We start from the raw sequence: 172,373 nt of genomic DNA on the forward strand, positions 1-172,373 counted from the left end.
AGGACGATATTATCCGCGTTGCCACCTAAATTGCTTTAAAAGCCTCTCTCATCAGGTACTAATATACCCTATTCCCTATATCGTGGGACTTACGGATCAACTACTTTAATAAAATTTCGTATCACTCCTCCGAGGCCCATTCACTATTTGTTATAGTACCGAAATCACACCATCTTCGGCTCTCTGAAACCTTACATAATAGCTACTCTTCCTCATCAAAGGATTAGTTAATTATTAATTTAATAATATACTATGCTATCTATTCATAATTGTCAACAATTTCAAGGAATTTTTTTCTATTCGGAACTATTACCATAAAAATAAATAATCCCAATAATAATAATCCCTTGATTATACTTGTACAACTTATACTCCACCAAACTCCGTTTATTCCAAGTGAAGGTATACTGCTTAATAATATTGCAAGAGGTATTCTAAGACCAGTAAACAATATACTAACCCAAGATGGCGTAACTGTATTTCCAAGACCTGAAAATGCTCCTGCTGTTGTAATTTCTATGCACATAAATAATTGGGAATATCCTAAGATTTTAAGATATATAGCACCTTGTGAAATTGCTTCAGCTTCAGGTATGAATACTGAAAAAACGCTTCCTCCTGCAAATACTAACAGTATAGTAGAAAAAATTCCTACCAAAGTTGCCATAACCATTGTTGCTTTATATCCCTTTAATATCCTGTCCCATCTATTTGCTCCATAATTTTGTCCTACAAAAGCTGTTAATGCTGCTGCAAAACCTTCTGCTGTCATCCATGATATTGCTTCTATTTGTGATCCAACCTTTTGAACTGCAATTGCTACTGGCCCCCATGATGCAATTACTCTTCCAATTATCATAGCAAAAACTGAAAACAAGCAATTTTGAAGTGCCGTTGGAATCCCAAATTTACATATTCTATACATATAACTTTTATCCAAATACTTCTTATTTTTCAAACTTAAGCTATATCCATTTTTTATAAATGATATTATAAATATAATAGTAACAATAGCTTGTGCACTAATAGTTGCTAGGGCTGCTCCAATCACTCCAAGCTTTGGGAATCCCCAAAGTCCAAATATCAATATTGGGTCAAATATTATATTAAAAGCTAGTCCAATAGCATTTATCAAAAAAGGAATTTTGCTACTACCAGCAGCATTAAAGATACCTGTAAATAATGGATTTAAAAAGCTAAATATCATTCCAAATGACACTACAATTAAGTAGTCTATAGACATTTTTATTATGCTTTCATCTCCTAAATTAAAGAATCCTATTAGTTGATTTTTAAAAACTATTAAAATAATCGTATATAATATTGCCATTACTATATTAATAAATAAACTATTATATATAAATTTATTTCTTTCCTTAACATCTTTCTTTCCTATTGCTTGAGCAACACCTATTTCGGCTCCTATTTTGGATATAAATACAAGTGCGCTTCCAAACCAAGTGAAGAAACCTGCTGTTCCTACTGCTGCTACTGACTCGCTACCTATTCTGCCTACCCACATCATATCTATCATATTGTAAGCCATTTGTATGAAAGATGTGCCTAAAATCGGTACAGACAATTTTAGTAGTACATTAAATATATTTCCTGACACTAAATCTACTGATTTTTTCATATGTACCTCCTTATTTATGATATTATTTATCTTCAAATTATATATTTAGTAGTATCTTTTTTCAATATACTTATATTTATTTATTCACTTTTTTTGAATATTAAATATTCTTAATAAAACTTAAAGGATTACCTAGGTAATCCTTTATTTACTTAGCATATTTATTATATTTTCAAAATGCTCAGGTTTACTATAATAAAAACCTTGTACTGTATCACATTCTATACTTCTTAAATAATCTACTTGCTCTTTTTCTTCTACACCTTCAGCAACAACTGTCATGCCAAGTTTATGTGACAATTGAATAATATTTTCTACTATGTACCTACTTTTGTCATTTTCAGACATATCAATAACAAAACTTCTATCAATTTTTAAAACATCTATTGGCAACTTAGTTAAATGATTCAAGGAAGAATATCCAGTTCCAAAATCATCTAAAGCAATGGAAGCACCTAATTCTTTTATTTGTAATAAACACTCTATGTTCTTATCTACTGATTTCATTATCATACTTTCAGTTATTTCTACTTCTATGTACTTAGGAGGGACATTAAACTCATCTATCAAAGAATTAAAGTATTCTAATAAATCACCATCTCGTAATTGTATTTCAGATAAATTAACTGCTATTTTAAAGTTATCATAGCCTTCTAATAATAGATATTTTACCTTTGCAAAAACTTCTCTTAATACAAATTTTCCTATTGGTATTATAAGCCTTGTATTTTCAGCTACAGGAATAAACTCTCCAGGACTAACAAAGCCTATTTCATCACTTTTCCATCTAAGTAATGCTTCAAATCCATTTACTTCATCATCTGTAAGCCTCACTTTAGGCTGAAACACAACAAACATCTCATTATTATCTAATGCAGTTCTAAGACCTCTTTGAATTGAGTAAATTCTATTTATCTCTCTTGATATGTTATTATTAAACATTTGCCATTGATTTTTACCATTGCTTTTAGCTATATACATTGCAGCATCAGCATTTTTAAGCAGCACTTCAAAATTTTCACCATCATCAGGGAAAACTGATACTCCTATACTTGTTGAAGAATAAATTTTATGACCATTTATGTCATATGGATTTTTTAATATTTCCATAATTTTTCTTACCGTAGCATTTATTTCATTTAAGTAACTTATAGATGAAATAAATATTAAGAATTCATCTCCACCAAATCTACATAACAATTGATCATCATTAAATATTTTCTTTAAGTCTTCTGAAAAATTCTCCAAAAATATATCTCCGCATTTATGCCCATAAGAGTCATTTATAAACTTAAAATTATCTATATCTATAATTATTAATGCTCCTCTAGATTCTGAAATAATGTGCTTCTCAAGTTCTTTCTCTATAATATTTTTGAATTGCTTTCTATTATTTAATCCAGTTAATTCATCATAATAACTAATATACTCTAACTTTAAATGTGCCTCTTTTTCTCTTGTTATATTATGAACATATCCTTCAAACCCTAAAAATTCGCCTTTATTACTATTTCTTGACTGGCCTTTAACACTAATCCATATATCTTCCCCTAAAATATTAGTCATCCTAACTTCAATTTCTTCTAAATTATTTTTTATACCATCAATTAATATATCAAAATAATCTTGGCGAAAGTAGCTTCTACACTCATCAAAAGTTATTATACTAAAATCATCTTTGTATCCTGTAATTTCTTTATTGTTCCCATAAAGCATTATTAAATCTTCTTCTTTATTTACAGAAATAAATAGTCCTTTAATAGACCTAATAAAAGATTCTTTTGAATTTAATAAAAACTCTTTTTGTCTATCTTTAAGATTATTCGAAGTCTTATCGTTAAGGGAACCAACATCCATGTTATAACTATTTTCCCTAATCATATATTTAAATCCTTCTCAAAGTATATTTTTATATTTATTATATAATTTAAAACTTATTTATTTTCTTCTACTTTCGCTTCATCTTTTGATTTTTCTTTATTATCATTTATTAATGTTGCAACTAAAGCAGCTCCAGCAGCTACAACTACCGCTAACTTACCCAAGCTTTTCATTTTCATAAATTGTTCCTCCTACCCATTATTTGAATTGATTTTGATCTCTTTCATATTTATATCCTATTGAACTTAATTTGTTTTTTATTTCTTCTTCTGTTACCCCTATATCTTCACATAATGATGATAAATCAGAGTAGAAATCTCTTAATTTCATATTTATCATACTTAATAGAATATTAGGATCCATAGATAAAATGCTTTCTCTATCCATACTATTTCTCCTTTTTATATATACAATTTCTATATATTTGGAATCTTAAATAAAATATACCATATATCTTTTAATAAAAAAAGTACATTATACATCTTTTTGTATATTTATTAAGATAAATATAGAATAATAATTTACTTTTTTATTATCGTAATTAATTATATTATTTTTATATGTTTCAACTATTTTTTTATAAAAGCTAAGGAGCTGTTGCCAGATTAAAAATGCAGAATTTATAATGTAGAATGAGGGTAAAAACTACTGAAAGTATTTTTAAAATAATATAAATTTAAATATTTCAGTACGAAATATCACCGAAATTTTAAATTTTATATTCTACATCTTAAATTAAATAGCATTCTGCAACAGCTCCTTATACAAGCTTTATTTAATTAATTATTTAACTTCTGGTACTTTAGAAGCTTCACTTTTCTTTGGAGATTTATATCCATTCTTCTCCCAACTTGCTTCTTGATGTTTCTTAGCCATTAGCTTTCACCTCCATTATATTATTAGTATTCATTATCTATTTTTTAATTATTCTATATTCAATTTAATAAATTATTATTTCATAAAAAAATAAAGATATTATGTAGACAATCTTTCTTACATAATATCTTTATTATAAAACTTTAATTATTCTTCATCGTAAACTTCTAAATACTTTGTCTTTATACCATCTTTTTCCCAACCAAGTATAGAGTCTAAATTAACATTTTCAGCTGCCTTAAATATTGATTTTTCAACGCCATCAAAATTTTTCTTAAGCTCTTTTATTAATTCTTTTATCTCATATCTCTTATTTCCTATTTTCTCAGCTGCAACCATACATGCACAATTTAATGGCCAAATTCCTGCATTATTAGTAAATCTCTTTATATACTCTTCTTCTACATAATAAAGCGGTCTTATAAGCTCCATATCTTCAAAATTAGCTGCCTTAAATTTAGGAAGCATAGTTTTAAAATTACCTGCATAAAGCACATTTAATAATGTAGTTTCTATAACATCATTGTAATGATGTCCTAGTGCTAACTTGTTACATCCAAGTTCTCTTGCTTTACTATAAAGAGATCCTCTTCTCATTCTTGCACAAAGATAACATGGATAATCTCTTGCCATCTTATCTATAACTTCGAAAACTTTTCCCTCATATATATGTACTGGTATTCCAAGATGGTTACAATTCTCTATAAGTAATTCTTTTATTTGTGGATGATATCCTGGATCCATTGCTATAAATTCTAATTCAAAGTTCATTTGTCCATGTTTTTTAAGCTCTTGGAAACACTTAGCCATAAGTAGCGAATCTTTACCACCAGAAATAGCTACTGCAATCTTATCTCCCTCTTCTACAAGATTATAATCTTTGACAGCTCTTACAAACTTAGTCCAAATATGTTTTCTATATTTTTTAACAAGGCTACGCTCTATTTCTTCTAAAGGCTTTTTTTCTTCAGTAGGAATTAGTCTCTCGCAGCCTTTACCTGCTATACTACTCATTTTATCACCTCATTTAATAATCCTTTTCAATTATATCACTTTTTAAACTTATTGTCTTTACATAAATATGGAGTTAGCACAATTAAAAATGTAGAATGTACAATTAAAACTAAAGAAATTTTAAATTTCACATTCTACATTTCAATTATTAGAAAACTTTCCAACACCTATATATAATATTTTACTTTAATTAACTTATCAGTTCATTTATTTCTATATATGGATTCTTATATCTATTTTTCTTTACTGTACTTTTTCCTATATTTATAGCTTTTTTAGGGCATAAATTTATACATGCCATACAGTCTGTACAATTACCTTTCCAAGTTGGAATACTATTTTTCATTATAATATTATCTGCAGGACATGCCTTCTTACAAATTTCACATCCAATACAGTCACTATTAACATTAAAATTTTTATCCTTACTTTTATACACATTTTTCCACATTGAATAAAGGATCTTATTTAATCCAAATTTATAATTGCATTTTTTAATTTTTCTTTCTTTAATTTCATTAATAAAATCTTCTAAAATTTTTTCATTTTTCTCAATTGCTTCAATAGCTCTTTTTTCACTTGGATTTCTACCTGCTCTTATATAGTTAGAAATATATTTTATACATACAAAATTTGATAAAGTATTCGTATCTTTAATTATTTCATTTATATGGGCAAAGCTACTTTTTGCTTCTCCTCCACCAGATACCCCTACTGCAAAAACATAGGAATTTTTCTTTAATTTTAATTTACTTAATAATTCTAAAGTTATTATAGGTAAAGAACCAGAATGTATTGGATATATAAACCCAACTGTATCATCATCACAAATAAAATCATTATCTCTTAATGCTTTCGTCATAGATATTAATTCTACATATTCATCTAATGCTTCTTTTATTTTCTTTGAGACATATAAACTATTCCCAGTTGAAGAAAAATAATAAATTTTCATAAATAATCCCCTATCCTACTTTGTATAATCTATAAATAATTATAAAACTAATTGAGTAAATTTCTATTTTTCACTTTTAATAACTTGAGGATAATTAAAAACATTATATGGATCATATTGTTTTTTAATCTCTTTTAATCTTTTAATATTTTCTCCATAATATTCTTTTTCGTAATTATCTAATTCATCTAAAGGAAAATTAACAAAAGATCCTTCTGTTAGCCTTTCTATTGCTCTAAAGTTACTCTTAACCCATTCCTTATTTATATCTGCATATTCATCTTTTTCCCAAACGGATTGAATTCCCATTATAAACTTAGCATCCCTATAATAATATGCTGTATCTAATTTATTTACATCAGCAATTGCTCCTCCAGCTCCATAAAATGATATTGCAGTATAATATGATCCTTCTGTTGGATTATCTATTATTTCTATAAGTTTTTTTATTTCGTTATTATTATAGTCTCTATATACAAACCTTCCTGTTGACTTATACTTTTCATAATCAGGATGACTATCTTGAATCCATCTATTACATTCTAATATGCTCATATCCTCTACTTTAAGCTCAATTGAAGTTGTTATATCTTCTAAAGGTTTAAGTATTTCTCTTGCTTCATTGGAACTTCCATAAAATAATCCTGTAAGTTTAACTCCTCTTCCTCTTTCAGCTGAATTATATATTGCAGTTTTTAAATTCATTCTTCTATCTAAATTTTTATATAATTCTTGAAGAATCTCAATAACTTTAATATTATCTTCATTAGTAATATTAGGATAATTTATATTGATTAACGTGCCCATTTTAATTTTTTCTTTTAACTTTATAGTCATTGAAGTTATAATCCCAAAATTACATCCTCCACTACCTTTACAAGCCCAGAATAAATCACTATTTGATTGTTCATTAAGTATTAATTTTTTTCCTTCATAATTTATCATTTCAACTTCAAGTAAACTATCACATGCTAACCCTAGAAATCTGCTTGAATATCCCCAGCCACCACCAAGTACTAGACCTGCTACACCTACAGTTGGACATCCCCCTCCTGGAAATGCATAATTCCTACTTCCTAGCGATTCATATATTTCTCTATTTCTTACTCCACCTCCTATTTTTACAAAACCATTATTTTCATCTATATTAATTTCATCCATTTTACTTATATCTATAACAGCTACATCATTACCAGTTGAATATCCTTCATAACTATGTGCTCCAGATCTTACTCTTATTTCTATAGAATTCTTTCTAGCCCATAGTATTGCATTAATAACATCTTCATCATTATGGCAATATATAATTACTAATGGATATTTTTCAATAGCTCTATTCCAAGCTAATCTACTTTCTTCATATTCAAAACTTTCTTTGGTAATTATCTTGCCAGTTAATCCTGAATAATCAACATTTCTCATTTAATCACCTTCTGTATATTATTTTTATAACTTTTGTAAATTATTTTATATATAAGATGATAACATATCATTCCTTAAAATCAATAAAAAGAGTCATAATAAAATTCATTCATAATTATGATTTTTTCAATAATATAAATTATCAAAAAAAAATTTTAATATTTTTTCAAAGCTTTACTCTTCTTAGGCAAATTACGAATTAATATAATTCTCATTTTGGTCTTAATTTTACTTGAACACACTTCTAAAATATTCAACATTATTTATTAAATATCTTTATTTTCCATCTAATATATCTACAAATATTTAACTATTTTTAAATCCTTTTTATTTTTTATTTATTTTTTATCACATTTCTACTTTTTTCTACATAGTTTATAAATATAGATGATAAATGAAAGGATGTTAATTTATGTACTATCGTAAAGATGATGATTGTGAAAAATGTAATGATTGTGTAAAAGACCCTAGCAAGATTTATTGTGATATATCTTGTCCAGATACAAGTAAAAACTGTCGTGAATCATATAAGGTTTTTAATCCCCCTGTATATGCTAAGGCATTTATTGCACTTCAACCATATGAAAATTTATTTAATATAGAGGATGCATTTGCTGCTGGAACAATATTTAAAGACTTATATAGTCCTTATTGTGATGTTCAATATATTAAAGGAGGACATAGATAATGAGACGTGAAGACTACCTAGAAAAAATACAAAAATTACAATTTTTTGTTGTGGATTTAAATTTATATTTAGATAATTTTCCTGATTGTGAAAAAGCAAAACATGATTATGAAGTGATATCTTGTGAACTAAAAAAGACAATTTGGGAATATGAAAAACAATATGGTCCATTAACCAACTTTGGTTCTTCTTACTTCCAAAATCCTGAAGCTTGGGTTAATAGTCCATGGCCTTGGGAAAACATGAAAGGAGGAAAAAATTAATGTGGTATTATGTTAAAACATTAGAACACCCTGTAAACTTAAAATCAACAGACTTAAAAATGGCTAAGGTTCTTATAACTCAATATGGTGGCCCAGATGGAGAACTTAGTGCTGCTCTTAGATATTTAAATCAAAGATATTCAATGCCTACAAATAAATCTAAAGCACTATTAACTGACATAGGAACAGAAGAGATGGCTCACGTAGAAATAATAGCTACAATGGCTCATCAAATTATGGAAAATGCATCAATAGAGCAAATTAAAGCTGCTGGCATGGATGGTCATTATGCTGATCATGGAAAAGCTACTTTCTACACTGATGCTACTGGAAATCCTTGGACTGCTACTTATATCCAAGCTAAAGGTGATGTAATTGCAGATTTGCATGAAAATATGGCAGCTGAACAAAAAGCTAGAGCAACTTATGAATGGTTAATGAACTTGACAGATGATGCTGAAATAAAAAAAATATTAGGATTCCTAAGAGAAAGAGAAGTTGTGCACTATCAAAGATTTGGTGAAGCTTTAATGGATGTACAAGATAATACTAATCTTACAGACTTTTGTAAAGAAAAATAGTATCAGGACTACCTTAAAAGGTAGTCCCTTATTTTTAACTCATTTATTAATTAAGGTATTATGCGAGTTCTATCCCTAGGAATAAGCGATGCCTCTCTAACATTTTCTAAATTTAATAATTGAGATGTAATTCTTTCTAATCCTATTGCTAATCCTCCATGCTTTGGCATTCCATATTTAAATATATCTGTATAGCTTTCATAATTTTTGGGATTTAATCCTTTGCTTTTTATACTTTTTATCAACATATTATAGTCATTAATTCTCTGTCCGCCTGTTGTTATTTCAACACCTTTAAAAAGTAAATCAAAACTTCTAGTTCCATTTTCTTCAAAAGGCATTGTATACATCGGTCTCTTACTCCTTGGATAATTTGTTAAAAAGATAAAGTCACATCCATACTTTTCTTGTGCATATTTACATATTAGTTTTTCTCCTTCTGGGTCTAAATCTCCATTTAAATCTTTCTTAGCATATACATTTTTTAATATTTCTATTGCCTCATTAAGTTCAATTCTCGGTATACTATCTCCTATTTTAGGCAAATTAACATTTAATATTTCTAAATATTTTCTTCCTTTTTCTTCTACAGTCTTTAATATAAACTTTATTAATTCTTCCTCTAAGTTCATTATTTCAAACTCATCATCAATAAATCCCATTTCCAAATCCATGCTTATATATTCATTCAAATGTCTACTTGTATTATGCTGCTCAGCTCTATATACATGAGCAACTTCAAAAACCCTTTCAAATCCAGCTCCTACCATCATTTGCTTATAAAACTGAGGACTTTGCGCAAGATAAGCAGTTTTTTCAAAATACTCTAATTTAAACACTTCTGTTCCACCTTCTGCTCCTTCAGCAACTATTTTAGGTGTAAATATTTCTGTAAATCCTCTATTTATTAAAAATTCTCTGAAGCTTTGAACCATTATATTTTGTATTTTAAATATAGAATTAACTTTTTCATGTCTTATACTAATTGCTCTATTGTTTAATATAGTGTCTAAATTTAGATCTAACTCTTTTTTGTTTATTTCTATTGGAAGTTCCTGTGCTTCACTTATTATTTGAAATTTTTCAACTAATATTTCAAATGGATTTAGCGAATTATTACTATCTTTAGCTATTCCAATGATTGATACTACAGATTCAAGTTTTAATGAGTTTAAATCAATTTTATTATTTTCTATAACACATTGTACCAATCCAGATCTATCTCTTATTATCAAAAAAGTTATTGATTTTAACTTTCTTATTCTATATAACCATCCTTCTATTTTAATTTCTTTTTCTATAAAATTAGGAATATCATTAATTAATACTCTTTTCATATCTACTTTCCTTTCACTATTTTATAATTATTTTTATAGTTTAAACCTATTAATCTTAATTAGTTATTGATAAAAAAATAGCCCCTTGAACAAAGTATGCTCAAGGGGCGATAAAACTTCGCGGTGCCACCCTTTTTTAACTTTATAAATATAAAATTAACTTTAACTTTAAGAAGTACATTTAAAGCGGGCCCACCTTAAATAAAAAAAGCCTCCACTCCATATAGGAGCGAAGGCTATGTTCACGGTACCATCCTAATTTAACTTAATTAAATAATTAAAAAGTTATCTCTATCTATTAACGCTAGAACACGTCTTACTCTACTTAATTTCAAGTAAGCATCTCAAAGATGTCTTTCGATATCAATTTCTCATGAAGCTCTCACCATCCTTCACTCGCTGAAGATACTCTTTAAATATCTACTCTTCTTTTCATCGATTTTTTCTTTTAATTTATATTATTCCCTTAATGAGTAAATGTCAATATAAATTACAAAAACTATTAAGAATATATTCAAATCCTTTTACTAATAATAAAATTGGAGGTGATACATCATGACTTCAAAAGAATTATTATATATTGAAGATGCCTTAGGACATGTACAATTCATGCAAACAAAGTGCCAAGAAACTGCATCAAAAATTCAAGATGCAGAGTTAAAAAATCTAGTAACTCAACTAGAAGCTAAGCATAAAGAATTGTTTGGAAAATTATATTCATTATTATAAAAGGAGGGTTGTAGTATGGATGATAAAAATTTAATGGAAAATATTTTATTACTCACAAAAGGTGCTGCTGATTTATATTTACATGGAACAATTGAATCTTCAACTGAAAATGTATATCAAACCTTTGATGATTTATTATGTGAAACATTAAAAATACAACATGAAATTTATAAAAAAATGGAAGCTAAAGGCTGGTATCAAACAGAACAAGTAGATGCTCAAAAAATTCAACAAACAAAACAAAAATATACTATGCAATAACATATTAAGAGAGATGCTAAGTAAAATTAACGTCTCTCTTTATCTTAGATAGTATTATCAATTAAATTAAATAACCTACTATTTTTATATTCTAATTATTAATTTTATAATAAACTTCTGTAACTAATCATCTACTATTTTCTTTCAAAACTCATAAATCTGCTTCATTGGAATTAAAGAATCCACTATCCCCTTATGCTAACAATTCCTATTCTATACCTAATAATTTTATTTCACACTTCCCTATTAGAAAATTAAAAAGTTAAATAATATATTGACATAGAGTCTTGGTGATTATAATGAAAAACTGATTCCCTCTTCGATACAATCAAAGCTTCAGCTGGCATAATAGGCTGTTTATTATTACTCAATTACTACCACTATTTTCACTTGATTTCAATTCACTAATAGCTTTAAGTACTGCATCTACTATATCTGGAGATGTTGTTAAAGGTTTTTCTTCTAAATCTAAAGATGCGTCATTTAATGCTTTGGTCGCTGATTTAATTTCTTCAATATTTGAATTATCATTGTTCATTATATTTACCGCATTAACATATGCTTCTTTAAATAATATCCATGTTTCTTCTGTATAATCTTTTTCTACCTTATCTTTATTATTTTCAATACTTGTCTGCAAGTCATTTTTATCTAGTGGAGAGTTTGCTTCAGGTGAAAGGACCTTAAAATAATCCAGATTTACTTGATATTTACCAGAACGCTCTTTAGAAGTTAGCTTAATAGTATGCTCACCATTTTGTAAGTTTTTAAATGATGCAAGTAGTGATTGTCCTTCATCATTTCCTTCTAAAGAATAATTAGCTTTTTCTCCACCATCAATAGAAATATCAAAACTAGCAAAATTAGTATGCTTGTGAACATAAACATCTATTCCAGTTCCATTAAATGTGTACTCAATACTACTGCCTATTGTCCCAGCTCCAAGCCCTGTTTCAGTCTTAGTAACACCATGATGTTTAGTTGGTTCTCCTTCCCATGTTGACCAAGTGCCTGTCCATATAAACTGAGAATTTTTTGTCCACCCATTGTTGTTTACAGCATCTTCTACAATAGTTTCACTTATTGATGTTGGTATAGCAATTTTAACGTCGATTGAATTTTTTATTTCTTCATTTTCTTTAGATATAGCAGTAACCTTAACTACTCCATTCTTTGAATTTATAGTTAACAATCCATTTTCATCAATAGTCGCAAGATTAGTTGCATTTCCTAAACTATCCGTAACCTTCCATGATACTTCTTTATTAGATGCATCTATAGGCGTAACATTAGCCAACATTTGTAATCTGCTATTAGCTTTGCTTAATGTTTTTATACCTGAATCCGAGAATATATCAATCCCCGTTACAGTTGTTGCTAAATTATCTATAACTTTAAATGCATCTAGTTCTACTTTAGCCCTACTTGCATTAGGATTTTTTGTTGCAGTTGCCCTAAGCTTAATTGTATGCTTTCCCTTTTTTAAATCATTAATAGTATATATAACCTTTTTTCTTTCTGTAGATGGGCTATAAGTATCTACTTCGCCTTTGCTAGCACCGTCTATAAACACTTCATATTTACCTCTATCTGCGTTAGTTACTACAAGCACTTCTATTCCTGTGCCTACAAAAGTTAATTCGGCTGTTTCATTTCCAGTTGGATTCTCTAAAAACTTTACTGTACCTGCATAATTAGCTGATTCAGACCAGTTTCCCCAATTCCCTACATAAGTTATACGAGGGTCTTGATCATCAATATATCCTGCCATGTTTCTTAAATCTTTAACACCTACTTCATCTGATAGCTTAGTTTCAATTCCATCAATAACTGCTGAAATACTATATTTGAATGTTCCTAAAATGTCCTTAGCATTTTCATCTGTTAAAAATGTACCTTCTATATTATTACCAACTAGTACTAAATCTCCCTTATCTATTTGACGATACACATTATAAGTTACATTTTCTCCTTCTACATCATTCCATTCTAGATCAATAACTTCATCACTTATTCTATAAGCACTTAATTTAGTTGGTGCATCTAATTTTGAAGTTGGAATATTAGTTATTATATAAGTTTCACCTTTAACTGTATCAAAAGATATTTTTTCATTTTCTAAAGCTCTATAATTAATCAAATTTCCTTTAGAATCTTTAACAATTGATAATCCTATATTTTCATATTTTCCAATAAATTCTCCACCATTATTTGAAGTTATAGAAAACTTAGTAGCTTGGTTATCTTTCCATTCTATACCAACTTCAAAATTTCCTCTAGCAACCAATCCAGATACAGAACCATCTATCCATTTATCAGGCATAGCAGCCATAAAATTGACATATCCCATATTACTTTGCATAAGCATTTCAGCTACTCCTGAAGTCATACCAAAGTTTCCATCAATTTGGAATGGTGCATGGGTGTCCCAAAGATTTGTAAGAATACCACGCTTAAATAATGTACGAATTAAACTGTATGCACGATTTCCATCTCCTACCCTTGCCCATGTATTAATTCTTTGTCCCATTGCCCAACCAGTACTTTGATCGCCACGATCATTTAGTGATACAATAGCTGCTTGAAGTAACTCCGGAGTTTCTACAGAAATTAAATCCCCTGGGAATAAACCTAAAAGATGAGACATATGTCTATGTCCTTTTTGCCCCATACTTCCTAATGTTGTTTCTTCATACCATTCTTTTATTTGACCACTATCACCAATTTCAATAGGACCCTTTAAATTTCTTTGTATATCTTCCCATTTTTCAATCTTCTCTGGATCTTCATCTACTAACTTAGCCGCTGTTATAACATCTTCGTACATTTGCCAAATTAAAGATTGTTCATAAGTATTCCCATTAGTTCTTGGTCCATGTTCTGGAGAATATGCTGGTGAACAAACTAATTTACCTGTTTCTGGATCTTCGATTAACATTTGCTCATATAAAATAGCCTCTTCCTTTAACATTGGATAAATTTTAGTTTTCATAAATTCTACATCGCCAGTGTACTCATAGTATTCCCAAACATTTTGTAAAATCCAAGGTACTGCTGCTGGAGACCCCCCCAGTCAAAGCTCCAACCTGGCGCGGTCCATCCAAATGGCGTATTTTGTGTATGAGCCATAAATCCATTTTCTTTATTTTCATCAGTACTTTTTATATTTGCATAAATTTCTGCTGTAACACGACCTGGTTCTCTTAATGATTCTATATAATCAATTAATGGCAAAGCTGTTTCCGCCATATTTGTTGAGTATGATGGCCAATAGTTCATTTGAAGATTAACATTCATATGATAATCTGAATGCCATGGAGAGTTGTTTCCCCCTGCCCATATTCCTTGTAAATTAGATGGTAATGATCCATCACGTGAGGAAGCTATTGATAAATATCTTCCATATTGGAATAACATAACCTCAAGATCTCTTTGTTCAGTTTCTGGTGCAGTGCCATCATTATATTTCTTCAATAATTTATCAGTAGTCATACTTGATGGTGTTTGACCTAAATCTAAATCTACTCTTGAAAATATACCTTGATAATCTGATAAGTGCGACTCTATAAGAGCATCATATCCCTTTTTGCTTGCCTCTACAATATTTTTATTAACTCTAGCCTCTAGATCTTCATCAGATTCTCCTGTTCTATATTTAGGATAGTCATTTTTATAATCTGTTCCTATTGAAGTTATTATAATAACTTCATCAGCATCTTTTACATTTACCTTTCCATCTGCTAAATCAGTAATTATACCACCACTATTTATCACTTTAGTCTGAGAGCTAAACTTCATTTGATTATCATCTAACTCACCAGAAATAGTGATTAATCCATCTTTTGCAGTTTTATCAAATGTCCTACTATATCCATTATTTGTATTAGGCCCTCCACCTCTAGTATTATCTGGCTCTACTCTAACATCTAAAGATAATTTTCCTTTTTCACTAGCAGAGAGCTTTGTAACCATAACGTTATCAGGATAACTCATAAAATATTCCCTTCTGTAGTTAACATTATTATAATCATAATTAACGCTTGAAATTGCAGTATATAAATCTAAATCTCTCACATAATTTTTTACATTGTCAGCTTTTATATTATCTTTAAAATCTAAATACATGTTTCCGTAACTTAAAAAATAACCATATCCTTTTGTTCCTGCGTCGTCACTAACTCCTGTTAATTTATTGCATAAACTATTAGCTGTAGCTATATCCCCTCTAGCAAATGCATCTTGAATGGCCTTCATTATTGGAACATCTACCCCATCAACTTTAACGGTTGCATTAGATTCTATGTTTCCCCCATTATAATTAGGTCTACTTTCACTTGGTCCACCTGACCAAAGTGTTTTTTCATTTAATTGTACTCTTTCATACTCTACTCCACCAAATATACTTGCCCCCATATGTCCATTTCCTATAGGTAATGACCATTTCTCCCAACCATTATAGCTATCCTCTGCTGGAGCATCATACCATAACCTCAACTTATTATTATTTGTAACTTTGCTGTCATTTACTTTATTATCTAATGCAAATATAGTTCTACCAGTAGATAATAGCATTGATAAGGTTAGTATTGCTGATATTATCCTTTTTTTCCTTTTCATTTTTATCCTCCTTAAAATTAAAGACGTCCTGAACTATATTTTTGCTTATATTTCAAGACGTCTTTATACTTAATAAATTACTTTTATACTATTGTTTTTTCTTTTTTAACATAAATGCACCTAATAATGAAACTATTGTTCCAAATAGTCCTACTGCTGCTGGTGAAGTTCCTCCTGTAGCTGGTAATCCGTTATTGCTGTTATTACTGTTATTGCTGTTATTGTTGCTATTATTATTGGTACCGCCGCTATTATTATTTCCCCAATTACTACCACTATTTTCACTTGATTTTAAATCACTAATAGCTTTAGTTAATTTATCTGTTATGTCGTTAACTTCCTCTTGAGTAGCATCTTCCTTAACTAAAATACCATTAGCATCTTTTAAAACACTTATGAAATTCTCCCAACTCTCCTTTGTATAATCTTCTTCCTTTAGAGCTTCTGCTATTACTATTGATTTCTTTAATTCCTCTTTATTTACTTCTACTGGTTTTTCATCATCCACTTTTTCTAATTCTTTAATAGCCTTTTCTAAAGAAGCTTTTATGTTATTTACTTCTTCTTGTGTTGCATCTTCTTTAGCTAAAATTGCTTTCGCTTCTGCTAAGATATCTACAAAGATTCCCCAACTTTTTGCTGTATAATCTTTTTCTTTTAATCCTTCTGACTCAGTTATTAAATTAGATAATTCTGTTTTATCCACTGCTTCTGGAGTTTCTCCTCCATTCCCAACTTTTATAGTCACAACATTAGAGGATACAGATTTCCCTTCAACTGTTACTTTAGCTGCTAAAGTAGACTCTCCATCTTTTAATCCCTTAATTTTTCCATTTTCTATTGCAATAACATTCTCATCTGAAATAACATATTCAACTGTTGCTTTTGATAAATCTACTTTTTTTCCATTAGACATAAGTGCATTGACATCAAAATCAACAGATAAATCTACTGGCAATTCATTTACACTTGTATTTAGATTTACATTCTTTATTACTGAATCAGATTCTTCTTTAATTTCTGAGACATAAATATCATCTAAAATAATCTCTTTAAATCCATTACCTTTATCTAAAGATATATAGTAATCATTTACATCTCCAGTAGTAAATTCCTTTACTATTGGCTTAGCATTAATATATTCTCCTGTTTCAACACCAGTATCCTCTAATGGGATATTTAATAATGTTCCTTGTGATAACGATTTAACATTAATAGAATATCCAGGTGCTGCATCTGCAAGTGAATATAAGAATCCAAGCTCATATTTAGTATTAGGCTCTAACTTTAATGTTGATGAATCTGTTACTATCATTTCCCCTACTTCGCCTTGTTGTTGATTACTCTTTAATGAGAATCTTCCATTAATAACCCAGCTCATTTTTTGTCTTCCATATAAATCTTTTTCTGCTAAGTGAGTTCTATTCGAAGTTCCTCTGTCTGGTGCTAAGAAGAATGGTGTTATTCCTTCATCAACATTTTCAAAATCTTCATAGAATACATATCCATCTTTATTTGTATGACCAGGATGCTGCCAAATTCTAAAATCGTCAATTAATACTAGATTTTCACCTTCCCCTGCTTCTATATAAATAATGGCTTTATCTATATTTTTAGGCACTGTAAATTCTACTTCCATTCTAACGTAAGTATCATCTAACCATTTAACACCTTCTCCTTGTCTTACTCTTCCACCTCGATTAATAGTGTTATTAAAACTCTCATCCCCTACGTCTACACCTAAAAGAACTTCTCTATTACCACTATTCTTTACCCAAGCAGAAATTGAATAAGTTTTTCCAGTTTCTAATCCACTTATTTCTTGGCTTATTTTCCCTTGCTTTTCTCCAATAGAAACTATATCATTTCCTTTTCTTCTATTTTCAGTTTCATTAACAAAAGTTATATGATCTGTTTCACCATTTTCTGATTCTTTAGTCCAGTAATTCCAACTTTGAGAATCAAATCCAGGATCATTTATTTTACTGCCTTCACCCCATGAATCTATTCTATCTTCTGAAACTTCTCCCTTAGTTACTATATATGGAGTATTTTGTTTAACATCTAAAGTTACTTTTCCATTGACAACATTTATACTTTTAACTTTAGTTCTACCTAAATCAGATAATTCATAAATCTCAACATTCTTTAAATTCCCCCAACTTTCAGGTAGTTCCCACTCCGAAGTAGTACCCATTGGATTCCAATGATAAATTTTCTCATCTTCTTCAACTGGATCCCAAGGTAAAAATAAAGTAGTCTTTCCTTCTCCAATTGAATTAATTGTATCTTCTGGAGTTGTTGCAACTAACCTACCCTCTTTATAGTAATTTATATCATTTCCTTCTCTTACTGCCCTTAGTCCTTCATTAAAAATAACTTCATCTTCTGTCATTTTCATTATATCGAAATGTTGCATATACTTAGTTGGTAAAACTTGATTATAGAACCTTTCTACTCCATTCACTCCTTCTATTGAGTGATTATTTCCCCATCCACTTGATAATAAATGCTTACTTCCCTTTAATAACGGATTTGATAAGAAACCATCCTTAGTACTATTTCTTATAAATCTTAAAATATCACTTGTTCCACCTTGATTTGGATATGCTGGATCTGAACCCCAGTGATTCCAAATTACATGTTCTTCTAAAGGACTATGAAATTCAGTAGCTACTGGATAACCTATATCATTAAGTTTTTCTCCAAGTTGATGAGCATTCCATCCATTTCCTGTATAAACATCAACATAAACCCATCCTAAATCTGGTACATCTTTTTTTAATTCATCTAATCTTTCAAACAACTTACCAGTTACAATATCAGCTCTTTGATCAACATAGTAAGATTGATCAAGCCATCCCCAACCAGGTGCCTTTTCATTTACTATTCCATCTGGATACTTAAAAGCATCTAGTTGATACTCTGTTGCATTTATATGGACACCAAATTTTGCATTATACTTAGCACCTTCATTTATTAATGTATTAAAATCTTCAACGCCTCCTTGTCTAATCCCTATATGTCCGCCATAATCTGGGATAGAATCATCATGTCCTTCAGCTTGATATCCTTTTTCAAGTACCATTTGTCCAAATCCATCTGTATAATTATATAATTTCTTTACAGTATCTAAAGTTCTTAAAAATGGACTTTGAGTATATCCAATATTGAACGCTATATAGGAAAGGCTATCTTTAATCATATCTCCTCCCATAGGTGCTTCAACATTATTTCTATATTCTATAGCTGCATCTTGCCAATCTATTGTTTCATCTGAATTCATATCCTTTGTTATCATGACTTCTGTCCATAATGTATCTTCGGCATAAATTTCTACTTCTGAGTCTAACACCTCTCTATAAGTCCATTCTCCTGTTCCCATTGCAGTAGACTTATATCCATTTTTATTTTGAGTATCTAGTATTATTCTACTTGAATATTCAATTACATTATTATTCATTGTTATAGCAAAATTATCGTTATTTATAAATGCATATGTTTTATTTTTTAATGATGGTTCTAAATCTTCAACTGTACTTATCTCATCAGTTATTTGATGCCATGCTCCTGTAGATAAAACTCCTGCTATTGCTCCACCTTCATTACTCTTAACTGTTGCAAAACTATTATTAGGTAAGTATATTTTCTTTACTTTAAAGTCACCATTTTCTTTTATATCTGTTATCTCCATTCTTATCTTGTTATCATTTACAGATACTTGCATAGTTAATGTAACTCCTATTTCGTCAATAGCCAAAGTATACGTAGCTACATTATTCTCAATATTGAATGAAACCTTTGGAGAATATTTTTCATTATTTATTTGAATTTTATTATATCTATCTTCTTGACCTATTAACTTTGAATTATCTCCTTTCCACACATAATCTACTATTCTTGGAAAGGTATTATCTAAATTAACTTTTATTTTATCTGATTCTATACTCTGAACTTGAACCTCTGGTAACTCTTCTTCAATTTCTGTGGTAATTTCTTCAACTTTTATATTATCTAATGTTACGGTTTTATTACCAAACCATCCTACTAGACCTATTTTACCTGCATTACTAGGTATACTTCCTGTTGTTGTACTTCCTAATAATTCATTATTTATCCATAAAGTAATAGTATTATCTTCAACTTTCAATTTTAATTTATAATTTTTATTTGCTTCAAGTTTAGTTGAACCTGGAAATGCTCCCCAACTCTCTTGTCCATTTTTAGCAGATTTCCATACCCATGAACCTGAATCGTAACATAATGCTCCCCAATTATTTACATCTTGAACTCTAAACCCTAATCCAATTCTTCCAGTATCATTATTTACACTAAAGTCTGTCTCATAAGTAAAATTCTTAATATTAGGAGACTTGTTATCATATGCTAAAGAAACTCTATTCATTGGAATCTTCACAGATCCATCTGATACAGTTACTGCTATCCCTATTGGTTTTAATACTTTCCAGTCCCCACTTGTTTCTGATGTATCAAAATCTGCTGAGTAAGATATTTTCTCTCTTACAGTTATATTTGCAATTGCTTTAGGAGCTTCTTCTGATGCACCCCTTATTGTTCCTTGAACTGTAAAGTTCCCAGCACTTTCATAACTACTTGGATCAACATAATCCCAAATAACTACCTCTTCAGCAGTTGTTCCATCTTCATATGTTACAGTAGTTGTATAAGGTAACTGTGGCTTAGCTTTAACTAAAGTTTCAATATCTATTGGTTTTACACTTGTTATATCATTTTTAACTTCATCATCAAGTGTCTTAATTTTTAAATAGTCAACTGTTATATCTTTACTATCAAACCAAGTTCTAAACCCAAATTTTCCTGCTTCTTGTGGAAAATTATTTATTGATACAATATCATTAAATATTTCTTGCCCATTAACCGTCAATGTTAAAGTATTTCTCTTAACTTTCACTTTCATAGTAACCCATTGTCCACTTTCTAATTTGGGACCTGCTATATCATCTTTCCAAGCGGTAGGTGATTCTATTAACCATCCTGTTCCTGTATTGTATCCTACAAAGCCATAACTATTAACACCTTTCCCTCTAAATACAAGACCAAACCTTCCTGGTAATTCCCCCTCTTTAGCTTCAAACTTAAATCTTGTTTCTGCTTCAAAATCTTTTAAATCTGGAGATTGATCTTCAATGAAAACCAAGTTATTACCCTTACTATCATCTCTTTTTATTGTTAAAGCACCTTTTGAACCCCCTTCAGTAAAATCAAAAACTTCTTTAATTTCACCATCCCCTGCAAGTCTTGTCCAAGAGTTACTATCATAGTCACTATACTCTTGATTGTACACAAAGGAGTCATTTACCTGTTTGATGTTGCCTACTTGCGTAGTATTAGTTGTTTCAGCTAAAGCCGATACTGGAATTTGACCAACTGCAACTGCAGCTGCTATTATAAAAGCAATACTTTTATTAATTGATTTTTTTCTCATAATATCCCCTCCACCTTTTGTATACATTTACAATTATATTTTAATATATAATACAATTTAATAATTTAGTAAAATTGGTAATTTTTTTTAATAATATTGCTATTTTAAATATCTATGTTAAAATATTGTTCTCAATAAATTAACTTATATATTCGAATAAAAAAATAAAAAGAGGTATATTAAATATATCTCTTTTTATTTTATAGTATTAATCAATAATATTAATTTAATAATTCTAAAACTTTATTGGTATAACCACATTATTTACACTTTTCTACTTTCGTCTTTTCTTTTTGGCTATTCTTTTACCTAATTATTATATCACGCAATTCTAGATATAATTTGAATCACTATCAAATGTACAGGATAGAACATATAAAACATCCATTTTGTAAATTTATTTTTTAATCCCAACTTACCATTGTATAATAAAATTAATGGTAATGAAAATACCATCATCCATTGGTAATCAAACAGCATAAGTTGCTCATATGCATCTTGTCCAAAAAATGCTGTAATAACAGGCAAAATAGAAAAAGCTATGTACGAAATTGATAATAAACCTTTTCTATTTCTGAAGAAATAAAATATTAATGTCATGAAAAATCCATAAAAAGATGATTCCGTAAACATATATGCAACACCTAAAAATATTACTATAATTGTTGTTACAATGTAAGCCTTTTTATTATTCACTGCCTTGCCATACTCTAATACTAACAAAATCAAAATTGAAAGAGCTAAAGATAAAAATATATTATTACTTATTCCTAATAAATTATCTAGTCCTATCATTATCAATCCAAATAGAGATAAACGACCTAAATATTTCATTCTACTTTTAGTATGAAAGAATCCCTCTATTATAAGATAGAAAAATATAGGAGCTGAAAGCTTTCCTAAATAGCCAAACCAAATTGGGATATCATAAGCTCCACCTAAATATGTATATATATGATCCATAAGCATTGTAACAATAGCTATAATTTTTAATGTAAAAGAACTAAATATCTTCATTAACTTAACCTCCCTAATTTCATAAAACTATTGTACCTATGATTTATATTTCTATCTATTTATATTCCTTTCATTTACCTTACATTATTGTAAGACAGTAAAATACCACTAGTCTTCATCCTAGTGGTATCAAAATTAATTCATTGTGTTTTCTTTATGACCGCATTCTTCACATTTAAAATATTTCTTTCCATATTGATTATTATCATATGCATAATCAAATTCCTTCATAGTTTCTCCACAAATTGGACAAATCTTATCTGTAGTATTTTTCAATAGACTCCCTCCTCTAACTATCTACTATCTTTTATTTTGTTAATAATTAATTATATATAAACTTAATTTATTGTACATATTAATTTTATTATATACATATATTCTTTATAAATAACCTATATTTACTATTTTTTATTATATTTATATCTTTATATTTAAATTATACAAATTATGGATTATAATGAATATAAAGTATATTTAAGGAGGTTATTAATATATCTAAATTATTTAAAAATAAAGCTATGATTACCATAACAATTATTTTAATCTTAGTAATTATAGCTATATCATCATTTTTTTATTATAAAGAACGTTCATCTGGTAACATAAATGCTAAATCAAATATATCTGAAATTGAAAAAATAAATAAAGAAATTTCTAAAGAAACAAGTATTGAAATCAAGGCTGATGAATATTATCCTATTGAAAAAGTTTATGATATACTTCATAGAATGAGTAATACAAAAATAATTGCAGAAGATAATCAAATTTGGGGAAGAATATCTATGGACCCTAAATATATTGCATCATTAAAAAGCTTAATAGAAAGAGTTGATTATGAAGATAAAGATTACATGTTAGAAGTGCTTTCTAGATGGGAAAATAACGATTTTTCGAAAGCTGTTGAGGAACATAATTACTTTTGGAAAAAGCTTGGTGGAACTATCGGAAAAGCAATTTCTTTAAAAGAATAGCAAATTGTTATACACTTATTTATAAAAATAGTACAAGTTATAAACTCTTGTACTATTTTTATATTTAGGTTTTAAAATAGCTTATCATATATCCATTTATTAAAATATCCTTAATCTTTTCCATTTTAACCCTCTTATTTGCATATTTTGATTTATATATTTATTTTAAATCTCTATTAAATCATAATCAATTAAAAAGCTATTTTTATAACTAACCCAAAGGACTTTACTCCTTTATAGAATTAAATATAGTTTTATTAAAGATTAAATCTCATTATCGGATAAATACTTTTATTTTCAAAGGGGCTCGCGTTTCGCGAGCCCCTTTAAAAGTTAGTAAAATTAACAACTTAAAATACTTTCATATGTAATATTTTCATATAATTATATATGCAATAAATTTAAAATTTTGGTGTTTTCAGTAAAATTTAATCAGGTAATTGATTCTTATATTGCTCATTACTTATTTTCTCAATTTCTTCAACATAAGTATTATCATCGTAATCATATTCATATTGTGGTGCATTTCTTATTTCATTAAACCTTCCAACAGATTGATAACTATCTTCTTCATCAAATCCTATTTCATCTTTATCCCCGTATCTTGATTTATGACCAAATGGATTTCCAATTACAGTTTCTTCTACTACTCTTTGATTAGAATTATAAGTTTTTATTGTACTAACAACATCTTGACAGTCAATACAATTTAATGCATAAGGTAAAAACTCTAACCTCTCCTTATCTATCTCTTTTCCACAGTTCTGACATTTACCATAACTTCCTTCATCAATGGCTTTTAAAGCATCATCTATCTTATCTAGTAATGCCCTTTCATTAGCTTCTAGTGCTCTACCTTTTTCAACTTCAAAGGTTTCACTAGCTATATCAGAAGGATGATTATCATAAAATGATAATTCACTTGCAACCTCTGCATTAAATCTAGTCATTCCATTATCATCTAATTGCTCAATTAGATCATTAATTCTCTTTTTCTCTTGATTAAGTTTATTTTTATAATATATTAATTCATCTTTATTCATATAAATCATCCTTTCAAAATAGTATATAATTATATTCTTCCTTAAAGATTTTTTTTAATAAACTTATTTAAAGAAATTATTTGTAATAATACCATAAATAATAAAAAACAGAAATTAAAAATTTCTGTTTTTTATTGTTTTCCAATATTATGTCCACAACTCATTATTTAATGTTGTATTAACCACAATTTTTTCATCTATTTCTTTAATTTCGAGGGTAATTAATCTTAAATCTTTTCCACTTAATTTATCATAAGCAACAACGGTATTACTTATATCTTTATAGGTATAAGTTAGAATTAGATTACACCTGTTATTTACTTTCTGTGTATATAATGATACTTCTCTAGATTCATTACTTTTAAGTTTTTTTATCACTTCTTTATGATTACCATTCCACTCACCATCATGTGTTAATTTTATATTAGTTATAATATCATTAGTTAGGTTCTTAACAACAACTTTTTGCATTATGTCTTGCATTATAAACATATTTACCAACTCCTTTAATATAATATTTATTTAATTTAATTACCTTCACATATTTTTCTTATTTTCACTCCTGCAAATAATTGATAAAATCCTTATTTCAAAGTAACTTTTTGTGATATTATATGAGATTCCACTGTACCATAAAAAGGTACCTTTTCTCTCTTTAATATTTCTTTCTTTAATATTTCATTTTTTAATATTTCTCTATCATTATTATATTTTCTAACATCAATTCTTTCCTTTAAATAAGTAATCATATTATACTTATTATTGAAATCCAATAATTATATAATAAATACTAATGTTTAAATTATATCACCATTGTAATTTAATGTATAGGAACCCATATAATTACTATTAACTTTAATATCTATTATTTCCTTCTAATAAAGAATTATCCTGCTATACCTCTCACTTATTCGTTTTTTCTTTTATTTACAAAAAAATAGAGGATTTATGCCAATAATTGTAAGCATAAATCCTCTATATAAATTATCTTTTAAAATTAATTTCCTTTTCTTCACTCATATTTACAAACGATTTACTAGGAGTAGTTTTAGCAATAACTCTTCCTTCTCTTATGGAATATAAAACTTCTGCTCTTCTTCTAACAGCATCATAACCACTTTCAGCATTTAGTAAAATTAAATTGCCTGGTTTTCCCACTTCTATTCCATATTTATCTTCAATATTTAAAGTTCTTGCACTATTGCTTGATATAAACTTTAATGATTCATTTATATCGTCGTAACCCATCATTTGACATACATGTAACCCAAAGTGCACTACTTCTAGCATATTTCCTGTTCCCATTGGATACCACGGGTCAAATATATCATCATGTCCAAAGCATACATTAATACCTGCTTCATTAAGCTCCTTAACTCTTGTAATACCTCTTCTCTTTGGATATGTATCAAATCTTCCTTGAAGATGAGTGTTTACTAGAGGATTTGAAACAAAATTTATTCCTGACATCTTTAATAATCTAAATAACTTATATGTATATGCATTATTGTATGATCCCATAGCTGTAGTATGGCTAGCAGTTACCTTATTCTTTAAACCTGTTTCTAAAGCTCTTGTAGCAACAACTTCTAAAAACCTTGATTGCTCATCATCTATTTCATCACAGTGAACATCTACTAATACATCATATTTTTTAGCTAATTCAAAAATCTTATTAATAGATTCTACTCCATATTCTCTTGTAAATTCAAAGTGAGGTATTGCCCCTATTACATCTGCACCTAATTTTAAAGCTTCTTCCACTAATTCTAATCCATTTGGATATGAAAGTATTCCTTCTTGTGGAAAAGCTACTATTTGTAATGTAACATAATCTTTTACTTCTTCTCTAACTTCTACCATTGCCTTTAATGCAACTAAGCTATCATCAGTAACATCTACATGAGTTCTTATAAATTGAATTCCATTAGCTACTTGCCATTCTATAGCTTTTTTAGCTCTATTTTTAACGTCTTCCTTAGTTAAAAATTCCTTTCTTTGAGACCATCTTTCAATTCCTTCAAAAAGAGTTCCACTTTTATTCCATTCTGGCTCTCCAGCTGTAAGAGTAGTATCTAAGTGAATATGTGGCTCTATAAAAGGAGCTGAAGCTAATGCTCCATTTCCTTCTATTACTTCTTCATTTTCTAATACTTCTAAATTTTCATCTATCTCTGTAAACTTTCCATCTACTATTCTTATGTCAAATAATCCTTCTCTATCTAAAAGTCTTACTTTTCTAATTAACATATTTTATCCTCACCTTATTTATTAGTTATTTTTGTTCCTATCACATAAACTAACATTGTTGTTATTATTGCATTTAATGCTATAACTCCTACTTGCACAACATTTGCAACGATAAACCCTGCTAAGAATGCTACTATAGCAATCCAGTTTATATCTTGGAATTTTGTCTCTTGTATATTATCATACTTTCTTTTCTTTATAAAGAAGTAATCAGCTATTATTATTCCACCTACTGGAGGTAACATTGAGTTTAAGAAAGTTAAGAATGCTGTAAAGTTATTATTTAACCATATTGCTCCTACTGTTCCTATTAACCCACTAATAATTACTAACTTCTTTTTAGGTAATTTAGTTATATTTGAAAGTCCAAGTCCTGCTGTATAAATTGCATTATCATTAGTTGTCCATATATTTAATCCTAAAACTAATATCGCAGGTAAAATTAATCCTTGTGAAAACATAACATCTGCTATATCTGAGTTACCTGTAACCATTGCCCCTACTGCTCCAAATAAGAACATTAATGAATTTCCTATGAAAAATGCTACTACAGTTGTTGATACTGCTACTTTTTTATTTTTTGAGAATCTCGCAAAATCTGGAGTAGCTGTTCCTCCACTTATAAATGATCCAACACATAATGTTACTGCTGTTACTAATGCCATCTTACTGCTTGGCTCTATGTTCATTAAGCCTTGAACTCCACCTACTGAATTTGTTGCCATTACTGCTGATGTACTACCCAATATAGCTATTGCTGGTACTGCAATTGAACTTAAAATCGTTAAAGATTTCATTCCAAAATAAGCAGTTGCTGTCATTAATAATCCTGTTATTCCAACTAATAAGTATAAGTTTATATTAAATCTATTTGCTACTGGTATTGCAAACATTGCTATTCCAACACCAAACCAACCTATTTGTGTAATACTCGTTATAAAAGATGCTAAATATGATCCTTTTTCACCAAAAGAATATCTAGCAAGTAAATGCATTGAAAGACCTGTGTCTGCTCCTATATATGCTAATAATCCTGTATAACACGCTAATATTAAATTTCCTATAAGTACTGCTATAAAGAAATCCTTCAACGGTAATCCTGTTCCTAAGTTTCCTCCTGTAAGCATACTTGCAGAGAAAAATGTAAATCCAAGCATAACCACAAACATTGAAAAGAATCCCTTTTTATCTTTTTTGTGCACATGATCTAATTCATAATCATGATTTTCATTAATAACTTCTTCTAATAATATCTTTTGTTCCATTTGTATCCCCCTAAATATTATATTTAAGGAAAACCAGTACTTATATTTAATAAAAAACGACCTCTCTATTATATAGAAAGGTCGTTAACGCTTAAAATTAGATATATAAATTAACTCTATATAACCTAATTATTCTATCTGCCGTATCATATCGACCTTATCAGTCTCTCTGGACTAAATTTAAAGGACTAGTTTTCTTGAGACAATTATATATTGATTCTCTAAAGAATGTCAACATATTTCTTATGGTAATAAATTAATTTTTAAATCAAATTTATACAAAACTTATTTTTTATTAGTTAAAAACAAAATCTTTTAATTTATCATTTATTTTATCTAATATTGATGGAACTATTTTTAGTATACTTGGTAAAAATAAAGAAACTACAAATGCCACAGCACATATTACAAATACCTCATAATACATAGGTTGTCCAATATAAACTTGATAGCCATGTATAGAAGCAACTGCAATTGCTGCTATTATGATAACCTTAGTTGCAATCCAAGATATTAAATTAATTATCTTACATAAAAATATTATTATAGATAATATGGCTATTATAGGCAATGCTATTATTTTAAATAAAATTATAATTACTCTACTTACTGTATCTATTTCACTTTTTTGTTTATTTACATCTTTTTTAGAACTTTGTCTTTTATACTTATCTTTATTATTTTCCTTATCTTTATCATTTGAAGAATTCTTTTTATTACTTTTTTGCTTCTTCATTGATGAATTATTAGAAGACGATTTTTTGCTTTTCTTCTTAGTTTCTTCTTGGTCATCATCATACTCAAAATTATTGTTATCAGCCCAATTATCTCTTTTAAAATTATTTTGAAAACCTTCATTTAAACTGTTATTATTAGAGTCATTAACGAAATTTTCTTTATATTGATTTTTTTCTCTTTCCTGTTTTATTTCTTCATAAGCTTTATCAAATACCTCTATAAAAGCCTTGGTTCTTTTCTCATCTCTAACTTCTTCTTTCAACTTATTGACTTTATTTTCATATGCTATTTTTATTTCTTCCATTGATGCATTTTCATCTACACCTAAAATCTTATAATTTTCCATATCTCTTCTCTCCATATTATTTTTTATATAATATATCCCCTATCTTTTGATTAACACTTATTATATCAATATCTATAAACTAATAAAAAGGTAATTCCTTCCTATATACTATTCTATATAAGTAAAAAGCCTAAAAAAGATAAATAACCTCATTATCAAGTTCTAATACCTCTTTGCATATGACTGTCTTCCCATATCAGCAGTAACTTCTTTTTTAAGTTATTCCTAAATAAATCTCTAGTAAATTTATTTATTCATAAAATTATACTAATAAAATGTGCCCCTTCTCATTACAATTTTATCATCAGACAATTCTTGCAATTTTGAACTAACAATTATATCTTCTCCATATGATATTACTATATAATTGTTGAGTTCCATTAAAGACATTAGATTTTAATATAACTTCTTCTTATTTCGTAGCATTTGATACCATATGACACTCTAAGATATCTCTTGTCATCATATGCCATAATATTATGTTATATCATTTTGACATTAACCTTTATTAAGCATATACTAAGGATACAAGTTAGCAAAGCTAATATGTAAATTTAATATCGCGGGATGGAGCAGTTGGCAGCTCGTTGGGCTCATAACCCAAAGGTCGTAGGTTCAAGTCCTGCTCCCGCAACCAAAACCTTACTCTTACTGTAAGGTTTTTTATTATATTTAGAAAAGCCTAGTGATGTAACACTAAGCTTTTCTTATTTATCATATATAAAATTTTATAAACATATTAATAGTTACTAATTTGCTTGTCTTATTTATCAATTCATACAATTAAATATGTAATCTATATGGATATATTATGGTAAATAATTACATAGTTCCTTAGATACCCTATACTTAATCTACATTGCAGTTAATCCACCATCTATAATGAATTCAGATCCTGTTGAATATCTTGATTCATCTGAAGCAAGATAAAGAACTAAATTTGAAACTTCTTCTGGTTTAGCCATTCTTCTCATTGGAATTTGTTTAGCAAAATTCTTAATTATTTCATATGATTCTCCTTCAGTAAGCATTGGTGTTTCTATTACTCCAGGATGCACTGAGTTAACTCTAATTCCAAATGGTGATAATTGAAGTGCTGCTGCCTTTGTCATTCCACGAACTGCAAACTTAGTGTCTGTATAACCAATTGCTCCCCCTACCATTCCATTCATAGATGAAATATTAATTATTGAAGCTGATTCTGTTTTCTTCATAGAAGGAGCTAATGCCTTAATTCCAAGAAAAACAGACACTTGATTTATATCTACAATTTTTCTATATTCTGCTTCAGTCATTTCTAAAATAGATTTATTCATAGTTATTCCAGCATTATTAACTAAAATATTAGCTGGTCCAAATATTTTTTCAGTTTCCTCTACAACTTTCTCCCAACCTGAAGCATCAGTAACATCATGTTTAATAAACTTTGTATTACTACCTAATTCTTGTTCTAATATTCTACCTTCTTCTTCATTTAAGTCAGTAAATACAACTTTTGCACCTTCACTTACAAATAATCTTACATGTGACGCCCCCATTCCACGTGCTCCACCCGTAATAATAGCTACTTTATCTTTTAAACGTTCCATTAATAAATCCTCCTTAGTTAAATCTTCAAATTTATATTATCCTCTTAATTAGCGTTAACAACTTATTATTAACTAATAATTATTAATTAATTAATATTACTATATTAGCAGTTATAAAATATATTATCAAGTTAATTACTATTCAATAATTGTATATTATTTATATTAATTTTATTCTTATAATCCAAGCCCTAATAGTTGAAATAAATAAAAGGTTGTCTCACTAAACAGCAGTGGGACAACCCATTAATATACATATATGTGAACTTTAAATAAATTAAATATATTTACAGCTTTAATAATAATCCTTCTTTTAAGTAATATTTTTACTAAACTAATTATGCATACAAAATCTTAATAAATATCCATTTATATCTTGTACAAGAAATTCTTTTTGTAATATTATTCTCCCATTAGATTCATATTCACTTATAGTTATATCTCTAAATAATTCTATATTATTTTTAACTAGATTATCTCTTAGCTCCTCAACATTGGATACTTTCATCTCAAAATTTATTCCTCTTCCAAATGGGTACACTAATTCACCTGTATTCCAATAGCCATTTACCTCTTCTATCATAATTTGTATATCCTCCAGTGATAAAAAAGCAAATTTATCTTCTACTCTTTCATATTCTAAGTTGAAACCTAAAATATCTATATAGAATTTCTTAGATTCTTCTATATTAATAACGGATAATTCTGGTATTAAACTGTTAAACTTCATTATTTTCATCCCCTTTACAGTAATTTTATCACATAATGATAAATTATAAATAAGCATCATCTTAAAATATTAATTGGTAACCATAGTTACATACTAAATTAATAATTTATATATAATTGTATATGTAATAACATTAAGTAAAAAACTTTAGGAGGTAAAATTATGAGTTGTGGTTGTGGAACAAAAAAAGATGGAAAATCCATTGTTGATAGACTTAGAGAAAAAGGGAAAGCAAATTTAAAATTAAATACTCCTTATCCAATAAAATGTTCATGTGGAGAAGATATCATAATGGAAACATTTGTAACTGTATGTCCAAATTGCAAAATGACTTATGCAATTACTCCATGTTCTCAAAGTGATATTAATAATATAAAAGAAGCTGGCATTAATTATTAATTAAAAGGTATGAGATTTCCCCTCATACCTTTTTTAACACTTCCATACTAATTTCATGTGCCCATATCACCATTCAAAATCTATTTCCTAATATTATTATAATATTTCTTATCTCTACGTCATATTTTCACTTCTTTTGGGTAATTCTAGATTTTGTTACCTTAGCTTCTTTACTTATATATTGATTTCTTATATCTTTTTAATATTTATATTACAATCAATTTCTAAACTCTCTAAAGCATTTAATCTTATAATTTCTAACTAAAAAGAAGTTATCTTTTATACTTACTCTTCTTATAATCTAAGAAATTCCAAATGAATTTCACCTATCCTATTCTCTTTTACTTCTTAGTTTTAACTAAATTCATTTAACTGGATTAAACAATTTTAGTAGCAAATAAAAACTACGTTGGATGTGTATTTTATAGCAATTATTCTATAATTACTTTTTTCTTGCAGATACAAGTAACATCATTGGTCTGCGTAATTCATCAAACATTCCAGGAATAGTGTATAGTAAGTTCTCTGCTGGTTTTGGTTCAACAATTCCTGTTATTTCAAATCCCGCTTTTATAAGGCTGCTTAAGTATGTTGTCAATGTTCTATGATATTTTATAACTTCTTCGCCTAAAAAACTTGCATTACGAAGACCTTCTGTAAAATATTGGTCAACTGGCCAATGTAGAATATTACCTTTGTCATCATAATACCAATCCTGTGTCCCTTGTGCAGTAAAAATAGGATGTTCTACAGAAAAAATAAAATCTCCACCTTTTGAAATACACTTACTTATTTTACTTAAAATATCCTCAAATGATTGAATGTAATGAAGAGCCAATGAACTTATAATAACATCAAATGAATTGTCAGGAAAATCAATATCCTCTATTGGCATGCATATATACTGAATATTTTCTGATTCTGTTTTGTTACTTGCTTCATTTAACATCTTTTCTGAAATATCAACTCCAATAACTGACTTTGCACCATTTTCTATTGCAAATCGGCAATGCCATCCAAAACCACAGCCTAAATCTAAAACTTTTTTACCTTCAAAATCCGGAAACATTTTTTTAAGCTCATGCCACTCTCCAGCACCTTTAAGTCCATTTTTCGAACGATCCATATTACTGTATTTATCAAAAAAATTTTTATCATCATATTTGTTTTGTTTCATTTCTATTACCTCCGTTTTTACTATATTGTATTGTTTCAATAAAGTGTATTCAAGATAAAAAATGATTCTGTATAATTTTTTATAAGTAAGGTCACCAATTGGAAACCCTACTTAATGATTTTTGTGAACTATTTTCTTTATTTTAATACTCAATATAAAACGCCACCATAATCACATACTGACTTTGTATGAAGTAAATCAATCTTTCGATCTATTATAATATTTTAACCTCCTATATATAAGAAGATAGAAGTTAGTTCGTAATTTTGAACAAATTTATCCCAATATTATATATCGAATCTAAATCCATCGAAATAATAAAAAACAGTAATAATACTTATTAGTACTATTACTGTTTTGTTCTATTCTATAAAATAAATCTATATTTAAGCATCACTTTAAAAATTAACAAATTTTAGTAGTCCATTCTTCACAGTTCCATATTTCTGTCACAACATCTCTATAAAACTCTGGTTCGTGTGATACAAGTAAAATTGATCCTTTGTATTCTTTTAATGCCCTCTTTAATTCATCTTTTGCATCTACATCTAAGTGATTTGTAGGCTCATCTAGGATTAGTATATTAGTTTCTGTATTTAATATTTTACATAATCTAACCTTTGCAGCTTCTCCACCTGATAAAACCATTATTTTTGATTCTAATTGCTTTGTTGTTAAACCACATTTAGCAAGGGCCGCTCTTATTTCGTATTGTGTTTTGCTTGGAAACTCTTGCCACACTTCTTCTATACATGTGTTTGTATTTCCACTTCTATCTTCTTGTTCAAAATAACCTATATGTTGGTAGTCTCCTCTATGAACTTTTCCTGATAGTGGCTGTTGTATTCCTAATAAGCTTTTAAGTAATGTTGATTTACCAAGTCCATTTGCTCCAACTAAAGCTATTTTTTGTCCTCTTTCCATATAAAGATTTAATGGCTTTGTAAGTGGTGAATCATATCCTATAACTAAATCTTCAGTTTCAAATATTGTTTTCCCAGCTGTTCTTGCTATTTTAAAGTTGAATTCTGGTTTTGGTTTTTCTTTTGAAAGTTCTATTACTTCCATTTTATCAAGCTTCTTTTGTCTTGATTTAGCCATATTAGCAGTAGCGACATTTGCTTTATTTCTAGCAACGAAGTCTTCTAGTCTAGATATTTCTTTTTGTTGTTTTTCATATGCTGCTTCTAATCTCTTTTTATTTTCATCATATAGTCTCTTAAACTCATAATAGTCTCCAACATATCTTGTTAATTTTCTTTCTTCAACATGATAAATTAAGTTAACCACTGAATTTAAAAATGGTATATCATGAGAAATTAATATAAATGCATTTTCATAATTATTTAAATATCTCTTTAACCACTCTATATGCTCTTCGTCTAAGTAGTTAGTAGGCTCATCTAGAAGTAATATATCTGGATTTTGAAGTAATAACTTTCCAAGTAAGATTTTTGTTCTTTGTCCACCTGATAAATCATCAACATCTTTGTCTAAACCTAAATCTAAAAGTCCAAGTCCCTTTGCTACTTCCTCTACCTTTGCATCGATTATGTAAAATCCATTATGATCTAGTAAATCTTGAATTACTGCTGTTCTTTCAAGCATCTTTTCTAGTTCTTCTGGAGTACAATCTCCCATTTTTTCATAAAGAGAATTCATTTCTGTTTCTAAATCAAATAAGTACTTAAATGCATCTCTTAGTGCATCTCTTATACTTTGTCCTTTTACTAAAGCTGCATGTTGATCCATATATCCAACTCTAACATTATTTGACCAAATAACCTTTCCTTCATCAGGCATAAGTTTATCTGTAACTATATTCATAAATGTTGATTTTCCTTCACCATTAGCTCCAATTAAACCAACGTGCTCCCCCTTTAATAATCTAAAGGATACATCTTCAAAAATAGCTCTATCTCCAAAGCCATGACTCATATCTTTAACTGTTAAAACGCTCATTAATTATCCTCCTGGTTATTAAGTCTATTTTTAAATTTAAATTTTTACTTCTTCATTTTCAATTAATATATTACACAAAAATAAGGTATGATTATAATCACACCTTATTTATTATAAACTATAATTCTACAAAATAAATAGATTTTTTAAAACAATTTTAGTATTCATATTCTTTTACGTCTTCGCAAATAGATATTTTTAATGTATTATCATCAATAACTTTCTTATAAGAGCATAAAAAATCATTTAATTCTAAATCGGTTAAATCAATTTTACCAAAACTTTTTAAAATAACATTTTCTCCTTCTGTTAATATTCCTACATTATTTTTATCATTTTTTATAAAATAATTATTAACAGTTGTTACTTTAATCCTGTCCTTATATTTTTCTTGAAAACTCATTGTTTTTCTTACTTTTTCAATATCTCCTGAGCCTGGTATAACATTGTTAAGTCCTAGTGATTTTATTTGTTCTTCTATAGCAGAAGCATCAAATCCATATCTCTCCATTAACTTAGTTTGCATTTTCAAAAACTTATCTTGTGATATGTTATTTTCCTCCATATACTCCATCATCTTTTTTGTGAAGTCTGCCATGTTTAATTTTCCAGAAGACATATCATAATATAAGGAATATATATACGATTCAAATTTATCTATATCTTTATCATTAACTTTATTTTTTAGCTCATTAAAATCTATAATCTTATCCATAATATACTCAACTCCTACAACTTTAATAGATGTTACTAATATTATACTATTACTATAAACTTTATTCTATTGACTTAATACAATATTAATATTTTTTTAAGAACACTTTTTTAATATCACATTTTCTTTACTATAATTAAATTAAATTTATAAAATCTACTTACTTTGCAGCTTTAACTGCATTCCAAACATCTTCATATAGTCTTAACTTTTCTTGTGGTAAATATTTATAAACTTCGCATCTTTCCATAACTTCTTTAGTCATATATGCACCTTCATTGTTTTTAACTTCTTCTGGTTGCTCTTCCATAGCTAATTTATTTGGAGTAGTGTATCCTATTTCTTCTGCTATTTTATATGCATTCTCCTTGCCACTTACAAAGTTTATGAATTCTTCTGCAGTTTCCTTATCATTTGCATTTGCTGGAATTGCCCATGAATCCAACCAGTAATTTGCTCCTTCCTTTGGTATTACATATTCTAAGTTCTCATTTTCATCAGCTAAAGTTAATCCTTCCCCTGACCATATCATCGCAATTGAAGCTTCTCCTGAAGTCATTAAATCTTTAACTTCATCAGCGCCATATTTTAACACTAATGGCTTTTGTTCTATTAATAAATTCTTAGCTTCTTCAAGTTCTTTTTCATTTGTTGTATTTAATGAATAACCAAGCTTTTTAAGAGCCATTCCTATAGCATCTCTTTGAGCATCTAAAACAAATATTTGCTTTTTATATTTTTCATTCCACATTATATCCCAGCTATCAACTGTTTCATTAACTAAATCTTTGTTATATATTATTCCAATTGTTCCATTCATATAAGGCACTGTATAATCATTATTAGGATCATAAGGCTGTCCCATATCACTTTCATTCATTTCTTTTAAATTTGGAATCTTATCTTTATCAATTTTTTGAAGTAATCCTTCTTGTATCATTCTATCTGCCATATAATCTGCTACTAAAATAGCATCCCACTTTGTTTTTCCTGAAGATACTTCTATATACATAGTTTCCATGTCATCAAAAGTCTTGTAATTAACTTTTACATTATATTTTTCTTCAAATTCTTCTATTATTCCTTCCGCTATATTTTCACCATAATTTAATACGTTTATAGTCTTTTTATCACTTTTTTTACATCCAGTAAATAAAGCAAAAATAAAAATCATACTGCATATTAATGCAGAAATTTTTATAGATTTTTTCATTTAATTTCATCCTTCCATTATGTAATAGTTATTATTTTGCAATAATAATTATAAAGGTAATTTTATTAATTGCAAGTTAAAAATATCCAAGTATTGTTTATATTATTATAATATTAGTATTTATACAATAATAATACTTTTATTTCAATATTTAAGCAAAAAAGTATTAACTACTTGTAAGTAGCTAATACTTTAGCAGAATTATACTTCAATTAATTTTGCTGTTACACCCTGTATTCCATTTAATTCTTCTTTTAAATTATTTATTTCTTCTTTTTCATCATGAATTAAATTTAAAATTACAAGTCCTGAATTTGCGCAAGAAGTTTTGCTTGCTTCATGTAAACCTAATCTAGTTTGGATAATACATCCATATTTTGTTAACACTTCTTGAACTGTTGGTGCAATAGATACCCTAGGTTCTATTTTTATTGCCATAATAGTAAACATATTTATCCCTCCGTTGAATTCATCATTTTCTATATTATCCCACTTTAGCTTTGCTTATTCATAATAAATGAAATTTTTATTATATATTGAAATAAGAACATTTGTTCGATATAATTATTAAAAATACTTTTTTAAGAAGGGTGATATTTATGAATATAGATGAAAAACTTAATATTCTTTCAGCAGCTGCAAAATATGACGTATCTTGTTCTTCTTCTGGTTCAAAAAGAAAAAACTTAAATAATGGGATAGGAAATGCTGAAAGTAGTGGGATTTGTCATAGCTTTGCTCCTGATGGCAGATGTATTTCTCTTTTAAAAATACTTTTAACAAATTACTGTATATATAATTGCAAGTATTGTGTAAATGCATCTACAAAGGATGTTCCTAGAGCTATGTTTACTCCTGATGAAGTTGTATCCCTTACAATTAACTTTTATAAAAGAAATTATATTGAAGGATTATTCTTAAGCTCAGCAATTTTTAAAACACCAAATTACACAATGGAATTATTATTAAGTGTTGTAAAGAAATTAAGAGTTGAAGAAAAGTTTAATGGCTATATTCATTTAAAAGCTATTCCTGGTGCTGATGAAGCCTTAATAAAAGAAGCTGGAAAATATGTAGATAGAATGAGTGTTAATATAGAACTTCCTTCGGCATCTAGTTTAAAACTACTTGCTCCACAAAAAAGCAAAGAAAATATATTATCTCCTATGACTACTATAAAAAATTCTATTTTAGAAAATAAAGATTTAACTAAAAATATAAAATCAACACCACTTTTTGTTCCAGGTGGTCAAAGCACTCAACTTATAGTTGGAGCAACCCCTGAAAGTGATTATAAGATATTAAACTTATCTGAGAATTTGTATAATCGTTTTAACTTAAAAAGAGTTTATTATTCTGCTTATGTTCCAGTAATAAAAAATGATAAATTACTTCCTGATATTATCCATCCCCCATTAGTTAGAGAACATAGATTATATCAAGCAGATTGGCTATTAAGATTTTATGGCTTTAAAGCTAAAGAACTTTTAAAAGATGAAAATGATAACTTTGACTTAAATTTTGATCCTAAAACTTCTTGGGCATTATCTAATATAGATAATTTTCCTGTAGAAATAAATAAAGCTTCCTATGACACCCTTCTTAGAATACCAGGAATAGGAGTTCGTTCTGCAAGAAGGATATTAATTACAAGAAAAGTTCATTCCTTAACATTCGAGGATTTAAAAAAGCTTGGAATAGTTCTAAAAAGAGCAAAGTATTTTATTACTTGCAAAGGTAAGTACTATGGGGATGTTTCTTTTGATGAAGAAAAAATAAGAACTAGGTTGCTTTATATGGATAAACCTAAATTAGAAAATGAAAATGCAGAACAACTTAATTTCTTTGATAATATTTATCCTAAAAGTTCAAGTGGAATTTTATTGCCTGAACCAAAGAAAATAATTATACCTACAGATAAAGTAACTTCTATAACTGGAGAATTTTAAGGGTGGTGGTTTTTTTGTTGAAAATAGTATATGAAGATTCTTTTGAAGGATTTTTAACTGCAATTTATGATAGCTTTTATTGTAAAACTCAAATAGCATCAATTTGTACAAAATATGAAATAGAAATAGATCTCCTTTCAGAAGTTAAATACATAAATACAAACTTAAATAAATATTCTAAAGTAAAAAATGCTATTGTATCAAAGATTGATCATTTGGCATTAAATAAAATTTATAAATTATATTTATCTAATTATAAAAACAAAGGACTTTTATGTTTTAAATATTTGAAAATTGCATTTAAAATTGGAAGTGATATTCATAAGTACTTACATTTTGATGAAGTAAGAGAACTAGATTTAATTGATAGACGAGTCACTTTAGAAGGTCATAGATTTACTGGATTTGTACGCTTTATTTCTGTAAAAAATAAATTTTTATATTCTTCAATTGAACCTGATAGCAACATTTTAGAAATTATTTCTCCACACTTTCAAGAACGATTTAGTAATGAATATTGGATAATACACGACATAAAAAGAAATATTGCTTCAGTTTATGATAAAACTTCCTGGGAAATAAAAGAAATGGATATAGAAATTTATAATAATCTTAAAAACTATAATGATAATTTTCAAGATCTTTGGAAAAGCTACTTTAAATCCACTACAATAAATGAACGAATCAATCCAAAATTACAAAAAAGAATGATGCCAAAACGCTATTGGAACAATCTCACTGAAATAGAGTGAAGAGTTAATAGTTAAAAATTAAAGATGTTTTGCTCTGCAAAACTAAATTTAAATTAGTTCAAAGCACCTTATATTCAAAATACCTAAAAGATTTTTGCCTCAAATCTTTTACTTTTTCCCTTTTACCATTATTATAAATGATAAATATAAGTTGGCGAAGATAAATAGAATATGTGGAATAAGCATATAGCGAGCAATTAGAAGTACTTGGCGTGGGAAGAACTACTAGGCCTTAGTGTTGTTGGTTTGTTTGAGCGTAGCGAGTTTAACCAAAACTCTTGGTCTAGTAGCTCTTACAAGCCTAGTACTTCTTTGCTAAGCTATTTAGCTTATGGAACATATCTAGTTATCGCAGCCTTTATGTTTACAATTTATTATACAGTTGCTACTGCTTCTATTTCTATTACACAATCTTTTGGTAATCTTGCTACTTCAACACAACTTCTAGCAGGAGGATTCTCTTTAAAATACTCTGCATAAACTTCATTTACTTGTCCAAAGTCATTCATATCTTTTATGAAAACTACAACCTTAACTACTTTTTCTAAGCTACTTCCAGCTTCCTCTAAAACTGCCTTTACATTTTCTAAAGATTGTTTAGTTGCAGCTTTTATTTCCGTTACAACTTCACCTGTTACTGGATTAACTGGAATTTGTCCTGATGTAAATACCATCTCCCCTATTTTAATACCTTGTGAGTAAGGTCCAATAGCTGAAGGTGCCTTACTAGTTGAAATAATTTCTTTTTGCATTTTACTACACGTCCTTTCTTACTATTTTGTATATAATTTTTTTAAAAACTAATAATAAATATGAGCTTATCAAATTTACATAGGATATCTAAAACAAATTTCAGCATCTCCATAAAGTTTTAGATATCCTACAATCTAAATATACCTTTTTTTTCCTACAATTTCAATATGTAATCCTTTTAATATATTTTATTAATTAATAGACATTTATTAATTTCTTAAGTAATGGTACAATTAGAATAATATAGAAACCATGAGGGAGGTAATAGATATGAGTAAAGATGTTAATATCGATTGGAGCAATCTTGGCTTTAACTATATTAAAACTGATTATAGATATGTATCAGTTTGGAAAGATGGAAAATGGGACGAAGGTAAATTAACAGAAGATAATATGTTAAACATAAGTGAGGCATCTACAGCTCTTCATTATGGGCAACAGTGCTTCGAAGGCCTAAAAGCTTACAGAAGAAAAGATGGTAAAATTCAATTATTTAGAGTCGATAGAAATGCATATAGAATGAATGAAAGTACTTCTAAATTACTTATGCCTGAAATACCAGTTGAAAAGTTCATAGATGCTTGTAAGCAAGTAGTTAAAGCTAATGAGCATTATGTTCCACCATATGGTACTGGCGCTACATTATATTTAAGACCATTTATGATAGGCATTGGAGATAATATAGGGGTTAAGGCTGCTCCTGAATATATTTTCTGCGTATTTGCAGTACCTGTAGGTCCTTACTTTAAGGAAGGCTTAACACCATGTAACTTTATGATAGCAGATTACGATAGAGCTGCTCCTTATGGAACTGGCGGACAAAAAGTTGGTGGAAACTATGCTGCTTCATTACATCCTCATAAAATAGCTGCTGATAGAGGCTTTGCAGATTGTATTTATTTAGACCCTGCAACTCACACAAAAATTGAAGAAGTTGGTGCTGCTAATTTCTTTGGAATAACAAAAAACAATGAATTTATTACTCCAAAATCACCATCAATCCTTCCAAGCATAACTAAATATTCCCTTATGGATATAGCTAGAGAGTATTTAAAAATGCCTGTATTTGAAAGAGATGTTTATATCGATAATATTGATGAATTTAAAGAAGCTGGTGCTTGTGGTACCGCTGCTGTTATAACTCCAATAGGTGGAATAGAATACAAAGATAAACTTCATGTATTCCATAGTGAAACTGATGTTGGGCCTGTTACAAAAGAGCTTTATAGAATTCTTTGTGGAATTCAATTTGGAGATATTGAAGGCCCTGAAGGATGGGTATTTGAAGTTTAATTTATATACAGATAGTTTTTAAAAACTAATTAATAGCTAAGTTATTTTTTACTTAGCTATCTTTATACATTCTTATGAATTAAAATAAGGGCAGATATTAATCTACCCTTTTCTTCTTTTTATTAAATAATTATTAATAATATTATGATTTTTTTACAATAATATTAAATTGAAAAGTCAGTTTAGAAAATATAATTTTAATAAATTATTCTTCTTCCTTATTTCCACTAGTAATATAATAGTATGGCAATGCTAAAAATAACACCCCACCTATAAAGTTTCCTAGTGATACTAAAATTATGTTATATGAATATCCCGCTAAAGTTATTGTAGCTGGATCAATTAAATATCCCATAGCTAAAAATCCCATGTTAGCTACACTATGTTCAAATCCAGCTGTTATAAAGGTAAATAAGCACCAGAATATCATTAATATTTTAGCTGTTTCTTCTTTTAACTTATAACACATCCAAACTGCTAAGCAAACTAATATGTTACATAAAATACCTTTTAATATAAGCTGTCCTGCTGGTGCATTTATTTTAGTATAAGCATTATTTACAATAAACTCTCCTATGTATTCGCTTTTTCCATTAGTTAAACCAGCCTGTACAAATAATATTGCACCAAGCACCCCACCTAAAATATTTCCAATCCAACTTGCAAACCATACTTTTATGGCGTCAACCCAAGTTACTGTTTTTTCTAAGGCACCCATAGTCATTATCATAGCATTACTTGTAAATAAATCTCCACCTGCCATTAATACTAAACTAAGTGCTACACCAAAAGATGCTCCCATTAGTATTTTATATGTTTCTATACCATTATGATGCATAATACCGCCAATAGTATAAATAAGCATAATTCCTAAGCTTACAAATAAGCTTCCAAGCATTGCACTAACTAAGTATCTCCCCTTACTTCTTCTTAGTAATGCACTTTTAACCTCTGCTGAATGGGCTAAATTATGAATTTCTTTACTGTACATGATACACCCCACAATATTGTTATTTTTTTAACAAGTATTAACACAATACAATACATTTTTTTACTAAGATATTTTACAACGAAAAACAAAGTTTTGCAACGAAAACTTTGTTTTTCTATTACTATATTGAAGCTTTTATTTAATTTCTTTTTTAATTTTATTTATGTAATATTCTCTTATTTCTTCATACTCTAATAACGCTTTCTTACTACTGGTAACATTTATATTGTTTTCTTTTATTGAAGCTTTCCACGAGTTAATTTCTCCGAAAATGTCCTTTTTTATATGATTACCAGGTAACATAAGTATTGGAGCTAATATTACATTTTTTGTATTATCATTTAATAATTTTTTGATAACATCTTCTTTTTTTATTTCACCTTCTAATGTACCTATATATACATTTTTATATCCATGCTCTATAAAAACATCTTTCAAAGTATTATATGCATTTGTATTTATAGTTTTAGAACCATGTCCTACTAGTACTATATTATCTGTCTTTAATAAATTCTCCTCTATTGCATTAACTATTAAATTGCATGATTCTTTTAACTGCTCATCTTTGTTACTCATAAGAACATTTCCTAAAGTAATTTTAGAAAAAGAATAATGATATTCTTTAATTATTTTTTCTATATTAGAATACTCACTACCTTCAATAACATGTAACGGCTGAATATATACTTCTTTATATCTATCATTGCTTAAGTTAAATAATACTTCTTCTAGTCTTGGAACTACCTTCCCATATTTATTAAATAATATATTTGATAACACACTTGAAGTAAAAGCCTTGCAAACATGGTATTTTCCATTTACACTTTCTTTTATTTCTGCTTCAAATTCTTCTAACTCTTGCAATCCTTCTAAGTTAGCTGTTCCAAAAGAAACAATAATAATTGCTTTTGACATATGCACCTCTCTATTCTATATTAAACTCTCTAAAAACATTTAAAAATTTATTTATATGCTCTTCTGTGTGAGCAACACTTAAAAATAAAGCTTCATATTGTGATGGTGGTATATTAATTCCATTTGATATCATATGGTTAAAATACTTTTTAAACATATTTTCATTGCATGTTTTTACATCATCATATTTTTTAACTTCTTTTAAATCTGTAAAAAATATAGTAAACATTCCGCCCTGTCTGTTAATTGTCATTGGAATACGTTTTTCTTTAGCAATTTCTAATAAACCTTTTTCTAGCATTGATCCTAGATGATTTATTTTTTCATAATACTCTTCTTTATGTTTTTTTAATTTCTTTAAAGTTGCAATTCCTGCTGCCATTACAATAGGATTTCCAGACATAGTTCCAGCTTGATATACTTCACCTATTGGAGATAAACATTCCATTATTTCCTTTTTACCTCCATATGCTCCACAAGGAAGTCCCCCTCCCATTATTTTTGCATATGTTACTAAATCAGGTTTTGCTTTAAATAATTTTTGAGCTCCTTCAAAAGATACTCTAAATCCACTCATAACTTCATCAAATATTAATAGTGCTTTATATTTATCACAAAGTTCTCTTAAAAGATTCATAAAATCTTCTTCTGCTTTTATTACTCCCATATTTCCTGCTACTGGTTCTATAATTACCCCTGCAATATCATCTCCATATTTATCGAATAGAGATTTAATGCTTTCTTTATCATTATATACTGCTATAAGGGTATTTTTTATACTATCAGTAGGTACTCCTAGTGATCCTGGTATTCCATTTGTTAATACTCCTGATCCCGCCTCAACTAAAAATCCATCAAAATGTCCATGATAGCATCCAGCAAATTTTATTATCTTATTCTTTTTAGTATATCCTCTTGCTAATTTTATTGCACTCATAGTAGCTTCAGTACCTGAATTAACCATTCTTATCATATCTATGTTTTCTAAATTTTTGCATAAGAATTTAGACATTATTAGTTCTAATTCAGTTGGAGCTCCAAATGCAATTGCACTTTCTGAAGTTTCTTTTATAGCATTTACAACATCTTTATCGGAATGTCCTAATATCATAGGTCCCCATGCAAGAACAAAATCTATATATTCCTTACCTTCTTCATCTATTATTATTGCCCCTTTTCCACCTTTTATAATTGGAGGCTCCATTCCAGTATTTCTATATGATCTAACTGGAGAATTAACTCCACCTGGCATATACTTTTTTGATTCATGAAAAATAACTTGATTTCTCATAAAATTAATCCTCCTTTAACCATTTTGCTACTTCTAATGCATAATAAGTTATTATCATATCTGAACCTGCTCTTTTCATTGAAAGAAGCATTTCTAAAACTACTCCTTTTTCATTAATAAGTCCTGCTTCAGCTGCAGATTTTACCATCGCAAATTCTCCACTAACATTATAAGCACAAATTGGTACATTTATTTTATCCTTTGCTCTTCTTATTATATCTAAGTATGACATTGCTGGTTTGACAATGACTATATCTGCACCTTCGTTTATGTCCCACTCTATTTCCCTTATTGCTTCATCTGAATTTGCAGGGTCCATTTGATACGTTTTTCTATCTCCAAACTGCGGTGCAGAATGAGCAGCTTCTCTAAATGGTCCATAGAAAAATGATGAATATTTAGCAGCATAACTCATTATAGCTACATTTTCATATCCATTTTCATCTAATACTTTTCTTATATGCGCAATTCTTCCATCCATCATATCTGATGGTGCAACCATGTGAGCTCCAGCCTTTGCATGGGATAAAGCTATTTTACCTAGTACTTCTAATGTTTTATCATTATCTACTTCACTTCCATTTAATATTCCACAATGTCCATGACTTGTATATTGACACATACAAACATCTGTAATTACATATAAGTTTTTTGAAAGTTCTCTTACTTTTCTTACAGCTTGTTGTACTATTCCATTGTCATTAAAGCTCTCTGATCCACATTCATCTTTTTCATTTGGTAATCCAAATATAATTACACCTTTTATGTTAAGGCTTTCTACTTCATCTATTACTTCATGTAATCTATCTATTGACCAATGATAGTTACCTTTCATTGACGAAATTTCTTCTTTTTTATTTTCTCCTTCAACAACAAAAATAGGGAGAATTAAATCATTCGTACTTAATGTATTTTCTCTTACTAAATCTCTTATTGCTGTATTTGCTCTTAATCTTCTTCCCCTGTTTATCATTTTATTCACCTTTACTTTCTCTATATTTACTATATATTTCTACTATTTCATCTATAAATCCATCTTCAGAATGCTTTTTACACATATGTCCTTCTATAGAATTTGATTTTAAAGTCTTATATGTTTGAGGCCCTATAGCTATATTAAACTTACATTTAATTTCTTCTATACTAAACATATTTATCATATTATTTACAGTACTAGGACTAGTGTATAATATAAAATCTACTTCTTCAAATGCTCTTTTATTTCTTACGTCACCACAAACTGTGTCATATGTATGTACCCTATCGACATATAAACCTAACTTTTCAATTTCTTCTTTTAAATATTCTCTACTACTAGAGGAACAAGGGATTAATACCTTTTCTCCTTTAATTAAATGTGGCTCTAAAGCCTTAAATAAACCTTCACCAACAAATTCTCTTCCCATTATAAAGGCTTGAACTCCTCTTGCTTCCAAAGCTTTTCTCGTTGCTTTGCCGACTACTGAAAATTTTGCTTTAATATTTCTTATATCTACTTTCTTTTCTATAATATAATCAAAAAGCATATTAACACCATTTACTGAAGTTAAGATTATATGATCATAATTGCTCAATTTATCTTTAACTAAATCTAAATTATCTTTAGTTTCTTGTATTTTTATAGAGTTTATTTCTGTTATCTCTGCACCTAAATTTCTAAGCTTCTTCTTCAAGTTAGATGATTGCTCTCTTGATCTCGTTACACATATATTAAGACCAAAAAGAGGTTTCTTCTCATACCAATTTAGCTTATCATTAAGTTCAACAACATCCCCCATAACAATTATACAAGGTGATTTTAATTTAGCTTCTATTACTTTTTTCTCAATATCTTCTAGTGTTCCAACTACCTTCTTTTGCTTTGAAGAAGTTCCTCTCATTACTACAGCTACTTTAGTATTTACATCTTTACCATTATTTATTAATCTTTCAATGATATCCCTTAAATTATTTAGCCCCATCATGAAGACTAAAGTACCTTTTTCTTTAGCTATCGCTTCCCAATTTATATTTAATGTTCCTGCAGTCATACCTGTAACTATATGAAAGCTTTGTGCCATTTCCCTTTGTGTTATAGGAATACCTGCATAATTTAATACTGATATTGGTGAAGTCACTCCTGGAACTACTTCAAACTCTATATCCTCTTCAATTAAAGAAAGTACTTCTTCTCCACCTCTTCCAAAAACATAAGGGTCTCCCCCTTTTATTCTTCCTACAATATGCCCCTCTTTAGCAAGTTTTACTAATGTTTCATTTATTTCTTCTTGTGTTTTATAATGACATCCTGGTTCTTTACCACAATAATATATTTCACAATCTTCTTTTAAATAGTTAAGTATATTATTTGAAACTAATCTATCATATAAAACGGCAGTACAATCTTTTAAAACTTCTACTGCCTTTAATGTTAATAATTCTTCATCTCCTGGTCCAGTACCAATTATATAAACTTTGCTCATTTTAATTATCCTTTCAAAATCTTTTCTGCTAATTTAAATCCTAGTTCTATATTTTCACTTTTATTACCTAAGATATCTTTTTTAACAATTTTTCCTCCTACATCAAAGGTACCTATCATATATAAATCATTATTTTTTATTTCTGAGTAGACACCAATTACGCTATGGCACCCTCCATTTAGTTTTTTCATAAAGCTTCTTTCTGCTTCTACTGAAACTCTAACTTCTTTATTATCTAATCTTCTTAAATAATTGTTGAATTCACCATTTTTTAATGCTTCTATTCCTAAAGCACCTTGGCCTATTGCTGGTAAAAATTGTTTGGGATCAAAATAATCAGTTATTATATCTTCTAAACCTAATCGCTTTACTCCTGCTGCTGCTAAAATTATTCCATCCATATTTTCGTTTTTCATCTTTTCTAATCTTGTTTGGACATTTCCTCTTATTGGAACAATATTTAAATCACTTCTTAACTCTTTTAGCATTGAAGCTCTTCTTATACTACTTGTTCCAATAACAGCACCAGCTTTTAAATCCTTAAAATGAATACCATTGCTTGATACAAATATATCTCTAATATCATCTCTTTCAGGAATAGCTACTAGCTCAAAACCTTCTGGTAATTCAAAAGGCACATCTTTCATACTATGCACGGCTGCATGCGCTTTTCTATTTAAAAGTGAATATTCTATTTCTTTAACAAAAAGACCTTTTCCGCCTATTTTATCTAATGTTACATCAAGTCTTCTATCACCTTCTGTAACTACCAATAATTTTTTAGCACTTATATTATTTCTTTCTTTAATAAGTTCAATTACTTTATCTGCTTGAACTTGTGCTAATTTACTTTTTCTAGTTGCAATAATTAGTTCCATAAAATATCTCCTATAAATTTTTATATATTTTATTAGATACTTCTTTTCCAAAAAACATATCTATTACTATTTTGTCTTTTCCTTTTTCATATATGTATTTGAAATCTTCACTACATATAAATTTAATTATATCATTTTTGTTTTCTCTTAAAGATTTTGCTTGTTCCCTAATAAGAGATGAGTAACCAATAAAGTCATCATAATTCTTTAGTAAATCCAATATTTTTTCTGCTATCATTAATGAACCCTTTGGATTTCCATTCTTGGTATTTACTGAAAAGCTTATATTTTTCAACTCTCTTTGAACTGGTGCTACTGCCATTCCATTTGAATATTCAGAAGCAAATATGTATATTTTATACTCATCATCACAATCTTTTTTTATTTCTAAATTCTTATTGTAATCATCTGTTGCTATTATTATTAAATGCTTATCTCTAATAAAGTCCTTATTATATTCTCCTTTAATTAAATTAATATCTTTTAAATTTGAAAATTTATCAATAAAATTTAAAGATAAAACATCAACAATGCATCCCTTATGTAAAAAGTTTTTTCCTTTTATATAGCCAACATTTCCTCCACCAACTATACCAACTCTTAATTTCTTAGACATTATAGAAATATAAGTATAATTTAAAGATTCTTTAGGAATATCTTTTCTAGTATCTTTATACATTCTTCTCCTTGCCCCTTTAATTGTTCTTCTTTTAATACTTCTATTGCCCTATTAACATAGTAATCTGACGTACTCTTTATAAGTTTTTCTGCAATTTCTATATCTTTTTTATCATTACATTTATTCTTTAATGTAGTTTGCCTTTCTTTTATAACTCTAGAACTATTTTTTTTCATATCTTTGATAACATACGCTACATCTCTTATGTTCTTCCAATTAAAATAGCCTTCTATATATTCATTTATAATATTTTTAAACTGTAGCATTCTTTCTTTTCTAAGTTTTTTATTTTCATCATCCATTGAACTTATATCATCAATATCATAAAGATCTATCCTTGTATATTCTTTAACTTTTTCATCAACATCTCTTGGCAAAGCTAAATCAAATATTATTAGCTTATTTCCACTCTCTTTTATATGTTTTTTCTCTATAATTAAGTGTGGAGCAGAAGTGCAAGAAACCACACATTCCATATCATTTATTATATTTCTTCCATCTTCATAAGTCATTATGTTAACTCTTTTATCATCAATATCATTAACACTTTCAACTCTTCTAACTACAATATTCAATTCTTCTATATCATTAGAAAGAGCATATTTAACTACTAGTTTTCCTACTTCTCCATATCCTATAACCATAATTTTCTTTGCATTATTTTTTATTGCTTCATTAATAGCTATTGATGCAGAAGAAACTGGAATTTCATATAATTTCCCTTCAGTTCTAAATTTTTTGCCGCAAGTTATTGCTTCTTGAAATAATCTTTGCAAATCATGTTTAACTGATTTTAGTTCATCTGCCAAATGATATGCATCTTTTATTTGTCCAAGTATTTGATCTTCTCCTAATATCTTTGAGTGGAATCCACAAACCACTTCCATCAAATGTTTTACTGTTTCCTTTTCATCTAAGTAGAAACAATAATCTCTTAAATTAATATTCCAATTTAGCACTTCAAAAATCTTTTTTAATCCTTCTTCTCCATTTAAAGAACCATTAAAATAAATTTCTGTTCTATTACAAGTGCTCAGAATAACAACCTCATCGAAATATTGAAGTAGCTCTTTTGTATATCCTTCTCTCTTTTTTTGAGACAAAGCTAACTTTTCTCTTATTTCTACTCCTGTATTCTTTTTAATCCCTAAAAGCTGAATCATAATTTTACTCCTAAATTATCTTTATTACTTCGTTTATTTTTATAATAACCCTATTATACTCTTATTACAAATTTTTTTGCACATTTCATATGTATTTTACTTAAATTAAAGTTTAAGACCGCTAAAAATAGCGGTCTTAGAAGTTTTACCATATTAATTTTACATATTTAACTAGTATTTTGTCTAATACTTTATACTAATTTTATTTATAAGTATTTACCTATATTAGTATCTTATTCCACTCCAATAGATATTATCTTTTAGAATAGCTTTATCTGAAAGTTCTACTCCTTCAAGAGCCCACTTTTTAAATTCCATAAATCCTGTTCTATCTACAATATATCCAATATGCTCTTTTCCACCTGGAGCATCTTTAGCAATATATTGTTCAACATACTTATAAGTATTTAATATTATTTTTATTATGCTTTCTTCATCTACCCATACAATAAAGTCTTCAGCTAATCTTGGATTTTTCTTTCCTGTTCTACCCATTATAGCTAATCTATAATATTTTTCTTTACTTCTTGTCCATGCTCCTGTTGGACAGTTTATAACACATTCTCCACAACCTATACATTTACTATGATTTCTTACTGGTCTATAGTTTTCTGGATGTAATGCTCCTGTTGATTTTTTCTTACATGCTCTAACACATGCACCACATGATATACACTTATCTCTATCAAATTGTGGCTCTGTCATTCCTATTATTCCAAAGTCGTGCATTCTAGCTTTGATACAGTCATTCGGACATCCTGTTAATGCTATTTTAAAATGTAAATCATTAGGGAATATAGCTTTTTCTATCTTCTTAGCAAAATTAGTAGTATTATAATTTGCGTATGGACAGACTTTATTACCTATACATGCTGATACGTTTCTTGTTCCAGCTGCTGTATATCCCTTTCCTGGGATTTCTTGATTTATTTCTAATCCTTCTATTATAGGTTGAAGGAGAATGTTAACCTCATCTATGTCGTTCATATCTATGCCTGGGATTTCAAATCCTTGTCTTGTTGTTAAATGAACTGTTCCATCACCATATTTATCCGCAATTTCTTGAATTAATCCTAAGTATTCAGCCTTTAAGAATCCACCTGGAACTCTTATTCTTGAAGCTGTTATTCCTCTTCTTTTTGTAACTCTAAAGGCATTTTTTTTCAGCTTTTTAGTATTGATATCCATAGTGTCTCCTCCTAATCTATTAACTCTTTTCCTTTTGAATAATTAAATACAGGTCCATCTAAACAAATATATGTATCGTCTATTCTACAGTGTCCACATTTTCCTATTCCACAACACATTTTTCTTTCTTGAGAAATCCATATGTTTTCTTCCTTAATGCCAAGTTTTAAGAACTCTAATACAGTAAATTTCATCATCATAGGTGGTCCAACAACAACTACTTGTACATTTTCTTTATCTTTTATATCAAGCTCTGGAACATATTTTGTTACAAGTCCAACTTTTCCTTCGTAACCTTCTTTTGCTCCATCTACTGTTATTATAAGATTCATATTCTTTTCCCAAGCCTTTATATCTTCTTTGAAAAGAATATCTTCTGGAGATTTAAATCCCGAAATAAGTGTGAATCCTTTTGAGTCATCTTTATTTTCTGAGAAGTAATCTACAATTCCCTTAACTGGTGATAATCCTGTTCCTCCAGCAACAACAACTACTTCTTTACCTTTATAGTTGTTAATATCAAATCCATTTCCGTATGGACCTCTTAAGAATAGCTTGTCTCCAACATAATTATTGAATATTTCATCTGTTACTTTACCTACTCTTCTTATAGTTAAATCAACATAATTTTCACCTATTCCACTTACTGATATAGGAGCTTCCCCATACTTTGGAAGTGATACTTCAAAGAATTGTCCTGGTTTTACATCTCCCTTAAAAGCCATTCTAAAAGTATATTCTATTTCTGTATGCTTAATAACTTCTAATATTTCTGATATAAATGGTATATACTCGTTTGTATTCATATTACTTCACCTCTTCCATAGCCTTTTCTAATTTATTAACACAACTTGAGAATGATATATATTCTGGACATGCATCGTCACATCTTCCGCAACCTACACACATATGATATCCCCATCTCTTTTTGTAATCATAAACCTTATGAAGAACTTTAAATCTCATTCTTTGTCCTTTTTCTTTTCTAAAGCTATGTCCTCCAGCCATATCTGTATATCCATCTACTTGGCATGAAGCCCAAACTCTTCTTCTTTCCCCTGCTTTTCCATTATCTTTGTAGAATATATCTTGCATTGTAAAGCATGTACAAGTCGGACAGACGAAATTACATCTACCACAAGCTATACATCTTTCTGAATATTCATCCCATACCTTTGAATTCATAACTTTTAATTCTAAATTATTTGGTATATTAACTTTAACATCATTACTTTCAACAAAATCTGGACTTACATCTATTGATTCATTATTTAATTTAGTGAATATACCTTCTAATTCTTCATCTTTTATATCTAAAAATACTTCTTCACCAGATTGTTTAACATATGCATTATATTCATTAGTTTTATTTGTTTCCATACTTACACAGAAGCAGTTTTCAAAGTTTTTTTCGCAGCCCATTAAAACAAACTTAGCTTTTTCTCTTAGTTTCTTATAATATGGATCTTCAAATTTATTTCTTAAATAAATATCATCAATTCTTTTTAATGAATGCATATCACAACTTCTTAGGAATATTAGTATTGACTTTTCATCAACGTTTGGTTCTTTTATTTCATCTTCTGTAAAGAAAAATACTGTTTGTGTTATTGGTAGTAAAACTTCTTTATATGAAAACTGTGATTTTTTATCGAATTCTATTTCCTCAATTTTTGATATTTCACCATATCTAACTATATCAGTATCCGAAAAAGTTCCCTTTCCTTCGAAAACTTTTGGTGCATATATCTTATATTTTTTTGATAGCTCTTTTAATCCATTATTAAATTCTTCTACTTTAAGCTTATATCCCATCTTAAACACCTCTTAGTTTACTTTTTTCTTTCTAGATATTATGTAATAAGGTATTGCCATAAATACAATTCCTCCAACCATATTACCTAATGTTACCATTATAATGTTATAGGCATATCCACCTATACTTACAGCAGCTCCAGCTGGTGATAGCAATCCTATAGTTAATAGAGTCATATTTGCAACGCTATGTTCAAAACCTGCTGTTATAAAAACAAATAAACACCAGAATATAATTATTAGCTTGGATACTTCTTCTTTGCATTTAAAGCTACACCATACAGCTAAACAAACTAACATATTACATAATATTCCTCTAAAAAATAAATCACTTGCTGGCAAAGACATTTTAGTAGCACTAGTTTTTGCTATAAATTCCCCAACTGGTCCATTTGCTAAACCAGCCATAAAAAACAATGATCCTGCAAGTATTGAACCTGTTAAGTTTCCAATAAAACTTACTATCCAAACCTTAATGGTATCTAGCCAAGAAACAGTCTTATTTAATGATCCAACTGCCATTATGAAATTATTTCCTGTAAATAATTCAGAGCCTGCAAATATCACTAGACTTAAGGCAACCCCAAATGATAATCCCATAACAATTTTTGTTACAGGCGAATTTGCCGAACTAAGCAACCCTCCAATTGTGAAAATTAACATAATACCTAATCCAACATAGATACCTGCTAACATTGAGCTAATAAAATATCCAAGTTTATTATTTTTTAAAAGTTCAACCTTAGATTTAGCAGCAGACGCAACCTTATTAAATTCTTCATTAAACATCATTTTTCTCCCCTTATGATTGTTATTATTATCACAATCTCTATGCTTAAATTATAAATGCTAATAAAAATAAAAACCGTGACTTTCATCACAGTTTTTATTTTTATTATCATATTCCTTTAAAAAATTTAGATAATTTATCTTTATCTTTTACTTTTATCTTTTTCTTTTCATATATTATTAAATCATTTTCTTGAAGTATTTTTAAAGCTCTAGAAATTGTTTCTCGTGGTGCTCCAAACATATCTGCTAAATAAGTTACACTTATATTTAAGTCTATAATAGTTCCATCTTGAACTTCTATTCCATAATCCTTAGATAACTTCCATAGCTTTGCCGCAACTCTTTTTTCAACCTTTATAGGAGTAGAATTTTTTAGCTGTCTATATAACCTTCTTACTTTTATACTTAAGGATGATATTACTATCTTTGTTAGTTCAAAGTCGCTCATCATAATTTCTTGGAACCTCATTCTATCAAATGATAAAACCTCAGCTTTTTCAAATACTTCACAGTTTATAGAAGCTGGTAAATCATCTAAAACTACTGCATTTAGTATAGACTCCTTACCTAATATAAATATTATCTTTTTTTGGGCTGACTCGTTTAATTTATAAAGAGCAACTTTTCCACTATATACTATATAAACTTTATTAATTTCATCTTTATCTCTAAATATATGACTGCCTTTTAAATAGCACTTACTTTCTCCTAATTCAGATAATGCATTTATTGTAGCCTTATCTAATTTATTGAATATCTCCATTTTGCCTAATTGATATTTTATTAACTCTTTCATATGTACGCACCATTCCTATAATTAAAATAATTATATTTAAACTATATATCAAATTTTATAAAAGTGCAAAAAATAAAGGAGTAATTATTCCCCCTTTATTTTTATCAAGTTTTATTATATTTATTATAAAATATTATTCTTTTATTGATTTATTAACTGTAACTACGAACCAGATCATTGCAATCCCAATCATAGCATGTCCAAGACCAGCTATATGGCTTAATCCAGCAAAATCAGTTCCTAATACTTGCATTATTCCTCTAGCTGTGAAAGTTCCTAAAACATATATTAATGATACATTATAAAATATCATCCATTTACTAAAATGTTTTATCTTTGATAATCCAAAATTTTTTTCTAAAAGTAACACTAAAATAAAGAAAATAAATCCTAATACTATTGCATGAGTATGTACAACTGATAATACAGTTCTTCCTTCAAATCCATTAAGCTTTGTAAACTCCCTGTAGAATACTCCCATGGCTAACCCCAAGACTAAATAAAAGATTGCAAAATTAAAATACTTTTTCATATTACACCTCCAAATAGCAATATAAATTATTAATTAATATTAATTATATAATATATTCTATCATTAATAATTTCAACCATAATTAAATTAATAAAAATGATAAAGCTAATAATACTTTTAAGCATTATTAGCTTTATCATTTTAAAAACTATATAATTTCTCTAAATCTAATTTTACATCTCCAGTTTTATATACTATGGAAGTATTTATATTATATATATTTTTATAATAAAGAATAATACTTTCTAAAGATTTCTGAACTGCTGAATATAAATTTAGTGGATTTCCTTCTTCATTAACCTTACTTTTACTTACTAAATTAATAAGCTTTGTATCTGTTGACGTTGTAAGTGCTTCTAAAATTAGAATAATATTTAAGTAATTACTACTTATAATATCTTTTATTTCATATTTATCTTCTAAGCTTAGATCATATAAATTATATATTACCTTAGGTTCTATAGATTTTAAAAGTAATTTTAAATGCTCTATGTTTCCATCAAATCTTATTATCGTAACTTCCTTTTCTATATCTTTTATTATATCTATTTCTTCATTCTTCATAAGTACTAGGTAAGTTTCAATATTCTTTAAAATAACATATTTAATAAAGTATATTAGAAAGTTATCTGAAGATCCAAATATAATTGCCCTATCTTTCATAAAATCCTCCATACATGCCTTTCTAATTTATTATATTACTATATATAACAAAAAGTGCCCTTATGAATTAATAGAAATTTAAATCATAAAGGCAAAGTAATTTTATATTTTGTATAAATAATCACTTTATATTTTCAAGTTTAAATGGAGTGTTTTGATATATGCAATAGTTTAACCAATTAGCAAAAACTATATTAGCACTTCCTCTCCATCTTACTATAGGAGTTTCTTTTATATTATCTTTAGGAAAATAATTTTTAGGGATATCTATTTTTATTCCTTTATTACAATCTCTTAAATACTCATTTTTTAGTGTATCTCTATCGTATTCTAAATGACCAGTAATAAATATTTGTCTTTTATCTCTTGTTGCAATAATAAATGCTCCAGCTTCTTCTGACTCTGATAATATTTCTAGCTCCTTAACTCTATTTATATCTTCCTTTGATGTAGTAGTATGCCTTGAATGAGGTGCATAAAAAATATCATCTAACCCTCGTGTTAAATCCTCACTGATTTTATTAATCTTGTGAGGAAATACTCCAAATATTTTCTTTTCTAAAGGCTTTTTATTTATATTGTAATGGTAATATAATGCAGCTTGAGCTCCCCAACATATGTGTAATGTAGAAAAAACATTCATTTTACTCCACTCCATTATTTCTCTTAGTTCATCCCAATATGATACATCTTCAAATTCCATAGTTTCAACAGGTGCCCCAGTTATTATTAACCCATCAAACTTATCATTTTTTACTTCATCAAAATAATTATAAAACTTTTTTAAATGCTCAATAGGAGTATTTTGAGACATATATGTTTTGGTTTGTATCAATGTTATTTCTACTTGTATTGGAGTATTAGATAGATATCTAAGCAATTGATTTTCAGCCTGAATCTTTATTGGCATTAAATTTAAAATTGCTATTTTTAAAGGTCTTACATCTTGTGTTTCTGCTCTTTCAATATTCATTACAAATATATTTTCATTAGATAAAACATTATATGCTGGAAGATCTCTTGGAATTTTGATTGGCAAATATACCCCCTCCTTATAAAAATATTAAATCATAAATTGTAAAAGTTTAAAAGTTCTTTAGTTCTTTATTTAACTATAAATAATATTATATTAATATAACTTTTCCTTTGACAGCTTGTCTGGTATTTCATATAATAGATAAAAATAACCTTCCTATAAGCCTGATAATATGGTTTGGGCGTCTCTACTATACTACCGTAAATAGTATAACTAAGAAGTTTTAATCCAGGTGAGGTTGTTTATTATTATATTTAAATATACTCAGAGGTGGATTTATGAATAAAAAAGATTTTATATCTCAAATTAAGGCTTCAAGTAAAGCAGAAATATGTGACTTAGTTATTAATAATATAACTATTGTTGATGTATTTCAAAACAGTTCTTTTATAAATAATGTAGCTATAAAAAATGGAGTTATTGTTGGCTTTGGTGATTATAATGGCACAGTTGAAATTGATGGTACTGGCAAATTTATTTGCCCTGGTCTTATAGATGCCCATGCTCATATCGAATCGTCACTAGTAACTCCACGAGAATACTATAAAGCTGCATTATTGCATGGAATCACATCTATAGTTATTGACCCTCATGAAATTGCTAATGTACTAGGAGACAAAGGTATAAAACTGATTATGGATCTTTCTAAAGCTACTCCATTTGATTATTACTTTATGCTTCCTTCATGCGTTCCAGCTACTTCTTTTGAAACTTCTGGAGCAATATTAGGAAGTGATGATTTGCATCAATTATATAATGAATCTAATGTATTAGGACTTGCCGAAGTTATGAATTTCCCTGAAGTTATAAATTGTTCTGATGATATGATTAATAAACTTTGGGATGCAAAATCAAATGGTTTAATAATTGATGGTCATTGTGCTGGATTTACAAATGATATGCTTAACGTTTATTCAACTGCAAATATAGTTACAGATCATGAATCGCATTTAGCTGAAGAAGTTATTGAAAGATTAAGAAGAGGCATGTATGTTCACATTAGAGAAGGATCTGTCGCAAAAAACCTAAAAGAATTAATAAAGGCTGCTTCTATTTCTAATAGTAGGAGAATTTGTTTTTGCACAGATGATAAGCATATAGATGATTTAATAGAAAATGGAAGTATTGATAACTCTATCAAAATGGCTATTTCTTATGGTCTAGCCCCTGAAACAGCTATTCAAATGTGTACATTAAATCCTTCAGAATGCTATAACCTTAAATACAAAGGAGCAATTGCACCAGGGTATGTAGCGGACTTTTTAATATTAGATGATTTATCTAATTTTAAGATTAACTCAGTTTATAAAAACGGAACACTAGTAGTACAAGAAAACACCTTGGTATGTGATGCATCTGCTACCCAATATGATTTTCCTAAATTAAATAACATCAATACGCCAAAAATTACTTTTCAAGATTTAGAAATAGATATAGAAGGAAAAACAAAACTTAATGTAATTAAAATTAATCCAAATAAGCTTGAAAGTAATCATGTAAAAGTTGATATAAGTACCTTAAAAGATACAAAATCATTTCAATCAGATGTAAATTTAGATTTGTTAAAAATAGCTGTGATTGAAAGACATAAAAATACAGGCAATATTGGCCTTGGAGTAATAAAAGGATTAAACCTAAAATATGGAGCAATTGCTACAACTGTTGCTCATGATTCTCATAATTTAATAACATGTGGAACATCTGATGAAGATATATTATTTGCAGTTGAAGAACTAAAAAAAATAAATGGTGGAATTATAGTTGTTAAAGATAAAAAGGTATTAGCATCAATTCAACTAGAAATCGCTGGGTTAATAACTTCAAGAACATCTCAAGAAGTTGTTGATGATTTAGCCAAACTACATTTAGCTATAAAGCAAGTTGCTCCAGATATAAATTTCAATCCATTTTTAACTTTATCTTTCTTATCATTACCAGTTATCCCAGAACTAAAAATAACTGATAAAGGATTATTTGATGTAAGTAAGTTTGAATTTATAGACAATGCTTATTAATGCTTTTCTTAGACATATAATTAAGAAATAAATTATAAAAATAGTCTATAGGATTATTAAAAATAAACCTATAGACTATTTTAATTTCTATAAGAAAACATTTTTCTTATAAACTCTTCATCTTGGTATAAACTATAAGTAATCATTTCTCCTTGAGCTTCTTTTAAATATTTATTCCCAGTATACTCATTATAATGTTTTGAATTAGTCTTAGTTGAATCATCAATTAATTTTATAAAATTTCCATTATAAATTATAGTTATAAATATAGGTTCTCCTTCTATTGTAAAAATAATAAGTTTAATAGCATCAGGTCTTTTTAACGTAACATTATCAAAAAAATCACATATTCGCACTTTATTATCAATTTTTCCTATAGAGTCTATTATTACATCAATGCTATATTTTTCATCTCTCCATAACATATTAAATATATAAATCACCCCAAACTCAAATACCTTCTTAATATATACTTATAATATGAAAAAAGATTTATTATGCACCTATATTAAGTTTACTAAACTATATTTTTTATTATATTAACCAATTCCTTAAAACTATTAGTTTGTACTTTTCCTTTATAAAAAACAATATTATTTACATTAGATAAGTTAAGTTCATTAACATTGACTTCAATAAGATTTCCTAGATCAATTTCATTTTCAACTAATACTTTAGGTAATACTGTTATTCCCAAATTTTTCTTTGCAGCCTCTATTAAAACTTGAGAGTTTACACTTGTCCAACTAGGATTAACTCTTATATCATGTAATAGTAAAGCACTATCAAAAATATCTCTAATAGAACTTCCCTTTTCTCTTAATAATAACTTTTCCTTTACTAATTCATTTAACATTATAGAGTTTTCTTTTACAAATTTATGTTTATTAGAACAAACAACTACTAATTCATAAGAAGAAAATGGAATTCTTTCAAGTTCTTCGTTATAAACAACACCCTCTATTAAACCCAAATCAATTTCATTCTTACATAACATATTTTCGATACTTCTTGCATTATCAACTATAATTTTAGTTGGAGTAGATTTACATACACCTTGAAATTTTTCTATTATAGTAGGTAAAATAAAATTTGCAATAGTCATACATGAACCTATCTTAATAACAGCATTATCTTCTAATTATTTAATATTTTTATCTAAATCATCGTATAAGTCTAATAGCTTTGTAACTTTGGTAAGAAATAGTTTACCCGTCTCATTTAAATAAACTTTTCTTGAAATTCTATCAAATAGGGATACTCCTAAATAATCCTCTAACTCACTTATAGCATGGGAAACTGCTGGCTGTGTCATAAACAATTTTTCAGATGCTTTAGTGACACTTTCCTCTTCACATACTGCTTTAAAAATACGTAAATGCCTAATCTTCATTTTCCCTCCTAATTCATTACTAAATGTTTATATATTATATAAAATTATACTATTATACTTATCCTGTGTCTATGCTATATACTTATATGCATAAGAGTAAATTATAAGGAGTGCATGACATGAAAATTAAAGAGTTTAAGCTATATTTTTCACTTTTTAAAGTGACATTTTTAGTGAGTTGTTTTAGTTTTGGTGGAGGATACGTAATTATTCCTTTATTAAGAAAATATTTAGTCGAAGATATGAAATTAATAAATAACGAAGAATTGCTTGATATGGCAGCAATAGCTCAATCAAATCCTGGAGCCATTGCTGTTAATTTATCTTCATTAATAGGTTACAATCTTTTAGGAATAAAAGGAACTATCATAACATGTATAGGTACAGTTTTACCTCCATTGTTAATATTATCCGTTATTTCTTTCTTCTACGAAGCTTTTAGAAGTAATATAGTTATTTCTGCAATTCTTAAAGGAATGGAAGCTGGTGTTGCGGCTACAATTGTAGACCTAGTTATTGATATGAGCCATGATGTGTTTAAAGAAAAAAATTTATTATTATCTTTTCTAGTACCGTTTTCATTTATAGCTAGCTTCTTCTTTAATATAAATGTACTAGCTATTATTATTTTTGGAGTAATAGTTAGCCTTACTCAAGTATATGTTAGGAAGAAAAAATTAGGAGGACTTAGAAATGATTAACATCCTTATCACCTTATTTTTAAGCTTTTGGCAAATAGGTTCCTTTAGTATTGGCGGAGGCTATGCTATAATGCCTCTAATTCAAGACCAAATGGTAAATAAATATGGTTGGCTTACTATTCAAGAATTTACTGATATTATTACTATATCTCAAATGACCCCTGGCCCACTATCAATTAATGCTTCAACTTTTGTTGGTCTAAGAATAGCAGGAATTTTTGGTGCAATATTAGCTACCTTTGCGTGCGTAATTACTGGTGTGATTATTTCCATTTTCTTATTTAACTTTTTTAAAAAGCATAAGGATATTGAAGAAATTGCAAATGTTTTAAAAGGTCTTCGTTCAACTTCAATTGGTCTTATTGCATCATCTGCTTCCTCTATAATTTTAATTGCATTTTTAGGAAGAACTACTTTAAGCGGAAATTTAAATAACATTAACTTAGTTGCTATCATAATTTTTTCTATTTCACTTTTTTTACTTAGAAAATACAAGTTTAATCCATTAACGATTATAACATTAACAGGACTCTTAGGTTTATTTATTTACATGTAACTATTGTATATCAATATAAACAATTATAAAAATAAGCCATAATAATGTATTTAATTTTAATTATTATGGCTCATTTTTAAATTTTAAACTCAAATTATTAATAGAATATTTTTATTTAAATTCTTTTACTATTCATATATAAAATATAAAGAAAAGTAGCTTCCTTAAAGTTACGTACATCAAACCCGGTTTCTTTCTTAATTTTTTCAATTCTATACATCAGTGTATTTCTATGAATATATAAATTTTTAGCTGCTTTTGTTAATGATAAATCACATTTTAATATTTCCTCTAAAGTTTGTGTTAATTCATGATTAAAGCCTTTAAATATATCTTTATACTCTTCTTTTAAATCATTTGAATATTCACTTGATAAATTAAATATAGCTTTCTCCAAATACATATCTTTAAGGCAATATATTTCAGGCTTAATTTTAAATTTTCTACCTATCTCAAGAGCTTGTACAGCTCCACTATATGCCCTTTTAAATCCATGAAAAGTATAATCTAAATCACTTATACTTATTTTTGCATTTACTCCTAAAGTTTGTATTATCGTTTCTTTTAATGAAAAGGCATGATCTTTTTCGTCCTCTAAATTTCCTATAACTATTATTCTGTCATATATCTCTCCAACATAAATATCATTTCCTACATATGTATCTCTTACTATTTCTAATGCTTCATCTTCTTTATTAGTCTCAATTAATAACATTTTATTTGATTTAGTTATTACAGATTCATTTAAAACATCCCATTGTTTTCTTGCTTCTAATAATTCCTTTATTATATTTTCTTTTTTAATACATTTATTTAATATATATTCAACCATAGGTATTATCTTTATATCATCTTGTTCTAATATAATTTTATATGCTTTATTATTAACAGATATTTTTCTCATCACCTTAGATTCCGTTGTAGGTAAATTACCATATATCTCATTATTATTAGCATCTAATAACCTCATTTTCACATTAGTTTCTTTACATACTTCATTTAATAATTCCACCATCGCTCCCATAAAATCCTCCGCCTAACTTGTAAATCCTTTTCATACTTATATTATATATGAAAATTCAGAGAATTAAATATTTTCTTTTCTTTTTATAATAATAATTTAACTAATAGTTATTAATACAATAGTATATATATGTAAAAATATCATATAATATATTTTTCATAACAAACAACTTTTTCTAAAATCTCACAAAAATTAGAGACTATAAATCTATAGCCTCTAATTTAAAATATTTTATTATTTATTTTTCAATATATATTTTTCTATTTCTTCTGCAACTATCTTAGCATGTGATGCTGCCCTAACTACAGTTTTAGCTCCAGTAACTACATCTCCTGATGCAAAAACTCCATCTCTTGTTGTATGTCCAACTTCATCAGTTAATAGAAGTCCCCATTTATTTGTTTCAAGCCCTGTTGTATTTGAAACAATATTGTTTTTAGGTGATTGACTAACAGCTATTATTATTGAATCACATTCAAATAATCCTTCTTTACCTTCGACCGTTACAGTACTTATCCTTCCATCTTCACCTACAACATTTTCTGTTTCTATATATTTTACTCCATCTTCTGTTAATTCTAAAGGAGACTTAAATAATTCAAATTTAATACCATCTGAAATTGCTCCTTCTAATTCAGCTTTTGTAGCAGGTACATTTTCCATACCTTTTCTATATAGTATATATACTTCATTAGCTCCATTTCTCTTTGCTGTTCTTGCTGCATCCATCGCAACATCTCCAGCTCCTATTATGCATACTTTCTTTCCTAAGTTATATACTTCAGGTGATTTTAAATAGTCAATTGCATAATGTACATTCCCTAAGCTTTCGCCCTTTATATCTAGAGTTTTTGGGTTCCATACACCAGTACCAATAAATATTGCTTTATATCCATCATAAAAAAGTTTATCTAAAGTTAATACAGGTCCAACTAATGTATTTGGCCTTATTTTAACTCCGAGTTCAATTAATCTTTCTTCATAATGATCTATAATACTCTTTGGCAATCTAAATTCTGGAATACCATATCTTAATACTCCACCAATCTTGTCATGTGAGTCAAATATAGTAACTTTATATCCTTTTTGCGCCAATATAAATGCAATTGTTATTCCTGCAGGACCTCCCCCAATTATTGCCACTCTTTCATCTAGTTCATTTTCTTTTTCAAGCCTTATATTTTCTAAATAATATTTAGATATGTGTCTTTCAATATCACAAAAGCTTACTGGTTCATCCTTAATTCCTCTAATGCAGTTTCCTTTACATTGATCCTCGTGAGGACAAACTATAGAACATACTAAAGATAAGGGGTTATTCTTAAATAGTATTTCACCTGCTTTTGCTATTTGTCCCTCTTTAAATAACCCTATTATTTCTGGTACAGGAGTATTAATTGGACAATTTGCTTGGCATTTTGGATTTTTACACATATAACATCTATTTGATTCTACAACTAATTCTTTCATGATTATATCCCCCTTTTTTCCTTTGTTAATTTAAGCTTCTACATTATATCATCATTTTTAATATTAAACAAAGACAGGCTTCTTTCTAATATTCCATTTAAATATGCTAATACAATACCATAATTAGTTATTGGAACATTTTTTTCCTTACATTGCTTTACTCTATTAATTACAGTTTTTCTATTTATCATACATGCTCCGCAATGAATTATCAAATCATATTTATCTATATCTTCAGGGAAGTCATGGAAAATACTATAATCATATGTTAAATCAGCACCAACATATTTGTTTAATAGCTTAGGAATTTTAACTCTTCCAATATCTTCATGTGAAACATTATGAGTACAGCTTTCTGCAAATAAAATTCTTGAGTTCTTATTTAAATCTTTGATTTTTAAAGCACCTTTTATAAACTCTTCGAAATCTCCCTTTTGTCTTGCAAATAGCATTGAAAAACTTGTAAGCTTAATATTTTTAGGAACAATTTTATCAACTTCTTTAAATGCTTGAGAATCTGTTATTACTAAATCTACATCCTTTAATTCTTCAAGTGCACTTTCAAGCTCTGTATCTCTTACAACGTAGCTCTTTATACCGTGATCTAAGCAATCTCTTATACATTGTACTTGAGGTAAAATTATTCTTCCTTTAGGAGCTTCTGAATCTATCGGTACAACCAATATAACTTTACTATTATAAGGAAGTAAATCTCCTACTATCGGTAGTTCTTCCTCTTCTTCTTTTAAAATTTCTATAAGTTTCTCCTTTAGTAATTCAATTCCTTCACCTGTATTTGAGGATAAAAATATCGAATCTTTAAATTTAGTTTGTAATTCTTCTAAGATATTTTCATTAACACTATCAGATTTATTTATAACAACTACATAAGGTATATTATATTTTTTAAAATTTCTTTTAGCTTCTTTAAATTCTTCTAAATCAATATCATTAATATCAAAAAGATAAATTGCTACATCAGTTCTTTTAAGTATATCTAGAGTTCTTTTAACTCTTACTTCTCCAAGTTCACTTTTGTCTCCAAATCCAGCTGTATCTATAATTAAAACTGGTCCAACTGGTATAAGCTCCATAGCTTTTTGTACTGGATCTGTAGTTGTTCCTTCTTTTTCAGATACAAGCGAAACTTCTTGTCCTAAAAATCTATTTATCAAAGATGACTTTCCTGCATTTGTCTTTCCAAAAACAGCTATATGTTTTCTATTAGCATTTGGTGTTGAATTCATACAGTTATCCTCCTATAGATATAAATCTCTTTCTCCAGCTCTAAGTCTTTCTAAGTTTTTATCTAAAAGCTCTTTTATGTCATCTCTCTTTATTCTTTCTCTCTCAGTTTTTATAACAGCTTCAGCTTTTTCTAATATTTCCTTATCACCATAATCTATAGCAAATTCTAAAAGAGTTGTCATTGCATTAGGCTCACACACATTTTGAATTTCACCACTCTTTGCAAGCTTCATAAACCTTTCACCAGTTCTTCCTCTTCTATAGCATGCTGTACAATAGCTTGGTATATATCCATCATCTAAAACAGATTTTATTACTTCTAATGGAGTTCTATCATCTGATGTCTTAAATTGAAGAGTTTCTGTACCCTCTTCCCTTTCCTTATATCCCCCAACTCCAGTACTTGAACCTGCACTGATTTGAGATACACCACATCTTAATAGCTCTCTTCTCATTTCTGCTGTTTCTCTTGTTGACATTATAATTCCTGTAAATGGTACAGCTATTCTTATAATTGCAACTAACTTTTTAAACATTTCATCATCTACTAAATTAGGGAACTCTTGTAGTGTTACCCCTGAAGCTGGCTTTAATCTTGGCATTGAAATTGTATGGAATCCAACTCCATATTTTTCTTCTAAGTGTCTATTATGCATCATAAGTCCTATTACTTCAAATTTAGGATCAGCTAGTCCAAATAATACTCCTGCTCCTACATCATCTATTCCTGCTTCCATTGCTCTATCAAATGCAGTTAAATGGTAATTATAATCTCCTTTTAATGATTTTGGATGCATTTTATCATAAGTTGGTTTATGGTATGTCTCTTGGAATAATATATAAGTACCTATTTTAGCTTCTTTTAGTCTTTTATATTCTTCTACAGTTGTTGCAGCTATATTAACATTAACTCTTCTAATTTCTCCATTATCATTTTGAGTTTTGTAAATAGTATCTAAGCATTCTAATACGTAGTCTATTGGTGCATTAACTGGATCTTCCCCAAGTTCTAATGCTAATCTCTTATGTCCCATTTTTTCTAATATTTTAACTTCTTCAGCTACTTCTTCCATAGTTAATTTTCTTCTTCCAAAGTCATTACTTCTTTTATATCCACAATAAACACAATTATTTACGCAATAATCGCTAACATATAACGGTGCAAAAATTACTACTCTTTTACCATAAATTGAATCCTTAATTTCCCCTGCTAATTTGTATATTTCTTTTAAATCTTCTTTATCCTCTACTTGAAGAAGAACTGCTATATCTTCATAAGATAATCCCGCTCTTTTTTTAGCCTTTTCTAAAACAGCCTTTATATCCTTACTTGTTGCTCCCTTTGCTTCTTCTAAAATTCTTTCAATATACTCATGATCAATAAACATATAAAACACCCCTATAATCTATAAATTATTTATTCAATTTAATTATTTGTATATTTTCGCATTGGATTCTATTATCGATAACTTTAGTAAATTTATTAGCATTTTCTTTTCTCCATGCTACATTATCTCCTCTTGTTACCTCAACCTTAAATCCAGCTTTATTTATCCTCCCCTCTATGCATTTTCTGCATTCTGCTGCCTCATCTCCAGTACATATTTTGCCATCATAAAGTGAATACTTTTCTCTGACACTTGTTGGCGAGAGATTTGGCATAACCACATTCCCTCCTGCTTTAATTCCCTTTTCTCTACCTGTTGGATCAATACTTCCAAGAGCTGTAGTAGAAGGTAATAAAACATTTGGTAATAAAAGTCTTACTAAAGCTAGCATTGTAGTAGTTTTCTCAACAGTTCCTGCCTTTTCATCCTTTAGTGGAGTATCCTTATGAGGTATAAACGGCCCAATTCCACACATGTGTGGTTCTAGCTCTTTAACAAATAATAAATCGTTAACTAAATCTTTATTTGTTTGTTCTGGAAGCTCAACCATAAAGCCTGCTCCTATTTGATATCCTATTTCTTTTAAATTTCTTAAGCACTGTCTTCTTTCTTCAAAGCTAGCTCCTGGATGTAATTTTTCATAAAGTTCTTTAGTAGCTGTTTCATGTCTTAATAAATATCTATCAGCTCCTGCTTCATACATTTTTTTATATGAATCATAGCTTCTTTCCCCTAACGATAAGGTTATAGCATTGTTTGGATATTTATTTTTTATCATCTTTATTATTTCTACCATTCTTTCATCAGTAAAGTAGTCATCTTCTCCACCTTGAAGTACATAAGTTTTATATCCAAGTCTATCTCCAATATCCACGCATTCCATAATATCTTCCATTGTAAGTCTATATCTATCAGCATCTTTATTACTTCTTCTTATGCCGCAATATACACAGTTTTTTTTACAAAAGTTTGTAAATTCAATAAGTCCCCTCATATAGACTTTATCTCCATAAGTTTTCATTCTAGTTTCATGTGCTTTCTGTACTAGATAAACCTTATCATCTTCACTTAAATTATCTAATAAAAATAATAACTCCTCTCCACTAGCATTGTTAAAGTTATAAAGCTTGTCTATAATACTTTTAACTTGCATATACACTCCTCCAAATGATATTTATATCACTATTTGCAATAAATTTATGTTTAGCTATGTACTTATAATTATTTTTCTTATTACATCTCTTTTTTACTAATTGCTGTTTTAACTGTAACTCCTTCAATGTTTCCAAGCTTTCCTGTTAAACTATTAATTTCATTTAAATCACCTGTAACAACTATAGATATAATTGATATGCCATCTTCTAATGGTATTCCCATCCTTCCCCTAATGTTTCCTCTAAAACTTGCAACAACTTCATTAAATTCAGCATTACACTTACTTGGTTCTTCTAATATTGCACTTATTACACCTATCTTCATATCTTATCCCCCTATTTTTTATTGCTACTTTAACATTATCATGCTAGATTAACAATAATTCATTTTACATACAGATCTTTACATAATAAATTAATATATTTCCTCAAGATTGGTATACTAAAACATTGTATAATTACATTCTTTAAAGTTTAAGTTTCATATTTTCTTATATATTAAAAAGAGCCTATTTTCTTAAATACAAAGAAAATAGGCTTATTATATTAATAATAAAAATTACAGTAGTTTAGAGCAAAACAAAATAAACTAAGCTTGCAACTTAATTTTATAATTTTTATTATTAGTATACTATTTACTATTCTCTTTCAAATCAGATTTCTCTTTTTTGTTAGATAATAACTACTTATTTTAAATGAATATTTCAACATATGAATAAAGATCTTCTCTAAACAAATGAACCAATATTCACCTTTCTATTTATATGATAATTATTTAACTTTATGATGTCAATAGCTCTAATTTTATGCAATACTAAAGTTATACTTTCGTTACATTAAAAATAAGAGCTATATTAATCAACATAGCTCAATTTTTCATCAAATTTTATATATTAATATACATTAAAATTTTTTCTTTTTCTCCTGGTGCTAAATCACAGTCATCGACTTCATTTATGCTTAACCATTTACCATCAACTATATCATTTCCATATGTTACTCTCTCTTTAAGTTCTCCTTTGTAAACTGCACACAACTCATCTCTCTCTTTATTTAAAACTTCCCCTATTCTTTCTAAATTAAATATTATAGATTTTAAATCTTCTTTTACAGCTCTTGAAACACATTTTTCTTCTGATTCTTTTCCTCTTACTTTTTTACCAACACTATACCAAAGTTTTGGTTCATTTTTTTTAGTCTTTCTTTGAACAACAAATACGTTGTTAAAATCATCTTTAATTATTATTGAGCACTCTGTAACTTTAGCCATTAACGTTTCCCCCTTAAGCCTAACTCTTTATGTTTGTATTAATATTTTATTAAAGGTGATATAAAAATTACTCTAAGAATCATATTAATATTCTACCTCTATTATTCTACAAAAACCGAGATTTACCTTTAGATATTTTTACAAAATTTATTTTTTTATATCTATCAAATATGACTTTATTATAGCTAAAAATTCTCTAGAATACATAACAGGAATTAGGACTGGAAGCGTGCTATTTGTATAAAAGCTGATATTACTATATCCTAACTTTTTAGCTATCATGTTACTTCTAAATGCATGAAAATCTGATGTTATTATCTTTACATTTATATCTACTATATTCTTCTTTGTACAATCTTCCAATACTTCTTTTGAAAATATTAAATTTTCGTTTGTACTTGTAGATTTATCTTCCATTATTATTGATTCTTCTTTTATCCCATTATCCACCAAATACTTTTTCATTGCTTGTGCTTCTGATATATCTTCCCCTCTTCCTTGTCCTCCAGAAACTATTATTTGAACTTCTTTATCTTGATTATTAACATACTCAATAGCTTTATCTAACCTTTGCATTAATGTAAGACTAGGCTTTTCTCCTTTAATACCAGCTCCGAGAACTATAACATAATCTGAATAGATTTTATTATTTTTAGGGAATATAACTATTGCACTTTCTATTATAATAAAAATTAATAATATAATTGTTATAAAGTACCTTATAATATTAAACATTCCTTTAATACTTTTTCTTCTATTAATAAATTGTTTCATTTTTTCTTTTGTATAGTGATAAATAATTAGAATAATTCCAATTCCTAAAAATACTTCACTGAAACTAATCTTCCCAAAGATTAAATTAATACTTATAGAATATATAACTATGAATATTCCAATTATTAAATCTATTTTCTTAATCATTACCTACTCCTTTCAATTTAGAAATTATTTTATAATGATACTTTAATTTATATATTTATTTATGAATTATACCTTTATATGAATATCTAACTTTATAGTATCACATTTATCGCCCTTCATGCCCAATTAATCCCAATTTTAATTTATTTTTAAGTATTAAATAAAATTTTTCATTCATCATAAAATAATAACTTTATGTAATATTTTTAGAAGATTAACTTTGTATGATTTTCGAACATAAAAAAGATAGGTAAGATTAATCTTACCCATCTTAAAGTTAAACTATTTTATTGGATTGCCATCAAAATCTGTGTATTCAGCTCTATTTTCATCATTGCCTACATTATCTTGATTCTTATGTAACTTTTGTCTTCTTGTACCTTTTTGCAAAGGATTTATATCTTTCTCATTCTTTGGCATATAAAACACATCCTTTCAAAAGTATTTTATACCCTAAATAAAATTTAATACATCAAATATTTTACTTTATATATTAAAGCTCAAATTCTTCGATTTCCACAGAATATGTCCCACAATTTTTACAAACTATAACTGTAACTAAATAACTTTTATCAACTATTCCTTCTCTATTTAATCTAGTGAAAGATTTTTTTCCGTATTCATTATCGATACTACTTGTCACAAATTTATTATCTTTTCCATATGCATAAAAATAGAACTCTAAAAAGTCAAAAACCTTCTTTTTTTCTTCCTTTCCAGCTTTGCAATTACTGCAACAACTTTCATAATATGCATTTTGAAAATCTACTTCATCACTATTTGAAAGTAGTTCCAATACCTTTTCTGCATCAATTTCCTCTAGTTCTTCATTTTCATCATTTGCAAAGTATTCTAAATTATCTTCTCCTAAAGTATATTCTTTTTCATCAAATTTGAATTTATATACCATTTATATCTTCCTTTCAACATTAAAAGTTTTATTTTACTTCCTTAAGCTATTCTAAGACTAATCTTAATTAAATGCTAGCAATTTGTAATATTATTTAATTAAAGATATAATCTTTATGTTAGTTTATATATTATATCATAATTAGACAGTAAAGGAGAGTCAAATGGATAGCAATCTATCTTTAAAAAGACAATTTTTTAAGTACTTAGTTCCATCAGTTACTGCAATGTGGATATTTTCATTATATACAATGGTAGATGGTATTTTTGTTAGTAGAGGTGTTGGAGAAACTGCCCTTGCAGCAGTGAATATAGCAATGCCTTTTATAAACTTTATATTTGCAATTTCTATGTTATTTTCAACTGGAGTTTCCACCATAATTTCTATTTATATTGGAAAAAATAATATTAAAAAAGCTAATGAGTTTTTTTCTTTTAATTTATTTTGTATGCTTACTGTATCACTACTTATAACTTTAATATGCTTATTAAATTTAGATAAGATATCTTTTTTCCTAGGCGCTACTGAAAATACTCTCAATCTAGTAAAAGATTATTTAAAAATAATTATAAGCTTCAATGGATTTTTCATAATTTCTTATTGTTTAGAAGTATTAACAAAAGCTGATGGCTATCCTTATCTTGCAATAATAGGTATGATTATTTCTGCGTTTACTAATATAATATTGGACTTTTTATTTGTTATTGTCTTAGATTTTGGTATTAAGGGTGCTGCATATGCGACTATTATTTCTCAAGGAGTATCTTTTATATTCTTTTTATCACATTTTATGAGTAAAAAATCTAAACTAAGTTTAACTAAATTCAAGTTTAAAGTAAAATACCTAAAAAGAATATTATCTATTGGATTTCCAGATGCAATAACAGAACTTACTTCTGGTATTGTTATACTTCTTTTTAATCAAACTATATTGAAATATATAGGAGAAAATGGAATCGTTACATATAGTATAATTTGTTACGTAAATACTTTAGTAATAATGACTATGATAGCAATAACACAAGGAATACAACCATTGTGTAGTTATTATTATGGAAAAGAGGAATTTAAAACAATAAAAAAATTAATAAAAATGAGCATAAAAGCTATTTCTATATCATCTGCTGCAATATTTATAATTTGCATGGTTTTTGCTAAAGAAATTGTTTATATATTTATAAAGAATTCTTCATCATCTTTATTTACATATTCAATTTCAGCATTTCGTTTATTTTCTTGCGCATTTTTAGTTCTTGGCTTTAATGTATTAATTTCTGGATATTTTACTTCTATAGAGGAAGCATTTAAAGCAACTATGATATCTATATCCAGAGGACTTATTTTTATTTCCTTATCTTTATTTTCCTTATCATTTTATTTTGGTGATACTGGAATATGGATTGCAACTTTAATTTCAGAATTGATTTGTCTTTTATTATCTTTATATTTATTATTAAGAAGGAATAAGATAGCAACTTAATTTAAACATAAAAAGAAGATAGTTGAAATTTTTTCTCATCTATCTTCTTAGTACTTAAATCCTTATCAATATTTCATTAATATCTTCACTTACCTTAAGTCTTTCCTCATGAATCCATTTGAAATCAAATTCTAAATTAAATACCTTGCAAAATGAATAGTACATATTTATCCTTTGATAATAGCATTCAAGCTCATCTAAATTTCCCCTAAAACATTGAGGTCTACTTATTACTTTATTTTTCAACACAAATAATTCCTCAACATAATCTAAAAATGAATTCATAAGCTCATCTTTTGATATATCGAATGGTATTTTTAATAATTCCCATTGTATTTCTTCCTTCAATTTATATTTTTTAATACTATCTAATATAATTAAATATTCATTTATATCCATTTTTCTATAATAATCTATTGATTCTTCTCTTGTTGCCCATAAAGCTAGTTTTTCATTTAGTGGAAGATTTTTAATGTTTAAAATAGCTTCTGATGGTCCTAAAACAGCTGCATTTATTATTTTATCATTTTCTTCAAGCTTTTCTTTTATAAACTTTTGATTATCTCTTACTGTAGCAACATAGCCAACTTCATAAATTCCTTTTCTTCCTGCTCTGCCTGCAACTTGTTTTACTTCTTGTGAAGTAAGATACCTAATTTCCTCTCCATCAAATTTTTGTATATCTAAAAATATTATTCTTTTTATAGGTAAATTAACTCCCATTCCTATAGCATCTGTTGTTATAAGAACTTTATTTTCCTTATTAATAAACATATCATATTGTTTTCTTCTTACCTCTGGTGGTAAATCTCCATATATTATACTAGCTTTTATTCCCATATCTGAATATTGCTCTGCTATTTGTAATACTTTTTTCTTAGAAAATACAACTATTGCATCTCCTTCTTCTGCATGATTGTAATTAAAATTACTTTCTTGAATTTCTAATGGAATACTTCTTTTATATTCTTTAAATTCATAATCATCATTACAATCTTTGATTATCTTTTCAACTATTCTCTTTGCATTCAATGCACCACAAATATGAATTTCATCACATCTAAGTCCAAGTAAGGCTCTTGTCCAAGCAGCTCCTCTTTGCGAATCATCTATCATTTGAATTTCATCTATAATAGCTATATCATATTCTTTTTTTAAATCTACTTTTTCTATTGTACAAGATGTATGAGTAGCTCCTTCTTTTAATATTTCTTCCTCTCCTGTTAACAAGTTACAAATAACTCCACTATTATTTAATTTTTCATAGTTTTCTAATGCAAGAATTCTAAGAGGAGATAAATAAACTCCATTTTTTGCTACTTTTAATCTTTCCATCGCCGTATAAGTTTTACCAGTATTGGTTTCACCTAAGTGTATATATATCTTTCTCTTAATATTTCTTGCTAACCTATATTCATCTTTGGGATTGTCTGGGAAGTTTTCTTCAAACTCCTTAGAAATTAACTTAGGAATATGCTGTCTTGTTAATACAGACATAAACCCTGAATTTATAAAGCTATTATAATTTCCCCTTATTACTTGGTAGAAATCAAAATCTGTATTATTCTTTTTATTATAATCATCTAATAATCGCTTAGATATATACTCTAAAAGCTCCTCATATCTTTCATTTATACTTGAAAAATCCTTAAATCCTTCACTTTCCATATCTTTAAGAAGTCTTATCTTTTTCCTTAAAGAAGATTCTTGTTCAATTAAAGCACCTACTTTCGAGTTATGAGCTATTTCCTCTATTTGATTAATCTGCGATTTTAACTTTTTAAACTCTCTTTGCATTGCATTCTTTTTCACATAATCACCTCTCGCCTTAAAATCCTGTTGTAAAAATCCCATTTATAAATTATAATAACTTGCTCTTTGATATATTTCTAGTTTATATTATTTTAGCAAATATTATTATATTTATTGTATCATATTTACTTTCTAACAAGTTTTATTAGCAATTTTTAAACCTTAGCTTATTATTTATTAATAATTACAATAAACTTTATATATTTTTATATTTTCTTAAGGATAAATTAAGCTTTATACTATATAATTTATATATATTTATTTAACCAACTTATTTTACGCTTTTATTTTGCTTATTATTTAATATTTATTCGGGGGATGATTTTACAAAATGAAAAATAGAGATATTTATTTAGTCTTTTCAAATACTGGAACACTACTTTCAAAATGTATTAATTATTATACAAAAGATCCATATGTACATGTTTCCTTAAGCTTTGATAATTCATTCAAAAAAATGTATTCATTTGGACGAGTTTTCCCTCAAATTCCTTTTATAGGAGGATTAGTTGAAGAAGACTTAAAAGATGGTGTTTATAAAAGATTTGAAAATAGTAAATGTGTTATTTATAAGATTAGCATAGATGATGAACAATATAAATTATTAAATGAAGAATTAGAAAGCTTTTTAAAAGAACAAAAAAAATATAAGTATAGCTTATTAGGATTAATAGGTGTTGCTATTCAAAAACCAATTAAAAGAAATAATCACTATTTTTGTTCTGAGTTTATATCACATCTTTTAATAAAAAGTAATATTTATGACTCTGATAAAATTCCTGGGTTAACAAAACCAAGTGATTTACTTAATATAACTCATAAAGAGTTCATATATGAAGGATTAGCTTATGAATATAATAGCAAATATTCTAATTTGATGTATTGAAAAAAACTGAGAGTAATAATCTCAGTTTTTTAGTTTATGAACTTATGCTTATATCATCTTCTTTATTAGATTTAAATAGATCTTTTAAAAAATTATATATTTTAAATAACTTTGGAAAAGCTCTTTCTTCTTCTATCCTATTCTTAAATTCAGTCATCTTCATTATAGGCTCTAAAAGTGATATTGTATCTTCATATCCTTCTTTTATCCTATTCTTCTTTGCTGAATCATCTAAATTCAAAGTTCCATTTATCACACTTTCATTTAAATTCCTTGGATATATTTCTATAATCTTTGTATTTGGATATAATGATCTATCAATCCTTGCTTCTTTTGACAACATTACTACAATTATTATATCGCAACCTTCGCCATAAACAGGCTGGATAGGTGTATTATCCGAAATACCTCCATCTATATATTTACATCCAAACAATTCGGTTGGTTCATATATTAAAGGTAAAGATGCTGATGCTATAACAATTTCTTTTCCTATATCTTCTGTAAAATCATTTATTTTAAAATATTTCACTTTAAAGTCTGGTAATTCAGTACAAGCAGCATAGCAAATCTTGTTATTACTTTTCATTAAGCTTATATCTAAATACTTATTTATTATCTCTTTTGCTCCATCTTTTGAAACTGCGCCTTCTTCTATCTTTTGACTCATATATTTTTTGGCTATATTTAGATTTTTTCCACCAAGTATAAGTCCAACTCCTTTTTTAAGTAATTCAAATTTACTAATAGGAATAAGCTTATCTATAGTTACTTCCTCCCATAGTGCTTCTGCATCTTTCATATTATTTTGTGCAAATAATACTGCATTAAAAGCTCCAATTGATGTTCCAGAGAATACTTCTATGTATTTATCAATCCTAAGTTCATTTAATGCCTTCCAAACCCCAAGCTCATATGCTCCTTTTCCTCCCCCTCCAGACAATACCAATCCTATTTTCATGTTGATCCCCTCTTTTTTAAAAGTTTGCAAATCTTATATCTATTATATAATTAATATTTAAATTTTGTTAATTATACTTTTTATTTAATTTTATGATGCAAATTTACTTTTATATTCTTCCCAAATTTTCCATTTTGATTCATTAAATTAATAACTATCATTATTATAATAAAAAAACACCTTAAAATAAAAATTTTAAGGTGTTTTTTAATAGTATAAACTATTTAATTGAGCTTTTTGCTAATTCAACTAAATCTGCAAAAGCTTTTGGATCGTTTATAGCTATTTCTGATAACATTTTTCTGTTCATATCAATTCCAGCTAATTTAATTCCGTTCATGAATTTTGAATATGAAAGTCCATTCATTCTTGAAGCAGCATTAATTCTTGCTATCCAAAGTCTTCTAAAATCTCTTTTCTTTAATCTTCTTCCAACATAAGCATTTCTTAAAGCTCTTATTACTGATTCATTAGCAGTTTTAAATAATCTGCTTTTTCCACCGTAGTAACCTTTTGCAAGCTTTAATACTTTTTTATGATTCTTACGAGCATTTACCGCTCTTTTAACTCTAGCCATGTTTAATCCTCCTAAAAACCTCTATATTATAGGTATGGTAATAATTTCTTCATTGCTTTTTCTTGAGTAGTTGAAACATAAGCACTTTTTCTTAAGTTTCTCTTTCTCTTAGAACTTTTCTTTGTTAATATATGACTCTTAAAAGCCTTAGCTCTTTTTAATTTTCCAGTTCCAGTTTTCTTAAATCTCTTTGCTGCACCTCTGTGGGTTTTCATTTTTGGCATGATACTTATCTCCTCTCAAGTTACGCTTTTTTAGGGCCTAAAACCATTGTCATATTTCTACCTTCATGCTTAGCAGGCTTTTCAACAACACAAACGTCTTCTAATTTAGAAACAAAGTTATCTAATATTTTTTGTCCAATATGTCCTAATTGTGCTTCTCTTCCTTTAAATCTAACAGTGATTTTAACTTTATCCCCGTCTAATAAAAACTTTCTAGCATTCTTTGCTTTTATTGCAATATCATTTTCTTCAATTGTAAGACTACATCTTATTTCTTTAAGAGTAGTTACTTTTTGCTTTTTCTTAGCTTCTTTTTCTTTCTTTGATTGCTCATAAATATACTTACCTAAATCCATTATTTTACATACTGGTGGATTAGCATTTGGAGAAATCATAACTAAATCTAATTCTTTCTCATCAGCAATTCTTTGAGCTTCCTTTGTTTGAAGTACACCTAATTGATTTCCTTCTGAATCAATCACTCTAACTTCCTTAACTCTTATATTTTCATTACAAGTAAAATCCTTACTTATACCAAGTCACCTCCAAAATTTTAAATACAAACACAACAAAAATAGAGGACATATTATGCCGCCCTCTAGTACTTATAAAAAACTAGTTAAAATAACTAGAAATTATTACAAACTACATTACCCTACTAAGCATTGCCGTAAGGTGAGAAACGGCAGTTTCTTCTTAAATCCATTACTTATTCTATCATTCTTTTTTTATCGTGTCAATCTTTTTACATTATTTATTATTTACAATTATATCATATATTATACTATATAACTTTTTATTTTTATATAGCCCTTTATGTATTTATTTTTCCGTATAAATTTACATAACATCTGATAATAACCATATTATCTTCTTTTAATGCAATTATAATCTATACTACTCGATTTCTCCTGTATAATCTAAAATCCCTCCTCTTAAATTATATAAGTTACTAAATCCTTCTTCCTCTAATATAGAGCAAGCAACACTACTTCTCATTCCTACCTTGCAATAAACTAAAATAGGCTTATCTTTATATTCTTCTATCTCATCTAGTTCCCACTCTAGTTCATCTACAGGTATATTTATAGAATTTATTATCTTTGATTCCTTAAATTCATTTGGTCTTCTTACATCTAATATTAATAAATCTTTTTTATCTTTAATTAACTTTTGAGCTTGCTCATTATTAATTGATTTTATATTACTCATATGTTTACCTCTTGTTTTTATTATTTTCTACTATTATAATCCTTAAATACTATCAGTACAACTTATTATATAGAAGTAATTATTATCTATTTATAAATAAAAAAATAAAGGAGATTATAAAATATATTAACTAATATATTTTCTCTCCTAAATTCTATAATTATTAATTAAATTCTTCTATTCTTATTAAATTATTAATCTTATACACAGAGTTCAATTTGCATATACTATCTATAGATTCAATTATATTTTCTTCCTTAGTATAATGTGTAACTAAAACTAAAGTAACCTTATTTTCATTATCATTATCTATTCCTTTTTGTATAACTGAAAGTAAGCTGACATTCATCCCACCAAATACTGAAGTTATTTCACCTAAAACACCTGGTCTATCTTCTACTGTTAGCCTTATATAATATTTACTTGTTATCTCTCTTATACTCCCGATTTCTTTATCCCACAAATTATTTTTCACTACTGGATTTAGGTTGTCTATATCGATATTACTTCTTAATATTGATACAATATCAGATACTACTGCACTTCCTGTTGGTAAGTCTCCAGCACCTCTACCATAAAACATTAAGTCTCCTACAGCATTTCCTTTTATAAAAATTGCATTAAAAGAATCGTAAACATTTGCTAAGGGATGATTTTGTGGTATCATCGTTGGATGCACTCTTAGTTCAAGCCTTCCATCATTATCTTTAACTATAGCCAATAATTTTATTACCTTTTTGAATTCCCTAGCATACTGTATATCTATTGATTCAATATTTGTTATTCCTTCTCTATATACATTTTCAACTTCTATTTTAGTTCCAAATGCAAGAGAGGATAATATGGCTAATTTATATTGAGAATCAAATCCTTCAATATCTGATGTTGGATCTGCTTCAGCATATCCCATTTCTTGAGCCTGATGTAAAGCTTCATCAAAACTTAAATTATCAAATTCCATTTTTGTTAATATATAATTAGTTGTTCCATTTACTACTCCATATAGCCTTTCTACTTTATTAGCTGTTAAGCTCTCATTTATTCCATTTATTATTGGAATTCCACCTGCAACGCTAGCTTCATAGTTAAACATAACACCTTCACTATCAGCTTTTTCAAAAAGCTCATCCCCACCAGTAGCTAAAAGCATTTTATTTGCCGTAACAATATGTTTTTTTCTTTTCATAGATTCTATCATATATTCTCTAGCTGGTTCAATTCCACCCATTACTTCTACTACAATTTTAATTGAATCATCATTAATAATTTCATTAAAATCTGTTGTTAGAAGTTCTTTAGGTATATCTATAGATCTATCTTTTTCTAAATCTCTAACTAATATTTTTGCTACCTCTACCTCGTAACCTGATCTTTTCATAATTTCTTCTTTGTTTGAATTTAATATCATCCAGACGCCGCGTCCAACATTGCCTAGCCCCATTAAAGCAATTTTGACCTTTTTCATCTTAATTCCCCCTTATTTAGTTTGCTTATTGCTAATATATCTATTATACTAATTAATCCATATTTTTACTATTACTAGTTCTAATTTAAAAGAAAAAACTCATTCTGCATATATATGTAGAATGAGTTTAAAACTAAAGTTATTTATTAATCTATTGGATCATCAAAACCTAGTAACGCAGTAAAGAAATATCCCGCTACATAAGAGACTAATACACCTATTAAGAAAACTAGCATTTTACCATCTGCTATTAGTAAAGCTAAAGGTAAACCTGAAACCCCTATAGCTACAGATCCAACTTTTAAAAAGGCCATTACAGCCCCACCAACTCCGGCACCTAAACATGCTCCTAAAAATGGCTTACCTAATGGTAATGTAACACCATAAATTAATGGCTCTCCTATTCCTAAAAAACCTGGAATCAATCCATTTTGAGCGGTTTTCTTTAATCTTTGATTTTTAGTTTTAACTACTACAGCAATAGTGGCACCAACCTGTGCCATACCTGCTGTTGCAAGTATCGGTAGCAGTACTGTATATCCTGCATTTGCTATTAAGTCAGCATGTATAGGTGTTAACGCTTGATGCATTCCTGTCATAACTAATGGTAAGAATAATGCCCCTGAAACTGCTCCTGAAAGAACAGAAACTATAGTATTATCAGAAGATATTGTTTGAGCTACTATAAACCCAATTCCATCCGAAATAAATCCACCAACTGGTTGTAAAATAAATAATGCTGCTAAAACTGATAATGATAATGTTATTAAAGGAGTTATAAATAAATCTAATACATCTGGAACAAATCTTCTACAAGCCTTTTCAATAAATACAGATAATAATACAACTAATATAACAGAAATAATTCCACCTCTACCTGGAGTTAAAACTTTTCCAAATAAAGTTATATTCGCTAATGCTGAAGATGATAGTATTCCTCCTAAAACTCCACCCATCATTGGCATTTGTGAACCAAACTCTTTAGCTGCATTTACACCAACTAAGATAGACAATATTGAAAATACTCCATTTCCTATTAATCCTATAATTTGACCTGCTGATGTTGTCTTATATGAATCTCCAAATTGAACATTACATATATTGTTTACAGCTAGAACAAGCCCGCATGCTACAAATAGAGGAATTAAAGGAATAAATATATTTCCTAATTTTCTTAAAGCATTTTTTACTGGCGTATTATTTTTACTTTTCAAATTAGCTTTTGTAGCTTTTACAGCCTCATCACCAATTAACATTGATATTCCTGTTATTTTTCTTACTTCTTCTGCTACTTTAGCTGCCTTTCCAGGTCCATATATAACCTGAACTTGTCCATTTGACATAACAGCCCCTAAGGCACCATCAGATTTTTTTATTTTTGCAATATCAACCATTTCAATATTCTCAAGTTCTAATCTGCATCGTGTCATACAATTATTAACTGATTTTATATTGTCTTTTCCACCAACTAGTTCTATTAGTTGCTTTGCAATTTCTTGATTTGTCATAAAAAATCACCCCTTATAAATAATAATATAATTCCTAGATTACCATGAAACTTTATTATTCTTCGTTCATATACCCCTCCTCTAAATTATCAATATTTAAAATTCCATCTTATGTTTTAAACCCACTATATTTATATGACCTTTATATTTGATATATAATAAATATTTAATATACTATTAGCTTTAAAAAATCATAAATCTAAACTTAATATACTAAACCCAATCAAAAATAATAAACACTTTTTATTTTGCAAATTAAATATGTTAATATTATAATGTTAACATTAATTATTTTAAGTAATTTTATAATACTAGTTAACAATTGGAGGACCATTTATATGCATATATCAGAAAAGCTACCTCAAGAAACTTCTAGAGAGTATGCTTATAGAGTCATATTAAATAACATTATTTCTTTAGATTTAAAACCTGGAACAATGGTTAGTGAAAATGAATTATCTTCACAGCTAGGTCTCTCAAGAACCCCTGTAAGAGAAGCAATGATTGAACTTTTCAGAATCAAATTAGTAGAAATTCTACCTCAAAGAGGAAGTAAAGTATCATTAGTTGATTATAATCTTGTTGAAGAAGCTAACTTCATGCGTTTAGCCTTAGAAACAGCTATTGTTGAGTATGCTTGTAACAATTGCAAATCAATAAACTTTGAGAAATTAGATGAAAATCTTAATTTACAAAAATTCTATATGAATCAAAATAATCCTGAAAAACTTTTAGAATTAGATAATTCTTTTCATAAAGAATTATTTAATCTATGTAATAAATCTCAATGCTATAATCTTATGAAAAGTATGAGCGCGCATTTTGACCGTGTTAGAAATATGAGCGCATATATGTTAAAGGATACTAATACTTATGAAGAACATGTACAACTACTTAATGCTATAAAAAATTCAAATAAAGATAAGGCTTTAGAAATTATTAAATCTCATTTAGAAAAATTTAGAATCCACGAAATTGAACTAAAAAAACTTCATCCTGAATATTTCGTAAATACGCCTATATAAAATACGTTATATAAAAAAGACAATCTTACCATTTAGTAAAATTGTCTTTTTAATAATAAGTTAAAAATTATAGATAAATGCTAATTATTTATTCTCTAATTTAAAATTAAAATATTCTATAGCATTTCTATAGGAAATATCTTTTGCAATATTAGCAATTCTATTTATATCATTAGGATACTCACCTTTTACAACCCAGTCTCCCAATAAATTACACAAAATTCTTCTAAAATATTCATGACGTGTATATGAAAGAAAACTTCTTGAATCAGTTAACATCCCCACGAAGTTAGCTAATAGTCCGAAATTTGCTAAAGATATCATTTGCTGTTCTATACCTATTTTATGATCATTAAACCACCATGCTGCACCATGCTGCACCTTACTTTTTATACCTTCTTCTTGAAAACATCCAGCCAAAGAATCAATTATTGCATTATCATTGGGATTTAAGCTATATAAAATTGTTTTTGGTAATTCATTTGCACAATTTAATTCATCTAAAAATTTTATTAATTCATCTGCTGGAAAAACATTATCAATACAATCAAAGCCTGTATTGGGTCCCAAATTTTTATATGATATCTCATTATTATCTCGTCTTACTCCAAAATGCAGTTGCATTACCCAATTTAATTTATGATACTCCTTACCAGAAAACAATAAAAATGCTGTTTTAAATTGATGTTGCTCTTCCTTAGATATCTTTTCTCCTGATAATCTCCTTTGAAATATATTTTCAGCAGTTTTATAATCTACTTTTTTAAACATTACATAACTTAATCCATGATCACTAGTTTTACACCCCATACTATTAAAATATTCCATTTGCTTTTTTAAAGCAACCTTTAAATCATCAAAGGATTTAATTGCAATTTTAGTAACATTAGATAGTTTATCAATATAATCTAAATAATCATCTTTCTCTATATCCATTGCTTTATCTGGACGCCATGCTGGTATAACTTGAACGCCAAAGCCCTCATCTTCTAAAATCCTTTTATGCCAAATTAGGCTGTCAATCGGGTCATCAGTTGTGCATATAATTCTAACATTACTATTTTTAATTATGCTTTTTACACTCATTGAACTTTCTTGTAATTTTTTATTACATAAAGTCCAAACCTCCTCAGCAGTTTCTTTATTTAAACATCCATCATAGTCAAAATATCTTTTCAATTCTAAATGACTCCAATGATATAATGGATTACCAATTGCTTTTTCAAGAGTTTCTGCCCACTTTTGAAATTTCTCTCTATCACTTGCATTTCCAGTTATATATTTTTCTTCTACACCATTAGCACGCATTAATCGCCATTTATAATGATCTCCACCTAACCAAAGCTCTGTTATATTTTGAAATCTTTTATCTTCTGCTATTTCTTTTGAGTCTAAATGGCAATGATAATCAACAATTGGCATATCTTCTATATAATTATGATATAATTTTTTTGCCACATCAGAATTTAATAAAAAATCTTCATTCATAAATTGATCCATACACTTCCCCCCATATTGGTATCTCATTAAATCTAAGCTTTATAGTAATCACCTTCAAAAAACTTAAGCAATATTTCTAAAAACAACTACTCGTATTTATACCAAATATCTTTCTAATGTTGTTTGAACAGCACCAGTATCACTTATCATTTCTTTAAAATATCTTTCAACTAAATCTCCTAACCCAACTTCGTATAAATCTACTCCAAAAATTAATTTATTCTCTAATATAGGCTTAATTTTTTCATGAATATCTAATTCATCTTCACTGATAGTTATCCCTGAGATATGCGGATAAAGCACATCTAACAGCGGATCTGGACTTAAGGTAAATGAATTTCCGTTATCATCAATTCCCATTAAGTATCTTAGCCATCCTGCAAATACTAGAGGTATATATAACAAATTATTAATTGGCATCCCCTTCCCTTTATATGCTTTTATTGTTTCGCCAAATCTTATAGCTAATTTCTGTGATGTATCAGTTGCTATACGTTGAGGTGTATCAGGTAAAAAAGGATTAGGAATTCGTACATTTAAGACTTCATTAATAAAGTCCTTAGGGTTTATAATTTCAGGATCTACAACAACTGGAAGTCCTTCAATATACCCAATATTTTCAACTAATTTTCTAAGTATAGGGTTTTTCATTTCATCATAAATCAAATTATAACCTAATAAACATCCGAAAATTGCAAGTGTTGTATGCAAAGGATTCAGGCATGTACAAACTTTCATTTTTTCCACCTTATCTACGGTACAACGATCAGTATATATAACTCCACCTTGCTCTAAATTTATTTTCCCATTTGGGAAATTATCTTCAATTACAAGATATTCAGATTCTTCAGCATTAACAAATGGAGCAACATATGTTTTTTTAGAAGTTATTATTTGTTCAATATCTTCAATTGAATCTCTTTTAAGAATTTCATGCACTAATTCATTTGGCCTAGGTGTAATTTTATCAATCATTGTCCATGGAAAAGAAACCTTATTTTTATCATTAACATATTTAACAAACTCTTTTTCAACAACTTTATTCTCTGTCCATGCAATTGCAAAGGCTGATATAGCTTGATACAATTTGTCTCCATTGTGAGAACAGTTATCCATACTTACCATCGCTATTGGAAGTTGTCCACTTTTAAAACGCTCATATAATAATGCAGTAACTTTTCCAATATAACTTTTAGGATTTGTAGGACCATTAATCATATCTTCTTGAACTAAAGGTAAAAGCATATTTTTTGCATCAACCAATAAATATCCCTTTTCCGTTATTGTAAAACTCACCATCTTTAAAGAAGGGTTAGAAAAAATTTCTTTTAATCTTTTGAAATCTTCTTTATTCTCAGTATCTAACTCAAGTGCTTCAGTAACACTACCTATAACTGTTTTTTCCAAAGTTCCATCTGATTTTAGAGTCATTAAAATACTATAATTATCGTGGGATTTATACATTTTGCTAATAATCTCGTAATCATAGCCTTCTGCAACAATTAACCCTTTATCTAAAATATTTTTGTTTAGTAGATTTTGAACAACATTTGCTTGGAAAGCTCTAAATATATTTCCTGCTCCAAAATGAATCCATTCAGGTGATTCTTTTGTTTTTTTAATAACCTTCTCCCTCTCATATTCAGGAAGCTTATAATTTTTATCCACCCATAATCGTTTATTTTTCAAACCTTCTTCATTTAATTTCATAAATTCCTCCGCTTATATAAAAGTTTAATTAAAAAGATTCCATGATAAACTTCTTAAGTCTAATAATATATTTCAAAACAGTCGCTTATTGTTTTTTCTAAATAAAGTCTTTTAAAATAATAATTCTTTAATTCCAAAGATTGATGCTTTCATCATTGCCTTATGTGATAAACTTTCAATTTCCTCAAACTTTTTATATTTTAACAAATTCTCATTAACCATCCACGACCCACCACAAGCAATTACTTTATCATAATCCAAGTATTCTAATAAATTATCTTCAGTTATTCCACCTGTTGGCATGAACATCATTTCATAAAATGGAGCTGATAGAGCTTTAATTGCCTTTAGTCCACCAGAGGCTTCAGCTGGAAAAAATTTAATCACTTTTATCCCTAGGTTAGTTGCTCTCTGTATATCTGTTGCATTTGAACACCCTGGTATTGTAATTATTCCATTATCTTGACAAAATCTAATAACGTTTTCATCAAATCCAGGTGAAACAATAAACTTTGCCCCTGATTCAATAGCTTTTTTTGCTTGCTTAACATTAATAATTGTTCCAGCTCCAACAATCATATCCGGAAACTTTTTAAGCATTTTAATCATACACTCACATGCCGCTTCTGTTCTAAAAGTAATTTCTGCAATAGGTAAACCTGCATTACATAAAGCTTTTGCTAAGGGGATTGCATCTTCGACATTATCAAGTCTTACAACTGGAACTATTCTATATTCTTGTATTTTTTTTAAAATATCCATAATATCTCCTCTATTTATATAGCTTTTTACTCATCTTATAAGATACTCTTGACTATCTAACAGCGCTTTCACATCGAAAATTTTTTCATACATATTATCTCCCCTAATACAACACTTATATGTAGCGCTTGCCACACCTAAATTTATTGTATCATTAGGATTCATCTCATTTATTAGACCATATAGAGCACCTGCTACAAAAGCATCTCCACTCCCAACTCTGTCTAAGATTGGCGTTGTTAACAATTTAGATTCATAAAAATCATCAATCAAACAATATGCCTTATAACTATTTAATTGATTTATATCAATCTTACGATCTGTATGGAAAATACCTTTTAACTTAAATTTTTCTTTCAATATTTCCATTCTTCTTTTTATATCATAAACAGTTGCATTTTCTTTGTTAAACATTTCAAAATCTTCATCATACGTAAGTAAAGGCTCAATGCCAAAACAATAATCAACATCTTCAACAAATTCTGAAAACTTAATTTTAGCATCTTTAATGGATATCATTTTTCTTCTTAAATTAAGATCCATGCTTATAACTATATTTCTTTTTTTTGCTTCCATAATTAAAAATTCTAAAATTACTCTAACCTGCTGTGAAATAGATGCTGTAATTCCACTAAAGTGAAAATGAGTGATATTTTCGAATAGGCTATTTACATCAATTTGTTCCAACTGAATATCGTTTATACTAGTATTTTTTCTATCATAATAAATATTATTATTTTTCAAGCCATATCCTTCTTCTAAATAATAAAGTCCTATACGATTACCAACCCTGAAAATATTTCTTGTATCAATATTAAACATATTTAAATACTCGATTAACCCATCTCCCAAAGCGTCATTGGGTAATCCAGTTAAAATTTTAGTTTCAATACCAAATCCCTGCAAAGCTTTGGCTACATTAACCTCTGACCCACCATAATTTAAAGTTGCCATAACATTATCTCCTAGTTTACCATAATCCACAGGAGTTATTCTTATAAGTGGTTCCCCAAAGAATAATATTTTTTTCATATCAATATCCTTCTTTTCTATTGATGTTGTAATTTTTCTTTTTGAATTGCTTCCCACAAACCATTTAAGTAACAAGCACCCATAGCCCTATCATATAATCCGTAACCAGGCATAGATACTTCCCCCCAAACTGCTCTACCATGATCTGGACGAATAACACCATTAAAATTTATATCATCCAATGCTTTCATAATCTTATACATATCCATAGATCCATCACTTGAAAGGTGTGCAGCCTCCTCAAAATTTCTATAGCTGTTATATTTTAAATTTCTTACATGTGCAAACGGAATTCTTCCCTCTAGAGAATGTATAATATCGATAATATCATTTTCTGGGTTCGATCCTAAAGATCCTGTACATAGAGTTACTCCATTATATTTTGTATCTACCGCATTCATTAATTTCATTATTTTTTCTTTACTAGAAATAATTCTAGATAATCCAAAAACTGGCCAAGCAGGGTCATCGGGATGTATAGCCATATAAATATTATATTTCTCACAAGTAGGCATTATCCTTTTTAAAAAATAAACTAAATTATCAAACAATTTAGTTTCATCAACATCCTTATAAGCATCAAATAATTCTTTTATCTTATTCATACGTTCTGGTTCCCATCCTGGTAACATATATCCATTAGATTTACCTGTCAAAGAATCGAACATTTCAGTTGGATTTATCTTATCAATTACCTCCTGATCATATGCTAATACTGTTGAGCCGTCTGGTCTTTTTTTAGCTAAATCACTTCTTGTCCAATCAAATACAGGCATAAAATTATAACATACAATATGAATATCTTCTTTAGCAATATTCTCAAGACTTTTAATGTAATTATCAATATATATTTCTCTATCATCTCTTCCTATTTTAATTGAGTCATGAATATTTACACTTTCTATAGCACTAATTTTTAATCCTGCCTTTTCAACAAGATATTTCATATCTTTAATTTCATCTTGACTCCAAACTTCACCAGGTAACTTATTATATAATGAAGTAACAACACCTGTAACCCCTGGAATTTGCCTAATTTGTTCTAGTTGAACACTGTCTTGATTTGGTCCAAACCAACGCAATATCATTTCCATATATACCCCTCCTAAAATTTACTTTCTAAATAAATAATATAACTTGCATACTAGTATGTCAATAAATCTTTAACTGTTTAGTATTATATTCACGGAATAAAAATTATAAATCCTTAATAAGTATAAAGAATAAAATACACATAATTAATACTTCTTGAGATAATAAAAAAGGTAAAGAGTTAATCACTCTTTACCTTTTTATTATCTCTTACCAGCGTCAAATGGTTCTCCAGATGCCTTTGGTGCTTGTGATGATTTAGAGAATAAAACTAACGCTATTAAAGTTACCACATATGGGAATATCTTTAATAATACTCCTGGTATTGATGCTAATGATGGTATTGCTTGAGATACATTAGCTATTGTTGAAGCAAATCCAAAGAAGAACGTTGCTCCCAATATCCCAAGTGGTTTCCATTGTCCAAATATTAATGCTGCTAAAGCTAGGAATCCAAGACCTGCAACACTACCATTAAACTCTCCTGAGTATGTTACTAAAATTATAGCCCCACCTAGAGCTGATAATCCCCCAGATATCATAACTCCTATATATCTCATTTTAAATACGCTTACTCCAGCTGCTGCTGCCGCTTGCGGATGTTCACCACAAGCTCTTAATCTTAACCCAAAACTTGTCTTATATAATAAGAATGTACTAAATACTAATATTACTATTACAAGCCATGTTGTTGCATAAGCTTTAGTAAATAATAATGGCCCTATTACCGGTATATCTGATAATACAGGAATATCCTTTGGAATAAATCCATTTGTAACTCTTATATTACCACTACCTGTAATATTTCTTGCTAAGAATACTGTTAATGCTCCTGCCATCATATTTATAGCAGTACCACTAATTACTTGATTTGCATTTAAGTTTATACTTGCAAATGCATGTAGTAACGAGAATAAAACTCCAGCTAGTGTTGCTACTAGCAATCCTATCCATAAAGCTCCTGCTACTCCATTTGCTTGTAGCTTTGAAACTGTTAATGCTCCTGCAAATGAACCTACTATCATAAGTCCATCTAAACCTATATTTACAACTCCACTTCTTTCACAATAAAGTGCTCCTAATGCTGTTATTAAAAGAGGCACTGTATATGAAATTGCATATGGAAAAATTTGTTCTATTATACTCCACATTATTTTTCCACCACCCTTTCGGAAGAACTATTTTTACCTTTTGGATTATCCTTTTTTGACTTTTTGAATCTCTTTATTACTTTATCCATTACCATACTTGTTGCCGCAAAGTAAATTATTGTAGCCATTATAGTATCTGCAAGTTCTGGTGGTACCTTTACAGCTGCATTCATAAATCCTTTTCCAACGTATAGGACTCCAAAGAATAATGCTGAGAAGAAAACTCCAACTGGATTACTTGCTCCAAGTAATGCTACTGCTATACCGTCAAAGCCTTGGCTTGGCATAACACCTATTTGCATTATGTTTGAGTTACCTGTATATTGTATAGCACCTGCCAGACCAGATAAAGCACCAGCTATCATCATAGAAATAACTATATTTCTGTTAACTGGCATACCTGCATATTCAGCTCCAAATCTATTAAATCCAACAGCCTTTAACTCATATCCTAAAACTGTTTTATTTAATATGAACCAAACTATAAAAACTGCTATAATTGCAAGGAAAATACCTAAATTTATATATGATCCTTCAAAAATATTTGATAACCAAGATGCTCTTAAAGTTGCTGAATCCGCTAACATCTTTGATTCAGTTTCTAAGAATTCACCTTTGAAATATTTTGGAATATTATAATACACTATCCAATAAGCTACCCAGTTCATCATTATTGATGATACAACTTCGTGAACGTTAAACTTAGCCTTTAAAACTCCAGGAACTGTAGCCCATATTGCGCCTCCTAAAATACCAGCTAATACAACAATAGGAACAAGGATCATTTTAGGTAAATCTAAAGATAGCCCTACTGCAATTGAGCAAAATCCTCCAAATAACATTTGGCCCGGTGCTCCAATGTTAAATAATCCTGTTTTAAATGCAAAGGCAACTGAAAGTCCTGTTAGCATTAATGGAGTTGCAGTAGCTATAGTGTTACCTATTCTTTCTAGGTTCATTAATCCACCCTTAAATAAGAATTCGTATCCTTCAAGAGGATTAAATCCCATAACCGCCATTAATATCGCACCTGCTATAATTCCTAAAATAACAGCCATAATAGATTTTAAGCCTTGATTTTTTTCCATTAGCTTTCACCTCTCTTTATTCCTGCCATCATTAGTCCAACTTCATTTTCATCTGTTTCTGAGGCATTTACTATTCCTATAAGTTCACCATTATTAACAATCGCAATTCTATCTGAAACATTTAACACTTCATCTAATTCTAGAGATACTAAAAGCACAGCTTTTCCACTATCTCTTTGTTCAACAAGTCTTTTGTGTATGTATTCTATAGACCCTACGTCTAATCCTCTAGTTGGTTGAACAGCTATTAGCAAATCTGGATTTGATTGAATTTCACGTCCAATTACACCTTTTTGCTGATTACCACCAGATAAAGATCTAGCTATTGATTTCCCACCTTCTCCAGATCGCACATCAAAAGTTTCTATAATGTGATCAGCATATTCAGTAATTTTCGCTTTATTTATAAGTCCATTTTGAGAAAATGGCTTATTTTTGTAAACCTTAAGAACCATATTATCTTCCATAGTATAATCAAGAATAAGTCCTCTTTTATGTCTATCTTCTGGAATATGTGCAATTCCTGCATCAATTCTACTTCTTATTGACGTTTTTGTAATATCCTTTCCATTGAAGAATATCTTACCAGAATCCACATTCCTCATACCTGTTATAGCCTCAACTAGCTCAACTTGCCCATTTCCTTCAACCCCAGCTATACCAACTATTTCACCTTTTCTTACATTTAAAGAAAAATCTTTTAACCCTAGAACTTTTTTATTATTTTTAACAGATAAATTTTCTATCCTTAATACTTCTTCACTTGGAGTTGCTTCTTTCTTATCTACTTTAAATGAAACTTGTCTTCCAACCATCATCTTCGCCATATCAGCTTCAGTAGTTGTTTTAACATCAACTGTTCCTATACATTTACCTCTTCTTATAACTGTACATTTATCTGCTACTGCCTTTATTTCTTTCAGCTTATGTGTAATTAAAATTATTGACTTTCCTTCTTTTATAAGATTTTGCATTATTTTAATTAAGTCATCAATTTCTTGAGGTGTTAAAACGGCTGTTGGTTCGTCAAATATAAGAACTTCAGCGTTTCTGTATAACATTTTCAAAATCTCAACACGTTGTTGCATACCAACTGATATATCTTCTATCTTTGCATATGGATCAACATTTAAGCCATAAGTTCTTGATAATTCATCAATTCTTTTAGCAGCACTTTTTATATCTACTGTTAAGAATTTTTTAGGTTCACAACCTAAAATTATATTTTCTGTTACAGTAAAGTTTTCAACTAATTTAAAATGTTGATGAACCATTCCTATTCCTAAATCATTTGCCACATTTGGACTAGAAATTTTAACTTCTTTTCCTTTTATTTTTATTACACCAGCTTCTGGTTGATACATTCCAAAAAGCATTCCCATCAATGTAGATTTCCCTGCACCATTTTCACCTAAAAGAGCATGTACTTCGCCTTTTTTTAGTTGTAATGTTACATTATCATTTGCTACAATCCCTGGAAACTCTTTGCGAATATTAAGCATCTCCACTACATAACTCATGAATTACCCTCCCTATATATCTAATATTTAAAATACTTTTCTATATCTATACAAGCCAATTTATTCATTCTCATCAGTTGTTAAATAAATCCAATTAAAGCTTTATACAAGAAAAAGACGGCACCTCCGTCTTTTTCCATATCATAGGCAATGCAATAAAATACACTAAAATTTATTAAATTACTTTATTAAATCACCCTTTTCAACTTTTACTGTTATTTCACCATTTTTAATTTTGTTATAAACTTCACCTACTTGCTTAATAGTGTCTTCAGAAAGGTTAGGGTTTTCATTTGGAAGACCCACTCCATCATTTTTAACATCAAATGTTAAAGTTTGACCACCTGGGAATTTTCCTTCTAATTCATCCCTTATTATATCAAAAGTAGCTGTATCTAATTTCTTCATTGCTGAAGTTAAAACTACAGATTTATCATCTTTATATATACCATCAACATATTGATCAACGTCAGCACCAATTACCCATGCTTCTTTACCAGCTGTAGCTCTAACTTTTGCTTCATTTATTACTCCAACTCCAACGTCTCCAGCTGCCACGAATATAGCTTTAACACCATTATCATACATAGTTGCTGCTAATTGTTGTCCTGCTGCTACGTTATCAAATGAACCTTGATAAACTACATTTTCTTCTTTAATACTCATCTTTGTTCCAAGATTTTCATTAGCATACTTAACACCTTGTTGGAATCCCCAGTTAAACTTTTGAACTGAAGGTATCTCCATTCCGCCTATGTATCCTAAGTCACCTTCTTTTAATTGAACTGCTGCTGCAACTCCTACTAAAAATCCAGCTTCTTGTTCAGCAAAATAAACTGCAACTGAATTTTCTCCAACTTTTTCTATCCTATCCGCTCCACTTTTTCCATTGTTAGGAGATCCATCAATTAGCACAAATTTAGCATCACTATATTTTTCTTGTGCTTGGAAAATAGATGTTTCAAATTTAAATCCAGGAGTAACTATAAATTTATATCCTGTATCATAAAGATTTCCAATTTCTTTCATATAATCTGCTTCTGTTGTTCCAGCTGGCTTTAAATAGTTACTGCTAATTTTCAATTCAGATTCTGCCTTTTTAATTCCTTCCCAAGTACCTTGATTAAAGGACTTATCATCAATAGTACCTGCATTAGTAACCATACCTACTTTAACATCATTTACTGCTTTCTCTGATTTGTTTCCACATCCAACTAAACCTGTTATCATAAGTGCTGATAAAGCTAAAGCTATTGCTCTTTTTTTCATTCTAGAAATCCTCCTTAGATTTTTGTAATTTAATATAATTTGTTACTTAATTATTTTAAAAGTTTCTTCATTCGAATTTTCAAAAAGATTATACAATATATAATTCGTTATTACAATAATTTTTATAACATTATTTTTCTTATTACGACATATAACCCTATAAAGAAACCTTTTCAAATATACTTTTTCGATATTTTATTTATTATTTTTTATATATTCATTACAAAATACGAATATTAGTATAGAATTCATATTGTAGATCAGATCTTATTTCCAGCACTCGAACTCCTGTAACCACTTATTTCTCAAGCTTTCATTACATCCTCTCAATATAAAATTCAATTTATTTACCACTTACATTAATTAATTTCAAATAATTAATGTACGCATATCCATAAATAGTGTATACTATTATCACTATTTACAAATATTAATCTACTCTATAAAAAAAAATTAAATTATATAAAGCTTAATATTATTGCAACTATTATTGCAGGCAATAAATTTGATACTTTAATTTTAGTTATACCTATCATATTAAAACCCAAACCTATAATTAGTAAACTTCCTACTGTCGTTATATTAGTTATAGCTATATTGTTAAGTACATTTGTTAACATGCCAGCAGCTATGGTTATACTTCCTTGATATATAAAGACACTAATTGCTGAAAGTATTACCCCTATACCTAATGTTGATGAAAATATAATAGCACTAATTCCATCTAATATAGACTTTGCTAAAAGTGTACTATAATCATTATTCAATCCACTTTCCAAAGCTCCTACAATCGCCATTGCTCCTACACAAAATAGTAATGTAGATGTAACAAACCCTTCTGAAATAGATATAGTACTTCCATTTTTATTTACTTTTCTTTCTATTCTTTTGCCTAACTTCTCTAGTTTTAAATCTATATCTATTGCCTCACCTATAAAACCACCTAAAGCTATAGAAATAATCATCACAATTGTATTTTCTCCTTTTAATGCTCCCGATATTCCTATATAAATAACACATAACGCTAGTCCACTCATTATAGTACTGCTTATTTTTTCATTAATTTTTTCTTTTACAAAAAGTCCTACTATTGAGCCAACTACTATAGTTAAACTATTAATTATTGTCCCTATCATTTTTATCATCCTCTTCCTCTTACTAAATTCTCAATAATTTTACTATATAAAAATAATTTCACCAACCATTTAAAATAATAAAAATAGGATATGAAATAATTCACATCCTATTTTTTAATTGCTATATAGAATCACTTTTTACTGTTATCTCGCCATTTTTAATTTTGTTATAAACTTCATTTACTTGCTTAATAGTATCTTCAGATAAGTTAGGATTTTCATTTGGAAGACCAATTCCGTCATTTTTAACATCAAATGTTAAATTTTGACCACCTGGGAATTTTCCATCTAATTCATCTTTAATTATATCGAAAGTTGCTACATCTACTTTCTTCATAGCTGAAGTTAAGATTATAGATTTATCATCTTTATATATACCATCTTCATATTGGTCAGCATCAACACCTATTATCCATGCTTCTTTACCAGCAATAGCTCTAGATTTTGCCTCATTTATTGCTCCAACACCAACTCCACCAGCTGCTGTAAATATAGCTTTAACACCTTTATCATACATAGTTGCTGCTAATTGTTGTCCTGCCGCTACATTATCAAATGTCCCTTGATAAACTATATTTTCTTCTTTAATACTCATATTTGTTCCAAAGTTATCATTTGCATATTTAACACCTTGTTGGAATCCCCAGCTAAATCTTTGAACTGAAGGTATTTCCATACCACCTATAAATCCTAAATCACCTTCTTTTAATTGAAGTGCTGCTGCAACTCCAACTAAAAATCCACCTTCTTGTTCAGCAAAATTAACTGCAACTGAATTTTCTCCAATTTTTTCTACTCTGTCTTCTCCATTTTTTCCATTGTTTGGTGCTCCATCAATTAGTACAAACTTAGCATCTGGATACTTATCTTGAGCTTGGAAAATAGATGTTTCAAGCTTAAATCCAACAGCTACTATAAATTTATATCCTGTATCATAAAGATTTACAATTTCTTTCATATAATCAGATTCTGTTGTTCCAGCCGGCTTTAAATAGTTACTATTAATTTTCAATTCAGCTTCAGCCTTTTTAATTCCTTCCCAAGTACCTTGATTAAACGACTTGTCATCAATAGTCCCTGCATCAGTAACCATCCCTACTTTAACACCGTTTTCTGCTCCTTCTGATTTGTTTCCACATCCAACTAAACCAGTTACCATAAGTGCTGATAAAGCCAAAGCTATTGCTCTTTTCTTCATTCTAAAAATCCTCCTTAGACTTTTGTAATTTAATATTTGTAATTTAACATTTGTAGTTTAATTATTCAAAAGTTGTTTATTCGAACTTTAAAAAAATTATACAATATATAATTCGGTATTACAATAATTTCGTAACATTATTTTCATCATTGCGACATATAACATTATAAACAAACCTTTTCAGACATATTTTAAAACATTTAATTTATATTTTTTTAAATATCATTCAATTGATACGAATATTACTGCACAAACCATTTTCAAGTTCTATTTCGGAATTTAAAATAAAATTTTCTATAAGTACTTATTTCTTAAGCCTTTACAGTATTTTTTCAATATAAAATTCAAATTATTTATCACTTACAATAATTAATCTTTCACAATTAACGTACGCATATTAGAAAAATAACGTATGCTATTATCATTATCTAAACAGTATAGTGTAGTTTATAAGCAAACTAAAAGTTTTATTAGGCATAATATTATAATAAATGATATTCCCTACAGTAAATTTTAAATTTCAATTTAGCAATTGCTAAATATCGAAGCTTAATCATATAACTTAGTAAACCTCTACAGCTAAAATATTTTTAGGAATAACTACATATTTAATATCTTTATATTTATATATAAATAGTGATATATAAAAAATAATAGAAATAGGATATGAAATAATCACATCCTATTTCTATTATTCTATAAAATCACTAAATATATTCTTAAAAGCCTCAATATTCATAGGAGATATTCTAACTCTTTTTAATGAGTATAACCCATCAGAAAGACTTGAAATTCCTCCTTCTGTTGTAACAGCTGCTTTTATACCTAATTCCTTTTCTATTTCTATTGTTTCATCATCATATCTACCAACTGGATAACAAATATATTTACTATCTACTCCGACTTTTTCTTTTAATTTTTCAATACCTTCTTTAATTATTGCAATCTTATCTTCCCTTGATATTTGAGTAAATTCTATATGTCTAGAAGTATGATTTTCTATTCCCATGCCACTCGAACTCATTTCTTTTAGCATATTCGAATTCATATACCATCCATCAACATCAGTTTTATCTGTTATTATAAAAAATGTAGCTTTCATATCATGCTGTTTTAATATTCTATATGCATCAGTATAATTATCTGCATATCCATCATCAAATGTTATTGCAACTGGTTTCTCTGGAACTTTACCAGTATTAAACGCCTCTATAACATCGTCAAGTAACATCGGAGTGAATCCTGACTCCTTAAGCCACTTAATTTGCTCATCAAATTGAGAGGTTGGAACAAGTAAAGTATTATTAGGATCACTATCTGATATGGAATGATACATTAATATAGGAATTTTAACTTCATTTACATCTAAAGTTAAATAATTAATTTCGTCATCCTTATTCTCCTCTTCTTTAATTTCTTCCTTTTGAGATTCATCTTCTCCATTTGATATATCTACATCACTTTCTTTGTTCTGAATATCAGTATTTGCAGGCTGTGCTTTACTATCTAATATAAGTTTTCCTCCAAAGCCTATAATTAAAATTATAAATAAGATAGTTATAACCTTTATCGATTTTTTCATTACCATATATCCCCTTTTCTTTGTATATTTCGACTATACATTTTTAGGAATATTTTGTCAACTCCATTTGTAATTGTTTCTATTTTTTTAATATTTCCTTATTTTTCTTTAAATTATTGTTAATGATACTTTATTTTTGTATAATTAATCTAAACTAATATTAAGGAGTGTTTTTATTGTTTGGATACGTAACTCCTCTAAAAGCAGAGCTTAAAGTGAAGGACTTTACAAAATTCAGAAGTTATTATTGCGGCTTATGTTTTCAATTAAAAAATAGTGCTGGTAATATACCAAGAATGGTATTAAATTATGATATGACATTTTTAGCAATACTTTTAGATTCTATATCAATTAAAGAACCTAATATTGAAATTAAGCGTTGTATTGCTCACCCAACAGATAAAAAGCCAGTAATTGTTAATAATGATGCACTACATTATGCCGCTGCAATGAACTTAGCACTTTATTATCATAAATTGAAAGATGATATTCAAGATGATAATAATCTTAAAAGTAAAGTATTTGAAAAAATACTTTATCCATACCAAAAGAAAATTAATAAATCTATAGATGATATTAACGATATTATAAGAGTTAATCTTAGAACATTAACTGAATTAGAAAAAAATAAGAATTTCTCATCTATAGATGAAATATGCCATCCATTTAGTGATATAGTTGGAAATATACTAAGATATTATCCTAATGAATTTATTAATGATAGCGAAGCCCTAAGAAATGAATTATATAAACTTGGATATACTTTAGGAAAATGGATATATCTTATAGATGCTTTTGATGATTTAAAGGATGATATAGAAAAGAAAAAATTCAATCCAATAAATTATTTATTTAATGAAGAAAATAAACCATATGAAGAATTAATTCCTTTAATTCAAGGAAGGTTAGATTTTACAATTTTAAATTGTTCATATAATTGTAAAGATATACTTTCAAAATTACCTTTAAAAAGAAATGAAGATATCCTTAAAAACATTTTAGAATTAGGTATGATGGATAAATATGTTGGAATATTAAATAATACTAGAGAAGATAAAAGGAGTGACAAATAAAATGAATCCATATGAAGTACTAGGTTTAAAGCCTGGAGCAACTCAAGAAGAAATAAAAAAGGCCTATAGAAATTTAATAAAACAATATCATCCTGATCAATATGGTGATAATCCATTAAAAGACTTAGCTGAAGAAAAAATGAGAGATATTAATGCTGCTTATGATACACTTACTAAAAATGCTGGAAACTCATATAGCAGTTCAAGCACTAGTAATTCATCATATAACAGCTCAAATAGTTCATCAAACGATAATAGCTATATGTTTTCAGAAATAAGAAGGCTTATTCAAAATGGAAACTTTGCTGAAGCTGAAAATAGACTTAACAGTATGTCTAATAACAGAAATGCTGAATGGAATTTCTTATATGGAATATTGTTAACAAATAAAGGTTGGTTTGATGCAGGTCTAAAGCATATTCAAACAGCTGTAAATATGGATCCTAATAATTTTGAATATAGACAAACTCTAAACTCTCTTCATCAAAGAACTCAATCATATAGCAATAATTATTATAGAACAACTGGATCAAATAATGCTAATGCTTGTGATTGTTGTATAAATCTATGGTGCTTAGATTCAATATGCGAATGTATGGGTGGTGACCTTATAGGTTGTTGTTAGCCCTAACTTCTTAATGGGTGGTGTTTTAAGTTATGAAAGCTAAAGAAATTACTTTAAGCGCTATTTTAGTAGCACTTACTAACATAATTTTATACTTAAATTTGTTGTTACCTATAAGTACAATTAGTATACTTACGTTAGCATCATTATTAATTCCAATTGCGCTAATTAAAGGATCTATTAAAAGTGCTTTCTTTGTATATATTGCTTCATCTATTATTGGTTTCTTTATATTGCCCATAAATATAATTTTACTATATGTTTTATTCTTTGGAATATATGGAATAGTTAAATACTATATTGAAAAGTTAAATAAATTATATTTAGAAATATTTCTTAAGATGATATTTTTTAATATTTCTTTATTTATATCTCTTTTTGTATTTAAGTCATTTACAGCAATAGAATTAACCAAGCTTCCTCTTTGGTTATTATGGATTGTAGCACAACCTATATTCTTAATTTTTGATTATGCATTAACTTTATTAATTTCATTTTATATGCAAAGAATACACAATAAAATTTAAAGTAAATGGTCTAGATTTTATATTAAAATCTAGACCATTGTTATATTTATAAATATTATAATTTCACTAATTTAATATATCAAAAAATATTTCGATAGCACTTTCAATTATCTCTCCTACAGGGGATTCAAAAAATCTTTTCACTTTACTACTTTTCTTTTTATCTTCAATACTATTTTTTATAGTTGCTTTATTTCTTTCTTCTGGTGAAGAATTATAAAAATAAGCTTCCTCATAGGATTTTATTTCTTTAAATAAAATTTTATTTTCACTACCACTCAAAACGTTATCCCCCCAAAGCTTTATAATATTTAAAAACAAAATACAATATATGTAACTTAAAGTATATCATATTTATATTTTTATTCTACTGTTTTAACAAAAGTCTTTTTATAAAATATTATAAATACAGTAATTGTTGTTAATGCTGCAATTATATCTGAAATTGGTTCAGCAAATAATACAGCTTTCAGTTTATTTTCAAATAAAATTGGGAGTATAAATATAAGTGGCACAAGTAAAACTATCTTTCTAAGTAATGCCATAATAAGAGATATTTTAGCTTGCCCTAACGCTAAAAATGTTTGCTGACATGCTATTTGTGCTCCAAACATAAAAATTCCTTCAAAAAATATTCTCATACTCCATGAAGTTATTTCTACAAGCTCTTTTTTATTATTAAATATACCAACGAAAATTTCTGGGAATATCATTAAAGAAGCCCACATAACAAATGTATATATGAGACAACTTGTTAATAATAATTTGAAGGTTCTTTTTACTCTCTCTATATTTTTAGCTCCAAAGTTATAACTTATTATAGGCTGCGCTCCTTGTGATAGTCCTAGTAATGGTAAAGTAACAATTTGCATTATACTGCTCATTATAGTCATAGCTCCAACTGCTAAATCTCCACCATAAAGTTGTAGTTTATTATTCATACTTATCAATACTAAGCTCTCAGTTGATTGCATTATAAATGGCGAAACCCCTAAAGCTACTATTGGTAGTAATACCTTTAATTTAGGAACTAAATAGTTTATTCTTATTTTTAGTATGCTCTTTTTACCAAACAAGAAGGTTAACACCCAAATTGCAGAAACAAACTGTGAAAGTATAGTTGCTAAAGCAGCTCCACTTACGCCCAAGTTAAGTCCAAAAATAAATATAGGATCTAAAACTATGTTTATTACAGCTCCTATTACTACTGTAATCATACCAATTTTAGCAAAACCTTGTGTATTTATGAATGGATTCATTCCAAGAGCTATTTGAACAAATACTGTTCCTATTAAATATATAGTTAAATAATCAACAGCATAGCCTATAGTTGATTCACTAGCTCCAAAAGCCCATAATAAATCTTCTCTAAAAATTAAAAATCCAATTGTACATATTAATCCAATAATTATTAAAGTAGAAAAACTATTACTAATAATCCTTTCAGCACCATCATCATCTTTTCCACCCATTTTTATTGCTGCAAGTGGAGCTCCACCCATACCTATAAGAGCTGAAAATGCTGATATTATCATTATAATAGGGAAAGCTACCCCTACTCCAGCCATAGCAACTTCTCCATTTGCCATTCTTCCTATAAATATTCTATCAACTATGTTGTATAACACATTCACTAATTGTGCTACAATAGCAGGGAGCGCTAAACTTACTAATAGTTTTCCTACAGATCCTTCCCCCAAATTGGTTCTAACTCTAGACATATACTTCTCTCCTTATCGTACCTATATTTATCCTTTCTATAAGTTAATTTTCAAAAATTAACTTATATAATACTTAATTAAGTTATAATTATGATTACTTTTCATTATAACTTATACAATATGATACTACTAAAAAGAGAAACATTAAACCTAATTTTACTTAATACATATAAAATTTACAGTTTAACCATAAACTTTATATTATTTCTTTACCAAATGGCATTAATGATAACTTAGCTAATTTTAATGATTGCTTTGCAAAAGGTATTCCAATTATAGTAATACATAAAAAGAAAGCACTAATTAAATTTGCTATACACATTTCAAATCCACCAAATATAATCCATAATATATTAAGCAATAAATTTAAACCACTATCATTTTTAGTAACAACTTCTTTTCCAAATGGAGCAAATTGTAGACTAGCCATTTTAAAACATTGAAGTCCTATTGGAATTCCTACTATAGTAATGCACCATAATAATCCAAATCCTAGCCATGCTAATGCATTAAAAAGGCCTCCAAATATAATCCAAATTAAATTTCCTAAACAAGACATGCTTGCATCCCCCTTTATTTTAATCCTATATATGATTCAACTGAATTAATGCACAGTTTTCTATAGTATTTATAGAGTTCTCATTGCAATATTTTAATATTTCATCACTTTCAGCACCTGGTTGTATTAGTACATTTTTTATTCCTAATTCTCTTGCTTCTTTTAAAAACTCTATCCCATATTTTGCATTTATACATAAATCAATAGCCTCTATATTATATGGAACCTCTTTTAAATTAGTGTAAATATCTTCCCCACCTTTAGGATGAACTCCACTTACTTTGTATCCTTTTAATTTAAACTTATTTAAAATCTTATTTGCATATTTTGTTTCATTAGAAACATCACCTATAACAACCCAATTTTTAAGTTTCATTAACTCTTCTATATTCATTTCCTTTACCTCCCTTTAAGTTTTATATGATTAATATATCCAATTGTCTCTTTTTCATCAACAAATTTCTAAATATATTTTAGTTCATATAATTTACTATTTTGAGGTTGTTGACTTATATTGTAATAAAATATATAATTGAGTATATTAAAATTATATATTTATTGCATTGATTAGGAGTAGTATTATAAATGTTATTCTTTAGAGAGCTGTTGGTTGCTGAAAAACAGTGTTTAACTTATAAGAACTTGCCTATGAGCTTACTTGTTAAAAGCAAGTACGGGAAACCGTTATATATTTGAGTGAGAAAAATATTATTTTTCTAATAAGAGTGGTACCGCGAATATATCCTTCGTCTCTTAATTGAGATGAAGGGTTTTTTTATATTATTTTTACTTTTAAGGAGGAATTATTGTGGCTAATTATGGAACTTCCATAGATAAAAAATGGCAAGATAAATGGGAAGAAACAAATCTTTATAAATTTGACCCAAATAAGGAAGGAGAAAAACTTTATGTTTTAGAAATGTTCTCTTATCCTTCAGGTAGCCAACTACATGCAGGACATTGGTTTAACTATGGACCTGTTGATTCATGGGCTAGAATGAAAAGAATGCAAGGATATAATGTATTTCAACCAATGGGATTTGATGCATTCGGACTTCCTGCAGAAAACTTTGCAATAAAAACAGGAATTCATCCAAAGGATTCAACTGATAAAAATATAGACACTATGGAAAAACAATTAAAAGCTATGGGAGCTATGTTTAACTGGGATAATGAAGTTATAACATGTAACCCAGACTATTATAAATGGACTCAATGGGTATTCTTAAAATTATATGAAAAAGGATTAGCTTATAGAAAAAAAGCCCCTGTAAATTGGTGTCCATCTTGTAATACAGTTTTAGCTAATGAGCAAGTTCATGAAGGTGCTTGTGAAAGATGTTCAACTGAGGTTACAAAAAAAGATTTAACTCAATGGTTCTTAAAAATAACTGATTACGCTGATGAACTATTAGAAAAACTAGATACTTTAGATTGGCCAGAAAAAACTGTTGCTATGCAAAAACACTGGATTGGTAAATCTACTGGTGCAGAAGTTACGTTTAAGGTTAAAGATTCCGATATAAAATTTGATGTATTTACTACTAGAGTTGATACATTAAATGGTGTAACTTATGTTGTTTTAGCACCTGAAAATCCACTTGTTGATGAACTTACAACTTCAGAATATAAAGAAGATGTTGAAAACTACAAAGAAGAAGCTAAAAAGCAATCTGATATAGAAAGACAATCTTTATCAAGAGAAAAAACTGGTGTATTTACAGGTTCTTATGCTATAAATCCTATAAACAATAAAGAAGTTCCAATTTGGATTGGAGACTATGTTTTATCAACTTACGGAACTGGTGCTGTTATGGCTGTTCCTGCACATGATGAAAGAGATTATGCTTTTGCCACAAAGTTTAATTTACCAATAGAAAAAGTTATAACTAGCAAAAATGGTGATAGTACTGAATTACCTTATTGCGAATATGGAGTGTTAGTTAACTCTGGAGAATTCGATGGATTAACTACTGAAGAAGCTAAAGAAAAGATAGTTGAAAAATTATCATCTATGAATCTTGGTTCTTCAAAAGTTAATTATAGATTAAGAGACTGGTTAGTATCTAGACAAAGATATTGGGGAGCTCCTATTCCTATGATTCACTGTGAGCATTGTGGAACTGTACCTGTACCTGAAGATCAATTGCCAGTAGAACTTCCATATAATGTTGAATTTGCTCCAGATGGAAAATCTCCACTTGCAAAATGTGAAGATTTTATAAATACAACTTGTCCAAAGTGTGGAAAACCAGCTAAAAGAGAAGCTGATACTTTAGATACATTTGTATGCTCATCTTGGTATCAATTAAGATATCCTGATAGCAAAAATAGCGAAAAAGCTTTTGATAAAGATATAGTAAATAAAATGCTTCCAGTAGATAAATACGTAGGTGGACCTGAACATGCTTGTATGCATTTATTATATGCTAGATTCATAACTAAAGCTTTAAGAGATATGGGATATTTAGATTTTGATGAACCATTTAAATCATTAACTCACCAAGGATTAATTCTTGGACCTGATGGATTAAAAATGAGTAAATCAAAAGGAAATACTATTTCTCCAAATGACTATATTTCAGAATATGGTTCAGACGTATTTAGAATGTACCTAATGTTTGGATTTGCTTACATTGAAGGTGGAGCTTGGAGCGATGATGGACTTAAGTCTGTTGCAAGATTTGTAGATAGAATAGAAAGATATCTTGATATAGCTAGAGAAGCCATTGAATCTAATAAAAACAATAAAACTACTTTAGATAAAGCTGAAAAAGAATTAAACTTCTGGTTACATAATGCAATTAAAGGTGTAACTGAAGATGCTGATAAATTCCAATTTAACACTGCAATTGCAAGAATGATGGAATTTGTTAATGCTTTTTCTAAATACTTGCAAGAAGATATTAAGAATTTAGATTTCTTAAAGAAAACTTGCATAGACTTCTTAAAAATTCTAGCACCTTTTGCACCTCATTTTACTGAAGAGCAATGGAGTTTATTTGGATTAGATTTCTCAATATTCAACGAAACTTGGCCAACATATGATCCAAAGGCTTTAGTTAAAGATGAAGTTGAAATAGCTATTCAAGTTAATGGTAAAATTAAAGCAAAAATAAATGTTTCAACTGATTTAGATGAAGAAGGAATTAAAGCTGCTTCTTTAGCTAATGAAAGTATAGTTGCTGCAACTGAAGGCAAGAATATAGTTAAAGTAATAGTTATAAAAGGAAGACTTGTAAATATAGTTGTTAAATAAATTTAATTAATATATCATATCTTAAAAAGGGTAAAGTACTAAATCTACTTTACCCTTTAATTTTATTCCGTTTTATATTCTTTAAAGTTATATATAATAACAATATTGCTAATAAAGTTATAATTAGTCTAAGAAAATTTTCTTCAATATTAATTAAATCATAACTTATTAATGCTTCAAGAGCTATAGATGGTATTTTTCCTAAAAAAGTAGCCGTTATAAATATAAATCCTTTCACATTACTAATAGCTGCTGCAAGAGTAACAAAGCCTGAAGGTATAAATGGTACCAATCTACCTTCAAATATAAGAAACCCTACATTCTTTCCTTCACCATCAACTATTGCTTTTAGTAATCTATGTTTATTTTTAATATTTTCTGCTCCTTTTTTAAATCCTAGTCTATATATTATAAAACTTATATAACCTCCTATAGTTTCTCCAAGTACTGAAATTATAAAACCTTCAAAAGCTCCAAAAAATATAATATTTGCTCCTGTTACAACTATCGATGGCACTACTCCTAATATTGCAATTATTGTACTTATCAATATTGATATAGGAATAGCATACATACTATATTTTTGAAATAATATAATTATGTTATCTAAATTAAACATATTTTAAACCTTAATTTCCGTCCTTAATAAATTTATCTATTATAAATACCATACTGATAGATTTTACAATAAATTTAGTTGTATCTTTAAAAGCAAATTATAACATCTTTATTAATCTAATGCTACTTTAAAACTTTTTAAGACATCGCTTACTAATTTCTCGTCTAATTGCTTATAATACTCTAAAAGATTTGAATCTTGAAGCGCAATAAATATATTTTTGCTTATTTCCATCCACAGCTCTGGTATATAGACCCATACTATTTCTTCATATTTACAACTTAATAAAAAATGCTCCATTCCCCAAAATAAATATTCCTCTATATTATGCAATTTATTAAATTTAACATAATCATCCACTACTTGTTCTGTAAGTTTATACTCATATATATCTACATAAAAGAAATCAAAGCTTTCACCAGTAACCTTATAAGCATCTTCATTTATTATTTTTATTTTAAGGTTATTTTCAAAATTTGAACAATATAAATCTATTATATCTTTTTCTATTTCATAAACTACAATTTCAGTTACATCTTCTTTTTTCGCTAATTCTTGAACTACATACCCTAATCCTAGGCCAACTACCCCAACTCTTCCTTTTGCATATTTTATAAACATATAAGAGCTTTCTATTTCTAGTGGAGAAATTTTCATCCATATATTATTAGGTCCGTGTAACTCTAAAATATTTAAATCTATATTTTCTTTCTTACTATACATATATCCATTAATGAAATCTTTTTCTTCATTTACTTTCTTTATTTCAAAACTTCCAACTTTCCCCAAAGCTATTAAGTTATTATATTCATTTATTTTGTCTACTAAATAAGTTCTGTCATATGGCTTCAAAATAATACTTCCCTTCTGAATGAATAATAATTAAATTACATATAATAATTTATGTAAAATTTTATTTTCTATAATAAACATTTTCTCCTCAATAAAATTGTTTCTTCTTTAATATACTCATATATTTCAATTAATAACCTATGTAATTAAAAATATTAGCATATTCTATGATTGATATATTTATTTAATAAAATATTAATCCTTTATAATAATTTATATAATTTTATTATTTATATTAATTATTATATTTACAATATATAGTAATGACAATAACTATTTATTAAAATTTACTATATATTGCATTAAAAAACTCTTGATATTTAAATATACTGTGTTATACTAGTGATATAAATTATCATTTAATAATAGAAGGTGAATAATATGGATAAAATAATAATAAGTGAAGAAGCATACAACGAATTTAAATCATTTTTAGATGAAAATGAAGTTGATAACTACAGTATAAGAATTAACTTAGCTGGATTTGGATGTAGTGGTCCTGCTTTCAATATATCTGTTGATGAAGCAAAAGAAGGAGACGTTACTCAAAAAGTTAACGACATTACTTTCGTAGTAGAAGAAAAACTAGTTGATGAATTCGGTGGATTCAAGTTACTTTCAACTGACGAAAATGAAGGAAGAGGATTATCTCTTAAACCAGTTATCGAAGTTGAAGGCGGATGTGGATCTTGCGGTGGCGGATGTCACTAATTTAAAAATTGTTATGCTTTAACATAAAGAAAGCTGTATCATTAATTTGATACAGCTTTTTCTATTATATTTTACCAAGCTATTATTTCAGCTCCATCTTCTGTTACTAAAACAGTATATTCCCATTGTGCGGAATATCCACCATCCTCTGTGAAAACAGTCCATTCATCATCTTCATCTACAAATACCTCATAACTACCCTCATTTAGCATAGGTTCAATTGTAAATATCATTCCTGGAACTAGAACCATTCCTTCTCCTCTTTTGCCATAATGAGCTACAAAAGGATCTTCATGAAACTTTAAGCCTACTCCATGTCCTCCAAAAGCTCTTACAACTGAAAAACCATTTGCTTCTGCATGTTCTTGTATCACAGCTCCTATATCACCTAAGAATCCCCAAGGCTTAACTGCTTCAAATCCCTTATCTAAGCATTCCTTAGTAACTCTAATAAGCTTTGCATCCTCTTTACTTACATTACCTATCATATACATTCTTGATGCATCAGAATAGTATCCATTATAAATAGTTGATACATCTACATTGACTATATCACCATCTTCTAAAACAGTATCTTCACTTGGAATACCATGACATACAACATCATTAATAGACACACAAACACTCTTTGGAAATCCTCCATAGTTTAATGGTGCTGGTATTGCTCCACTATTAACAGTAAGGTCATGAACTATTTTATTTATTTCTTCTGTAGTCATTCCAACCTTAATTTTTTCTTGCACTAAATCTAATACTGCGTTATTTATTTTAGCACTTTCTTTAATTCCTTCTATTTGCTCTTTATTCTTTATTAAATCTCTAGTTGGAACTTCATAACCTCTCAATTTTAAGCTTTCTAATTTTTCATCAAATTCAATATGGCACTTCTTGTACTTTTTGCCACTTCCACACCAACATTGATCATTTCTATTTAAATTCATATTAAACCTCCTAAAAATCGTATAGTTATAATATATGTATTCCATCTTAAATAGTCATTTTATATTATATTTCTACTATAACTAAATGTGGCTTAAATATTAGGAACTTATATTAACTAATACTACTTATTATTTCTTATACTATAAATATATCACATATTTTTTATTATAAACTTAAAATTTAGTTGAAATAAGAAATCTTATTAAATTTATTATATTTATTAATAACTTTAATAAAATAAATAAAAATATTCCTTACATTCATAAATTTATTTATTAATTATTATATCCACCATTATATTTATTAAAAGAAAAAATACTCTATTTTTAGAGTATTTCAAATTAATTCTTTATAGTAAATTCATAATTTAAATATGGATCCATTATAGAATTCATTCCTTCTAGAACATCTATCCAGTAATCCTTCTTAATTGTAAGTAATTCTTTATCTTCTTCATCTACATTTTTAAATTTGTCCTCGTTAAATTCTTTGTAAAACGCATCTAATTGAGTAGCCATATTACTCATAGCTTCAAAATTATCTAATGTTTCACCATCTAAGATAATCTTCTCATTATGGTTTTTCATTTCAAAACTTAAGTATTCAAATAGTAAACTTTCAATTCTAGAATAAACTTCATTAGGTATCTCTTTTGATATCTTTGATTTTTTCTTTATAGATACAATTTCTTCTTTTCCATAATCTCTATAGTTTGCCCATAAACTTGTAAACTCTTCAGATATTGAACTATAGCTTTTATATAATGTTAATAATTCCTCATTACTAATACTTCCTGCTTTAATACATTGATTTAATGTATTTAATACACCTTCATTTCTACTTCTTATCTCTTCAACACTTTTATAAGTTTCTTTTCCTATTAATATTTTGTAGCGTGAATTCATTACCGATGTGTAAACGTTTATCAAAAGACTTACAATCAATACAAATACTATTAAAAGAATACTATTATTTTTACTTATTTTATAAGATTTCATAATGCACCCCCACAATTTTGTATTATACCATAAATTATTGGCTAATACCAGTATTGGGAATACTTTACCAAGTTAAATAATGTAGAATGAAAACTTAATGGAGTTTGCTATGCAATTCCATCAAATTTTCATTCTTATTTTTTTATTTAAAAATATCTTCCGTGTTCTTGTTGATACTCCTTAATCATCTCTAATCCAGCAGTACCACCTTCACCTTTTTCTAATCTACCTTCTATTCTTTTTATTTGTCCATAAGGATTTGATAAAGATAATTCTTCATCTCCTGTTAATACCCAAATTGTATTTGGATTCAAAGGCTTAATTTCTAATTCCTTTTCACCTACCCCATCTGTAAAATATATAAGAACATGATTTCGCAGCTTATTTTCTTTTATATATTTGAATACTGGTGAAAATCTAGTTGATCCAATATTAGAAACTCTTTTTTTAATATCATTCTTAGATCTCATTTCATAAACATGTCTAATTTCATTATCGCATTCTATAACAGTAATTTTATTAGTTCTAGTTCTAGTTATCTCTAATATTTCAATCATTATCTTATAGACTTCTTCTTCGCTCATAGATGCACTAATATCTATTGCAACTATAACCTCTGGAATACTATTAGGAAGTGTTCCTCTTATATCTAACCTTTCAGGCTGTCTTCTATTCCGTCTTGTTATAGTCTTCTTTTCACCAGCTCTAAGCGATGGTATCAGCTTTTTTAATAATTGTTGCCATGATATCTCTGCTTTTTCTGTATATGATTTTATAATTGCTTCTATATCCTTTGGAGCTTTGCCTCTAAAAGAACTTATTGCTACTTTTTTAGTCATATCCTTTATTGAATCATAATTTAAAGTACTTTCTTCCCAAACATCATGTGCTTTTGAAATATCTATTATATCTCCAATAGCATCACTTTTATCAGCTTTTGTACTCTTAGATAATTTTGACTTTATTGCCTCTTCAATTTTCTCTGCATATACTTCAATGGCATTATCTTCTTTTAGGCTTAAACTATATTCTCTATTTACTGTTTCAATTTTAAAGCTATCTGTTGGTAAATTTTTTATAAACTGATTTATAGAAATATCCAATGCTAAATTAACAGCTGTAGTAGTATATTTATTTTTAAGCTCTCTTTCTCTTTGATGATGACCATACATTATATGATATATTTCATGTTTAAAAAGAGCTTGCATTTCTTTTTTATCACACATTAAAAATAATACTGGGTTAAAATACATTTTAAAACCTTGCATTTTGGGGATAGTAGCTAATGGCCATGTGATATTAAATCTTATACTTCTTTCTATTTTTACTAAGAATTGCCCAAAAAAGCTATCTTCACCTTCTAACATTCCTATAACTACTGATTCTACCAAAGAAAAAAACTCTCTTTCAAAATTACTATCTATTTTAGCATTTTCCTTTATATCTAAAGCTTGCTTTAACAAACTGTTACGCTTATCTTCAAATAACATATATAATCATTCCTTATTCAAAAATATTAAAGAATGCATCTAAGAATGTATCTTCATTTAATAAATCATTATATAAAACTTCACTTGAATCACTCTTAACTTCCTTCATTATACCAAGTCTTAAATCTCTTGGATAACAAGTTAATAGATCTCCAAATAGTTTTCTATTATTTTCTGTATTATTTTCTTCTAAGTATCTTAAGGAATTCTTAGCTAAAATATATAACCTTGAATGACTTTCTTTTCTTATTTCATCCTTTAATTCTATAGGTAGAATAATATATGAGAATAAATCTTCTGGTTTAATTAATGGATTTTTTATATTCTTAATGTAATTGATAAAATCTGTTGCAATACTTACTCCTAAATTACCTTTTACAACATTATAGAATATATTTACTGAGTAATTATTAATGTTTTTTACATAAATATTATATGCCTTAGCAACTCTTTCCCAACTTCTTGGAGTTGCCTTTATAGTTTCTTTTGAATTTGGAGTACTTAAATACTCTGGGAATGTTGATAAAAATTCAATTATATGATCATGAATATTGCCATCATCACTCATTGCCCATTTAATCCATTCTTTTATATCGGAGTCTAATTCTATCCATACAAATCTATCTTCTTGAGCTTTATCCATATCAACAACTTGATAATCACTATCTTCAAAGCCATCATATTTATTAGAAGGATTCATAGCAGCAACTATTTTCACTTTATCTGCTAACTTATATCCATTTATTTCTCTATTTAAAATTAAATTCATAAGTTCTTGTTGAACTGCATGCTCACATCTGTTTAACTCATCTATGAATAGTAATACTCCATCATAATTACTATTTTCTATTGCTTCTTCCATTTCAATAAGTTTATAGTGAGTTGCATATTTTGTTCTTCCATTTTCAACTACTGGTAATCCGCCAATCTCACCTTCCTTTAAAAGGTTAGCATCTATGTTAACTAAATAATAATTATCACTTTTACATATTCTTTTTACTAATGAAGTTTTACCTATCCCAGCTTCTCCTATTATTAATGGTACACTTCCTGATTCTAAAACTAATTCTATAGTACTTATAGCTTCTGAAAATTTCATATTATCACCTCTATTTGCCTTATCTTGAAAGTTTATAATCTACTAATAAAATTTTAGCCTTTTTGCTTCCATACTCTCTTATGAAATTAACTTTGTCCATTTCTAAAATTTCAAGTTCTAAAAAGTCTTTTATATACTTTTCATCTATAAGATCTTCCTTTACTTTATCTATTACTACATTAACTACAAAATCTACATCTATAGAATCATAAACATATTTTACTATTTTTATGTTATCTCCAATTAATATTCTTAATTCATCTAAATTAAAATCAATATAGTTAATAGCCTCTTCATTTCCTTTAACAGCTTCTCTTCTAGCTTCTAAAGTAGGATTATCTATAAATTTTATTGCTGCCCAATATTTTTTAATTGCTTTAATTTGAACCTTCTCAGAAGGATTTTTTATATATTTTATTGCATCATAATCTTTAGATACAGCTTTTATTTGTACTTCTTCACTTGGATCATTTATAAATTGAATTGCCCATCCCTTTGCATTAATTGCTTCAAGCTTTACTTTTTCACTAGGATTATTTATATATTTAAGTGAATTCCATAATAATCTAACTGAAAGTATTGCATTTTCTTCACTTAATTCTTCTATATACTCAACTGCAAGTGGATTATTTCTAATTGCCGTTTCTATCATTTCATTTGTTGGATTTTTTATATATCTTATTGCTAACCCATTCTTTTTAACAGCTTCAAGTATTAATTCTGCACTCGGATTTTCTATATATCTTATATATAAAGGGTTATCATATATCTTTTTTAAATCATTATTTTCCATGTCTTTTCCTTCCTCATCACTTAAAATCAATTTAGTTAAAAATCAACTTTTTCCAGTTAATATGTACTCTCTATGTTACTTACATTATACTATATTTAAATGATAATTACTATTACTATTATTTGATAATTATTGTTAACTAAATGGTAATAAAACAATTACATCTCAATTTATAAATAAAAAAGGTAAAAGTATCTCAAAATACCTTTACCTTTAATCTATATTACTTATGCTCATGATCTCTAATATGATTTATACAATAACATTGCTTTCCTGAACATTTTGAACAATATCTAAACTCCATACTTGGATCGTCTTTTTCCGTTACTCCACATACTACACATTTATGAAGAATTTCTTTTTGTTTCACTTGAGATTGAAATTTTTGTTTTCTATGATAGTTTACTGCTCCACTCTTTGTTCCTGTTATTATATCTTTTCCAAAGAATATCAAATAATTAATTACAGGAATCAATACTAATATCATACCTTTTAAAGATCCTGCAGTAATAAAATCAAAACCTATTATAATCCAATTAAATATTGCTAAATATTTGACCTTTATTGGTATTATATAAAATAATAATATTTGAAAATCAGGATAAATTCTAGCAAATGCTAAAAATAAAGATAAATTAATCAATGTTCCAGTTGCTTGAAGTCCTGTTAAAAGTGAGACAACTATAGTTGCTATCATCCCTACTAAATAATATATATTTAGTTTAAATCCACCCCATTCATGTTCAAGACCTGTTCCTGCTAAATAATAAAAATATAGTGAAAATAATAAAGAAATTATACTACTTGCCTCTGGTACAAATATAAATGTTACAAGTCTCCAAACTTCTCCTTGCATCACTCTTTGAGGATTCAAACTTATATTATTTATTAATGTTGAATCTCCTCCATTCATCATTGTAAGTGCAAATACAAAAGCATTTCCTATTACAATTATTAGCATTAAGTTTCTTATATAAAATTTTCCAAACTTTTTTTCTAATTTATTCAATAAACTCATAACTTAAGATGTACTCCTTTTATAATTTATTTGTAACTATATAAATTAAATCATCAATTGAAAATTCTTTATTTTTCATAGTTATTGTAATCATATTACTTATTAAAAATGAAGTTAATTTTCTAGTTTCTATATCAATATTTATGTCTTTATTTTCTTTATGTAATTCTATTATTTCATCTACAATTATATATAAAGGATCTAGGACATTATATCTTTTACAACCATGAGATTTTTTACTTTCTTCTTGTTTTTCACTTTTAGTCAATTCAAAAAATACTTCTTTATGATATATTAAAAACTTTTCTAATCCTAGATATATTAATTTTAACTTTTCTTCAAATGCTATCTCTTTTTCCTTAACCTCTTTTAATTCTTCTAATATCTCTATCCATTTATTATTAAATATTTCACCAACTAATGCCATTTTGCTATCAAAATAATTATAAACTGTTCCTAAAGCTATTCCACTTTTACTAGCTAACTCCCTCATACTAAAGTTGCTATATCCCTGCTCTTTTAAAAGTGTATAAGCCTCTTTTAATATTGTTTCTCTTGGATTTTGTAATATTTTCGGCATAAAACTTCCCCCCTCTTATAGTATAGTTTATATTAATATTCTTATATTATCAACCAAGTAAATCTCGCTTATTCTTTTCCATTTATTTACAATTAGCATTATGTTAAGTATAATAATATTATATAAATTTCTGCATGAAAATTGCCTAAGAAAAAACCTTTTATAGCTAAGAAAATTTCCCCCTAAATTAACTTATTAAAACAAACTACTATAATTAAATAAGAGGTATGTATTATGGAAAATCAAAAATTCAATATCGCATACAAAAGAAAACTTCTCTATAAACGAAAAAGAAAAAGAAAATTAATATTACGCATTTCTCTTTTATTAAGTGCTTTTTGTGTACTATCATTAATTTTATTATTAAATAATAAAATTAGCAATAATAGCAACTCTATAAATAAAAAAGTTACTACTGGATCTTCTAGTGAAACTGAATTTATAGTTTGTATTGATCCAGGGCATGGCGATTGGGATGCTGGTACAAAAGGTAGTACTGGAGTTCTTGAAAAGGACATAGTATTAAATATATCTCTAAAACTTGGACAACTATTAGAATCTAACAAAGTGAAAGTTGTTTATACACGAACTAATGATTCGCTTCCTTGGCTTGAAACAGCTAATGATAGTTTAAAAGAAAGAATTAAGATATCTGATGTATTTAATGCAGATTTGTTTATATCGCTACACTGTAACAGCAATTATGATGATACAGATGCTAAAGGATTGGAGTCCTGGTACAAGCCATCTAGTGAATCTAGTGAAAATCTAGCGATGACTATACAAAATGCTTTATTAAAATTAAGGTATACAGAGGATAGAGGATTAAAAACTTATAAAGATAGAGATGATGCTCTTGCTGTCTTAGAATTAAATCCAAGTATTCCAGTATTAATAGAACTTGGATTTTTAAGTAATTACTCAGATGAAAGATATCTTAAATCAAATAGAGGTCAAGAAGCTTGTGCAAAAGCTATAAATGAAGCTATTTTAAGTTATATTGAAAATAATAAAGAAGAATTATTAAAAGCTCGAGAATCTAAGGAAAAGAAATAAATTGAGAATATAAAGGCTACGATAACTAGATATGTTCCATAAGCTAAATAGCTATGCAAAGAAGTACTAGGCTTATTCCACAGTCTATTTATCTTCTCCAACTTATATTCTGCCACTTTACACAGTTAAATTAAACATTAGACTCATTAATGATATGTATTAAATTGGAGATTTTATTATAATGAGAAACTACAATTCTTATTTAAGATATCTAAGATGGCGTTAAGAATTTTTATTGTTTGAGCGCAGCGAGTTATAAAAATTTAGTCATATTAGATATCTTAAATTTAGAATTGTATTCGATATTATATAAAAATCGGAAAGTTAATACATATCATTAAGTTTAAGTTGTAATTTATAATACTAGTTCACAAACTTGCCTTGTTTTGGCTTAGCAATTTCATCAAAATTATTAACAAGCATATTTAAATGTTCGGTAACTTCTTCTCCGCTCATTGGTTTTCCATGACTTGGAATTACTAAAGCCGGTTTTAGATCTCTAATTAACCTTACTGATCTTTCAGCTTCTTCCCAGTTTGTAGTTAAATATTTGGGTGGACCACTTATTTGCTCACGTTGTGTAATCATCGATATTAAAGACTCTTGCTTTGTTGTAGAAAATGCATCTCCAACAATTAAAACTCTATCTTTTTCACGAAATAATGAAACATGCCCCTCTGTATGACCAGGTGTAAGTATCCATTTCCAATCTGGCATTCCCGGAACACTACCATCCTCTGGAAGCGCTGATACATGTGAACCTAAATCAATACTAGTATGCGGAAAAGTTGGTGACATCTTAGCTACCATTCCTTCATCCACAGTTGGATCACCTTTTGGATAATCTTTACTGCCTGTTACAAATGGAAGCTCCAATTTATGTATATATACTGGAGCTTTCCATAACTTAAAAAGTTTAATAACAGAACCTACATGGTCAAAATGTCCATGCGTAAGTATTATGGATTTCGGTGGATTATTTTTTCCAAACCTCTTTTCAGCAGACTCTACTATAAAATCTGCTGAATTTTCAAGTCCTGTATCTATAAGTACCCATTCCTTATTATTGCTATTTGGGTCTCCAACCATACAAGCTCTTACAACAGTAAAATTTAAAAGCATTATATCTTTGGTAACTTCCTCCGATGAAGTAGTCATTGCTGATAGTCCTTCAACTATTTTATTTCCCATATAAAATCCTCCTATACTCAATAGCTTTAATAAAAATTCCAGCTATTAAATATAGTTTATGTAAATAACACTATCTTATTTATATAAAAATTTATTAAATTTTTATATTATATTCTTCCTTATTCCTTCAACTCTTACATCACTTTATCTTCAAATATATCTTTTACTTCATCTAATATTTTAAAGTTTGTAAAATCAAAATGTAATGGTGTTAATGTTACATAGCCTTGAGATAAAAAATATAAATCAGAATCATCTTCTAAAATCTCATTTCTAATTCCTTTAGTCATATAAACTTTATCTTCATTTTCTTCTACTAAAATATAATTTGTTTTATACGTGGATTTTCCTAGCTTACAAACCTTTAAACCCTTAATTTCCTCTTCATTTATATTTGGTATATTAACATTTAAAACAATATTATCTTTTAAGTAATCCTTTTCTGCTATATCTACTATTTTACTTATCCATTTAGCAGCTTTAGAATAATCCTCATCTTCTCTGCTCCAATCTACATCCATAGAAATAGCAATTGAAGGTACACTATATATAGCTCCTTCTACTGCTGCTGATACTGTACCTGAATATAAAATATCTGTCCCACAGTTAAGACCTCTATTAATTCCTGAAATAACTAAATCTATATTTTCTCCAAGTAGAGATAACCCTGCTTGAGTACAATCAGCTGGTGTTCCTACTAAGCTATATGATTTAAAATTATCATCTAATTTCTCTTCTCTTATTTTAATAGGATTATGAATGGATATAGAATGACTTGAAGCACTCTTTTGTTCTCTAGGAGCAACAACTATAATTTCGTGCTTCTTAGATATTTCTTTTGCTAAATCAAATATTCCTCTAGCATTAATTCCATCATCATTAGTAATTAATATTCTCATATAAGTCCTCCTCCAAATATTATTATTTTTGTTCTAAATTTAATAATACTTATTATTTATATTATTATTTTTTCCTTATATATTATATACTAGCATAAAACTAAATAAGATAAAAAGAAGTAATACAGTTTAAATAAATCAAACTACATTACTTCTTGCAATATTTTATTTGAAAGCTTCTGCTATTAACTTATATGAATTTATCTTAGAATTTAAATCTGTATTTAGATTTATAAGCATAAATTCATCTGTTTTATATATTTCACTCATATTTAATATTTGCTCTTTTATCTTATCAGGAGTCCCTATTAACATCCTTCTTCTATTTCTTTTTACAATTTGCATTTCTGCATCAGAATATTTATAAGATAAGGCTGTATCTAAAGAAGGTATTCCTTGAGATCTACCAGTTTCCACAAGAACTAATGATAAATCCATAATAGCTGCTTGTTTACTTACCTCTTCTTCATTTTCAGCACAAATTGCAAAACTACATATTATTGTATTAGGTGAAGATGAAATTATTGAATTTTTAAAGTTATCTCTATACCAATTAACAGAACTAACTCCCATTCCACCTGTAATAAATTGAGCATAAGCATATGAAGCTCCTATTTGAGCAGCAAGCCCAGCACTTCCTCCGCTTGAACCTAAAATATGAATTTCAGGAACTGTATTTATAAGTGGAGTAGCTTTTAAATCTTTAAATGCATGATTTTCAGGCATCATATCATAAATATATCCTACTAAATCTAATACCTTATCTGCATAATCATCAGAATAAATATTTTTTCCTTGTTGCAAAGCTCTAGTGGCTAAAGGCATTCCTCCTGGTGCTCTACCTAAACCTAAGTCTATTCTATTTGGATATAATGCTTCTAAAAGCTTGAAGTTTTCTGCAACTTTATAAGGACTATAATGTGGTAACATAACTCCACCTGAGCCAACTCTAATTTTTTCAGTTTGGGCAGCAATACTAGATATAAGTATTTCTGGACTAGATCCTGCTAAGCTCTTTGTATCATGATGTTCTGATACCCAAAATCTATGATATCCTAGCTTTTCTAATTCCTTAGCTAAGATTATTGTATTTTTTAATGCTTCACTTGCATTTGAATTTTCTCCAATAGGAGATTGATCTAATGCACTTAACTTTATTTTCACTTAATTTGCCTCCTATTATTTTAAACTATATTTTTTAAACTATATTTATCTTTTCCTATAGCTTTACTATAAATACTTTTTAAAAATTTACAAGTAGGCACTTTTAAGAAACTATTAACTAATAATAATTATTATATATTTTGATTTATATTTTTCTTTGCTCCAATATAAGTTGCAATAAAATATCCACCATATATCACCAGCAATACACATAAAGATATTAATATATTATTCATTATGCTTATACTACCAAATAACTTTATGACATTTTTAGAAAACTCTAATCCTACTATTGAATGTATTAAAGCTAATGATAAAGGCATCATAAAGTAAATTCCTATTTGACTTAATAAAGATCTATTAATAATATTATCATCTACACCTATTTTTCTAAGTAAATTATATCTTTCAATATTATCTGTTGATTCTGATAATTGTTGAAGAGCTAATACTGCTGCTGATGTTATTAGGAATATTCCACCAATATAAATTCCTAAATAAGATATTAACGCTCCTGCACTTGATGTATCAGTCACTAATTCTTCTTTAGACATATAATATAAATTTTGATATTTGCTTTCTATTATAGAATCTACCTCTGAACTAATTAGATTTTCAATATCACTATTTCCTTCTTTATAATTTAAATTTAAAAATGAACTTTTGGCTGTCAATCCATTTATAAATTTATCATTAACTACAATAGTACATATATTACTTTTCATCATTTGATTATAAGCTACAACTTCTATTGCTTTATCTATACCTGGTTTAAGAATAGTTCCATTTATATTTATTTCCTTATTATCACTTAAGACTTTATCTAATACTTTTACTGAATCATTTATATCTGTGAATATTGCATATTCATTATCTTCTAAGCTTATATTTTCTCTATCTAACATCTTCATAATTTCATTAAATTTTGATAACCCTATGATTTGAACTGGTTGATTTACTGAAACAGGATAGAAATTTTTAAGCTTTTCTCTTCCATCTTCTGATAAAATATCATTATATTTAAGGTCACCAGTATAATTTATATAACTAACGTACTTATCGGAATATTCACTTAAATCTACTCCACTTTCTTCCAACGCCTTTTCTATATCCATCCCTTTTAAATTCCAGAATGTTAAATCATATTGTGTTAAATCTTTTATGTCTTCATTTATTGCACTGCTAATTCCAAGTCCACCTGAAAGCATACAAATCCCTACAAACAACATCAAACATATAAAGGACATTGATATAAAAACTGTGTTTATCTTACTATTTATTTGTCTTAATACAAACATATTTAAATCTTTTAAATAGTATTTTTTATTAGCTTGAACAATCTTTAATAAAAAACCAGATAATGAAAAGAAAAATAAGAATGTTCCTATAGAACCTAATAATATACTTAATCCACTAATACCTATTTCTAAAGTTGCTACTCCACCCTTAAGGACAGTATAATAAGCATATCCTAGTATAATACAACTTATAAAAAAGATTATTACTGAAACCCAGATATTTCTTACTTTTATATTTTCATTTTTTCTTGATGATGTTAATAAATCTATAAGAGTAATTTTTCTTATTGATATAGAATTAAACATTAATACTAATAAATAAATGGCACCAAAGCAAACTATAGTTTTTATCATCGCATTATATGAAAAGATAAACTTAAATTTAATAAGATTAACTTTAAACATTTTTGCAGTTAATACTGACAGTCCTTGTGATAATAGTATTCCTAAACCTAGTCCAATAGCTAAAGATATTATTCCTACTAGTAAAGTTTCTATAAAAATTATTTTTGATAAACTTCCCTTTTCCATTCCCAAAGTCATATATATTCCAAACTCTTTTTTTCTTCTTTTTATTAAATAATTGTTTGCATATATTATTAAGAATGCTAATATGAAAGATACAAATATCGAAGCATATCCCATTATATTTTCTACTTGTTCAAATGCAGATGCTTGCATATCATTTAACTCCATCATAATACTTTGAGATTGTATTGAATTAAAAGTGTAAAATATACATACTCCAAATACTAATGTTAGAAAATAAATAGTATAGTCTTTAAAGCTTCTTTTTAAATTTCTAAACGCTAACTTAGAATACATTATTTTGGTCACCTCCAAGAAGTGTTATAACTTCAATTATCTTTTCAAAGAATTCTTTTCTAGAGTCATTTCCACGAACTAATTCATTAAATATCTTACCATCTTTGATAAACAAAATTCTTCTTGCATAGCTTGCAGAAAAAGCATCATGTGTAACCATCATAATAGTTGCATTTAGATTTTCATTTAAATCTTCCATACTCTCTAATAGCATTTTAGCTGATTTGGAATCTAATGCTCCTGTAGGCTCATCTGCTAATATTAATGAAGGGCTTGTTATTATTGCTCTAGCAGATGCAACTCTTTGTTTTTGTCCTCCTGACATTTCGTATGGATATTTATTTAAAATTTCTTCAATATTTAATTTTCTTGCTATATCTTTAACTTTTTTATCTATTTCCTTATGATTTGTCTTTAATATAGTCAAAGCTAATGCTATATTTTCATAGGCTGTTAAAGTATCTAGGAGATTAAAGTCTTGAAATATAAACCCTAGTTCTTCTCTTCTAAACTTTGCTATTTTTTTTGAATTTAACTTTGTAATATCATTTCCTGATATATGAATATGACCACTAGTCACTTTATCTATAGTTGATATACAATTTAACAGTGTAGTCTTACCGCTTCCAGATGACCCCATTACACCAATAAATTCTCCTTCTTCTACTGAAAAACTAATGTTATTAATTGCTTTAGTTATATTACCTTTTCTTCCATAATATTTTTCTATATTACTTACTCTTAATACTTCTTTTCCCATATTATTATTCCTCCTATTTGATACTATAGGATAATTCTAATGTTTAGCAGCTATTTAATCCATTGAAGAACATAACAGAAAACTTACACTTTTGTAATATAATAATATTTAAAATTAGTTTTCAAAAATCATCATTCTATTTATAGGAAATGTTATTGATACTTTAGTCCCATTATTCAGTTCTGAATTTAAACTTATTCCAAGCCCAAGTTTAATTGCTAGCTTTTTGCATAAATATAGACCTATCCCCGTTGACTTTCCAAATTTACGTCCATTTTCTCCTGTATATCCCTTTTCAAAAGCTTTAATTGCATCACTTTCACTCATTCCAATACCACTATCCTCAATATGTAATACAATGTTATCACCTGATTTTTTAGTATAAAATTTAATCTTACATTCATACCTTCTCATATATTTTATAGAGTTAGATAATATTTGATTAATAATAAACTCAATCCACTTACTATCTGAATACACAGTTACATCTAAATCATTAGTTTCGATTTTTATTTTTCTTTCTATTAAAACATTAGCATTTCTTTTTATAACCTTGTTTACAGAATTTTTTAAGTTTAACTCTTTTATAATATAGTCCTTTTCTAAAGCATTACTTCTTGTATAAAAAAGTGCTTGCTCTATATAATTTTCAACTTTATCTATTTCTTCATCTATACTCTTAGTTAATTCAGATTTATTATTTTCTATAAGTAATTTACAACTTGATATTGGAGTTTTTATTTCATGAACCCATAACTCTATATATTCTCTATATTCATTATTATTTATTTTTAAAGAAGCTATTTCATCATTCATTGATTTAGAAGTTTCTTTAAGTACATAATATAAAATTTTACTATCTAAAAAGCTTCCTTCTTCTAAAATTTCTGAAATTAAATATTTTTTATCTAACACATCTAAATTAGAAATTAACTCATTATAATACTTTTTCTTATTAAAATAATCATAAATATGAAATATTAATATTCCAATACAATTAAAGATAAATATAATTGCATATAAATCTACATTTAAAGCATTAAGTAATATTGAAGTAAAAATTAATATACCTATACTTATTACAACAAATAATATTCTTTCTTTAATAAAATCTATTAATCGCATATTAATATATATCCTTGCCCTCTCTTAGTTTTTAAATAATCTATTGCACCTATTTCTTCTAGTTTTTTTCTTAAACGATTTATATTTACTGTTAATGTATTATCATCAACAAACTCATCAGATTGCCATAAAGATTCAATTATTTCATTTCTTGATACTATCTTTTCTTTATTTTTTATTAAAACATATAGTATTCTACTTTCATTTTTACTTAATTCTATTCTTTTATTGTCATATTCAGCTTCACTTGTAGATAAATTATGTAAAAGACCTCTATATTCTAATACTTCTGAATCGGAATTATTATAAGTTCTTCTTATTATTGAAGATATCCTAGCTAAAAGTATTTGAGTATTATATGGCTTTGTTATAAAATCATCTGCACCTAAGTTCATACTCATCAGCTCATCTACTTCACTATCTCTGCTAGTAACTACTATTATTGGTACAGAACTCCTTCTTCTAATTTCTCTACATATATAATACCCATCGTAATATGGCAAATTAATATCTAATAATACTAAATGATATTTCTCCTTCATGAACTCTTCTACTATATTTTCAAAATTTAAAGAATAACTAGCTTCATATCCATATCTATTTAAAAATGTACATAATTCATTTCTTATTTTTTCTTCATCTTCTATTATAAAAATTTTCTTCGTATCCATATTTCCTCCAAATTATAAATCCATTTTTTTCTTATTTTGTACTATACTCAATTATATATCAAACTTATATATTTAATGCAATTAATTATTTACATAATTTTTATTGATTTTATGTTAAATAGTCAACAAATTTATTTTATTAAAATACACACTTAAATTTGTACAAACTATCTTAGTTTGTATAAAAATTTACTTATCTATAAATAATATTAAATTTAAATAATTCAAGAAAGACATTTTATTATTCTAAATTATAAAATAATATTTTCTATTTATAAGGGAATTCTATTATTGATAATAATAATTTAGGAGGACTTAAAATGAAAAACAAAAATTCTAACGATGTTACTAACCCATCATCACCTAATTATGATAAGAGAATTAAAAATAAAGCTAATGAAAAAACTCCATATGGTGAAAATGAACCATCTACTCATACAACATATAAATAAAACTTAATATCCATAAAAAATACCGTTTATAAAATAAACGGTATTTTTTATTAATTAACTATATACATGTTTCTAACATTTATTATTTTTCTATCCTAATAATCGATTTACTATATCATTTGCATCCTGTGCTATTGGTATTATATTTTTGACAAAAGAAATAGTAGTATTAATACTTGTAAGCAAACTTAAAACCTTTTTTATATTTTCTTTAAACTTTTGATTTTTAGAAGCTTCTTCGCAAATATTTTTATTTAGCATTATACTTCCAAGCCCTTGCTCTATAGATGTTTTTAATCCATCTATTCCATATATCTTGTATTCTTCAATTTTATGATATAAATCGCCGAGTACATTATTTAAAAATAATTTCAGTTCCTCATTTACTTCTAAATCCTCAAGGTCTTCCATTAATACTTCTATCTTTTCTTTAAATTTCATTAAATTCTCTTCTTCAATATTTCTATATTGATTACATACATCTAAAGCTAATGCTAACCCATTTATAGATATCAATATTTCCTTTGTAATTATAATATCTAGCTTGTGTATATCATCTTCTAATCCTATAGCCATAATTTTCTTTTCAAAATTAGTTAGTGATTTTACCAATTCCTCTTTTGAATTACTTTCAATCTTATTAGTAAGTTTTTTTATATTTTCTATCATTTCAATAATTTGTATGATAGATTTAAATATTTTCTCGTCATCGTTTATATCTAAATCGAAAACCTGAGCAAGAACTGATTCTACCGTTCTAAATCTACTTTGTTTGTTAGCATTATTACTACAAAACTCTTTTGATTTACTTAAGATCTCGTATAGCCTAACTGCCGGATTAGTTGATAATACCATACTACCCCCTCCATAAAATTTGATACAGTTACTATTTCTATACCCTAATACTGTTCTCCTCTTTTTTTCTTTAATCTTAATAGTTTTTTAAGTATTAAGTATTATTAAATTATAATTAATATTTAATTTTTCCTTTACTATATATAATGCTTTAAATGTATATTATATGTATGTTTTTTAATTATTTATATCTATTTTCTCTATTTGCACTTTTCCATTTTTAATATTCATAATAGCCATAGTTAAAGGTAATGAAAATCTTCTTTTACCACAACTTCCAGGATTAAGATATATAACATTATCCAATGTTTCTAAACTATGCTTATGTGAATGCCCATATATAATAATATCAACTTCTTCTAAATTAACATTTATATTATTTTTTTCATGAACAACATATATCTTCTTTCCCTCTATTTCTAATAGTTCTTCTTTATTTAATATGCCTTCGAAATTTTCATTATCATTATTACCTTTTACTGCAACTGTTTTTGTAATACTATTAAGTTTTAATAATATTTCCTTATTACAAATATCTCCTGCATGTATTATTAAGTCACATTTATTTAAATAGCATATTACCTCTTCTCGTAACAAATTGTGTGTATCTGAAATAATCCCTATTTTCATATATTTATCATCACCTTTTTGTATATTTAATGGTATTATATAATTAAATTTAAATTATACATTTTATGGAGGATGTTGTATTGATAAAAAAATTTAATATTAAAGGAGTTGCTAATATGTGGGTTATTTATGCATTGCTATCAGCTTTTTTTGCTGCACTTACATCTATTTTAGCTAAAATAGGAATAGAAAACATAAATTCAAACTTAGCTACTGCAATACGTACTGTTGTTGTCTTAGTAATGGCTTGGGGAATAGTTTTTATTAATGGTAGCATAAATCAAATTAATAACATAAGTCAAAAAAGCTGGATTTTTTTAATTTTATCTGGTATAGCTACTGGCCTATCATGGCTATTCTACTACAAAGCCCTTCAAATAGGAGAGGCTTCAAAAGTAGTTCCTATAGATAAATTTAGTGTTGTAATAACCATGGTATTAGCTTTTGTAATTTTAAAAGAAGCACTTACAGTGAAAACAGTTCTAGGTGGAATATTCATTACAATTGGAACTTTTATAATGATCTTATAGAGATTATTATTCACTATTAACTAAAAAACTAACTGTAAAAACTTAAAATTAACAAGAAAACTCAGCCAAAGCTGAGTTTTTTCATTAATTGTACATTATCTATTTTCAATTATTAATTAAAATTTAGTCCTCCTTATAATTTTCAACTACATCTTTTATAATTTCTTTAATTTCACTTAACGATAAATCCAGTGTTTCAAGACCTCCAATATCACACCTTGCTGTAGTCTTTATATTATTAAATATCCTTGCGTATAATTGCTTTTTATTATCAAATTGCTCATTATCTTGCAATATATATCCATAAATTAATTTTGTTTCTTTTTCTATATAATCTCTATCATTCATAATAACATTTCTCCTATTTTAATTCTAAATTTGATTTTTCACTATTAAATTCTATAATAAACGTGGTATCTTTCCCAATATTACTTTCTGCATATATTTTCCCATTATGACTTTCAACTATAGATTTAGCTATTGATAATCCTAATCCATATCCACCAGTTTCTCTAGATCTAGATGTATCTACTCTATAGAATCTTTCGAAGATTTTATCTAAATCTTCTCTTTTTATCCCTTTACCTGTATTTCTAACTTTTAATCTTACTTTATTTTTATCTAATTTAAGTTCAACATATATTTTACCATCTTTATTAGTGTACTTTATTGCATTGTCTAATAGGATTATACATACTTTTTTTATGCTTTCTTTATCTCCTTTTAAAAGCACATCATTTAAAATATTGGTTTCTAGTTCAATTTTATTTTCAAATATAACAGCTTCAAATGTTAATAATATATTATTTAACAATTTACTTAAATCAAATATTGTAAATTCTATAAGCTCCTTACCTGTATCAAGCTTAGCTAAAGATAACATTTCATCAATTAATTTTGCCATTCTCTCTGTTTGATTATTTATATAATTTACCCATTTAATTTGATTAATTATAGTATCTTCTTTATTAGATAAGATTACAGATGTGTTTGTTCTTATAATTGCAAGTGGTGTTTTAAGCTCATGTGAAGCATCTGCAATGAATTGTTTTTGCTTTTCAAAACTATCTTTTATAGGTTTTATAGTTTTATTAGTTAAATAAATACTTATAAAAAGTAATACTATTAAGCTTATACTACCAATAGTTAAAAATGAACTTAAAAGACTTGATAAAGCGTTTATTTGAGGCTCTCTACTCATAAGCACTATCTTCATTCCCTTATTAGTAGTTTCTTTCATATAACCATAACTATTTCCATCTAATTTAACTTTATCAAATTTTTTATCACTTTTTATTATTTTATATACAATATCCTCTAAAATTTCCTTTTTAACTTCCATAAAGGTTACTACATTAGCTATATTATTTTCAGTATCCAAATCAATGATTATACTACTAGTCATCATTGGTGAATCTGGCCCTGGCCCCTTATGAGGATTAAACATTGCACTCTTTAATTGATGTTCTAAATCCTTTTCCATATTAATAGCAGTATTAGCATATACAGTTCCAAAAATCAGTATGAAAACTAAGGTTAATAGTGACATATTTATTAATATAAACTTCTTCTTTAATTTATCAAACACCACTATCCTCCATTCTGTATCCTACACCTCTTATAGTTACAATACTTACATTTGATTTTAAATAAGATAATTTTTTCCTTATAAATGAAATATATACTTCTATATTGTTATATTCAACCTCTGAATCAAACCCCCAAAGTTTCGTTATTAAATCATCTTTACTAACAACACATTTGGGCCTTTCCATAAAATATTTAATTATTTCAAATTCCTTTAAAGTTAATCTTATACTTTCATTATTTACATCTAAATCATAAGTATCTATATTTAAACTTATATCTCCATAAGTTAATATATTGTCATTTACAACCGTTCCTTTTCTTCTAGTTATAGACCTTAGTCTCGCTAGTAACTCTTCTGTAGCAAAAGGCTTTGTTAAATAATCATCTGCACCTAAGTCTAGCCCTAAAACTCTATCCTCAATTTGACTTTTAGCTGTCAGCATAATAACTGGTGTAGAAACCCCTGATTTTCTTAACTGCTTCAATAAGCTTAATCCATTTAATTTAGGTAGCATGATATCTAAAACTATAACATCATATATTCCTGTTAAAGCATAATCTAGCCCATCTTCCCCATCATAGACGGCATCAACTGAGTATTTATTATTTGTTAATATTTGAAATAACGCTTCTGAAAGTTCTTTTTCATCTTCTACCAATAATAGCTTCATATTCATTCCCCCTCAATTTTATAAAATTGTAATTTATTTATTCTCATGCATAACTCTTTCTACTTTACTCTTTCTAGATTATATCCGATTTTTAATTCTTTATATAAGTATTGTTAGTTTTAATAAGATTTTATCACAGAAACCTTAAAATTAAATTAAATTCTACTTAACTACATTATTTACTGTTTTTAGAGTTAATTTAAGTATTACAAATTATCACAGTTTCTTTTTAAATAAATATATTATTACCATAGTCATTTAATAGGAGATTTATTATGGTTATAACACCTGGAATAAAGGATTTAGATTATATTTATAAAGATGGAGTTAAGCATTTTACTTTAATTGCAGAAGAAGTTAACTTGGAACTTATACCTGGACTTTTTATACGAGCCTGGGGCTATAATGGCTCAGTACCAGGCCCAACTATTAAAGTTAACCCATCCGATAAAGTATGCATTAGAGTTATAAATAACTTACCTGAAAAAACAAGCGTTCATTGGCATGGTTTAGAAGTACCTAATGATATGGATGGTGTTCCTCCAATTGAACCATCACCCTTCATAGAACCTGGTGAATACTTTGATTATCATTTTAAAATTAATAATCCACCTGGCACATATATGTATCATTCCCATGTTAATGTTCTAGTTCAAGATAATGCAGGACTTCTTGGAGGCTTTATCATAGAGGATCCAAAAGATAAAAAAAGAAAAAATTATAAAGATTATTTTGTAGTTCTTCAAGAATTTGCAGTTAATGAATTACCTTGGGGAGATATAACTAAAGGCACCTATAACCTAACATTTAAAATGCCTGAATTTAATTTCTTCACCATGAATGGTAAATGTTATCCTTCTACTGATCCACTTGAAGTTTGCTATGGCGATACTGTAAAGGTAAGATTCTGTAATATCCAAATGCATCATCATCCAATTCATATTCATGGTCATGAATTTAAAGTTGTTGGTGCCGATGGATTCCCAATAAGAAAAGAAACTCAAATATATAAAAATACAATTTTAGTTGCTTCAGGAGAAACATGGGATATTGAATTTATAGCTAAAAATCCTGGTATTTGGCCAATGCATTGTCATATGCCTCATCATGTAACTAATAATGCTGCCCCAGGAGTTGGCGGCATGTTTACTACAGTAAATTATATAGATAAATAATATAATAGAATTTTGCTTAAATAATTATTTTTATATCTATTAATTTGCTACATCAAACAATTTATACAATTATCATTTAAAATAAAAACCTAATTAGTTATAAATATACTTAAGAAAGTATGTTCTATATACTAATTAGGCTTTTATTAATTCCATGGACATATTTTCTTTTCTAATAAATCTATAATTTTAAATATAATAAGAGACATAATACTAAGAGCTAATACTCCAGCAAACATTCCTTTATAATCAACCATTGACCATGAATTCATTATATAATATCCTATTCCATATTTAGTTGCATAATTTTCACTAAAAAACAAAGCTGAAATTGCAATTCCTATACTTACTCTTAAAGCAGAAAATACTTTAGGCGCTATTGCAGGCATTACTACTTTTAATATAGTGTCGCTTTTACTAAATTTCATAACTTTTGCAGATATTAAAACATCTTTGTCAATTTCTTTAACTGCATCTCTTGTAACTATTAAAATTTGAAAAACAATTATAGTTACCATAAGTATTATTTTAGATTTATCACCTATACCAAACATAACCATAAATATAGGTAAAAATGCTATCTTTGGTATAGGATATAGTAAATATACTACTGGTGATATTATTTTATCTACTAAACTACTAAGTCCAAGAGCAATCCCAATTGGAATACCTATAATTAATGATATTAATATAGCTCCCAATATTCTATACATACTATATAAAATATGATATATAAAATCATTTTGTAATAATCTTATTAACTCATATATAGTAGTTTTAGGGGTTGGTACCATATTGGTACCTATTAATATGCTTAATAAATACCATAAAACAAATATAATTATAACTCCATAGAGGCCTTTTATAATTTTTAATAGTAGCTCTTTAATCATATAGTTTACCTCTTACTTCATTACATATTTCTATATACTCTTGTTTTCTTCTTATATCTTTATCTCCAAAATACTTATTATTAATTATGCTATGTATTTTACCTTCTTTCATAACAACTATATACTCACCTAAAAAAACAGCTTCTTCAATGCTATGTGTTACTAAAATCATAGTATTATTTCTCTTATCTTTTATTTCTAAAAGTAAATCCTGGATTTTTTCCTTATTTATTGAATCTAGTGCAGAAGTTGCTTCATCTAATAATAAAGTTTCTGGATTGCTTATAATAGTTCTTGCAATAGCTACCCTTTGCTTTTGGCCTCCACTTAGTTCCTTTGGATATTTATTTTTAAAACTTAATAAATCTAATTCTTTTAGTACATCATTAACTAATTTTTCTTTTTCTTTTTTTGTAAATTTATATTTATTTAATCCAAGTTCTATATTTTTATATACTGTGAACCAATTAAATAATCCTAAATTTTGTAGTATTAAAGATGTTTCTCCTTCTATTTCTAATTTCCCTTCATAATTAGAAATAAGCCCTGCTATAGTATATAGCAGGGTTGTCTTTCCACATCCTGATTTTCCTATAATTGCATAAGTCTTTCCTTTTTCTATAGATAAACTTAAATTATCTATAGCTTTTTCATCCTTATACTTAACGGTTAAATCACTTATTTTTATCATTCTACTTTACAAATTTTCCTTCTAGTAAATCAGCTGGCTTTACTGATAAATCTTTATTTAAAGTCTTTTCAGTCCAGTCTATTATACTTTGTAAATACTCATCACTTGGAAGGGCTGCTTTTTTATATGTAGGTAATACCATAATATCTTTTACAGCAGGATTTGTATTTGGTATTTTTTCAATTAATATATCTTTTGCCATTTCAGGATTTTTATTTATTTCTTCTACAGCTTTATTATATGCTTCATGGAAGGCCTTAATAGTATTTGGTTTTTCAGATATAGCTTTTCCAGTAAACACTAAACAATCTGCTGAAAACTCATCATCCATTCCATAAATATTTTTCTTTAATCCTTGTAATTCTCCATTTGAAGCTACTGGTTCTGGGAATAAACTCATATCAACTTCACCACTTTTTAAAGCAGCAAGTCTTGCTGGTATTTCATTTATAAATACCTTTTCTACATTATATTTATCTCCAAGCCACTTATCGATTAAGTAATTAGAAACGCTTACTTCCATCATTCCAACTTTTATGTCCTTTTTATCAGTTGCTCCTTCAGTAGCTAATACAGGGAACATTCCATCTGTCATTGTTGTTGCTTTTATATCAAATCCACCATCTACATTAGTAGCAACAGCTATAAAGTCAGTCATTGCTCCATCTATAGCATTACTTTGAAGAGCACTTTGTCTATTTTGAGCATTATTATAAATTTCTATTTCTACATCTATACCTGCCTCTTTAAAATATCCATTTTTTTCTGCAATAAGTATTGGTGCTGTATCAACAGCTGGCATTAAACCAATTTTTAATGTAGCATCTTCCACAGAAACTTCTTTATTTTTTTCATTAGATCCACATCCAATTAAAATAACTGAGAACATTGATATCAAAATAAGTGATAACAATTTTTTTAAATTTCTCATTTGTTAATCCTCCTACAAACTTTTAATTCAATTTAATTATAGTTAACTAGACAATCTATTTCAATATTAACAGTAAATTTATTGTATAAATTATAAAAAATCACTAATATATATGGTATATTAGTGATTTTTTTAACTATTTTTTAAATTTTAATACTACTTTAAATAAATCTCCATCTATTTCTATATCTAATGTTCCACCTTGTAATTCAACAAAACTTTTAGCTATTGCTAATCCAAGTCCTGATCCTTCTGTATTTCTAGACTTATCTCCACGAGCAAATCTTTCTACTATTTCTTCAGCTGTAAAATCAATTTCATTTGCTGACATATTTTTTAACATTACATAAACTTCTTCATTTCCATCTATTATATCTATATATACTCTTGAGTTTGGCATTGAGTATTTCACTATATTTATTAATAAATTTTCAAACACTCTAAAAGTTTTTTGACTATCTAAAGGAACTATAACTTTATTTTCTGGGAAATTCCACTTGAATTTTAGTGATGATTCTTCAATTTTATCACTTAATTCAAATTGAGTTTGCTTCATAAGTGAAACTATATCCACATTAACTATATTTAGTTGAATATTTTTACTTGTTGCCTTACTTACTTCAAATAAATCTTCTATCAAGTTCTTCAGCCTTTGGGATTTTCTATCTAATGTATCTAAATATAATTTTCTATTTTCTTCACTTATATTTTCATCTTTTAATAAATCTATATAAGTGATTATTGATGTTAATGGTGTTTTTAAATCATGAGAAACATTAGAAATAAGCTCTGTTTTCATTCTTTGACTTTTTACTTCTTCATTAACTGCATTTTTAAATCCTTTTTGTATTTTTTGAAGTTCATCTTTTAATGGTTCAAAAACTCCAAGTTCTTCTTCTATAGTAACATCTAAATTACCTTCTGCAATTTTATTTGTAGCTTCTAATAATATTTGATACTTATTCCTTATATCATTAAAATACTTTCTTAAAACAAAATATAAAAATACTGTATATATTATAGCTGCACCTACTCCTAAAAACCATATGATACTCATAAAAGCAAGAGCTATAAAGTTTACTGCTAATATCTTTATTATTATTTTATTAGATTTATCATTTAAATCTACATTTGTAACTTCATCATATATTTTTGTCCATATTCTTTTTATTAGCCTAAATATTTTATATATTATTGTATTATCTTTTATATAGTTTTTTAACCCTTTATTAAATATATATTTAATTAACACTACTGCTGTAAAAGCTGTTATTAATAGTACAAACCAATAAGCAATATTACCTATCATTAATATTGAATTTGTAAACTCAAATGGTATTCCAACTCTTACTAGTGATTCCTTAACCCATTCATTGTTTACAGTCCAATAGGATATATTAGGTGAAAACGCAACTAAAGTTGTTATTAACGTAATTAAAATTACACTTATTTCAAAAGGAATCTTAATAATTCTTTTAACTCCTATAATATCCTTTGATTTTCTAAATGGAATAATTAACGATATAAGAATTATAGCTATATAAGCTATTAATATATAAACTAGTATTATATCCCCATATGCATAGCTATCTGCTCTATCAATATAATTGCTTATTCTATCAACATATTTAAGATCATTTGGTACACCATAAACAATAGTTATATTTTTAGGATTTGATAAAACAAAATCACTATCTCCATTAATTAAATTTCTCCACTGAAAATCTAAGAAAGTGCTTATTACATTTTCATCAGCACCTTTTATGTTATTTACACTAATTTCTCCATAGTCATTATAATCAATAACCATGTAATAGCCATAATAATTATCTAAATCATTTAATGCTTCTTTATTATCTTTATTTAAAATTAAATCACTTAATTTTTTTTCCGTATTTGAAGAAAACGTATTAGTTTTTTTATCAACTATATAATAATCTAAATTCTTTAATTCTCTTTTTAATACTTTATTCCAATTACCTATTTCATAATTAATATTTCTCTTTATAAAGCTATAATCAACTCTATCATTTTCACTATAGCCTTTATATTCTTTAAAAAAGATTTCATCAGCAGGAATATCTTTATTTTGCTCCTTTTCTAAAATATCTTTATACAATACAAAACTTCCTTTATATAGATCCATTTGAAAATTATAATCTTCAAAATATGAAGGCTTTTCTTTTTCATTTGCAAGTTTTGCTATTCTAGGGTAAGATGCCACTAAACCTATTGATGTCATAATCACTAATATATATACTATTGCACTTAAAAAATAATTATTTTTACTGCTTTTCAATTTTGTATCCAACTCCCCACACCACCTTTAAATATTTTGGATTTTTAGGATTAATTTCAATTTTTTCTCTTATATTTCTTACGTGAACCATTATTGTATCAGTATTAATTGCTTGCTCATTCCATACTCTTTCATATATTTCTTCAGGAGAAAATACTCTTCCTGGATTTTGCATAAGCAAATGAAGTATTTTAAATTCAATTGGAGTAATTTTTACTAAATTCCCATCAACAGTTAATTCAACTGTATCAACATTTAATTCAAGTCCTCCAATTATAAAGCTATTAGATTTTTCCTTTTCTACACCTACTAAACTTAGATATTTTGAATATCTTCTTAATTGAGAGTTTACTCTAGCTAGTAATTCTAAAGGTGTAAAAGGCTTAGTCACATAATCGTCTGCACCTATATTTAATCCCATTATTTTATCAACTTCTTCTGATTTTGCTGAAAGCATTATAACTGGAAAATCATATTTTTCTCTAAGTTTCATAGTCATAGCTATTCCATCCATCCTTGGCATCATTATATCTACTATAGCCAAGTGAATTTCTTCTTTATTTATAATTTCTAACCCCTCTATTCCATTGTATCCTTTAAAAACATTATATCCTTGGTTTTTTAAGTATATTTCTATAGCATCAGCTATTTCCTTTTCATCTTCTACAACTAAAACATTATATGACTTCATATTTCAACCCCGCTTTTTCTGTAATAATATAAATATTATACAATAAAAGTATTAAATTAATCTCATTAACTAAAGTATATCTTGAAATCCTAAAGATAAACTTTAGTTAATTCTAAAAAATTTCTAAAGAGATTCTTTAATTTTCTCACTATAATCTTTTAATTTGTTGATACCATCTAATATAATAGCTTTAAATTCACAAACATTTATTTTTATTCATTCTTTATATTAGCTTACTAATATGAAAATTTATTAATTTATAAAGAAAATAAAACTTTTTGTTGACTATTTATCTATTTAATGTTATTCTAATTGAGCAGTTGGTACGTAAGTGCTAATTACTCGAGGAGCTTGGGTTGTCTTTCGCCGGATACCAAGCTCCTCTTTATTTTTATGTATCTAAAATTATTAAGACAAAATAATAATCTGCTATATCTAAGAATATAGAATATAAAATTCGAATTTTTGCAATTAATAATAAACTATAATAGGAGTTGTCTTATGACAACTCCTATATTTATATGGCTTTTATTAATTTTGTTAATTTGTCTTCTATTTTACTACTATTTATTACTATAATTATAGATACTAATAGTACTAGTCCCCATCCCCATAATGGAATTGATAATTTAGCTGATCCTAATGCACATGCTATTAAGATTTCCCATGGTCTTGTAAGTATTAGTATAATAAAATATCTTTTAAAACTCATACTACTAAGTCCAACTAAAAAATTTATAATATCATCAGGGAAAAACGGAAGTAACAGCATTAAAAATATTATTATTTCTCCCTTTGGTGAGTTTATTATTTCTTCGTATTTATTCAAAATCTTATCACTTACAAATCTTTCTACAAATGCTTTCCCACATATTCTTGATAAGTAAAATATTATTGCCGATCCACTAATTATAGCTAAAGTAGTTATTATAAAAGATTCCCACATTCCAAATACCATTGTCCCTGCCACAGCACTTACATTGCTAGGTATAGGAGCAATAATGATAGAAGCTAATTGTAATAAAAAAAATATAATAAAAGCTTTGTTTCCAAATCCCTCAATATATACTTTAAAATCTTCTAATGATGACATATAGCCTAAAATCCCACTTGATTTTAAGTAAATTATTATAGATATAAATGCTACTATTACTATCAACAAATATATAAATTGTTTTGCTTGTATCTTTCTTTTACTCATTAATTCTCTCCTTTTACAAATTAATTTTCTAAATTGAATGAACTTCTCCGAAAATACTAACCTTAAAATACTTAGTGATTTTTGTAATATCACTTTTTATTTACTACCACTTTTATTTAATCTCATTTTTTGTTAATTTCAGTATAAGTTTAAAATCTTAATATATTTTCATATAAAGCTTAAGATTTCCTAAATATAAAATAAAGAAAATCATATGTATAATTTAAATTCAATTTTTACTTTATGATTCTTTTTATTAAAATTTAGTTAGATAGCTTATTCTATTTAATATGATTTATAACTTTATATTGATTATTGATATTTTAAGTGTTATTATTAAGCCATTAGTATATGAGTACTATAAAGTGAGCTTGGTTGTCTTTCACCAGATACCAAGCTCTAATTTATTTTATATAACTTTCAAAGAAAGGATAAAATTATGAATTTTAAAAGTTTAAAGATAAATGAAAAATTAATTGACTCATTGAAGAAAAATGGCATAGTAGCGCCTACCAAAGTTCAAATTAATGTTATACCTGAAATAATTAATAAAAATGATGTAATAGGAAAATCAAAAACTGGCTCTGGAAAAACCCTAGCCTTTTTATTACCTATACTTCAAAGAATAGATAGTAATTCTAAAAATACTGAAGTACTAATTTTATCTCCAACTAGGGAACTTGCAATACAAATAACTGAGGAAGCAAATAAATTTAATATAAATGATATCGGAATTTTAGCTGCTTACGGTGGAAAAGACGTTGGTTCTCAATTAAAAAAGCTTAATAAAGGTATTAATTTAATAATTGCAACTCCAGGAAGATTACTTGATCATTTAGAAAGAAAAAGTATAAATTTAAGTAAACTAAATACAGTTGTTATAGATGAAGCTGATCAAATGCTTTTAATGGGATTTAGAAATGAAATTGAAAAAATAATGTCTTATGCTCCAAAAAAACTTCAAACGCTTTGCTTTTCTGCAACTATAGATTCTAAAGTAAAAAAACTTGCTTATAGATATATGAATAATCCAGCTATTATTGATATTACAGAAAATGAAGAAGCTGAACTTCCTAATATTAAGCAAGAAGTCGTTAAAACTACAGATAGATGGAAAGTTGATGCTTTAGTTAAAGTTTTAGAAGAAGATAATCCATTTATGTCTATTATTTTTTGTAGAACTAAAAGAAGAGCTGATGAATTAGAAGTAAAGCTAGCTGCTAAAGGTATAAAGGCCGCTAAAATACATAGTGATGTTCCTCAAAATAAAAGGGAAAAAATTATGAAATCTTTTAGAGATTGTGAGATTCAATATTTAATAGCAACCGATGTTGCTTCAAGAGGAATAGATGTTACTGGAGTTACTCATATATATAATTATGATGCACCAGAAAGTGTTGAAAGCTATATTCATAGAATAGGAAGAACAGCTCGTGCTGGAGCCAGTGGTTATACCTGTCTTATTACAGATCCTAAAAACTACAATATATTAGAGGAAATAGAAAATTACTTACAGTATACAATTCCTGAGCGTGAAGTTAACTTCAGATAAAAGATAGAAATATAAATCTGATTATTGCAGCGCTCTTTACAAGTTAACATAAACTTACAGATATACATTTGAAAACTGATATTATAGTTAAAAAAATTATAAATATGCATATGTATATATCGTAACTCTGAACATATTATAGCTATAAAATCTATAGAAATTTCAGTATAAGCAAAGGATATAACGAAACATTATATCCTTTGCTTATATAAAAATATATAATAAATAAACATATTATTTTAATAAATAAAAAGTTAATAGAAAAATTTCAAGGACGTCGCGTTTCGCGACGCCCTTGAAATTTAATTATTAATAACTCTTTTTATAATTAATCACAAAAAAGACAGTAGATATATTTATTTTACCAAAACATATCTACTGCCTCTTTGTAGTTGTAATTTATACTGATCTTCTACTTTAATTTCCAGATTTCATTATTGTATTGCTCAATAGTTCTATCTGATGAGAAGAATCCGGCTTTACTAATATTAACTAAAACTTTTCTATTCCAAGTTTCTCTATCTTCATAATCTTTAAATACTATTTCCTTAGTTTTAATATACTCTTCAAGATCTAGCAATGTCATAAACCAATCCTTGTTGATTAATTCCTTATGAAGTCTTGTTAGGTTTTCTTCATCTCCAACTGCTATCATTTTATCGCTAACTATAAAGTCAACTAATTCCTTTATTGCAGGCTTTTCATAGTATTTCTTTGAAACATAATCTGCTTTTTTATAGTGTTCAATAACAGCTTCACTGCATTCACCAAATATATAAATATTGTCATCTCCGACTAATTCATGTATTTCTACATTAGCTCCATCTTCTGTACCTAAAGTTAATGCTCCATTTAACATAAACTTCATATTACCTGTTCCAGATGCTTCTTTGGATGCTAGAGAAATTTGTTCTGAAACATCACAAGCTGGAATTAACTTAGATGCTTTTGTTACATTGTAGTTTTCTACCATAACAACTTTTAAATACTTATTGACTTCAGGATCATTATTTATGATTTCTTGAAGACATAAAATAGTATGAATTATATCTTGAGCTATTATATAAGCTGGTGCTGCCTTAGCTCCAAATATCATTGTTATTGGAGTTGTTGGGATATTCCCCTTTTTGATTTCTAAGTACTTATGAATTATATAAAGAACATTCATTTGTTGTCTCTTATATTCATGAAGTCTCTTAATTTGAATATCAAATATAGAATTTTCATCTATTTCAACACCTTGAGTTTCTTTTAGGTAATCCTTAAGAGCAACTTTATTATGCTTCTTAATTTCTCCTAATTTTTTTAGAACTTCTTTATTATCTACATATTTTAATAAGTCTTCTAATTTAGTAGCATCCTTTTTATAATTATCTCCAATTAGCTCACTTATATACTTTGCAAGATCGTTATTGCAATGAATTAACCATCTTCTAAATGTTATCCCATTTGTCTTATTATTAAACTTCTCTGGATAAATATTATAAAAATGCTTTAATTCTTCTTCTTTTAATATATCTGTATGAAGTGCAGCAACTCCATTTACGCTAAATCCATAGTGAATATCCATATGTGCCATATGAACTCTGTTATCCTTATCTATTATATATACTTTTTCATCATCATATTTAGCTTTTACTTTGTTATCTAGCTCTCTTATTATTGGCATTAATTGTGGAACAACTTTATCTAAATATTCTATTGGCCACTTTTCTAATGCTTCTGCTAATATTGTATGATTTGTATATGCACAAGTCTTTGTAACTATTTCGATAGCCTCATCCATACCTATTCCTCTTTCTCCTAAAAGACGAATTAATTCAGGAATAACCATTGATGGATGTGTATCATTTATTTGAATAACTACATGATCATATAATTTGTGCAAATCATATCCATTTTCTTCAGCTTCTAATAAAATTAATTGAGCTGCATTACTTACCATAAAGTATTGTTGATAGATCCTTAATAAGTGTCCAGCTTTATCACTATCATCAGGATATAAGAATAAAGTTAAGTTTTTCTTTATTTCTTCCTTATCAAAGTTTATACCATCCTTTACTAGTGATTCATCTATTGTATCTATATCAAATAAACGAAGCTTATTACATGACTTATCATAACCTGTAACATCTATATCATAAAGGCTTGATGTAACTTTAAATCCTCCAAATGAAACTTCAAATTTTATATCTGATTTATTTAACCAGCCTTCGCTAGTTATCCATGGATTTTTAACTGCCTTTTGTTTATTATTTTCAAATACTTGCTGGAATAATCCAAAGTGATAATTTAAACCTACCCCATCCCCATTTAAACCTAAAGTTGCAATTGAATCTAAGAAACATGCAGCTAATCTTCCTAGCCCACCATTCCCTAATGATGGTTCTAATTCTATTTCTTCAATTTCAGTTAATTCTTTACCATTCTCGCATAATACTGCATTAACTTCTTCATAAAGCCCTAGATTAATTAAGTTATTTGATAGTAACTTTCCTATTAAAAATTCTGCTGAAATGTAGTAAAGTTTTTTATCTCCCTTATTTCTTCCCCTTTTGTTAATTGCTCCTTTTGTTAATTCTAATAAAGCTAAATAGGTTTCTTCGTTGCTTGCTTCTTTTATTGTCTTTCCAAATCTATTTTCTAGAATTTTTGTTAAGTTTTCTTGTACCATTATTCTATCCCACCCTTAAATAATTATATACTTTTTAATAATCTTATTTGTACTAATTTAAATTTAAAAGGTTCATAAACCCTTTACAATTACTATAATATCAACTTTAGATATGTTAATTTGTACATTTATTCTTTTATTTGTATATTCCTTATATAATTTTATAAAACTTTAATCTTTATTCATCTAATTTTAATATCATTATTACAATAAGATTATAGACACTTATAAATTTGCTTATTCATTTACCTTAGGCTGAATATAAATCTTCATACTTTTTAATATATATTAAAAAGAGATATCCTAAGACATCTCCTTTTATTTTTCTCTTATCCAAGAAATAACATATGCGTATTTACCTTTTATAGATGGATTTTCAAATTTAAATTCTCCTTTTATCCCTTTTTCCTTCATATACAAGTCCAGATGACAAAGTGCTATACCTATATCTATTTTGCTCATAGAAGTACTACCATTGTTATATATATGAATATCCTCCTTTACCTTAAGCAATCTCCATGGTTGATTATTCATAGATGATGGTGCTAATCTTACCATCTCAAATACTTCTCCATATTCCTTTGATTCTTCCTTTGAAAGATGAGTATGAAAATTTTCATTGAAGAATAATTCGGAATAATCTTTTCTTATATTTTTATGGTCTTTCATTAATGATGCAAGAAATGATTTTTTTCCTCCTTCATATCCAATTGGTGATACAACTGGTAATATTTCATTACTTTTAAGATTAATGGTTTTTCCAAAATCACCCTTGCTAAATGTTCCTCCAAGCCAAACTGTACCTAATCCTAGTGAAGTACAATATAAAATCAATTTTTCAAATGTATATCCTAATGCTTCTAATGCAAAATCTTTATTTTCGCATGCAGCTACTAAATAATAATTTGCTCCTTTTATAACTCCATAAGTACCAAGTCTAATTACATCCTTATAAGTTTCCTTTTTGATTAAATGTATTCTTACCTTTATATTAAAAGGATTATCCAATTCACTTATATAATTCTCGATTTTTTCTATTAGCTCTTGAGATAAATGCTTGTCTTCATAATTTCTAACTGAATATCTAGCTCTTATTACCTCTTCTAAAGGCTTATTAAATATCATCTCCATATAAATTATCTACCCCTCTTTTATAGCATATTAAATAAACATTATTATTTTATAATATCTTTGTAATTATTTACAATAAATTATATCATTAAATTGTTTTTATATCTATTGTAAGAACAACAAAATTTATTCTAACTAATTTATAGCAAATGCTAAGTAATATCTCCTAATATAATCTTCTTTTAGATGTATACCAAATAAAAAAGAAGATAAATAATACTTATCTCCTTTTACATAAACTATATAATTTATTCTTTTAAAGATAATATGAGCAATTAATGATATAACACTCTAAAAAATGGATTCTTCTAATAAACTTAAATTATTAATTACTATTTTCTTTGTCCCTACAGCTTTAATAATATTCTCACTTTCTAATAAACTTAGCTTTCTGCTTAATGTTTCTCTTGCAATGCCACAATAATTAGCCATTCCTTCTCTGTTTAATGGTAAATCCACTTCTATCTTTCCATTTACAATTTTGCCATATTTCTCAGAAAACTCTAAAAGCATACAGCATATTCTTGCTTCTGGATTATTATTAGATAAATTCTTTGAAAGGTTTTCTACTTCTATTAATCTTTTATTTAACTCAGAAAGAAGTTTTAAGCAAATAGACGGATTCGAATATAATATATCTTTTAAGTCTTCTCTTGAAATAGTGCATAATTCAGTGTTTTTAACTGCTATTGCAGATACATTACTTTCCTTAGTATCTCCTAATATATTACTTTCTCCAAGGAAATCCCCAACAGTTAGTATATTAATAATTTGCTCCTTTCCAGTTGCAGTAGTTTTACTTATTTTTATCATGCCATCACTTATTATAAAGAGTTTCGAAACCTTATCTCCTTCTAAAAATAAACTTTCTCCTTTTTTTAAAACCATATGTTTTCTTACTGATATTATTCTATCTAATTCCTCTTCGGAAAGTGATTCAAATATAGGTACTTCTTGTGCATATAATCTACTTGCACACTTTTCACAACAACAATCACAATTCAAAATAAAATACCTCCTAACCTAAATCATATAACTTAGTTTAATTATACTATAAAATTCACATTTATAATTAAATAATATAATTTAGAAGGAGGTTTGAATTAATTTAAATCTTTAATAAAAATTTTAATTTATATTTGATTTTCTAATACTAAATTATTACTTACAATCATCAGGAGTAAATGTACAGTAACCTATATTGTCACATTCCTTTTTCATATTATCCCATTTAGTATCGTCTTCTATACTTTCTAATGCTGTAGGATATAATATATAATTTTCCTTAAATATATGATCTTTTAATTCAAAGCAAATAGCATTTGAAAGTCTTTTTAATTCACTTTTATATTCAACAAAATCTAAGTCAGCTACAGACTCACTTAACTTCTTTAGTTCTCTTTTCTTTTTTCTTAAATCTTCATGCTCAAGTCTCATTATTCTAGTTGGTCCTGTTATCCCCCTTGCTTCAAGCTCTGGGAATAATACATCTTCTTCTCTTTTATGATGTGGCTCAGCATCTAATATACTAATAATAAGTTCAGTTACTCTTGTAAATTCTTTTCTATTCTTATCATAACTTTCCATTTCTAGTATTACATTAGTTACTTCTTCTAATTTCTTTAAAAAGCTTAAAATCAATGCATGTTCTTCAACTAGTGTATATAAAATATGTCCCTTAGATATATTGCTTTGTAATTTTTCAAGTTCACCTTGTAAAATCGTCATATGAATTTCACATAAATGCCTTAATTCACTTGGATTCATTCCTTCTTCTACTAAACTTTGCTCTGCCATAGAAAGTTCTAACGGACTTATTGATTTAACAAGTTTTAATCCCTTTTCCTTTAAATCTTCTGTTAATCCTTTTTCATTTAAATTTCTTAAAAGTACTGTTAACTCCTTTATTTTTCCTTCATTAACTGCTCTATTTACACCATTATCTAAAATAAATCTTTTCTTTTCCAAATTAATCACCTCTATATTCTTTAATAAACTTCTATTGATATCTCTTAAATAAAATATTGTTTTCTTTATGAATATGAACAAATAAGTCTTTCTCAAGATCATGCATCTTCATATATAATAATTTGAAGCTTGTACACGCCCATTCTGGAGCACTATAATCATCTGTAATTTGAGCTAATTCTTTTAGTATATCTCCTGCAGCTTCATGTTCTCCTATAAATCTTTCTATTTCTACTTTTAAAATATCCTTCTTTTCTTTATCATTAGTATTTTCAAATTCAATTATCTTTGGAAATAATATTTTTTCCTCTTTTATTAAATGTTCTTCTAACTCACATTTTAATGCTCCAAAAAGTTTATGAACCCTTGTTAAAACTTCTGGTAAATGATTATAATGAACTTTAAATACCCTAACTAATAATGGATCTATATCTCTTAGTAATTCAAAAGTTTTAGCATGATGAGTATTTACTATATGCTGAATTAATTCTTCTGAATTTCTTTCATTCCAATTTATATATGATGAATTATCAAATATAAATTCTTCAAGTTCTTCATTTATATCTTCAATAAATTTATCTACGTCAATATTTTTTTCTTTTAATGCAATTTCTAAATTTTTATTTCCACCACAGCAATAATCTAATCCAATATCATTAAACTTTTCAACAACTGCAGGATAAATAATAACACATTCACCTAAACTTAAATTTTTATTTATACTCTTTTCCATATCAATCACTCCAACCTTGTTTTTCTTATCTATGAGTAAATTATAAGAAAATTTTTAAAATAAAAATGTGATTCAAATCAAATTTTGAAAAATTGTAATCTTAAATTAAAAATTGCATATATAACATCATAAAATCAGTTTAATCTTTAATCATTAAAATAATAAAAACTTTATATCACAACCTTTTCTAAAATTTCAAAGTATAATACGAATCAAAAAAATAAGAAGATATATCATAACTATATCTCCTAAAATATTTATATTATACTAATTGTTGAAGACATGTCTTTAAATCTTCTTCTGGTGTACTAATAGGTTTAAGATCAAATGTATCTACTAGATATTGCAGTACATTTGGTGATATAAATGCAGGTAATGATGGCCCTAAGAACATTCCTTTTATTCCAAGCGATAATAATGCTAATAAATCTGCAACAGCTTTTTGCTCATACCATGATAAAATTATTGATAATGGTAATGAATTTACATCTGTATCAAAAGCATCTGCTAAACTTGTTGCAATTTTCACAGCGGAGTAAACATCATTACATTGACCTACATCTAAAAGTCTAGGCAATCCATTTACTTCTCCAAATTCTAACTTGTTAAATCTATATTTTCCACAAGCAAGAGTTAAAATAATACAATCCATTGGAACTTGTTCAGCAAATTCTGTATAATAATTTCTTCCTGGTCTTGCTCCATCGCATCCTCCAATTACAAAGAAATGTCTTAGCTTACCTTCCTTAACTGATTCCACTATCTTATCTGCATGACTTAAAGTTGCTTTATGAGCAAAACCTACTAATATTTCGTGTTCTTCTTCATCTTCTTCAAATCCACCTAACTCAAGGGCTTTATCAATTATTTCTGAAAAGTCCTTATATCCATTTTCATCTCTTCCTATATGCACTATTCCATCCCAGCCAACTACTGAAGTACTATAAATTCTATCTTTATAGCTTTCCCTTGGCTTCATTAAGCAATTTGTTGTCATAAGAATACAACCTGGTATATTATCAAATTCCTTTTGTTGATTTTGCCATGCAGATCCAAAGTTTCCTACTAAGTGCTTATATTTTTTTAGCTCATCATAACCATGGGATGGTAACATTTCTCCATGTGTATATATATTTATTCCTTTTCCTTCACTTTGCTCTAATAGCATTTCTAAATCTCTTAAGTCATGACCTGAGACAACTATAAATGGTCCTTTTTTAATATTTACATTTACTTTATGAGGTGTTGGATTTTTATATCTAGTTGTGTTCGCATCATCTAAAACTCTCATAACTTCTATAGCTATTTCTCCAGTTCTCATTACCCAACGTATTAATTCTTCTACTTCTACACTATCATTTGTTATAATTTCTAATGCTCTAAAATAAAATTGATCCACTTGATCGCTATAAAAATCAATAAATCTAGCTTGATGACCATAAGCGGATATTCCTTTTAATCCATAAAGAATAGTTGATCTTAATGATCTTATATCTGCATTTAACTCTTGATCATACATTATTCCAGCTTTTACTGCATCCTTTAGCATTTCCTGTTTTGTAGCACTTAAGTTATATGTAGCTGGATCAGGGTAATCACCTTTTGGTGCTTTACTTCGTAATGATTCTTTTATTTTTTGTGAATCTTTAAGCATTTGTATATGAACTTCTACATCAAAGTTAACATTAGTTAAAGTTGTAAAAAGTCCATTTTCTACAAACTCAACTATTGTTTTATCTATAAGATCCCCTTTATCTATTAGTGGTTTAGCATAACATGATATTCCCTTTAGTTGATAAATCAATAAATCCTGAAGATTTGCAACTTCTGGTGTTTTACCGCAAACCCCCATCTTAGTACACCCCTTGCCCCCCATAGTTTGCTCACATTGATAACAAAACATTGCATTATCCATATCTTTATCTCCTTTCCATATAAACCTATTCTTAGTTATATAACCCTATTATCAGTTATATAAACTATTTTTATTCATATATAATACTCTTTTAAAAAGCAAAAAATTCACGATTGCTTTAAACAATCGTGAATTTTATATTCTTAATTTTTCTTTATTCCTATTATTTTTTTAAATCCTATGATTGAAATAATGCAATTAACTATAAATATAGCTATGCAAATTACTAAGCTAAGTAAATATACAAAATTTAAATTTTCTTTCATAAAATCAGCTAATGCATTAATTGCAAAATAACTATGAATTGCACCAACTACTAATGGAATGAAATAAAATAATGCAACTTCTCTACTTATAGATTTACTTATATCTTTCTTTGAAGCTCCTATACTTAAAAGTGTTTTATACTTTTGCTTATCTTCATTTGCATCACTATAAATTTTTATATAAATAATACTAGCTTCTGCTAATGCCATTACTAAAAATAAGAATCCTCCAATTGCATAAACAAATTTTACCCATTCTATTGTTTTTAACTCAAATTGACCATAAAATCCATGAGTGGTTTCTAAATTGAGATTTTTTCCTATTTCATCTATTACATTAATTATATTTTCTTCATTTTCTATTTTAATGCCATAGAAATTTATTTCAGTTGCTGTTTCTTTAAGCTTTTCATATTCATCATTATTAACAACTATAGTAGAATAATTTAATGCTTCACCAAAAACTCTGATTCTAGTACTTTCGCTTACATTAAACTTAATATCATTTAATGTAATATCATTGGTATTAGCTAAAAAGCTCATAAGAGTACCTGGTCTTTCAATGTATATAACATTATTACCTTCCACCATTTCCTCATTAAATTTATCTAAGTCTTTCTCATCACCATTTGCTTTCAATATATTAGATAAATTATCATAAGATACTACTATATATTCATCATTTTGATATTCCGGAACATCTTTTAATGTACTATTAACCTTTAGTACTTTAGTATTTAAGGAATATTTTTCTTCTCCAACTTCTTTTAATTTATGCGCTATTTCTTCTGAATTAAACTCATCTGTAGATGAAATTGCTAAAGAATATAAAGTAATATTTCTTTGGCTATTTTCATATGTTGTCTTCATTGAAAAAGCTGTTCCAAGAACTGTAGTAGTTGTTGCTGTTAGTATAGCTATAGTAGCATAAATAGTATAGTTTTTCTTAAATCTATAAGCTAAATTATTTATAGTTACAATATTTGATCCTTTGTATAATATAGATTTTCTATTAATTAAGAAATTAAACACTATTGGGAAAACAGCTCCAAATAATCCATATGTTCCTATACAAACTAATACTAAAGTCTTAAGAGCATTCATTGCTTCTTCATTTACTAAGTAATATCCATATCCAATTAGAAATAATGAAATTATTCCAATTATATATATAATAAAATTAACTTTAGGCATCTTTTCTTGTTTTTTATTTGCATTTAAAAGATCTACAATTTTGCTTCTAACTATACTTATAAATCCTTTTATACTCATAAATAAAAAGATACACATAAAAATTGCTACAGTATAAATTATTGAATTTAAGCTTACATTAAACGTCACATCTATATTAAAGTCTGCAATTTTAAAAACTACTATTTGAAAAAACTTTGATAAGACAACTCCTATAGTTGTTCCAATTATTGATGCACTTACTCCAATTAACATCATTTCAATAAAATATATCTTTCCTATTATTGATGAATCAAGCCCCATAAATGCATAAATACCAATTTCCTTTTTTCTATTTCTTAAGAAGATATTAGATGCATACCAAATAAAGAAAAACATAAATATAACTAAAATGGCAGTTATAACTTGCAAAATAAGCTTGCTATATTCTTCATTCATATCACCAAGGACTTTCATTGCCTCTCCATCCATCATAATTAAGAAATTACTTAAAATAACCACCGAAAAAATCATTGAAATAAAGAACATAGTATATACTTTTATATTATTCTTAAAATTATTATAAGCTATATTAAATACGCTCATTATTTAGCACCTCCTAAAGATGCTAACATATCAATTATCTTACCATAAAACTCTTTTCTATTATCTCCTTTATTTAATTGACACTTTATTTCTCCATCACTTAATATATAAACTTTATTAGAATAACTTGCAGTAAGAGCATCGTGAGTAACCATAACAATAGTAGCATTTTCTTCCTTATTTGCTCTGCTTAAAGATTCTAGCAAATCTGATGATGATCTTGAATCTAATGCTCCAGTAGGCTCATCTGCAAAAATTACTTTTGGATCAGTTATTAAGGCTCTAGCTGCTGCCCCTCTTTGCTTTTGTCCTCCAGATAATTCATATGGATACTTCTTTAAATGCTCCTTAAGACCGAATATCTCTGCAATATTAATTACTTTGTTTTCTATATCTTTAGTTTTCTTTTTTCCTAATGCTAATGGCAATGCTATGTTATCCATTAAATTCATATTATCTAACAAATTATAATCTTGAAATATAAACCCTATTTTATCTCTTCTTAAATTAGATAATTCCTTATTCTTAATCTTTGTTATATCTTTTCCATCAAGAATTATTTCACCTTTTGTTGGTTTATCTAAGCTTGAAATTAAATTAAGCAAAGTAGTTTTTCCTGCTCCTGATGGCCCCATTATAGAAATAAAATCACCTTCATTTACAGTAAAATTTATATTATTTAAAACCCTTGTTCTAAACCCTCTAACTCCATACTCCTTAGATACATCTTTTAACTTTAAAATTTCTTTCATAACTAATTCCTCCAAAATTAACTTTAACTTTAATTTTATTTTAATAGTTTTTTAATTTGGATTCCTTCACTTAACCTTACCTTTTTTATTCTAATGTTACATTTTAGTAACCTTTAAATAATCGGAGATTTTATAAAAGTATATATTAAATAAAGTATATTCACCCTTAATTGATTCCACAGAAATTTCATGTTCTAATTTATTTAATACCTTCTTAGTAAAATAAAGCCCCATGCCAGTAGATTTATATACTTTATTTCTACCATTACTTCCTGTAAAACCTTTGTTAAATATCCTTTCTATATCTTCTTTTTCTATGCCAATGCCATTATCCTTAATACATAGTTTTATATATTCTCTATTATCCTCTGCATAAAATTCTATCTTACCATTTTCTTTTGAATATTTAATAGCATTATTAATTAATTGATCTATAACATAAATAATCCATTTTCCATCACTATAAATATTATAATTTAAATTGCTTGTAGCAATTTCTATCTTATTTTTTATTAAGAAAAATGAATTGTTTCTTATAGATTTTTTAACTATATCCCCTAAATTTTCTTCTTTAATAAAAATATCCTCTGAAGCTACAGTAGCTCTGCTTCCATAAATAACTGAATTAACTAGAAAATTAATTTTTTCTGTTTCATTTTTTATGATACTTGCTGCATCATAATCCTCTATATCTTCTGTAATTATATTTAATGCTGTTATTGGTAATTTTATTTCATGAACCCATTTAGAAATATATTCTTCCATATCTCTTAATTTTTCTTCATATTCCTTAGTTTTAAAATCATACTTTTTATCTTTATTGTCTATAAGCTTAAAAATAATTTCCTCTTCTAAAGAGCTTTCTTTAATATCTTCTAGAGAAATATCATTTTCATTTAAAATAGATTTATATAAATCGTAATATTTCTTTTTCCAATTAAAATAAGCAGTGTATATCCATATTAAATATATAGTAATTATAATGAAATCTAAATAAATTAAATCACTAGTTCGACCATTGAATGAATTTATTGAAATTAAATATATGTTTATTACTAATAATAAAACTATAGAAAAAATAATATTTATACTCTTTTCTTTTATAAATCTCATTAAGCTCATTAAATCATATACCCTATACCTTTCTTGGTTTTTATAAAATCATTTAATCCTAATTCATCCTTAAGTCTTCCTCTTAGCCTAGTTACATTTACAGTTAATGTATTATCGCTTACAAACTCATCATCATTCCATAAGCTCATCATAATTTTATCTCTTGAAACTACTTTACCTTTATTTTTAATAAGTATTGATAATATTTTCATTTCATTTTTTGTTAACTCAATAATATTATCTTCATACTTAAATGTACATTTTTCCATATCTAAAATAGTATCTTTATAATAAATAACAGAATCTGAAAAAGTATAATCATAGCTTCTCCTTAGTAATGCATTAATCTTAGTTATTAAAACTTCTATAGAAAAAGGCTTTGTTATATAATCATCGCCACCATTATTTATTCCCATAATTAAATCCATATTTGAATCTCTTGAGGATAAAAATATTATAGGCACCTTAGATATTTCTCTAATTTTTTCGCACCAATAAAACCCATCATAGTATGGTAAATTAACATCCATTATTATTAAACTTGGTTTCTTTTCAATAAATTCTTTTACTATATCACTAAAATTATCTATAAGCTCTATGCTAAATCCCCATTTCTCTAAAGATAAAGAAAGTTGTTTTGATAAATCTAAATCATCTTCTACTAATAATATTTCTCTCATAATAGCACCCTCCAAATTATTTTTATGTAAATTATAACATACTTACATTTATATAAAACCTTACCTACTATAAACACACTATACTATAGTACTTTTTAAGTTTAAATTTAATTTATAAAAATAAGATACTGCTACATAATACTTTAATTTATGTGACAGTACCTTTAAATTTATATTACAAATTTCTTTTTATTTCTATTAAATATTTCTTTCTTATAATAAGAAAATAAATCACTTGAATAATAAAGAAACTACCCATAACTGTAATTGCTGATATGCTTATTTTCATATCAAATGCATTGTTAAGTGCTAATAATGCAAATAAGGAATGTATTACTGCAACTATATATGGAAGTAAAAATAGTACTCCAATTTCAATAGTTGATATTTTTTTAATTTCTTTAAAAGTTAATCCTATTTTATTTAATTTACTATATCTTATCTTGTCCTCTTCTATATCCATATAGTATTTATTGTATAAGAAGCTTGCTGTAGTTACAAAGAAAATTATACCTATGAATATTGCTAAGAACATAAATATCCCATACCCCAATTTAATCGATTCTAATAAATTAGCTTTTATTAGTAAAACTCTTTCTTTACCATAGTTTTCTTCACCAAACCTTTTTAAGTAACTTCTTGATATATCTAATGTATCCTTATAATTATCTACATTAATACTACAAAATGAAAATTCTAAAGCCTTAATTTTGTCATATGATTCATAATTTAAAACATATATGCTCTCGTATAAAGCTGGAAGAACCCTGCTATCTAACTTTGAAATAATTTTAATATTTTCACCATCAATTTCTATGTTATTAACATTATTAGATAGTGATGAATTTAATAAACCTTCATTTTCCTTAAGGTCTATTTCTTCTTTCACAAATGATTTAGCTAATTTATTATAAGTCTCTTCACTTATTATATTTATTTCGTCATCATTATATTTTAATGATTTTATATTTCCTTTAGCCATTTTATAGTCATAATTACTTTTATTTAAGGCTCCCTCTAAAAATGCTATTTTTTCATCAACATCTAAACTTTCTTCATTGAAAGCATAAAAAAATGTCTGTGGAAAACTAGCATTAACCTCTGATTCTTTATTAAGCCAAAAGGAATATACTCCTCCAATAGATGTAAATGCTACTGCTGACGTTATTGTTATAAGAAAGAACATTCTAGTATTATCTTTTACTCTATATAAAAGATCTGAAACCCATAATAATCTTGTCTTGTTCATATAAAATACTTTATTGCGTCTCAATTTATTTATCATAAAAACACTAAATTGTGAAAATAATAAATATGTTCCGATTACAACAATAGTCGTCACTGGTATAATCCTATAAATTATATTTTCCATAGTTGAAGTAATGGAAAAATAATATCCTAAAACAATTAATATAATACATATTAATGTAAGAATCTTTGAAGATTTTGGTTCATTCTTTGGCTTCTTAGTTGCTTTAAGTAATGCTAATACTCTATCTTCCTTTATTATGCTAGTAGTAAAAATAGAAATTATCCCTCCCATCAAGATAAATCCTATTATTGTAATTATAATTGCCTTACTTGGTAGATAAAATCCTAAAATGCCATATCCAAGTAGCTTTCCACTAGCTAACAAAAATATTTTTGAGAAAATTAGTCCTATAAGAACTCCAACTATGCCCGATAAAGAGCTTATTAAGATATTCTCTATTATTATCATCCTCTTTACTTGCTTGTTTGAAGCTCCTATGGTATAAAGTATTCCTATTTCTTTATATCTACTTTTTAAAAACACACTTACTGAATAAAAGATAAAGAAACATAAAAATAAATAAGCTATACTCATAGTTAATTTAAATCCTACTTGCAAATAGTTACGAAAGCTACTTATATCCATATCTGGATGTAAGATTAACATAGTAAAAGAAAATAATAATGCTGATGAAATGCTACTGCTTAAGAAGTATCCAAAATATGCTCTTATGTTTCTTATCACATTCCTAGTTGCAAATTCAATAAATTTCATTATCTTTCCCTCCTAGTAATGCAAGAACATCTAAGATATCTTGATAAAACTTTTGTCTATTATCCTCTTTATAAATTTCATTATATATAGCTCCATCTTTTATAAATAAAATTCTATTGCAATAACTAGCTGCCACTGGATCATGTGTAACCATCATTGTAGTTACCTTTTCCTCTTTATTAATCTTTTCAAACAATTCCATTACTATTTTTGATGATTTTGAATCTAAATTTCCAGTTGGCTCATCTGCTAAAAGAATTGATGGATCATGAATTAATGCTCTTGCTACTGCTGTTCTTTGAGCTTCTCCTCCTGATACCTCAAAAGTCCTCTTATTTAATATTTTTTCAATTCCTAGAATCTTTGCTACCCTTTCTAGCTTCTTATTTTGTTCTTTTACTGATACTCCATCTAAAGTTAACGGTAATAATATATTTTCACCAATAGTAAGCGTATCTAGCAAATTAAAATCTTGAAATACAAATCCTAATTCTCGTCTTCTAAATAATGATAATTCATCTCCTTTTAATAATAGAGGTTTAGTATCATTTATCCTTATTTCTCCTGAAGTTGGCTTATCTATTGTTGAAATAACATTTAATAATGTTGTTTTCCCACTGCCTGAAGGGCCCATTATCCCTATAAATTCCCCTTCTTCCACAGTAAAATTAATATTATTTAGTGCAGTAAAGGCAACTTTATTTCCATATATTTTTTTTAAATTTTTAACTTTTAAAATCTCCATAAATTTCTCCCCTTATATAGTTAAAATTATTATCTTTGTTGATTAAACTTCCAATTAAAATCATATGTCCTGTTGATGATACAGGAATAAATTCGGTAAGACCTTCAACAATGGCAATTACAATAGACTTTAATATAAATATTATATCAATCATTCATTTTATCCTCCTTTAAACTTTATATATTTAGTTTAATGGAGACTCTATTCTATGTACTATCTTTAAACCTTACATAATTATTACATGTATGTCACTTTTGCTTTTTATGCATAAAAATAAGGCAAATCATATAATATAACTTACCTTTATTTTATTATTTGTACTAAAAATATTTTAGTTAAATTTTTAATCCTTATTTCAACTTATATAATATTAATTTAATATCTTACTTCTTAAACTTTATTATGATAGTTGTTCCACACCCCATAGTAGAATCTATTGATATAATATGACCTAAATTATCACAAACCTTTTTCACTATGTACAATCCCATTCCTGTTGATTCACCATATTTACGTCCATTTTCTCCTGTAAAAAAAGGATCAAATACTCTTCTTATATCTTTTTTATTTATACCTATACCTTTGTCTATTACCATTAATGTAACATATTCAAAATTTTCTTCAGCCTTTATTATTAATTCTTTTCCTAAACCCTTTGAATACTTTATACCATTAACAATAATCTGTTCTAATATAAATTTAATCCATTTTAAATCACTATATATTTCTATGTTTTTATCTATTTCAACTATTGGTTTCATTTTATTTTTAATAAAAATAGTTTTTTCTTCATTTATTTTATTCATAACCAATTTATATAAAGAAACCTTATCTATTACAAAATCTTTTTGAAAGGAATCTAGTCTAGCAAAATACATTGCCATATTCAATCCTTTATTTAACTTATATACTTCATCTCTTATATTCTCAATAGGTAATTCCCCTTCATCTTCTTGCATTTTTAGCTGTATTATTGAAAGTGGTGTTTTCATTTGATGAACCCACTGATTTATAAACATTAAATGTTCTTCATGATTTTTATTTTTATCTACTAACTCGCTGATATATAAACTATTCATTTGATTTAAAATATTTGATATTCCTTCACCTAAAACTGAATTTCCTAAGTTTAATACTGTTTCATTTAAATCATTTAAATTCTTATTTAATAAGTTATATATTTCTCTATTTTTATAATATCTAACGCCTAAAAAGGTAAATAAAATAAATGTATTAAATACTAATATATAAAAAAATTCGCTTGAATCTAAACTTCCAAGAAGGATTATATAACTTAATGTAATTAAAAGGCTTAAGAAATATATAATTATATACCCTCTATTATCCTTTAAAAATAATTTCATACTATTTCTCCTACCAAGTTTTATTTAATCTATATCCAACTGTTCTTACAGTTTCTACTCCATTATATATTCCAATATCATGAAGTCTTTTTCTTATTCTACTTATATTAACATTTAATGTATTTTCTTCAACAAACTCAATATCATCCCATATCTTCTCTAAAAGAAAATCTCTATCTACAACTTTAGGATACTTTTTAATTAAATACTCTAATAAAATTCCTTCTTTTTTAGTTATAATCAATTTCTTATTATTAAACTCAATTTCGGATCTTTCTGGATAAAATATTAATCCATCAAGTTCAACTATCCTTTCTTTCATTTGTATAGCATAATCTCCAAAAGCCCTTCTTAAATGACTTTTTATTTTTGCCATAACAACCTCGTAATAAAAAGGCTTAGTTATATAATCATCTCCACCATTTTCTAGTGCCATAACTTGGTCCATTCCACTATCCCTTGCTGATATAAATATAATTGGAATTTTTGACTCTTGTCTTATCCTTCTACACCAATAAAATCCATCAAACTTAGGTAGGTTAACATCTAACAGTACTAAATTAGGATTAAATTCATTAAACTCACTAATTATATTCTCAAAATCTTCAACAACCTTTACATCAAATTGATATTTAGAAATATAATCTTTTAATAAAAGACTTAATGACGAATCATCTTCTATTATATATATCTTATAATTCATATTATTTGCTCCTTAATAATTATAAATTACATTAATTATACAATTAATTTCCATACATTTGTATTACAATTTAGTAATGTTTATAATTAATTCTATTGCTTTATTACAATGAGTCTTTTATCCCAAATCAACACATATATATATGACTTGTAAAAACTTTTATGTTGATTTTCTTAAATATAAAAAAGCTACAACTAGTATTATATAGTTATAGCCTTATTTTTATTTAAAAGTACTTTGGTTACGCTAGCCAAAGCTATAACGCCCTCTATACTAATAATAACATTATATTTAATTTCTAATTAACTTAACTTCTTTATTTATTAACCTTAATGATTCTTTTTTTATTCCTTCTAATGAATAATCACAACTTTTTTCTTGTATTAATATTTTCGTTTTTATATTAAATTCTTTATTATATCTATCTACTATTTTATTTTTAAGATGATATTTAAAACTACTTCCCCCTAAGACGACTACACTAGGGTTAATTATTGCTGATATTGTTTTTATAGTATTTATAATTACATGTATATACTCGTCATCATTTAAGTTGCTCATCAACATAGTATTTAAAAAAGTATCTCTCACAGGAATAAATCCAATTTCTCCAGCATATCCATTATCACCTCTTAGAACATTTCCATTTAGTATTACTCCGGATCCAACCCCTAATGAAGTAAAACTTACATATACAAGACTAATAGGTCCGACTTTATTCTCTTCTATATAATCATTATAAAAAGCTAAAGATGCAGAGTTTATATCATTTTCTAATAATATAGGAACATTAAATTTTTCCCTAAGATATTTTTTTATTTTTATTTCTTTCCAATCTTCCATTTTAATTCCAGATAAATATCCATCATTAGTTACAACTCCTGGAACACTAATCCCAATACCTTCTATATTATGATAAACTTCATATAAAGCTTCTATTGTATTTGCAATAGTTTTAATATCTTCTAGGCTACTTATTTCTTTAATCTTTTCTTTTAAAACTTCTCCTAAAGAATTGACTATTCTATATACTGTTTTATCCTCTTCTATTGATATTGCTATTATATATCTTTTATTAGAGTTCATCTTATATCTTTCGGCTCTTCTTCCACCACTAGATTCATCTAATCCTACAGATAGTATTTCATTCATTTCTATAAGCTCATTTAAAATGACTCTTACAGTTGTATGACTTAAACCTGTATCCTTAGAAATCTCAGCTCTAGTTGCATTACCTCTAGTCCTTATTGAATTCATTATTAATGAAGTATTTACATTTTTAAGTTCCTTTGGCTTTCCTGCAATTTTTTTCATTATGTAAGATTTAACTCCTTTAAAATATCTATTGGTTTTTTAAACTCAAAATCAGCCTCTATTCCTTCTAAGTTATCAGCACCCCATATAGCTAGTCCAAAATCCATTCCTGCAGCTTTAGTTGCTTTAAAATCAAATATTGTATCTCCAATATACATACAATCATTTGGGCTTATACCTAATATTTCAGTCACTTTTAATAATGGATCAGGATATGGTTTATGTCTTTTCGTATCTTCTGCTAAAACTTCACATTTAATATATTTTTTTAATCCAGTAGGTTCAAAATCTATTTTATATTGATCTTTCATTTTAGAACTTGCTATAGCACATATAATTCCTTTTGAATTTAATGTTTTTATTACTTCATCAAATCCTTCAAACAATGTAGCGCCTTCTTCAAAATCATTTACATACTCTACCCACTTTTCATAAGATTTTTCTATATCCTTAAATCCTAACTCTTCTAAAGTTTTCTTTCCTGCATATGCTTTATATTTAAGTAAATCTGAATACATAACATCTTTATCAAGCTCTTCTTTTATTAGTCTTTGAAGTGGAACCAAATTCATTCTCTCAGTATTTAAAACTGTTCCATCTAGATCAAAAATTATACATTTATACTTTTTCATATTTATATCCATACCCTTTATATTATACTTTTGAAAGTTTCCTTCAAAAGTATAATAACATAAATCAATTAATTAATCAATTACAGATAAATTAATTAAATTATATTTATTTTATATAATTTACTATAAATAGCTTTACTTATAACATATACAAAGAAATTAAAAATCGCTGTAATATATACTACTTTTATATATGCTGATTATTTATTCCTATCATCTTTTAGTATATCCCTAAAAATTTCACTCAACTAATTACTATATTTTTTAATATCATAATTTTCTTTGTTTAATTAAATAAAATGTAACTAATCTGTTAATATTTTTTAACTTTTATAAAATTATTGTTATATCAATCTAAAAATGCTAAAATATCGCTTAATAATAATTAATAAACTAAGGAGACTATAATGAATAAGAAAAAGACAGCAATAATTTCAACCAGTATATTAGGTGCTCTATCTATCAGCGCTTTAGGATTTATAGGTAATTATTTTTATAATTTAGCTCTTAATCCAACAGTATCAAAAGATGCTATATTCGGTACCCCAGAAGAAGCAAAAGAAACAAGTGGTGAAGTTATTGATGAAAATGTAGATTGGTTGCTTAATAAATCTAAATTTTCTAATGAATATATAGAATCATTTGATAATTTAAAGCTTCATAGTTACAAAATATTAAACGAAATCCCTACTAATAAATGGATTATAACTGTTCATGGATATACAAGTAACGGTACCGATATGAGTGGTTATGCTAGAAAATTTTATGAAATGGGATTTAATATTTTAATTCCTGACCTAAGGGCTCATGGCGAAAGTGAAGGCGATTATATTGGAATGGGTTGGGACGATCGATTAGATATTATTGAGTGGATAAATTTAATTCTTAATACTGATAAAACTTCAGAAATAATCCTTCATGGAGTATCGATGGGGGCAGCTACAGTTTCAATGACTTCTGGTGAAGATATTCCAAGTAACGTAAAAGCTATTATAGCAGATTGTGGATATACATCTGTTTGGGAGCAATTTTCTCATCAACTAGATGTTTTATACTCATTACCAAGTTTTCCAGTAATGAATGCTTCATCAGTAGTTACAAAAGTTAAGGCAGGCTATACTTTAAGAGAAGCTTCCACACTAAAACAAGTAGCAAAATCTAAAACTCCAATATTATTTATTCATGGAGATGAAGATGATTTTGTGCCTTATTCAATGATGGATGAACTTTATAATGCTACAGGCTCAGAAAAAGAAAAATTAACTATAAAAGGCGCTGGGCATGCAAAATCCTCTACAGTAAATCCTGAACTTTACTGGTCTACAATTGAAAAATTTCTAAATAGATATGTTAATTAACGAGAATATAAAGCTACGATAACTAAATATGTTCCATAAACTAAATAGCTGTACAAAGAAGATTTAGGCTTTGAAAAACTACTATGCCAAGAGTTTTGGTTAAACTCACTGTGCTCAAACAATTAAGCAACACTAAGGTCTAGTAGTTCTTCCTTCACCAATTTCTTCTAATTGTTCTCTATGTGCTTATTCCACATATTATGTTTATCTTCGCCAACTTATATTACTCATCAAATTTAATAGTGAAAAAGAAGAAAATGAAAAGCTAATAAAAGAATGAAGTGTTTTTTATTAGCTTTTCAATAAATAAATTACTGCATAATTTATTTATTGTATCCATTAACTATTAAGTCTAACTTTCCAGTTTCAGGATCTATCGCAAGTCCATGAACTGATATGCCTTCTGGCATTAATGGATGTTTTTTTATTAAATTAACACTATCTTTTATAGATTCTTCAACTGAATCAAATCCATGTAGCCATTTCTTAATATCTATTCCTGCATTACAAAGTGTATCTAAAGATTCTTTTGAAATTCCTCTTTCAATAGCCTTTTGTAATAAATTATCTGTGTTCAAATTACACATTCCACAGCCATGATGTCCAATCACAAAAATTTCATCTATATTAAATTCATAAATTCCAACAATTATACTTCTAATTACACTTCCAAAAGGATGCATAATTGCTGCTCCAGCATTTTTTACAATCTTAGCATCACCATTTTTTATATTTAGTGCTTTAGGCAATAAATCTGTAAGCCTTGTATCCATACAAGATAAAATAAGTATTTTCTTTTTTGGATTTTTTGAAGTTATATATTCCTCATAATCTTTATTTTCAACAAAGTCTTTGTTAAATTTTAGAATTTCATCTAATTTACTCATAGGGTCCCCCTTTATGTTTTTTAGTCTTTTACTCATTTTATAATAAGCATACAATTTTTCATATGTTTTTTTATGTATTATTTTTGTATATTTTTTATTTTATATAATAAATCTTTATATTCAGCATCTAATTCTACTTTTTTTGTTTCATCTGTTTCTAAAGATAATAGTGAAATAACTTCTGTTAACCTATTATTTAAAACTAGCAATTCCTCTTCACATTTCTTTTTATTAGTATCAATTTTCTCACTATTTTTATGCTCTAAATAAAAACTATAACCTCCATCAAATTCATGTAATTTATTTTCTTTAATTTCAATAATATAATCGCATATATTTGAAATAAATCTTATATCATGGGATACTAAGAGAATTGTCTTATCAGTATTTACTAAAGCATTTTCTAATGCTTCTATAGATTTAATATCCAAATAATTAGTTGGTTCATCGAGTATTAATATGTTATTGTCTGATAAAATCACTTTGCATAAACCTACCTTTACTCTTTCTCCTCCACTTAAATCTCCTACTCTTTTATATACACTTTTATCTTTAAATCCAAATTCACTTAAATTAATTCTTATAAAAGTTTCATCGTAAGATGAATCCTCTTTTATATTTTCCAAAATACTTTTATAATCATCTAAAATGCTTTGCCCTTGGTCAAAGTATCCTATTTTTACATTGCTTGAAATCTTAACTTTATCACTATTTCCATTAATTATATGTTTCAATAAAGTTGTTTTTCCACAACCATTTTCACCTAATAAAGCAATTTTTCTTCCTTGTTTTATTTTTAAGTTAACATCATCAATTAATAATTTATTTTTCACATAAATTTTTGAATCATTTACTTCAATAGGAATTTTAGAATTTAACTTCATACTTGGTACAATATTAATTATTATTTCCTTTTTATCCTTTGGTTTTTCTTTAATCTCTAAATGATCTATTCTACTTTTAATTGATTTTATATTATTATCTATATTCTTCTTTCCTCTTTGATCACCCATTTTTATAGTTTTAGCTTCTGATGGCCCCATTCCCTTAGGTGCCTTTTTAATTCTATCTCTCAATACTTCCTTTTCTGATATAGCTTTTTCCAACCTAGATTTTTCATGAATATATTTATTGTATTCTCTTTCATTAACCTTTCTATTTTCTTCTCTTTGATTAAGATAATCACTATAATTTCCATTATATATAGTAAGCTTTCCATCTTCAATTTCAACAATCTTATTACATAAATCATCTAAAAAATTTCTATCATGAGAAATGATAAGCAATGCTCCTTTATATTTCTTAAACAGTTTATTTAAAAGCTTAACACTTTCAACATCTAAATTAGAAGTAGGTTCATCTGCTATTATAAGACTACTATTTTCTTCAAAAGCCTTTACTATCCTCATTTTAACCTTTTCTCCTCCAGATAAATAATCGTCATATTCATCTGGAACATGAAACATACCCTTTACTTTTCCACTTCCTTCAATTTCGCACCATGCTTCTCTTTGACTAATATAAGAATAACTATCCGTAATATAAGTAGTTCCCTCATCTGACTTAATTTCGCCTATTAATATTTTTATTAAAGTGGTTTTTCCTACTCCATTTTCCCCCACTATTCCAATTCTATCTCCGTCCATTATTTCAAACTTATCTATATCGAGTAATAATCTATCACCATAATATTTCTTCAAATTATTAATACTTCCAAGCTGCATATTAAGGCCTCCATAAATAAAAATATAAAAGAAGGATATTGCAAAAACTATAATTTACAACTATCCCTCTAAAATTTATCTTTTATAATATTATTTGATTTATTAGTTAAATGTATTCTATTATAATTTTATTCCATAGATAAAGATATTTAATAATATTACTAGCTTTTGGACAAGATATATATTATGATTATAAAAAATACTAATTTAAGGTGGTACATATATGACAGTTTATGCAATAACATTTTATTTAAATGAAGATTCTCATTCATGTGGTTGTGATTCTCACGATCATGATCATGAACATCATCACCATCATCGTGATGATTATGATATAGTTGGAACTATAAAAACACTTGGTGCTTGGGCTAACTTCATGCCTGATAGTTACTTAGTTAAAACTGATATTTCAGCTAATGAAATCTCAGAAAAGATTAAAGCACACTTACAACCTAATGATTTACTTTTTGTAACTAAGGTTGATAAGGATGATGTTGCATCCTTAACTCCTGGTGTAGTAGATTGGATAAAAGCTTAATTGTAAAAAACACAGTGATTACTGTGTTTTTTATATTTCAACTTTTAAGTAAATATTATATTAAATTATTATTACTTAAAATAATTTAATATAATCTTTCTTAAATTTAATATATAATTATTATAAATTTATAAAAAGGGGCTGGGGCTATATGAAATATAAAATACTAAAAGTAAGCATGATAAATTACAAACTTTATTATGAAGGAAAGGAAATTGATTCGTACATTGACTTAATTAATAAATATTCAAAATATGGATATTCTTTATCTCAAGTTCTGTCATTACCTAGTGAAGATACATCTACTCAATTAACATTAGATATTATTTTGCAAAGAGATGATAGTACTTCTCCATATGATCAAGGATTTCCATATTAATTATAAAAAGGAAAGCTATAACCAAACAGCTTTCCTTTTATTTTTCAATATTATTAACTTCTCAATCACTCAATTTAATAGTTAATCATTATAAATTTCTTTATATTCTCTATAACTATCCTATTTTGCTCTTCTGTACCCATTGAAATTCTAACGAACCCACTCATGCCGATAAATCTTCCATCCTTTACTATTATTCCTCTTTCTTTTAAGAAATCTACAAGCTCAGTTGCTTTATCTCCTAATTTGAACATAATAAAAGATGCATATGATTTTATATATTCTATATTAAGCTCTTTAAAAGCATTTTCATACATAGTAAGTGCTTTTTTATTATTAATTCTTACTTTTTCTACGTATTCTTTTTCCTTTATAACTCTAACAGCTAAACCTTGTGCATATGAATTTAAGTCAAATGGTCCAATAGCAAAATTAAACTCATCAATTATACTTGGTCTAGCAATTCCATATCCAACTCTCACTCCCGCAAGCCCATAAGCTTTTGAGAATGTTCTCAATATTATTACATTAGAGAATTCCTTATAAATCTTTAAAGAATCTAATGGATCTTTCTCTAAAAACTCTATATATGCCTCATCTAAAACTACTTTAACATATGAAGGAACTTTTTCTAAAAATGATATTATATCTTCATCACTTAAAAGTGTTCCTGTTGGATTATGAGGATTAGATATCCAAATTAATCTTGTATTTTCATTTATTTTTTCTAAAGTAGCATTTAAATCTATACCATAGTCTTTTAATGGAATCTTAATATATTTACATTCTTTAATTTTTGCAGCAATTTCATATGTTGGAAATGCTACATCTGGCATTATTACTTCATGATTTCCCCTTACTAACCCAAAAGTTAAAGCTTTAATTAAATAGTCTGAACCATGAGAACAGAATACTTCTTCTTTTGTTACTCCAAAATATTTAGCAATCTCTTCCCTCACTAAGGTATTTGTTACATCTGGATATAATTTAGGATCTATTTGTTTTATGCAATCTACTATATCAAATGAATGTTTTATTTGATTTTCATTTGAATCTAGTTTAATTATGTCATAACTCAATTTAATCACCTAAGCTAATTTGTTTTTACAATCATTTTTTGTTTCAAAATCATATAGATTTTCTAATGTATATTCAACCATATTAGCTACTGCTTCATCTGTATAGAATCCATAGTGAGGAGTTACTATAACATTTGGGAATGATTTTAAAGTTAATAATGTTTCATCACTAATTACATTATTTTGGTGGTTGCTATGGAAAATTCCATACTCATGTTCATAAACATCTGTTGCAACACCGCCAATTTTACCACTCTTTACACCTTCAATTAGTGCTTTAGCATCCATTAATTGACCTCTAGATGTATTTATTAAAATTACACCATCCTTCATTTTAGCAATTGACTCATCATTTATTAAGTGATAATTATCAGCTGTTAATGGACAATGAAGTGATATTATATCAGCTTGTTCAAATACTTCATCTAATGTTTTATATTCAATATATTTTGCTGCATTTTCATTAGGATATAAATCATATCCTATCATCTTACTGCCAAATCCTGAAAATGCTTTAATAGCAATTTGTCCAATTCTTCCTGTTCCAATAAAACCTATTGTTTTATTTCTTAATTCAAATCCAATTAATCCATCTAATGAAAAGTCTTGAGCTTCTACTCTCTTAAATGCTTTCTTGAAGTTTCTTGCTAAACATAAAGTAACCCCTACTGCAAATTCTCCTACTGAGTTTGGTGAATATGCTGGTACATTTGCTACATTTACCCCAAATTCCTTTGCAGCTTCTAAATCAATATTGTTATATCCAGCTGAACGAGTTGCTAAATATTTAACACCTAATTTTGAAATTATTTCTATTGCTTCTTTATTTGCATTACAATTTCCCAATATGCTTATAGCATCATATCCTTCAGCTAAATTTGCATTTGATGGCCCAAAAGATTCCTTTACAATTGTAACTTCATGATTATACTTACTTGAGAATTTTTCAAAACTACTCATTTCATCTGGTCTTACACAATACGCTAATACTTTCATAACTATACTCCTTTTGTTTATCTTTTTGTAAATTTATTAGATAAATATATGTAGGAGTCTCCCCCTACATAATTTATTTCTACTCAAATGTCAATTTATAATCTTCTTCTGAAATTATTTTTGCAATTTTAGTAAATATGTAATTAAATAATATTCCTAATGCTATTGGGGCAATTACAAATACTATACTAACAATAATTACATTCATTGTTGTATATCCACCCATTAAATTCAAAGCATTAATTGGTCCTATTAAACCTGAAATACCAAATCCTGCACTCATAGGAGTTCCTTGAATATTAAATATTCCAGCTAATGCTCCTAGTACAGCAGCATTGCAAAGAATTGGTACCATCATTATAGGCTTCTTTACTAAATTCACCATTTGCATCTTAGGAGATCCTAAGAAATGTGCTATTGAAGTACCAAAAGAGTTTACTTTCCATCCACAAATAGCTAATCCAAAACCTGCTGCTACACCCCCTAAATTTGCTGCTCCTGAACCTATTCCACCAAGAGCAATTGCTGTTGCAACTGCAACTGTAGAGAATGGTGAAACTATTAAGAATGCAAAACATAAAGAAATTAATATTCCCATTAATATTGGTTGTAAAGTTGTAAATTTATTGATTATATCACCAATAAATAGTGTTATTCCTTTAACATATGGTAATGCAAAAATACCAATTCCCCCTGCAACTATTACTACTATTGCTGGAACTAGTAATATTGTATACGCCTTCAATTTATTACCTAAAAGCATTACAATTCCAACTGCTATAGCTGCTGTAATTGCAACATTAATTACATCCCCTGTTCCTGCAAAAATAAATGCACCATTTTCTCCAACACTTGCTACGCCTGATCCAACTACTGCAGCCATACCTACTGATGTGATTTGAATTGGAGTTAACTTAAATTGCATTGCAATACAAACACCTATTACCATTTGTGAAAGTCTCATTGCAAGTAAAGTTATATCAAAAATTGTTTGTGCTGGGGCAAAGTGAGGTATTATTACCTTTAATAATTCACCTAATAAAGCATTTGGTATAAGAGCTACTACTATACCAACACTTAACCCCGCTAACAGCTTGTCCATAAACTGCTTAGCTGTCATCTTTTCGTTACTCATAATTATACTCTCCTTTTGATTTTATTGTATATTAAAAAATTCATTTTAAATATACATTATATTGTTTTCTTTGTCAAATTTTAGTTATATTTTATATTTTCACCTTTTATTTATATTTAGTGGTATTAAATGTAAATTTAAAAGAGAAATTTGTATTTTATATGATTTTTTTATAAAGTTTCCCATTCGACATTTCGATATATAAATAAGAATCAATAGGAGGGTAAAAATGAAAAACTTAAAGAAATCATCAAAAATTAAAAAACCAAACAAATCAATAAAAACACAAATAATATTACTATTTTCAATTTTATTAATATCTTCACTTTTAGTTCTTACAGCTATAACAACAGTGTCGGTAAATAAGAAAATAAAAGATGACTCTCTAAATATGATGTCAGAATTGACAAAAAGAAGTGCTAGCGAATTAAATGAATATGTAAATAAATATATTATGTTATCTGAAACACTAGCATCAACTGTATCAATGTCTTCATATTCAGATATTCAAAAAAACTTAATATCTCTTAATGGATACATATCTCAATATAGCCTAGATAGAATACTAATTGCAGATAAATCTGGGAATGGATTAAATAGTGGCGGACAAACTGTTAATATTTCTGATAGAGATTATTTCAAAACAGCCATGTCTGGTACTTCAACAGTTAGTAGCCCATTAACTGATAAGACTACAGGAAAAACTTTGATGGTATATTCTGCTCCAATAAAAAATAATGGACAAATAGTAGGGGTATTATCTTTTGCCAGAGATGCTAAAGAAATATCAGATAAGATAAGCACAATAACATTTAGGAGTACAGGAAAAACATGTTTAATAGATAGTAATGGTACAACTATAGCTCATTATGAATATAAAAGAGTTCAAGAAGGAGAAAACATTATTGAAATAGCTAAAAAAAATACTTCATTAGCTGAACTTGCTAAAAGTATTGAAAAAATGAAATCCGGAGAAACTGGCTTTGATGAATATGATTTTAATGAAACTAGAAGAGTAATTTCCTATCAAAATATTCCAGAACTTAATTGGTCAGTAGGCCTTATGGTTGATAGTTCTGATCTATTTATGGTAGTAGATACAATTCTTAAAATAGTAATCACTGTGGGTATTGTATCTTTAATTATTTCAATGATACTAGCTTACAGATTCTCAAATAAACTTAGTATAAGATTAAAATCAGTTTCTAGTATAGTTTCAAATTTTGCAAAAGGTAATTTCTCACAAGTACTATCTAATGAAGAATTAAATAAAACAGATGAAATAGGAGAAATACTTTCTTCAATAGATAAATCTCAAGATTCATTAAAGGATATGATTTCGTCCATCAAAGATTCATCACATACATTAGAGGAGGAATCATTAAATCTAACTAATATGTCTGAGGATTATTTAACTTCATGTAAAAATATAATTGCTGCTACAAAGGAAAGTTCTCAAGGGACATATAGTCAAGCTAACCAACTTTCTAATATTACAGCTGATATGGATATATTTGATACTAATTTAACTTCCATAATTACATCTATTTCTAATATTAATACTATGGTAGCAAATATTAATAATAAATCTACTTCATCTAATGAAGATATAGGTGAACTAGTATTAACCATGAAATCCTTAGAAAATAATTTCAAAATATTTAGCGATACAATTTCAAGCATGAAGGAAAACATAAATAATATTACTTCAATAACAGACGTAATAAACTCTCTTTCTGAACAAACTAATCTTCTTGCTTTAAATGCTGCTATTGAAGCTTCTAGGGCAGGAGAAGCAGGAAAAGGATTTGCTGTTGTAGCTGATGAAATAAGAAAACTAGCAGAAGAAAGTAAAACTTCATCAAGAGAAATTACTTCAATAGTACAAAACGTACTTAACCAAACTTCTGTTATTGTAAAAGAAAATGATTCAATAAGCTCACTATTCCAAACTCAAATTGATGAAACAACAAAGACTATGCTTAGTTTTGATGAAATTATATCTTTAGTTCTTGAAGTATCTAAAGAAATAAATTCATTGGATAAAAATTCTGACAGCATATCTAAAAGAAAGCAAAATATAATAGAAAATATAACTAATTCTTCTGCTATTTCTGAAGAATTAAGTGCTGCTACAGAAGAAATATATGCTTCATCAAGTGAATTATCTACTTCAAGTGAAAAAGTTGCTGGTTCAGCTGAACATTTAAGTACCTTAACTAAATCAATATTAGATAAACTTAGTAAGTTTAAGATAGATTAATAGAAATTCCTCTATTTAAGTTTATCAATAAAGTTAAAATTTAAATATAAATAATAAGAGTCGTAAATATAATTTGCACCTATATATTAAATATTTTTATTTAATATATAGGGCACTTTAGATATTACGACTCTTTTTAGTATTATACTTCTAAATTATCTCTACTTATAGTAGTTGCAATGAAAACTAATAAACTCGATAAAAATGACTTCCAAGCTCTAACTACAGCTCTTTTATCATTAGTTTCTTTACTTGCTCTCTTCGCCTCTTCTAATCCTCTGTAATTAATATCTAAAAATATTCCTGTTGCATAAAGAAACATAGCATTAGTTATTCTTGGAAAATTCTTCGTATTAATAAATTTTTCAGATTCATTAGTATTAAATAATTGATCTGAAACCCCTGCTCTTAAACTATATAGATAATAGAGATTTAAAAGTGTGGCTAATATTATAATATACAATGTATCTATAGATAAATTCAATGTGCCTAACTGAGAAAATAACTCATCTCTATTAGGAACACTTGCATTATTCTGAGAATTATTATTTTCTGCTTCATTATCATTATTTATTTCTTCTTCATTATCATTATTTATTTCTGCTTTATTATCATTTTTTATTTCTTCTGCTCTTTCATCTATATGTTCAAAGTATATTTTTCCATTATCTAAGTTATCTTTAATATTATTCTCATTAGTACTATATTGTTTATTTCTATTTATGTTATTTTTTCTATTTCCTACTTCATCATTATTTTGCGACTTAGAAGAATTATTTTTTTCATAACTCCTTATCTCTTTTGAAGAGGAACAATGATCTTTATTCTTTTTACTATTGTAATTATTTTTAGATTTCAATATCCCACTCCTAAAGGCATAATTATTTATAATACAAAATATGCACTTATTTATTATAGGATACTATTAATTTGATGTTATTAATTAGATACTTCTTTATCTGCAAATTGACTATTATATAATTTTTCATAGAAACCACCTTTTTTCATTAGTTCCTCATGTGTTCCTTGTTCAATTATATTACCGTCATTTATTACTAAAATTAAATCTGCACTTCTTATTGTTGATAATCTATGAGCAATTACAAAGCTAGTTCTTCCCTTCATTATATTTCTCATTGCTTTTTGAAGTAATAATTCTAACCTTGTATCTACAGAACTTGTTGCTTCATCTAATATCAATATAGCTGGATCTTTAAGTATTGCTCTAGCTATTGTTAAAAGTTGTTTTTCACCTTGTGAAATATTAGATGCCTCTTCATTTAGGAACATGTTATATCCATCAGGAAGAGTTTTTATAAAGTGATGTACATTGGCTATCTTAGCCGCTTCAACTATTTCTTCTTTTGTTGCTCCAAATCTTCCATATTCTATGTTATCATAAATAGTACCGTTAAATAGCCATGTATCTTGAAGTACCATTCCAAATATTGAACGTAGATCTTCACGTTTCATATCTCTTATATCTACGCCATCTATTTTTATTGATCCATCTTTAATTTCATAAAATCTCATTAAAAGATTAATTAATGTAGTTTTTCCAGCACCTGTTGGCCCAACTATTGCAACCATTTGACCACTTTTAACTTCAGCGCTTAAATCTTCAATTAAAATTTTATCGTCATTATATCCAAATCTTACATGTTCAAAAGTTACATTTCCTTTTGGACTTTCTAGTTTCACATTTTTTTCTATATCCTTTATTTCCTCTTCTTCATCTAAGAATTCGAATACTCTATGAGCTGCTGCTACTGCAGATTGTATTGCTGATGATAATTGAGTTACTTGTGATAATGGTTGATTTATTTGCCATATATAACGTATAAATGCTTGAAGGTTACCTACTGTTATTCCTCCTGATATTGCTGTTATAGCTCCCATTACTCCAACTGCTGCAATTCCTAAATAACTAACAAGTCCAACCAAAGGTGACATTATACTTGATATAAATTGTGCTTTAAATCCTGTTGCCCTAAGCTCTTCATTTGCTTCCATAAACTCTTTTATGGCATCCTCTTGCTTTCCATATAGCTTAATTTCATTAAAACCTGTATACATCTCTTGCACTTTTCCATTAAGCTTACCTAAAGCTGCTTGTTGTTTATTAAATAGATTTTGTGATTTATTTACTATAATCTTTGTAATTAAAATACTTAAAGGGATTATAATAGTTGCTAAAAGTGCAAGTTTTACATTTATTGAATACATCATTATAAGCGCTAAACTCAATGATAAAAATGCATTAACTACTTGAACAAAACTTTGTTGCAACGCATTAGAAATAGTATCTACGTCATTTGTTATACGACTTAATACATCACCATAACTATTTCCATCAAAATACTTTATAGGAAGCTTACTTATCTTTTTTTGTACCGCATTTCTTATATCCTTCATTGTATTTTGAATTGCATTAGTTAATAAGAAACTAGCTATGAATGTTGATCCTGCACTACCTATATAAACGAAAAATAATAAGATTAAAATCTTAATAATATAATTAAAATTAACTGAAGCTCCTTGAACACCTTTTATAATAGCTTCAAAATCCTTAGTTAATTGTGTAATAATTAACCCTTCTGTCCTTGGAGCTAATGCTGTAAATACTGCTGCTGATACTATAAATAATATCGCTCCTAAAAATGACCATTTATATTTATTTACAAAAGGAGCAATTTTCTTTACTACTGCTTTAAATCTATTCATTACGCAAGTTCCTCCTCTGTAAGTTGTGATGATGCTATTTCATGATAAATTTCACAAGTTTTAAGTAACTCTTTATGAGTTCCAATTCCTACTACTTCACCTTCATTTAATACTACTATTTTATCGGCGTCCATGATTGAACCTATTCTTTGTGCTACTATTAATACTACTGAATCTTTAGTTTCTGCTTTAAGTCTCTTTCTTAAAATAGCATCTGTTTTAAAATCTAAAGCTGAAAAGCTATCATCAAATATATAAATTTCTGGTTTTCTAACTATTGCCCTAGCTATTGAAAGCCTTTGCTTTTGTCCACCTGATACATTTGATCCACCTTCACTTATTACTTCTTCAAACTTTTTAGGTTTACGTGAAATAAAATCATAAGCTTGTGCAACTTTTGCAGAATATTCAATTTCTCCAGTATCTGCATTTCTCTTACCAAATTTAATATTACTTGCTATACTGCCTGTAAATAATAATGTCCTTTGAGGTATAAATCCAATCTTCTTACGTAATGCCTTTAAATCATAATCTCTTACATCTACTCCATCTATTTTAATGCTACCTTTTGTAACATCATAAAATCTTGGAATAAGGTTTATTAATGTACTTTTTCCACTACCTGTACTTCCTATAAAGGCAATTGTTTCACCCTTTTTAGCAGTGAAAGAAATATCTTTAAGAACTGCTTCTTCTCCATTTGGATATACAAAGGATACATTATCAAATTCTACTAATCCTTTAATTTCAGTATCTTTAACTCCATTTTCTGGACTCTTTATTATAGGATCTTCATCTAATATTTCTTTAATTCTATGAGCTGAAACTTGTGCTTTAGGATACATTATAAATACCATTGAAAATAACATAATGGAAAACATAGCATGAAATAAATATTCTATAAATGCTACTAATTGTCCAACTTGAAGAGCTCCTGCATTTATCATTTTACTTGATATCCAAAATATCGCTATAATCGCTAAATTTAAAAGAAAGAAGAACATTGGCTGAGATATAGCCATAAGCTTATGAAGCTTTTTAGAAACTTGTGCATATAACTCATTAGTTTCATCAAATCTTTTGGCTTCATAATTATCATTTCCAAATGCCCTTATGACCCTTATCCCCGTTAAGTTTTCTCTTGATATTCTATTTAACTTATCTAATCTCTTTTGTTGAGTTTCTGATAATGGCTCAGATACCTTTGCTATAATTACAACTCCTAGTATTATGAATGGAATTGTTATAGCTAGAACTACAGATAATGAAGGACTTGTTCTAAGTATCATTATTAAACTCACTGTAAACATTACAGGCGTTAATAATGCTGTTCTTAAAAGCGTATTTGTAAACTGTAAAAGTACAAATGCATCATTTGTAGTTCTTGTTATCATTGATGATACCCCAAACTTATCATACTCCGTATGTGAAAATTCTTGTGACTTTTTAAAAATATCATTTCTCATATCTCTTGTTATCCCTGTAGAAATTCTTGATGAACAAAATCCTAAAAGTATTGTTCCAAGAACTCCAATAACTGAAATAATTGAAATAATTATCCCCATTCTTTTTACATAATTAATATCGCTATTTACTATTCCTTTATCTATAACCTTTGCCATGATAGTAGGTATTCCTAATTCAACTAAAGCAAAACCAAAGACTGATATAATATTTAGTATAAGAAGCGCCTTATAATTTTTTAAATACTTTAATAATAATTTCATTGCTGCGTAATCACTCCTCTTCTTTCAATTCTTTTCAATATAAATAAAAATGAAATAATTAGACTATTACTATTATTTCATCTCTTTAAACCACATATGCAATTTTCATTACATTGTAGCATAGCTTAAAGGAAAAATCCACAAAGTTTTCCAATACACCTTACTTTCTCCTTCATTATATTTATCTTAAATAAAAAAGGCAAAGTCTCAGAAATCTATTTAATATAAAATTTATTCAATTTCAAATAGGCTTTATTTCCTTAAAAAGTTTAATCTTTTATTTTTATAAAGGGCCTCGCGAAATAAACTGATACCTATGTCAAGGACATTATAAAAAAAGGGTTATGCACAAAGAAGATGATTTCTGTATTGAACAGGGGTCATCTTTTTTTGATCCCATTTATATCTGTAGTTATTATAATAAA

162 protein-coding genes, 1 tRNA gene, 1 pseudogene, 1 riboswitch and 3 other annotated features (1 of these 168 running past the window's edge) are annotated in these 172,373 nt (G+C 27.4%); of the genes and pseudogenes, 31 read left to right on the forward strand and 133 right to left on the reverse strand.

Features of this window, described 5'->3' with window-relative positions; all coding sequences use genetic code 11:
* Window positions 1–228, reverse strand: a binding site (T-box leader) (it extends 4 nt beyond the left edge of the window).
* Window positions 229–259: 31 nt separating this feature from the next.
* From NSA50_RS04120 to NSA50_RS04150, 7 genes are all read right to left on the reverse strand, one after another.
* A complete protein-coding gene (locus NSA50_RS04120; protein ID WP_195429311.1) occupies window positions 260–1,636 on the reverse strand; it encodes an MATE family efflux transporter in 1,377 nt (458 codons plus the stop codon).
* 144 nt (window positions 1,637–1,780) lie between these two features.
* On the reverse strand, window positions 1,781–3,517 hold the full coding sequence (locus NSA50_RS04125) for a putative bifunctional diguanylate cyclase/phosphodiesterase (RefSeq protein ID WP_195429309.1): 1,737 nt from the start codon (window positions 3,515–3,517) through the stop codon (window positions 1,781–1,783).
* A gap of 53 nt (window positions 3,518–3,570) precedes the next feature.
* Window positions 3,571–3,696 (reverse strand): hypothetical protein, encoded by a 126-nt coding sequence (locus NSA50_RS04130; protein ID WP_257443197.1) that lies wholly within the window; start codon window positions 3,694–3,696, stop codon window positions 3,571–3,573.
* Between the two features lie 19 nt (window positions 3,697–3,715).
* Window positions 3,716–3,904 carry a DUF4250 domain-containing protein gene (locus NSA50_RS04135; protein WP_257443199.1) on the reverse strand — a complete coding sequence of 63 codons (189 nt, stop codon included), beginning with the start codon at window positions 3,902–3,904 and terminating at the stop codon, window positions 3,716–3,718.
* Between the two features lie 636 nt (window positions 3,905–4,540).
* A complete protein-coding gene (locus NSA50_RS04140) occupies window positions 4,541–5,407 on the reverse strand; it encodes a tRNA 2-thiocytidine biosynthesis TtcA family protein (protein ID WP_195429307.1) in 867 nt (288 codons plus the stop codon).
* 190 nt (window positions 5,408–5,597) lie between these two features.
* Window positions 5,598–6,362, reverse strand: coding sequence for an EFR1 family ferrodoxin (locus tag NSA50_RS04145; RefSeq protein ID WP_195264910.1), 765 nt, complete (start codon window positions 6,360–6,362; stop codon window positions 5,598–5,600).
* A gap of 63 nt (window positions 6,363–6,425) precedes the next feature.
* Entirely contained in the window at window positions 6,426–7,784 is a 1,359-nt protein-coding gene (locus tag NSA50_RS04150; protein WP_257443203.1) for an FAD-binding oxidoreductase, read from the reverse strand.
* A 412-nt stretch (window positions 7,785–8,196) separates the two neighbouring features.
* Between NSA50_RS04150 and NSA50_RS04155 the strand changes: the two genes are divergently transcribed.
* Genes NSA50_RS04155 through NSA50_RS04165 form a run of 3 tightly spaced genes read left to right on the forward strand, consistent with a single transcriptional unit; the run spans window position 8,197 to window position 9,316 of the window.
* Window positions 8,197–8,472, forward strand: a complete 276-nt coding sequence (locus tag NSA50_RS04155; protein ID WP_195264914.1) for a spore coat associated protein CotJA — start codon at window positions 8,197–8,199, stop codon at window positions 8,470–8,472.
* A complete protein-coding gene (locus tag NSA50_RS04160; RefSeq protein WP_195264916.1) occupies window positions 8,472–8,735 on the forward strand; it encodes a spore coat protein CotJB in 264 nt (87 codons plus the stop codon). Before NSA50_RS04155 ends, NSA50_RS04160 begins: the two co-directional genes overlap by 1 nt.
* On the forward strand, window positions 8,735–9,316 hold the full coding sequence (locus tag NSA50_RS04165; protein ID WP_195264918.1) for a manganese catalase family protein: 582 nt from the start codon (window positions 8,735–8,737) through the stop codon (window positions 9,314–9,316). The genes NSA50_RS04160 and NSA50_RS04165 overlap by 1 nt, the downstream gene beginning before the upstream one ends.
* 50 nt (window positions 9,317–9,366) lie before the next feature.
* Here the strand turns inward: NSA50_RS04165 and aspS are convergent, their stop codons facing one another.
* A complete protein-coding gene (gene aspS / locus NSA50_RS04170; RefSeq protein ID WP_257443206.1) occupies window positions 9,367–10,653 on the reverse strand; it encodes an aspartate--tRNA(Asn) ligase in 1,287 nt (428 codons plus the stop codon).
* 222 nt (window positions 10,654–10,875) lie between these two features.
* Window positions 10,876–11,098 (reverse strand) — a binding site (T-box leader).
* A 110-nt stretch (window positions 11,099–11,208) separates the two neighbouring features.
* Between aspS and NSA50_RS04175 the strand changes: the two genes are divergently transcribed.
* Together NSA50_RS04175 and NSA50_RS04180 are read left to right on the forward strand one after the other, a co-directional pair.
* Window positions 11,209–11,382, forward strand: a complete 174-nt coding sequence (locus NSA50_RS04175; protein WP_195264922.1) for a hypothetical protein — start codon at window positions 11,209–11,211, stop codon at window positions 11,380–11,382.
* Window positions 11,383–11,397: 15 nt separating this feature from the next.
* Window positions 11,398–11,643 (forward strand): spore coat protein, encoded by a 246-nt coding sequence (locus NSA50_RS04180; protein ID WP_195264924.1) that lies wholly within the window; start codon window positions 11,398–11,400, stop codon window positions 11,641–11,643.
* 367 nt (window positions 11,644–12,010) lie between these two features.
* On the opposite strand, the gene NSA50_RS04185 is transcribed toward NSA50_RS04180, so the two are convergent.
* The 5 genes from NSA50_RS04185 to NSA50_RS04205 all read right to left on the reverse strand — a co-directional run bounded on the left by NSA50_RS04185 (window position 12,011) and on the right by NSA50_RS04205 (window position 23,020).
* Window positions 12,011–14,716: a glycosyl hydrolase family 95 catalytic domain-containing protein gene (locus NSA50_RS04185; protein WP_374940964.1), complete on the reverse strand. Its 2,706-nt coding sequence runs from the start codon at window positions 14,714–14,716 to the stop codon at window positions 12,011–12,013.
* Window positions 14,641–16,260 carry a glycoside hydrolase family 95 protein gene (locus NSA50_RS04190; RefSeq protein WP_257443209.1) on the reverse strand — a complete coding sequence of 540 codons (1,620 nt, stop codon included), beginning with the start codon at window positions 16,258–16,260 and terminating at the stop codon, window positions 14,641–14,643. The genes NSA50_RS04185 and NSA50_RS04190 overlap by 76 nt, the downstream gene beginning before the upstream one ends.
* Window positions 16,261–16,348: 88 nt before the next feature.
* The gene (locus NSA50_RS04195) at window positions 16,349–21,727 is read right to left on the reverse strand and encodes an endo-alpha-N-acetylgalactosaminidase family protein (RefSeq protein ID WP_257443210.1); all 5,379 of its coding nucleotides are present in this window, start codon (window positions 21,725–21,727) and stop codon (window positions 16,349–16,351) included.
* Between the two features lie 321 nt (window positions 21,728–22,048).
* Window positions 22,049–22,744: a conjugal transfer protein TraX gene (locus tag NSA50_RS04200; RefSeq protein ID WP_257443211.1), complete on the reverse strand. Its 696-nt coding sequence runs from the start codon at window positions 22,742–22,744 to the stop codon at window positions 22,049–22,051.
* Window positions 22,745–22,879: 135 nt separating this feature from the next.
* Window positions 22,880–23,020: a hypothetical protein gene (locus tag NSA50_RS04205; RefSeq protein ID WP_195264933.1), complete on the reverse strand. Its 141-nt coding sequence runs from the start codon at window positions 23,018–23,020 to the stop codon at window positions 22,880–22,882.
* 242 nt (window positions 23,021–23,262) lie between these two features.
* Between NSA50_RS04205 and NSA50_RS04210 the strand changes: the two genes are divergently transcribed.
* The gene (locus tag NSA50_RS04210) at window positions 23,263–23,715 is read left to right on the forward strand and encodes a DUF6241 domain-containing protein (RefSeq protein WP_257443212.1); all 453 of its coding nucleotides are present in this window, start codon (window positions 23,263–23,265) and stop codon (window positions 23,713–23,715) included.
* Window positions 23,716–24,143: 428 nt separating this feature from the next.
* On the opposite strand, the gene NSA50_RS04215 is transcribed toward NSA50_RS04210, so the two are convergent.
* The 6 genes from NSA50_RS04215 to NSA50_RS04240 all read right to left on the reverse strand — a co-directional run bounded on the left by NSA50_RS04215 (window position 24,144) and on the right by NSA50_RS04240 (window position 29,357).
* Window positions 24,144–24,758 carry a TraR/DksA C4-type zinc finger protein gene (locus NSA50_RS04215; protein ID WP_195265414.1) on the reverse strand — a complete coding sequence of 205 codons (615 nt, stop codon included), beginning with the start codon at window positions 24,756–24,758 and terminating at the stop codon, window positions 24,144–24,146.
* Between the two features lie 147 nt (window positions 24,759–24,905).
* Window positions 24,906–25,250, reverse strand: a complete 345-nt coding sequence (locus NSA50_RS04220) for a hypothetical protein (RefSeq protein WP_195265408.1) — start codon at window positions 25,248–25,250, stop codon at window positions 24,906–24,908.
* 92 nt (window positions 25,251–25,342) lie between these two features.
* On the reverse strand, window positions 25,343–25,531 hold the full coding sequence (locus tag NSA50_RS04225; protein ID WP_257443214.1) for a hypothetical protein: 189 nt from the start codon (window positions 25,529–25,531) through the stop codon (window positions 25,343–25,345).
* Window positions 25,532–25,742: 211 nt separating this feature from the next.
* Window positions 25,743–27,008 (reverse strand): cytosine deaminase, encoded by a 1,266-nt coding sequence (gene codA / locus NSA50_RS04230; protein WP_257443215.1) that lies wholly within the window; start codon window positions 27,006–27,008, stop codon window positions 25,743–25,745.
* 14 nt (window positions 27,009–27,022) lie between these two features.
* Window positions 27,023–28,273: a cytosine permease gene (gene codB / locus NSA50_RS04235; protein ID WP_195265404.1), complete on the reverse strand. Its 1,251-nt coding sequence runs from the start codon at window positions 28,271–28,273 to the stop codon at window positions 27,023–27,025.
* A 295-nt stretch (window positions 28,274–28,568) separates the two neighbouring features.
* A complete protein-coding gene (locus NSA50_RS04240; protein ID WP_257443216.1) occupies window positions 28,569–29,357 on the reverse strand; it encodes a molecular chaperone DnaJ in 789 nt (262 codons plus the stop codon).
* Window positions 29,358–29,918: 561 nt separating this feature from the next.
* Between NSA50_RS04240 and NSA50_RS04245 the strand changes: the two genes are divergently transcribed.
* Window positions 29,919–29,994 (forward strand) — tRNA-Met (locus NSA50_RS04245).
* A 217-nt stretch (window positions 29,995–30,211) separates the two neighbouring features.
* Here NSA50_RS04245 and NSA50_RS04250 read toward each other — a convergent pair.
* Both NSA50_RS04250 and NSA50_RS04255 read right to left on the reverse strand, forming a co-directional pair.
* On the reverse strand, window positions 30,212–30,946 hold the full coding sequence (locus NSA50_RS04250) for a glucose 1-dehydrogenase (protein ID WP_257443217.1): 735 nt from the start codon (window positions 30,944–30,946) through the stop codon (window positions 30,212–30,214).
* Between the two features lie 334 nt (window positions 30,947–31,280).
* Window positions 31,281–31,676: a bleomycin resistance protein gene (locus NSA50_RS04255; RefSeq protein ID WP_257443218.1), complete on the reverse strand. Its 396-nt coding sequence runs from the start codon at window positions 31,674–31,676 to the stop codon at window positions 31,281–31,283.
* Between the two features lie 162 nt (window positions 31,677–31,838).
* Between NSA50_RS04255 and NSA50_RS04260 the strand changes: the two genes are divergently transcribed.
* On the forward strand, window positions 31,839–32,075 hold the full coding sequence (locus tag NSA50_RS04260; RefSeq protein ID WP_195265395.1) for a hypothetical protein: 237 nt from the start codon (window positions 31,839–31,841) through the stop codon (window positions 32,073–32,075).
* 442 nt (window positions 32,076–32,517) lie between these two features.
* Here NSA50_RS04260 and NSA50_RS04265 read toward each other — a convergent pair whose 3' ends face one another.
* The 5 genes from NSA50_RS04265 to NSA50_RS04285 form a co-directional block, all read right to left on the reverse strand.
* Window positions 32,518–33,252, reverse strand: coding sequence for a class I SAM-dependent methyltransferase (locus NSA50_RS04265; RefSeq protein ID WP_257443219.1), 735 nt, complete (start codon window positions 33,250–33,252; stop codon window positions 32,518–32,520).
* A gap of 405 nt (window positions 33,253–33,657) precedes the next feature.
* Window positions 33,658–35,214: an ABC-F family ATP-binding cassette domain-containing protein gene (locus NSA50_RS04270; protein WP_257443220.1), complete on the reverse strand. Its 1,557-nt coding sequence runs from the start codon at window positions 35,212–35,214 to the stop codon at window positions 33,658–33,660.
* Between the two features lie 157 nt (window positions 35,215–35,371).
* The gene (locus tag NSA50_RS04275) at window positions 35,372–35,932 is read right to left on the reverse strand and encodes a DUF3867 family protein (RefSeq protein ID WP_195265422.1); all 561 of its coding nucleotides are present in this window, start codon (window positions 35,930–35,932) and stop codon (window positions 35,372–35,374) included.
* A gap of 157 nt (window positions 35,933–36,089) precedes the next feature.
* Entirely contained in the window at window positions 36,090–37,142 is a 1,053-nt protein-coding gene (locus NSA50_RS04280) for an ABC transporter substrate-binding protein (protein ID WP_257443221.1), read from the reverse strand.
* Window positions 37,143–37,343: 201 nt separating this feature from the next.
* Window positions 37,344–37,592, reverse strand: a complete 249-nt coding sequence (locus NSA50_RS04285; protein ID WP_257443222.1) for a hypothetical protein — start codon at window positions 37,590–37,592, stop codon at window positions 37,344–37,346.
* 149 nt (window positions 37,593–37,741) lie between these two features.
* Here NSA50_RS04285 and NSA50_RS04290 point away from each other — a divergent pair, with 149 nt between their 5' ends.
* A complete protein-coding gene (locus NSA50_RS04290) occupies window positions 37,742–39,091 on the forward strand; it encodes a putative DNA modification/repair radical SAM protein (protein ID WP_195429251.1) in 1,350 nt (449 codons plus the stop codon).
* A 14-nt stretch (window positions 39,092–39,105) separates the two neighbouring features.
* Window positions 39,106–39,843 carry a TIGR03915 family putative DNA repair protein gene (locus NSA50_RS04295; RefSeq protein WP_195429249.1) on the forward strand — a complete coding sequence of 246 codons (738 nt, stop codon included), beginning with the start codon at window positions 39,106–39,108 and terminating at the stop codon, window positions 39,841–39,843.
* A 374-nt stretch (window positions 39,844–40,217) separates the two neighbouring features.
* Here NSA50_RS04295 and NSA50_RS04300 read toward each other — a convergent pair whose 3' ends face one another.
* On the reverse strand, window positions 40,218–40,595 hold the full coding sequence (locus NSA50_RS04300; RefSeq protein WP_195265385.1) for a RidA family protein: 378 nt from the start codon (window positions 40,593–40,595) through the stop codon (window positions 40,218–40,220).
* A gap of 271 nt (window positions 40,596–40,866) precedes the next feature.
* On the opposite strand from NSA50_RS04300, the gene NSA50_RS04305 reads away from it, so the two are divergent.
* Complete coding sequence (locus NSA50_RS04305) at window positions 40,867–41,889, forward strand: branched-chain amino acid aminotransferase (protein WP_257443223.1); 1,023 nt, start codon at window positions 40,867–40,869, stop codon at window positions 41,887–41,889.
* Between the two features lie 205 nt (window positions 41,890–42,094).
* Here NSA50_RS04305 and NSA50_RS04310 read toward each other — a convergent pair whose 3' ends face one another.
* From NSA50_RS04310 to metA, 16 genes are all read right to left on the reverse strand, one after another.
* Window positions 42,095–42,880, reverse strand: coding sequence for a formate/nitrite transporter family protein (locus tag NSA50_RS04310; protein WP_257443224.1), 786 nt, complete (start codon window positions 42,878–42,880; stop codon window positions 42,095–42,097).
* 135 nt (window positions 42,881–43,015) lie between these two features.
* Window positions 43,016–43,795, reverse strand: a complete 780-nt coding sequence (locus NSA50_RS04315; protein WP_257443225.1) for a sirohydrochlorin cobaltochelatase — start codon at window positions 43,793–43,795, stop codon at window positions 43,016–43,018.
* A gap of 10 nt (window positions 43,796–43,805) precedes the next feature.
* Complete coding sequence (gene hemL / locus NSA50_RS04320; RefSeq protein ID WP_257443227.1) at window positions 43,806–45,086, reverse strand: glutamate-1-semialdehyde 2,1-aminomutase; 1,281 nt, start codon at window positions 45,084–45,086, stop codon at window positions 43,806–43,808.
* Window positions 45,087–45,090: 4 nt separating this feature from the next.
* Window positions 45,091–46,059 carry a porphobilinogen synthase gene (gene hemB / locus NSA50_RS04325; protein ID WP_195429239.1) on the reverse strand — a complete coding sequence of 323 codons (969 nt, stop codon included), beginning with the start codon at window positions 46,057–46,059 and terminating at the stop codon, window positions 45,091–45,093.
* A gap of 1 nt (window position 46,060) precedes the next feature.
* On the reverse strand, window positions 46,061–47,548 hold the full coding sequence (cobA, locus tag NSA50_RS04330) for a uroporphyrinogen-III C-methyltransferase (protein ID WP_195429237.1): 1,488 nt from the start codon (window positions 47,546–47,548) through the stop codon (window positions 46,061–46,063).
* A gap of 5 nt (window positions 47,549–47,553) precedes the next feature.
* Complete coding sequence (hemC, locus tag NSA50_RS04335; protein ID WP_257443231.1) at window positions 47,554–48,426, reverse strand: hydroxymethylbilane synthase; 873 nt, start codon at window positions 48,424–48,426, stop codon at window positions 47,554–47,556.
* A 10-nt stretch (window positions 48,427–48,436) separates the two neighbouring features.
* The gene (locus NSA50_RS04340) at window positions 48,437–49,105 is read right to left on the reverse strand and encodes an NAD(P)-dependent oxidoreductase (protein ID WP_195265367.1); all 669 of its coding nucleotides are present in this window, start codon (window positions 49,103–49,105) and stop codon (window positions 48,437–48,439) included.
* A complete protein-coding gene (gene hemA / locus NSA50_RS04345; protein WP_195265365.1) occupies window positions 49,063–50,268 on the reverse strand; it encodes a glutamyl-tRNA reductase in 1,206 nt (401 codons plus the stop codon). The genes NSA50_RS04340 and hemA overlap by 43 nt, the downstream gene beginning before the upstream one ends.
* 225 nt (window positions 50,269–50,493) lie before the next feature.
* The gene (gene asrC, locus NSA50_RS04350) at window positions 50,494–51,456 is read right to left on the reverse strand and encodes a sulfite reductase subunit C (RefSeq protein WP_257443236.1); all 963 of its coding nucleotides are present in this window, start codon (window positions 51,454–51,456) and stop codon (window positions 50,494–50,496) included.
* A gap of 11 nt (window positions 51,457–51,467) precedes the next feature.
* Window positions 51,468–52,262, reverse strand: a complete 795-nt coding sequence (asrB, locus tag NSA50_RS04355) for an anaerobic sulfite reductase subunit AsrB (protein ID WP_195265362.1) — start codon at window positions 52,260–52,262, stop codon at window positions 51,468–51,470.
* Between the two features lies 1 nt (window position 52,263).
* Entirely contained in the window at window positions 52,264–53,271 is a 1,008-nt protein-coding gene (gene asrA / locus NSA50_RS04360) for an anaerobic sulfite reductase subunit AsrA (protein WP_257443238.1), read from the reverse strand.
* Window positions 53,272–53,283: 12 nt separating this feature from the next.
* A complete protein-coding gene (locus NSA50_RS04365) occupies window positions 53,284–54,060 on the reverse strand; it encodes a formate/nitrite transporter family protein (protein ID WP_257443369.1) in 777 nt (258 codons plus the stop codon).
* Window positions 54,061–54,169: 109 nt separating this feature from the next.
* Complete coding sequence (locus NSA50_RS04370; RefSeq protein WP_195265360.1) at window positions 54,170–54,859, reverse strand: Crp/Fnr family transcriptional regulator; 690 nt, start codon at window positions 54,857–54,859, stop codon at window positions 54,170–54,172.
* A gap of 133 nt (window positions 54,860–54,992) precedes the next feature.
* Entirely contained in the window at window positions 54,993–55,391 is a 399-nt protein-coding gene (locus NSA50_RS04375) for a DUF2871 domain-containing protein (protein ID WP_195265359.1), read from the reverse strand.
* Between the two features lie 141 nt (window positions 55,392–55,532).
* Window positions 55,533–56,054 (reverse strand): NAD-dependent dehydratase, encoded by a 522-nt coding sequence (locus NSA50_RS04380; RefSeq protein ID WP_195265358.1) that lies wholly within the window; start codon window positions 56,052–56,054, stop codon window positions 55,533–55,535.
* 121 nt (window positions 56,055–56,175) lie between these two features.
* Complete coding sequence (metA, locus tag NSA50_RS04385; RefSeq protein WP_195265357.1) at window positions 56,176–57,093, reverse strand: homoserine O-acetyltransferase MetA; 918 nt, start codon at window positions 57,091–57,093, stop codon at window positions 56,176–56,178.
* Between the two features lie 131 nt (window positions 57,094–57,224).
* A riboswitch (purine riboswitch) is annotated at window positions 57,225–57,326 on the forward strand.
* Between the two features lie 42 nt (window positions 57,327–57,368).
* On the opposite strand from metA, the gene ade reads away from it, so the two are divergent.
* Window positions 57,369–59,105, forward strand: a complete 1,737-nt coding sequence (ade, locus tag NSA50_RS04390; RefSeq protein WP_195429232.1) for an adenine deaminase — start codon at window positions 57,369–57,371, stop codon at window positions 59,103–59,105.
* A gap of 80 nt (window positions 59,106–59,185) precedes the next feature.
* Here the strand turns inward: ade and NSA50_RS04395 are convergent, their stop codons facing one another.
* From NSA50_RS04395 to NSA50_RS04405, 3 genes are all read right to left on the reverse strand, one after another.
* Window positions 59,186–59,530: a DUF4362 domain-containing protein gene (locus NSA50_RS04395; protein WP_195429230.1), complete on the reverse strand. Its 345-nt coding sequence runs from the start codon at window positions 59,528–59,530 to the stop codon at window positions 59,186–59,188.
* A gap of 92 nt (window positions 59,531–59,622) precedes the next feature.
* A complete protein-coding gene (locus NSA50_RS04400; RefSeq protein WP_308463890.1) occupies window positions 59,623–60,228 on the reverse strand; it encodes a LysR substrate-binding domain-containing protein in 606 nt (201 codons plus the stop codon).
* Between the two features lie 18 nt (window positions 60,229–60,246).
* Window positions 60,247–60,498, reverse strand: coding sequence for a LysR family transcriptional regulator (locus NSA50_RS04405; RefSeq protein ID WP_257443248.1), 252 nt, complete (start codon window positions 60,496–60,498; stop codon window positions 60,247–60,249).
* 119 nt (window positions 60,499–60,617) lie between these two features.
* Between NSA50_RS04405 and NSA50_RS04410 the strand changes: the two genes are divergently transcribed.
* Entirely contained in the window at window positions 60,618–61,199 is a 582-nt protein-coding gene (locus NSA50_RS04410) for a chromate transporter (protein WP_195265349.1), read from the forward strand.
* Window positions 61,192–61,755, forward strand: a complete 564-nt coding sequence (locus tag NSA50_RS04415; RefSeq protein WP_195265347.1) for a chromate transporter — start codon at window positions 61,192–61,194, stop codon at window positions 61,753–61,755. Before NSA50_RS04410 ends, NSA50_RS04415 begins: the two co-directional genes overlap by 8 nt.
* A gap of 115 nt (window positions 61,756–61,870) precedes the next feature.
* Here NSA50_RS04415 and NSA50_RS04420 read toward each other — a convergent pair whose 3' ends face one another.
* The 10 genes from NSA50_RS04420 to NSA50_RS04465 all read right to left on the reverse strand — a co-directional run bounded on the left by NSA50_RS04420 (window position 61,871) and on the right by NSA50_RS04465 (window position 71,140).
* The gene (locus NSA50_RS04420) at window positions 61,871–62,779 is read right to left on the reverse strand and encodes a PucR family transcriptional regulator (protein ID WP_195265346.1); all 909 of its coding nucleotides are present in this window, start codon (window positions 62,777–62,779) and stop codon (window positions 61,871–61,873) included.
* A gap of 234 nt (window positions 62,780–63,013) precedes the next feature.
* Window positions 63,014–64,249 carry an NAD(P)-dependent oxidoreductase gene (locus tag NSA50_RS04425; RefSeq protein WP_195265344.1) on the reverse strand — a complete coding sequence of 412 codons (1,236 nt, stop codon included), beginning with the start codon at window positions 64,247–64,249 and terminating at the stop codon, window positions 63,014–63,016.
* A 38-nt stretch (window positions 64,250–64,287) separates the two neighbouring features.
* Window positions 64,288–65,496, reverse strand: a complete 1,209-nt coding sequence (gene hydF / locus NSA50_RS04430; RefSeq protein ID WP_195265342.1) for a [FeFe] hydrogenase H-cluster maturation GTPase HydF — start codon at window positions 65,494–65,496, stop codon at window positions 64,288–64,290.
* Between the two features lie 12 nt (window positions 65,497–65,508).
* Window positions 65,509–66,885, reverse strand: a complete 1,377-nt coding sequence (gene hydG / locus NSA50_RS04435) for a [FeFe] hydrogenase H-cluster radical SAM maturase HydG (RefSeq protein ID WP_195429220.1) — start codon at window positions 66,883–66,885, stop codon at window positions 65,509–65,511.
* A gap of 25 nt (window positions 66,886–66,910) precedes the next feature.
* Entirely contained in the window at window positions 66,911–68,038 is a 1,128-nt protein-coding gene (gene hydE, locus NSA50_RS04440; RefSeq protein ID WP_257443256.1) for a [FeFe] hydrogenase H-cluster radical SAM maturase HydE, read from the reverse strand.
* A gap of 80 nt (window positions 68,039–68,118) precedes the next feature.
* On the reverse strand, window positions 68,119–68,364 hold the full coding sequence (locus tag NSA50_RS04445; protein WP_195265336.1) for a TM1266 family iron-only hydrogenase system putative regulator: 246 nt from the start codon (window positions 68,362–68,364) through the stop codon (window positions 68,119–68,121).
* A 561-nt stretch (window positions 68,365–68,925) separates the two neighbouring features.
* Window positions 68,926–69,309, reverse strand: a complete 384-nt coding sequence (locus NSA50_RS04450) for an NUDIX domain-containing protein (protein WP_195265334.1) — start codon at window positions 69,307–69,309, stop codon at window positions 68,926–68,928.
* Between the two features lie 147 nt (window positions 69,310–69,456).
* Window positions 69,457–70,230 (reverse strand): YdcF family protein, encoded by a 774-nt coding sequence (locus NSA50_RS04455; RefSeq protein WP_257443258.1) that lies wholly within the window; start codon window positions 70,228–70,230, stop codon window positions 69,457–69,459.
* A gap of 282 nt (window positions 70,231–70,512) precedes the next feature.
* A complete protein-coding gene (locus NSA50_RS04460) occupies window positions 70,513–70,650 on the reverse strand; it encodes a clostri-philic family protein (RefSeq protein ID WP_195265330.1) in 138 nt (45 codons plus the stop codon).
* Window positions 70,651–70,723: 73 nt separating this feature from the next.
* On the reverse strand, window positions 70,724–71,140 hold the full coding sequence (locus tag NSA50_RS04465; protein WP_195265328.1) for a DUF3785 family protein: 417 nt from the start codon (window positions 71,138–71,140) through the stop codon (window positions 70,724–70,726).
* A 163-nt stretch (window positions 71,141–71,303) separates the two neighbouring features.
* Between NSA50_RS04465 and NSA50_RS04470 the strand changes: the two genes are divergently transcribed.
* Window positions 71,304–72,620 (forward strand): MATE family efflux transporter, encoded by a 1,317-nt coding sequence (locus NSA50_RS04470; RefSeq protein ID WP_257443262.1) that lies wholly within the window; start codon window positions 71,304–71,306, stop codon window positions 72,618–72,620.
* A gap of 54 nt (window positions 72,621–72,674) precedes the next feature.
* Here the strand turns inward: NSA50_RS04470 and NSA50_RS04475 are convergent, their stop codons facing one another.
* Entirely contained in the window at window positions 72,675–74,432 is a 1,758-nt protein-coding gene (locus NSA50_RS04475; RefSeq protein ID WP_257443373.1) for an SUV3 family DEAD/DEAH box RNA helicase, read from the reverse strand.
* A gap of 331 nt (window positions 74,433–74,763) precedes the next feature.
* On the opposite strand from NSA50_RS04475, the gene NSA50_RS04480 reads away from it, so the two are divergent.
* Complete coding sequence (locus tag NSA50_RS04480) at window positions 74,764–75,318, forward strand: hypothetical protein (protein ID WP_195265322.1); 555 nt, start codon at window positions 74,764–74,766, stop codon at window positions 75,316–75,318.
* A gap of 34 nt (window positions 75,319–75,352) precedes the next feature.
* Here NSA50_RS04480 and NSA50_RS04485 read toward each other — a convergent pair whose 3' ends face one another.
* The 7 genes from NSA50_RS04485 to NSA50_RS04515 form a co-directional block, all read right to left on the reverse strand.
* Complete coding sequence (locus NSA50_RS04485; protein WP_195429214.1) at window positions 75,353–76,279, reverse strand: patatin-like phospholipase family protein; 927 nt, start codon at window positions 76,277–76,279, stop codon at window positions 75,353–75,355.
* Between the two features lie 220 nt (window positions 76,280–76,499).
* Window positions 76,500–76,856, reverse strand: a complete 357-nt coding sequence (gene rplT, locus NSA50_RS04490; protein ID WP_195265319.1) for a 50S ribosomal protein L20 — start codon at window positions 76,854–76,856, stop codon at window positions 76,500–76,502.
* 26 nt (window positions 76,857–76,882) lie between these two features.
* On the reverse strand, window positions 76,883–77,080 hold the full coding sequence (rpmI, locus tag NSA50_RS04495) for a 50S ribosomal protein L35 (protein ID WP_195265317.1): 198 nt from the start codon (window positions 77,078–77,080) through the stop codon (window positions 76,883–76,885).
* Window positions 77,081–77,100: 20 nt separating this feature from the next.
* Window positions 77,101–77,613, reverse strand: a complete 513-nt coding sequence (gene infC / locus NSA50_RS04500) for a translation initiation factor IF-3 (protein ID WP_195265418.1) — start codon at window positions 77,611–77,613, stop codon at window positions 77,101–77,103.
* A gap of 364 nt (window positions 77,614–77,977) precedes the next feature.
* Window positions 77,978–78,292: a rhodanese-like domain-containing protein gene (locus tag NSA50_RS04505; RefSeq protein WP_195429212.1), complete on the reverse strand. Its 315-nt coding sequence runs from the start codon at window positions 78,290–78,292 to the stop codon at window positions 77,978–77,980.
* 163 nt (window positions 78,293–78,455) lie between these two features.
* The gene (locus NSA50_RS04510; RefSeq protein WP_195265313.1) at window positions 78,456–79,757 is read right to left on the reverse strand and encodes a homoserine dehydrogenase; all 1,302 of its coding nucleotides are present in this window, start codon (window positions 79,755–79,757) and stop codon (window positions 78,456–78,458) included.
* A gap of 146 nt (window positions 79,758–79,903) precedes the next feature.
* On the reverse strand, window positions 79,904–81,265 hold the full coding sequence (locus NSA50_RS04515) for a PTS transporter subunit EIIC (protein ID WP_195429210.1): 1,362 nt from the start codon (window positions 81,263–81,265) through the stop codon (window positions 79,904–79,906).
* Between the two features lie 338 nt (window positions 81,266–81,603).
* Between NSA50_RS04515 and NSA50_RS04520 the strand changes: the two genes are divergently transcribed.
* Window positions 81,604–82,290: a GntR family transcriptional regulator gene (locus NSA50_RS04520; protein WP_195265308.1), complete on the forward strand. Its 687-nt coding sequence runs from the start codon at window positions 81,604–81,606 to the stop codon at window positions 82,288–82,290.
* A gap of 84 nt (window positions 82,291–82,374) precedes the next feature.
* Here the strand turns inward: NSA50_RS04520 and uxaC are convergent, their stop codons facing one another.
* The 12 genes from uxaC to NSA50_RS04580 form a co-directional block, all read right to left on the reverse strand.
* On the reverse strand, window positions 82,375–83,790 hold the full coding sequence (gene uxaC / locus NSA50_RS04525) for a glucuronate isomerase (protein ID WP_195265306.1): 1,416 nt from the start codon (window positions 83,788–83,790) through the stop codon (window positions 82,375–82,377).
* A gap of 96 nt (window positions 83,791–83,886) precedes the next feature.
* On the reverse strand, window positions 83,887–85,500 hold the full coding sequence (locus NSA50_RS04530) for a mannitol dehydrogenase family protein (RefSeq protein ID WP_257443271.1): 1,614 nt from the start codon (window positions 85,498–85,500) through the stop codon (window positions 83,887–83,889).
* 111 nt (window positions 85,501–85,611) lie between these two features.
* On the reverse strand, window positions 85,612–86,262 hold the full coding sequence (gene eda / locus NSA50_RS04535) for a bifunctional 4-hydroxy-2-oxoglutarate aldolase/2-dehydro-3-deoxy-phosphogluconate aldolase (RefSeq protein ID WP_195265302.1): 651 nt from the start codon (window positions 86,260–86,262) through the stop codon (window positions 85,612–85,614).
* Window positions 86,263–86,292: 30 nt separating this feature from the next.
* The gene (locus NSA50_RS04540) at window positions 86,293–87,351 is read right to left on the reverse strand and encodes a sugar kinase (RefSeq protein WP_257443274.1); all 1,059 of its coding nucleotides are present in this window, start codon (window positions 87,349–87,351) and stop codon (window positions 86,293–86,295) included.
* The gene (uxuA, locus tag NSA50_RS04545; RefSeq protein ID WP_257443276.1) at window positions 87,312–88,388 is read right to left on the reverse strand and encodes a mannonate dehydratase; all 1,077 of its coding nucleotides are present in this window, start codon (window positions 88,386–88,388) and stop codon (window positions 87,312–87,314) included. Before uxuA ends, NSA50_RS04540 begins: the two co-directional genes overlap by 40 nt.
* A 201-nt stretch (window positions 88,389–88,589) precedes the next feature.
* On the reverse strand, window positions 88,590–89,537 hold the full coding sequence (locus NSA50_RS04550) for an ABC transporter permease (RefSeq protein WP_257443278.1): 948 nt from the start codon (window positions 89,535–89,537) through the stop codon (window positions 88,590–88,592).
* The gene (locus NSA50_RS04555; protein WP_257443280.1) at window positions 89,537–90,625 is read right to left on the reverse strand and encodes an ABC transporter permease; all 1,089 of its coding nucleotides are present in this window, start codon (window positions 90,623–90,625) and stop codon (window positions 89,537–89,539) included. Before NSA50_RS04555 ends, NSA50_RS04550 begins: the two co-directional genes overlap by 1 nt.
* Window positions 90,625–92,145 carry an ABC transporter ATP-binding protein gene (locus NSA50_RS04560; protein ID WP_257443282.1) on the reverse strand — a complete coding sequence of 507 codons (1,521 nt, stop codon included), beginning with the start codon at window positions 92,143–92,145 and terminating at the stop codon, window positions 90,625–90,627. Before NSA50_RS04560 ends, NSA50_RS04555 begins: the two co-directional genes overlap by 1 nt.
* Window positions 92,146–92,325: 180 nt before the next feature.
* Window positions 92,326–93,414 (reverse strand): BMP family lipoprotein, encoded by a 1,089-nt coding sequence (locus NSA50_RS04565; RefSeq protein WP_195429684.1) that lies wholly within the window; start codon window positions 93,412–93,414, stop codon window positions 92,326–92,328.
* Window positions 93,415–93,872: 458 nt separating this feature from the next.
* On the reverse strand, window positions 93,873–94,550 hold the full coding sequence (locus NSA50_RS04570) for a DUF554 domain-containing protein (RefSeq protein ID WP_257443376.1): 678 nt from the start codon (window positions 94,548–94,550) through the stop codon (window positions 93,873–93,875).
* Between the two features lie 121 nt (window positions 94,551–94,671).
* Window positions 94,672–95,748 (reverse strand): BMP family lipoprotein, encoded by a 1,077-nt coding sequence (locus tag NSA50_RS04575; RefSeq protein ID WP_195264953.1) that lies wholly within the window; start codon window positions 95,746–95,748, stop codon window positions 94,672–94,674.
* Window positions 95,749–96,439: 691 nt separating this feature from the next.
* Window positions 96,440–97,330, reverse strand: coding sequence for a polysaccharide deacetylase family protein (locus NSA50_RS04580; RefSeq protein ID WP_257443287.1), 891 nt, complete (start codon window positions 97,328–97,330; stop codon window positions 96,440–96,442).
* Between the two features lie 176 nt (window positions 97,331–97,506).
* On the opposite strand from NSA50_RS04580, the gene NSA50_RS04585 reads away from it, so the two are divergent.
* From NSA50_RS04585 to NSA50_RS04595, 3 genes are read left to right on the forward strand one after another with little or no spacing between them, the layout of a single operon-like run.
* The gene (locus NSA50_RS04585) at window positions 97,507–98,403 is read left to right on the forward strand and encodes a DUF5685 family protein (protein ID WP_195264958.1); all 897 of its coding nucleotides are present in this window, start codon (window positions 97,507–97,509) and stop codon (window positions 98,401–98,403) included.
* A gap of 1 nt (window position 98,404) precedes the next feature.
* Window positions 98,405–99,028 carry a J domain-containing protein gene (locus tag NSA50_RS04590; RefSeq protein WP_195429686.1) on the forward strand — a complete coding sequence of 208 codons (624 nt, stop codon included), beginning with the start codon at window positions 98,405–98,407 and terminating at the stop codon, window positions 99,026–99,028.
* Window positions 99,029–99,060: 32 nt separating this feature from the next.
* Window positions 99,061–99,555 carry a hypothetical protein gene (locus tag NSA50_RS04595; protein WP_195429687.1) on the forward strand — a complete coding sequence of 165 codons (495 nt, stop codon included), beginning with the start codon at window positions 99,061–99,063 and terminating at the stop codon, window positions 99,553–99,555.
* 66 nt (window positions 99,556–99,621) lie between these two features.
* Here the strand turns inward: NSA50_RS04595 and NSA50_RS04600 are convergent, their stop codons facing one another.
* From NSA50_RS04600 to NSA50_RS04615, 4 genes are all read right to left on the reverse strand, one after another.
* Complete coding sequence (locus tag NSA50_RS04600) at window positions 99,622–99,837, reverse strand: hypothetical protein (protein WP_195264964.1); 216 nt, start codon at window positions 99,835–99,837, stop codon at window positions 99,622–99,624.
* Window positions 99,838–99,917: 80 nt separating this feature from the next.
* Window positions 99,918–101,276 carry an MATE family efflux transporter gene (locus NSA50_RS04605; protein WP_257443292.1) on the reverse strand — a complete coding sequence of 453 codons (1,359 nt, stop codon included), beginning with the start codon at window positions 101,274–101,276 and terminating at the stop codon, window positions 99,918–99,920.
* Between the two features lie 196 nt (window positions 101,277–101,472).
* Window positions 101,473–101,835 (reverse strand): YccF domain-containing protein, encoded by a 363-nt coding sequence (locus NSA50_RS04610; protein WP_195264968.1) that lies wholly within the window; start codon window positions 101,833–101,835, stop codon window positions 101,473–101,475.
* A gap of 25 nt (window positions 101,836–101,860) precedes the next feature.
* Window positions 101,861–102,229, reverse strand: coding sequence for a CoA-binding protein (locus NSA50_RS04615; RefSeq protein ID WP_195264970.1), 369 nt, complete (start codon window positions 102,227–102,229; stop codon window positions 101,861–101,863).
* Window positions 102,230–102,389: 160 nt separating this feature from the next.
* Window positions 102,390–102,592 (forward strand) — a binding site (T-box leader).
* Between the two features lie 51 nt (window positions 102,593–102,643).
* On the opposite strand from NSA50_RS04615, the gene leuS reads away from it, so the two are divergent.
* Complete coding sequence (gene leuS, locus NSA50_RS04620) at window positions 102,644–105,094, forward strand: leucine--tRNA ligase (RefSeq protein WP_195264972.1); 2,451 nt, start codon at window positions 102,644–102,646, stop codon at window positions 105,092–105,094.
* A gap of 49 nt (window positions 105,095–105,143) precedes the next feature.
* On the opposite strand, the gene NSA50_RS04625 is transcribed toward leuS, so the two are convergent.
* Both NSA50_RS04625 and NSA50_RS04630 read right to left on the reverse strand, forming a co-directional pair.
* Window positions 105,144–105,713, reverse strand: a complete 570-nt coding sequence (locus NSA50_RS04625; RefSeq protein ID WP_195264974.1) for a TVP38/TMEM64 family protein — start codon at window positions 105,711–105,713, stop codon at window positions 105,144–105,146.
* Between the two features lie 111 nt (window positions 105,714–105,824).
* Window positions 105,825–106,565, reverse strand: coding sequence for a class I SAM-dependent methyltransferase (locus tag NSA50_RS04630; protein WP_257443295.1), 741 nt, complete (start codon window positions 106,563–106,565; stop codon window positions 105,825–105,827).
* Between the two features lie 381 nt (window positions 106,566–106,946).
* On the opposite strand from NSA50_RS04630, the gene NSA50_RS04635 reads away from it, so the two are divergent.
* Window positions 106,947–107,276 (forward strand): HesB-like protein, encoded by a 330-nt coding sequence (locus tag NSA50_RS04635; protein WP_195264979.1) that lies wholly within the window; start codon window positions 106,947–106,949, stop codon window positions 107,274–107,276.
* 71 nt (window positions 107,277–107,347) lie between these two features.
* Here the strand turns inward: NSA50_RS04635 and NSA50_RS04640 are convergent, their stop codons facing one another.
* The 7 genes from NSA50_RS04640 to NSA50_RS04670 form a co-directional block, all read right to left on the reverse strand.
* Complete coding sequence (locus NSA50_RS04640; RefSeq protein WP_257443298.1) at window positions 107,348–108,217, reverse strand: methionyl aminopeptidase; 870 nt, start codon at window positions 108,215–108,217, stop codon at window positions 107,348–107,350.
* Between the two features lie 342 nt (window positions 108,218–108,559).
* A complete protein-coding gene (locus tag NSA50_RS04645; protein WP_195264983.1) occupies window positions 108,560–109,216 on the reverse strand; it encodes a hypothetical protein in 657 nt (218 codons plus the stop codon).
* A 146-nt stretch (window positions 109,217–109,362) separates the two neighbouring features.
* Window positions 109,363–110,706 carry a vWA domain-containing protein gene (locus NSA50_RS04650; RefSeq protein WP_195429690.1) on the reverse strand — a complete coding sequence of 448 codons (1,344 nt, stop codon included), beginning with the start codon at window positions 110,704–110,706 and terminating at the stop codon, window positions 109,363–109,365.
* A 13-nt stretch (window positions 110,707–110,719) separates the two neighbouring features.
* Window positions 110,720–111,805, reverse strand: a complete 1,086-nt coding sequence (locus NSA50_RS04655) for an AAA family ATPase (protein ID WP_195429691.1) — start codon at window positions 111,803–111,805, stop codon at window positions 110,720–110,722.
* 19 nt (window positions 111,806–111,824) lie between these two features.
* A complete protein-coding gene (locus tag NSA50_RS04660; protein WP_195264989.1) occupies window positions 111,825–112,598 on the reverse strand; it encodes a DUF4116 domain-containing protein in 774 nt (257 codons plus the stop codon).
* Window positions 112,599–112,821: 223 nt separating this feature from the next.
* Window positions 112,822–113,616 (reverse strand): rhomboid family intramembrane serine protease, encoded by a 795-nt coding sequence (locus NSA50_RS04665; protein WP_257443299.1) that lies wholly within the window; start codon window positions 113,614–113,616, stop codon window positions 112,822–112,824.
* Between the two features lie 19 nt (window positions 113,617–113,635).
* Entirely contained in the window at window positions 113,636–114,196 is a 561-nt protein-coding gene (locus NSA50_RS04670; RefSeq protein ID WP_195429693.1) for a TetR/AcrR family transcriptional regulator, read from the reverse strand.
* Between the two features lie 234 nt (window positions 114,197–114,430).
* Between NSA50_RS04670 and NSA50_RS04675 the strand changes: the two genes are divergently transcribed.
* Window positions 114,431–115,252 (forward strand): N-acetylmuramoyl-L-alanine amidase family protein, encoded by an 822-nt coding sequence (locus tag NSA50_RS04675; RefSeq protein WP_195429694.1) that lies wholly within the window; start codon window positions 114,431–114,433, stop codon window positions 115,250–115,252.
* Between the two features lie 363 nt (window positions 115,253–115,615).
* On the opposite strand, the gene NSA50_RS04680 is transcribed toward NSA50_RS04675, so the two are convergent.
* The 7 genes from NSA50_RS04680 to NSA50_RS04710 form a co-directional block, all read right to left on the reverse strand.
* Window positions 115,616–116,443: an MBL fold metallo-hydrolase gene (locus tag NSA50_RS04680; RefSeq protein WP_257443300.1), complete on the reverse strand. Its 828-nt coding sequence runs from the start codon at window positions 116,441–116,443 to the stop codon at window positions 115,616–115,618.
* 134 nt (window positions 116,444–116,577) lie between these two features.
* A complete protein-coding gene (gene surE / locus NSA50_RS04685; protein WP_195265018.1) occupies window positions 116,578–117,342 on the reverse strand; it encodes a 5'/3'-nucleotidase SurE in 765 nt (254 codons plus the stop codon).
* 165 nt (window positions 117,343–117,507) lie between these two features.
* Entirely contained in the window at window positions 117,508–118,506 is a 999-nt protein-coding gene (locus tag NSA50_RS04690; protein WP_195265020.1) for an MsnO8 family LLM class oxidoreductase, read from the reverse strand.
* 131 nt (window positions 118,507–118,637) lie between these two features.
* Window positions 118,638–120,629 carry an ABC transporter permease gene (locus tag NSA50_RS04695; RefSeq protein ID WP_257443301.1) on the reverse strand — a complete coding sequence of 664 codons (1,992 nt, stop codon included), beginning with the start codon at window positions 120,627–120,629 and terminating at the stop codon, window positions 118,638–118,640.
* Window positions 120,619–121,389 (reverse strand): ABC transporter ATP-binding protein, encoded by a 771-nt coding sequence (locus NSA50_RS04700; protein WP_195429699.1) that lies wholly within the window; start codon window positions 121,387–121,389, stop codon window positions 120,619–120,621. Before NSA50_RS04700 ends, NSA50_RS04695 begins: the two co-directional genes overlap by 11 nt.
* A 114-nt stretch (window positions 121,390–121,503) precedes the next feature.
* Window positions 121,504–122,514 carry a sensor histidine kinase gene (locus NSA50_RS04705; protein ID WP_257443302.1) on the reverse strand — a complete coding sequence of 337 codons (1,011 nt, stop codon included), beginning with the start codon at window positions 122,512–122,514 and terminating at the stop codon, window positions 121,504–121,506.
* On the reverse strand, window positions 122,505–123,185 hold the full coding sequence (locus NSA50_RS04710) for a response regulator transcription factor (protein ID WP_195429701.1): 681 nt from the start codon (window positions 123,183–123,185) through the stop codon (window positions 122,505–122,507). The genes NSA50_RS04705 and NSA50_RS04710 overlap by 10 nt, the downstream gene beginning before the upstream one ends.
* A gap of 320 nt (window positions 123,186–123,505) precedes the next feature.
* Between NSA50_RS04710 and NSA50_RS04715 the strand changes: the two genes are divergently transcribed.
* Window positions 123,506–123,637, forward strand: a complete 132-nt coding sequence (locus tag NSA50_RS04715; protein WP_257443303.1) for a hypothetical protein — start codon at window positions 123,506–123,508, stop codon at window positions 123,635–123,637.
* 90 nt (window positions 123,638–123,727) lie between these two features.
* On the opposite strand, the gene NSA50_RS04720 is transcribed toward NSA50_RS04715, so the two are convergent.
* Together NSA50_RS04720 and NSA50_RS04725 are read right to left on the reverse strand one after the other, a co-directional pair.
* A complete protein-coding gene (locus NSA50_RS04720) occupies window positions 123,728–124,492 on the reverse strand; it encodes a hypothetical protein (RefSeq protein WP_195429703.1) in 765 nt (254 codons plus the stop codon).
* A gap of 177 nt (window positions 124,493–124,669) precedes the next feature.
* The gene (locus tag NSA50_RS04725) at window positions 124,670–125,122 is read right to left on the reverse strand and encodes a metallophosphoesterase family protein (RefSeq protein WP_257443306.1); all 453 of its coding nucleotides are present in this window, start codon (window positions 125,120–125,122) and stop codon (window positions 124,670–124,672) included.
* Between the two features lie 116 nt (window positions 125,123–125,238).
* Between NSA50_RS04725 and NSA50_RS04730 the strand changes: the two genes are divergently transcribed.
* Entirely contained in the window at window positions 125,239–125,652 is a 414-nt protein-coding gene (locus NSA50_RS04730; RefSeq protein ID WP_257443378.1) for an EamA family transporter, read from the forward strand.
* Between the two features lie 123 nt (window positions 125,653–125,775).
* On the opposite strand, the gene NSA50_RS04735 is transcribed toward NSA50_RS04730, so the two are convergent.
* The 3 genes from NSA50_RS04735 to NSA50_RS04745 are packed head-to-tail and all read right to left on the reverse strand — an operon-like array spanning window position 125,776 to window position 127,913.
* Window positions 125,776–126,000: a hypothetical protein gene (locus NSA50_RS04735; RefSeq protein ID WP_195265033.1), complete on the reverse strand. Its 225-nt coding sequence runs from the start codon at window positions 125,998–126,000 to the stop codon at window positions 125,776–125,778.
* Between the two features lie 13 nt (window positions 126,001–126,013).
* A complete protein-coding gene (locus tag NSA50_RS04740; RefSeq protein WP_195265035.1) occupies window positions 126,014–127,240 on the reverse strand; it encodes a sensor histidine kinase in 1,227 nt (408 codons plus the stop codon).
* The gene (locus NSA50_RS04745; protein ID WP_257443310.1) at window positions 127,233–127,913 is read right to left on the reverse strand and encodes a response regulator transcription factor; all 681 of its coding nucleotides are present in this window, start codon (window positions 127,911–127,913) and stop codon (window positions 127,233–127,235) included. Before NSA50_RS04745 ends, NSA50_RS04740 begins: the two co-directional genes overlap by 8 nt.
* Before the next feature lie 275 nt (window positions 127,914–128,188).
* On the opposite strand from NSA50_RS04745, the gene NSA50_RS04750 reads away from it, so the two are divergent.
* Entirely contained in the window at window positions 128,189–129,088 is a 900-nt protein-coding gene (locus NSA50_RS04750; RefSeq protein WP_195265039.1) for a multicopper oxidase domain-containing protein, read from the forward strand.
* Between the two features lie 146 nt (window positions 129,089–129,234).
* Here NSA50_RS04750 and NSA50_RS04755 read toward each other — a convergent pair whose 3' ends face one another.
* The 6 genes from NSA50_RS04755 to NSA50_RS04780 form a co-directional block, all read right to left on the reverse strand.
* Window positions 129,235–129,981, reverse strand: a complete 747-nt coding sequence (locus tag NSA50_RS04755) for an ABC transporter permease (protein WP_195265041.1) — start codon at window positions 129,979–129,981, stop codon at window positions 129,235–129,237.
* Window positions 129,974–130,672, reverse strand: a complete 699-nt coding sequence (locus NSA50_RS04760) for an ABC transporter ATP-binding protein (protein WP_195265043.1) — start codon at window positions 130,670–130,672, stop codon at window positions 129,974–129,976. Before NSA50_RS04760 ends, NSA50_RS04755 begins: the two co-directional genes overlap by 8 nt.
* A 1-nt stretch (window position 130,673) precedes the next feature.
* Window positions 130,674–131,603, reverse strand: coding sequence for an ABC transporter substrate-binding protein (locus NSA50_RS04765; RefSeq protein WP_195265045.1), 930 nt, complete (start codon window positions 131,601–131,603; stop codon window positions 130,674–130,676).
* 136 nt (window positions 131,604–131,739) lie between these two features.
* Entirely contained in the window at window positions 131,740–133,914 is a 2,175-nt protein-coding gene (locus NSA50_RS04770) for a sensor histidine kinase (protein WP_257443314.1), read from the reverse strand.
* Window positions 133,889–134,593, reverse strand: a complete 705-nt coding sequence (locus tag NSA50_RS04775; RefSeq protein WP_257443316.1) for a response regulator transcription factor — start codon at window positions 134,591–134,593, stop codon at window positions 133,889–133,891. Before NSA50_RS04775 ends, NSA50_RS04770 begins: the two co-directional genes overlap by 26 nt.
* Before the next feature lie 517 nt (window positions 134,594–135,110).
* On the reverse strand, window positions 135,111–135,794 hold the full coding sequence (locus NSA50_RS04780) for a TVP38/TMEM64 family protein (RefSeq protein ID WP_257443318.1): 684 nt from the start codon (window positions 135,792–135,794) through the stop codon (window positions 135,111–135,113).
* 439 nt (window positions 135,795–136,233) lie between these two features.
* On the opposite strand from NSA50_RS04780, the gene NSA50_RS04785 reads away from it, so the two are divergent.
* Complete coding sequence (locus NSA50_RS04785) at window positions 136,234–137,346, forward strand: DEAD/DEAH box helicase (protein ID WP_257443320.1); 1,113 nt, start codon at window positions 136,234–136,236, stop codon at window positions 137,344–137,346.
* A gap of 412 nt (window positions 137,347–137,758) precedes the next feature.
* On the opposite strand, the gene NSA50_RS04790 is transcribed toward NSA50_RS04785, so the two are convergent.
* The 17 genes and pseudogenes from NSA50_RS04790 to NSA50_RS04870 form a co-directional block, all read right to left on the reverse strand.
* The gene (locus NSA50_RS04790) at window positions 137,759–140,020 is read right to left on the reverse strand and encodes a glycogen/starch/alpha-glucan phosphorylase (RefSeq protein WP_257443322.1); all 2,262 of its coding nucleotides are present in this window, start codon (window positions 140,018–140,020) and stop codon (window positions 137,759–137,761) included.
* A gap of 318 nt (window positions 140,021–140,338) precedes the next feature.
* Complete coding sequence (locus NSA50_RS04795; RefSeq protein WP_257443323.1) at window positions 140,339–141,151, reverse strand: nitroreductase family protein; 813 nt, start codon at window positions 141,149–141,151, stop codon at window positions 140,339–140,341.
* Window positions 141,152–141,442: 291 nt separating this feature from the next.
* A complete protein-coding gene (locus tag NSA50_RS04800; protein WP_195265059.1) occupies window positions 141,443–142,156 on the reverse strand; it encodes a Crp/Fnr family transcriptional regulator in 714 nt (237 codons plus the stop codon).
* 156 nt (window positions 142,157–142,312) lie between these two features.
* Window positions 142,313–143,119: a DUF438 domain-containing protein gene (locus NSA50_RS04805; protein WP_257443327.1), complete on the reverse strand. Its 807-nt coding sequence runs from the start codon at window positions 143,117–143,119 to the stop codon at window positions 142,313–142,315.
* 31 nt (window positions 143,120–143,150) lie between these two features.
* Window positions 143,151–143,852 (reverse strand): iron-sulfur cluster repair di-iron protein, encoded by a 702-nt coding sequence (ric, locus tag NSA50_RS04810; RefSeq protein ID WP_111928191.1) that lies wholly within the window; start codon window positions 143,850–143,852, stop codon window positions 143,151–143,153.
* Between the two features lie 262 nt (window positions 143,853–144,114).
* Window positions 144,115–145,767 (reverse strand): hydroxylamine reductase, encoded by a 1,653-nt coding sequence (gene hcp, locus NSA50_RS04815; RefSeq protein ID WP_257443330.1) that lies wholly within the window; start codon window positions 145,765–145,767, stop codon window positions 144,115–144,117.
* 143 nt (window positions 145,768–145,910) lie between these two features.
* On the reverse strand, window positions 145,911–147,809 hold the full coding sequence (locus NSA50_RS04820) for an ABC transporter permease (protein WP_257443332.1): 1,899 nt from the start codon (window positions 147,807–147,809) through the stop codon (window positions 145,911–145,913).
* A complete protein-coding gene (locus NSA50_RS04825; RefSeq protein WP_195429723.1) occupies window positions 147,809–148,561 on the reverse strand; it encodes an ABC transporter ATP-binding protein in 753 nt (250 codons plus the stop codon). Before NSA50_RS04825 ends, NSA50_RS04820 begins: the two co-directional genes overlap by 1 nt.
* Before the next feature lie 96 nt (window positions 148,562–148,657).
* A complete protein-coding gene (locus tag NSA50_RS04830; protein WP_257443334.1) occupies window positions 148,658–149,674 on the reverse strand; it encodes a sensor histidine kinase in 1,017 nt (338 codons plus the stop codon).
* Between the two features lie 8 nt (window positions 149,675–149,682).
* Window positions 149,683–150,354: a response regulator transcription factor gene (locus NSA50_RS04835; RefSeq protein ID WP_195429727.1), complete on the reverse strand. Its 672-nt coding sequence runs from the start codon at window positions 150,352–150,354 to the stop codon at window positions 149,683–149,685.
* 175 nt (window positions 150,355–150,529) lie between these two features.
* Entirely contained in the window at window positions 150,530–152,380 is a 1,851-nt protein-coding gene (locus NSA50_RS04840; RefSeq protein WP_257443337.1) for an FtsX-like permease family protein, read from the reverse strand.
* Complete coding sequence (locus NSA50_RS04845; RefSeq protein WP_195429732.1) at window positions 152,367–153,125, reverse strand: ABC transporter ATP-binding protein; 759 nt, start codon at window positions 153,123–153,125, stop codon at window positions 152,367–152,369. The genes NSA50_RS04840 and NSA50_RS04845 overlap by 14 nt, the downstream gene beginning before the upstream one ends.
* Window positions 153,126–153,147: 22 nt before the next feature.
* A pseudogene (locus NSA50_RS04850) lies at window positions 153,148–153,279 on the reverse strand (undecaprenyl-diphosphate phosphatase); the annotation flags it as partial.
* Window positions 153,280–153,508: 229 nt separating this feature from the next.
* On the reverse strand, window positions 153,509–154,489 hold the full coding sequence (locus NSA50_RS04855) for a sensor histidine kinase (protein WP_257443341.1): 981 nt from the start codon (window positions 154,487–154,489) through the stop codon (window positions 153,509–153,511).
* Between the two features lie 10 nt (window positions 154,490–154,499).
* Window positions 154,500–155,192 (reverse strand): response regulator transcription factor, encoded by a 693-nt coding sequence (locus tag NSA50_RS04860; protein WP_195429734.1) that lies wholly within the window; start codon window positions 155,190–155,192, stop codon window positions 154,500–154,502.
* A 291-nt stretch (window positions 155,193–155,483) separates the two neighbouring features.
* Window positions 155,484–156,506, reverse strand: coding sequence for an ROK family protein (locus tag NSA50_RS04865; RefSeq protein WP_257443344.1), 1,023 nt, complete (start codon window positions 156,504–156,506; stop codon window positions 155,484–155,486).
* Entirely contained in the window at window positions 156,506–157,138 is a 633-nt protein-coding gene (locus NSA50_RS04870; protein ID WP_257443345.1) for an HAD family hydrolase, read from the reverse strand. Before NSA50_RS04870 ends, NSA50_RS04865 begins: the two co-directional genes overlap by 1 nt.
* A 407-nt stretch (window positions 157,139–157,545) precedes the next feature.
* On the opposite strand from NSA50_RS04870, the gene NSA50_RS04875 reads away from it, so the two are divergent.
* On the forward strand, window positions 157,546–158,496 hold the full coding sequence (locus NSA50_RS04875; protein ID WP_257443347.1) for an alpha/beta hydrolase: 951 nt from the start codon (window positions 157,546–157,548) through the stop codon (window positions 158,494–158,496).
* A gap of 323 nt (window positions 158,497–158,819) precedes the next feature.
* On the opposite strand, the gene NSA50_RS04880 is transcribed toward NSA50_RS04875, so the two are convergent.
* Both NSA50_RS04880 and cplR read right to left on the reverse strand, forming a co-directional pair.
* Window positions 158,820–159,383: a beta-class carbonic anhydrase gene (locus tag NSA50_RS04880; protein WP_257443350.1), complete on the reverse strand. Its 564-nt coding sequence runs from the start codon at window positions 159,381–159,383 to the stop codon at window positions 158,820–158,822.
* A 77-nt stretch (window positions 159,384–159,460) separates the two neighbouring features.
* On the reverse strand, window positions 159,461–161,107 hold the full coding sequence (gene cplR, locus NSA50_RS04885; RefSeq protein WP_257443351.1) for an ABC-F type ribosomal protection protein CplR: 1,647 nt from the start codon (window positions 161,105–161,107) through the stop codon (window positions 159,461–159,463).
* Window positions 161,108–161,330: 223 nt separating this feature from the next.
* On the opposite strand from cplR, the gene NSA50_RS04890 reads away from it, so the two are divergent.
* Together NSA50_RS04890 and NSA50_RS04895 are read left to right on the forward strand one after the other, a co-directional pair.
* Complete coding sequence (locus tag NSA50_RS04890) at window positions 161,331–161,645, forward strand: hypothetical protein (protein ID WP_257443353.1); 315 nt, start codon at window positions 161,331–161,333, stop codon at window positions 161,643–161,645.
* 151 nt (window positions 161,646–161,796) lie between these two features.
* The gene (locus NSA50_RS04895; RefSeq protein WP_257443355.1) at window positions 161,797–162,024 is read left to right on the forward strand and encodes a hypothetical protein; all 228 of its coding nucleotides are present in this window, start codon (window positions 161,797–161,799) and stop codon (window positions 162,022–162,024) included.
* Window positions 162,025–162,098: 74 nt separating this feature from the next.
* Here the strand turns inward: NSA50_RS04895 and hisC are convergent, their stop codons facing one another.
* The 3 genes from hisC to NSA50_RS04910 form a co-directional block, all read right to left on the reverse strand.
* Window positions 162,099–163,103: a histidinol-phosphate transaminase gene (gene hisC / locus NSA50_RS04900; RefSeq protein ID WP_195429747.1), complete on the reverse strand. Its 1,005-nt coding sequence runs from the start codon at window positions 163,101–163,103 to the stop codon at window positions 162,099–162,101.
* Window positions 163,104–163,112: 9 nt separating this feature from the next.
* On the reverse strand, window positions 163,113–164,099 hold the full coding sequence (locus NSA50_RS04905) for a D-isomer specific 2-hydroxyacid dehydrogenase family protein (protein ID WP_257443358.1): 987 nt from the start codon (window positions 164,097–164,099) through the stop codon (window positions 163,113–163,115).
* Window positions 164,100–164,178: 79 nt separating this feature from the next.
* Window positions 164,179–165,234 carry a PTS transporter subunit IIC gene (locus tag NSA50_RS04910; RefSeq protein WP_257443360.1) on the reverse strand — a complete coding sequence of 352 codons (1,056 nt, stop codon included), beginning with the start codon at window positions 165,232–165,234 and terminating at the stop codon, window positions 164,179–164,181.
* A 229-nt stretch (window positions 165,235–165,463) separates the two neighbouring features.
* Here NSA50_RS04910 and NSA50_RS04915 point away from each other — a divergent pair, with 229 nt between their 5' ends.
* Entirely contained in the window at window positions 165,464–167,497 is a 2,034-nt protein-coding gene (locus NSA50_RS04915) for a methyl-accepting chemotaxis protein (RefSeq protein WP_257443362.1), read from the forward strand.
* 142 nt (window positions 167,498–167,639) lie between these two features.
* On the opposite strand, the gene NSA50_RS04920 is transcribed toward NSA50_RS04915, so the two are convergent.
* The 4 genes from NSA50_RS04920 to NSA50_RS04935 all read right to left on the reverse strand — a co-directional run.
* A complete protein-coding gene (locus tag NSA50_RS04920; protein WP_257443363.1) occupies window positions 167,640–168,356 on the reverse strand; it encodes a hypothetical protein in 717 nt (238 codons plus the stop codon).
* Between the two features lie 80 nt (window positions 168,357–168,436).
* Complete coding sequence (locus NSA50_RS04925) at window positions 168,437–170,221, reverse strand: ABC transporter ATP-binding protein (RefSeq protein ID WP_257443364.1); 1,785 nt, start codon at window positions 170,219–170,221, stop codon at window positions 168,437–168,439.
* The gene (locus tag NSA50_RS04930; RefSeq protein ID WP_257443365.1) at window positions 170,221–171,948 is read right to left on the reverse strand and encodes an ABC transporter ATP-binding protein; all 1,728 of its coding nucleotides are present in this window, start codon (window positions 171,946–171,948) and stop codon (window positions 170,221–170,223) included. The genes NSA50_RS04925 and NSA50_RS04930 overlap by 1 nt, the downstream gene beginning before the upstream one ends.
* Window positions 171,949–172,290: 342 nt before the next feature.
* The coding region (locus NSA50_RS04935) for an IS3 family transposase (RefSeq protein WP_257443380.1) at window positions 172,291–172,373 on the reverse strand (83 nt) is incomplete at its 5' end.

It is taken from the genome of Clostridium mucosae (assembly GCF_024622765.1).
Taxonomy (GTDB): domain Bacteria; phylum Bacillota; class Clostridia; order Clostridiales; family Clostridiaceae; genus Clostridium.

Bases quoted from the DNA above. Each gene is read 5' to 3' on its own strand.
- NSA50_RS04120 (WP_195429311.1), bottom strand. From the start codon at position 1,636: ATGAAAAAATCAGTAGATTTAGTGTCAGGAAATATATTTAATGTACTA.
- NSA50_RS04125 (WP_195429309.1), bottom strand. From the start codon at position 3,517: ATGATTAGGGAAAATAGTTATAACATGGATGTTGGTTCCCTTAACGAT.
- NSA50_RS04130 (WP_257443197.1), bottom strand. From the start codon at position 3,696: ATGAAAATGAAAAGCTTGGGTAAGTTAGCGGTAGTTGTAGCTGCTGGA.
- NSA50_RS04135 (WP_257443199.1), bottom strand. From the start codon at position 3,904: ATGGATAGAGAAAGCATTTTATCTATGGATCCTAATATTCTATTAAGT.
- NSA50_RS04140 (WP_195429307.1), bottom strand. From the start codon at position 5,407: ATGAGTAGTATAGCAGGTAAAGGCTGCGAGAGACTAATTCCTACTGAA.
- NSA50_RS04145 (WP_195264910.1), bottom strand. From the start codon at position 6,362: ATGAAAATTTATTATTTTTCTTCAACTGGGAATAGTTTATATGTCTCA.
- NSA50_RS04150 (WP_257443203.1), bottom strand. From the start codon at position 7,784: ATGAGAAATGTTGATTATTCAGGATTAACTGGCAAGATAATTACCAAA.
- NSA50_RS04155 (WP_195264914.1), top strand. From the start codon at position 8,197: ATGTACTATCGTAAAGATGATGATTGTGAAAAATGTAATGATTGTGTA.
- NSA50_RS04160 (WP_195264916.1), top strand. From the start codon at position 8,472: ATGAGACGTGAAGACTACCTAGAAAAAATACAAAAATTACAATTTTTT.
- NSA50_RS04165 (WP_195264918.1), top strand. From the start codon at position 8,735: ATGTGGTATTATGTTAAAACATTAGAACACCCTGTAAACTTAAAATCA.
- aspS (WP_257443206.1), bottom strand. From the start codon at position 10,653: ATGAAAAGAGTATTAATTAATGATATTCCTAATTTTATAGAAAAAGAA.
- NSA50_RS04175 (WP_195264922.1), top strand. From the start codon at position 11,209: ATGACTTCAAAAGAATTATTATATATTGAAGATGCCTTAGGACATGTA.
- NSA50_RS04180 (WP_195264924.1), top strand. From the start codon at position 11,398: ATGGATGATAAAAATTTAATGGAAAATATTTTATTACTCACAAAAGGT.
- NSA50_RS04190 (WP_257443209.1), bottom strand. From the start codon at position 16,260: ATGAAAAGGAAAAAAAGGATAATATCAGCAATACTAACCTTATCAATG.
- NSA50_RS04195 (WP_257443210.1), bottom strand. From the start codon at position 21,727: ATGAGAAAAAAATCAATTAATAAAAGTATTGCTTTTATAATAGCAGCT.
- NSA50_RS04200 (WP_257443211.1), bottom strand. From the start codon at position 22,744: ATGAAGATATTTAGTTCTTTTACATTAAAAATTATAGCTATTGTTACA.
- NSA50_RS04210 (WP_257443212.1), top strand. From the start codon at position 23,263: ATGATTACCATAACAATTATTTTAATCTTAGTAATTATAGCTATATCA.
- NSA50_RS04215 (WP_195265414.1), bottom strand. From the start codon at position 24,758: ATGAATAAAGATGAATTAATATATTATAAAAATAAACTTAATCAAGAG.
- NSA50_RS04220 (WP_195265408.1), bottom strand. From the start codon at position 25,250: ATGTTTATAATGCAAGACATAATGCAAAAAGTTGTTGTTAAGAACCTA.
- codA (WP_257443215.1), bottom strand. From the start codon at position 27,008: ATGTTAATTAGAAAAGTAAGACTTTTAGATAGAGAAGGATTATTTGAC.
- codB (WP_195265404.1), bottom strand. From the start codon at position 28,273: ATGGAACAAAAGATATTATTAGAAGAAGTTATTAATGAAAATCATGAT.
- NSA50_RS04240 (WP_257443216.1), bottom strand. From the start codon at position 29,357: ATGGAAAATTATAAGATTTTAGGTGTAGATGAAAATGCATCAATGGAA.
- NSA50_RS04250 (WP_257443217.1), bottom strand. From the start codon at position 30,946: ATGGAACGTTTAAAAGATAAAGTAGCTATTATTACGGGTGGAGCACGT.
- NSA50_RS04255 (WP_257443218.1), bottom strand. From the start codon at position 31,676: ATGAAGTTTAACAGTTTAATACCAGAATTATCCGTTATTAATATAGAA.
- NSA50_RS04260 (WP_195265395.1), top strand. From the start codon at position 31,839: ATGAGTTGTGGTTGTGGAACAAAAAAAGATGGAAAATCCATTGTTGAT.
- NSA50_RS04265 (WP_257443219.1), bottom strand. From the start codon at position 33,252: ATGAAACAAAACAAATATGATGATAAAAATTTTTTTGATAAATACAGT.
- NSA50_RS04270 (WP_257443220.1), bottom strand. From the start codon at position 35,214: ATGAGCGTTTTAACAGTTAAAGATATGAGTCATGGCTTTGGAGATAGA.
- NSA50_RS04280 (WP_257443221.1), bottom strand. From the start codon at position 37,142: ATGAAAAAATCTATAAAAATTTCTGCATTAATATGCAGTATGATTTTT.
- NSA50_RS04285 (WP_257443222.1), bottom strand. From the start codon at position 37,592: ATGTTTACTATTATGGCAATAAAAATAGAACCTAGGGTATCTATTGCA.
- NSA50_RS04290 (WP_195429251.1), top strand. From the start codon at position 37,742: ATGAATATAGATGAAAAACTTAATATTCTTTCAGCAGCTGCAAAATAT.
- NSA50_RS04300 (WP_195265385.1), bottom strand. From the start codon at position 40,595: ATGCAAAAAGAAATTATTTCAACTAGTAAGGCACCTTCAGCTATTGGA.
- NSA50_RS04305 (WP_257443223.1), top strand. From the start codon at position 40,867: ATGAGTAAAGATGTTAATATCGATTGGAGCAATCTTGGCTTTAACTAT.
- NSA50_RS04310 (WP_257443224.1), bottom strand. From the start codon at position 42,880: ATGTACAGTAAAGAAATTCATAATTTAGCCCATTCAGCAGAGGTTAAA.
- NSA50_RS04315 (WP_257443225.1), bottom strand. From the start codon at position 43,795: ATGTCAAAAGCAATTATTATTGTTTCTTTTGGAACAGCTAACTTAGAA.
- hemL (WP_257443227.1), bottom strand. From the start codon at position 45,086: ATGAGAAATCAAGTTATTTTTCATGAATCAAAAAAGTATATGCCAGGT.
- hemB (WP_195429239.1), bottom strand. From the start codon at position 46,059: ATGATAAACAGGGGAAGAAGATTAAGAGCAAATACAGCAATAAGAGAT.
- cobA (WP_195429237.1), bottom strand. From the start codon at position 47,548: ATGAGCAAAGTTTATATAATTGGTACTGGACCAGGAGATGAAGAATTA.
- hemC (WP_257443231.1), bottom strand. From the start codon at position 48,426: ATGGAACTAATTATTGCAACTAGAAAAAGTAAATTAGCACAAGTTCAA.
- NSA50_RS04340 (WP_195265367.1), bottom strand. From the start codon at position 49,105: ATGTATAAAGATACTAGAAAAGATATTCCTAAAGAATCTTTAAATTAT.
- hemA (WP_195265365.1), bottom strand. From the start codon at position 50,268: ATGATTCAGCTTTTAGGGATTAAAAAGAATACAGGAGTAGAAATAAGA.
- asrC (WP_257443236.1), bottom strand. From the start codon at position 51,456: ATGGATATCAATACTAAAAAGCTGAAAAAAAATGCCTTTAGAGTTACA.
- asrB (WP_195265362.1), bottom strand. From the start codon at position 52,262: ATGAATACAAACGAGTATATACCATTTATATCAGAAATATTAGAAGTT.
- asrA (WP_257443238.1), bottom strand. From the start codon at position 53,271: ATGGGATATAAGCTTAAAGTAGAAGAATTTAATAATGGATTAAAAGAG.
- NSA50_RS04365 (WP_257443369.1), bottom strand. From the start codon at position 54,060: ATGTTTAATGAAGAATTTAATAAGGTTGCGTCTGCTGCTAAATCTAAG.
- NSA50_RS04370 (WP_195265360.1), bottom strand. From the start codon at position 54,859: ATGAAAGAGTTAATAAAATATCAATTAGGCAAAATGGAGATATTCAAT.
- NSA50_RS04375 (WP_195265359.1), bottom strand. From the start codon at position 55,391: ATGAAAAAGTATTTTAATTTTGCAATCTTTTATTTAGTCTTGGGGTTA.
- NSA50_RS04380 (WP_195265358.1), bottom strand. From the start codon at position 56,054: ATGAAAGATAGGGCAATTATATTTGGATCTTCAGATAACTTTCTAATA.
- ade (WP_195429232.1), top strand. From the start codon at position 57,369: ATGAATAAAAAAGATTTTATATCTCAAATTAAGGCTTCAAGTAAAGCA.
- NSA50_RS04395 (WP_195429230.1), bottom strand. From the start codon at position 59,530: ATGTTATGGAGAGATGAAAAATATAGCATTGATGTAATAATAGACTCT.
- NSA50_RS04405 (WP_257443248.1), bottom strand. From the start codon at position 60,498: ATGAAGATTAGGCATTTACGTATTTTTAAAGCAGTATGTGAAGAGGAA.
- NSA50_RS04410 (WP_195265349.1), top strand. From the start codon at position 60,618: ATGAAAATTAAAGAGTTTAAGCTATATTTTTCACTTTTTAAAGTGACA.
- NSA50_RS04415 (WP_195265347.1), top strand. From the start codon at position 61,192: ATGATTAACATCCTTATCACCTTATTTTTAAGCTTTTGGCAAATAGGT.
- NSA50_RS04420 (WP_195265346.1), bottom strand. From the start codon at position 62,779: ATGGGAGCGATGGTGGAATTATTAAATGAAGTATGTAAAGAAACTAAT.
- NSA50_RS04425 (WP_195265344.1), bottom strand. From the start codon at position 64,249: ATGAAAGAATTAGTTGTAGAATCAAATAGATGTTATATGTGTAAAAAT.
- hydF (WP_195265342.1), bottom strand. From the start codon at position 65,496: ATGAATTCAACACCAAATGCTAATAGAAAACATATAGCTGTTTTTGGA.
- hydG (WP_195429220.1), bottom strand. From the start codon at position 66,885: ATGTTTATTGATCATGAGTATATTGAAAGAATTTTAGAAGAAGCAAAG.
- hydE (WP_257443256.1), bottom strand. From the start codon at position 68,038: ATGCAAGTTAAAAGTATTATAGACAAGCTTTATAACTTTAACAATGCT.
- NSA50_RS04445 (WP_195265336.1), bottom strand. From the start codon at position 68,364: ATGAAGATAGGTGTAATAAGTGCAATATTAGAAGAACCAAGTAAGTGT.
- NSA50_RS04450 (WP_195265334.1), bottom strand. From the start codon at position 69,309: ATGGCTAAAGTTACAGAGTGCTCAATAATAATTAAAGATGATTTTAAC.
- NSA50_RS04455 (WP_257443258.1), bottom strand. From the start codon at position 70,230: ATGATTAAGAAAATAGATTTAATAATTGGAATATTCATAGTTATATAT.
- NSA50_RS04460 (WP_195265330.1), bottom strand. From the start codon at position 70,650: ATGCCAAAGAATGAGAAAGATATAAATCCTTTGCAAAAAGGTACAAGA.
- NSA50_RS04465 (WP_195265328.1), bottom strand. From the start codon at position 71,140: ATGGTATATAAATTCAAATTTGATGAAAAAGAATATACTTTAGGAGAA.
- NSA50_RS04470 (WP_257443262.1), top strand. From the start codon at position 71,304: ATGGATAGCAATCTATCTTTAAAAAGACAATTTTTTAAGTACTTAGTT.
- NSA50_RS04480 (WP_195265322.1), top strand. From the start codon at position 74,764: ATGAAAAATAGAGATATTTATTTAGTCTTTTCAAATACTGGAACACTA.
- NSA50_RS04485 (WP_195429214.1), bottom strand. From the start codon at position 76,279: ATGAAAATAGGATTGGTATTGTCTGGAGGGGGAGGAAAAGGAGCATAT.
- rplT (WP_195265319.1), bottom strand. From the start codon at position 76,856: ATGGCTAGAGTTAAAAGAGCGGTAAATGCTCGTAAGAATCATAAAAAA.
- rpmI (WP_195265317.1), bottom strand. From the start codon at position 77,080: ATGCCAAAAATGAAAACCCACAGAGGTGCAGCAAAGAGATTTAAGAAA.
- NSA50_RS04505 (WP_195429212.1), bottom strand. From the start codon at position 78,292: ATGAGTAATATAAAATCAATTAATAATGAGCAAGCTCAAAAGTTAATT.
- NSA50_RS04510 (WP_195265313.1), bottom strand. From the start codon at position 79,757: ATGAAAAAGGTCAAAATTGCTTTAATGGGGCTAGGCAATGTTGGACGC.
- NSA50_RS04515 (WP_195429210.1), bottom strand. From the start codon at position 81,265: ATGACAAATCAAGAAATTGCAAAGCAACTAATAGAACTAGTTGGTGGA.
- NSA50_RS04520 (WP_195265308.1), top strand. From the start codon at position 81,604: ATGCATATATCAGAAAAGCTACCTCAAGAAACTTCTAGAGAGTATGCT.
- uxaC (WP_195265306.1), bottom strand. From the start codon at position 83,790: ATGGATCAATTTATGAATGAAGATTTTTTATTAAATTCTGATGTGGCA.
- NSA50_RS04530 (WP_257443271.1), bottom strand. From the start codon at position 85,500: ATGAAATTAAATGAAGAAGGTTTGAAAAATAAACGATTATGGGTGGAT.
- eda (WP_195265302.1), bottom strand. From the start codon at position 86,262: ATGGATATTTTAAAAAAAATACAAGAATATAGAATAGTTCCAGTTGTA.
- uxuA (WP_257443276.1), bottom strand. From the start codon at position 88,388: ATGGAAATGATATTGCGTTGGTTTGGACCAAATCAAGACAGTGTTCAA.
- NSA50_RS04550 (WP_257443278.1), bottom strand. From the start codon at position 89,537: ATGTGGAGTATAATAGAACAAATTTTTCCATATGCAATTTCATATACA.
- NSA50_RS04555 (WP_257443280.1), bottom strand. From the start codon at position 90,625: ATGGAAAAAAATCAAGGCTTAAAATCTATTATGGCTGTTATTTTAGGA.
- NSA50_RS04560 (WP_257443282.1), bottom strand. From the start codon at position 92,145: ATGAGTTATGTAGTGGAGATGCTTAATATTCGCAAAGAGTTTCCAGGG.
- NSA50_RS04565 (WP_195429684.1), bottom strand. From the start codon at position 93,414: ATGAAAAAAAGAGCAATAGCTTTAGCTTTATCAGCACTTATGATAACA.
- NSA50_RS04570 (WP_257443376.1), bottom strand. From the start codon at position 94,550: ATGATAGGGACAATAATTAATAGTTTAACTATAGTAGTTGGCTCAATA.
- NSA50_RS04575 (WP_195264953.1), bottom strand. From the start codon at position 95,748: ATGAAGAAAAGAGCAATAGCTTTGGCTTTATCAGCACTTATGGTAACT.
- NSA50_RS04580 (WP_257443287.1), bottom strand. From the start codon at position 97,330: ATGAAAAAATCGATAAAGGTTATAACTATCTTATTTATAATTTTAATT.
- NSA50_RS04590 (WP_195429686.1), top strand. From the start codon at position 98,405: ATGAATCCATATGAAGTACTAGGTTTAAAGCCTGGAGCAACTCAAGAA.
- NSA50_RS04595 (WP_195429687.1), top strand. From the start codon at position 99,061: ATGAAAGCTAAAGAAATTACTTTAAGCGCTATTTTAGTAGCACTTACT.
- NSA50_RS04605 (WP_257443292.1), bottom strand. From the start codon at position 101,276: ATGTCTAGAGTTAGAACCAATTTGGGGGAAGGATCTGTAGGAAAACTA.
- NSA50_RS04610 (WP_195264968.1), bottom strand. From the start codon at position 101,835: ATGTCTTGTTTAGGAAATTTAATTTGGATTATATTTGGAGGCCTTTTT.
- NSA50_RS04615 (WP_195264970.1), bottom strand. From the start codon at position 102,229: ATGAATATAGAAGAGTTAATGAAACTTAAAAATTGGGTTGTTATAGGT.
- NSA50_RS04625 (WP_195264974.1), bottom strand. From the start codon at position 105,713: ATGTTTAATTTAGATAACATAATTATATTATTTCAAAAATATAGTATG.
- NSA50_RS04635 (WP_195264979.1), top strand. From the start codon at position 106,947: ATGGATAAAATAATAATAAGTGAAGAAGCATACAACGAATTTAAATCA.
- NSA50_RS04640 (WP_257443298.1), bottom strand. From the start codon at position 108,217: ATGAATTTAAATAGAAATGATCAATGTTGGTGTGGAAGTGGCAAAAAG.
- NSA50_RS04645 (WP_195264983.1), bottom strand. From the start codon at position 109,216: ATGAAATCTTATAAAATAAGTAAAAATAATAGTATTCTTTTAATAGTA.
- NSA50_RS04650 (WP_195429690.1), bottom strand. From the start codon at position 110,706: ATGTTATTTGAAGATAAGCGTAACAGTTTGTTAAAGCAAGCTTTAGAT.
- NSA50_RS04655 (WP_195429691.1), bottom strand. From the start codon at position 111,805: ATGAAATTTTCAGAAGCTATAAGTACTATAGAATTAGTTTTAGAATCA.
- NSA50_RS04660 (WP_195264989.1), bottom strand. From the start codon at position 112,598: ATGGAAAATAATGATTTAAAAAAGATATATGATAACCCTTTATATATA.
- NSA50_RS04665 (WP_257443299.1), bottom strand. From the start codon at position 113,616: ATGAGTTTATTGAATAAATTAGAAAAAAAGTTTGGAAAATTTTATATA.
- NSA50_RS04670 (WP_195429693.1), bottom strand. From the start codon at position 114,196: ATGCCGAAAATATTACAAAATCCAAGAGAAACAATATTAAAAGAGGCT.
- NSA50_RS04675 (WP_195429694.1), top strand. From the start codon at position 114,431: ATGGAAAATCAAAAATTCAATATCGCATACAAAAGAAAACTTCTCTAT.
- NSA50_RS04680 (WP_257443300.1), bottom strand. From the start codon at position 116,443: ATGGGAAATAAAATAGTTGAAGGACTATCAGCAATGACTACTTCATCG.
- surE (WP_195265018.1), bottom strand. From the start codon at position 117,342: ATGAGAATATTAATTACTAATGATGATGGAATTAATGCTAGAGGAATA.
- NSA50_RS04695 (WP_257443301.1), bottom strand. From the start codon at position 120,629: ATGTATTCTAAGTTAGCGTTTAGAAATTTAAAAAGAAGCTTTAAAGAC.
- NSA50_RS04700 (WP_195429699.1), bottom strand. From the start codon at position 121,389: ATGGGAAAAGAAGTATTAAGAGTAAGTAATATAGAAAAATATTATGGA.
- NSA50_RS04705 (WP_257443302.1), bottom strand. From the start codon at position 122,514: ATGCGATTAATAGATTTTATTAAAGAAAGAATATTATTTGTTGTAATA.
- NSA50_RS04710 (WP_195429701.1), bottom strand. From the start codon at position 123,185: ATGGATACGAAGAAAATTTTTATAATAGAAGATGAAGAAAAAATAAGA.
- NSA50_RS04715 (WP_257443303.1), top strand. From the start codon at position 123,506: ATGAAAAACAAAAATTCTAACGATGTTACTAACCCATCATCACCTAAT.
- NSA50_RS04720 (WP_195429703.1), bottom strand. From the start codon at position 124,492: ATGGTATTATCAACTAATCCGGCAGTTAGGCTATACGAGATCTTAAGT.
- NSA50_RS04725 (WP_257443306.1), bottom strand. From the start codon at position 125,122: ATGAAAATAGGGATTATTTCAGATACACACAATTTGTTACGAGAAGAG.
- NSA50_RS04730 (WP_257443378.1), top strand. From the start codon at position 125,239: ATGTGGGTTATTTATGCATTGCTATCAGCTTTTTTTGCTGCACTTACA.
- NSA50_RS04735 (WP_195265033.1), bottom strand. From the start codon at position 126,000: ATGAATGATAGAGATTATATAGAAAAAGAAACAAAATTAATTTATGGA.
- NSA50_RS04745 (WP_257443310.1), bottom strand. From the start codon at position 127,913: ATGAAGCTATTATTGGTAGAAGATGAAAAAGAACTTTCAGAAGCGTTA.
- NSA50_RS04750 (WP_195265039.1), top strand. From the start codon at position 128,189: ATGGTTATAACACCTGGAATAAAGGATTTAGATTATATTTATAAAGAT.
- NSA50_RS04755 (WP_195265041.1), bottom strand. From the start codon at position 129,981: ATGATTAAAGAGCTACTATTAAAAATTATAAAAGGCCTCTATGGAGTT.
- NSA50_RS04760 (WP_195265043.1), bottom strand. From the start codon at position 130,672: ATGATAAAAATAAGTGATTTAACCGTTAAGTATAAGGATGAAAAAGCT.
- NSA50_RS04765 (WP_195265045.1), bottom strand. From the start codon at position 131,603: ATGAGAAATTTAAAAAAATTGTTATCACTTATTTTGATATCAATGTTC.
- NSA50_RS04775 (WP_257443316.1), bottom strand. From the start codon at position 134,593: ATGAAGTCATATAATGTTTTAGTTGTAGAAGATGAAAAGGAAATAGCT.
- NSA50_RS04780 (WP_257443318.1), bottom strand. From the start codon at position 135,794: ATGAGTAAAAGAAAGATACAAGCAAAACAATTTATATATTTGTTGATA.
- NSA50_RS04785 (WP_257443320.1), top strand. From the start codon at position 136,234: ATGAATTTTAAAAGTTTAAAGATAAATGAAAAATTAATTGACTCATTG.
- NSA50_RS04790 (WP_257443322.1), bottom strand. From the start codon at position 140,020: ATGGTACAAGAAAACTTAACAAAAATTCTAGAAAATAGATTTGGAAAG.
- NSA50_RS04795 (WP_257443323.1), bottom strand. From the start codon at position 141,151: ATGGAGATGATATTTAATAAGCCTTTAGAAGAGGTAATAAGAGCTAGA.
- ric (WP_111928191.1), bottom strand. From the start codon at position 143,852: ATGGAAAAGAGTATAAATAAAAATTTAAGTTTAGGTGAATGTGTTATT.
- hcp (WP_257443330.1), bottom strand. From the start codon at position 145,767: ATGGATAATGCAATGTTTTGTTATCAATGTGAGCAAACTATGGGGGGC.
- NSA50_RS04820 (WP_257443332.1), bottom strand. From the start codon at position 147,809: ATGAGCGTATTTAATATAGCTTATAATAATTTTAAGAATAATATAAAA.
- NSA50_RS04825 (WP_195429723.1), bottom strand. From the start codon at position 148,561: ATGAAAGAAATTTTAAAGTTAAAAGATGTATCTAAGGAGTATGGAGTT.
- NSA50_RS04830 (WP_257443334.1), bottom strand. From the start codon at position 149,674: ATGAGATTTATAAAAGAAAAGAGTATAAATATTATTTTTTCTATAGTT.
- NSA50_RS04835 (WP_195429727.1), bottom strand. From the start codon at position 150,354: ATGAGAGAAATATTATTAGTAGAAGATGATTTAGATTTATCAAAACAA.
- NSA50_RS04840 (WP_257443337.1), bottom strand. From the start codon at position 152,380: ATGAAATTTATTGAATTTGCAACTAGGAATGTGATAAGAAACATAAGA.
- NSA50_RS04845 (WP_195429732.1), bottom strand. From the start codon at position 153,125: ATGGAGATTTTAAAAGTTAAAAATTTAAAAAAAATATATGGAAATAAA.
- NSA50_RS04855 (WP_257443341.1), bottom strand. From the start codon at position 154,489: ATGAAATTATTTTTAAAGGATAATAGAGGGTATATAATTATATATTTC.
- NSA50_RS04860 (WP_195429734.1), bottom strand. From the start codon at position 155,192: ATGAATTATAAGATATATATAATAGAAGATGATTCGTCATTAAGTCTT.
- NSA50_RS04865 (WP_257443344.1), bottom strand. From the start codon at position 156,506: ATGAAAAAAATTGCAGGAAAGCCAAAGGAACTTAAAAATGTAAATACT.
- NSA50_RS04870 (WP_257443345.1), bottom strand. From the start codon at position 157,138: ATGAAAAAGTATAAATGTATAATTTTTGATCTAGATGGAACAGTTTTA.
- NSA50_RS04875 (WP_257443347.1), top strand. From the start codon at position 157,546: ATGAATAAGAAAAAGACAGCAATAATTTCAACCAGTATATTAGGTGCT.
- NSA50_RS04880 (WP_257443350.1), bottom strand. From the start codon at position 159,383: ATGAGTAAATTAGATGAAATTCTAAAATTTAACAAAGACTTTGTTGAA.
- cplR (WP_257443351.1), bottom strand. From the start codon at position 161,107: ATGCAGCTTGGAAGTATTAATAATTTGAAGAAATATTATGGTGATAGA.
- NSA50_RS04890 (WP_257443353.1), top strand. From the start codon at position 161,331: ATGACAGTTTATGCAATAACATTTTATTTAAATGAAGATTCTCATTCA.
- NSA50_RS04895 (WP_257443355.1), top strand. From the start codon at position 161,797: ATGAAATATAAAATACTAAAAGTAAGCATGATAAATTACAAACTTTAT.
- NSA50_RS04905 (WP_257443358.1), bottom strand. From the start codon at position 164,099: ATGAAAGTATTAGCGTATTGTGTAAGACCAGATGAAATGAGTAGTTTT.
- NSA50_RS04910 (WP_257443360.1), bottom strand. From the start codon at position 165,234: ATGAGTAACGAAAAGATGACAGCTAAGCAGTTTATGGACAAGCTGTTA.
- NSA50_RS04915 (WP_257443362.1), top strand. From the start codon at position 165,464: ATGAAAAACTTAAAGAAATCATCAAAAATTAAAAAACCAAACAAATCA.
- NSA50_RS04925 (WP_257443364.1), bottom strand. From the start codon at position 170,221: ATGAATAGATTTAAAGCAGTAGTAAAGAAAATTGCTCCTTTTGTAAAT.
- NSA50_RS04930 (WP_257443365.1), bottom strand. From the start codon at position 171,948: ATGAAATTATTATTAAAGTATTTAAAAAATTATAAGGCGCTTCTTATA.